Genomic DNA, 222856 nt, shown 5'->3' with positions numbered 1-222856 from the left:
CGGCGGTGGCCATGCGTCACTCCCTGTTGGCGTCTCTTTGCGGACATTCAGGGAGATCGATCGCCTCCCCACCGATTTGTGGAAGGCTAACACGCAAGGATGCATTGCGCCATGCTGAAAAATGCATGGCTGGCATGCATCTAAGCGATTAGAATCATTGCAAATAAAGACGATTAACCGAATTTCGGTTATTTCGCCGGTGAGGGCAACATGATGGTGATTTCGTCGGGCTGCGATAGATTGAGCGCCTTTCGGGCCTGCTCGTCAAGCATATCCTTCTCCAGCGTGCCTTCATGCATCAGCTGGACACGGCGCTCGAAGTCGATCCGGCGCGCCTTCACGGCATCGAGCTCGGCCTGCAGTTCGACCGCCCGGGCCTCGAGCCGGTATTTGGAATAGATGCCGAATTCGCCGTGATAGGCATGGAAGCCGAAATAGGCCAGGAAGAGCACGCAGAGCGAGGGAATGATCAGCCTGCCGGTGTTTCTCTGCTTGTGCTGACGTGTCCACATAACCCGAACCCTCGCGGCCGCGAACGCAAGCGGCCATGAGTCGTATTTCGCCTGATTGTGCTTAATGGACGGTTACGGGCGACGTGTGGCGGGGTTGCCGGAAACGAAAAAGGGCGGGAACGGCCCGCCCTTTGAGAATCGTCAGAATAGGCTGGATCAGCCCTTGATCACCAACTTGCCGGCGTAACGCGCCTGCTTGCCGAGCTCTTCCTCGATGCGGATAAGCTGGTTGTACTTGGCCATGCGGTCGGAGCGCGACAAGGAACCGGTCTTGATCTGTCCGCAATTGGTGGCGACGGCGAGGTCGGCGATGGTCGAATCCTCGGTCTCGCCCGAGCGGTGCGACATGACGGCGGTGTAGCCGGCCTTGTGCGCGGTCTCGACCGCGTCGAGCGTCTCGGTCAGCGAGCCGATCTGGTTGACCTTGACCAGGATCGAATTGGCGACGCCCATGCGGATGCCGTCGCGCAGCCGAGCCGTGTTGGTGACGAAGAGGTCGTCGCCGACGAGCTGGATCTTCTTGCCGATCAGGTCGGTCAGGATCTTCCAGCCCTCCCAATCGTCCTCGGCAAGGCCGTCCTCGATGGTGACGATCGGATAGTCGGCAGCCAGCTTGGCGAGGTATTTGGCCTGCGCCTTGGGGTCACGGGTCTTCTTCTCGCCCTCATAGACATAGTTGCCGTCCTTGAAGAACTCGGTCGCCGCGCAGTCGAGGCCGAGCGCGACATCCTCGCCCGGCTTGAAGCCGGCCTTCTCGATCGATTCCATGATGAAATCGAGCGCCGCCGGCGCGCTCTTCAGGTTGGGAGCAAAACCGCCCTCGTCGCCGACATTGGTGTTGTGGCCGGCGTCCTTGAGTTTCTTGCGAAGCGTGTGGAATATCTCCGAACCCCAGCGCACGCCATCGCGCAGCGTCGGCGCACCGACGGGCAGGATCATGAATTCCTGGAAATCGATCGGATTGTCGGCATGGGCACCGCCATTGATGATGTTCATCATCGGCACCGGCAGGATGTGCGCCTTGGTGCCGCCGACATAGCGGTAGAGCGGCAGGCCGGCGGCTTCGGCCGCGGCCTTGGCGACCGCCAGCGATACGCCGAGGATCGCGTTGGCGCCGAGGCGGCTCTTGTTGGGCGTGCCGTCGAGCTCGATCATCGTCTGGTCGATATGGATCTGGTTCTCGGCCTCCATGCCGCCGATCGCCTCGAACAGCTCGCCGTTCACGGCCTCGACCGCGCGCTGGACGCCCTTGCCGAGATACCGCGGCCCGCCGTCGCGCAATTCGACCGCCTCATGCGCGCCGGTCGATGCGCCGGACGGCACGGCGGCGCGGCCCATCGAGCCGTCCTCCAGCACCACGTCGACCTCGACGGTCGGATTGCCACGGCTGTCCAGGATTTCACGCCCGACAATGTCGATGATGGCGGTCATTTGCGATGTCCCCGATTGATCGATTGAAGCGTCGCGCCCCTCTTAGCCAAAGCGGCGCAAAAGGCAATCAGCGGCGCCGCAATTATTGCCGCGGGCCGGATTCACGAAGCGCAAATTTCCGTCATCATAAGTCATGCGCGCCACGTGGCCTTCTCGTCTATGGTCGCGTTCGCGCGGGGCGAAACAGGAGGAGTTTCGCCATGTCCCAGTTGAGCGGTATCGTGAGTTTGTTCTTGATCGCGGCGGCGTTCCTGACGTCATGCGACGATCAGAAGCCCCAGCAGAGTTCGATAGAGCTATCGACTCTCGACGCGGCGGAATAGTTTGGACGTCAAAGGCCCCCGGCTTTATGGTCGGGGGCCTGTCGCTTCCAGCACGCCGATCGAGCGATCAATGCCAATAGGGCTTCACATGATAGTACTCGAATGAGGCATCGCGCGCGGCTTCGCCGTCGGCGCCGGTCAGCTCCTTGATCGAATATGCCGGCGCGGCTTGGAGCTGCTCCTTGGTGAATGGCACGACATAGCCGCCTTTGTCCTCGTCATAGTCGAGTGTCGCCCAGGGAACGGCGTGATACTTCTCGCCCATGCCAAGGAAGCCGCCGAAACCGATCACGGCGAACATGATGCCGTTCGACATCTTGTCGAGCATCACGTCTTCAATGGTGCCGATGCTTTCGCCCGCGGTGTTGTAGACAGACGTGCCGATAACGCGTGATGCCGCTATGGCTTCGGTATGCCCGGAAGGGGTGGTCATGGTGGTGCTCCTCTCGATGAATGTCTGCACTGACAATGAGAGGGGCGCGCTAAGGTTCCCGACGACTTTGGCTCAGCTGTCGGTAAGGATGAAGGTGACTTTCATGTTGACCCGGTAGGCAGCGATCTTGCCGTCCTCGACGACGATCTTCTGGTCCTGGATCCAAGCGCCCTCGACGTTCTTCAGGGTCTTCGCGGCGCGCGCGATGCCCTTCTCGATGGCATCCTGAAAGCTCTTCTTGGACGACGACGTGATTTCGGTAACACGGGCAACGGACATGGCTTCCTCCTGCCAAGACGCTCAGTTACGAAAACGAGCGTAGCGCCGGCTCAATGCAACCACAAGCAGCCGCAGGATTGGCACGGATCAGTGTCCCTTGGCGATGCGGTCGAAGGCCATGAGCTTTTCCAGCAGCGCCGGCATGTCCTTCAACGGGACCATGTTGGGGCCATCCGACGACGTCGAGTTGTCGGGGTCCTGATGGGTTTCGATGAAGACACCGGCGACGCCGACGGCAACGGCCGCGCGCGCGAGCGTTGCGACGAAGCGCCGTTCGCCGCCGGAGGAACCGCCCTGCCCGCCCGGCTGCTGGACGGAATGGGTCGCGTCGAAAATCACCGGGGCGCCGATCTCGGCCATGATCGGCAGCGCGCGCATGTCCGAGACCAGCGTGTTATAGCCGAACGAGACGCCGCGCTCGGTGGCAAGCACGTTCGGATTGCCGGAGCCGGTGATCTTGGCGACGACGTTCTTCATGTCCCAGGGCGCGAGGAACTGGCCCTTCTTCACATTGATGACCTTGCCGGTCCTTGCCGCGGCGACCAGCATGTCGGTCTGGCGCGACAGGAAAGCCGGGATCTGCAAGACATCGACATGCGGCGCTACGATCGCGCATTGTTCCTCGGTGTGGACGTCGGTCAGCACCGGAATTCCAAATTCCTTGCGCAGATCGTCGAAGATCGGCATCGCCGCATCGAGCCCGGCGCCGCGCGTCGCCGACAGCGAGGTGCGGTTGGCCTTGTCGTAGCTGGTCTTGTAGACGAGCCCGATGCCGAGCCGCGCGGTCAGTTCCTTCAGCGCGCCGGCCATGTCGAAAGCGTGCTGACGCGATTCAAGCTGGCACGGACCGGCTATCAGCGACAGCGGCGCATCGTTGGCAAAGACCACCTTGCCGACGGTTACCGACGAATTGGGCGCCAAGGGCTTGCTCATGGGATCTCCCGGAAGATGAAGGCGGCGCCCTGACCGGGCGCCGGCGGCACGACGATATCGTTGCCGCTCATGTTGTGTCGGACTGCGTTGTCCGCAAGCAAGCGCCTGACGGCGGCCTTGTCGCGGATCGCGAAGGCGATGGCGGTGAAGCGCAGATCCGGTGACGGCGCGACCGTCAGACCGAAGCGCGAGGCATAGTCTTCCGACGACAGAATGCTGAGGACTGCATTCGGCAGCCGCACCGCGTCGCCGGCGCTCGCATCGGCTTCGGCAGCGGTCGCGATCAATCCGATCTGGGCGGCAGGCCTGTCGCTGACGGCGATGATTTCGAGAATGCCCGTCACGCCATTGGCGTGCGCCTGCAGGGCAGTGCGATCAATTTTCGGCGCGCTGACGCGCTGGCAGGCAAAAAGGAACGCCCCGTCGGCCTCCTTGTCGGAAATGAATGCCAGCTTGAAGGAAGCGGTATCGCTTTTGCCGTTTGCGTCGGTAAAGGCGCGGGAGAAGCCCAGCATCTCGCCGGCGGAAAGGCCGGCTTCGACATAGCGCGCATGATCGGCATCGGCATTGGCGGTTGCGAACACGACAGCGGAAAAGCCTTCATCGCCGAGGGTCTGACGGTAAAGGCGGTCGCGCGCAACGAAGACATTGCCCTCGCCTATGGCGCGGTCCGCCATCTGTTCGTTACCGACGGCAAGCGGCTCCAGATAAGTGCCGTCGGCGAAAAAGACGCAGGCATTCTCCGTGCCGAAAGGGTGGATGCCCGTGGGCGCGACGATAAAGCCGAGCGAGGCCAGACGCGACCGGACGGCATCAAGGCTCCCTGTCGGCAGCACGAGATGGTCGAGCGGATGGGCGGAGCTTTCGATCATGTTGGCGCGGTGTGCCCCATTCCTGCCCGCGGTTCAAGAGCCGCGGGCAGACGAAGCGCGCTGCCGGTTCAGGCCGCGGCCACGACATCGGCCGAATAGCGCAACTCGCGCAGCGGCTTCACCTTGCTGGTCGTGTCGGCATAAATCGGGTGCGCCTTGTAGGCGGCAAGAGCGGCCTCGTCCTCGAACTCGGCATAAACGACCACGTCGATCGCGTTGGAGAACAGATCGACCTTGGTGTTGAGCGTCACCTCGAAATGCCTGGAATGCGGAATCTTGCCGAGCGCCAGCAGCCCAGAGCGCACAGCCTCGACATCTTCCTTGCGCCGCACGCTGAAGAAAACGATGTGCCGGATCAAGCCAGCCTCCCTGGTCTTCGATTCAGCGGTGTTTCTGTGGGAGCAACGCCTGGGCGTCAACCGGAAACGATGTCGCGCCCGCGATGCGAAGCCGGCGAGACCTTAACCCGTGACGTAGCGCACGATGCGCGACATCTCCCGCACGGTCACATCGAGATAGTGGCCGTGATTGTACAGGCCATCCCAGAACAGGAAGAAGGTGATGGCGGCGATGACGATCACATAACGCATGGCTGAAACTATCGCATGTGAATGGCCGGAACCAGAGCGGCCGCGGCCGCGATTTGGTCAGTTCACTGCTTTTTGCCGGGCCGCTTCGCCTTTGTAATCAGCTCTTGTCGTCGTCGCCCTGCGTGATCAGGCGGGCGCTGCGCTGACCTGTGAGATATATCCATAGCCAGCTAAGCGAGACCGCAAGGCGGTTGCGGAAATCGATCAAGAAATAGATGTGCGCTATGCCCCAGAGCCACCAGGCGATCCAGCCGGTGAGCTTGATCCAGCCGAAATCGATTGCCGCAGCGCGCCTGCCGATCGTCGCCAAGTCGCCGGCATGCCGGTACTGGAAGGGACGCGCCGCGGTGTCGCCGGCAAGTCGCGCCTTGATCGTCGCGGCGACATGCTTGCCCTCCTGCTTGGCCGAGGGCGCCACGCCCGGCACCGGCTTTCCATCCTGCCGCAGCACATGCGCGGTGTCGCCGATAACGAAAATGTCTGGACTGCCGGGCACGGTCAGATCGGGTTCGACGATTACCCTGCCTGCCCGGTCGGCCGCCGTCCCAAGCCATTCGGCCGCCGGCGAAGCGGCAACGCCGGCCGCCCAGATGATCGTCCTTGCCTGCAGGCGCTTGTCGCCGAAGACGACGCATTCGGCATCGAGTTGCGTCACCGGGCGGCCAAGCTCGACGGTGACGCCCAGCCGTTCCAGCGCCTTGCGGGCATAGTCGGAAAGCTGCGGCGCGAAATTGGCCAGGATGCGGTCGCCGGCCTCAATCAGCACGACACGCGCCTGTCGTGTGTCGATGTTGCGGAATTCGCCGCGCAACGTGTCATGCGCGAGCTCGACAATGGTGCCGGCGAGCTCGACACCGGTCGGCCCGCCGCCCACGATGACCAGCGTCAGCAGCGCTTGGCGCTTCGTCGGATCGGTCTCGCGTTCCGCCTGCTCGAAGGCGAGCAGGATGCGGCGCCGGATCGCTGTGGCGTCCTCGAGCGTCTTCAGCCCCGGCGCGAACGGTTCCCATTCGTCATGGCCGAAATAGGCGTGGCGCGCGCCGGTGGCGAGCACGAGCGTGTCGTAGGAGATCGAACCGCCGTCATCGAGCAATACGCGCTTGCCGGCGCGGTCGACGCCGGTGACATTGCCGAGAAGCGTCGTCACGTCCTTGCGCCTGCGTAAGAGATGACGGATCGGCCAGGCGACCTCGGAGGTTGCCAGTGACGTCGTCGCCACCTGGTAAAGCAGCGGCTGGAACAGGTGGTGATTGCGCTTGTCGATCATGGTGATGCGCACGGCTGCGCCAGACAATGCGCGGGTGAGTTCGAGCCCGCCGAACCCGGCGCCAACGACCACGACATGATGCCTGGCTTCGCTCATTTCATCCACCTCGCGGCGCAAACCACCACAGGGATGTAAGTATTTTTGTGCGCTGCAACAACATCTTGCCAGTCGGGAAAGATGCCCCAGAGTCGTCGCGCGGCGTCGTGAATGCACATGTAGCACATGCTGCTACAGGTATAGCGTTGGACCGCACGACAGGAACTATCATGGCTGATAATCGCGACGACGACGGGCCGGCCCAATACGCATCACCCCCATGCTTCATGCATGAACTCGACCCGGAATACCGGGAGCCGCTGTCCGACTGGACGGATGTCAGGCGATGGCGCAAGGCCGAGCGCGAGCGGCTCATCAACGCCAGGCTTGCCGTCTCAGCCGATGCGCGCGCCGCCATGTCGGCGCGCATCGCGGACGGCATCGACGCGCTCATCGGCGACATAGACGGCCGGATGGTCAGCCTCTATTGGCCGTTTCGCGGCGAGCCGGACCTGCGCGGCTGGATGGCCTCGATCAACGAGCGCGGCGGCCGCACCGCGCTGCCTGTCGTCATCGAGAAGGGTCAGCCGCTGGTGTTTCGCGCCTACAGACCGGGCGACCGGTTGGAAAAAGGCGTCTGGAACATTCCGATCCCGGCAGAAGGCGATCCGGTGCTGCCCGACATCGTGATTTCGCCGATCGTCGGCATCGATTCCAGCAAATATCGGCTGGGCTACGGCGGCGGCTTTTATGACCGCACGCTGGCCGCGATGCCGTTCAGGCCACTGGTCATCGGCGTCGGCTATGAATTGCAGCGCATCCCGACCATCTATCCGCAGCCGCACGATATTCCGATGACCACTGTGGTGACAGAGGCCAACGCCTAGGCCATCTCGGGCCGCAGCCCGACTGCCGTGCGGTCGACGATTTCGCGCAATGCGAAGGACGAGTTGATCTTGGTCACGTGCGGCATCGCCGACAGCCATTCCTTGTGGATGCGCTCATAGTCGACGAGGTCCTTCGCCGCGATGCGCAGGATGTAGTCGTATTCGCCCGACATCAGATGGCATGAGAGTACGTTCGGGCAGCGTTTGATCGCCGCTTCGAAATCCGACAGCGTCTTTTCGAATTGCCCTGACAGCGATATGTGCACGATCGCCGTCATCTGGTGGCCGAGCGCGCTGTTGGAAAGCCGCGCGTGATAGCCGCGGATGGTTCCGGATTTCTCAAGATTGTCGAGCCGGCGCGAACAGGCCGATTGTGAGAGACCGACCTTCTCGGCAAGCGCCGCATTGGGGATCCGGCCATCCTTCTGCAAAGTCTCCAGAATAGCGATATCAATCCTGTCGAGCGGCATTTTTTCGTGGTTCCTGCGAAACTCCGGCTGTTTTGCGCAACGATTATCGAAGAGCGGTCCCTGCCGCAAGTGCATTCGCAAACACATACGGAACGATTCGTGGTTGACTGCGATTATTGCGCGTCCGCCTCCGCGTTCGGAGCCGATGGCATGCGCGAGTGACAGGGAGAGCGCCTCATTGAAGGGGCGCGGACAGGAGAAGAAAGATGCGTGTCGGCTGCCCCAAGGAAATCAAGAACCATGAATATCGCGTCGGCATGACGCCCGGCTCGGTCCGCGAATATGTCGCTCATGGCCACGAAGTGCTGGTCGAGACGGGTGCCGGCGCCGGCATCGGCGCCGACGACAACGCCTATCGCGCGGCCGGCGCCACCATCGCCAAGACGGCCGCCGACGTGTTCGCCAAGTCGGACATGATCGTCAAGGTCAAGGAGCCGCAGCCCAACGAATGGGTCCAGCTGCGCGACGGCCAGATCCTCTACACCTATCTGCATCTCGCTCCCGATCCGGAGCAGACCAAGGGGCTTCTCGCTTCGGGCGTCACCGCGATTGCGTATGAGACCGTGACCGACGACCGCGGTGGCCTGCCGCTGCTCGCGCCGATGTCGGAAGTCGCCGGCCGCCTGTCGATCCAGGCCGGCGCCACCGCGCTGCAGAAGGCCAATGGCGGCCGTGGCGTGCTGCTCGGCGGCGTGCCTGGCGTGCTGCCCGGCAAGGTCACCGTGCTCGGCGGCGGCGTCGTCGGCCTGCATGCGGCCAAGATGGCGGCCGGCCTCGGCGCCGATGTTACCATCATCGACCGCTCGATCCCGCGTCTTCGCCAGCTCGACGACATCTTCGGCGGCCGCGTGCATACGCGCTACTCGACCGTCGAGGCGCTGGAAGAGGAATGCTTCTCGGCCGATGTCGTCATCGGCGCCGTGCTGATCCCGGGTGCTGCGGCGCCCAAGCTCGTCACCCGCGAAATGCTTTCCGGCATGAAGAAAGGCTCGGTGCTGGTCGACGTCGCGATCGACCAAGGCGGCTGCTTCGAGACCTCGCATGCCACGACCCACGCCGATCCGACCTACGAGGTCGATGGGGTCATCCACTATTGCGTCGCCAACATGCCCGGCGCCGTGCCGGTCACTTCGGCGCACGCGCTCAACAACGCCACGCTGCATTACGGCCTGCAGCTCGCCGACAAGGGCCTCAAGGCGCTGGTCGACGACCATCACCTGCGCAACGGCCTCAATGTCCATAAGGGCAAAATCACCAACCGCGCCGTCGCTGAGGCGCTCGGCTACGAAATGGTCGAGCCGAAGGCGGTGCTTGCCGCCTGATAGCCGGCCGGAACTTCCTCCTGTCGCGCCCGCCGGGTCATTCCGGCGGGCTTTTTCATGCGCTCAAACTTAATCCGTGCCGAATCCGGGGAACAAAAAAGCGGAGCAAAAGCCCCGCTTCCTCGAAGTTGCGATCCGCCGCCGGTCCATCCGCGGTCGACCGATCGTCAACCATTACTTTCTAGCGCAGGAGTACGACGGGAATACGACAGTGCTGGAAGGCCGGTTCGCATCTTCCCGGCCATCATGCGCCTGTGTGAAATGCTTCACATTCGCCCGTCGGGAAAGACGCCTAGACACGCGCGGTTACTGGCGGCCTGAGCTGCTTTCCGGGTCGGGCGAGTCCGGCCCGGACAGCACCTGCCGACAGCTTCTGTCAGACCCTCCAACGGCCCGCCTGACCATCGGCGGGCTTCTTTTTGGGGGCATGCCGGTTTGGGATTGGGCCGGTTTGGCATTGGGCCGGTTTTGGATCAGGCCCGCTCGATCCGGCATTGGTAGCAATTGTTCTGCGCCGAGCGGACATGGATGTAGGCGATGTCGTCGCGCTCAAGCAGTGTCGCCGCGCGTGCGGCGATGTCGCCGGTCGGCGTGACCGCGCCGCTGCCATAGACGATGCGATCGTCCTTGCCATAGCCCCTGACGATATAGTCGCTGCTTTCGAGCATCTCCGGCAGCGTGTCCCCTTCCGCGGCGCGCTCGCATTCCTCGGCATGAAGGAAGATCGGGCCGGTTTCGGCATAGGGCTGCAGTTCCGGGAAAGGCCGGTAGGCAACGATCAGGTAGCCGTCGCCTTCGGCGACGTTCTTCAGGCAGTGCCTGCAGGGCACGCCGTCGCCATCGGAAATCCTGTGCTCGGGGATGCGGCCATAGGCATCGGGCCCTCCCCGCTGCAAGGCGCGCACGGCTTCGGTCGGCAAGGCTTTGAACTGGATGCTCATGGGCGAAATCTCCGGTGTCGATGTCCGGAAATTTATGCCTTGGCGATTGCGTCTCCCACCCGATTCCTGACAGGTGGGCGAGCATATGAAAGAGCCCGGCCGCCTTGCGCAGCCGGGCTTCCGACTATCGGCAGGTCGGCCTGAGCGTTACCTTACGAAATCGTCGAAGCGGCGCAGCGTCACGCGACGGTTGCGCCAGTTCTCCTGCTGGGTCTGCACGAGCAGGAACTCCTCGCCATAGCCGACGGTCTCCAGCGCGAACGAAGGCACGCCGAATTCGCTTACCAGCGTCCGCTTCAGCGAGGCGGCGCGACGTTCGGACAGGATCTGGTTCGATTCGAAGGAGCCCACGGCGTCGGTATGACCCTCGATCAGGATGCGGGCGCCGCGGTCGCGGCGCAGGATGCGGTGGAGCGCGTCGGCGATGATTTCGACCTTGCCGTATTGCGAGGGGGCAATGGCGGCCGAGCCGAACTCGAAGTTGATCGACTGGATATCGATCGAGCGCGCCATGCGCCGCAGGTCCGGCCGGCGCTTGAACTCGCGAATGGTGACGCGCTCATTGGGGCGAAGCTTCTTGCTTGGGGCGGCGTCGAGCTGGCGCTCGATCGTAGCGGCCGAAGGCGTGGTCGCCTGCGCGGATGCCAGGCTCGGCATGGCAATTGCCGCAATCATGGCCACGGCAAATGTACGTCGGGTCAACATGTCTTTCTCCTATAGGCTCGGCCTTGTAATGCGGCCGGACAATGGCAAAGACAGTCTGAAGCGGCGATGAACGGGATGTTCAGGCGCAAGGCAATTCCAGGGAACGGCTTAGAGCAATTCCAGGAAAAAAAGTGTGAGCGGTTTTCCGTCCGGAATTGCGTAAAAACAAAGAGATAAAGCATTTCACCGTTTCCGTGAAACGGTGAAATGCTTTAGCCTCGCATGACGCTGGCCGAGCGCTCGGCGAAGGTCAGCGGTCGCACGACCTCCCGCTTCTGCGCCACCGGCGTGAAGCCGAGTTTCTGATAAAGCGGCAGAGCCGCCGGATGATCGAGCGTGCAGGTCTGCACGGTGACGCGCCTTGGCCCATGCGCCCAAGCCGCCGAGATCGCGGCGCCAAGGAACCAGCGGCCGATGCCCTGGCCGTGCGCATGCTCCATCATGCCGAAATAAGCGAGCTCCACCTCGTCCGGAAGATGCGGCTTGAGGTCAAAGAAGCCGGCGGGGGCGCCGTCGAGATATAGCACGCGGATGTCGCGGTCCTCGCGGTGCAGGCCGGCGGCAAGCTCCTCGTCGCTCAGCCTCAGCACATTGACCCAGTGCCATTTGCGCCCGACGCGATCGATCAGATAGCGGTAGAAGTGGAGCGGGATATCTTTCGTCTTCAGCAGCGCGATCTGGCGGTTGTAGGGGATCGGCGGCGACACCGCGGGCGCGGCATGCATCTCCAGGAAGGTGACCGTGACATCGATATCTTGCGGCGCGCCGTTTTCCATCATTCTTTCCCTGTCACTACCGGCGTGTCGCCGAGACCGCCCCATTCAGTCCACGACCCGTCGTACAGCCGGTTGTCGCTATGGCCGAGCGTCTCCAGCGCCAATGTGACCGCAGCAGCCGTGATACCGGAGCCGCAAGACGTGACAACAGGCTTCGAGAGGTCGATGCCGGCATCCTCGATCACCTTGCGCAAGCGGTCCTTGGGCAGCAACTCGCCATTCTCGGCAAGTGCCGTGATCGGGACATTGCGCGCGCCCGGCATGTGGCCTGAACGCACGCCCTGGCGCGGTTCGGGATCGGTTCCGGCGAAACGGCCGGCCGAGCGCGCGTCAGCGATCTGGCTCTCTCGGCTGCCGACGATCCTGCGCATCTCGTCGAGGCTAACGACCCTGCTCTTGTCGAAATCGGCGTGGAAGACGCTCGGCGCGATCTTGGTCGGCTCGGACGTCACCGGCCGGCCCTCGGCCTTCCAGCGGTCGAGTCCGCCATTCAGGATGTAGACCTGGAAGACGCCCATGACGCGGAACATCCACCAGGCGCGCGGCGCCGAGAACAGGCCCGGCCCATCATAGACGACGATGGTGTCGTCGGCCGAGACGCCCATCGCGCCGACATATTGGGCGAAGTGCTGCGGCGAGGCCAGTGTGTGCGGCAGTTTCGAATCCGGATCGGAGACCGCGTCCTGATCGAGGAAGCGCGCTCCGGGAATGTGGGCGGCGTCATATTCGGCCCGGGCGTCGCGGTTCTGCGCCGGCAGATACCAGGAGGCGTCGATGATGGTGAGGCCGGGCTCGCCAAGCCGCTTCTCCAGCCAATCGGCGTCGACGATGAAAGGACTGTCCTGCGCCATTTTTGTTCTCCCTGCCCCGCCTCGCTTTAGAGCATGATGCCGAAAAGTGGGAAGCGTTTTTCGGGCGACATCATGCTCCATCTCTTAGAGCGTCAGCTCGCCGGCATCGGTCCGAAGCGGATGCGGAAGCGCCGGTTCTCGCGGCCTTTCTTTTCGATCTTGCCGATATGTATGTCGCCGACTTCGCCGGTCGACCTCACATGCGTCCCGCCGCAGGGCTGGCTGTCGATCGAACCGTTGTCGCCTATGCACACCAGGCGAATCTTGCCGGTCCCGACCGGCGGACGGACGTTCTTCGATTTGACCAGGCCGGGATTGGCCGCAAGCTCGTCGTCCGTGATCAGCCGGGTGAAGATCGGATGGTCGGCGCGCACCAGCTCCATCAGGCGAGCCGTCACATCTTCCTTGGTGAAGCCGGCATCGGGAATGTCGAAATCGACGCGGCTGTCGTCCTCGGCCACCGCCGCTCCGGTGATCGGAAACGGACAGATGACGGTCAGCAGGTGGCAGGCCGAATGCATGCGCATCAGGAGGTGCCGCCGCTCCCAGTCGATCAGAAGCTTCAGCCTTTCGCCGACTGCGGGAAGCGCCTGTTCCGGCGCCGGCACATGGATGATCTCGTCCTTTGTCTCGCCGGTGATGGTGGCGGCGATGGCGATGCGGCCACCGTCGACACGTTCGAGCATGCCGGTGTCGCCCGGCTGTCCGCCCGACGTGGCGTAGAAGATCGTGCGGTCGAGAAGGATGCCGCCGCGATCGTTGATGGCGACGACCTCGGCTTCGGCCGTCTTCTGATAGGCGTCGTCGCGAAACAGCGCCTCGGTCTTGTGCGCCATCATGCCACCTTTTCGAACGGCACCGAGATATCGGCTTTCTCTTCCATCCAGCCCGGCACGGGAAGATTCTTGCCGCGCAGGAACTCCGGATTGAAGAGCTTCGACTGATAGCGCGTGCCGTAGTCGGCAAGGATCGTGACGATGGTGTGGCCGGGACCGAGCTCGCGCGCCAGCCGGATGGCGCCGGCGATGTTGATACCGGTCGAGCCGCCGACGCAGAGACCCTCCTCCTGGATCAGGTCGAAGATGATAGGCAAGGCTTCCTCGTCCGGGACCTGATAAGAGAAGTCCGGCGTGAAGCCTTCGAGATTGGCGGTGATGCGGCCTTGCCCGATGCCCTCGGTTATCGAGTTGCCGTCGGATTTCAACTCGCCGCTGGTATAGAAACTGTAGAGCGCTGCGCCCAGCGGATCGGCGAGCGCGATCTTGATGTCCTTGCTTTTGCCCTTGAGCCCGAGCGCGACACCGGCAAGCGTGCCGCCGGAACCGACCGCCGAGACAAAGCCATCGATCTTGCCGCCGGTTTGGTCCCAGATTTCCTGCGCGGTCGTGCGGACGTGGCCATCGCGGTTGGCGACATTGTCGAACTGGTTGGCCCAGATCGCGCCGTTGGGCTCGGAGCGCGCCAGTTGCTCGGCAAGGCGGCCGGACAGTTTTATGTAATTGTTGGCGTTCTTGTAGGGCACGGCCGGCACTTCGATGAGCTCCGCGCCCAGGATCTTGATCACATCCTTCTTTTCCTGGCTCTGCGTGTCGGGAATGACGATCACGGTGCGGTAGCCGAGCGCCTTGGCGACCAGTGTCAAACCGATGCCGGTGTTGCCGGCAGTGCCTTCGACGATGACCCCGCCGGGCTTGAGCAAGCCGCGCTGCTCGGCATCGCGGATGATGAACAGGCCGGCTCGATCTTTCACCGATTGCCCCGGATTCATGAATTCGGCCTTGCCGAGGATCTCACAGCCGGTCGCTTCCGAAGCCTTGTTGAGCCGGATCAAGGGCGTGTTGCCGATCGCTTCGATCACAGAACGGGGCATGTGGGATTCCTTCATGTGTGCGGCGAGACCCTAAAAACCGGACGCCGTGGTTTCAAGGCAAGATTTTGCCTGGTCCAGTCGCATTCCGGATGGTGCATTGCTCGCGATCATTTCAACGCCAGGTGCAAAACCGCTCTTTTCAACCGATTTCTCCGCCGCTAGAGCAAATCGCAACATCCGCAGGACACCCCATGGCACTCTACCGGGCCAATCCGAAAGACGGTGTCGCCTGGATCACGGGCGGCAGCAGCGGGCTTGGCCGGGCGTTGGCCAAGGATCTCGCCAATCAAGGCTACGCCGTGGCGGTGACGTCGCTGCCGCAAGATCCGGCCGACACGCTGATCGTGGAAACGGCGCAGATGCCCGGACATGTGAGGTCCTTTCCCTGCGACGTGACCGACGAGCACGGCATGGCGCGCACGGCCGCCGCGATCGAAGAACAGATGGGGCCGATCGTGCTTGCCGTCTTCAACGCCGGCAACTACATCGCCACCCCCGGCGAGAACCTGGTGGTGCGCGATTTCCATCGCTCCTTCGCGGTGAACTATTTCGGCATCGTCAACGGCGTGGTGCCTGTCGTCGAGCATATGCGCGTGCGCGGACGCGGCCATATCGTTCTGGTCGGGTCGGTCACCGCCTATTCCGGCTGGCCGACGACGGCTGCCTATGGCGGCACCAAGGCCGCGATCAACATCCTGGCGGAGTCGCTGAAATACGACTTCGACAAGATGAACATCCGCATCCAGGTCATCAATCCGGGATTCGTCGACACGCCTTTGACCGAAAAGAACAAGCTGCCGATGCCGGGCCTCATGCCTGTGCACCGCGCGTCGCGCCGCATGGCGCGGGGGATCCGGAAGGGGGGCTTCGAAGTCACCTTCCCGTATCACATAAGCTGGCCGCTGAAGCTGCTCGGCCTGCTGCCGCGGCCGATCGGCCGCTTCGTCATCGGCCTCACCACCCACTGGTGGGGGCGGCCGTTGCATTTCGATCGCAGGCCGGCGGGCGAAAAAGACCCATCCCGCGACAGCGCACCATAAGCCGGCGAAACGGCGATTGCCTGCCGGCGGGGACGGCCATAGGTTGAGAATCATTGCTTGGAGACTGGAATGGGGCGGCGGATCGTGCTGGCGGTGCTTGGCCTTGCAGTCATCCTGGTCGCCGGCTTCTTCCTTGGCCCGCGCGTGCCGGTCGATACCACAATCCGCTTTAATCCATCCGTGATCGGGGATGATCCGCAGGCCTATCTGGCGCGTGAAGAGGCTGCCGTGCCCAACATCCGCGACGGGCTCGACAAGGAGATCATCTGGGCGAATCCGCTGGTCCACGCCAAGACGCCTCTGGCCATCGTCTACATCCATGGCTTTTCCGCCTCGAAGGGCGAGGTTCGCCCGCTGCCGGACGACGTCGCGGACGAATTGGACGCCAATCTTTTCTACACGCGCCTGACCGGCCACGGCCAGGACGGCGCGGCGATGGCGCAAGGCAGCGTCAACGCCTGGATCAACGACTATGAGGAGGCCTTGGCCATAGGCCGCGCCATCGGCGACAAGGTGATCGTCATCGCAACCTCGACCGGTGGCTCGCTGGCGGCTTGGGCCGCAACGCAGCCGGGCGCATCCGACGCTGTCGCGGCCATCGCGTTCATTTCGCCGAATTTCGGCGTCAAGGCCTCCGGCGCCGAGTTGCTGACCATGCCCTGGGGCGGGCAGATCGCCGAGCTCGTCGGCGGCAGGGAGCGCAGCTTTCCCGCGCGCAATGCGCTGCACGAGAAATTCTGGACCACCAAATACCCGATGAAAGCGGTGCTGCCGATGGCGGCGCTGACCAATCTTGCCTATGCCGCGCCGGTCGAGCAGGCGAAGATCCCTGCCCTGTTCATCTTCTCGGATTCCGACAAGGTGGTACGGGCGGACCGTACGCGCGAGATCGCCGGGCGTTGGGGCGGCCCGCACGAACTGGTGCCGGTCGACGACACCGGCGATCCGGACCATCATGTCATCGCCGGCGATGTGCTGTCGCCGCAGACCACGGGTTTTCTAACCCAGCGTATCGTGGTGTGGGTGAAGGCGCTGATGCAGCAGCAGGCACGCCAGTGAAACGAAAACGGCCGGAGCATCGCTCCGGCCGTTCCTCGGTCGGATTTGATAGGCTCAAGCAGCCCGGTTCGCCGGACGCTTGCCGCCGAAGCGGCGCTTGTTGTTGCCCTTGAAGCGCTTGAAGCCGTCAGGCTTGCGCTGGCCATTCGGCTGGGCGGCCGCCGGGCGTTCGCCTTGCGGTTTCGGTCCGCGCTCGCCACTGGGCTTGCCGGCAAAGTGCTTCTTGCCACCGCCATTGCCGGGGCGGCGGCCATCACGACGGCCGCCATGATGCTCGCGGTCATTGGCCGGCTCGAAATGGCGCTCGGCCTTTTCCTTGGGGTCGCGCTGCGGATCCGGGCTGCCGAGATGGTCGGCAACGACCGGCAGCTTCATGCGGATGATGCGCTCGACCTGCCGCAGCTTGGCATTCTCCGAAGGATCGCACAGCGTTATCGCGATGCCGTCCCTGCCGTTGCGACCCGTGCGGCCGATACGGTGGACATAGCTTTCCGCTTCGTCCGGCAGATCGAAATTCACGACATGGCTGATGCCAGGCACGTCGATGCCGCGCGCCGCGATATCGGTGGCGACCAGGATGCGGACCGCGCCCTCGCGGAAATCGTTGAGCGCCTTCTGGCGGGCGTTCTGCGACTTGTTGCCGTGGATGACGGCGGCTTCGAAACCGTCGCGCACAAGGTCCTTGGTGACGCGGTCGGCGCCGTGCTTGGTGCGTGAGAACACGATCACCGTGCGCATCGCCTCGTCGGCCAGCATCTTGGACAGTACCTGGCGCTTCTGCTTGGTGCGGGCAAGCACCACGCTCTGCACGATCTCGGCCGCCGTCGTGCTCTGAGGCGAGACCTCGATGCGGACCGGATCCTTCAACAGGCCCTTGGCGAGCTCGGCGATCTCGTTCGGCATGGTGGCCGAGAACAGCGCCGTCTGGCGATCCGACGCGGTCGCCTTGGCGATGCGCTTGACGTCGTTGATGAAGCCCATGTCGAGCATGCGGTCGCCCTCGTCGAGGACGAGCCATTTGGTGTCGGCAAGGATGAGGTCGCCTTCACGCACAAGGTCGGTCAGCCGTCCGGGCGTGGCGATCAGGATGTCGACGCCAGGCGCGATCTTCTTAACCTGGCTGAAGCGCGAGACGCCGCCGAGCACCAGCGCGGTCGAGATATGCGCGCCCTTGGCAAGCAGCTTGATGGTGTCCTCGATCTGTACGGCAAGCTCGCGCGTCGGCGCCAGGATCAGCGCGCGCGCCGTCTTCGGCCGGCGCTTGGTGCCGAGGCCGATGATCTTCGACAGGATCGGCAGCGCGAAGGCCGCCGTCTTGCCGGAGCCGGTCTGGGCGATGCCGAAGATGTCGCGGCCTTCGAGCTGCGGCGGGATCGCCTGCACCTGGATGGGCTTCGGTTCGGTGAAGCCCGCGGCAAGCGTGGCCTTCAGCAGCGCGCCGCCGATGCCAAGGGCTGCGAAACCGGAGAGTTCCCCAGCGTCGTTGCTGGGGAGAGTGTTTTCGTTGGTCAAATCTATCTTCTTTCAAGCGGCGCAATCGCCGCAAACGTCAAATGGCGGCAGGGCGCAACCTGCCGTCGAAACATTCATCAGGAAACGACAAGGCGGCGGACGGGAAACGTCCGCGCGGCTGCGCTGTCGTGCCCGCGGACTTCATGCCCCGGGGCTTTTTCGCCGTCTTGCCGATCGACCGAGGCCGATTTGAAAGAGGGAAAACAGACGCAACCAGTCTCATTCGTGGAGAAAGCCGGACATACCGGCCCAAGCGCCTATACCGCCGCATATGGCCGAGTCCGGCGTGAAATGCAAGGGGCATGTTGCAACGCAGCAAAACAAGGGCGCTTGCGCTGCCCGGCGCTCGCCATTACCACAAATCACTTATCCTTTTTTGGGGACCGAGCGATGAAGGACGTGCTGAAGGAACTCGAGCGTCGCCGCGAGATAGCCCGCTTGGGCGGCGGCAAGGACCGCATCGAGGCGCAGCACAGGAAGGGCAAGCTCACCGCCCGCGAGCGTATCGAAGTGTTCCTCGACGAGGGCTCGTTCGAGGAGTTCGACATGTATGTCGAGCACCGCTCGACCGATTTCGGCATGGAGAAGACCAAGATCGCCGGCGACGGCGTCGTCACCGGCTGGGGGACCGTCAACGGACGCCCGGTCTACATCTTCGCCAAGGATTTCACCGTGTTCGGCGGCTCGTTGTCGGAGGCGCATGCCGAAAAGGTCATCAAGGTCCAGGAGATGGCGCTGCGCAACCGCGCGCCGATCATCGGCCTCTACGACGCCGGCGGCGCGCGCATCCAGGAAGGCGTGGCGGCGCTCGGCGGTTATGCCGAGATCTTCCAGCGCAATGTGCTGGCCTCCGGCGTCATCCCGCAGATTTCGTTGATCATGGGTCCCTGCGCTGGCGGCGACGTCTATTCGCCCGCCATGACCGATTTCATCTTCATGGTGCGCGACACCTCCTACATGTTCGTCACCGGACCGGACGTGGTGAAGACGGTGACCAACGAGACGGTGACGGCCGAAAGCCTCGGCGGCGCGTCCGTCCACACCACCAAATCCTCCATCGCCGACGGCGCCTATGACAACGATGTCGAGGCCCTCTTGCAGATGCGTCGGCTGGTCGACCTTTTGCCGGCGTCGAACACGGCCGAAATCCCGGAGATCGAATGCTATCAGTCGGTGACGGACCACGACCTGTCGCTCGACAGGCTGATCCCCGACAACGCCAACAAGCCCTACGACATCAAGGAACTGATCCTGAAGGTCGCCGACGAAGGCGATTTCTTCGAGATCCAGCAGAGCTTTGCCAAGAACATCGTCACCGGTTTCGGCCGGGTCGAGGGCCGCACGGTGGGCTTTGTCGCCAACCAGCCGATGGTGCTGGCCGGCGTGCTCGATTCCGATGCAAGCCGCAAGGCGGCGCGCTTCGTGCGCTTCTGTGACTGTTTTTCCATTCCGATCGTCACCTTCGTCGACGTGCCGGGCTTCCTGCCGGGCACCGCGCAGGAATATGGCGGGCTGATCAAGCATGGCGCCAAGCTGCTCTTCGCCTATGCCGAGGCAACCGTGCCGAAGATCACCGTCATCACCCGCAAGGCCTATGGCGGCGCTTATGACGTGATGGCGTCGAAGCATCTGCGCGGCGACATGAACTATGCCTGGCCGACGGCGCAGATCGCCGTGATGGGCGCCAGAGGCGCGGTCGAGATCATCTACCGCAAGGACATTGGCGATCCGGAGAAAATCGCTGCTCATACAAAGACTTACGAGGATCGCTTCCTGTCGCCCTTCGTCGCCGCCGAACGCGGTTATGTCGACGAGGTGATCATGCCGCATTCAACCCGGCGCCGCGTCGCCCGGGCGCTGCGCATGCTGCGCAACAAGGACATGCAGAACCCCTGGAAGAAGCACGACAACATTCCGTTGTGAGCAAAGCTCCGTCAGCCGAAAGGACCAGCACCGCTAACATGAGCGCGGAGACGACATGCGTATAACACTTGCGGCCCAGGGCCTTATTCCGTGCAAGGGCTATGGTGGCATCCAGCGGCAGGTCGAATGGCTGACGACGGAAATGGTCAAGATGGGGCATCAGGTGACGTTGATCGCCGGCCCGGGGTCGTCGCATCCGATGTGCGAGGTCCGCCACGCGGTGACCAATGATGAGTGCCGCGCGGCCGTGCCCAAGGACACCGACATCGTCCATCTCCATGCCTGGAAGGTCGAGGTCCCTTTTCCGACGCTCAACACCGAGCGCGGCCACTTGCCGGACTATCCGAGGCCGCAGCCGAACTGGAGCTTCATCAGCGCCCGCCATGCCGAGCTGCATGGCCGCAAGACCTTCGTCTACAACGGCTTTCCGGTGGATGCCTATCGCCTCGCTGCGACGAAGAACGATCATCTGTTCTTCATGGCGGCCATCGCGCGGGCCGGAAAGGGCCTCAACCGGGCGGTGGACCTGGCGAAAAAGTATGATTTCAAGCTCGACATCGCCGGCGGCTCGCGCTGGAAGCTGCTCGGCCGCAGCAAGACGCGCCGCGAGGGCGTGTTCTTCAAGAGCCTGTCGTCGCGCTTCCGCTACCACGGCATGGTCGACGGCGAGCCGAAGGTGCGCCTGCTGGGCGAGACCAAAGCCTTTCTGAACCCGATTTCCTGGGAAGAGCCTTTCGGCAATGCACCGGTCGAATCCATGCTGTGCGGAACGCCGGTCCTGACCACGGCACGCGGCGCTCTGCCCGAAACGGTCGACGCCGATACCGGCCGCTTCTTCGACACGGATGAGGAGTTCGCGCGCGGTTTCGGTGAAATCGACGGTTTGTCGGCGCAAAGATGCCGCGAATCCGCGGCAGACCGGTTTCCGATCCAGAAGGCCGCCAAAGCCTATCTGGAGCTTTACCGCCGCATTCTTGATGGCGAAGCGCTTCCGTGAGACATCACGCAGGCGTGTCCCGTCAGCGGTGGCCATTCCGGATCGAAAAGGTTTCGCGCATTGCGCCCCATCCTGGTTTTCTGCCTGCCGGCGATCGGTGATTTCATCCGCTGCCACTCGGCCATCCGGATAATCGCCGAGAGATTCCCGGGCCAGCCGGTCGACATCGTTACATCGAGGATCGCCGCGCCGCTGGCGCGGCTGATGCCGCATGTCCGCAAGGTCTGGATAGCGGAGAAGCACTGGAAGCCCGGGCTGAAAGAGCGGGCTGGCCTGGCGCGCGAAATCCGCAAGGAGAACTACCAGGCGGCCTATATGCTCACCAGCAGCACCAAGGCTTGCCTTGTGCCATGGCTGGCTGGAATACCGGAGCGCATCGGCTATCCGCGCGAGTTCCAGTTCGGCATCGTCAACCGACTGCCCGCCGGTTGGCTGAAATCGATGGTGGCCTTCGGCCCGCGCAAGACGCGGCTGGCGGAACAGGTCTGCGCAATCGCTCGTCTGGGCAAAAGGCCGGCAGAGGACGGACCGTTGCCCGCTCCGCAACTCGTTGTTTCTCCTGAACAGCTTGCGGGTTGGCGTCGGCGCAACGGGATCGACCCGGCAAGACCGGCGATCGCGCTTTACACGTCCGACTTCGCCAACAAGCGTTCATGGCCGATGGAGCGCTTCGTCTCGATCGCGCGCGACTATGTTGCCCGAGGCTGGTCGGTTTGGCTGATCGGCGGACCGCGGGAGCGGCAAGCCGCGGCCGAAATCAAGGCGCAATTGCCCGAGGCCGTCGACTTCACCGCAACGCCCGATATTGCGGAGGCCATGTGCCAGATCGCGGCCTCGACCGTCTTTCTCGGCGTCGATGGCGGCATCTCCCATGCCGCCGGCGCGTTGGGCGGTCCGTGTGTGCTCATCTACGGCTCGAACCGGGCCTATGTGCACGGCCCGGTGAACGAACAGGTGATCTTTCTCGAACCGCCGATTTCGACGCCGGGTTGGGTGGAGAACACGCGCGCCGTCAGCGAGGACAGGGTTCGCGAGGCGCTGGCGGCAGCGGTCCGAAAACAGGCGCCGCAATTCGCCTGACCTATTGCTCGGCTTCGGGCAAAGCGTTTCATCGGACGGTGCTCTGCGTCAGCTCGCGGAGAACCGGCACGACCGCCAGAGGCAGGTCTTCCGCAATCAAACCCGGCCCGAAACGGCTGCCGGCCTCGGCATGGATCCAGACCCCGGCGCAAGCCGCTTCGAAGGCCTGCATGCCCTGCGCGAGAAGCCCGGCGATGAGGCCCGCCAACACGTCGCCTGAACCGGCGGTGGCAAGCCAGGGCGCGCCGTTGCTGTTGATCGCGGCGCGGCCGTCCGGCGCGGCGATCACGCTGTCGGCGCCCTTGTAGACGATCACGGCGTTGGCGCGTTGCGCGGCTTCGCGCGCCTTGGCCAGCTTCGACAACGCCTTGTCGGCGGCAATGTCCGCAAACAACCTGCCGAACTCGCCCTCATGCGGGGTCATGATCAACGCCGGCGCACCCGGCCTGCCCGCCGCCTCGAACAGTGTCGAGGCCGTATCGCGGAAAGACGTGATGCCGTCGGCGTCGAGCACGAGGCCTTCGACGCCGTCCTGGCGGTTTTTGGCGAGCACGGCGAGCGTGAAATCGCGCGCCTTGTCGCCGATGCCGAAGCCGGGGCCGAGGACGAAGGCGGACGGCCGGCGATCGCTGACAAGATCATGCACGTCCTCGACCGCGTCGACCTTGCGCAGCATGATCGAGGTCAGATGTGCCGCATTGACCTGCATTGCGTTCGCGGGCGAGAGCACAGTGACGGCCCCTGCCCCGCTTCTTGCGGCCGCAAGCGCTGAAAGGCGCGCCGCGCCGGTCGCCGACGGTCCGCCCGAAAAGACGCTCGTATGGCCACGCTTGTATTTGTGCGTGTCGACGGCCGGCGTGGGATAGCTCGCGATCCAGAGCCCAGGCAGGTTCTCGAAGGCCCTTGGCGCGACCTTGTCGATGATCTCGTCGCGAATGCCGATGTCGGCCAACACGACCTCCCCGCATCGCTCGCGGCCAGGCAGCAGCAGGTGCCCAGGTTTCTTGCGCGCGAAAGTCACCGTCAGGGCCGCGCGAAATGCGCAGCCCAGGACTCCGCCGCTTTCGCCGGAAACGCCGGAAGGCAGGTCGATGGCGACGACCGGCAGGTTCATCTCCGTCGCGATGCCGACCGCGCCCTCGGCCTCGCCGGTGAGAGGCTTCGACAGGCCCGCGCCATAGATCGCGTCGACGACCAGCGAGCCGGCTTGCGCGGTGAAGGCCGAAAGCGGGCGCCGCTCCAGCATGCAGTCAGCGGCCGCGAGCGCGGCGTCGCTGCCTGCCCGCGGTTTGCCCGACGCCCACAGGGCCACGTCGAGGCCGGCCTCGGCCAGCAGGCGCGCCACGACGTAGCCGTCGCCGCCATTGTTGCCGGGGCCGCACAGCACGTGCACCCTCTTCGCGTCGGGATAGCGCGCCAGCACGACGGCAGCGACCGCCTCGCCGGCGCGCTGCATCAAGCGATCGCCGTCGAGCGGCCCGGCCGCGATTGCCAGTCTGTCGGCCTCGGCCATTTCGGCCGGCGATAGAAGTTCATTGCGCATGGGATTGCCGATCTCCATGCGATCAAGCATTGTCCAGTTTTCGGTTCGAAGCAAACCAATGCGATCGCGGCATTACTTTTGCCCTGCGATCGCATCCGGGAGGGGTTTTGCCTGAAAATTGCGCTGTCTGCCCATTTTTTGCGCAGACCTGAGGAGGGGCGATGTATAGGGTTTGGGCGTCCATGACGCATCCGATGCAGCGGATGACGCGAATTTGCATCCGGACGCGGCATGGGTTCGAAAACGCCCCTCGCCGCCTGCACTCCTTACGATTGGCACGGTTCGTGCTTGATGGAGGCGCAAGCGGGGCACACAACCCGTCTTCTTGGCAGTGGAGGCCACTTTTCACATGAAAAAGATCGAAGCGATCATCAAGCCATTCAAGCTGGACGAAGTGAAGGAAGCGCTTCAGGAGGCCGGACTGCAAGGCATCACCGTCACCGAAGCCAAGGGCTTCGGCCGCCAGAAGGGGCATACCGAGCTTTATCGGGGCGCCGAATATGTCGTCGATTTCCTGCCTAAGGTGAAGATCGAGGTGGTGCTCGGCGACGAGGCCGTCGAAGGCGCCATCGAGGCTATCCGCAAGGCGGCTCAGACCGGCCGCATCGGCGATGGAAAAATCTTCGTCTCCAACATAGAGGAAGTCGTGCGCATCCGCACCGGCGAGACCGGCATCGACGCCATCTGACCTTCAATCCATACCGTACGTCATCACACAGGGAAGAAATGACATGACGACAGCCAAAGACATCATGAAGCAGATCAAGGACAACGACGTGAAGTTCGTCGACCTGCGCTTCACCGATCCGCGGGGCAAGCTGCAGCATGTGACGATGGATGTCGTCGAGGTTGAGGAAGACATGTTCGCCGACGGCGTCATGTTCGACGGCTCCTCGATCGCCGGCTGGAAGGCGATCAACGAGTCCGACATGGTGCTGATGCCCGACACCGATACTGTCCACATGGATCCGTTCTTCGCCCAGTCGACCATGGTCATCCTGTGCGACATCCTCGACCCGATCTCGGGCGAGGCCTATAACCGCGATCCGCGCGGCACCGCCAAGAAGGCCGAAGCCTACATGAAGTCCGAAGGCATCGGCGACACCGTCTATGTCGGCCCGGAGGCCGAGTTCTTCGTGTTCGACGACGTGAAGTACAAGGCCGATCCTTACAACACCGGTTTCCGTCTCGACTCGACCGAGCTGCCGTCCAATGACGACACCGACTACGAGACAGGCAATCTCGGCCACCGTCCGCGCATCAAGGGCGGCTATTTCCCCGTGCCGCCGATCGATTCCTGCCAGGACATGCGCTCGGAAATGCTGACCGTGCTCGCCGAGATGGGCGTGCGGGTCGAGAAGCATCACCATGAGGTCGCCGCCGCCCAGCACGAGCTCGGCATCAAGTTCGACACGCTGGTGCGCAACGCCGACAAGATGCTGATCTACAAGTATGTCGTGCATCAGGTCGCCAACGCCTACGGCAAGACGGCCACCTTCATGCCGAAGCCGGTTTTCGGCGACAACGGCTCGGGCATGCATGTGCACCAGTCGATCTGGAAGAACGGCAAGCCGACCTTCGCCGGCAACGAATATGCCGGCCTGTCGGAAACCTGCCTCTACTATATCGGCGGCATCATCAAGCATGCCAAAGCGATCAACGCCTTCACCAACCCGCTGACCAACTCCTACAAGCGCCTGGTCCCGGGCTATGAGGCGCCGGTGCTGCTCGCCTATTCGGCGCGCAACCGCTCGGCTTCCTGCCGCATTCCGTTCGGCTCGTCGCCGAAGTCGAAGCGCGTCGAGGTCCGCTTCCCCGATCCGGGCGCGAACCCCTATCTCGGCTTCGCCGCCATGCTGATGGCCGGCCTCGACGGCATCAAGAACAAGATCCATCCCGGACAGCCGATGGACAAGGATCTCTACGATCTGCCGCCGAAGGAGTTGAAGAAGATCCCGACCGTCTGCGGCTCGCTGCGCGAAGCGCTGCAGAACCTCGACAAGGACCGCGGCTTCCTGAAGGCCGGCGGCGTCTTCGACGACGACCAGATCGACTCCTATATCGAGCTCAAGATGGCCGAGGTCATGCGCTTCGAAATGACCCCGCATCCGGTCGAGTACGACATGTATTATTCGGTCTAAGCTTCTGACCTAATACCGAAATCAAGCCCTTGGAGGCCACCGCTTCCAGGGGCTTTTTTCATCGAACTATCTGCTGCCCGCAAGGAGCGCCCCGACGTTTTGTCGGCGAGATTTGGAGCCGACTTTAGCGAGCGATGCGTACGCGTGCCGTCAAGAGACGATGACCCGCCCGGCCTTTCGTCGCGCATGGTCCGCGCCGACAAGGTCACGGCGGTTCCTTGCGATGATGTCCTCGGCAATTGGGACAGGTTCGAGACCGGCAAGCTTTCGGTAGATGACCGCGCCCACAAGCGTTGGCAGCGTGGCGAGGATTACCAGCGGTCCAGCGGCGCCAAATGTCACAAGAGTCATCAATGGTGCAGCCGCCAGTCCCCCGAGGCCATAGGCTAGATAGCCAGTCTTGCCGATCGACCGCAGCCCAAAATGCGCGATGGCGATGAGGATAAGGACCGGCATTCCGGTGAAGAGCGCCACGGCCCCCTTTATCACCAAGTCGCTCACCAATACGTCAATCAGATTTTGCGGGCGTATTGATTTACCGATGCCTTGTAGACCACGCATGTAGGCAGTGAGGTCCAGTATCCCCTGAATTAAAGTGCCCAGCAGACCGCCCAGCAAGGTTGCGCCGAGCAGCGAAACCAGCGAGGTGCGCACGCGCAACGGGCCGGCGAAGTACTCCGTTCCCTCGTGAATGAAAGCGCCGACCGTGCCGGCGCCAGCCGATGCCCTACTGAACATGGCGTGACCGGGGCCAGGCCGACCATGGGACCCGCTCCCTGTTTCGCCGCTGGCAGCGGAGGCGATGCGTCTGTAGGCTGCATTCATGCCGTCGAGGTCTTCGGTCGGCCCGTCGATCCCAGCAGACTTGCGGTATGCGAGACCGATAGCCACGCCGATGCATGCGGGCACGAACAAGCCCGTCGACAGGTTTCCCGTCGCCGCCAGTTCGCTAAACGTGCCGGAAGCGAGATGCAATATGAACAACGGTAGCGCGCAGACCATTCCGAGCGCGGCGTAGGCCCAGGCCTTGATGATGCCCAACTGGCGCAAAGCCCAGTGACCAACAGTGAACATAACCGCAAATACGATGCCGCCCTTCAGTATCGTCAAAATAACGGCATCATTGGTGAAGTCGCTAAGCGGCTCCGTGCCCCAGCCGCGTATGCTTGCCACAACCAGGTAGAATCCGAAGCCTAGCCCCGCCATAAGTAATTGCAGGTAGTTCGTGCCAATTCGGTTCATGCGCCGTCTCCCATAGTGCGAGCCTACAGGATGCACCTTAAGATTGCACAAAGTGTCTAAGTAAAATGCCGCGTGTTGCATCGCCCTGGCCGCTAACCGGGATCGACAACGGGCGGATGCTGCCATGATTTCATTTTTCAGTAAAAGAACCCCGGCGTCTCGCCGGGGTTCTCGCACGGACAGGTGTCGGAGGGCTGACGCTTATCCGGCAAGCTCGTCGGGTCCGTGCAGCGTCCAGTCGGCGCGGCGCGACAGAAACAGCAGGAAATAGATCGCGGCGACGGCCATGATCGCCAGCGTCGCGATCAGGCTCGGGCGTCCGAAGGCGGCGTCGAGCCAGTTCTGATAGGCGACATAGATCAGCGCCACGAAGGCGAGGATCGCAGGCACCGGGAACAGCGGCATGCGATAGTGGCCGCCCGAGGTGGTGCCGTTGCGGCGGCCGGCGAAGACGGCGATGCAAAGCAGCGCATAGATCACGACCAGCGAGGTGCCGCTGACCACCAGCAAAAGGTTGAGATCGATGAAGCAGGCAAGTGCGGCCAGCACCACCACGACGATGGTTGCGATCCATGGTGAGGCGTAAGTGCCGTGGACGGACGCCACCGCATTGTTGATCGGGCCGAACCAGGTCTTATCCCGACCGGAGCTGAAGAGCAGCCGCGCCGCCTGCAGGATGATGGCGATGACGGCATTGAAGATGGCGACCGCAATCGCCAGGCTGATCGCCACCGTCAGCCAATGGCCGCCACGCGCCTCGAGGAAATATTCGATCTTCTGCGGCGCCGCGAGCAGGCCGACCAGATCCGGCGCGCCGAGTAGCACCGCGGTCAGCGGGATGAGCTCGGCGGCGACGGTGATCACCAGCGCCCAGAGCACCACCTTGCCGATGTTGCGCTTGGCGTCATGCGTCTCCTCGCCGAAATAGGCGGCCGCGCCATAGCCGTTATAAGCAAAGAGCGACACGGCGGTGGACGCCAGAATGATGGCGGCCGAGGCCGGAACCAGCGTGTTGGTCGTGGCGTCAAGCAGTTGCGGCGCGGTGAACAAGCTGGAAAGCGGCCGCTCGACATGCGCGAAGCCGAGCCCGGTCAGGATCAGCAGCGCCAGCATTTCGATGCAAAGGAAGATACCGGTGACGAAGGCGTTGAGTTTTATGCGCATGGCGGCGACTGCGCCGGCCAGGACGATCGTCACCACGCCGACCCATTGCGGGCTGAGATTGGGAATGATGACGCCGAGATAGGTGCCGACGCCAAGCGCGATGACGGCGACGATCGACGATCGACACAAACACCAGCACCAGGGTGACGAAGCCCCAGAAGCGGCCGAGCGTGCGGCCGATCATGGTGTATTCGCCGCCGGCCATCGGATAGGCCGAGGAAAGCTCGGCATAGACGAAGGCCATGAACAGGCCGATGACGGCCGCGATCACGAAGCTCAGGAATGAGCCGGTGCCGGCCAGCGCGATGACGCCCGGCGCGATGATGAAGACGGACGATGCGGGCGTTACCGCCGAGAGCACGATCATCAGCGTGCCCAGCGCGTTCAGCGCCCGGTCGAGGCCCTTGGCACCGGGTGCAGCCTTGTCGGCGGCCGCCGTGGTGGCTTCATTTGTAGACATTGTCCTCCCCTTTTTTTAATTGGATAAAAATTAGTATCCGCATGGAAGCTATCCGTGTCGTCATATAGCGTCAACAAATTTGCGATGTGCCGGCTTGCAAAAGTTCATTGACCAGTTTTTATTGAATCAAATTCAGGAAATGAAATGGGCAGACCCAAGACACAGACCGATCGCCGCCTTACCCTGGTCGCAGCGGCGGAATCGATGATCGCCAAACGCGGCCTCGCGGGTGTCACCTTGCGCGACGTGGCCAACGAGGCCGGCATGAGTTCGAGCGCCCTGCTCTATTACTATCCCGGCCTTAAGGAGCTTCTGGACGACGTACAAAAGAAGGCGGTGGAACGCTTCTGCACCCAGCGCGCGTCAGCGGTCGCCTCGATCGCCGATCCACGGGTGCGGCTGAGGACGATGCTGGAAAGCGGCCTACCAACCGATCCGGACGACCAGCTCTGCCGGCTTCTGCTGGAACTCGGCGCCTATTCGCGCTCGGACGCCAGCTATGCCGCCCGGCATATCACACTCTTCGAGCGCCAGGTGGCGATCTATGTCGGGATCCTCGAAGCGGGCGCAGCCACCGGCGTCTTCAAGCTGAGCGCTGCCAGCGAGGTCATCGCCCGCAGCCTCGTCGTCCTCGAGGACGGCCTTGGCCTGCACCTCGTCAACGTCGTGCCGGCCATCGACCATGCCTCGGCGATGGCGATCCTCACCAGCTATGCAGAACTTGCGACCGGCTGCAGCCTTGGCTGAGCCGGGTCTCATCAACGGAGCATCCCTCAGCATGGACCAACGACTAGGCTCAATCACCACGCCGGCCGGCAAGACGCGCGCCCGCGGCCTCGGCATCCCCCTGCCCGGCACGCCAGGCCCGGCAAATGCCATCACCGATGTCAAAGGCGTGCTCGTCGGCTATTCGACGCTCATCAAAGGCGACGGCAAGCTCACCATGGGCCATGGGCCGGTGCGCACGGGCGTCACCGCGGTACTGCCGCTCGGCCGGGGCGGCGTCGGATTGGCATTGGCTGCCGGCTACCATTCCTTCAACGGCAATGGCGAGATGACCGGCGCCTCATGGCTGGAGGAGGCCGGCAGCCTCTCGATGCCGATCCTGATCACCAACACGCACGCGGTCGGCCCCTGCCATCGCGGCGTCATCGATTGGGTGGCGCGCGACAAGCCGCAGTTGGCGAGCCAATGGCTGCTGCCGGTGGTGGCCGAAACCTGGGACGGTTATCTGAACGACATCAACGGCTCGCACGTCACTGTCGACCACGCGATCGAGGCGATCGAGAACGCGGCCGGCGGCGGCATCGAGGAAGGATCGGTCGGCGGCGGCACCGGCATGAACTGCTACGCCTTCAAGGGCGGCTCCGGTAGTGCTTCGCGAATCGTCGACTACGGCCACCGCGCCTACACGGTCGGCGTCTTCCTGCAGGCCAATTTCGGCTCGCGCCAGGAGATCAGCATCGCCGGCGTGCCGCTCGGGCAGGAGCTTGCCGCCGACAATCCGATGGAGGCGTATTTCAGCGGCGGGCCGACCGGCGCCGGCTCCTGCATAGGCATCGTCGCCACCGACGCGCCGCTGCTTCCTGGACAGTGCAAGGCGCTGGCCCGTCGCGTGCCGCTCGGGCTGGCGCGCACCGGCACCGCCGGCTCGCATTTCTCCGGCGATATTTTTCTCGCCTTTTCGACAGCCAACCCCGATGCCCTCAACGGTCGCTTCCCCAAGGGCGCTCCGACAGAGAAGAGCTACAGCCATATGGATTTCGTTCCATGGGGCCGCATGGACGATTTCTACACCGCCGTGGTGCAGGCGACTGAGGAGGCCGTGCTCAACGCGCTGGTCGCCAATGAGGATATGGTCGGCCGCGACGGCAATCGTACCCCTGCCCTGCCGCGAGACAAAGTGGTGGCGGCGCTGAAATCGCGTGGCGTCATCGCCGACTGACTGCGGCGGGCAGAGATCCCTCGCTGGCAATAGCCATGCAAAAAACCCCGGCGTTGACCTGCCGGGGCTTTTAATCGTTCTCGTCGTGCCACTGGCCCGCAAGCCTGTGGCTCCGAACAAAATCAAGCAGCAGCCGAAACCTTCGCGTCGGTCGGAACCTGCGAGATCGTCTTCAGGACCTGCGAGGCGATCTGGTAGGGGTCGCCCTGCGAGTTCGGGCGACGGTCTTCCAGGTAGCCCTTGTAGTCGTTCTTGACGAAGGAATGCGGCACGCGGATCGAGGCGCCGCGATCGGCGACGCCGTAGGAGAACTTGTTCCACGGCGCGGTCTCATGCTTGCCGGTCAGGCGCTTGTCGTTGTCCGGACCGTAGACGGCGATATGATCCATCAGGTTCTTCTCGAACTGCGCCATCAGCGCCTCGAAATAGGCCTTGCCGCCGACTTCACGCATATATTTGGTCGAGAAGTTGCAGTGCATGCCTGAACCGTTCCAGTCGGTGTCGCCGAGTGGCTTGCAGTGGAACTCGATGTCGATGCCGTATTTCTCGGTCAGGCGGAGCAGCAGGTAGCGAGCCATCCACATCTGGTCGGCGGCCTTCCTGGAGCCCTTGCCGAAGATCTGGAATTCCCACTGGCCCTTCGCCACTTCGGCGTTGATGCCTTCATGGTTGATGCCGGCGGCTAGGCAGAGATCGAGATGCTCCTCGACGAGCTGGCGCGCGATATCGCCGACATTCTTGAAGCCGACGCCGGTGTAATATGGACCCTGCGGTGCGGGATAACCGCTCTCGGGGAAGCCGAGGGGGCGGCCGTCCTTGTAGAAGAAGTATTCCTGCTCGAAGCCGAACCAGGCATCCTCATCGTCGAGAATGGTCGCGCGGCTGTTCGATACATGCGGGGTGACGCCATCGGGCATCATGACTTCGCACATCACGAGAACACCGTTGGTGCGGGCCGGATCCGGGTAAACCGCCACCGGCTTCAGCACGCAGTCCGAGCTGCGGCCCTCGGCCTGGTTCGTCGAGGAACCGTCGAAGCCCCACAGCGGCAGCTGCTCGAGCGTCGGGAACTCGGCAAACTCCTTGATCTGGGTCTTGCCGCGCAGATTGGGGGTCGGGGTGTAGCCGTCGAGCCAGATATACTCGAGCTTGTATTTGGTCATTCCAGTGCCTCTCGTTGCTTGGACGCCGCCATGGCGGCGTCGATGCATGGCCGATCGGGGCGGCCTGCCGATGGTTAAAATGCAAGTCGTATGCCACTCCGGTCTTGCGGGCTGCGGCAAAATGGCCAGATCAACGCTTTGATTTTGCTGAGCCGCCTCAGCAATGCGTTCCGATCGTTCAGCAAATGGTGTTGCTCAAATAATGTGCATAAAATGATCTTTTGATAGGCATATTGCCTAAATGAATCGCAGAACCTATTTTGAGGGAAAGCTGAATCGACACGCTCCTGGAAAGACAAGGAGACCGACAATGCAAGTTACGCCTTCACGACCGTCGGCAAAAATTCTGATGTTCCCGCTTGCAGCGCGTAAGTCTGCCTCAAATTTAGGCGCCAAGGCCAAATTCGCGGCAGAGCTTGCAACGCTTCGCGGGGAGTTGGCCGACTTCGACGGCTGGTATCACGAAGCGGCGATCGAGGAAGAGAACGAGCAGCGCAAGGGCTGATCGCTCCTCTGAGTTCTGGAACGGAAAGCCCGGCGCGATCGCTCGCGCCGGGCTTTCTGTTGAGCCAACGTCAGTCCTTGGCGTGCAGATCGGTGCCGAGCGTATCCCTGACGAAGATCATGCCGATGATGAGCGACATCGCCGCGATGATCACCGGGTACCAGAGACCGTAGTAGATATCGCCCTTGTAGGCGCTGAGCGCGAACACCGTTGCCGGCAGCAGGCCGCCGAACCAGCCATTGCCGATATGGTAAGGCAGCGACATGCCGGTGTAGCGGATGCGGGTCGGGAACATTTCGACCAGGATGGCGGCGATCGGCCCATAGACCATGGTGACGAACAGCACCAGGATGAACAGGATGCCGATCGTGAGCGGCCAGTTGATGGCCGCCGGATCGGCAGTCATGGCGAAAGCGCCGCCGCCTGGGATGGTGTAGACGGTGACTTCCGGCGCGCCGGCTGCCTCGTCCTTGGTCAGGATCTTGTCGGCGATCGCCTGATCGGTCTTCACCGTCGCCTTCTCGCCGCCGCGAATGGCCGTGGCGTCGAGCTTCAGTTCCGGATTGGCCGCGATGAAGGCGTCGAGCTTCTGGTCCGCCACCTTGGCCGCGGCGCGCTTCAGCGGGTAGCCGCCGTCCTGCAGCGACATGTTCACCGCCTTCTGGAAGGCCGCCTCCTTGGCCTTGGCCTGATCCCCGGCGGCAACGGCGTCATAGGATTCCACCGTCTCGTTGCCGATCTTGACCGTGGCAGCCGTGCCGGGGGCCGCGGTGGTCACCACGTCATAGGGCACCGAGTTCTTCGTGAGGAACGACGTCGCGATATCGCAGGAGGTCGTGAACTTCGCCGTGCCGACCGGGTTGAACTGGAATTTGCAGTCGCCGGGAGCCGCCGTCACTGTCGCGCGGGTGTTCTGCTGCGCGGTGGCCAGGGCCGGATTGGCGGCCCAGGTGAGCGCCTTGAACAGCGGGAACGTGCACACGATACCCAAAGCAAGGCCGGCCATGATGATCGGCTTGCGGCCGATCTTGTCCGACAGCCAGCCGAACACGACGAAGAAGATTGAGCCGATGGCAAGTGCGACAGCGATCATGACGTTGACCGACCATGCGTCGACCTTCAGCACGTTCTGCAGGAAGAACAGGGCGTAGAACTGTCCATTGTACCAGATCACGGCCTGGCCGGCTGTGAGGCCGAGCAGCGCCAGCAACGCGATCTTGGCGTTCTTCCACTGGCCGAAGGCTTCCGAGAGCGGCGCTTTGGAGCCCTTGCCTTCGTCCTTCATGCGCTGGAAGGTCGGAGATTCAGACAGCGACAACCGAATCCAGACCGAAACGGCGAGCAGCAGGAAGGAAACGATGAAGGGAATGCGCCAGCCCCAGCTTGCATAGGTTTCCTTGCTGAGCGAGGCCTGCACGATCAGGATGACAACGAGCGACAGGAACAGGCCGAGCGTCGCCGTGGTCTGGATCCACGACGTGTAGTAACCACGGCGATCGTCGGGCGCATGCTCGGCGACATAGGTCGCCGCGCCGCCATATTCGCCGCCGAGCGCCAGCCCCTGCAGCATGCGCAGCCCGATCAGGATCACCGGCGCCGCAATGCCCCAACTGGCATAGCCGGGCAGCAAGCCGACCAGGAAGGTCGACAGACCCATGATCGTCATGGTGACGAGGAAGGTGTATTTGCGGCCGACGAGATCGCCGACGCGGCCGAACACGAGCGCGCCGAACGGACGCACGAGGAAACCAGCGGCAAAGGCCAGCAACGCGAAGATGTTGCGCGTCGCTTCCGGGATCGCCGGACTGAAGAAGGTCGAGCCGATGAAGGCTGCCAGCGAGCCGTAAAGGTAGAAATCGTACCATTCGAAAACGGTGCCGAGCGACGAGGCGAAGATGACCTTCTTCTCCTCTCGCGTCATGCCGCGGCTGGTCCCGCCGGCGGTCGATGCCATTGCCATTTATATATCCTCCCGTCAGATCCCATCTGTCCTCGGCAGCTGCGCGCCACCGTCCGTACTCCTCCGAACGCGGACTCAAAACGCAGCCAACGAAGCAAAAAAATGACAGAAAGGGCGGGCGAAAGGCACCGCGACGATGGGATTATGACTTTGGTATTAGGTGCACTGCGAAAGCGGCGCATGGAGTGGCATGGGTCCGGAGATTGCCGATCCACTCCAGGCTTTGTCTACGCAATTCCGGACGGAAAACCGCTACGCAGTTTTCCTGGAATTGCCTTAGCCTTGCAGCGCCTCGAGCAGGCTGACCGCCGCCATCATGTCGCGCTTGCGGGCCGAGCGACGCGCCACCGCTTCGGCATCCTGGCCCCAATGCTCGATCTGCCAGTCCTCGTCGACATGGGCCGCCGCCCAGGCTTCCTCGGCGTCGAGCTCGCCGAAATCGACGGCTAAAGCCAACAGCGCCGAGCCGGTCAGGGCCGTCATGACATGGATGGCGGCCAGCCGCATCGGCTCGGAGCGCTGGCCAAGATGCGCTCCGAGGATGGCGATCGCTTCGCGCGGCTGGTCGACATGGATGACACCTTCGGCGAGGTTGAAGCGCGCGCCGAGGCTGCTGCGCGCCCAGTCCAGCACCGGATCCCAGAGATTGTTCTGGCGATCGACCAGTCCCTGCGGGCCATCGGCGCGGTAACACAAGAGATCGGACGAGGCGAAGCGCAGCACATCCTCCAGCACCGCCTGCGGGTCGGAGGCGACGCCGTCGATGGCGGTGTTGACGAGGCGCATGACGGGCATCGTCACCGGATCGATGACCTCGGTCTGCGCGCTGAACTCGTCGGCCACAAGCGCTGCGGCCTTTTCGGTCGGCAGCACCATCACGGCCTTGCCTGGCGTGCGCACCGGCCGGCCGTCGAGATGAACGGCGAAACCGTTCTCGACGGGCGCCACCGAGACAGCCTTGTAGAAACGCTTCGGCAGCGGCGTCTTCATTTGGATCTGGGCGCGCCGCACCGGATCGGGATCGGAGAGCAGCTTTCCGGCTTCGAGGTCTTCGAGGATGTCGCGCATGACGAACTCCTTAAAGCAATTCCAGGAAAAGTGTGTAGCGGTTTTCCGTTCGGAATTGCGGCTATGGTGCTGGCTGCCTGCGCGCCGGCCGGTTGACGATGATCAGCCCGGCCGCGATGAGGCCGAGCGCCAGGATTATCCTGACCGTCGGCGGCTCGCCCAGCAGCACCGCGCCGCATAGGACGCCGAACACCGGCGACAGGAAGGCGAAGCTCGACAGGCTTGCCGCCGGATAGCGCGTGAGCAGCCAGAACCACAACACATAGGTGAAGGCGACGATATAGAAAGACTGGAACAGCAGCGCCAGCGTCGGCAAGGCGGCCACCGCGCGGATGGGCGGGCCGGCGAAAGGCATCACCAGGGCGCCCACAAATGCGGCGCCGGCCAGTTGATAGAGCAGCAGCTTCTCCGCGCTCGTCTCGACCAGCTTCGATCGCTTGATGACGATGCTGGTCGCCGCCCAGAGAATGCCCGAGCCGAGGCTGAGCAGATCGCCGGTCAGCGTTGCATCACCGCCGGCAACGATGCCGTCGGAGAAGACCGCCGCAAGGCCGCAGAAGGCCAGAACCAGCCCACCGAGCTTGCGCGCGTTGATGCGCTCGCCAAGCAGGAAATGGCCGCCGATCAGCACCCAGAAGGGCATGGTGTTGACCAGGAGCGTGTTGCGGGCAACGGTGGTGTATTCGAGCCCGATGTAGAGGCACAGGAACTCGACGCCGAAGAGCACGCCGACGACGATGCCGGCGACCAGCGTTCCATCCGCTTCGAACAGCTTGATGCCGCGCAGCCGGCACCAGGCGAGCACGCAGGCTCCGCCGATGAGCGAACGGGCGATTGAAACGAAGACGGGGTCGTAGCCCGCATAGGAAACCTTGGCGGCGACGTAGTTCAGCCCCCAGGAGAAGGTCAGCCCGACCATGATGGCCGCCGCCGCCATGTCGACCGCATCGCGGCGATCCAATACGGGCGCAGCAGTCAAATCTCAGTCCTCCGCGCTCTGCTCGTCGAAACCGAGCAGGTTCCAGCTCTGGCGCATATGCGGCGGCATCGGCGCCGTCACGTCGATCACTCCCTGGTCCGGATGCGGGATGACGATACGGCGGGCATGGAGATGCAGACGGTTCTGGATGCCGCCCGGGAATTCCCAGTTGGTGTCGGCCTCGAAATATTTGGGATCGCCGATGATCGGGCAGCCGATATGGGCGGCGTGGACGCGAAGCTGGTGGGTGCGGCCGGTGTAAGGCTCCATCTCTAGCCATGACAGCGACTGCGCCGCCTGCTCGACCACGCGGTAATAGGAGACGGCGTGATCGGCGCCCTTCTCGCCATGCTTGGCGATGCGCACGCGGTCGCCATCCGGCGTCGCCTCCTTGACCAGCCAGGTCGAGATCTTGTCCTCGCGCTTCGCAGGCACGCCCTTGACCAGCGCCCAGTAGGTCTTCTTGGTCTCTCGCGCGCGGAACGCTTCCGAAAGCTTCATCGCGGCAAGGCGGGTGCGGGCCACCACCAGCACGCCGGAGGTGTCGCGGTCGAGCCGGTGGACGAGGCGCGGCTTCTCGCCCTTCTGGTTGCGCCAGGCCTCCAGCATGTCGTCGACGTTGCGGGTGACGCCGGAGCCGCCCTGCACGGCAAGGCCGGCGGGCTTGTTGAAGACGAAGACTTTCGGGTCCTCGTGCAGGAGCATCTTGGCGAGCACGTCGGCATCGCCCTGGTTGCGGATCGAGTGGCCGGTGAGCGGCGCATCACCCTTCTTGTCGACGTCGAGCGGCGGGACACGGACGGACTGGCCTGGCTCGACGCGCGTGTCGGCCTTCACCCGGCCGCCGTCGACGCGAATCTGGCCCGAGCGCAACAGCTTCTGCAGGTGGCCGAAGCCCAGGCCCGGATAATGGACCTTGAACCAGCGGTCGAGCCGCATGCCCGCCTCTCCGGCCTCCACCGTGATCTGTTCAACACCTGCCATTGATACGCTTTTCCGTTTGAAAGCGGCGCCATAGCACTAAGGCGAGGATGTTGCGAGCCACAGACCCAACAAAGCGCGACGATTGCCCCAATCGCACCCATACGAGGTCCGACCGCATGCTGGCCGACCCCTGGATTGAAGCAGGGCCGTAGTCAGTTAGCGGCGGCTTTCGGCTTGGACGAGCCGATCATCTTCCAGTTCTTGTAGAAGACGGAATTGATGCGCTCCACGCTGACCGAAACGATGGAGAGAAGGCCCGCGATCAGTTTTGGGAACGGAGACGGGCGGATGATGTCGACGAAGACGCAGTAGCGGCGGCCGTCATATTCGTTGACCGAGCGGTGGAACAGCGTGTCATCGAAGATGAACAAGGGATTATCGTACCAATAGTTCTTCTTGCTGCCGCATTGGACGAAGATCTCCGCCTGCACCGGAACGAGATTGTAGAGGATGCGCAGGCTGAGCCGCAGCGGACCGAAATGCCAGGACGTGGATTCACGCTTGCTGAAAACGGATACCGCGATCGTCTTGATGTATTTGTAATCCTTGTTGAATTCGGGGACGTTGTCGATCTTGTGCTTGCCGTACCACTGGTAGACATACATGCCGCGCCGGCCGGCACCGAAATTGGCGTCGATGTCGGCGATGATCTCGTCCTTGCGGGCCTTGAAGACGCCCAGGACCTCGTTGATCTCGCGCTGATAGTCCTCGGGGAACTGCTCGGGCTTCCAGACGCCGGGGTTGCGGTAGCAGAGAAGGTCGACGATCAGGTTGAACGGCGACAGCAGCCAGGTGAACAGGCCGTTGCCGAGGAAGTAGCGATCGAAAAGCTTCCAGTTCTTCTGGTCGTTGCGCATGACGTCAATCAGGCCGCAGACGACCCAGATCGCGGTCACGATCGGGATGAAGTAGAAGGCGAGCGCGAGAATCACGACCGCGATGGCGGCCTTGCGGAGCGACTTGACGGTTTGCTTTTTCATTGTCATTCGCGCGGGAGCGCGATCCTGTTCCATGGGACAAAATCACGGCGACCCCCGCCAGCCGTGCGTCTTGATAGGATTTTTTGTTTCCCGGCACAATGCCGACGCACGGATCCGCGCGGTCTGTCGGCGCAATTATTTGGAGCGGGCCACTCCACTTCAGCGCCATGTCCCGACCGACCGCGCAATTCAGCTGTTCCGTTCGCTGCGCAGTTTCGCCCAGTACTCCAGCCGCTTGCGGATATCGCGCTCGAACCCGCGTTCGGGGGGATCGTAGAAGGTGTGCCGACCCATCTTTTCCGGAAAATAATCCTGGCCGGAAAACGCATCCGGCTCGTCATGGTCATAGCGATAGCCGGCGCCGTAATCCTCCTGCTTCATCAGCTTGGTCGGCGCGTTGAGGATGTGCTTGGGCGGCAGCAGCGAGCCGAACTCCTTGGCCGCCGCGGTCGCGGCCTTGAAGGCTGTGTAGACGGCGTTCGATTTCGGCGCGGTGGCGAGGTAGACGGCGGCTTGAGCGAAGGCGAGCTCGCCCTCGGGCGAACCCAGATAGTCATAGGCGTCCTTGGCCGCATTGGCGACGACGAGCGCCTGCGGATCGGCGAGCCCGATATCCTCCACCGCCATGCGCACCAGCCGGCGGCCCAGATAGAGCGGATCCTCGCCGGCATCGAACATGCGGGCAAGATAATAGAGCGCCGCGTCCGGATCGGAGCCGCGCACCGATTTGTGCAGCGCCGAGATCAGATTGTAGTGGCCGTCCTGGCCCTTGTCATAGATCGGCGCGCGGCGCTGGATGACACGCTGCAGGCCCTCCGGACCGAACACCTCGCCTTTCTTGGCGGCGCGCCAGACTTCCTCGGCCAGCGTCAGCGAGGCGCGGCCGTCGCCGTCGGCCATGCGGATCAGCATAGCGCGCGCCTCATCGTCGAGCGGCAGCGCCCTGCCCTCGGTTTCTTCCGCCCGCGTCAAAAGCTTTCCGATGCTTTCCTCGCCCAGCGAACGGAACACCAGCACGCGCGCGCGCGACAGAAGCGCCGCATTCAGCTCGAAGGACGGGTTCTCCGTGGTGGCGCCGACCAGCACAACGGTGCCGTCTTCCATCACCGGCAAAAAACCGTCCTGCTGGGCACGGTTGAAGCGATGGATTTCGTCGACGAAAAGCAGCGTCTGGCGGCCGTTGGCGCGCCTGAGCTTTGCCGCTTCGAACACTTTCTTGAGGTCCGCTACGCCCGAAAACACGGCGGAGATCTGCTCGAAGGCAAGGTTGGTCTCGCCGGCGAGCAGCCGCGCCACGGTCGTCTTGCCGGTGCCGGGCGGACCCCAGAAGATCATCGAGCCGAGCGAACCGGAATCGATCAGCCTGGTCAGCGCGCCGTCGGGGCCGGTCAGATGCTCCTGGCCGACGACCTCACCGAGGTTTTTGGGGCGCAGCCGATCGGCCAGCGGCCGCCCGGGCGGCGCCTTTTCCGGCTCATCGGAATTGAACAGATCGGCCATGCAAGTCTTTTGGTTGAAATGCGAGCACGCTCTTTTAAGAGCATGATCTTGTCCGAACGCCGGTTCCCGCTTTTTGCTGTGTGGACCCTTCGGTTCGGGATCATGCTCTAAATGGGCAGACCGCCTCAATAACGCAACACCTGTCGCAATATCTGCCCGCCGCGCTCGACGGTAAAGCGCCACCAGCGCGTGTCCTGCTGGGCAACCTGTGCCAGCGTTGCAGCGGTGTCGATGGTGGTGCCGTTCACCTCGCGCACGATATCGCCGGGCTGGAAGCCGAAATCGGCGGCCGGCGAATCGCGGCTGATATCGATGACCGTGACGCCCTTGAGATCAGTGCGCAGGCCAAGCCGCTGAGCAAGCCTGGGCGAAAGCTCCGCAACCTTGGCGCCGGAAAAGGGACTGCGGCCGCGCAGAGTGACTTCGCTGGCCTTGGCGCCTTCCGGCGCGCGCTCCAGGGGAATTTCCAGCGTCGCCTGCTGCCCCTTGCTCAGCACGGCGAAGGTTGCCTTGGTGCCGATCGACAGCGTCGCCATGCGGTAGTCGAGCGCCTCGATGCTTTCGACCGGCGTGTTGTTGAGCGACAGAATGACGTCGCCAGGCTTCAAGCCGGCCTTGCCGGCAGGTCCGGCCGGGTCAACGGACGACACCAGGGCGCCGGTTGGCTTCTCCATGCCGAGCGATTCGGCGATCTGCGGCGTGACCATCTCAAATTCCGCGCCGACATAGGGCCGCTCGAAGAAGTCGAGGCCGGCCTTGGCGGCGTCGGCGAAGGCGCGCACCATGTTCGAGGGAATGGCGAAGCCGATGCCGATCGAGCCGCCGCTGCGGCTGTAGATCGCCGTGTTGATGCCGACCAATTGGCCGCCCATGTTGATCAGCGCGCCGCCCGAATTGCCGGGATTGATGGCCGCATCGGTCTGGATGAAATAGCCCGAGTCCGAGACGCCGATATGGCTGCGGGCGAGCGCCGAGACGATGCCGCTGGTGGTGGTCTGGCCGACGCCGAAGGGGTTGCCGATGGCAAGCACCAGGTCGCCGACCTCGAGCGCGTCGGAATCGCCGATCGCGATCACCGGGAACGGCTTGTCGGCCGAGATCTTGAGCACGGCGAGATCGAGCGTCTCGTCCTTGAGCATGACCTTCGAGGTGAACTCGCGCCCGTCCGCGGTCGCGACCTTCACCTCGTCGGCGTCCTTGATGACGTGGAAATTGGTGACGATGACGCCGCTCGGATCGACCAGCACGCCGGAGCCCAGTGAGGACTGCGCGCGCGGCTGGGCACGGCCGAAGAACTCCTCGAAGAAGGGATCGCCCTCGAAAGGCGACGTCACCTTGGCGGTCTGCGAGGCATAGACATTGACGACGGCAGGGGCCGTCTGCTTGACCAGCGGCGCGAAGGAGAGATGCACCTCCTCGCGGCCGAAGGGCACGCGCTTGTCGGGCCCGGAGGTGCCGTTCTCGCCCTCGACACCATGCAACAGGTCGGTCAGCACATCGGAGAGCCCGGGATCGGCCGGCTTGGCGGCGTTCTCGGCAAAAGCCTGTCTTGCGGCCGGTGCCGCGGCGAAGACAGCCAGCGCGGCAACAAGAAACAGTCGTTTGAGGCGCATTTCGAATCCCTCCAGATCGGGCGCCATTGTCCCGACGATTGTGCAGAATGAAAGGCTAATGCACATAATTGCGACACTTGTCGCGCAAAAGCGTGAAGCCGGAAGTGAAATTCCTTCAGCCCGGCCCAAACCACTCCAAATGCAAAAAGGGGCCCGAAGGCCCCTTGAAGTCATTGATGAAAACGCGCGCCTCAGGCGGCCGCGGCTTCCTCATTGGCGCCTTCAGCCTCGAGGCGGGCACGGTCGGCGGCGCCCTTGGCCGAGGTGTCGCGGTCGACGAATTCAATGACCGCCATCGCGGCGTTGTCGCCCTTGCGGAAGCCCGCCTTCATGATGCGCAGATAGCCGCCGTTGCGCTGCGCATAACGCGGCGCAATCGTGTCGAACAGGCGCTTCACGACCGGCTCGTTGCCGATCTGGGCGATGACCTGACGACGGGCGTGCAGGTCGCCGCGCTTGCCGAGCGTGACGAGCTTCTCGACGATCGGACGCAGGTCCTTCGCCTTCGGCAGTGTGGTGACGATCTGCTCGTGCTCGATCAGAGACACGGCGAGGTTGGCGAACATCGACTTGCGGTGGCTTACGCTGCGGGCGAAGCGACGGCCTTTGAAACCGTGGCGCATGGCTCTTTTCCTTCTTCAGTTGTTCAAGAGGCCACGGCCTCTGATGGTTTTCCGCATGACCGTCGGATCGAGCGGCTCGCGCCGCCGATCCTTGGAATTCATGCTCAATATTGGTCTTCGTAACGCTTGGCGAGGTCTTCGATGTTTTCCGGCGGCCAGTCCGGCACTTCCATGCCGAGATGGAGGCCCATGGCCGCCAGCACTTCCTTGATCTCGTTCAGCGACTTGCGGCCGAAGTTCGGGGTGCGCAGCATCTCGGCTTCGGTCTTCTGGATCAGGTCGCCGATATAGACGATGTTGTCGTTCTTCAGGCAGTTGGCCGAACGCACCGACAGCTCGAGCTCGTCGACCTTCTTGAGCAGCGCCGGGTTGAAGGCGAGCTCGGTGACGGCTTCGGTGGCGACTTCCTTCTGCGGCTCGTCGAAGTTGACGAACAGCGCCAGTTGGTCCTGCAGGATGCGGGCGGCGAAAGCCACCGCGTCCTCGCCCGAGATCGAGCCGTTGGTCTCGATGGTCATGGTCAGCTTGTCATAGTCGAGCACCTGGCCTTCGCGGGTGTTCTCGACCTTGTAGGAGACCTTTTTCACCGGCGAGTAGAGCGAGTCGACCGGGATCAGGCCGATCGGCGCATCCTCGGCGCGGTTGCGCTCGGCCGGCACATAACCCTTGCCGGTGTCGACGGTGAACTCCATGCGGATCTCGGCGCCCTCGTCCAGCGTGCAGATGACGTGGTCGGGGTTGAGGATCTCGACGTCACCCACGGTCTGGATGTCGCCGGCAAGCACGGCGCCCGGGCCCTGCTTGCGCACGACCATGCGCTTGGGGCCATCGCCTTCCATGCGGATGGCGATTTCCTTGATGTTGAGCACGATGTCGGTCACGTCCTCGCGCACGCCGGCGATGGACGAGAATTCATGCAGCACGCCGTCGATCTGCACGGCGGTGACGGCCGCGCCGCGCAGGGAAGACAGAAGCACGCGCCGCAGCGCGTTGCCCAGCGTCAGACCAAAGCCGCGTTCGAGCGGCTCGGCCACCAGCGTGGTTAGCGTCTTCTTCTTCGACGAGAACTCGATCTTGTTCGGCTTGATCAGTTCCTGCCAGTTTTTCTGGATCATAAATGTCTTCCTTCCTTTGCCCCGCCACCATCCAATCGTGGCGGGCGACACGGAAAACCGCGGAGGAACGCCGTGGCGTTCGCGCGGCGCTTAAAAAATCAGACGCGGCGCTTCTTGCGCGGACGGCAGCCATTGTGCGGAATCGGCGTTACGTCGCGGATCGAGGTGATGGTGAAACCCGCCGCCTGAAGCGCGCGAAGGGCCGATTCACGGCCGGAGCCGGGTCCGCAGACCTCGACCTCGAGCATGCGCATGCCGTGTTCCTGCGCCTTCTTGGCGACGTCCTCGGCAGCCATCTGGGCGGCGAACGGAGTCGACTTGCGCGAACCCTTGAAGCCCTGGGCACCGGCCGACGACCAGGCAATCGAATTGCCCTGCGCGTCGGTGATGGTGATCATAGTGTTGTTGAAGGTCGAATTGACGTGGGCAACGCCCGACGAGATGTTCTTGCGTTCGCGACGGCGAACACGAGCGGCTTCCTTGGCCATGGTAGTCCTTTCAGTTGATCTCTACACCGCCGTAATGCCAGCGGCTCCACCTTGGGAAGGCAGTAGGGGAATAGGGCGGTAAGGGAGTGGGGAAACGCGATCTCCCTATTGCCTTACTGCCCTACTCCCTTACTCCCCTAATTACTTCTTCTTGCCGGCGATCGCCTTGGCCGGCCCCTTGCGGGTGCGCGCATTGGTGTGCGTGCGCTGGCCGCGGACGGGCAGCGAGCGGCGGTGACGCAGGCCGCGATAGCAGCCGAGGTCCATGAGCCGCTTGATGTTCATCGAGACTTCGCGGCGCAGGTCGCCTTCGACCTGGTAGTCGCGGTCGATCGTCTCGCGGATCTGCAGCACTTCCGCGTCGGTCAGCTGGTTGACGCGGCGATCCGCCGGGATGCCGACCTTGTCGACGATCTCCTGGGCAAACTTCTTGCCGATTCCGTGAATGTACTGAAGCGCAATGACGACGCGCTTGTTGGTCGGAATGTTGACGCCGGCTATACGAGCCATGTTCTTCTCTCTCTCCATGTAGGCCGGTCGAGCCGGCGTTCAAGTTACCCGCGTCCGGTGGAGGCCGGCCCTTGCGGGAGTTTCCTGGTTCAAAGCGGATGCCTTGCCCGCAAGGGCAAGCAAAGTCCATGCCTGATAGGAAGACGGGCCGCCATACCCCAACGGCCCGTTCCCGTCAAGCGCAATCTTCAATTGTCGGCGCGAGCTACTTCGCCGCGGCCGCGAGCACCTTGCTGATCTCGTCGGTCACGGCATCGATACTGGCCATGCCGTCGACGGTCTTGAGCTTGCCTTTGGCGTAGTAGTAGCCGGTCAGCGGGGCCGTCTTCTTGTAATATTCGCGCAGGCGTTCCTCGAACACCGCCGGGTTGTCGTCCTTGCGCACCGGCTGGCCGGCGGCCTTGGCATCCTCGGCGCGTTTGATGATTCGGCCAACGAGCGCCTTGTCGTCGACGACCAGCTCGATGACGGTGTCGAGCGCGATGCCGCGCTCGGCAAGCATGGCCTCGACCGCGTCGGCCTGGACCAGCGTGCGCGGATAACCGTCGAGGATGAAGCCCTTGGCGCAATCCGGCTGGTCGATGCGTTCCGCGACGATGGCATTGACGATCGCGTCCGAGACCAACTCGCCGGCATCCATCACTGCCTTGGCCCGCTTGCCGACCTCCGTTCCGGCCTGGACGGCGGCACGCAGCATGTCACCCGTCGAGAGCTGGGGTATGCCGTGTTTTTCTACCAGTCTTTGTGCTTGCGTCCCCTTGCCCGCTCCTGGCGGCCCAAGCAATATCAGCCTCATCTGCTCCTCTTACCCCCGCGCAACTTCGACTTCTTGATCAGGCCCTCATACTGGTGCGCGATCAGGTGGCCCTGAATCTGCGCCACCGTATCGAGCGTGACACTGACCACGATCAGAAGCGATGTGCCACCGAGATAGAAAGGTACGCCAGTCGCCGAAATCAGGAACTCCGGCAGCAGACAGACCAGCACCAGGTAGATGGCGCCGACCACGGTGATACGCGTCAGAACATAGTCGATATATTCAGCCGTGCGCTCGCCCGGACGATAGCCCGGGATGAAGCCGGAATGCTTCTTGAGCTGGTCGGCCGTGTCCTTCGGGTTGAAGACGATCGCCGTGTAGAAGAAGGCGAAGAAGACGATCATGCCCGCATAGAAGATCATGTAGAGCGGCTGCCCGTGACCGAGCGAGGCCAGGATCGTGCTTGCCCAGGCCGGCAGGTTGGTCGCCTGCGAGAAGCCCGCGACCGTCGCCGGCAGAAGAAGCAGCGAGGACGCGAAGATCGGTGGGATGACGCCCGAGGTGTTGAGCTTCAGCGGCAAATGCGAGGTATCGCCCTGGAACATGCGGTTGCCGACCTGGCGCTTCGGGTACTGGATCAACAGGCGGCGCTGCGCGCGCTCGAAGAAGACGATCAGCGCGATGACGACGATGGCCAGAACGATGATCGCGAGGATGAGACCCGTCGACAGCGCGCCGGTGCGGCCGAGCTCCAGCGTGCCGGAGATCGCACGCGGCAGGCCGGCGACGATGCCGGAGAAGATGATCAGCGAAATGCCGTTGCCGATGCCGCGCGCCGTGATCTGCTCGCCGAGCCACATCAGGAACATGGTGCCGCCGACCAACGTGACGACGGTGGAGATGCGGAAGAACATGCCGGGATCGTTGACGATGCCGTTGCCGCCTTCGAGGCCGATCGAAATGCCGTAGGCCTGGATCAGCGCCAGAAGCACGGTGCCGTAGCGCGTGTACTGGTTGATGATCTTGCGGCCCTGTTCGCCTTCCTTCTTCAGCGATTCCAGCGACGGGATGACCGAGGTCATCAGCTGCATGATGATGGAGGCGGAGATGTAAGGCATGATGCCCAGCGCGAAGATCGCCATGCGCTGCACGGCGCCGCCGGCAAACATGTTGAACATGCCGAGCACGCCCTTGCTCTGCGAGGAGAAGGCCTGGGCGAAGGCGTCGGGGTTGATGCCGGGAAGCGGGATGTAGGTGCCGAGGCGGTAGACGAGCAGCGCGCCGATGGTGAACCAGATGCGCTTCTTGAGATCCTCGGCCTTGGCGAAGGCCGCGAAATTCAGATTGGAGGCTAGTTGTTCAGCAGCCGAAGCCATGCCTGATTCTCCGCTAGAGCATGAGGCCGAAAAGTGAGGAGCGGTTTCCGGACGACATCTGCTCTACTTCATTGATTTCCGTGTCACGCTCGATGCCCGCAGCTCAGGCGGCGCGTGTCACCGAAGCTCACGAGATAAGCTCCGGACCGTAAACATGCAAGCGGCCGCGTTGACGCGGCCGCCCAATTCATCTGGTCAAAGCGCGGTTCGACGGAAAATGCGAAGTCATCCCGGTCGGCCGCGCTTCAAATCGCCGTTACTCGGCGGCGGCCGCTTCCGGCAGCTTCACCGAACCGCCGGCCTTCTCGATCTTCTCGATCGCCGCCTTGGAGGCGCCGGCGACGTCGAAGGAGAGCTTGGCCTTGAGCTCGCCGTCGGACAGCACGCGCACGCCGTCCTTGGCGCGACGGATGACGCCGGCGGCAACCAGGGCCTCAGCCGTCACAGCCGCCTTGGCGTCGAGCTTCTTGGCGTCGATCGCCGCCTGGATCTTGGCCAGCGACACAATCGCGAAGCTCTTGCCGAACAGGTTGTTGAAGCCGCGCTTCGGCAGGCGACGATAGAGCGGCATCTGGCCGCCCTCGAAGCCGTTGATGGCAACGCCCGAACGGGCCTTCTGACCCTTGACGCCGCGACCGGCGGTCTTGCCCGAGCCGGAGCCGATGCCGCGACCGAGGCGCTTCCTGGAATGCGTGGCGCCGTCCTTGTCACGCAGATCGTTGAGTTTCATCATTCTTCTCCTGCGCTTCCGTTCACGCCTCGTCCACGACGCGGACGAGGTGCTGGACGGCGGCGATCATGCCGCGCACGGAAGGGGTGTCTTCCAGCGTGCGCCGCTTGTGCATCTTGTTCAAGCCGAGGCCGACCAGCGTCGCACGCTGCTCCTTCGGCCGGCGGATCGGGGAGCCGATCTGCTCGACGGTGATGGTCTTGGTAGCTTTCTTGGCCATGGTCGAAATCCCTGGTCAGCGTCGACTATTCTTCAGCCGCGACGGCGGTGCCGCGGCGGGCCTGAAGGGTCGAGTACTTGATGCCGCGCGCGGCAGCCACATCCTTCGGATGCATCTGGCTCTTCAGCGCGTCGAAGGTGGCGCGAACCATGTTGTAGGGGTTCGACGAGCCCATCGACTTGGCGACCACGTCATGCATGCCGAGCGTCTCGAAGACGGCGCGCATCGGGCCGCCGGCGATGATGCCGGTACCCTGCTTGGCGGAGCGCAGCAGAACGCGTCCGGCTCCCCAACGGCCCTCGACGTCGTGATGCAGCGTGCGGCCTGAGCGCAGCGGCACGAAGATCATGTCGCGCTTGGCCGATTCGGTCGCCTTGCGGATGGCTTCCGGCACTTCGCGCGCCTTGCCGTGGCCGAAGCCGACGCGGCCCTTCTGGTCGCCGACGACGACGAGAGCGGCAAAGCCGAAACGACGGCCGCCCTTCACCACCTTGGCGACGCGATTGATGTGGACGAGCTTGTCCACCATGCCGTCGTCACGCTCTTCGCGTTCACGCTCGCGGCCGCGGCCGCCTTCTCTACGTTCCTGTGCCATATCCTAGTCCTTGTTCTTTTCCGGAAGCACGGGGTTGCTGTTTGCCGACGCCGCCTTGGGTCATCGGCGGCGAAATTAGAAGCTCAGGCCGCCTTCGCGGGCAGCTTCGGCCAGCGCCTTGACGCGGCCATGATAGATGTAGGGGCCGCGGTCGAAGACGACTTCCTTGACGCCGGCCTTCGCTGCGCGCTCGGCGATCAGCTTGCCAACGGCGGCGGCGGCAGCGGTGTCGGCGCCGGTCTTGAGCGAACCCTTGAGGTCCTTCTCGAGCGTCGAGGCGGCGGCCAGGGTATGGCCCTTGGCGTCATCGATCACCTGGACGTAGATGTTCTTCGAGGTGCGGTGCACCGACAGACGCGGGCGCGCGCCGGCGACCTTCTTGATCTGGCGGCGGATGCGCTGCGCGCGGCGCTGGGTGGCTTCTTTCGTGCTCATACTGTCAGTTCCCTGCCTTCAGAAAACGGGGGCAACCCTATGCGGTAGGCCAAGCTTCCCGCGGCCGCTCCCCGCGGCGTTACACGTCTGTGGCTTGGCCCGCAACTCTGCGGGCCAGCCTATTACTTCTTCTTGCCTTCCTTGCGCACGATGCGCTCGTCGGCATAGCGCACGCCCTTGCCCTTGTACGGCTCCGGACCGCGATATTCGCGGATCTCGGCGGCGACCTGGCCGACCTGCTGCTTGTCAATGCCCGAGACCGTAATTTCGGTCGGCTTCGGCACCGAGATGGTGATGCCCTGCGGCGTCTCATAGACCACGTCGTGGCTGAAGCCCAGCGCGAGCTGCAGGTTCTTGCCCTGCATGGCGGCGCGATAGCCGACGCCGGTGATCTCGAGCTTCTTCTCGAAGCCGTCCTTCACACCCTGCAGGATGTTGACGATCTGCGTGCGCGACATGCCCCACTTGGAGCGGGCGGTCTTGGTCTGGTCGCGCGGCTGGACGGAGATCTCGTTGTTCTCCATCTTCACCAGCACCTCGTCGTTCACCACGAACTTCAGCTCGCCCTTCGGGCCCTTCGCCGTCACGGTCTGGCCGTTGACGGTCGCGGTCACGCCCTGCGGCAGCGAAACGGGTTTCTTTCCGATACGAGACATTTTGTTGTCCTCGTCACTTCTTTCGTTTCAGGTTCCAGTTCCCGGGCGCGATCCCGAGAACCGAAGCCCATTCATCAATCTCTTGGCCGATCAGAAGATCTGGCAGAGGATTTCGCCGCCGACATTCTGCTCGCGCGCTTCATGGTCGGCCATGACGCCCTTCGGCGTCGAAAGGATGGCGATGCCGAGGCCGTTGGCGACCTGCGGGATCGACTTGGCCGAGACATAGACGCGGCGGCCGGGCTTCGAGACGCGCTCGATTTCGCGCACGACCGGAGCACCGTCGAAATACTTCAGCTCGATCTCGATTTCCGACTTGCCGTTTTCGAAGTCGGTCTGGCTGTAGTCGCGGATATAGCCTTCCGACTTCAGCACGTCGAGGACGCGGGTGCGCAGACGCGAGGCCGGGGTCGAAACGCTCGACTTCTTGCGGCCATAGGCGTTGCGGATGCGGGTCAGCATATCGCCGAGAGGATCGCTCAATGACATCTCAGTGTCTCCTTACCAGCTCGACTTGACCAGGCCCGGGATCTGGCCGGTGTTACCCAGATCGCGAAGCGCGATACGCGAAAGCTTGAGCTTGCGATAAAAGGCGCGCGGACGGCCCGTGACTTCGCAGCGGTTGCGGATGCGGATCTTGGCCGAGTTGCGCGGCAGCGCCGAAAGCTTCAACTGGGCGCGGAAACGCTCTTCCATCGGCTTGGACTGATCCATGATGATGGCCTTGAGCGCCGCGCGCTTGGCGGCGTACTGACCGGCAAGCTTGCGGCGCCGGTTGTTCTTCTCGACTGAGCTGGTCTTTGCCATTTCAGATTTTTCCTTTTTCGCTGCCGTTACTGGCGGAAGGGGAAGTTGAAGGCCTTGAGCAGTGCTCTCGCCTCGTCATCCGTCTTCGCCGTCGTACAAACGATGACGTCCATGCCCCAGACCTGATCGACCTTGTCGTAGTTGATCTCCGGGAACACGATGTGCTCCTTGATGCCCATGGCGTAGTTGCCACGGCCGTCAAAGCTCTTCGGATTCAGTCCGCGGAAGTCGCGAACGCGCGGCAGCGCGATGTTCACGAGGCGGTCGAGGAACTCGTACATGCGTTCCTTGCGCAACGTGACCTTGGCGCCGATCGGCATGTTCTCGCGCACCTTGAAGCCCGCGATCGACTTGCGCGAGCGGGTGACGACGGCCTTCTGGCCGGCGATCAGCGCGAGATCCTCGGCCGCGACCGAGGGCTTCTTGGAATCGGCGGTTGCTTCGCCGACACCCATGTTCAGCACGATCTTGTCGATGCGCGGAACCTGCATGTCGTTCTCGTAGCCGAACTGCTCCTGCAGCGCCTTGCGGATGGTCTCCTGATAGACCTTCTTGAGGCGCGGCTCGTTCTTGGCAGCCGCCTGCTTGGTTTCAGCCTTAGCCATTGATGACTTCTCCCGAACGCTTGGCGACGCGCACCTTCTTGCCGTCCTTCTGGATGGTGAAGCCGACGCGGGTCGGCTTGCCGTCCTTGGGGTCGGCCAGCGCGATGTTCGACAGGTGGATCGGCGCTTCCTTGGTGATGATCCCGCCCTCTTGGGACTGGGTCTGCTTCTGGTGACGGCGAATGAGGTTCACGCCGCGGACGACCGCGGTGTCTTCCTTCGGCTGCACCGACAGGACTTCGCCCGAACGGCCCTTGTCCTTGCCGGCAAGCACGACGACCTTGTCGCCTTTTCTGATCTTTTGCATTGGTCCGGCTCCTTACAGCACTTCAGGCGCGAGCGAGATGATCTTCATGTGGTTCTTGGCGCGCAGCTCGCGCGGAACCGGTCCGAAGATACGGGTGCCGATCGGCTCTTTCTTATTGTCGACGAGAACGGCCGCGTTCTTGTCGAAACGGATCACGCTGCCGTCCGGACGGCGGATGTCCTTGGCCGTGCGAACCACGACCGCCTTCATCACATCGCCCTTCTTAACGCGGCCGCGCGGAATGGCTTCCTTGATCGACACCACGATGATGTCGCCGACGGAGGCGTACTTCCGCTTCGAGCCGCCCAGCACCTTGATGCACATGACACGACGGGCGCCGGAATTGTCCGCGACGTCGAGGTTTGTTTGCATCTGAATCATGACTGGCCGCCTTCTTCTTTTCTAACGGGACAGGCGCGCGACGCCCCTCCCCGGTCTGTCCAAAATTCGTTTGTTTACGCCTGGTCCGAGGTAACCACGACCCAGCGCTTGTCCTTCGAAATCGGCTTCGATTCCTGGATGAACACCTGGTCGCCGACCTTGTGGGCGTTGTTCTCGTCGTGCGCCTTGTACTTCTTGGTCATGCGCACGGTCTTCTTCATCACCGGATGCGTGAAGCGACGCTCGACCTTGACGACAACCGTCTTCTCGTTCTTGTCGCTGACGACGGTGCCCTGCAGGATACGCTTCGGCATGGTCTTAACCCTTCTTGGCCGCGGCTTTTTCCGCGGCGATGGTCTTGATGCGCGCGATGTCCTTGCGAACCTGCTTCACGCGCGCGGTCTTCTCGAGCTGGCCGGTGGCCTTCTGGAAGCGCAGGTTGAACTGCTCCTTCTTGAGGGCTGCCAGGTCGTCGGCCAGCTGATCCTGGGTCTTGGTCCGGATGTCTTCGGCTTTCATGATCGCCTGTCCTTATTCTGCGATGCGCTGCACGAAGCGCGTCTTGACCGAGAGCTTGGCGGCGCCGAGACGCAGCGCCTCACGCGCGGTCTCCTCGCTGACGCCGTCGATCTCGAACATGATGCGGCCAGGCTTCACGCGCGCCGCCCAATAGTCGACGCCGCCCTTGCCCTTACCCATGCGAACTTCGGTCGGCTTCGAGGTGACCGGCAGGTCCGGAAACACCCGGATCCAGACGCGGCCGGCGCGCTTCATCTCGCGGGTGATCGCGCGGCGGGCCGCCTCGATCTCGCGCGCAGTGACGCGGTTCGGCTCAAGCGCCTTCAGCCCGAAACCGCCGAAATCCAGGTTGGTGCCGCCCTTGGCGGTACCGTGGATACGGCCCTTGAACTGCTTGCGGAACTTTGTGCGCTTTGGCTGCAGCATCGTTCTAACTCCAAATTCTCAAATGTCTCAGGCGTTCTCGCGGCGACGGCCACGTTCGCGCTCGCCACCAGCACCGCCGCCGCCATGCGCGGCATCGCCTTCGGTTGCGCGGCGCTCGGAAGCCATCGGGTCGTGCTCGAGGATCTCGCCCTTGAACACCCACACCTTGACGCCGCAGATGCCGTAAGCCGTGTTGGCCTCGGCCGTGCCGTAGTCGACATCGGCGCGCAGGGTGTGCAGCGGCACGCGGCCTTCGCGGTACCACTCCATGCGCGCGATTTCGGCGCCGCCAAGACGGCCGGAGCAGTTGATGCGGATGCCTTCGGCGCCGAGACGCATGGCCGACTGAACGGCGCGCTTCATGGCGCGGCGGAACGCGATACGGCGCTCGAGCTGCTGGGCGATCGACTGGGCGATCAGCGTGGCGTCGATCTCGGGCTTGCGCACTTCAACGATGTTGAGGTGCGTTTCGGACTTCGTCATCTCGGTCAGCTTCTTGCGAAGCTTCTCGATGTCGGCGCCCTTCTTGCCGATGATGAGACCCGGACGCGCCGCGTGGATGGTGACGCGGCACTTCTTGTGCGGACGCTCGATCACGACCTTGGAAATCGCAGCCTGCTTGAGCTCCTTCTCGAGATACTTGCGGATCTTGAGGTCCTCATGCAGCAGCTGGCCGTACTCGCCGGTGTTCGCGAACCAGCGCGAATCCCAGGTGCGGTTGATGCCGAGACGCAGCCCGATCGGATTGACTTTCTGGCCCATTATGCGGCCTCCCCTTTTTCCTCGACTTCACGAACGACGATCGTGAGGTGCGAGAACGGCTTCTCGATACGGCTGGCGCGACCGCGGCCACGAGCGTGGAAACGCTTCATGACGATCGACTTGCCGACATAGGCTTCCGCCACCACCAGCGCATCGACATCGAGGTCGTGATTGTTTTCCGCGTTGGCGATCGCCGACTCCAGCGTCTTCTTGACCGTGCCGGAAATCCGCTTGGCCGAGAATTCGAGGTCGGAAAGCGCGGTCGCGACCTTCTTGCCGCGGATCAGCGCGGCAACCAGGTTGAGCTTCTGCGGGCTGATACGGATCGTGCGCAGAACGGCACGCGCCTCGTTGTCAGCAAGCCTGCGCGGAGCTTTGGCCTTGCCCATGATTATTTCCTCTTCGCCTTCTTATCCGCGCCGTGACCGTAATAGGTCCGGGTCGGAGCGAATTCACCGAACTTGTGGCCGACCATGTCCTCGTTCACCGAGACCGGGACGTGCTTCTGGCCGTTGTAGACACCGAAGGTGAAGCCGACGAACTGCGGCAGGATGGTGGAGCGACGGCTCCACATCTTGATCACCTCATTGCGACCACCCTCGCGAACCTTGTCCACCTTCTTGAGAAGGTAGCCGTCGACGAAGGGGCCTTTCCAAATCGAACGAGTCACTTGGCGTTACCTCTTCTTAGCTCTTGCGCTGATGGCGCGAGCGCACGATGAACTTGTCGGTCGCCTTGTTGGACCGCGTCTTCTTGCCCTTGGTCGGCTTGCCCCAGGGCGAAACCGGATGACGGCCACCCGAGGTGCGGCCTTCGCCGCCGCCATGCGGATGGTCGACCGGGTTCATGGCCACGCCGCGATTGTGCGGGCGCTTGCCGCGCCACACGGTGCGGCCGGCCTTGCCGTCATTGATGTTGCCGTGGTCGGGGTTCGACACCGCGCCGACGGTGGCCATGCAGGAGCCGTGCACGACGCGCTGCTCGCCCGAGTTGAGGCGCAGGATCGCCATGCCCTGGTCGCGGCCGACGAGCTGAGCGTAACCGCCGGCCGAACGGGCGACCTGGCCGCCCTTGCCCGGCTTCAGCTCGATGTTGTGGACGATCGTGCCGACCGGCATCGAGGCCAGCGGCATCGCATTGCCCGGCTTCACGTCGACCGCTTCGCCGGCCACGATCTTGTCGCCGGCAGCCAGGCGCTGCGGGGCCAGGATGTAGGACAGCTCGCCGTCGTCATACTTGATCAGCGCGATGAAGGCGGTGCGGTTCGGATCGTATTCGATACGCTCGACCGTGCCGACGACGCCGTACTTCTTACGCTTGAAGTCGATGATGCGGTACGAACGCTTGTGACCGCCGCCGATGAAGCGGGCCGTGATGCGGCCGTAATTGTTGCGGCCGCCCGACTTGGTCAGGCCCTCGGTCAGGCCCTTGACGGGCTTGCCCTTGTAGAGGCCCGAGCGGTCGACGATGACCAGCTGGCGGGTGCTCGGCGTTACCGGGTTGAATTTCTTAAGTGCCATTGTCCTGTCCTCGCGGCCTTGCTCAGAGACCCGTCGCGACGTCGATCGACTGGCCGTCGGCCAGCGTCACTACCGCCTTCTTGACGTCGCCCTGGCGGCCAACCGTGCCGCGGAAGCGCTTGATCTTGCCCTTGCGGACGAGTGTGTTCACAGCCGTCACCTTGACGCCGAAGAGAGCTTCCACGGCAGCCTTGATTTCCGGCTTCGACGCCTTCTTGGCGACGTTGAAGACGACCTGGTTCTGCTCGGAAGCCATGGTCGACTTTTCGGTGATCGCCGGCGAGACGATCACGTCGTAGTGACGGAGGTCGGTCATTTAAAGCGCTCCTCGAGAGCCTCGACGGCGGCCTTCGAAAGGACCAGCGTGCCGCGGCGCAGAATGTCGTAGACGTTGATGCCCTGGATGGGCAGCACGTCGATGTTCGGAATGTTGGTCGCGGCCAGCTTGAAATTCTGGTCGAGCTCGGCGCCGCCGATCACCAGGGCGTTGGTCAGCCCCAGCGTCTCGAGGTTCGCCGCCAGCGCCTTGGTCTTGGCCTCGGCCAGCTTCAGCTCGTCGACGATGATGAGCGAAGCGCTCTTGGCCTTAGCCGAAAGAGCATGCTTCAGGCCCAGCGCGCGCACCTTCTTCGGCAGCTCGTGCTCGTGGCTGCGCACGACCGGGCCATGCGCCTTGCCGCCGCCGCGGAACTGCGGAGCGCGAGCCGAGTGGTGACGGGCGCGGCCCGTACCCTTCTGCTTGTACATCTTGGCGCCGGTGCGCGCGATCTCGGCGCGGCCCTTGGACTTGTGCGTGCCCTGCTGCTTCTTGGCGAGCTGCCAGCGCACGACGCGCTGCAGGATGTCCTCGCGCGGGTCAAGGCCGAAAATCTCCTCGGAGAGTTTCACCTTGCCGGCGTCCTTGCCGCCGAGCGTTGTGATCTTGAGGTCCATTATTCCGCTCCCTCAGTGGCCGGGGCTTCGTTCTTGGCGGCAGCGGCACGGATCGCGGCGGGCTTCGGCGCGTTGGCCGGCAGCGCCGCCTTGGCAGCATCGCGAACCAGGATCCAGGCGCCCTTGACGCCGGGAACCGCGCCGCGGATCAGGATCAGGCCGCGGTCGGCGTCGGTCGAGACGACCTCGACATTCTGCGTGGTGACGCGGGTGTCGCCCATGTGGCCGGCCATCTTCTTGCCCTTGAACACCTTGCCGGGGTCCTGGCGCTGACCGGTCGAACCGTGCGTGCGGTGCGAGACCGAGTTACCGTGCGTGGCGCGGCCACCACCCATGTTGTGCCGCTTGATCACGCCCTGGAAACCCTTGCCGGTCGAGGTGCCGGTGACGTCCACCTTCTGGCCGGCGACGAAATGCTCGACCGTCAGCTCGGCGCCGACGTCGATCATGTTGTCGGCGGAGACGCGGAACTCGGCGAGCTTCGCCTTCGGCTCGACGGAGGCGGCGGCGAAATGGCCGCGCATCGCCTTCGACGTGTTCTTCACCTTGGCAAGGCCAACGCCGAGCTGGACGGCGGTGTAGCCGTTCTTCTCCTGCGTGCGCTGAGCCACGACCTGGCAGTTCTCCATCTGGAGAACGGTGACGGGAACGTGTTCCCCGGCATCGTTATAGATGCGGGTCATTCCCACCTTCTTTGCAATCACACCTGAACGCATCGGTTCAATTCCTTTAGAGTTCCGGGCCAGGGGCACGCCCCTTACCGCGCTCTCAATCCCTTAGAGCTTGATCTCGACGTCGACACCGGCGGCCAGATCGAGCTTCATCAAAGCATCGACCGTCTGCGGGGTCGGATCGACAATGTCGAGCAGCCGCTTGTGCGTGCGCATTTCGAACTGCTCACGGCTCTTCTTGTCGACGTGGGGCGACCGGTTGACCGTGAATTTTTCGATCCGCGTCGGCAGCGGAATGGGGCCGCGGACGTTGGCGCCGGTGCGCTTGGCGGTCGACACGATTTCGCGCGTCGAGGCGTCGAGCACCCGGTGGTCAAACGCTTTAAGGCGGATGCGGATATTCTGTCCGTTCATGCGTCAATTCCTTGTTCTGGCGCGGCGCGGGCAGCTCCCGCGCCCGCGACAGATCCGTTTCAGTCCAATTATTCCTTGATGGTGACGACGATGCCGGCACCGACGGTGCGGCCGCCTTCACGGATGGCGAAGCGCAGCTTCTCTTCCATCGCGATCGGCACGATCAGCTCGACGTCGACGGTGATGTTGTCGCCGGGCATCACCATCTCGGTGCCGGCCGGCAGCGTCACGATGCCCGTCACGTCCGTCGTGCGGAAGTAGAACTGCGGACGGTAGTTGGTGAAGAACGGCGTGTGACGGCCGCCCTCGTCCTTGGTCAGGATGTAGGCTTCGGCAACGAACTTCTTGTGCGGCTTCACCGAGCCGGGCTTGGCCAGAACCTGGCCGCGCTCCACGCCCTCGCGGTCGATGCCGCGCAACAGCGCGCCGATGTTGTCGCCCGCCTGGCCCTGGTCGAGCAGCTTGCGGAACATCTCAACGCCCGTGCAGGTCGTCTTGGCGGTCGGACGGATGCCGACGATCTCCAGTTCCTCGCCGACCTTGACCACGCCGCGCTCGACCCGGCCCGTCACCACCGTGCCGCGGCCCGAGATCGAGAACACGTCCTCGATCGGCATCAGGAACGGCTTGTCCAGCGGACGAACCGGCGTCGGGATATAGGCGTCGACCTGAGCCATCAGCTCGCGGATGGCGTCCTCGCCGATGGTCTTGTTGGAATCTTCCAACGCAGCCAGCGCCGAGCCCTTGACGATCGGAATGTCGTCGCCGGGGAACTCGTTCTTCGACAGAAGCTCGCGAACCTCGAGCTCCACCAGCTCGAGCAGCTCGGCGTCGTCGACCTGATCGACCTTGTTCAGGAACACAACGATCGAGGGCACGCCGACCTGACGGGCAAGCAGGATGTGCTCGCGGGTCTGCGGCATCGGGCCGTCGGCCGCCGAAACGACCAGGATCGCGCCGTCCATCTGCGCCGCACCCGTGATCATGTTCTTCACATAGTCGGCGTGGCCGGGGCAGTCGACATGGGCATAGTGACGGTTGGCCGTCTCATACTCGACATGCGCCGTCGAAATCGTGATGCCGCGCGCCTTCTCTTCCGGCGCCGCGTCGATCTGGTCATAGCGCTTGTATTCGCCAAAATACTTCGTGATCGCCGCCGTCAGCGACGTCTTGCCATGATCGACGTGGCCGATCGTGCCAATGTTCACATGCGGCTTGGTGCGCTCGAATTTACCTTTTGCCATGTGATCTCTCCATTCCTGCCTGCCCGTGCGGGCCTTGAATTAAGGTCTCGTGCAACCCGCTCGAGTTACGCGTATTTCTTCTGAACTTCCTGGGCGACCGCGGTCGGAACCGGCTCGTAGTGGTCGAACTGCATCGTGTACTGGGCGCGGCCCTGCGACATCGAACGCAGATTGTCGACGTACTTGAACATGTTCGCCAGCGGCACCATCGCGTTGATGACGACGGCGACGCCGCGCGCTTCCTGGCCCTGGATCTGGCCACGACGGCCGTTGAGGTCGCCGATGACGCCGCCGACATAATCTTCCGGCGTCACGACCTCGACCTTCATGATCGGCTCCAGTAGCTGCACGCCGAGGCGCGGAGCGGCTTCCTTGAAGCAGGCGCGGGAGGCGATTTCGAACGCCAGCACCGAGGAGTCGACGTCGTGGAAGGCGCCGTCGATCAGGGTCGCCTTGACGCCGATCATCGGGAAGCCGGCGAACGGGCCGGAACCCATGACGCTCTGGATGCCCTTCTCGACGCCCGGGATGTATTCCTTCGGAACCGCACCGCCGACGATCTTGGACTCGAACACGAACTCTTCGCTCTCGGTGTTCGGCTCGAACAGAATCTTGACGCGCGCGAACTGGCCGGTACCGCCGGTCTGCTTCTTGTGCGTGTAGTCCTGCTCGTGCGTGCGGGTGATCGTCTCGCGATAAGCCACCTGCGGCGCACCGACATTGGCTTCCACCTTGAACTCGCGGCGCATGCGGTCGACGATGATGTCGAGATGCAGCTCGCCCATACCGGCGATGATGGTCTGACCCGATTCCTCGTCGGTCTTGACGCGGAAGGACGGATCCTCGGCCGCCAGGCGATGCAGCGCGAGGCCCATCTTTTCCTGGTCGTTCTTGGTCTTAGGCTCGATGGCGATCTGGATGACCGGATCGGGGAACTCCATGCGCTCAAGGATGACCGGGTGCAGCGGATCGCAGAGCGTGTCGCCGGTGGTCGTGTCCTTGAGGCCGGCCAGCGCAACGATGTCGCCGGCATAGGCTTCCTCGATGTCGGCGCGCGAGTTCGCATGCATCTGCAGCATGCGGCCGATGCGCTCCTTCTTGCCCTTCACCGTGTTGTCGAGCGAGGTGCCCTTGGTGAGCTTGCCCGAATAGATACGGGCAAAGGTCAGCGAACCGACGAAGGGGTCGTTCATGATCTTGAACGCCAGCATCGACAGCGGCTCGTTGTCGTCGGCATGACGCTCGATCTCGGCGTCGGTCTTGGCGTCGACGCCCTTGATGGCCGGCACGTCGATCGGCGACGGCAGGTACTCGACGACGGCGTCGAGCAGCGGCTGCACGCCCTTGTTCTTGAAGGCCGAGCCGCAGAACATCGGGAAGAACTTGACCGCGATGGTTCCCTTACGGATCAGCGCGCGGATCTCGTCGTTCGACGGCATGTTGCCTTCGAGGTAGTTCTCGAGCGCGGTCTCGTCCATCTCGACCGCGGCTTCGATCATCTTCTCGCGGTACTGAGCGGCCTTTTCCTTGAGATCGGCCGGGATCTCGACGACGTCCCAGGCGGCGCCCAAGGTCTCGTCGCGCCAGACCAGCGCGTTCATCTCGACGAGGTCGACGACGCCCTTGAACTCGGTCTCGGCGCCGATCGGCAGCTGCATGACGACGGCCTGAGCGCCGAGGCGCGAGCCGATCATTTCCACCGAGCGGTAGAAGTCAGCGCCGATCTTGTCCATCTTGTTGCAGAAGATCATGCGCGGCACGTGGTACTTGTCGGCCTGGCGCCACACGGTCTCGGTCTGCGGCTCAACACCGGCGTTGGCGTCGAGCAGCGCGATGGCGCCGTCGAGCACGCGCAGCGAACGCTCGACCTCGATTGTGAAGTCGACGTGTCCGGGGGTGTCGATGATGTTGAAGCGGCGCATCTTGCCGTCACGACCCTTCCAGAAGGTCGTGGTCGCGGCCGAGGTAATGGTGATGCCGCGTTCCTGCTCCTGCTCCATCCAGTCCATGGTGGCAGCGCCGTCATGGACTTCGCCGATCTTGTGCGACTTGCCCGTGTAGTACAGGACGCGCTCGGTCGTCGTCGTCTTGCCGGCGTCGATGTGCGCCATGATACCGAAATTGCGGTAGTCTTCGATTTTGTATTCGCGGGCCATGGGAGGTGCCTCTCAGTCTCTTTCGCGTTACCAGCGGTAATGCGCGAAGGCGCGGTTGGCTTCCGCCATCTTGTGGGTGTCTTCACGCTTCTTGACGGCGGTGCCGCGGTTGTTGGCCGCGTCCATCAGCTCGCCCGAGAGGCGGTCGACCATGGTGGTCTCGTTGCGGTTGCGGGCCGCGGCGATCAGCCAGCGGATCGCCAGCGCTTGACGGCGCTCGGGGCGCACGTCGACCGGAACCTGGTAGGTGGCGCCGCCGACGCGACGCGAGCGCACTTCCACATGCGGCGCGACATTGTCGAGCGCCTGATGGAACACGGCGACCGGCTCCTGCTTGGTCTTGGCCTGGACCTGGTCCAGCGCGCCGTAGACGATGGTCTCGGCAACCGACTTCTTGCCGTCATACATGACGGCGTTCATGAACTTGGTGACGACCAGATCGCCGAACTTGGGGTCCGGATTGATCTCACGCTTTTCTGCACTGTGACGACGGGACATGGGAAACCCTTACTTCGGACGCTTGGCGCCGTATTTCGAACGACGCTGCTTGCGGTTCTTCACACCCTGCGTGTCAAGCACGCCGCGGATGATGTGGTAGCGGACACCCGGCAGATCCTTGACGCGGCCGCCGCGGATCATGACCACCGAGTGCTCCTGAAGGTTGTGACCTTCGCCCGGGATATAGCCGATCACCTCAAAGCCGTTGGTCAGGCGAATCTTGGCCACCTTGCGCAGCGCCGAGTTCGGCTTCTTCGGCGTCGTGGTGTAGACGCGCGTGCAGACGCCCCGCTTCTGCGGGTTCTGCTGCATGGCCGGGACCTTGTTGCGCTTCACCGGCGCCAGGCGCGGCTTGCGGATCAGCTGGTTGACGGTAGGCATTAAACCCTCTTGTCTCTCAATTCCGTGTCTGCCCTGTCAGGGCCGCTCAAAGCGTCATTTCCATACGCAAATTCGGGCAACACACCGCGTCTCGCGGTCCTGCCCAAACAAATTGCAGAGGAAGCGGAAGCCGCTTCATGCGCGCCGGAAATGTCTTTTCGCTCGTAAAACGAACCCTGTTTGAGACAAACTCCAAAGCGCGTCGCCTCGGAAAGGCAAGTCTCACATCGGTTCTGACGTGGCGGCTTCTACTCGTAAGGCCATTGCCCGTCAACCCCGCAACGGCAAATATTGCGGTCAATTCGGAGCTTGGCAGCCATGCGCGAAACGCATGTAATTTTATTGCGCCTTTTTTCAAGCGCGAGGAAGAAAGTGACCGGCTTGCGGCTGTCTTCCCGGCCTGCTTCGTGCCAAAAGGCGGCTTGAACCGGACTATCGCCCGCCAAATGAGGAATCAACCCGTGAACGACAATGAAGAACGGCCGGTCACCATCATCACCGGACGGGTCTGGCGCAAGAAAGGCGGCAAGCCGGAAGGCGTGCATGTGATGCTGGTGGCGCCCGACGATGATTCCGCCGTGCGCCGCGCGCTCGAATCGCTCGCCGCGAAGGGATTCGCGGAGGCCGAGCTCGACCAGATCGGCGATATGGAAGGCGAGCCCGACGAGGAACCGCATCTGTCGGCCTATCAGGGCGCGCTCGAAGGCGAGGTCTCGATCGTCACCTTCGACGAGCCGTCCTGATACAGCCGGCCGCGCTGCGTCCTTTCCCCAACACCCTAAAGTCAGCCACTCTTCCCTTTCGGAGCTTCCATGACCAGCACCCCCATCAAGCTCGGCATTGTCGGCGTGGGCAAGATCGTGCGTGACCAGCATCTGCCGGCGGTTGCAAAGGACGACGATTATCGGCTCGTCGCCGCGGCGAGCCGCCACGGCAAAGTCGATGGTATCGCGAACTACCCGACGATCGAAGCGATGCTTTCGGCCGAACCCGCGCTCGACGCGGTCTCGCTCTGCATGCCGCCGCAGTTCCGCTATGACGCGGCGCGCGTCGCGCTGGAAGCCAAGAAGCATGTGTTCCTCGAAAAGCCACCGGGCGCCACGGTCAGCGAGGTCGAGCATCTCAAAGTGCTGGCCGAAAGGAACGGCGTGTCGCTCTTCGCCAGCTGGCACTCTCGTTATGCGCCGGCGGTCGAAGCCGCCCGCGCCTTCCTCGCCTCCGCCAAGCTGACGTCGGCCGCCATCAACTGGAAGGAAGACGTGCGCCGTTGGCACCCGAACCAAGAATGGATCTGGGAACCTGGCGGCTTCGGCGTGTTCGATCCCGGCATCAACGCGCTGTCGATCGCCACGCATATCCTGCCGCCGATGTTCATCACCTCGGCCGTGCTCGATTTTCCGGAAAACCGCGCGGCGCCGGTCGCGGCGCATGTCGCCTTCCGCACGTCCAACGGCCTGCCGGTGACGATGGAGCTCGACTGGCTGCAGACCGGCCCGCAGAGCTGGGATATCCTGGCCGAGACCGACAAGGGCAGTGTGGTGCTGTCCGGCGGGGGCGCGAAGCTCGCGGTCGACGGCAAGATCATCCATGACGAGCCGGAAGCCGAATATCCGATGCTTTACAAGCGCTTCGCCGAGATCGTCCGCGCTGGCACTTCCGATGTCGATCTCGCGCCGCTGCAGCACGTCGCCGACGCTTTCATGCTCGGCAAGCGCAACGTGGTCGAAGCGTTCTTCGACTGAGGCATGATCCTCACTCAACGACCGCGATGGTGAAGCCGTCATAGCCCTTGGCGCCAACGGTCTGGATGGCCGTACCGTCCAGTCGTTCCTCGCGGCCGATGAACGAAAACGCCGCGCGGGCGCCCTCGACATTGGCATCGCCGCTGTTCTTTTTCACCACCGCGCCGTCGCGGATGACGTTGTCGCAGACGATGACGGTGCCCGGGCGCGCCAGCTTCATCGCCCAGGCCAGGTAGTTCGGGTTGTTCGGCTTATCGGCGTCAATGAAGATGAGGTCGAACGGACCGGCGCTTTCGTCCGCCAATGCGGCGAGCGACTGAAGCGCGGGGCCGACCCGCAGGTCGACCTTGTCGGAAATCCCTGCCCGCTCGAAATTCGAGCGCGCGACCCTGGCATGGTGCGGCTCGAGTTCCAGCGTCACGACCTTGCCGTCCGCCGGCAATCCCCTCGCCATCCAGATGGTCGAGTAGCCGCCGAGCGTGCCGACCTCCAGCACCTTTTTCGCGCCGCGAATGCGCACCAGCAGCGACAGCAATTTGCCCTGCGCGGGCGACACGTCGATTGCCGGCAGGCCCTGGTCGCGGTTGGCCGCGAGCACGGCGTCCAGCACGGGATCCGTTTCGAAAAGCGAGGAAACGATGTAGTCGTCGACAGCCGTCCAGGTCTTGCTGCTCATAGCTCTTCCTCTTTCGTGAAGTTAGCTCGGGATGACGGCTCGTAGACCCATCATCCCGATCTGGTTCCTTGTTGGGAGCATGATCTTCCCCGAAAACCGGTACCCACTTTTCGGGATCATGCCCTGAATGCAAAAAGGGGCCCACGCGGGCCCCTTCTGTCTAGTTTCTCATATCACGGCGCTCACTGCGCGGCATTGACCATGTCGGTCAGCATCGGGTCGGCGACCTCGACACCGGAGGCCCTGCGGCGCTCATCGATGATGAGCTCGTCGCGCGAGGTGGCGATGCGCCTTATCTGGCTCATCGTGCCGCCGGTGCCGGCCGGGATCAGGCGGCCGACGATGACGTTTTCCTTCAGGCCCTGCAGCATGTCGGTCTTGCCGGCAACCGCAGCCTCGGTGAGCACCCTGGTCGTCTCCTGGAAGGAGGCGGCAGAGATGAAGGACGGCGTCTGCAGCGAGGCCTTGGTAATGCCGAGCAGCACCGGCTGACCTTCGGCCGGCTTCTTGCCGTCCTCGATCAGTCGCTCGTTGACCTCTTCCAACTCGATCACGTCGACGTGGTCGCCCGGGATGTAGGTCGAGTCGCCCTGCGCGGTGATCTCGACCTTCTGCAGCATCTGGCGAACGATCACCTCGATGTGCTTGTCATTGATCGACACGCCCTGCAGTCGGTAGACCTCCTGGATCTCGTTGACGAGGTAAGAGGCAAGCGCCTCCACGCCCTTGATCGCCAGGATGTCGTGCGGCGCCGGATTGCCATCGAGGATGTAGTCGCCCTTCTCGATGACGTCGCCGTCCTGGAGATGGAACGGCTTGCCCTTCGGGATCAGGTACTCCACCGGCTCAAGCGTCGAGTCATGCGGCTCGATGATGATGCGGCGCTTGTTCTTGTAGTCGCGGCCGAAGCGGATCGTGCCATCGATCTCGGCGATGATGGCGTGATCCTTCGGACGGCGAGCCTCGAACAGTTCGGCCACGCGTGGCAGACCACCGGTGATGTCCTTGGTCTTGGCGCTTTCCATCGGGATACGCGCCAGCACGTCGCCGGGCTTCACATGCGCGCCCGGCTCGACCGAGAGGATGGCCTCGACCGAGAGCAGGAAGCGCGCATCGCCGCCCTTCGACAGCTTGCCGACCTTGCCCTTGGCGTCCTGGACGACGATCGCGGGCTTCAGGTCGCTGCCGCGCGGCGTCGAACGCCAATCGATGACCTCACGCTTGGTGATGCCGGTCGATTCATCGGCCGTTTCCTGGACGGAGATACCGTCGACCAGATCCTCGAACGCCACGCGACCCTCGATTTCGGTGAGGATCGGGCGGGTATAGGGATCCCACTCGGCGATACGCTGGCCGCGCTTCACCTTGTCGCCATCGTCCACGAAGATGCGCGAACCATAGGCGACGCGGTGCGTGGCGCGCTCCTTGCCGGTCTCATCGAGGATGAGCACCGCCATGTTGCGGCCCATGACCATCTGCTGGCCTTCCGAGTTGCGCACCACGTTGCGGTTGCGGATCTGCACCTTGCCCTCATAGGAGGCTTCAAGGAACGAAGAGTCCACCACCTGCGCGGTGCCGCCCATGTGGAAGGTACGCATGGTGAGCTGGGTGCCCGGCTCGCCGATCGACTGCGCCGCAATGACGCCGACGGCCTCGCCCTGGTTGACGGGGGTGCCGCGGGCCAGGTCGCGTCCGTAGCAGACGGCGCACACGCCGGTCCTGACCTCGCAGGTCAGCGCCGAGCGGATGCGGACCGACTGCACGCCGGCCTTCTCGATCTGCTCCACGTCGCGCTCATCCATCAGCTTGCCGGCCTTGACCAGCAATTCGCCGGAGACCGGATGGTTGATGTCGTCGAGCGCGGTGCGGCCCAGCACGCGCTGGCCGACCGAGGCGACAATCTGGCCGGCATCGACGATCGGCTGCATGGTGAGGCCCTTGTCGGTGCCGCAATCCAGCGAATTGACGATGCAATCCTGCGCCACGTCGACGAGACGGCGGGTCAGGTAACCCGAGTTCGCCGTCTTCAAGGCGGTGTCGGCCAGACCCTTGCGGGCGCCGTGGGTCGAGTTGAAGTACTCGAGCACGGTGAGGCCTTCCTTGAAGTTCGAGATGATCGGCGTCTCGATGATTTCACCCGACGGCTTCGCCATCAGGCCGCGCATGCCGGCGAGCTGACGCATCTGGGTGGGCGAACCGCGCGCACCCGAATGCGACATCATGTAGATCGAGTTCATCGGCTTCTGACGGCCGTTTTCCTCGAACTCCACCGCTTTGATGCGCGCCATCATCTCGTCGGCGACCTTTTCCGAGCACTTGGCCCAGGCGTCGACGACCTTGTTGTACTTTTCGCCCTGCGTGATCAGGCCGTCATTGTACTGCTGCTCGTATTCCTTGGCCAAAGCCTCGGTGTCGGAAACAAGCTTCAGCTTGGTGTCCGGAATGACCATGTCGTCCTTGCCGAACGAAATGCCGGCACGGCAGGCGTGCGCAAAGCCGAGCGCCATGATGCGGTCGCAGAAAATGACCGTCTCCTTCTGACCGCAGTGGCGGTAGACGGTATCGATCATCTTGGAGATGTTCTTCTTGGTCATCTCCTGGTTGGCGATGTCGTAAGGCACGTTGACGTTCTTCGGCAGAAGCTCGCCGATGATCATGCGGCCAGGCGTGGTGTCATAGATCTTCGACACGACGTTGCCTTCGGCGTCGACCGAGCGGAAGCGACCCTTGATCTTGGCGTGCAGCGTCACGGCCTTGGTCTCCAGCGCATGCTGGAGCTCGCCCATATCGGCAAAGATCATGCCTTCGCCCGGCTCGTTCTGGTTGACGATCGACAGATAGTAGAGACCGAGAACCATGTCCTGCGACGGCACGATGATCGGCGCGCCTGAGGCCGGGTGCAGGATGTTGTTGGTCGACATCATCAGCACGCGGGCTTCGAGCTGCGCTTCCAGCGACAGCGGCACGTGGACGGCCATCTGGTCGCCGTCGAAGTCGGCGTTGAAGGCAGTGCAGACCAGCGGATGCAGCTGGATCGCCTTGCCTTCGATCAGGGTCGGCTCGAACGCCTGGATGCCCAGGCGGTGCAGCGTCGGCGCGCGGTTCAGCAGCACCGGATGCTCGCGGATCACCTCGTCGAGGATATCCCAAACCTCCGGACGCTCCTTCTCGACCAGCTTCTTCGCCTGCTTGACCGTCGAGGAGAAACCCTTGGCGTCGAGGCGGGCGTAGATGAAGGGCTTGAAGAGCTCGAGCGCCATCTTCTTCGGCAGGCCGCACTGATGCAGCTTGAGCTCCGGACCGGTCACGATGACCGAGCGGCCGGAATAGTCGACGCGCTTGCCGAGCAGGTTCTGGCGGAACCGGCCCTGCTTGCCCTTGAGCATGTCGGACAGCGACTTCAGCGGACGCTTGTTGGCGCCGGTGATGACGCGGCCGCGACGGCCGTTGTCGAACAGCGCATCGACGGCTTCCTGCAGCATGCGCTTTTCATTGCGCACGATGATGCCGGGCGCGCGCAGCTCGATCAGCCGCTTCAGGCGGTTGTTGCGGTTGATGACGCGGCGATAGAGGTCGTTGAGGTCGGACGTCGCGAAACGACCGCCGTCAAGGGGAACCAGCGGACGCAGGTCCGGCGGGATCACCGGAACCACCTTCATGATCATCCATTCCGGACGGTTGCCGGATTCCATGAAGTTCTCCACGACCTTGAGCCGCTTCAGGAACTTCTTCTGCTTGAGCTCGGACGTGGTCGAAGCCAGCTCCGAGCGCAGGTCGCCGGCGATCTTCTCCAGGTCCATGCCGGCAAGCAGGTCATGGATGGCCTCGGCGCCGATCATGGCTGTGAAGGAATCCTCGCCATACTCGTCGACGGCAAGCATGTACTCTTCCTCGCTGAGGAGCTGGTTCTCCTTCAGCGCGGTCAGGCCCGGCTCGGTGACGATGTAGTTCTCGAAGTAGAGCACACGCTCGATATCCTTGAGCGTCATGTCGAGCAGCGTGCCGATGCGCGAGGGCAGCGACTTCAGGAACCAGATATGGGCGACGGGCGCGGCGAGCTCGATGTGGCCCATGCGCTCGCGGCGAACGCGCGACAGCGTGACTTCGACGCCGCACTTTTCGCAGATGACGCCCTTGTACTTCATGCGCTTGTACTTGCCGCACAGGCACTCATAGTCCTTGATCGGGCCAAAAATGCGCGCGCAGAACAGGCCGTCACGCTCCGGCTTGAAGGTGCGGTAGTTGATGGTCTCCGGCTTCTTGATCTCGCCGAACGACCAGGACAGAATCTTCTCTGGGCTGGCAAGCGAGATCCGGATGGAATCGAACACCTGCGCAGGCGCCTGCGGGTTGAAGAGATTCATGACCTCTTGGTTCATGCCGTTCTCCTTTTCGGGGTCCTCGATAACCCCTTCAATCGATCGCGGACGAAATGTCCGCAGATTGGCCGGTCAAACCGGCCGAAGATTTGTTGGTTGAGCATGACCTTGTCCGAAAACCGGTAGCCACTTTTCGGGGTCATGCTCGGGGCGCGCCGCTTCCCGGAGCGGCGCGCCGTAGCCTTACTCGGCAGCGTCGGGCAGACGCGTCGGGGTCTCTTCGAGCTGGGTGTTCTCCAGCTCGACGTTGAGACCGAGCGAGCGCATTTCCTTGACGAGAACGTTGAAGCTCTCCGGAATGCCCGCTTCGAACGTGTCGTCGCCGCGCACGATCGCTTCGTAGACCTTGGTGCGGCCGGCGACGTCGTCCGACTTCACCGTCAGCATCTCCTGCAGCGTGTAGGCGGCGCCGTAGGCTTCGAGCGCCCAGACCTCCATTTCGCCGAAGCGCTGGCCGCCGAACTGCGCCTTGCCGCCCAGCGGCTGCTGGGTGACGAGCGAGTACGGACCGATCGAACGCGCGTGGATCTTGTCGTCCACCAGGTGATGCAGCTTGAGCATATAGATATAGCCCATCGTCACCTTGCGATCGAACGGCTCGCCGGTGCGGCCGTCATAGAGCTGCGACTGACCGCTGGTGTGCAGGCCGGCCTGCTCCAGCATGGTGTTGATGTCGGCCTCATGCGCGCCGTCGAACACCGGGGTCGCGATGGAGACGCCGCGGCGCATCTGCTCGCTCAGGCGAATGATGCTCTCGTCGTCATATTCGCGGATCGGCTCGTTGCGGTCGTTGGCCGGCATGAAGCTTTCCAGCGTCTTGCGCAGCGGCTTGATGTCGCCGCCCGCCTTGTACGCGTCGATCAGCTCGCCGATCTTCCTGCCCATGCCCGCGCAAGCCCAGCCCAGATGCGTTTCCAGGATCTGGCCGACATTCATGCGGCTCGGCACACCCAGCGGGTTGAGCACGATGTCGGCATGCGTGCCGTCCTCGAGGAAAGGCATATCCTCGACTGGAACGATCCGCGACACGACACCCTTGTTGCCGTGACGGCCGGCCATCTTGTCGCCCGGCTGCATCTTGCGCTTAACCGCCACAAAGACCTTGACCATCTTCATGACGCCCGGAGGCATTTCGTCGCCGCGCTGCACCTTCTCGACCTTGTCCATGAAGCGCTGCTCGAGCGCCTTCTTGGACTCGTCATACTGGCCGCGCAGAGCTTCGAGCTCGCCCTGGAGCTTCTCGTTCTCGACGGCGAACTGCCACCACTGGGAACGCGGATACTCGTCGAGCATGTCCTTCGACAGCTTCGAGCCCTTCTTGAAGCCCTTCGGTCCGGCGATCGCTTCCTTGCCGACCAGCACGTCGGAAAGACGCGCATAAACGTTGCGGTCCAGGATCGCCTGCTCGTCGTCGCGGTCCTTGGCAAGGCGCTCGATCTCCTCGCGCTCGATCGCCATCGCGCGCTCGTCCTTCTCCACGCCGTGGCGGTTGAAGACACGCACTTCGACGACCGTGCCGAAAGTCCCCGGAGGCATGCGCATGGAGGTGTCGCGGACGTCCGAGGCCTTTTCGCCGAAGATGGCGCGCAGAAGCTTCTCTTCCGGCGTCATCGGGCTTTCGCCCTTCGGCGTGATCTTGCCGACCAGGATGTCGCCCGGCTGCACCTCGGCACCGATATAGACGATGCCGGCCTCGTCGAGGTTCTTCAACGCCTCTTCCGAGACGTTCGGAATGTCGCGCGTGATTTCCTCCGGCCCGAGCTTGGTGTCGCGCGCCATGACCTCGAACTCCTCGATGTGGATCGAGGTGAAGACGTCGTCGGCCACGATGCGCTCGGAGAGCAGGATCGAGTCCTCGTAGTTGTAGCCGTTCCACGGCATGAACGCGACCAGCACGTTACGGCCGAGCGCCAGATCGCCGAGCTCGGTCGAGGGACCGTCGGCAATGATGTCGCCCTTGTTGACGCGGTCGCCCATGCGCACCAGCGGACGCTGGTTGATGCAGGTGTTCTGGTTCGAACGCTGGAACTTCATCAGCCGGTAGATGTCGACGCCCGACTTGCCGGGATCGAGATCTTCCGTGGCGCGGATGACGATACGGGTGGCGTCCACCTGGTCGACCACGCCGCCGCGGCGGGCGCCAATGGCGGCGCCCGAGTCACGGGCGACGATCGGCTCCATTCCGGTGCCGACGAACGGCGCCTCGGCGCGCACCAGCGGCACCGCCTGACGCTGCATGTTCGAGCCCATCAGCGCGCGGTTGGCGTCGTCGTTCTCGAGGAACGGGATGAGCGCGGCCGCGACCGACACCATCTGCTTCGGCGAGACGTCCATCAGGTCGACGTTCTCGCGCGGCGCCATCATCACTTCGCCGGCGTTACGGCAAATGACGAACTCGTCGACGAAGCTGCCGTTCTTGTCGAGCTCGGCGTTGGCCTGCGCGACATAGTGCTTGGCCTCTTCCATCGCCGACAGATAGACGACCTCGTTGGTCAGCTTGCCGTTCACGATCTTGCGGTACGGGCTTTCGATGAAGCCGTACTTGTTGACGCGGGCGAAGGTGGCCAGCGAGTTGATCAGACCGATATTCGGGCCTTCCGGCGTCTCGATCGGGCAGATGCGGCCGTAATGCGTCGGGTGCACGTCGCGCACCTCGAAGCCGGCGCGCTCACGGGTCAGGCCGCCCGGTCCAAGCGCCGAGAGGCGACGCTTGTGGGTGATCTCCGACAGCGGGTTGGTCTGGTCCATGAACTGCGACAGCTGCGAGGAACCGAAGAACTCGCGCACGGCGGCGGCCGCCGGCTTGGCGTTGATCAGGTCCTGCGGCATGACCGTGTCGATCTCGATCGAGGACATGCGCTCCTTGATCGCGCGCTCCATGCGCAGCAGGCCGACGCGGTACTGGTTCTCCATGAGCTCGCCGACCGAACGCACGCGGCGGTTGCCGAGATTGTCGATGTCGTCGATCTCGCCCTTGCCGTCGCGCAGCTCGACCAGCGTCTTGACCACGGCCAGGATGTCTTCCTTGCGCAGCACGCGCACGGTGTCCTCGGCCTTGAGCTCAAGGCGCATGTTCATCTTGACGCGGCCGACGGCCGACAGGTCATAACGCTCGCTGTCGAAGAACAGCGAGTTGAACATGGCTTCGGCGGTCTCGAGCGTCGGCGGCTCGCCCGGGCGCATGACGCGGTAGATGTCGAACAGCGCGTCCTGGCGGCTCTCGTTCTTGTCGACTGCGAGCGTATTGCGGATGTAGGCGCCGACATTGACGTGGTCGATGTCCAGGATCTGGATCTCTTCCTCGCCGGTGCCGAGCAGCACCTTCAGCGTCTTGTCGTCGATCTCGTCGCCGGCCTCGAGGAAGATCTCGCCGGTGGCGTAGTTGACGATGTCCTCGGCGAGATAATTGCCGAGCAGATCCTCGTCGGTCGCCTTGATGGCCTTGAGACCCTTCTCGCCGAGCTGGCGGGCCTGGCGGGCGGTGATCTTCTTGCCGGCCTCGACAACGACCTCGCCCGTATCGGCGTCGACCAGGTCGCCGACGGCCTTGAGGCCGCGGAACCGCTCGACGTTGAAGGGGATGCGCCAGTGGTCGCCCGAGCGCTTGTAGGTGATCTTGTTGTAGAAGGTCGACAGGATCTCCTCGCCGTCCATGCCGAGCGCCATCAGAAGCGACGTCACCGGAATCTTGCGGCGACGGTCGATGCGGGCATGCACGACGTCCTTGCTATCGAACTCGATGTCCAGCCACGAACCGCGATAGGGAATGACGCGCGCGGCAAACAGAAGCTTGCCCGACGAGTGCGACTTGCCCTTGTCGTGGTCGAAGAAGACGCCCGGCGAGCGGTGCATCTGCGAGACGATGACGCGCTCGGTGCCGTTGACGATGAAGGTGCCGTTCGACGTCATGAGCGGCATGTCGCCCATATAGACGTCCTGCTCCTTGATGTCCTTGATCGACTTCGCGCCGGTATCCTCGTCGATATCGAACACGATCAGGCGCAGCGTCACCTTCAGGGGCGCGGCATAGGTCAGGTCGCGCTGACGGCACTCGTCAACGTCGAATTTCGGTGCCTCGAACTCATACTTCACGAACTCCAGCATGGAGGAGCCGGAAAAGTCGGAGATCGGGAAGACCGACTTGAAAACGGCCTGCAGTCCCTCGTCCGGACGGCCGCCCTTGGGCTCGTCCACCATCAGGAACTGGTCATAGGATGCCTTCTGAACCTCGATGAGGTTCGGCATCTCCGCAACTTCCGGGATCTTTCCGAAGAACTTGCGTACGCGTCTGCGGCCATTGAAAGTCTGGGTCTGGGCCATCGTCGCTCCTTAGCTCTAAACTCGGGACGAACCTCGCCGCGGCTCGCCTTGCACCAACGGGCGGCCTCGGCGGCTGCCCCTATCTGTTTTTTCCGGCCGCCTTTTCCAATCGCTTGGCGGCTACCGGCTAAAACGGGAGAAAACCCGTTTCCGGAAGACCGCTTTTCGGCCCTCAGGAAAGAGGTTTTCAAACGCCTCGCGCAACCAAGCCTCCCTCACAGCCCAAGGGAGGGGGCGGACGGCGCGAGACCGTCCGCCCTCGCCTGACAGGCTTACTTCAGCTCGACCTTGGCGCCAGCTGCTTCCAGCTGAGCCTTGAACTTGTCGGCGTCGGCCTTGGAAACGCCTTCCTTGACCGGCTTCGGAGCCGCTTCGACCAGGTCCTTGGCTTCCTTGAGGCCAAGGCCGGTGATGGCGCGGACTTCCTTGATGACGTTGATCTTCTGGGCACCGGCGTCGGCGAGAACGACGTCGAATTCCGTCTTCTCTTCAGCCGGAGCAGCGGCAGCGGCAGCACCACCGGCAGCGGCGGCAACAGCCACCGGAGCGGCGGCCGAAACGCCCCACTTCTCTTCCAGGAGCTTCGACAGCTCAGCCGCCTCGAGGACGGTCAGCTTCGAAAGGTCGTCTACGATCTTCGCGAGATCAGCCATTTTGATATTCCTTTAGTTGGTTCGAACGTGTGTTGTTGACAGCGAGGAACGGCCTCATGCCGCCTCGTCCTTCCGGGCGTAAGCGCCGATGACGCGCGCGACCGAGGCCGCAGGCGCATTGACGATCTGGGCGATCCGGGTTGCCGGCGTGGCGATCATGCCAACCAGCTTGGCGCGCAGCTCGTCGAGCGACGGCATCGTGGCGAGTGCCTTGACACCATCGGCGTTGAGCGAGGTCGAGCCCATCGCGCCGCCGAGAATGATCAGCTTGTCATTCCCCTTGGCGAAATCGGACGTGACCTTCGGCGCCGCAACCGGATCCTCCGAATAAGCGACCAGCGTCTGTCCCTTGAACAGATCGACGATCGATGCGGAGTCCGTGCCCTGAAGAGCGATCTTGGCGAGACGGTTCTTCGCGACTTTGACGGTGCCGCCGGCGGCGCGCATCTTCGACCGGAGGTCGTTCATTTGCGCCACGGTGATACCGGCGTAGTGGGCCACGACGACTGAACCCGCGTTCGAGAACGCTTCGTTCAGGCCCGTGACGAGTTCGCGCTTTTCCGCTCTGTCCACTGCCTATCTCCAGTTGACCCCTGCCTCAACAATGGGAGCATTCCCATTTCGAGGTCAGAAGTCGGGTTGCCTTTTGCCGGCCGGGCCATCCAAATCCTGGATCTCCCGAACGGCGCTCGAGGATCCTGCCCCCTTTTCGCCCACCGACGGCAAGCCGGCGATGTGCTGACAAAAGGCAAACACGGTTCGAACCTTTCATTGGAGCTTTCGCTCCTTTGTCGGGTCTTCACCCGTCTCATGCAGGCCCAATCGAATTAAGGCTTTTGGGCCGCCTGCAATCTCGGACAGGATATCCGGAAACCTTGCGGCTTCCGGGGGTACCGGGCCGCCGACGGATCGGCGGTCCGGAATTCTTCTTCTTACGATCGGCTCGAGGCCGATCGCACGACATTTACGACGCGGCGAGCGTCGCGATGTCGAGCTTGAGGCCAGGGCCCATCGTCGAGGTGACCGACACCTTCTTGACGTAGTTGCCCTTGGCGCCCGCGGGCTTGGCCTTGTTCACCGCATCGGCGAAGGCGCGGACATTCTCTTCCAGCGCCTTGACGTCGAACGAGACCTTGCCGACGCCGGCCTGGACGATGCCGGCCTTCTCGACGCGGAACTCGACCGCACCGCCCTTCGAAGCCTTGACGGCCGCGGCGACATCGGTGGTCACGGTGCCGACCTTCGGGTTCGGCATCATGCCGCGCGGGCCGAGCACCTTACCGAGGCGACCGACCAGCGGCATCATGTCCGGCGTGGCGATGCAGCGATCGAAATCGATCGTGCCCTTCTGGACGATGTCGACCAGGTCTTCGGCGCCAACCACATCGGCGCCGGCGGCCTTGGCTTCTTCGGCCTTGTCGCCACGGGCGAACACGGCGACGCGCACCGAGCGGCCCGTGCCGTTCGGCAGGTTGACGACGCCGCGGACCATCTGGTCGGCATGGCGCGGATCGACGCCGAGATTCATCGAGACCTCGACGGTCTCGTCGAACTTCACCTTGGACCGGTCCTTGAGCAACTGCAGCGCCTCGGAGAGCGCATAAGCCTTGTTCGGGTCGATGCCTTCGCGGCTCTTGGCAACACGCTTTGCAATCTTTGCCATGATCTTAGCCCACCACTTCCAGGCCCATCGAGCGGGCGGAGCCCTCGACCATGCGCATGGCCGCCTCGACGTCGTTTGCGTTCAGGTCCTTCATCTTCTGCTCGGCGATCGCGCGCACCTTGTCGCGGCTGATCGTGCCGACCTTGGTCTTGCCCGGTTCCTTGGAGCCCGACTTCAGGTTGGCGGCCTTCTTCAGGAAGTAGCTCACCGGCGGCGTCTTCATGACGAAGGTGAACGACTTGTCCTGGTAGTAGGTGATGACGACCGGGATCGGCGACCCCTTCTCCATCTCCTGGGTCTGCGCGTTGAACGCCTTGCAGAACTCCATGATGTTGATGCCGCGCTGACCAAGCGCCGGGCCGATCGGGGGCGACGGCGTGGCCGAGCCCGCGGCAACCTGGAGCTTGAGCTGGCCTGCAACTTTCTTAGCCATCTCTATTCCTGCCTTTTCTCATGCCGGCCCATTAGCGGGACACCGGCGGTTGCAGTCTGGTGGTGCGGTTCCGACGGCCGGCTATGCCGCCTTCGCCTCCCACCCGTTCACGCGGCGCTTTTTGCACCGCCCCGACGCCCTGCGGGCGCGGGTTTGCCGACGCCTTGCGGCGCAGCTTTACGGATCAGCCCTTTTCGACCTGTCCGAATTCCAGATCGACGGGCACGGCGCGCCCGAAGATCGAAACTTCCACCTTGAGGCGGGCCCGCTCCTCGTCCACTTCCTGGACGACGCCGTTGAACGACGCGAACGGACCATCCGAGACGCGGATCGCCTCGCCGATCTCGAAAGTCACCGAGGGCTTCGGCCGCTCGACGCCTTCCTGGACCTGGTTCAGGATGCGCTGCGCCTCGGTCTCGGTGATCGGCACGGGCTTGGAGTCGCCCAGGAAGCCGGTGACCTTCGGCGTGTTCTTGACCAGCGAGAACACGGCGTCCGTCAGGTTGGCCTTCAGCAGGACATAGCCCGGGAAGAACTTGCGTTCGGCATCGACCTTTCGGCCGCGGCGGATCTCGACGACCTTCTCGGTCGGCACCACGATCTGTTCGATCTCGCCGGACAGGCCCTTCTGCTTGGCCTTGTTCTCGATATCCTCGGCGACCTTCTTCTCGAAGTTCGAATAGGCGTGGACGATATACCACCGCGCAGTCATTTCACGACCTCTCCGTAAACCGCCGAATTAATGCCCGAGACCCAGGATCCACTCGATCGCATAGCCCATCAGAATGTCGGCAGCGAAGAAGAAGAGCATCGCGATCACCGCGAACACCAGGACCATCACGGTCGAGATCATGGTTTCGCGCCGCGAAGGCCATGTCACCTTGGCCGTCTCCGCGCGAACCTGCTGGAGAAAGGTGAAGGGATTAGTGGTTTTCGAAGCCATGTGCCGCCTGTGTTCAAGACCCGTTGGCCGGGCCTCCTGGATGATCCCGCTGGCCGGGACGTGCCGCTTGGGCTTCATGCGGCGCGAATCAGCACCGCTATTTCACCCACGCAAATCAGACGCGTAAAGCCGGCTTCCCAGCTCCACGCGTCGCGTGTCTGTCTTGTCTACATAAAACCGATTCTTAATCCACGCAAGTGGCAAGGTCCGCTTTATGTCCTAGCGCCGCCTCGGAACCATCCAGTCGTCCCGTCCCGGCTATGCGGGGCTTATGCCCCAATTTCCGCCATATGGCAAGCCACCCGCCGATTTTCAACCGTCGGCAACCGCGATCCTCGATTTTCCCGCCTGTGCCGACCGCAACTTCCGCCTCGGCGGCACGAAAAATCTGACGCAGTTCCCATCCGGAATCTTCACGAAAACGGGGCAGTCTTCATCATGGGAAAGGTGGCACGGGCAGCAGGGCTCGAACCTACGACCTGCGGTTTTGGAGACCGCCGCTCTACCAACTGAGCTATGCCCGTGCATGCGCTTGTTCGGCGCAGGCGCTTCCTAAAAGCTTCCGGGCGTTCTGTAAAGAGCACTCCGATACCGTTTTGAGGCCCTCGTCAGAAATCTGAATTGGCGAGCCGCCGGCACTCGATCACGGGGCGCAGGCGCTTACGGCTTTCCGGCGGGCGGCTTGTAGGGGCCGCCCGGCACGCCCCAGCCCCAGGCCGGCATCGGCTCGGTCTCGGGATCGCAGGTCTCGCCCAGATTCGAGTTCATCTTCGCCAGCCGCGATCCCCACTCGACATAGCCCATGAAGGCGGAGCGGAACTCGGGGTCGTCCGGCAGGGCGACCTCATCCGCGGCATCGGCGAGAAGGTTGATCCAGCGCCGGCGCTGCTCTTCTGTCAGGTGCTTGCCGAGATGGTGCATCACCATCTCGCGATGCCCGCCATGCTTCTCGCTGTAGGTTTTCGGTCCGCCGAAGACCTCGGCAATGAAGGCCGCGACATGCGCCGGGTGGTCTGGCGACATATGCATGAATACCTGCCCGACGACCGGATCCGCCGCCACCTTGTCGTAAAATGTCCGTGTCAGCCGGTTCAGCGCCTCGGTGCCGCCGGCCCAATCGTACAAAGTCGGGATGTCCTCGCTCATCGCCGCTCCTCCATTGTGCATGCAGCACGGCGAAGATAGCGGCAGCGCCCTGCCCCGCTCAACCTGCCTCGATGGCCAGTGCGCGGGTTCTCCTTGCCTACGCAATTGCGGAGGGAAAGCCGCAAATACTTTTCCTGGAATGCCTTACAGCTTCGCCGGCGCCTTCGCCTCGGCATCGGCGGCTGGAAGAACCCGGCAATTGTCCGGCCTGGAAGCGGAACTGCAAATCGTGGCGCCGGTCAGCGCGTCCACCGATTGCGGCCCGGTCGTCAGCCCGAATGTCTTCAGCTCATCCCGGCTGAGTTCCCTGTGCTTCGCATATTCGGCCAACTGCATGGCGACGAAAAAGCCTGAGCCGATCCCCATCTCGTCAAGATACACCCTGACTTTGTCTGCCATGCCCATGGAATGCACCAGGAAATGCGCATCGCCGCCGACCAGGCGCCGGACGCCGCCGGCGACCATCACCGCGCAGGCAGCGTCGCACTCCGCGCCTGTATCGACGGTGAGGCCGGTATGGAGACCGTCGGGCGAGACGCAGCCCGCCGCGCCCGGATCGCAATCGAGAAAATCCGTCCGCGCGATCGCGACATCCAACCCGCGCTCGCGGATAAGCCGGCCCGCGGCAAGCGCGGCCTGCACATCGCCGCCGGGCGAGTTCACAATGATGGGCAACCGGCGCTCCCGGATCGTATCGAGCAGTTGGCGCAGCTTGTCGGCGGTGCCTGCGGCGATCGTGCCTTCCGCCGAAATCCATTCCGGGCAATCGGGATTGCAAAGCGGATTGCTGCCGCGAACAAGAACGAAGCGCATCTCCCGTTCCTGAGCCTGCGGTGCTGGAGTCGGGGCAATGGGAGACGGCCCAGCTTCGACTGCCGCAACTTCGGCCGGCTTGCCATTCGCCGGTATCTCGCGGCAATTCGGCGGCGCCGGCTGACGCCGGCAGATGGTGCCCTCGGTCAGAAGATCGAGCGAATCGAGACTGGTGACGAGCTTCATCTCGAGCATGTCGTCGGGCTCGATCTGCCTGATGTCGCTGGCAGGCGTCGCCTTCATCACGCTGAGCACGCCCTGTTCGACGCCCATCTCCTTCAGATAGGCCGATAGCCGCTTCTCGACCGCCTTGCTCATCTCATAGGTCTTATAGCTGCCGGCATTCTTGCGGCTGACGACCCTGGTGCTGATGATCTTCTTCTTGCCGTTCACGATCCGATAGGTCGTGCGGTAGAGCAGCTTCTCGCGCTGGTAGGTGGTGGTGATCTGATGGACACCGAGATAGGCCCATTCGCCGACCACACGGCGGGTACCGCCGGCAAACATCAGCGGGCACGCCGAGTTGCACATCGCCCCGCTGTCATAGGCGATGCCGGAGTAGGGCCGATCCTTGCCGTCATCGTCCCGGCAGTTCTTCATTCCCGGCGAGCAACCGGAAAACTCCGTGATGCCGACCGCGATATCGAGCTTGTTCTTGCGGACCATGCGGCCAAGCTGCAGCGCGGCATCGACATTGCCGCCGGGAGAATTGACGACGATCGGCAATTGCCGCCCGCCGAGCGTCTTCAGCAGGCGTCTCAGCAGCGCCGGCGTGCCGGCTTCGATCGTGCCTTCGGCGGAAATCCATTCCGGGCAGTTCGGCTCGCAGCCCGGCGCGCTGCTGCGCACGACGACGAAGCGCATCGCCGGGCCGTAGTCCGGCGGCGTTTCCTTCGCGGCGGCGCTGAGGGCGGCCAGCCCCGCGGCAGCGGCCAATCCCAGCCGAAGCAGGCCGCGCCAGCGCCGTATGGTCTTTGAACAGAATGTGGAAACCACGTCCGGCAGCCCCAAGGATACTACCCATACTAGTTGGGGCGACGGTGCTTGCAACAGAATTGAAAAGGGCCAGCAATGCCGCCGCAGCCTCGACCTTCGTCGCGACAACACTAAAATTTTGGCGGCGTCTTTGCCTGGGCGCTGGCGGAGGGTGGGAGCCGACAATTGTCCGGCTTTGGCGAGGATCTGCAAATGGAGGGGCCTGTCAGCGTGCCCGACGTGTCTGGTCCGGTCGTCAGCCCGACCTTGAGCATCGTATCGGATTCAAGCTGGCGCTCGACCGAACTCAGCTCTATCGCGGCGAATAGGGCTGGGTTGATTGCCATCTCTTCAAGATAGGCTTTGACGATCTGCTTCTGTCCCATCGAGGACACGCTGAGCCGCGCCTTGGGGTCGACCAGCCGCCTGGAGCCGCCGGCAAGCACGAGCGCGCAGGCTGAATCGCACTCCACGCCGAATTGGCTGATCAGCCCGACATAGGCGCCGTTGTCGTCCAGACAGCCTGCCCCGGGCGGATTGCAACCCAGGATATTGGTGCGGGCGACAACGACGTCGAGCTCGCGTTCGTGGACAAGCCGCCCTGCGGCCAAGGCGCTGAACAAGTCTCCGCCTCGTGAGCTGATCACAATGGGGAGCCGAGGGTTGTCGAGCGCGGCAAGCAACTGGCGAAGTTTTTGCGGGGTTCGAGGGGTAATCGCGCCTTCCGCCGATATCCATTCCGGGCAGTCGGGATCGCAAAGCGGATCGCTGCCGCGAACGACCACGAAGCGCATCACCGGCGCAGCATTTCCTGCTGCTCCCTGGAATGGTTCGACGGGGGTAGCCTTAACGGGCTGGGAAGATGGAACTTCCGCTTGTTGGGCAGGCGCCGGCTTTGTCGTTACAGCAGCCGGCCGGGTATCCTCCGATATTTCTCGGCAATTCTGAGCCGGTTTGTCACCCATGCAAAGGATCACTCCGGTGAACAGCTCCACGGTGTCCGTGCTGGTGGCCAGTTTCATCGTCAGCATGTCGTGGAGACTGATCCGCTGAATATCGCTCGCCGGCGTTGCTTTCATTTTGTCGAGAACGCCCTGCCCCACGCCCATCTCTGTCAGATAGGCCGAGATTTTCCGAGCGAACCTCTTGCCCATCTTATAGGTCTTGTAACTTTGGCCATCGGTGATGGTCTCTGTTGTGACCTTATATCTTTTGCCCCGAATGGTTTTATAGGTGGTTCGAAAATGCCTTGTGTAAGGGAACCAAGTGGTGGTGATCTGATGGACACCCAGGTAAGCCCAGCCACCGGCTACACGGCGAAGGCCGCCCGCAAACATCAGCGGACATGCGGAGTTGCACATCGCGCCGCCATCAGACGCCACGCCGAAATAGGCAACGCCCTTGCCGAAGCTGACTCCGCAACCCTTCGTTCCTGGCCAACAATCGGAAAACTCGGTCTTGCCGATCGCGATGTCGAGCCCATTCTTCCGTATGATGCGACCGAGTTGAAGTGCGGCATCGACATCGCCACCAGGGGAGTTGACGATGATCGGCAGTTTGCGGGTGCCGAGCTTTTTCAACACCCGCTTGAGTAGAGCAGGCGTGCCGGCAGTTATAGCCCCTTCCGCTGAAATCCATTCCGGACAATTGGTCTTGCAGCCGACCGCGCTGCTGCGGGCAAAGATGAACCGCATGTCCGAAAAGCCGTCGGAAGACGGATCGTTCAAAATAAACGTGTCGGGCCACGTCTGTATGAGGACGTCATCGGCCTTTGCAGCGAAGGCCATCATCACGATAGCAAGCACCGGCGCCAGGCGAACCAGCACGCGAAACCAACGTGGTATGCAGTTTAAATGATGCCCCGAAATCATGCTGGCGAAGCCCCCCTGCCGCAATCGATAATAGTTGCGGCAGTGGTGCATGCAATAGCTTCGAAGCAACCGCGCTGCATTTGTGCCGCACAGTGCAAGTAAACGAAAAAGGGCGGCCCGAAGACCGCCCTTTTCCTTGTAGAACCGGCAGAAGCCGGATCAATTATTCCTTGATGGTGACGACGATGCCGGCACCGACGGTGCGGCCGCCTTCGCGGATGGCGAAGCGCAGCTTCTCTTCCATCGCGATCGGCACGATCAGTTCGACGTCGACGGTGATGTTGTCGCCGGGCATCACCATCTCGGTGCCGGCCGGCAGCGTCACGATGCCCGTCACGTCCGTCGTGCGGAAGTAGAACTGCGGACGGTAGTTGGTGAAGAACGGCGTGTGGCGGCCGCCCTCGTCCTTGGTCAGGATGTAGGCTTCGGCCACGAACTTCTTGTGCGGCTTCACCGAGCCGGGCTTGGCCAGAACCTGGCCGCGCTCCACGCCCTCGCGGTCGATGCCGCGCAACAGCGCGCCGATGTTGTCGCCCGCCTGGCCCTGGTCGAGCAGCTTGCGGAACATCTCAACGCCCGTGCAGGTCGTCTTGGCGGTCGGACGGATGCCGACGATCTCAAGTTCCTCGCCGACCTTGACCACGCCGCGCTCGACGCGGCCCGTCACCACCGTGCCGCGGCCCGAGATCGAGAACACGTCCTCGATCGGCATCAGGAACGGCTTGTCCAGCGGACGAACCGGCGTCGGGATGTAGGCGTCGACCTGAGCCATCAGCTCGCGGATGGCGTCCTCGCCGATGGTCTTGTTGGAATCTTCCAACGCAGCCAGCGCCGAGCCCTTGACGATCGGAATGTCGTCGCCGGGGAACTCGTTCTTCGACAGAAGCTCGCGAACCTCGAGCTCGACCAGCTCGAGCAGCTCGGCGTCGTCGACCTGGTCGACCTTGTTCAGGAACACAACGATCGAGGGCACGCCGACCTGACGGGCAAGCAGGATGTGCTCGCGGGTCTGCGGCATCGGGCCGTCGGCCGCCGAAACGACCAGGATCGCGCCGTCCATCTGCGCCGCACCCGTGATCATGTTCTTCACATAGTCGGCGTGGCCGGGGCAGTCGACATGGGCATAGTGACGGTTGGCCGTCTCATACTCGACATGCGCCGTCGAAATCGTGATGCCGCGCGCCTTCTCTTCCGGCGCCGCGTCGATCTGGTCATAGCGCTTGTATTCGCCAAAATACTTCGTGATCGCCGCCGTCAGCGACGTCTTGCCATGATCGACGTGGCCGATCGTGCCAATGTTCACATGCGGCTTGGTGCGCTCGAATTTACCTTTTGCCATAGTTTCTTTCCTTGGACGGCCTTGACCTTCAGTGCAGTCGAATGCGGGGCGATTAGCGACAACGGCCGAAAAACACAAGTGCCTTGTGGCTGAGCGGATTCCCGCTCGACCCGAACCAGCGGTCGATTTCAGTGGGATGTGGAGCGGATATAGGGGGTTGCCGCGGGTAAAATCAAAGGCGCCGGGCTGGCCTATTGCCGCCCCGACGCCGCTCTGATCTTGTCGGCCCCATGCAGTTCATTCCATCCAATATCCGCGGTCCGCTGTTCATGGTCGTCTCGACGGGGTCCTACCTTGTCAATGACACGATGATGAAGCTCGCGACCGCCGGGCTGCCGCCCTATGAGGTGCTCCTGCTGCGGGGCGCCGCCGCGACTCTGTGGGGCGTGCCGCTGCTTCTGATGCTTGGCTATGCCAGGCAGATTCCGCTGCTCTTCGAGCGCAAGGTGCTGCGCCGCAACCTGTTCGAGCTCCTGGCGATCCTCTGCTACGTCGTCGCCCTGGCGAACATGCAGATCGCGGATTCCACCGCGCTCGGGCAGATCACGCCCCTCATCGTGCTGGTCGGCTCCTCGATGCTGTTCGGCGAAAAGATCGGCGCCACGCGCATGGCGCTGATCGGCCTTGGTTTTGTCGGGGCGCTCATGGTGGCGCAGCCGACCATGCAGGGCATTTCGGTCTATGCGCTGCTGGCGCTCGGCAACGCCGCCTTCGCGGCGGTGCGCGATATAGCCGGCCGCAAGGTGGGCGCCGAGGTGCCGGGCATGATCGTCGCCATCTCCGCGGTCCTGGTGGTGCTGGCCGGCTCCGGCGCGGCGCATCTCGTCTCCGAGCAATGGGTGATGCCCGAAGGACACCACCTGCTGCTGATCGCCGGAGCGGGCCTGTTCCTGATCTTCGGCCATTTCTTCATCTTCATGGCCTACCGGATCGGACCGACAAGCGCGGTCGCGCCCTTCTATTACTGCTTCACCGTCTGGGCGGTCATTTCGGGCTTGCTGGTGTTCGGACAGTTTCCCAACGCGCTCGCCATCTGCGGCATCCTGTTGGTGATGGCCAGCGGCCTGGTGATCGTCTCGCTCGACGAAAGAAGGCGCCGGCTCGCCATGGTCGCCTGACGACACAAGCGCAGAGCAGGCCGACCCGGACGGGGTCGACCTCCCGCGGCCAACCGGCTGCGGCTGGCTCAGCCTTACAGCGACCGGCTACCCGTGATCTGGTGATAGGCCCACAGCACGACGATCGAGCCGATCACGGCCACGATCAGGCTCCAGATGTTGAGGCCGGTAACGCCCGCCGAGCCGAAGGCGCTGAAGATCACGCCGCCGACGATGGCGCCGACGACGCCGAGCACGATGTCCATGATCATGCCCTGGCCGGTCTTGTTGACGATCTTGCTGCCGATAAAGCCGGCGACAAGGCCCAGAATGATCCAGCTGATAATGCCCATAATTCCCTCCAAATTTCCCCGCCGGCCCATCATGTTCATATGATTGTCAAAAGCTCAAGACAGCTTGAAATTCCGCTCGTTTGCGCCATTGTGGGGCCGGGCGGACTTGGCTGGATAAGGAGATCCGTTATGGGCCTTTTTGACAACGCCGTTCCGGGCGGCAACATCACCAAACCCCTGATGATCGCGCTCGGCGCGCTTTTGGTCGGCAAGATGCTGAGCGGCAGAAGCGAGGAAGCGGCCACGCCGCAAGCGCCGGCGCCGACGCCCGCAGGAACCGACGCGTCGGCCGATGGCGGCCTCCTCGGCGGCCTCGGTGGCCTGCTCGACAAGCTGAAGGATGCCGGCCACGGCAGCGTCGCCGATTCCTGGGTCGGCACCGGCCAGAACCAGCCGATCAACCCGGGCGACCTCGGCTCGGCGCTCGGGCCGGCGGTAATCCGCGAGATCGCGCAGCGCACCGGCATGAACGAGCAGGAACTGCTGCAGCAACTCTCCACGGCGCTGCCCGGCATCGTCGACAAGCTGACGCCGAACGGCCAGATCCCGCAGAACCATCAGGTCGCTTCGGCTTTCAACAGCTAGGCGCGGCATTCTGCGATGGAGTGCTGCGCCTTAGCCGCGTAGCACTCCACTACCCAAGGAATACCAATTTTTATCAGAGGATAGTGAGTATTTCATCGGGAAGCGGTGATGGTCGTTGAACTTCGATCTCCTTGATCGCCTTCGCTAGCCCTTCCACTATTGCTGTAAAAGAACGCGACAACCGACTTAGGTAGTCTACAGTCACACCACCCAAGATGTTGCCATCAACGTCGCGGCCATTACGGTGTACGCAATAATGGCGATTTTGGACGGACTGTAGGACCAAGTCACGTTCGGCTTTATCGCTTGGCAAGAGGTGGTGGCCGATGGCCACGCGCAGCATGCTGTTCAGAAACTCGAACCGATGAAATTGAGTCTTCTTACGAAGCTGATCGACGACCGTGTCACGTACCAAATTCGGCTGTGATGCCACCTTGGGTAGCGACACTCGCTCACCTTTTAGGTCGGGATGCCACGTAACAATAGCCTTTGCGACGGCGGGGTTTTCGAATGCAAGCTTAATTACCGCATCAGACAAATAAGCTTCGACGATCGAGAATAATTGAACAAGCAGCATTCTGTTGATGCCCGATACGCCTGACCGCTTGTCACCGATCGTGTGCAGCAGGCTTGTCCACTCACCAATCGCTTGAGTGAATATAGCGCGAGGATGCGGCTCAGGCTGTAGCTCTTCGAGCCAGTCATCGTAGGAAGAATAGTCGAGGCGTTCGATTTCAACCTTCGCATCGGGGTCTTCCGTGAGGTGTGCTTGCCATCCCGCCAAATCAGCGGTGATAGTCACCGGGATTTCATTTCCACAGGTCTCGCACTCTATCTCGATCTCCCCAGTTGCAGCAGCGTCGGCTGCGGAGTCAGACGTGAGATCGGCAGTGGGAACTTCGTCAAGCCACGCTTCAGCAAGTGACCCGCAACTTGGGCATCGTATTAAGACGTGGAATTCACCTTCAGCCATCACCTTACCCGTGTAGGATGCGCGAAGATAACCCGCTGCTTCCCGGTCTTTCCAATCTAACATCTTGCTGAACGGCAAATGCCCTTCAGGAGACAGTAGTAATCAACGTTAAGTAGAGCGGAGCAGTCAAGCGCGTTACAACCTGACCAGGCTGGCTGCTCGGGAGAGCTGTCAAAACGGGACTGGGGATTTCTCGCACTTTCCCTGAAGATTCATACCGACCAGAACCACCAGCCAGATTGAACCGACGTATCGCCAGAGAACGTGATTCCGTTCCGTCGCTGGCAATTGGTTGGAGCGGGTAGCGGGAATCGAACCCGCATATTCAGCTTGGAAGGCTGCTGCTCTACCACTGAGCTATACCCGCGCCTTGCACTGAGGTACCGGATTCACCCGAAAAGCGCCATGCACTTTTTCGGTCCGAGACTTGTTCGTTCAGGGCTTCCGGGCCGGCAGTGGTGGAGAGGGTTGGATTCGAACCAACGTAGGCTAAGCCAACGGATTTACAGTCCGTCCCCTTTAACCACTCGGGCACCTCTCCAGTCTGCCGCCGGAGCCATGCAACGAGGCATTTTCGCCGATCCGGAGCCCGAGTTGGATTTTCTCCGAAATCAGCGATGCGCCTTATGGCGGCAAGGCCGGTGGGTGTCAACCGGCGCGGCGTGGGTTTTTCGAGGATGTTTCGCATCAATTGTCGCGACCCATATCCTTAGCCGGACGGGGCAGCTATAGAAGCCGGCATGAGCGACGACAAAAGCAACAAGACCGGTACACGCAAGGACACCCACTACGCCAAGCTGCGGCGCGCGCATCGCGACCAGAAGGCGGGCGGCGCGCCGGCATTCCGGCCGCGCCAGCCTGTGCCGCCCGGCGAAGGGCCCGGCGACGGGCTGGTGCGGCTTTACGGCCTGCACACGGTGCGGGCCGCGCTCGACAATCCGCGCCGCAAGATCAAAAAGATGCTGGTGACCCGCAACGCCGCCGAGCGTCTGTCGATCGGCGATCTCGCCGCCCTGCCCTTCAAGGCCGAGCTGGTCGAGCCGAAGGATATCGACAGGATCACCGGGTCGGACGCGGTGCATCAGGGCGTGCTGATCGAGGCAGAGCCGCTCAAGCCCAAGCGCCTCGACGCGCTCGGCGACACCAGGCTGGTGCTGGTGCTCGACCAGGTGACGGACCCGCACAATGTCGGCGCGATCCTACGTTCCGCGGTTGCCTTCGGCGCCGGCGCGCTGATCACCACGGCGCGCCACAGCCCGCAAGAATCGGGCGTGCTGGCCAAATCCGCCTCCGGCGCGCTGGAGCATATCGACCAGATCGAGGTGAAGAACCTCGCCGATGCGTTGGGGCAACTGCACGAGGCCGGCTTTCAGACGATCGGGCTCGATTCGGAAGGACCGGCGGAGCTTGAGAAGACCTTCGACGGCGGGAAAATCGCGCTAGTGCTGGGTGCTGAAGGCAAGGGCCTGCGGCAGAAGACGCGCGAGACGGTAGCCGCGCTCGCCCGCCTCGATATGCCGGGCGCCATCCACTCGCTCAACGTGTCGAACGCGGCGGCGGTCAGCCTCTATGCGGCGAACGCATTCCTGAAGCGCGGCTGAGCTCGGATCGACTTCAGCCGAGAAGCGAAAACGGGTCCCCGCGGCGAAACGCAGGAACCCGTTCTCTGAGAGGAAAAGAGCAGGCGGCGTGGGAACGTTGAGCCGCCGTCCCTTGACCTTGAGTGTTTGACGCAACTCCGGACGGAAAACCGTTTCACACTTTTCCTGGAGTTGCTCTAAGCCGCCTTGCCTTTGGCTTGCGCCGCCTCCCCGCCGACCTCATGCGCGGCCATCCGCTCGAGCGCTCTCACCAGCGCCGAGTGATCCTCCTTGGCGCCGCCATTGGCCGCACAGGAATTGAACAATTGCTGCGTCGTCGAGGTGTTGGGCAGCGAGACGCCGAGCGCCTTGGCGCCTTCCAGCGCCAGATTGAGGTCCTTTTGGTGCAACTCGATGCGGAAGCCGGGCGCGAAGGTGCGCTTGATCATGCGCTCGCCATGCACTTCGAGGATGCGCGACGCGGCGAGCCCGCCCATCAGCGCCTGCCTGACCTTGGCCGGATCGGCGCCGGCCTTCGAGGCGAAGACCAGAGCTTCGCCGACCGCTTCGATGGTGAGCGCCACGACGATCTGGTTCGCGACCTTGGTGGTCTGGCCGACGCCGTTGGGGCCGACCAGCGTGACGTTCTTGCCCATCTTCTCGAACACCGGCTTGGCGCGTTCGAACGCCTTTTCCTCGCCGCCGACCATGATGGTGAGCGACGCTGCCTTGGCGCCGACCTCGCCGCCCGAGACCGGGGCGTCGAGATAATCGCAGCCGAGATCGTTGATCTTGTTGGCAAACTCCTTGGTGGCGAGCGGCGAGATCGAGCTCATGTCGATGACCAGTTTGCCCTTCGACAGACCTGAAGCGACGCTGTTCTCGCCGAAGAGAACGTCGGCGACCTGGGGCGTGTCGGGCACCATGGTGATGATGATATCGGCGGCCTTGGCCACCGCATTGTGGCCGGTGACGGTCTTCAACCCCTTGGCGACGAGGTCAGCCGGGGGCTTGGAGCGATGGTCGCTGGCGACGACCTTGTAGCCGGCATCGAGCAGATGCTCCGCCATCGGCGCGCCCATGATGCCGAGGCCGATGAAACCGATGGTTTCCATTGGTCTTCTCCGTCGTAATTATCGAGGTCGCGTTCCTTCGCACCCCACTCTTGCCTGCCGGCCACCTCCCCACAGGTGGGGAGATTGGCAGCTTCGCCGCCGCAGCTTCGCCGCCGCTCTTAAGCCGCCGCGGCGAATTGCCGGAACCAGCCGAGCCCAGCTTCAGTGCCGGCCTTCGGCTTATATTCGGCGCCAATCCAGCCGGAATAGCCCTGCCGGTCGATGTGGTCGTAGAGGAAGGGATAGTTGATCTCGCCCGTCCCCGGCTCGTGACGGCCGGGATTGTCCGCAAGCTGGATATGCGCGATGCGGGGAAGGTTCGCCTCGATGGTGCGGGCGAGATCCCCCTCCATGATCTGCATGTGATAGATGTCGTATTGCAGGAACAGGTTCTTCGAGCCGATGCGGTCGATCAGCGCCAGCGCCTGGTCAGAATAGTTCAGGAAAAAGCCCGGGATGTCGCGGGTGTTGATCGGCTCGATCAGCAGCCTGATGCCGGCCTGCTCCAGCTTCTCGGCCGCGAAGGCGAGGTTTTCGGCAAAGACATTCTCCAGCACCGCGCGGTCGGCGCCCTGCGGCGCGATGCCGGCCAGGCAGTTGATCTGCTCGCAGCCCAGCGCATGGGCATAGGTGATCGCCTTGGCGACGCCCTGGCGGAATTCCGGCACGCGGTCGGGCAGCGCGGCAATGCCGCGCTCGCCCTTCGCCCAGTCGCCGGCCGGCAGGTTGAAGAGGACCTGTGTCAGACCGTTCTTCTTCAATCGCGCGGCGACGACGTCAGGCGCGTAATCATAGGGGCCGATATATTCGACACCCTTGAAGCCTGCGCGGGCCGCGGCGTCGAAGCGGTCGAGGAAATCATGCTCGCCGAAGAGCATCGACAGATTGGCTGAAAAACGCGGCATTCTTTTCTCCTTCTCTCCGCCAAGCCTCAATCGAGCATCATGATGGCCGTCGGCGCATCCTCGTTGCGTTCGGCAAGTTCCTCGAACTCGGTGATCTTGTCGATTTCCGTGCCCATGGAAATGTTGGTGACGCGCTCGAGGATGAATTCCAGCACAACCGGAACCTGGTGTTCCTTCATCAGCCGCCGCGCCTCCTTGAAGGCGCCGGCGAATTCCTCGGGCTTTTTCACGCGGACCGCCTTGCAGCCCATCGCCTCGGCAACCGTGACATGGTCGACGCCGTAGCCCGCCTCCGGATCGCCTTTCCGGTTGACGTTCTCGAAGGCGAGGCTCACCTCGTAGTCCATCGAAAAACCGCGCTGCGCCTGACGGATCAGGCCGAGATAGGCGTTGTTCACGACGACGTGGATATAGGGCAGCTTGTGCTGCGCACCGACCGCCAGTTCCTCGATCATGAACTGGAAATCATAGTCGCCGGAGAGTGCCACGATATCCCGGTCCGGATCCGCGGCGCGCACGCCGAGTGCGGCCGGCAGCGTCCAGCCGAGCGGGCCTGCCTGGCCGCAATTGATCCAGTTGCGCGGCTTGTAGACATGCAGGAACTGCGCGCCGGCGATCTGCGACAGGCCGATCGTGGTGACATAGGTGGTGTCGCGGCCAAACGCCTTGTTCATCTCCTCATAGACGCGCTGCGGCTTGAGCGGCACCTGCTCGAAATGCGTCTTGCGCTTCATCGTCTTCTTGCGCTGCTGGCATTCCTTGGCCCAGCCGGACCAGTCACGCAGCTTGCCGGCAGTGCGCCATTCGGTGGCGACGTCGAGCAGGATCTTCAGCGCCGCGCCCGCATCCGAGACGAGGCCGAGATCCGGCGCGAAGACGCGGCCGATTTGGGTGGGCTCGATGTCGACATGGATGAATTTCTTTCCCTTCGTGTACACATCGATCGAGCCGGTGTGGCGGTTGGCCCAGCGGTTGCCGATGCCGAAGACGAAGTCGGCGGCAAGCATCGTCTCATTGCCGTAGCGATGCGAGGTCTGCAGGCCGCACATGCCGGCCATCAGCCTGTGGTCGTCGGGGATCGCACCCCAGCCCATCAGCGTCGGGATGACCGGCACGCCGGTGACTTCGGCGAATTCGATCAGCAAATCTGAAGCGTCCGCATTGATGATGCCGCCGCCGGCGACGATCAGCGGCTTTTCCGCCTCGTTGAGCATCGAAAGCGCCTTCTCGGCCTGGGCGCGCGTCATCGCCGGCTTGAAGGGGGCAAGCGACTCATAGGCATCGATGTCGAACTCGATCTCGGCGAGCTGCACGTCGAGCGGCAGGTCGACCAGCACCGGACCTGGGCGCGAGGAGCGCATCAGGTGAAACGCCTTCTGCAGCGCCATCGGCACCAGGTACGGCTCCATCACGGTGACCGCCCATTTGGCGACGGGCGAAGCGATCGACGCGATGTCGACGGCCTGGAAGTCCTCCTTGTTCAGCCGGGCGCGCGGCGCCTGGCCGGTGATGCAGAGGATCGGGATGGAGTCCGCCGAGGCCGAATAGAGGCCGGTGATCATGTCGGTGCCGGCGGGGCCGGAGGTGCCGATGCAGAGCCCGATATTGCCGGCCTTGGCCCGCGTATAGCCTTCGGCCATGTGCGAGGCGCCCTCGACATGTCGTGCCAGCACGTGGCGGATCGTGCCGCGCGCCTTCAGCGCCGAATAGAGCGGATTGATCGCCGCGCCCGGCACGCCGAAGGCATTGGTGATGCCTTCCTTTTCGAGAACGAGAACCGCCGCGTCGACCGCGCGCATCCTGGCCATGACAAGCCTCCATTTCGTTGGTTGGCTTGATAGTGACAGCGCGCTTTCGATTTTTCAATTTTTTCAGAATATTTTTTCATTTCTTGCAGACGGCGGTTATTATCTGATTTCACTGCCCTTTTTGTTTTCCAGAAAATCGACCGTGACAGTGACTGAAAAACTTTTTCATTGCATCCAGCATCATATCGGCGACAATAGTGGTCATGGAAACGACGGAAAAACGCCAGCGCGGCCGGCCGCGCGCCTTCAACGGCCCTTCCGAAGCGGCGTCGGTGCAGTCGCTCGACCGGGCGCTGCGGATCCTGGCGATCGTCGCCGAGGCGAGCGGCCTGTCGCTCAGCGAGATCGCCGCCCAAAGCGGCATCGCCGCCTCCACCGCCTATCGCATGCTGACAACGCTGGAAAACCACGGCATGGTCGAGTTCGACACGACCGATCAGCTCTGGTCGGTCGGGGTCGAGACCTACCGCATGGGCGCCGCATTCTTGCGCCGGCGCAAGCTGGTCGACCGCGCCCGCATCGTCATGCAGGAATTGATGGAGAAGACCGGCGAAACGGCCAATCTCGGCGTCGCCGAGGACGACTGCGTCGTCTTCGTAAGCCAGGTCGAGACGCATCAGGCGATCCGCGCCTTCTTCCGGCCGGGCACGCGCAGCCCCTTCCATGCTTCCGGCATCGGCAAGGCGGTGCTCGCGCATCTCGAGCCGGAGCGGGTCGCCGCGATCCTGCGCAAGGCAGGCCTGCAGCGCTACACAGACAAGACGCTTTCCGACATTTCCGCCCTTGCCCACGACCTGGCGACGATAAAACATCGCGGCTGGTCGGTGGACGATGAGGAACGCCATCCCGGCATGCGCTGCGTGGCCGCCGCCATCTTCAACGAATATGGCGAGCCGATCGGCGGCGTTTCGGTGTCCGGCCCGACGGTGCGGGTCACGCCCGAGCGGCTGGCCGAGATCGGTCCGCTGGTGCGCGACGCCGCGGTCGAGGTGACGAAGATGATCGGCGGCGTGAAAGCCTACTGACTAAGACGCGCCAGGCAAGGCGCTCTTTGCCGATATGTCGAAGAAATCGAGCAGGATCGCCAGCCCGACGCCACAGGCCGCCAAGATAAGGCCGGCGATGAATATCCGGCTGGCGCGGTCATGAATGCTTCGCTGCAGGGATTTGATGTCGAGCAGAATGGCGAGCGCCCGGATCTGCAGTGCAATACCGACCAGGATCGGCAGGACGGCAATCAGATGGTAGGTCTGCCACGGGATCGGGTTGGCCGCCCAATGCGTGATGAAACCCAGCGAAAACGCAAGCAGGATGCCGACGATGGTGATGGTGCCATTGCGGAAAACCGGTTCTATCCGTTCTTCCCTGGGATGCTGCTCGTCCATGCCACCCTCCCCTCGTTTGGCGCCGAAGCCAGACTAGACGGTTGCAAAATCGCTGTACATCGCTGGTTGCCCGGCAAGGCGCAGGCCGGCCAGTGCCCGGCCGGGTGCTGGACTTGACCATCTTGCCGGGGTGCCGGGACGCATGCGAAAGGGCAAGGATGCGGAAAGCAATTTACCTCCTGTCCGCCGTTTCCCTTTGCGGATGCGTGGCAGCGGCGCCGGCGCCGGTCGAGCCCGTCGCTGGTCCCAGCGGCAACCCGATCGTCGATCCCGTTCCGATCTCGCTGGCCATGGAAGAGATCATCACCGCCGGTGTGCGCCAGCATTTGAAGAATCCCATCGCCGCCAAGTTCGGCACGATGCTTGCCGGCGAGCGCAGTTTGAACGGCCGCAACGAGGTCGTGGTGTGCGGCTCTGTCGACGACAAGGGCTCTCCCGGCGGCAACGAGCCTTTCATCGGCAAAATCTATCCCGATGCCGGCAACAGCTTCGAGCTCGTCGCGATAAACGACGTTTCGGTCAGCGGCGCCTGCAAGGCGGCGGGATTGGCGTTGCCGGAGTTGAAGCGCAATTCCTGAGCTGGCGCGGGCAGGCACCTTGACCGCTTGAAATCAAACCGATCAGGCGGATGCGTAGTTATTCAAACGCAAGGAAAGGGGCTGTGGCAGCCCCTCTTTCCTGTCGTATATTCAGCTCGCTCCTAGAGCCTGCAATAGCGCGGGCCGTCATAGCTCATATAGGTGTCGGTGCGCTCGTCGTAGCTGGCGTAGCGGGCATAGCAGCGGCGGACGTGGATCGAGTCGTAGCCGTCGTCCTCGACATAGACGGTGCGGGGCTGCTGGGCGAGCAGGCTGCCGAGCACGAAGCCGCCGACGCCGGCGGCGATGCCGATGCCGAGCTCGCGGCGGTGATGATGGTCGTGGGCGGCCGAAGGCTGGACGGTGCCGACGAGCGAGCCGGCGGCGACGGTGGTGGCGATGAGGCCGGAAACGATGGTGCGCTTGAACATGACGATCTCATGGGTTTCGTTGGAGAGGCGAACCATCCGCCTCTTGATCATGGGTCGTCGCGGGCCGGGAAAAGGTTCGAAGATTTCTTGAGATTTTTTCACCGACGATTTTTCCCGGCCTTTCTCCCGCTTCCGGCTACCAGTCGCCCGGAACGCAAAAGGGCGGCCCGAGGGCCGCCCTTGGAAGACAAATGGTCTTCTCGTCAGAGGAAGATGATCACCTTGCCGTGGTGGTGATGCTTGTGATGATGATTGTGGTGCCACCACCACCAGGGCTTGCCGTGATGATTGTGGTGGTTGTGATGGTGATGATGGTGGTTGCCGTGAGCCGAGGACGTCTCGACCGTGGCGGCGAGCGCGCCGGTGGCTAGGAAGACGGCGACGAGGCTTGAGGTGAGGGTACGCTTCAACATGATGATCTCCTGGATCCTTGATCGAGGCGACCATTCGCCTCTCGGGAGATCAGTCGTGGCGAAGCGGCAAAAGGTTCGAGCTTTTTAGTGAGTAGGGATTAGTGACTCAGTAGTGATTGTAGTCAGCTCAGCCCGGCCACGCTGCCCTACTCACTACTCACTCTTTTTCATCCCATTCCCGTGACATGCCTCAGCCAGAAGGCTAGCACGATGAAGCCGACGAAGGTGGCGACGCCGGTCCAGTCGATATTGGCCTTCTTCAGGTCGCTAATGACCTTCACCAGCAGAAGCCAGGTCACGACGATGAGCGGCAGGATGATGACGAATCTGATCATGCGGCACCCCGTTCGATGCAATTGCACCCGATAGGGATGTAGGAAGCGGCGCGCTGCTTTTCAGCATGCTTGCCAAATCACGACGCCCATTAGCAATTCAAAACGGAGTTTTGTCTTTACTGGCGCACGAAATGTGCTACCGGAGCGCCGTGCCCTTGTAGCTCAGCTGGTAGAGCAGCGGTTTTGTAAACCGAAGGTCGCGGGTTCGATCCCTGCCGGGGGCACCATCCTTCGCTCCTCGAGCTTCGGGCGGCGGACCACCCGAAGATCGTTAGACAAGGTGCCCCCGAAGCCCTGTCGAAGGAGACCGCCGGCACCCATGGGACGAGCCGAGCTCCTCACTGAAAGGCAGTCGCAATCTCCGCAGTTGCCGCGGCCTTGTCGAACGTGTTTCTCACCCGGATAGATCTGTAGACATAGGCTACCCAAATGCCGGTTAGTGCGAAGGATACGATGACCGTGATCAGCGCATCTGCCGCAAGGATCTCGCCGATTGGAATGCCCAGGACCGTCGAAGTCCAGATGGCGTCGAGGATGAACACGGCGGGGATCGCAATCCACTGATAAAGGAACAGCCGCTTGAAACGCGGGCTGCGCCGCAGCATCGCGAAAAGAACGACCACCTGAAGCGCCGCAAAAACCGGCAACAGCACAATCTCGCCACAGACGGCCAACGGCCCGTTGGGCAGCGGCATCAGTTGCTTGTAACCCTCGCTCGACGAGAACAGCTCAGCCAGCGTGCGAAAAGGCGACAAAGCCTGCCCGATTGCCAGGAGCATCAGCCACCCCCCGAACCCAACCAACTCGCTCGGATTTTGCGACGGCTTGCTCGCCGAGCGAACGGCAAAAAAGACAGGCACGCCGATCAGCAGCAGCACGATCGCCCAGTGCCAGATAGAAAACGACCCCATTTGTCCCCACCTCTCTGATGCGCCTAAAAGTTGTATCAGATTTCAATCGCAACTCAAGAGGCAGGAAGCAGGCGACCGTCTTGCTGATCCTTCAGGCGATTGCTCCTCTTGTCTTCCGCTGACATCCTCACACCCCAATCGCCACCACCAGCACCCTGTTCTGCCGTCGTATCGCTGCCCTTAGCTCCGGTATCTTCGCCTCGTCGCGCTTCACGAACTCGATGAACATCATGTTCATGTTGTTGAAGATCAGCTCGCCGACCGCCGGCCCGTCTATGTCCGGGCGCACCAGGCCGAGTTCCTGCAAGCGGACGATCAGCGCGCTGATCTGCTTGGTCAGTTCCCGGTCGAGCGCGGTGTAGGCCTGGCCGAAGGGGCTGTCGGGCAGTTGCGTCGAGATCGCCATCGCCTGGCGCCACATTTCCTTGCTCAGATAATTCAGCGAGTGCTCGATATAGATGCCGATCAGCGTGTCCAGCGCGTCGCCGACATTAGCAGGCGGGCTGGCGACGACCCCTCGCCCGGCATTCAGCACCTCGTTGACTTCCATCGACACGATGGCGCCAAGGATGTCGCCCTTGTTCTGGTAGTAATTGTAGATGGTGCCGATCGACACCTCGGCCTGCGCCGCGATCGCCTCGATCTTGGCGCCTTCATAGCCGGCCTCGCGAAACAGCGCGGTGGCCGCATCGATGATGCGGCGGTGCCGGTCCGCCTTCTGCCGTTCGCGCAATCCGCTCATATCGGCCTTTCTGCCATCAAATCATAATTGACTCAATTTTAGAATTGGTTCAACTTTTCTTCCAACAAGCCAGCAAGGCAGGGAGAACACTCGATGACCGCCAATGCCCGGACTCCGCTTTTCACTCTGAAGTCTCATCTCGTGGCCGCTTGTGCGACAGCCGCGCTGCTTATCGCAGCCGGGGGCGCTGAGGCCGCCGATCTCAACGCGCTGATCTGGTGCGATCATTCCGATCCGGCGCTGCTCGAGCCTTTCGAGAAAGCCAACAACGTCAAGGTCAACGTCAAGGAATTCGAAGGCACCGGCGCAGGTCTCGCCATTGTCGAGCAATCGCAGCCCGGCGACTGGGACGTGATGGTGATCGACAGCATCGACGTGCCGCGTGGCGTCGAGAAAGGCCTGTTCGAGCCGCTGCCCGAGGACAAATTGCCCTTCGCCGACCTTTTCCCCGAGGTGAAGATGGACAAGTCGACCATCGTCGACGGCAAGCGCTACGGCATCACCGAAAAGTTCGGCTACAACACGATCGGCTTCAACAAGACAAAGGTCGACCCGGCCGACATGCAGTCGCTGGCTTCACTCACCAGCGACAAATACAAGGGCAAGGTCGCGATCTACGACTATTATCTGCCGGTGATCGGCATGGCGGCTTTGGCCATCGGCAAGAAGACCGCCGACCTCACCGAGGCTGACCTGCCGGCGCTGAAGGCCGAGCTCCTCAAGATGAAGGCCAACGCCAAGCTGGTCGGCGAAGTCACGGCCAGCCAGACGGCGCTCGCCACCGGCGAGGTGGATATCCTTGTCGGCGGCGGCGAATGGGTGACGGCTGGCCTTGCCAAGGAAAACCCGGCGCTCGACTTCTCCATCCCCAAAGAGGGCGCGGTGCTGTGGTCGCAGTCGCTCGCCATGTTCAAGGATTCCAAGAACAAGGACATGGCGCTGAAATTCATTCAATACATCCTGAGCCCGGAAGGCCAAGCGCGGCTTGCGACCTCCTCCTGCTACTGGGGCATGCCGTCCAACACCAAGGCGGCGCTGACCGACGAGCAGAAGAAGATCCTGCGCTTCGACGAGCAGCCCGGCTTCCTTGCCCGCGCCCAGGCCTATCCGGCGCCGAACGCCGACCTCGACAAGAAGATGCAGGACATGTGGACCGAGATGCTGCAGGCGCAGTAAATCGGCCGATGGCATCAGCGGGAAACAATCCGCGTGCCCTGCCCTGGGCGCTGGTCACGCCGGCGCTGGCATGGACATGTGCTTTCTTCGTGCTGCCCTTCATCGCCATGGGGCTTTCCAGCCTCACGGCGCATGAAGGCGGCGGCTTCACTTTAGCCAATTACAGCCAGTTCTTCACCGATCCGTCCTACTGGCGTGCGATGGTGAACTCGGTGGAAGTCACAGCGATCGTCACCGTGATCTCGATCCTGCTCGCCTATCCGTTCGCCTGGATTCTCGCCGAAATGGTGCCGGAACGCTGGCAGCGGCTGGCGCTGATGCTGGCCGTGCTGCCGTTCTGGACGTCCTATGTCGTGCGCTCCTATTCCTGGCTGCTGGTGCTGGCGCAGAACGGCGTCATCAACCGGGCGCTGACCGGCATCGGCCTGATCGGCGAACCGCTGCAGCTCGCCAACACTCGGCTAGCCACCGTCACCGGCTTCGTGCATTTCTTCGTCATGCTTTTGACGCTGACGATCTTCGCCAATCTGAAGCAGCTCAGCCCGAGCTACCGCAAGGCCGCCGCCGATCTCGGCGCCGGGCCGGTGCGCACCTTCCTGCATGTCGTGCTGCCGCTGACCTTGCCCGGCATCATGGTCGGCGCCTTCCTCACTTTCGTGCTCTGCATCGGCGACTACATCACGCCGCAGATCCTCGGCGGCAACAACGAGCTGGTCATGCCTCAGCTCGTCATGATGCAGATCGGCCGCCGCGGCGATTTTCCGCTGGCCTCGGCGCTGTCGATCATCCTGATGGCCGTCGTCACCATCGCTTATCTCGCCTGTGCCCGCTGGCTGAAGATCGAGCGGGCATGACCATGCGCGCCGCCGTCCGCCTCGCCGCCTGGGTCTACGCCGTCGCCATCTACGGCTTCATCTTCCTGCCCGTCGTCGTGCTGGTGCTGTTTTCGTTGCAGGCGACCTCCTTCCCGATTCCGCCCTTCACCGGCCCGTCGCTGCGCTGGTACCAGGCGGTGCTATCGGATGCACGGCTCACCTCGGCGCTGGTCAATTCGCTGCTGGTGGCGGTGGCCTCCTCGCTCGCTTCGGTCACGCTGGGTTTCCTGTCCGCCTGGGGGTTCGCGCGCTTCGTGCTGCCGGGTTCCGCCTTGCTGCGTGGACTGATCACGCTGCCGCTCACCGTCAGTTACCTCATCATCGGCATGGGATTGCTGGTGCTGTTCAACTGGGCCGGCGTGCCGAAATCGCTTCTGGCCGCCGGCATCGGCCACGTCGTGATCAACCTGCCGCTCTGCTTTGCGATCATCTACAGCCAGATGGGCGATCACCAGATCAACATCGAGCGCGCCGCGCGCGACCTCGGCGCCGCCGAATGGAAGGTGCTCTTGATGATCACCGTGCCGGTGATGGCGCCGGCGATCTTTGCCGGCTTCTTCCTATCGATGACGTTCTCATGGGACGAGTTCGTAATCTCCTTCCTGCTCACCCGCTTCGAGACGACGCTGCCCGTGGAGATCTGGAACCTCTTGCGCTCGGGTCTCAACCCCAAGACCAATGCCGTCGGCTCGCTGGTCTTTGCCGTCTCCATCGTCCTGGTGGTGTTTTTCGAATTGACGCTGTTGCGGAGAAAGCCGGCATGAGCGCGCCCCTCGTCGACATTCGCAACGTCTCGCATCGCTTCGGCCAGCTTGCGGTGCTGAAAGATGTCTCGCTCACGATCGAGCCCGGCAGCTACACGATCCTGCTCGGGCCTTCGGGCTCCGGCAAGACGACACTGCTTTCGATCCTTGGGGGCTTCGTCACGCCCAGCGAAGGCAAGGTCTTCATCCGCGGCCAGGATTGCACCGCCGTGCCGCCGGCCAAGCGCCCGACGACCACAGTGTTCCAGGACTATGCGCTGTTTCCGCATATGAGCGTCGGCGGCAATGTCGGCTTCGGGCTGCGCATGCAAGGCGTCGACGGCACCACACGAGCCGCCAAGGCGCGCGATGCGCTGGCTCTCGTAGGGCTGGCGGCCGCCTTCGACAAGAAGCCGCATCAGCTCTCCGGCGGCCAGCGCCAGCGTGTGGCGCTGGCCCGCGCTCTGGTCATCGAGCCGGCGGTGCTGTTGCTCGACGAGCCGCTCGGCGCGCTCGATCTCAAGTTGCGCCGGCAGATGCAGGATGAACTGAAGGCGATCCAGAAGCGCGTCGGCACCGCCTTCATCCATGTCACGCACGACCAGGAAGAAGCGATGGCCCTGGCCGACCATTGCGTGGTGATGAATGATGGCCGCATCGAGGACGAAGGCCCGCCCGAGCGCGTCTATGCGCGGCCGGCGACGCGCTTTTCCGCGACCTTCATGGGCGAAAGCACGATCCTTGCCGGCACCGTGACCGAGACGAAGAACGGGATCGTCACGGCCTCCACTCCGGTTGGGTCGATTTCACTGCCTGGCGCGTCGCCCGCGGGCGCCACGCTCGCGCTCGCGATCCGACCCGAGCACCTGGTCCTCGGCGAGGCCAAAGGCGACGTCGCGCTGGGCATGGCCGAGGTCGGCGATGTCGTCTTCCAGGGCAGTTTCAAGCGCGTGCTGGCGACTTCAATTGTCGATTCCGCGCTGCAATTCATCGCCAAGGCTCCGGCTTCCGCCACCGTTCAGGCAGGCGACACGATCCCGGTTTCATGCAACGCTCGAGACATTATCCTGCTGGCGGACTGATCCATGGGCCTGCTTCCGGTCATCGAGGCTCCGGACTGGTACGAAACCATCCGCATGGGCGACGACATCACGCTCATCCACGAGCCGTGGATAAAGCCGTTCTTCCGCTGCAACATCTGGCATGTGCGCGGACGCGACCGCGACCTTCTGTTCGACACCGGCCTCGGCCATTTTAGCCTGAAGCGGCACGTGCCGCTGGTGAGCGAGCGCAAGCTGACCTGCGTTGCCAGCCATACGCATTTCGACCATATCGGCTGCCACCACGAATTCCCCGACCGCTGCGTGCACTCCGCCGAAGCGGCAATTCTGGCCGATCCGCGCAACGAATGGACGGTCGCGGACCGTTACGCCAATGAGGAGATGTTCGACGGCGCGCCCAATGGCTGGGATGCGGCCAGCTACCGCATCCTGCCCGCGCCGGCCGGCCGGCTGCTCGATCATGGCGATGTGATCGATCTCGGCGACCGCGCCTTCGAGGTCGTCCACACGCCCGGTCACTCGCCGGGCGGCATCGCGCTTTACGAGAAGAAGACCGGCATCCTGCTGTCGGGCGACATCGTCTATGACGGGCCGCTGATCGACGACGTCTACCACTCAAATATCGAGGATTATGTCGGGACGCTGCTTGCCATGCGTAAATTCGACGTCTCGGTCGTGCATGGCGGTCATTTTCCGAGTTTCGGCAAGGTGCGCTACCGGCAACTCATCGACGAATATGTCGCGGGCAAACGCCGGGCCGGCTGTCACCTGCAAGGTGCCTGAGCCTAAAGCGCCCTTTGCGGACAGGGCGTTCCCGTGGCGTCGCCACAGCGGGAAGCCGTCGGCTGCGGCCGCTGGCTCATCTCTTCCGAATGACGCACGAGTTCGGCGAACATCAGCGCGAAACTTCCCATCATCAGGAAGACTATGATCAGACGCGTTACCGGCAATAGACAGGTCTCTCGACTGGCCAGCCCCCGCTAACCCATCCACTGTCGGCTAACATGATCGATCCGGCTTTACGAGTGTTTAAGCCTCCTCTTAACCATTGCGGCCATCACATTCATGTCGCGCCTGTCACGAAGCGCGATTGCCCGTGACCCGCCGGTCGGCGCTGCGCGCCCTTCACAGATATGGGCGACGCATGCTACGCCGTCGCCGGCGCGGCCCCGCAGACGGTCGCCCTCCGGGAGCCATGAGCAAAGCCGCCAGCCGTTTCGCCTTCGTCTCGTCCGACACCGACGACGCCCGCGCGGCGCGGGAAAGCCTGTCGGCGCGCTATGGGCAGGTGCCTGTCGCGGAGGCCGAGATCATCATCGCGCTCGGCGGCGACGGTTTTCTTCTGCAGACGCTGCGCGAGACGATGAGCACGGGCAAGAAGGTCTACGGCATGAACCGTGGCACCATCGGCTTCCTGATGAACGAATATCGCGCCGGCGGGCTAGAGGAGCGCATCGCCAACGCGGTCTCCGAGACGATCAGGCCACTGGAAATGGTCGCCGTAACGCATGACGGCGAATCCGTTTCGGCGCCGGCCATCAACGAAGTGGCGCTGTGGCGCCAGTCCTACCAGACCGCGAAGATCCGCATCACCGTCGACGGTCAGGTGCGGCTGGAGGAGCTGAACTGCGACGGCGTGATGATCGCGACGCCCGCCGGCTCCACCGCCTACAACCTGTCGGCGCATGGGCCGATCCTGCCGCTCGACGCACCGCTGCTGGCGCTGACTCCGGTTAGCCCGTTCCGGCCGCGCCGGTGGCGCGGCGCGCTGCTCTCCAACAAGGCGACGGTGCGCTTCGACATCCTGGAAGCCGAAAAGCGCCCGGTGAATGCCGCCGCCGATCATACCGAGGTCAAGGCGGTGGCCTCCGTCACCGTGCGGGAATCGCCGACCGCGACGGCTACTTTGCTGTTCGACCCGAACCATTCCTGGAACGAACGTATCCTTGCCGAGCAGTTCCGCTACTGAGCCGGCGCAACGAGATTGTTTCGATTAAGCATCGCGATTAAGGTTACGTCTTCACAATCACCGGGATTTCCGGCTGTTTCTGTTGACAAATCGCGGACTTGCGCCTAACTGCAAACGCGATCTTGCAGGCGCGCGGCGCCTGCCGCAACTCGTGTTGCGATTTTTCCCGAACCAGCCAAAGACAGCCACCTCTTGTCCTCAGACACCCAGACCGCTCAAGAAGCGTTGACATTCTCAGACCTTGGCCTCTCGCCGAAGGTCCTCTCCGCAGTCTCAGATGCCGGCTATGCCAAGCCGACTCCGATCCAGGCCGGCGCCATCCCGCATGCGCTGCTCGGCAAGGACGTGCTGGGCATCGCCCAGACCGGCACCGGCAAGACCGCCTCCTTTGTGCTGCCGATGCTGACGCGGCTGGAAAAGGGCCGGGCGCGAGCCCGCATGCCGCGCACGCTTATCCTCGAGCCGACGCGCGAGCTTGCCGCGCAGGTCGAGGAAAACTTCATCAAATACGGCAAGAACCACAAGCTCAACATCGCGCTTCTGATCGGCGGCGTCTCCTTCGACGAACAGGACAAGAAGCTCGAGCGCGGCGCCGACGTGCTGATCGCGACGCCCGGCCGCCTGCTCGATCACCGCGAGCGCGGCAAGCTCCTGCTCAACGGCGTCGAGATCCTCGTCATCGACGAGGCCGACCGCATGCTCGACATGGGCTTCATCCCCGACATCGAGCGCATCTGCGAGATGATCCCGTTCACGCGCCAGACGCTGTTCTTCTCGGCGACGATGCCACCGGAGATCACCAAGCTCACCGAGAAATTCCTGCACGCGCCGGTGCGCGTCGAAGTCTCGAAGGCTGCGTCCACCGCGACCAGCATCACGCAGCGCCTGGTGAAATCCGGCACGAAGCCGTGGGAGAAGCGCGAGACGCTGCGCAATCTGATCAAGGCCGAAGACGCCGACCTGAAGAACGCCATCATCTTCTGCAACCGCAAGGTCGAAGTGTCGGAGCTGTTCCGCTCGCTGCTCAAGCATGATTTCGATGCCGGCGCACTGCATGGCGACATGGACCAGCGCGCGCGCATGCAGATGCTGAACAATTTCCGCGACGGCAAATTGCGCTACCTCGTCGCCTCGGACGTCGCGGCGCGCGGCCTCGACATTCCCGATGTCAGCCACGTCTTCAACTACGACGTGCCGATCCACGCCGAGGATTATGTCCACCGCATCGGCCGCACCGGCCGCGCCGGACGCGCCGGCAAGTCCTTCACCATCGCCACGCGCGCCGACAGCAAATATGTCGACGCCATCGAGAGGCTGATCGGCACCAGGATCGAATGGCATGACGGCGACCTCTCGACCGTGACCGAGAGCGAGGGCGAGGATGCGCCGCGCCGTGGCCGCGGCGCGCCGCGCCGGGCCGGCCGCAAGGACGAGGATCGCAAGGACGATCGCAAGGAACGCGGCGAGCGCAAGAAGGACCGTCACGCCAAGCGCGACGAGGCGCCCGAAGCCGCGCGCGACGAGCAGCCTGTCGCCGAAGTGGCCGACATCGCCGAACGCCGCGCCCGCAAGGATGCGATCCGTTCCGAGAACGAACGTAAGGGGTCGGGCAACCGTAACGACCAGCGCGGCGATGCCCGCCCGCAGCGCGACCGCCCCGGTCGCCATCGCGAGGAAGACGACGCGACCGTCGGCTTCGGCGACGACGTGCCGGCCTTCATGCGGATCGTCGCGAAAGTCTGAGTTCCAGACCGGCAGAAGCAGACACGGAAAACGGCCCCGCTCGGGGCCGTTTTGTTTTTGCATTGCCTGGTGCGCCCTGCCCTACATCGGCCCAGGCACCATCTTGGTCGGCTTCTCCAGCATCGGGAAATCGGCCTTGTTGCACGTCACCTTCGGGTTGGTCGGGCTGAACATGCCGTTCGGATTGTCCCTGAACAGCCAGGCATGCAGGTCGTAGTGGACGAATTCCCTCGGAATGAGCGGATAGTGCCCTTCCATCGGCCCCATGAATTTCTGACCGAACAGCGTCGGCACCTCCTTGGTGTCGGGCGTCAGCGGCACCAGCCATTCCACGCCGACCAGTTTCAGGCCTTTCTTGGTTGGCTCGTAGATCAGGACATTGGGCTTCATCGGGTCGAGCGGCTTGCCGACGCTCGGCACATTGACGAAATGGATGCCCATGGCGCCCTTCGGATAGTACATCGCGCCGGCTATCTTCTCGCCAGCGTAGTGGACGCAGCCGACGGTCGACAAATAGAGATCGCGGACCGCAGCGGTGTAGTCTTCATATTTGGTCAGGGATTTCTTCAGGGCTTCGATATCGGCCTTGTTGGCGTCCTCTGCCCGAGCCGTGGCGGCTCCGAGCCATGCGCCCAAAAGGCCAGTCAAAACGAGGACGCCGCAGCGCCCGAGGCGAGCTGTTCTTGTCATGCATTCCTCCCAGATTCCCTTGATCTGGCCGTGCAAGACCGGGGCGGCAGATGCTTATTGCGCGGCCGTTGACCACCCCATCCCCTCTGGAACAGCAGGATGGTAGTCCTTTCCCCGGATTTGAAAAGTATCAATTTAGAACGAGCTAATGTCCTAAGACCTTCGATCCATCCTTGGATCGAGCCAACAAAAAACGGCCCCGAGGGGCCGTTTTGGTTTGGTGGCGCTTCGCTGCTTGCGCGGTGTGGCTCAGGTGAGCGGCGACAGCTGGATCTCGACGCGCCGGTTCTGCTCGCGGCCCTGGGCCGTGGCGTTGGATGCGATCGGGCGCGTCTTGCCGAAGCCGGTGACGGCGAAGCGGCGTTGATCGACGCCCTGGCCCGCAAGATAGTTGGCGACCGCAAGCGCGCGCCGCTGCGACAGATCGAAATTGTGCTGGTCGCTGCCGGTCGAATCGGTGTGACCGAACACGTCCACCGTGGTCTGGCGGAACTTCTTCAGCACCAGCGCCACCGAATTCAGCACCGGATAGAAGCCCGGCTTCACCGCGTCCTGGTCGACATTGAAAGTGATGTCGGACGGCATGTTGAGGATGATCTGGTCGCCGCTGCGGGTGACGCTGACGCCGGTGCCCTGCAGCTGGCGGCGAAGCTCGGCTTCGTTCTGGTCCATGGTCGCGCCGATCGCGCCGCCGGCGAGCGCGCCGATGCCGGCGCCGATCAGGGCGTTGCGGCGGTCATTGCCGCCGGCGAGCAGACCAAGGCTGGCGCCCGCCAGAGCGCCAAGGCCGGCACCGGCCGCCGTGTTGGAAATCTTCTGGTCGCCGGTATACGGATCGGTGGTGGTGCAGGCGCTCACCAGCACAGCCGTCGCCACGACGACGAGCACGGTCTTCTTCATAAGATTGGTCCCTCTCCAATTCGCGGCCCTTGCGGCCACGCCAAATCAGCCCTTCCGCAGCCTTGTAGCATGAAATGCGGCGAAAAACGGAACGGGAATGCGGCCGCAAAGCCCGGCGGCCGTTCCCGCTTCGCCTCTACCACAAATTCTTGCCGTCGATGACCACAACCTCGACCTTGTCCAGGTCGAAATCATCGAACAGGCGGGAATTGACGCTGATCTTCGGATTGTCGAAATCCGGCTTCCCGGTGGACCAGTCAGGCGTTTCGGTGAAGGTGCCGCAACCGCAAATGGCGCAGAAACCATGCTTCACCGTCTTCGAGCCCCAGCGATAGAAGGAGACGTTCTCCGGCGGGCTCGTGAGCTTGAATTGCGACGGCACATAATAGGCCCACAGCGACCCGCGCTTCGAGCAGAATGAGCATGTGCATTGCGTCACCGTTTGCGGTGCCTCGGCAACCTCGAAGGTTGTCGCCTTGCAGTGGCAGCTGCCTTTGATGGTCATGAACCCACCTCTCCGTTGTCCGCCTCGCCCATATCGCACGCAATTCCGAACGGAAAACCGCTTCGCATTTTTCCTGGAACTGCTTCATGGCAAGGCAACATAAAGAGGCCCTGCTGACAACTGTCTGTCAGCAGGGGTAGGCAACGTTTCTCCTGCCATGGACCAGGCCTGCGCCTGGCGCTGGCCTTCCTCGGCAGTTCACAGCCCTAGTAGGAAGGCGGCGGCACGAACAGGCAGATGGTCTTGCCGGCGTCGAGCCCGGCCTGATGCGCGCACCAGTGGTATTCGCCGTCGGGCGAATTCTTGATCCGCTTGTCGCTATAGGCCACCACCTCGCCCGTGCCCTTTATGACATAGCCTTCGGGCCGCTCGCTGATGGACGACTGCGGCACCTCCTTGCAGTCGAAGTTGGCGCAGCAGGCGAAGGGATATTTCCAGCCTTGCGGCATTGCCGCCGTGGGCTGGGCGTCGTGCGCGATGGCCGGCGGCGCCAGCGCCGCGATGGCTCCGACAGCGAAGAGGGTGAACAAAAGTCGGCCAGCCGGTCGAACGGCTTGGGCCGATCTTGATATGGCAGCAGACATCGAAACGTTCCTTTCGAGCATCAAGCGTTTTCGCTTGCCCGTTCCCAGAACGTGTCTTCCCAGTGGCCGGATCGTCAGTCGCAGTTTATGCCGCGTCCGGCCATAAATGCTTCTATCCCACAGCTCGGATGCTGAGCTGATTCCATAGCCAGCGCAACAAGTGGGCGCGTCCTCGCGGCGCGCCGGCTGCAGGCTTCGGCGACGGAAAAGATGCGCAGACCTGGCCTGGCAAGAACCAGACGACGGCCTGCGCCCAGGGTGCCTAAGAACGAAGTTCCGCTAATGGAGGTTCCAGCGTTCAGCCGGCGGCATGTTCACGATATTGCGGCAGATCGTCTGTAATCGTGAACCACGGCGCCTTCGAACCGACGAAGATATGTGCGCTCGGGCGAATGCCAGGATCGTCCATCAGTGTCCCCATGGCGACATGGACATAGGCGCCATCGCGGACCAACGAATAGAGGAGCGAGCCGCACCGGCCGCAATGCGCGTCATGGCCGCTCTCGTCGCCGAAGATCAGCAGCCTGTCGTCGCCGGCGGTGAGACGGAACTTGCCGCGCTCGATGCCGGCGAAGGGCTTGAACGCAGACCCCGTCGTACGCCGGCAGTTCGAGCAATGGCAGTTGGCGGCGTAGACGAATTCGTCCGCCACCTCATAGTGGACGGCGCCGCAGAAGCATTTTCCGGTAAGTTTGCGTGTCACCGGTTCCTCTATGCGGCGCCTGGTCTCCTAATCCAGGTCCGCCACCGCTTCGCCCGCGCCACCCTCGATGCGATGCGAGAGCGAGGCTTCCATGAACTCGTCGAGGTCGCCATCGAGCACGCTCGACGGCGAGGTGCTTTCGACGCCCGTGCGCAGGTCCTTCACGAGCTGATACGGCTGCAGCACGTAGGAGCGGATCTGGTGGCCCCAGCCGATGTCGCTCTTCGATGCCTCCGTGGCATTGGCGACCGCCTCTCGCTTCTTCAGCTCTTCCTCGTAGAGCCGCGAGCGCAACATTTCCCAGGCCTTGGCGCGGTTCTTGTGCTGCGAGCGCTCGGCCTGGCAGGCGACCGCGATGCCGGTCGCCAAATGGGTGATGCGCACGGCGGAGTCGGTCGTGTTGACGTGCTGTCCGCCCGAACCCGAGGAACGATATGTGTCGATGCGCACGTCGGATTCGGAAACGTTGATCTCGATCGAGTCGTCGATGACCGGATAGACCCATACGCTGGCAAACGAGGTGTGGCGCCGGGCGTTGCTGTCGTAGGGCGATATGCGCACCAGGCGGTGGACGCCTGATTCCGTCTTCAGCCAGCCATAGGCGTTGTGGCCCTTGATCAGCACGGTTGCGGACTTGATGCCCGCTTCTTCGCCGTCATGGACCTCCAGCACCTCGACCTTGAAACGGCGGCGCTCGGCCCAGCGCGTATACATGCGCAGCAGCATCGAGGCCCAGTCCTGGCTTTCGGTGCCGCCGGCGCCGGCATGGATTTCGAGATAGGTGTCGTTGGCGTCGGCTTCGCCGGATAGCAGCGTCTCGACCTGGCGTGCCTTGGCCTCGCCCTGCATCGAGCGCAGCGCTGCCTCGGCCTCCGCGATGATGCCGTCGTCGCCCTCTTCCTCGCCGAGCTCGATCAGGCCGATATTGTCTTCCAGCGCCTGGGTCAGCCCCTTGACGGCGGCGATCCCGTCCTCGAGCTCCTGGCGCTCGCGCATCAGCTTCTGCGCTTCGATCGGGTCATTCCAGAGGCTGGAATCCTCGGCACGCGAATTCAGGTATTCAAGCCGCTTTACAGCCTGATCCCAGTCAAAGATGCCTCCTCAGCAGGGTTATCGCCTGCCTGATCTCGTCGACGATGTTCTGCGTTTCCGCGCGCATGGTTTTTCGTTCGGTCCTGTTCTTTTCGGTCTTTTCGGAATAGGCGCGATACATAGGCACGGCATCGCCGCCTGTAAAGCGAAATGGGCCGGCTCAACCGTTACCCTAAAAGTGGAATCCGGTTTTCGGAAAAGGTCACGGTCCGGAATAAGACGCCGGCCCACTCTGGAATTCAGGAGGTCAGTAGAGACCGCCGCCGCCGTCCTGGATGGCCTGGTTGGCCTGCGGCGACAATCCCGCGCCGGAACCGTTGGAGCCGTCGGCGCCCATGCCGATCACCCAGTAGCTGTCGGCCGGGCCGGTGCCGGGCTTGAATGCCTCGACGATGGTGTTGGGATCGCCTTCGGCAGCGCGCATGCCGGTCTTTCGGTTGATGGCGATCAGCTTCATGCCGTCCGGAACCTGGAAGTCGGTATTCGGCTTGCCGTCGAGCGCCACGCGCATGAAATCCTTGAAGATCGGCGCCGCCAAGCCGCCGCCGGTCGCGCCCTTGCCGAGGCCTTTCGGCGTGTCGAAGCCCATATAAAGGCCGACGACGAGGTTGGGCGTGTAGCCGATGAACCAGGCATCCTTCTCGTCATTGGTCGTGCCGGTCTTGCCGGCGATGTGGCGGCCAAGCTCGCCGATGGTGGCGCCGGTGCCGCGTTGCACCACGCCTTCCATCATCGAGGTGATCTGGTACGCGGTCATCGGGTCGAGCACCTGCTCGGAATTGTCGACCAGCTCCGGCTCCGGCTGGTTCTTCCATTCGGTGGCGTTGCAGCCTTCGCAGCCGCGCTCGTCCTGCTTGAACACCGTCTTGCCGTAGCGGTCCTGGATGCGATCGATGAGCGATGGTTTGATCGATTTGCCGCCATTGGCCATGATCGAATAGGCCGACACCATGCGCATGACGGTCGTCTCGCCGGAACCCAGCGCCATCGGCAGATACGGCGCCAGATGGTCGTAGACGCCGAAGCGCTCGGCATATTCCACGACCAGCTTCATGCCCATGTCGTTGGCGAGCCGCACGGTCATCAGGTTGCGCGACTTCTCGATGCCGGAGCGCAGGGTGGCCGGGCCGGCGACCGTGCCGTCATAGTTCTTCGGCGTCCAGGTGGTGTTGCCGCTCTGGATGGTGATCGGACCGTCCATGATGACGGAGGCCGGGGTGTAGCCATTGTCGAGCGCCGCCGAATAGACGATCGGCTTGAACGAGGAGCCGGGCTGGCGCATCGCCTGCGTGGCGCGGTTGAACTCGGACTGCGCGTAGGAGAAGCCGCCGACCATGGCCAGCACGCGGCCCGTATGCGGATCCATGGCGACGAGGCCGCCCTCCACCTCCGGCACCTGACGCAGCATGTAGCTGTTGTCGGAGCCTTCGTTCTTCTGCACGAAGATCACGTCGCCGGGCTCCAGCACCTCCGCCGGTGACTTCGCCCTGACGGACTTGCCGTTGACGAAGTGACGCATGGCGAAGCCCATGTCTTCCTTGCTGACGGTGCCCTGGACGCGCTCCTTGACCAGATCGCCGGAAACCTGCCGCGCCGGCTGGATGCCGATGGTGAGGCCGGTCGCCGAGCTGTCGAGAACGACGGCGAGCGTCCACTCCGGCACGTCCTCGAGGCCCTTGACGTTGCCGAGCGGCACGCCCCAGTCGCCCGACACATCGATATGGGTCACCGGACCGCGATAGCCGCGCAGCATGTCGTATTTGAGCAGGCCGTTCTGCATCGCCTTGCGCGCGATGAGCTGAATCTTCGGGTCGAGCGTGGTGCGCACCGACAGGCCGCCCTCGTATAGCGCGTTCTCGCCGTAGCGGGAGATGATCTGGCGGCGGACCTCCTCGGTGAAGTACTCGCCGGCAAAGAGATAGGAGCCGTTGCGGCGCGGCGTCACGCCGAGCGGTTCGGCCTTGGCCTTGTTGCCCTCCTCGCGGGTGACGTAGCCGTTCTCGACCATCTGGTCGATGACCCAGTTGCGGCGCTCGAGCGCGCGGTCGGCGTGCTTGAAGGGGTGATAGTTGTTCGGGCCTTTCGGCAGCGAGGCGAGATAGGCTGCTTCCGCGACAGTCAGTTCGTTGACCGACTTGTCGAAATAGGTGAGCGCCGCGCCCGCGACGCCGTAGGCGCCGAAGCCGAAGAAGATTTCGTTGAGATATAGCTCGAGGATGCGGTCCTTCGAATAGGCCTGCTCGATGCGGAAGGCCAGGATCATCTCCTTGATCTTGCGCTCATAGGTCTGGTCGGAGGTGAGCAGGAAGTTCTTCGCCACCTGCTGGGTGATCGTCGAGGCGCCGACCTGCCGCCTGCCGGATCCGAAATTCTGCAAGTTGACGATGATGGCGCGGCCGAGGCCGGTGATGTCGATGCCGGGATGGTTGTAGAAATTCTTGTCCTCGGCCGACATGAAGGCGGCCTTGACGCGGTCCGGAATGGCCTGGATCGGCAGATAGAGGCGCCGTTCGCGCGCATATTCGGCCATCAGCGAACCGTCGGAGGCGTGAATTCGCGTCGTCACCGGCGGTTCGTATTTTGCCAGAACCTCGTAGTCGGGCAGGTCCTTCGTCAGATGGCTGATATAGATGGCAAGGCCGGCCGCCACCAGCAGCGCCAGCGTCGTGCCGATGCCGAAGAAATAGCCGATGAGACGAATCATGCCCGCTCCAGTCCGAGATTCGGGAATTTCCTAAACGAAGCCGACAGTCGCGCAAGCTTCCCGGGGCGGTCCCAATCCGCAATCAAAAAACCCATGTCGCGACCATGTGGACAAAATACGGCAGCGCGACATTTGAGGACTCGGTTGCCGAATAATAACGCCGGGTGTTGTCCTCATGCAACGCTGCTTGTGGTTGCATGCGTCCGGCGGTTGCGAGTTGGTGCGGCGGGGTCAGCCGCCCGTGGCTGTTCCGGCCTTGGCCGCGGCAAACAGGGCGACCGCGTTGGTTATGCTCTGCGCCGCCTTGCCGCGCCAGTCGGCGTTGAGCAGTTGCGCCTCGTCCTTGACGTTGGAAAGATAGCCGAGTTCGACCAGCACAGATGGGACATCAGGAGCCTTGAGCACCCTGAAGCCGGCCGAACGCTGCGGATTGTTGATGAGGCCGACGCTGGTCGACAATTGACCGACGAGCGTATGGGCGAAGCTCATCGAGAAACTGTGGGTTTCGCGGCGGATCAGGTCGATCAGGATGTCGGTGACTTCCTTGTTGTCGTCCTCGATCTTCATCCCGGCGAACTGGTCGGAGAGGTTCTCGCGATCGGCGAGCGCCTGGGCCTCTGGGTCAGACGCCTTGTCCGAGAGCGTGTAGACCGTGGCGCCGCGCAGACCTTTGACGGCGATCGTATCGGCATGGATGGAGATCAGGAGATCGGCCTCATGCTGGCGCGCGATGCGCACGCGCTCGTCCAGCGCCAGATAGACATCGTTGTCGCGCGTCATATAGACATCGTATTTGCCGACCGCGGCCAGCCTGTCGCGCAGTTCCTTGGCAAAGGCGAGCGTGACGTCCTTTTCGACCGTGCCGGCGGAACTTTCTGCTCCGCCATCGACGCCGCCATGGCCCGGGTCGATCACCACCGTGAAGCGATGGCCGGGCGCCGAGATCGGTCCGGTGCCGACCCGCTCGCCCTTTTCGGTCGAAACGGTCGAACCCGTCGTCAGCGACTGGTTGGCGAGGGCCTCGTCGAATTCCCGCTCGGAAGCCGCCGACATGTCAATGGCGACGCGGTAGCCGCCATCATCATTTTTGAGCACGTCGAGCTTGTCGACGGCGAAAGGTCCCTTGCCGGTGAGGATCAGGCGCGAGCCGTGCCCCTGATCGCCATAGCGGACAGCCCGCACGAGGCCGCGCGGCTTCACATCCTTGGCGTCAAAGGCGAATCGTGTGCGCGGCAGATCGATGACCAGGCGGTTGGGGCCGCGCAGCAGGAACCATTTGACGTCCGGCTCGCGGTCGAAATTCACCACGATGCGCATCTTGGTGGCGTCGCCGGCCATCTTGTAGCCGGTCGCGCCAAGCAAAGTATCGGCGTGCGCGGCGGCGAAACAGGACAGAAAGGTCAGCAGCAAGGCGGCCCAGGCCAGGCGCGGGAAATGCCCGGCGGCCCTACCCTTCTTGTCTGCGGCACCCGCCGATCCCATCTCTTACCCGTCGCTCCCGGTTTGGCGCATTGCGCCCGGCCTTTCTGCAGAGTGCCTGTCAGGCCAGCAATTCGATTAACGATTGGTATTCAGAGAAGGTTAACCAAGCCTTTCATGAGGCGCAACGAAAGGCATCTTCCCTTGCGGAAGCGCTTTTTGCCGGCATCCGAAATCGGGGTTGCCTTCCATCCCGCCAAATCATAAAAGCGACGTTGGATCACTGCAATCCTGGAACCGCTCGCCTCAGCAGTTTCCTGCCAAAGGTCGGATGCAAAGGCGGCTCCGCTACCCTTCCAGGCTCAGGTGGTCGCGACGATTTTCGCAGGCGTGCTCCCGTGGCGGGGGAATCGCTTGCGTGAGGAAAACGGCCGGGTTGCCCCGCGCCGGCTCTTCGTGAGCAAACAAGCTGGTCCGGCTCAGCCCGGGCTTTGGTTCAAAAAGGTTCTGCTGGGTGCCGATGGCTTCAAGCGCAATCATGGAAAGGTCCGCATCGAACCGCGCCATAGTGGCTGCGGGCGGCACCGCCATCGCGCTGAAGCGGCGGCTAGCGGACATTCAATTATCCGGCATGCACACAGATACAGGCGCACAGCGGCGGGCATTGCCACGCCAGCTGCGGCCGTCGGCTGCCGGCAGGAAACAAAATAATGCCCAACAAGATGCTGATAGACGCCTCCCACCCGGAGGAAACACGCGTTGTCGTCGTTCGCGGTAACCGCATCGAAGAATTCGACTTTGAATCCCAGGACAAGAAGCAGCTCAAAGGAAACATCTACCTCGCCCGCGTAACCCGCGTCGAACCTTCCCTCCAGGCAGCCTTTGTCGAGTATGGCGGCAACCGTCACGGTTTCCTCGCCTTCAGTGAAATCCATCCCGATTACTACCAGATCCCGGTCGCCGACCGTCAGGCTCTCCTGCGCGCCGAAGCGCAGGAGGCCGAGGACGAAGACGACGAGGAAGCCGAGAACGGCGAAGAGCAGCAGGCGCGCGATCGCGGTGGCCGGCGGAACCGGCGTCGCGGCGGCAAGAACCGCGACCGCGGCGAGCACAAGCACGAGGCCGAGGTCGCTGCCTCCCCGGAAAGCGGGGAAAGCCCTGCTGAGGCCGTAGCAGCCGAGGAAACCGCTGCCGAGGATGCCGGCGTCGAGACCGCAGAGGCTGAAAAGGCCGAAACGGTCTCCGAGGCCGTCGAGGCCGCGTCGGAAACGGCTGAAGAGCCTGCCGCCGAGACTGGCGGCGACACCGTAGCAGCCGACGATGCCGTGGGCGACGAAGACGGCAAGCCGTCCGAAGGCGGCCCCACATCGATGGCAGCGAGCGTCGACGCGGACGTGATTTCCGAAGCCGTCCCGCAAGCCGACCAGCCCGAACAGAGCGGCGAAGCCGCCGCGAGCGACAATGATCGCGGCATGCTGGAGGATGTCTCGTCCTCGCATTCGGACGAGCACGAGGTCGAATCGGTCGGCGCCGAAGACGCGCTCGAGGAGATCCGCAACCGCCGCAAGCCGGTGCGTCGCCAGTACAAGATCCAGGAAGTCATCAAGCGCCGCCAGATCCTTTTGGTGCAGGTTGTCAAGGAAGAGCGCGGCAACAAGGGCGCGGCGCTGACCACCTACCTTTCGCTTGCCGGCCGCTATTCGGTGCTGATGCCCAACACGGCGCGCGGCGGCGGCATCTCGCGCAAGATCACCAACGCGCAGGACCGCAAGCGCCTCAAGGAGGTCGTCGCCGACCTCGAAGTGCCGCAAGGCATGGGCGTGATCCTGCGCACTGCCGGCGAAAGCCGCACCAAGGCCGAGATCAAGCGCGACTACGAATATCTGATGCGGCTGTGGGAGAACGTCCGCAACCTTACGCTGCAGTCCACGGCCCCTGCCCTGGTCTATGAGGAAGGCAGCCTGATCAAGCGCTCGGTGCGCGACCTCTACAACAAGGATATCGACGAGATCCTGGTCTCCGGCGAGGACGGCTACCGCGAGGCCAAGGATTTCATGCGCATGCTGATGCCGAGCCACGCCAAGGTGGTTCAGCCTTACCGTGACACCACGCCGATCTTCGTGCGCAACGGCATCGAGGCGCAGCTCGACCGCATGCTGCAGCCGCAGGTGACGCTGAAGAGCGGCGGCTACATCATCATCAACCAGACCGAAGCGCTGGTTTCGATCGACGTCAACTCCGGCCGCTCCACAAAGGAGCATTCGATCGAGGAGACCGCGCTCCACACCAATCTGGAAGCGGCCGAGGAAGTCGCCCGCCAGCTCAGGCTGCGCGACCTTGCCGGCCTCATCGTCATCGACTTCATCGACATGGAGGAGAACCGCAACAACCGCGCGGTCGAGAAGCGGCTGAAGGATCACCTCAAGAACGACCGCGCGCGTATCCAGGTCGGGCGCATCTCGCATTTCGGCCTGATGGAGATGTCGCGCCAGCGCATCCGCGCCAGCGTGCTGGAATCGACCATGAAGCCCTGCCCGCATTGCGGCGGCACCGGCCATGTGCGCTCCGATTCCTCCGTGGCGCTGATGGTGGTGCGGGCGATCGAGGAATTCCTGCTCAAGGATTCTCGCAGCCACATCATCGTGCGCACGCCGGCCGCGACCGCGCTCTATGTGCTCAACCACAAGCGCGCCAATCTGGTGGATCTCGAAGCGCGTTTCGGCCTCACCATCACGATCGAGGCCGACGAGACGCTCGGCACCCAGCATTACGCGATCTTCCGCGGCGCCATTGCCGAGAAGCCGGAGGGCTTTGTCGAGGTGCGCAGCCTGCCGGCCTATACTGAGCCGGAGGAGCCCGAGGACGAGATCGTCGTCGAGGAAGAGGAAGAAGAGGTTTCGGTACAGGCCGAACAGCCGCGCCACCCTCAGCAGCAGGGCCAGCACCAGCAGCGCTCCGAAGAAGGCGAAGGCCGCAGGCGCCGCAAGCGCCGCCGGCGGCGCGGTGGCCGGGATCGCGACCGCGAGCACACTGGTGAAGTCGTTGCTGCTCCGGCGCCGGAGGAAGCCGGCGAAGCCGGTGACGAGGCAACGGAAGAGGCAGCCCAGGAGGTCACCGCCGGCGGCGAGGCCGTGGCGGCGACAACCGAGGAAGGCTTGGCCAAGAAGCGTCGGCGCGGCAAGCGCGGCGGCAAGCGCAATCGCCGCGAGGACGAAGCTTCGGAGGCCGCTGCCGGCGAGACTGTCGGCGACACTGAAGACGAAGCGGCGGAAGGTGAGGAAACTGCCGGCGAGCCGGTGGTGGCGGCCGCGCCCGAGCAGCCTGCCGCTCCCGCCGCCGCCAATGACGATGCCGAGACGGCAGAAAAGCCGAAGAAGCCGCGCCGCTCCAGAGCCAAAAAGGCCACCGAGGAAACCGTGGCCGAGACGGTGTCGGAGCCTATGGCGGAAGCCCAGGTCGTGCCCGTGGCTGTCGAGCCCGAGCCGGAGCCGGCGGCTGCCGCTCCCGCGACGGCCGAGGCGGAGCCTGCCGCCAACGCGCATCCGACGCGGCGCAAGCCGCAGTCGATCGACGCGCCGGTCGTTCCTGTCGTGTCCTCGAACGTGTCCGACGAGGCCAAGGCCGAGGACAAGCCGAAGCGCGCCGGCTGGTGGCAGCGCAAGGGTTTCTTCTAACTTTTTCAGGTCGTTAGACTGAATTTCTCCAGATCCCGCGCCGCGTCCGGCGCGGGATTTTTCGTTTCAGGCCAATGGTCCTAGTTCTCCGGCACAGGGATTTGACCGGCCGCTATGTTTGCGTTGGCAGGTGGCGCCCTGGCGATTGGCCGAAACGCCTATCGGTCGTCATCCACGGGCGAAGCGATGAGCGATGCGACGCGCGCAGACTCGAGGATCCATTCCCTATCACATGAGCGCTGCTGCAGTGCTGGAGCGGCAGACGCCTACGGCGAAGCCGCCGAGCCCAACCGCTGCGCACTTTTCCTGCAATTGCTTCTAGGGCGCGAAGATCGACCAATTCATCAGCCGGGCGAGCTTCTCCAAGGCGATGGAGCCAAGCTTGGAGTTGCCGTTCTCGTTGAGGCCGGGCGACCACACCGCCAGCGAAGCAACCCCCGGCACGATGCCGAGGATGCCGCCGCCGACACCGCTCTTGCCGGGAATGCCGACGCGGAAGGCGAAATCGCCGGAGCCGTCATAGTGGCCGCAGGTCAGCATCAGCGCGCCGATGCGGCGCGCCCGCTCGCCCGAGACGACGGAATGACCCGTCGCCGGGTTCCTGCCGCCATTGGCCAGGAACCGGCCGGCCATGGCAAGCTGGCGGCAGCTCATGGCGATCGCGCAATGGTGGAAATAGACACCCAGCGCGAGTTCCGGCTCGTGATGGAGATTGCCAAAGGATTTCATGTAGTTGGCTAAAGCGAAGTTGCGATAGCCGGTAGCCCGTTCGGATGCCGCGACTTCGCGGTCGATGATGATCGTCTCGTCGTCGGCGAGGAACTGGATGAAGCGCAGGATCTCGCCGATCGCCTCGCGCGGTTGATGGCCGGCGAGCAGGACGTCGGAGACGACGATGGCCCCGGCATTGATGAACGGATTGCGCGGGATGCCTTTCTCGTGCTCGAGCTGGACGATCGAATTGAACGGATTGCCGGACGGCTCGCGGCCGACGCGATGCCAGAGCGCATCGCCCACCTTGCCAAGCGCCAGCGTAAGCGTGAAGACTTTCGAGACGCTCTGGATCGAAAAGGGCTGATCGGCATCGCCGGCAAGAAGGACCCGCCCGTCATTGGTCACCGCGGCGATGCCGAATTTCTTCGGATCGACCTTGCCGAGCTGCGGGATGTAGGTCGCCACCTCGCCGCGATCGCTGCGCTCCGCCATTTCGGCGGCTACTTCCGCAAGTGCCTGGTCGAGTTCCGGCATGGCTTCTATTTCAGCCAGCGTTCGATGCGCGCCAGCGCCTCGACCATGTCGTCATGGCTGCCGGCATAGGAAAAGCGCATGGTGCGGTGGCCCTGCAGCGGGTCGAAATCGCGGCCGGGCGTCGCAGCGACATGCGCCTCGGCCAGCATCTTTCGGGCAAAGGCCATGCTGTCATTGGTGTGGCGGGTTACATCGCAGAAGGCGTAGAAAGCGCCGTCCATGGGTGCTGCCAGCGCGAAGCCGAGCTCCGGCAGTCGCTTCATCAGAAGGTCGCGGTTCCAGGCATAGCGCGCCTTCACCTTTTCGAGCTCCTCCGTCGCCTTGAAGGCCTCGATCGCTGCGATCTGCGACAGTTCCGGCGGCGAGATGTAGAGGCTCTGCGCGACGCGCTCGACTGGCCGCACCAGTTCTTCCGGCAACACCATCCAGCCGATGCGCCAGCCGGTCATGCAATAGTATTTAGAGAAGGAGTTGATCACGGTCACGCCGGCGCCATGCGCCAGCGCGGTGACGTCCGGCGCCGCGTAGGCCAGCCGGTGATAGATCTCGTCCGAGATCACGGCGATGCCGAGCTCCTCAGCCGTCTTCACCAGTGCGGCAAGTTCCTGCGCGGGAATCACCGCGCCGGTCGGATTGGCGGGACTGGCGAACAGCACGCCCTTGAGCGGCTTCTCGCGATGCGCGGCCTTCAGATGCTCGGCGTGCAGATACGCGTCCGTGCCGAGCTCGATCTCGACGATCTCGATGCCGAGCGCGGCCATGATGTTGCGGTAGGCCGGATAGCCGGGCGCGGCGATGGCGACGCGGTCGCCCGGATCGAACATGGCCAGGAAAGCGAGGTTGAAGGCGGCCGACGAACCGGTCGTGACGGCTATGCGCGATGGCGCGATGTCGATCCCGTAGTGCTCGCCATAATGCGCGGCGATCGCCTTGCGCAAGTCGGCCAGGCCCAATGCGTCGGTGTAGCCGATGCGGCCGTGGCTGAGCGCCGCGGCCGCCGCGTCGCGGACGCCCAGCGGCGCGGGGTCCGACGGCTGGCCGACGGCCATCGACACCACGGGCACTCCGGTGGCCTTCAGCCGGTTGGCTTCGGCCAGGATGTCCATCGCGTGGAATGGCTCGACTTCTCCGCGACGCGAATGCGAAACGACCATTTGACCTCTTCCAACTGCTCTATTTCGGTGAATTCCGTGCGCCAGCAGCGCAGACTTGCCCTTGAACTGCCCTAGTTAAAGAGACAGCGCCGCACAAATGCCCGATTGATGTGGGGATCACAAGCGCGCAGGAAGTTGCCGGCGCCGACTTTTCATCCTTCGCCCGCTCGTCTACCAGTGGACCTATGTTGAGCCGACCCCGACCATCGATTGGCAAATCGACCTCTCTCAGCCGCACCGCGCGCGGTTTCGCGACACTGATGCTTGCCGCCGCCGTTGCCGTGTCGAGCTCGGTCAGCGCCTTCGCGCAAGGCGTGCCGGTGGTGCGCGACGCAGAGATCGAGGCGCTGGTGCGCGACTATGCCCGGCCGATCTTCAAGGCGGCGGGGCTCGCCAATGACGGCATCGACATCGTGCTCGTCAACGACCAGAGCTTCAACGCCTTCGTCACCGGGCGGCGGCTGTTCATCAACACCGGCGCGCTGGTGACCGCCGAGACGCCGAACGAGATCATCGGCGTCATCGCGCACGAGGCCGGCCATATCGCCGGCGGCCACCAGCAGAAATTGCGCGACCAGCTCGACCGCGCCAAGACCATGGCCATCATCGCCACGCTCCTCGGCGCCGGCGCCATGGTTGCCGGCGCCACCACCAACAGCCGCGGCCTTGCAGGCGCCGGCATGGGCGTCGCCGCCGGCGGCGGCGAGGTGGCGCAGCGCTCGATTCTTGCCTATCAGCGCACCGAAGAAATCACCGCTGACCGTTCGGCGATCACCTATCTCAACGCTACCGGCCAATCCGGCATGGGCATGCTGAAGACCTTCGGCCGCTTCCAGAGCGCGCTGTCGCTGTCCGGCACCCAGGTCGACCCCTACCGGATCAGCCACCCGATGCCGCAGGAGCGCATTGCCAACCTCGAAGTGCTCGTCAAGCAGAGCCCCTTTGTCAATGTTGCCGACCCGCCGGCCCTGCAGCAGCGGCACGATATGATGCGCATCAAGATCGCCGCTTACATGCAGGGCCAGGCAGCCGTCGCTCGGCTGATGCGCAAGAACCCGGCCAGCCTCGCCTCGCGCTACGGCGACGCGCAGCAGACCTATCTCTACGGCAATCCGGGCGCGGCTCTGACCAAGACGGCGGCACTGATCAAGGAACAGCCGAAGAACCCGTATTTCCAGGAGTTGCGCGGCGACATCCTGATGAAGATCAACAAGCCGAAGGATGCGGCGGACGCCTATGCCAAGGCGGTGAGCCTCGATCCGGCGCACTCCGGCCTGCTGTTGGGGTCGCTCGGTCAGGCGCTGATGGCGGTGGGAACGCCTGATTCGATCCAGAAGGCGGTGACCCAGCTCAACAATGGGATCGCACGGGACAAGGAAAATGCCGACGCCTATCGCTTTCTGGCGCAGGCCTATGGCGAACTCGGCGACGTTCCGGCCGCGGATCTCGCCACCGCCGAGGGCCATTACTATTCGGGCGACTACAAGAACGCGAAGATCTTCGCCATGCGCGCTCAACAGAAATTGAAGCGCGGCGAACCCCGGTGGGTCCGCGCTCAGGATATTATAAACTACACGCCATCGAACAAACTCAAATGAACCTCCCGGGCGTTGGCCGCGACCAAAGGCGCACCAGGATAGGCAAGAAGGATCGACAATCATGAACAAGGCAATCCTGCTTGGCAGTGCTGGCGGTCTGGCGATAGCGCTCGGCATGCTGGCCTTCGGCTTCGTCGCGGGCAATCCCCAGACCGCGAAGGCCGACACCGCGCAAATGGCGCAGGTCACGTCCTCCATCGATACAAAGGCCTCCGCCGATACCAAGATCGATCGCAAGGAGGTCGAGGGCATCATTCGCGACTATCTCTTGAAGAACCCGGAGGTCCTGCTCGAGGTGCAGGACGCGCTCGAGGCCAAGCAGAAAGAGGAGCAGCGACTTGCAGCGCTCGGCGTCATCAAGAATTCCAAGGATGAAATCTTCAACTCCACCTTCGACGGCGTCGTCGGCAACCCGAAGGGCAAGGTCACGATCGTCGAGTTCTACGATTACAATTGCGGCTTCTGCAAACGCGCCATCGAGGACATGCAGGCGCTGACCAAGTCCGACCCGGACCTGCGTTTCGTGCTCAAGGAATTCCCGATCCTCAGCCCGGATTCGCAGAAGGCCAGCGTCGTCTCCATGGCGTTCCACCTGATGCATCCGGAGAAGTACGGCGAATTCCACACCGCGCTGCTCGGCGGCCAGGGCCGCGCCACCGAAGCGACAGCCATCAAGGTGGCGCTGTCCCTTGGCGCAGACGAGGCGGCGCTGCGCGAGAAGATGAAGGACCCGCGCATCACCGAAACGCTTTCGCGCACCTATGACCTCGCGACGAAATTGTCGATCACCGGCACGCCGTCCTACGTGGTCGGCAACGAGGTGATCTTCGGAGCGCTCGGCCAGCAGGTTCTGGCGGAAAAGATCGAACAGGCCAAGAGCGCGCTGTAAGCGCTTGCGGATGCAGAAGCCGGCCGCTGTGGACAGCGCAAGAACGCACTTGCGCTCTTTTCGCGGGCGGCTATGCCCATTATAGAGGCCAGTGCGCCGGCTCGGGGCCGGCGTGGAACAAGGTCGCCATATTGAAAACGATTTTCGTCCTCAACGGTCCCAATCTCAATGCGCTCGGCAAACGCGAGCCGGGAATTTATGGCGGCAAGACGCTTGCAGCCATCGAGGAGGACTGCAAGACGGCAGCCGCCGCGCTCGGACTCGAGATCGATTTTCGCCAGTCCAACCATGAGGGCGATCTGGTCGACTGGATCCAGGAAGCCGGCGACAAGGCTTCCGGAATCGTCATCAATCCCGGCGCCTACAGCCACACCTCGATTGCCATCCACGACGCCATCCGCTCTGTTGCGCCGCTGCCCGTCGCGGAAGTCCATCTTTCCAACATCCACGCGCGGGAGCCCTTCCGCCACGTCTCCATGGTCGCGCCGGTCGCTGTCGGCATGATCTGCGGGTTCGGGCCGCTCGGCTACACGCTCGCGCTGCAGGCACTGGCGGCACGCCTGTGACCGGCCCCCAAACAGAAGGCTCGAAAATGTCGATAAAAAAGACCGGTGTTGACCAGCAACTGATCCGCGACCTGGCGGGCATTCTGAACGACACCAATCTGACCGAGATCGAGGTGGAGCTCGGCGACCTCAAGGTGCGCGTATCGCGCCAGTCGCAGGCCGTCCACGCGGTAGCGGCGCCGATGCCGGCGATCACCGCGGCTCCGGCTCCAGCGGCTCAGCCCGCCGTGGCCGCCCCTGCGGCCCCTGCCGATCCGTCGAAGAACGCCGTGCCCTCGCCGATGGTTGGCACTGCCTATCTGGCCCCCTCGCCCGACGCCAAGCCATTCGTCGAGATCGGCCAGAAGGTAAAGGAAGGCCAGACCCTGCTCATCATCGAAGCGATGAAGACGATGAACCAGATCCCCTCGCCGCGCGCCGGCACGGTGACGGCGATCCTCATCGAGGACGCCCAGCCGGTCGAGTACGGGATGCCTCTGGTGGTCCTCGAGTAGGAACAGCCAAGAGATGTTCCAAAAGATCCTCATCGCCAATCGCGGCGAAATCGCGCTCCGGGTGCTGCGCGCCTGCAAGGAGCTCGGTATTCAGACGGTGGTGGTCCATTCGACCGCGGATTCCGACGCCATGCATGTGCGGCTTGCCGACGAGAGCGTCTGCATCGGCCCGCCGCCCTCGCGCGAAAGCTATCTCAATATCCACCAGATCGTCGCCGCCTGCGAGATCACCGGCGCCGACGCCGTGCATCCGGGCTATGGCTTCCTTTCGGAGAACGCCAAGTTCGCCGATATCCTGGCGGCCCACAACATCACCTTCATCGGCCCGTCGGGCGACCATATCCGCATCATGGGCGACAAGATCGAGGCCAAGCGCACGGCAAAGCGTCTCGGCATCCCCGTCGTGCCCGGATCCGACGGGGCGATCAGCGACGACAAGGAAGCCAAGCGCGTCGCCGCCGAGATCGGCTACCCGGTGATCATCAAGGCCTCCGCCGGCGGCGGCGGCCGTGGCATGAAGGTGGCGCATACCGAAGCGGACCTCGAAGTCGCGCTGCAGACAGCCAAGTCGGAAGCCGGAGCGGCCTTCGGCGACGATGCCGTGTACATCGAGAAATATCTGGAGAAGCCGCGCCATATCGAGGTGCAGGTGTTTGGCGACGGCGCCGGCCGCGGCGTGCATTTCGGCGAGCGCGACTGCTCGCTGCAGCGGCGCCACCAGAAGGTCTGGGAGGAAGCCAATTCGCCGGCGCTCAATGCCGAGGAACGTTCGCGCATCGGCGACATATGCGCCAAGGCGATCGCCGATCTCGGCTATTCCGGCGCCGGCACGATCGAATTCCTCTATGAGAATGGCGAGTTCTATTTCATCGAGATGAACACGCGCCTGCAGGTCGAGCACCCGGTGACCGAGGCGATCACCGGCATCGACCTCGTGCACGAGCAGATCCGCGTCGCTTCCGGGGGCGGGCTTTCGGTCAGGCAGGAAGACATCAAGTTCACCGGCCACGCCATCGAGTGCCGCATCAATGCCGAGGACCCGCGAACCTTCACGCCCTCGCCCGGCACGATCACGCATTTCCATACGCCGGGCGGCCTCGGCATCCGCGTCGATTCCGGCGTCTATTCCGGCTACAAAATCCCGCCCTACTATGACAGCCTGATCGGCAAGCTGATCGTGCATGGCCGCAATCGCGTCGAATGCATGATGCGGCTGCGCCGCGCGCTCGACGAGTTCGTCGTCGACGGCATCAAAACGACGCTGCCGTTGTTCCGCGACCTTGTCGGCAACCCCGACATCGCCAATGGCGATTACGACATCCACTGGCTGGAAAAATACCTGGCCAAAGGTGAATAACACGGGGATGCGATGACCCGCCCCTACGCGCCAGGCTATCGCATTCCGACCGACCTGCTGCTTCGGGCTTATGCCTCCGGCGTCTTTCCGATGGCCGAAAGCGCCAACGACCCGGAAGTGTTCTGGGTGCGGCCGGAAACGCGCGGCATCATTCCGCTGGATGGGTTCCATACGCCGCGCAGCCTCAAGAAGACGATCCGCAAGCATCCGTTCGAGATCCGCTACGATTTCGATTTCGAGGCGACGATCGACGGCTGCGCCGAAAAGCGCGAGGAGCGCCGCTCGACCTGGATCAACGCGCCGATCCGTGAAGCCTATGTCGAGCTCTTTCGGCTAGGGCATTGCCATTCGGTCGAGGCGTGGCGCGCGGACCGGCTGGTCGGCGGCCTCTACGGTGTCTCGCTCGGACGCGTGTTCTTCGGCGAAAGCATGTTCGCCAGGGAAACCGACGCCTCGAAAACCTGCCTTTACTATCTCGTCGAACGGCTGAAGGCGCGCGGCTTCGCGTTGCTCGACACGCAGTTCACGACCGAGCACCTCAAGCGCTTCGGCGCTGTCGACGTGCCGCGCGGCCAGTACGAGAAAATGCTCGCCGAGGCGCTGAAGGGCGATGCTGTCTTTTATCCTTGAGGAGAGGATCAGTCCTGTGCTGCCTCGATCGGCGTCTGCGCATGGAACATCATCTTCCAACCGTCGGCGCGATGGACATAGCCGGTGCTGACGAGCGCCGCATAGGGCTCGCCATTTTCTCGCGTGGCCCGGGCCTCGTAAGTGAGCATGACGATATCGCTGCCGGGCTCGACCATGCCTTTCAACTTGATTTCGAGGTTGCGCCATCTGTTAGGCTTGGTGACGGTTTTGGCGAGATCGGCGTTGGTCATCGCCTGTGCCATCTGGGGGAACGCCACCAGGCACTCCACGTCGGCATTGGCTTCATAGTAGGCGGAATCGCCCGACCAGAAGCCCTTCTCTATATCGAGAAGCTCCTGCTTGTTGGCGGTGATCGGCTTCTTGGTGGTCATCGCGGAATTCTCCTCGCCTGTCGCCGATTTGGAACGGCTCAAGGACGGGCAGGTTCCGAGATCAGTTGGTGCTGGTGGTGTCGTCCGGCTCCGGCGCCGCGTCAGCGGGCTCAGACGCGGCGTTGGCCGGCTGCGCCGAAGCCTTGGGCTTGGCGGCCTGGGCCTTCGGCTTGGCCGTGTCGGCCTTGGCCGCGGTCGGCGGAGGCACGTCCGACTTCTGCTTGCAACCCTTGAGCCAGACGTCATAGACGGCGTGCTCGACGGCGTTGAGGCCGGGGCTTTCGGCAAACATCCAGCCGGTGAAGATGCGACGGATCTTGCGGTCGAGCGTGATCTCGTCGACCTCGACGAAGGAATCGGTCTTCGGCTGCTCCGTATCCGGCCGCGAGTAGCAGACGCGAGGCGTCACCTGCAAAGCGCCGAACTGCACGGTCTCGTCGATATAGACGTCGAACGTGATGATGCGGCCGGTGATCTTGTCGATGCCGGCGAACTCGGCCACCGCATTGGTGATGCGATCGGCGGCCGCGGGCGCAGCGGCCGGCGCCTGCGCGGCGGCGAAGGCTGCCGTGAAGGCAGCCAGAAGAGACGCTGCCGCGATCAGCGCCTTTGAAGTTTGGCCTGAAATCCAAGAGCGCAATTCCGGACGGAAAACCGCTGCGCACCTTTCCTGGAATTGCTTAGAAGAGCTCATGCAAAATACCGGTGGTTGCGCCCGGGTGATTCTCTCAACGCCCAAGGCTAGTCATGGCTGCGCGGTCAGCAAGCAGCTAAATGCCAATTGTGGCGATAAAGGACCGAAGCGGCGTCTTCGACGCGGATTATGATCCGGGCGTCCAGGCGTCGTAGTCGCCGGTCACCTGCGGACGATGCTGGTTGGTCAGAATCGAACCCTTCGGCCGGTAGGCAGACGGCGTTCCGGTCGGATTCGCCTGATGCGGCTTCTGCCATTCGCGCGGCTTGTAGCTTTCGCTGACCGGAGCGGTGTCGACGCGGTGGTGGATCCAGCCATGCCAGCCGGGCGGGATCTTCGAGGCTTCCGAATAGTCGCGATAGATCACCCAACGGCGGGTGCGGCCTTCCGAATCGACCCCGCCCTCGTAATAGACGTTGCCCGCTTCGTCCTCGCCGACCTTCTTGCCGAAGCGCCAAGTGTGGAAGCGGGTGCCGAGTGTCTGGCTGTTCCACCAGGTGAAAAACTGCAGCAGGAAAGTTTTCATCCAGATCCTCGCGGCGGCAGCGGCTCCTGCCTTTCCCCTGCTTATGGCGTCACGCCACCGCGAAGGCAAGGGTTTTGCCGCGCCCGGAACATAATGCTTCGTGCGTTAAATCGATGCAGCCGCTCCGCTCGCGGCAGCGCGGCTTGCCAAGCCTTGCCTGTCTTTCTAAAGCTCGACCCGCCCCGTTTCGGTGGCGCCCAGAGCCGCATGATTTCAGGTCGAATCGACCCGAAATCATCCGGCTCTAAATCAAAGAGATGGAGCATGATGTCGTCCGAAAACCGATACACACTTTTTCGGCATCATGCTCCAGGGAGGTGACGATTGACCCGGGATCCGACCGACAGCCGGATCAGCGCCGAAGACATTCGCCGCCGCAAGGGCGATGTGCCGATCGTCTGCCTCACCGCCTATACCTATCCCATCGCCCGCCTGCTCGATCCACATGTCGACCTGCTGCTGGTCGGCGACAGTGTCGCCATGGTCCTGCATGGCCACGCTACCACGCTCGGCGCCTCGCTGGAGATGATGATCGCGCACGGCCAGGCCGTCATGCGCGGCTCGGCCAAGGCCTGCGTGGTGGTCGACATGCCGGCGGGCAGCTATGAGGCCTCGCCAGCGCGGGCCGTGGCGGCGGCGAAGCGCATCGTCGAGGAAACGGGCTGCCAGGCCGTGAAGCTCGAAGGCGGCGTCGACATGGCCTCCCGGATCGCGGCGATCGTCGCCGAAGGAATACCGGTCATGGGCCATATCGGCCTGCAGCCGCAATCGGTGGAGAAGGACGGCGGCTATAAGATCAAGGGCCGAACGCAGGACAACATCGCTGCCCTGCTCAGCGATGCCGAAGCGGTGGAGAGAGCCGGCGCCTTCTCGGTCGTCATCGAAGGCACAGTGGAGGCGGTGGCGGCCAAACTTACTCGCCACGTTTCCATACCGACCATCGGTATCGGCGCGAGCGGCGACTGCGATGGCCAGATTCTGGTGGTCGACGACATGGTCGGAATGACAGTCGACCGGGTGCCGAAATTCATCAAGGAATACGCGGACTTGCGCGGTGTGATAGCGGATGCGGCGGCGCGCTACGCCGCCGAGGTGCGCAGCCGCACCTTCCCCGGCCCCGACCACGTCTTCACGACGGCCTCCGCCAAGGACAACACATGAACGCGCCAATCGTTGTCGACAGCGTTACAGCCCTTCGGGCGCAGGTCCGGGACTGGCGGCAAGCCGGCCTGAAGGTCGCCATGGTGCCGACGATGGGCGCGCTGCATGACGGGCACATCTCATTGGTCAGGATCGCGCTAGAACGGGCCGAGCGCTGCGTCGTCTCGATCTTCGTCAATCCGACGCAATTCGCGCCGACCGAGGATCTCGACAAATACCCGCGCCAGCTGGCGCGCGACCTCGACCGGTTGCGGGAAGCAGGCGCGCATCTCGCCTTCACGCCAGGCCTGGGCGAAATGTATCCCGCCGGCTTCGCCACCAAGATCTCGGTCGGCGGCCCCTCCCGTGGTCTCGAAACGGACTTCAGGCCGAGTTTCTTCGACGGCGTCGCGACCGTGGTGGCCAAGCTGTTCCTGCAGGCAGCGCCCGATTGCGCCGTGTTCGGCGAGAAGGACTACCAGCAGCTTTGCGTCGTCAGGCAGCTCTGCCGTGATCTCGACCTGCCGGTCGAGATCATCGGCGCGCCGACGGTGCGCGACGCCTATGGCCTCGCCATGTCGTCGCGCAATGCCTATCTCGGCGAGGCCGAGCTCCAGATCGCGCGCAAGCTCAACATGGTCCTGCGCCGTACGGCGGCGGCGCTCGCAGCCGGAGCGGATGAGGCCGGCGCCACCGAAGAGGCCGCAAAGGCGCTTGTCTCAGCCGGCTTCCAAAAGGTCGACTACGTCGCCGCCGGCGCGAGCGTCACGCTCGGCCCCTGGCAGCGGGGTCATGACGGCCGCCTGCTCGCAGCGGCCTGGCTCGGCACTACCCGGCTTATCGACAATGTGGCGATTCCGTCCGCCTGAGCGTCCGCGGTCAGAGCGGCTGATCGCGAGCTGCCGCCGCAGCGCTTGGATCGTGATGGCGTTTCATTGAATCGCGCTCACAATCCAACTCTTTGTTGGAGCATGATCTTTCTCCGAAAACCGGTTCCCACTTTCGGGAGACATGCTCTAGTGACGCTACTCTTCCGACGGCATATGCAGGTACATCGACTGGATGCCGACGCGGCCGGGACCGGTGAAGCGGTTGAGGACGAAGTTCATTGCGGCGCCGAAGAAGCCGCTGGAAAGCTTGTCGATCCTCGTGTCCATCCTCACCGAGGCGTCCTTGAACAGCCAGCCGCCCGGTTCGACATCGATGGTCTCGCCGGGCGCCAGCACTTTCTCGAAGACGTTGCCGTAGCCATGCAGCCAGACGATGCCGTCGCCGGTCTCGCCGCGGAAACGGTCGATGAAGAAGCCGCTCTGGCCGAACAGCATCGTTCCCAGGCCGCGCACCCGCTCGAAAGAGTAGTCGACGCTGGCGGTGGCGGCGAGGAACTGATGCTCGCGCACCTGGATCTCCTCGCCGCGCCGAAGATGTATCGGCACGATATGGCCGGGTCCGTCGCGGCTGAAGGCGATGACCCCCGGCCCTGATGCCTCGGTGACGAAGATCTGCATGCCGGCGATCATGCGCTTCAGCGCGCCCTTCAGAGACTTCAAGCCGATGGTGATGCTGGTGTTCTTCCAGAGCAGGATGTGGTGCTCGAAATAGACTGGCATGTTGGTCACGTCGACCGACAGCACCGGCACCAGTTCGCCGGCGATGTGATAGGTCACGCCGCCAAACGTCTCGTCCGACACTTCGGTCGGCATAAGTTCAGGCAGGCTCGGCATGGCAATCCCCAGTCGCCGGCGACGCTCCTACCCGGTGGAGGGCGTGAACCGGCGAAGAGCAGCCTTGATCGCGCGGATCGGCGCGATCAAATCAAAACCGCGCGATGAATGAGGCTCGCCGGTCTAGCCGAGCCGCTTCTCCATGATGAGTGCCGGCAATCCCGAATTGCCGCCGCAATCGGCGGTCCTGCCGGCCGGGCGAAACCCGTTCGCCTCGTAGAAGGCGATCGCCGCGGCATTTGCTTCCTCGACTTCGAGGCGCAGTATGTCCATCTCCGGAAAACTGGCTTCCACTTCATCGAGCAGCGACTGGCCGATGCCCTGCCGCTGGCAGGCCGGATGCACATAGAGCTGGTTCAACAGAACGATCTTCGGGTCGGTGGTGGCGGCGGCGAACGCCATGCCGCCGAGCCGCTTGCCATCATCCGCGACCAGGAACTCGGAATTCGGGCGCGTGAGCCGCGCCTTGAGCGAGGCGATCGAATGCCAATCGTCCGTGATTTCCGTTACCCGCCTGGCGCCATAGATGGCGTCATAAGTCGCGTGCCACGTCTCGACCAGCAACGCACGGACAGCTGCGAGATCACGTTCGCTCGCCGTCCGCACGAACATCCCTAGGCCTCGATGCCGAGCTTGGCCTTGACAAGGTCGTTGACCGCCTGCGGGTTGGCCTTGCCGCCGGTCGCCTTCATCACCTGGCCGACGAACCAGCCGGCCATGGTTGGCTTGGCGCGCGCCTGCTCGGCCTTGTCCGGGTTGGCTGCGATGACCTCGTCGACCGCCTTTTCGATGGCGCCGGTGTCGGTGACCTGCTTCATGCCACGGCTCTCGACGAGCTGGCGCGGGTCGCCGCCCTCGTTCCAGACGATCTCGAACAAATCCTTGGCGATCTTGCCGGAGATGGTGCCTTCCTTGATCAGGTCGATCACGGCGCCGAGCTGCTCAGGCGAAACCGGAGCGTTTTCAATATCCTTGCCGGCCTTGTTGAGAGCGCCTAACAGGTCGTTGATGACCCAGTTGGCGGCTAGCTTGCCGTCGCGCCCGGCCGCCACCTTCTCGAAATAGTCGGCGATCGGCTTTTCCGAGACCAGCACCGAGGCGTCGTAGGCCGAGAGGCCCAGCGACGAGATCAGGCGCGCCTTCTTGTCATCGGGCAGCTCCGGCAGATCCTTGGCGAGCGCATCGACATAGGCCTGATCGAACTCCAGCGGCAGAAGGTCCGGATCGGGGAAATAGCGGTAGTCATGTGCCTCTTCCTTGGAGCGCAAGGAACGCGTCTCGCCCTTCACCGGGTCGAATAGCCGTGTCTCCTGATCGATCTTGCCGCCATCCTCGAGGATGGCAATCTGCCGGCGCGCTTCGGATTCGATCGCCTGGCCGATGAAGCGGATCGAGTTGACGTTCTTGATCTCGCAGCGCGTGCCGAAGGCGCCGCCGGGACGACGCACCGAGACGTTGACGTCGGCGCGCAGCGAGCCTTCGTCCATGTTGCCGTCGCACGTGCCGAGATAGCGCATGATGGTGCGCAGCTTGGTGACATAGGCCTTGGCTTCGTCGGCCGAACGGATATCGGGCTTGGAGACGATCTCCATCAGCGCCACGCCGGAGCGGTTGAGGTCGACATAGGACATGGTCGGGTGCTGGTCGTGCATCGACTTGCCGGCATCCTGCTCCAGGTGCAGGCGCTCGATGCCAACCTCGATATCCTCGAACTCGCCCTGGCGGTCGGGCCCGACGGAGACGATGACCTTGCCCTCGCCGACGATCGGCTGCTTGAACTGCGATATCTGGTAGCCCTGCGGCAGGTCCGGATAGAAATAGTTCTTCCGGTCGAAAACCGACTTGTGGTTGATCGCGGCCTTGAGGCCAAGCCCGGTGCGGATCGCCTGCTTGACGCATTCCTCGTTGATGACCGGCAGCATGCCCGGCATCGCGGCGTCGACCAGGCTGACATTGGCGTTGGGCGCTGCGCCGAACGAGGTTGAGGCGCCGGAGAACAGCTTCGCTTCGGAGATCACTTGCGCATGCACCTCGAGCCCGATGATGATCTCCCAGTCGCCGGTGGCGCCGGGGATAAGACGTTTTGCGTCGGGGGTGCGGGTGTCGATGATGCTCATGGGGGCCTGCGTATCTAGAATTCGCAAATATGCGCAAACGCATATCTCGGTTTGCAACTTCGCTAGTGCAAACGGCCCTGCGAGACAAGCGCAAAGCCGTCCGCTGGCCTTTTCCTGCGCTTTCGCCTAAGAAGACACCCATTCCAATGGAGAGTGGATGTCCACTTACGCTCAGTCCCGGTGAAGCCCTGACCTCGTAGCCGAGGCAGGGCAGAAAAACGTGAAAACCCCGTGCCGCGATGTCTCGCGGCGGCGGCTTTTGTTGTTTTTCCCGGGAACTCTCCAATGGACATTTCGCGCAACGAACAGCGCATCCTGCACCTGCTCGCGCAGGGCGGGCGTATCGAAATCGAAAAGAACGAGAGCAGAAAGATCGCCTCGGTCCAGTGCCTGACCCGCGACGGCTGGCGCTATCCGGGTTTCGACCTGGAACTCTTTCGGAAGCTGAGGCGCAAGAAGGCGGTTTCCTCGACGGATGGCGGCCCTTACCGCATCACCCGGCGCGGGCTCCAGCTCGTCCGCGCCGAACTCGACAATCGGTAGGACGCGTCACAAACCGCCGGCTGGAAACAGTCGGCGGTTTCCTCGCCCCGCCGTTAAAAGCGCATCGCACTGAACCGGATTCAGGCGACGCGCTTTACGTCTTTGTTTTGATGCATGTCGTTGTCCAAGAACCGCGTACACTTCTGGGCGACATGCATTAAGCGGTGGCGATGTAGGCCCTGATCTCCTCGGCCTCGCGCTCGACATCCTCGATGCGGCGCTTGACCACGTCGCCGATGGAGACGATGCCGTCGAGCAGGCCATTTTTCTCCACCGGCAGATGGCGGAAGCGGCCTCTCGTCATGATCTCCATGACCTCGTTGACGGTGTGGTTTTCGTTGCAGATCTTGACCTTCGGAGTCATTGCCGAGCGCACGGCGATGTCGAGCGCGGCGGCGCCCTCCTTGGCCAAGACCCTGACGATATCGCGCTCCGAGAGGATGCCGACGATCTTTCGGTCGCCATTGGTGATGACGAGCGCGCCGATCCTGTGCTCGGCCAGCATGCGGATGGCCTCGCTGAGTTTCTCATTGGGCCCGAGCGTGAACACGTCATGGCCCTTGCTTTCAAGAATTGCCTTAACCGTCATGGCGTCCTCCACTGCCTTTGACGCCGGCTCCCGCCCCGACCGGCTCTTCAGCCCCGGCGCCCTCTGGAAGACACTGGGTGCTTACAGTCTTGATGCATGTCGTTTTCCCAAAACCGCTACGCACTTTTGGGCGACATGCATGGCAACATCGTGCGCCGTGATCGGTTGCATTTCAAGTGCGCCTAAGGACTAGATCAGGATGGCGTCTCGTTGAATCGCCATCCTGATCTATCCCCTTATTGGAGCATGATCTTCTCCGAAAGCCGGCTCCCACTGTTCGGGATCATGCCCTAGGCGGCAGCCTGCGGGCGGTCGAAGAAGCGCAATCCGAAAAAGCCGGCGACGAAGCCGCCGATATGCGCTTCCCAGGCGATCTGGCCTTCTATTCCCGGCGCGAAGCCGAGCAGGCCCGTGGCAAGATTTATGACCATCCAGACGCCCAGAAAGGTCATGACGCCGCGCGAGCGCAACACCGCCATGATCGACAGGGGCTCGCCGGCGAAGGCCGCCCTGCCGGACGAACGGTCGACGCGGAAGCCATAGCGCGCCGCCGCGCCCATCATGCCGGAGATCGCGCCCGACGCACCGACCAGCGGCACCTCGCCAAGCGGATGCAGCGCCCAGAAGAACGCCACCGAAGCGAGGCTCGTTACTGCGAAGAACACGGCGAAGCGCAGCGTGCCAAATCGATTGGCCAAAGGCGAACCAAAGGCGGCAAGCCAGATCATGTTGATCAACAGGTGCGCCACGCCGCCATGCAGGAAAGCATAGGTGAAGGGGCTCGAAAAAGCATAGAAATCAAGATCGTAGCGCCCGGAGTAGCGAATCGGGACGAAGGCTGCTCGAACGAGCAGGGCAAAATCCTGGTCGTCGGTCAGCAGATAGACGCGCACCAGATGGACAGCCACACAGATGCCGATCACCGCCAGCACGGCAGGCGGCAGGTTGAACACGGGTTCGCGGCGCGGCGGCTCGGATGCCTCGTCCGGCAAAGGTTCGTTTTCAGTAGGGCTTACGGGCTCGCTCATGCACCCTTGCAGGTCCGGGACTCGGGGTTTCGACGAGCATGTAGATCACGCCCTTTCGAATCACAAACGGCTATTCGCCACAGCGAAAGCGCAGCAAAAGAGCGAATCGGAACAGGCACGAATCAAAAAGAAGGCCGTCCAGGAGTTCCCTGAACGGCCGGTCGAGTCCCCTGCTCCCCATAAACTCGTGACTGAAGTGCTGCCGATCGCTGCGAGAACGACCGTTTTTGGAGTGGTTTCGGTGTGCCACAGGCGTCAGCGGCCCGCAATGTAAACCATTTGTTAACCTTAACGACCCCGAGGCGTGAACAAACGTTAACGATACTGGCACGCATCCTGCTCCGCACCGCATGAAGGTCATCGGAGGGCGCCCTGTCTGTTCGCCGATGGGACATCAAAAGACAGGTTGTGCGGAGCGGAATGGACATGAAAGAAAAAGGATCGATCGCGCTGTTCCAATATTGGAACCAGCTGCGTGACGGCCGCCTCGCCCCGAAGCGATCGGAGGTAGAGCCGGCCGACATCAAGTCGCTTCTGGCCGATACCTTCATCCTCGAGCGCGACACGCGCGGCGAAGCGGTGTTCCGGCTCGCGGGCACAAGGCTCTGCGCCTATTACGGCCGGGAGCTCAAAGGCTTCTCCTTTCCGTCGCTCTGGCGCGAGAAGGACCAGCGGTTGATGTCGCGGCTGATGCAAGGCGTTTTCGATCAGAAGTCGGTCCTGCTGACGACCTATGAGGGGTTCAGCCGCAACGGCCGCTCCAACAAGTTCGAGCTCCTGTCGCTGCCGCTGGACGGCGGTGCGGAGAACCAGCGCTGCCTCGGCATCATCAGCACCGCCGATAAGCCCTTCTGGCTTGGCGCCGATCCGATCGCCGACGCGCTCATCGATACCATCCGGGTGATAGACCCCGACAAGGAGCCGATGTTCCTGAAGAACCGTCCGGCGATCGACGTCCCCTCGCTCGTTCCGACCGAATTCGATACGCCGGAGACCATTTCCGCGCTCGGTCGCGTGCGCCGCATCCGCCATCTCGTCGTCCTTGACGGCGGGCGTCACGAGTGAGCCCGGCCGTGCGGGATTTGTCCTTCCCTCACGGTTAATTTTTCCGCGTCGTGCGGACCTCCAGGCCCAGGCTTTTGCGGCCGATTTTTCCCGTTTGTTAACCTGCTTTGCTGTAGTTTTTTTGAGCGAAATTCCTCGCATCGTCGCGCGGAATGCCAACGGGGTGTAGGCAGTCATGAGGTCAGCGGCGGTAGAATATGCGCCGTCACGAGCTGAGCGGCGCAATTTCCAGCGCGTCCGCGTCAAGATCTACGGACGTTTCATGCTGGAAGACCGCACCGAACATCCGTGCCAGGTGATCGATATGTCGCCGGGCAACGTAGCGTTGCGCACCGACCGCATCGGCAAGCCGGGCGAGAAGGTCATCGCCTATATCGACCATATCGGCCGTGTCGAAGGGATCGTGACGCGCACGTCGCAGGATGGTTTCGCCATGACCGTCATCGCCTCCGACCGCAAGAAGGACAAGCTTGCCGCGCAGCTCACCTGGCTTGCCAACAAGCATGAGCTCGACCTCCCCGAGGACCGCCGCCACGAGCGCGTGGCGCCGCGCAATCCGATGAGCGTCCTGCAGCTCACCGACGGGCGCCAGTACCAGTGCCGCATCATCGACCTGTCGCTCTCGGGCGCGGCGATCGAGATCGACGTCAAGCCGGCCATCGGCGTCCAAGTCATGCTGGGCACGATGCGCGGCCAGGTGGTGCGCCATTTCGAGGACGGCGTCGCCATAGAGTTCGCGGTCATCCAGCGGCCGGAAACGCTCGACCAGGAATTCAACGCGCCGCGTTCCTGACATAAGCTCGCCGTAAGCGAACCGGCCCTTTGCGGCCGGTTTTTTGTTGCCTGGTTTTGCCCCGGAAGCAGGCCACCCGCGGGCGTCGGAGCCTTGAAAATCTGAATAGCTTACGAGCGCGATAGTTCAAATTTTATGTTTATTCTACTGGCGTTTTACTCAATATCTACTTCGGGTTTTTGCGTCAAATAAATCCCAACGTGGCACAGTCTCCTCAAACGGGGAGACTACAAGAATGAAAATGACGAGGGGCAAGCTGTTGCTCTTGGCAATGGCGATGCAGCTTTCCGCGTGGGGCACGGCAAGCGCGGGACCGGCTTTCATGCATACGGGTGGCCGCACCACCCAGCCAGTCGGCCACTATGATTTCTGCCAGCGCATTCCGGTCGAATGCAACCAGCGGACGCCGAAAGGTCCGCCGGTCGAGCTGACGCGCAAGCTGTGGGCGACGATCGTCAACATCAACAATTCGGTCAACATCCGCGTCAAGCCGCGCACCGATATGGAAATCTACGGCGTCGAGGAATACTGGGCCTATCCCGACAACGGCTATGGCGACTGCGAGGACTACGCACTGGAGAAGCGCCGCGAGCTGATGGCCGTCGGCGTGCCGGCCGGCGATCTGTTGATGACGGTGGTGCGCCAGCCGAATGGCGACGGTCATGCCGTGCTGACGGTGCGCACCAGCCTCGGCGAATTCATCCTCGACAATCTCGAACCGAAAGTGCTCGCCTGGAACGACACGGTCTATACCTATCTCAAGCGTCAATCGACGGAGAACTCGGGCGTTTGGGTGACGATCAACGACGGCCGCGAGGACGCGGTCGCCAGCGTCCGCTAAGGCGCCAAAGCGATCGGGTACGGCGCGGTTACGCGCAGCGGCGTGCCCAGGAAGAAAGCCCGGTCGAGTCCCCACCCTCCCCGTCCCCAACGACCGGGTTTTAGGAGCCGGCCCCTGTCCCCGGGGCCGGCTCCACCATTTCCGGCTGCGCGTCGAGGTAGACCATTGGGGGCTGGGACTGCCCTTTCCGAGCGAGCCGGAAGGGGGCAATATAGGCTGTCCATTGCGGATGAAGGCGATGCTGGAAGTCCCTGAGGATCGCGGCGCCAGACACCGGCTGTTCATGGCTATAGACGGCGCCTTCAAGGCGGGTGACTTCGAGGGGCTCGGCAAGGCGCTGGGCGGCTCGACGCGCTGGTTCGATGAGCGGATGCCGTTCGAGCTCGGCCTTGGTCATCCGCTCGAATATGCGATCTATTGGAGCCCAGCCGCGCTGATCGCCGCGCTTCTCGATGCCGGCTCCAATCCGAACTATGAAGATCTGGCCGGCTTTCCTTCGCTCATTGCCGCGTTGTCCACGGAACGGCCGGACCGGCTGGATGTCCTCCATATCCTGCTCGAGCACGGCGCCGATCCGGATATGCGCGGCGTGAACGACTGGACGCCGCTGCACTATGCGGTGTCCCGGCGCGACGCCGAGGCGATCCGTCTCCTGCTGCTGGCGGGCGCGGACCCGTCACTGAGAACCCGCATCGACGACTATGAGACGGCACTGGAAGGCGCCGAGCAGGCCGGCTTCGAAGCCGGCGTCCTTCTGTTGCGTGAAGCGCTGAACAACCGACGCCTATGACGGAGGGCGAAACGGGCCGCCGCCGTCACACGGCCTTCAGCTTGGCCTTGAAGCGTTTGGCATTGGCCACATAGTGGGCGGCCGAGACACGCAGCCGCTCGATCGCCGCTTCGTCCAGCGTCCTTATCACCTTGGCGGGCGAGCCGACGATCAGCGAATTGTCCGGAAAAACCTTGTTTTCCGTGACCAGCGCTCCGGCACCGACCAGCGAATTGTTGCCGATCCTGGCGCCGTTCAGCACGATGGCGCCCATGCCGATCAGGCTGTTGTCGCCGATCGTGCAGCCATGCAGCAGCGCCCTGTGGCCGATCGTGCAGCCTTCGCCGATGGTCAGCGGAAAGCCCGGATCGGTGTGCATGATCGTATGTTCCTGCACATTGGTGTCGGCGCCGATCGTGATGGGTTCGCCATCGCCGCGGATGGCAACGCCGAACCAGAAGCCGACATTGCGGCCTATCCGGATATTGCCGATCAGCGTGGCGTCCGGCGCAATCCAGTTCGTATCGGCGTCCTCGAATTCAGGCGCTTTCCCATCGATCGCATAGACCGGCATTGTTCGTCTCCGAATCGTCTCAACCAGCGAATTCGAAGGACCCTAAGTTCTCGGTTGCCCAGGATGCAATGGCGATGAGCACGATGCCGAGCGCCAGTGCCCAGACGATGGCCGTGCAGCCGCAGGACAACAGCGCCATCGTGCCGATGCGGCCTTCGCGGCGGGCGGCCAAGGCCTCGTTGGTGAGCATGAACGGGCCGGCGCAGGCCGTTGCCGCGAGCGAGCGCAGGATATGGACCGGCGAAACATAGGGCTCGGCAAAGGCCAGGCGCCGGCCGGACGACAGTTCCATGGCCGAGCCGGCCAGTCCGCAGGCCGTGACACCAACCGCAAACGCGTAAAGAACGAGCACAACAGGATCCATGTTTACCAACCGTTTACCATGAAAACGCACAGTCGTGCCAACGCGCTGCAAGAGCCATGCCGCGCCGGCTGTGCCGCCGAAGGACAGGCGGGCGGATCGAGGAAGAGCGAATGAGAGACGCAACGGCTGCCGAGAGCGCGGACTTCGAGGTCGTCGATTCGACCCTGATGAAGCGGGTCTTCTACATTTTTGCGGCGCTGGCGCTGCTTTCGGTCGCGATCAGCGTCGGCGGCAAATGGTTTGGACGGTCGATCGCCATGGCCGGCTATACGGACGACACGACGGTGCGCCAGATCGTCATGGGCAACAACCTCATCAGCGTTCCGGCAAATTTCATCCGCTTCGACCAGGCCAGGCGCGACGGCATCGCCTCGCGGCTCGATCTTTATCTTCGCTATCCCGAGATGGACGGCTACAGCACGGCCGCGCGCGACGATTTCAACCACACGACGACCAGGAAGATCATCTTCCTGTCGTTCGAGCCACGCATGATGTCGCGCGACATGAGCGGCCGTTTCGCGCCGATCTACAGCGCCCTGATCGAAAGGCCGGGCACGCCCGGCCCGGGCGGCACGACGGTTTACGCCTTCACGGAAAAATCAGGCTATCTCAACGAGGTGCTGGCCGTCGCCGAACGTCCCGGCAAGGATCCGTTCGTCGCCCGCTGCCTCAGCGGTCCGAGCGCGGAGGAATCGCTGGCGCCCTGCGAGCGCGACATCCAGGTCGGCGACGATCTCAGCCTCACCTACCGCTTCCCTCGCGAGTTACTTGCGAACTGGCCGGCACTCGACGCGGCGATCGCGGATAAGGTGGCGAGCATCCTCAAGACGGGTCACTAACGCTCGCGGCTAGCCGGCTACCCAACTGGATCATTTCGACGTGCAGCCGGCGTTTCAAACTGGCAATCTGGCTCAACGCTTTCGGCTGCACGGGCGCCAAGATATGGTCTGGCATCAGGCTGATAAGGCGCGCTAAATGGTCAGGCATGACCGATTTGATGCCTGCCTATCTCGCTTTCGACCTTGCCAGCCGCCGCCTGCGTCTCGACCCGCACGAGCCAGCCTTCGTGCAGAACCCCTACGAGGCCTACGCCTTCCTGCATGGCGCTGCCAATGCTTTCTTCTGGGAAGACTATGGTGTCTGGTGCTTTGGCGGCTTCGACGACGTCAACCGCCTGCTGCGCGACCGCCGTTTCGGCAGGCAGAACCCGGCCGGGATTCCAGACAGCCGGGGCGTCGGCGACGACCGCTCGCATCTCGCAGCCTTCGACGCGATCGAGGCCAATTCGATGCTGGAGCTCGAGCCGCCGGTGCATACGCGGCTCAGGACGCTGGTCAACCGCGCCTTCGTTTCACGCCAGGTCGAGCGGCTCAGGCCGCGCATCGAGGCTTTGGCCAACGAACTCATCGACCGCTTCGAGCCATGTGGCGTCGACCTTCTGCCCGCCTACGCCTCGCCCCTGCCGATCACAATCATCGCCGAAATGCTCGGCGTGCCAGTCGAGATGGGGCCGCAACTACTCGACTGGTCGCATCAAATGGTTGCCATGTACATGCATGGCCGCACGCGCGAAACGGAGGATACGGCGAACCGCGCGGCGCGCGATTTCGCGACCTTCCTGCGCGGTTACGTGGCGGAGCGGCGCAAGAAGCCGGGCGACGACCTGCTGTCGCTCTTGATCGAAGCTCAGGACAACGGCCAGAAGCTCTCGGAAGATGAGCTGGTGTCCTCGGCCATCCTGCTTCTCAATGCCGGCCATGAGGCGACTGTGCATCAGACCGGCAATGCGGTGCGCTCGATCCTCGCGCAAGGCGGCGATCCGCGCCGGTTCTTCGCGACACCCGAGGCGAATGTCGCGACCGTCGAGGAATGTCTGCGCTTCGACGCGCCGCTGCATATGTTCCTGCGCTACGCCTATGAGGAGATCGAGGTTTCGCCGGGCATTTTGGTCAAACCCGGAGAGATGGTGGCGCTGCTGCTCGGCATGGCCAATCACGACCCCCTGGGTTTTTCCGGACCCGATACCTTCAATCCGACCCGCACGGACCAGAAGAATGTCTCCTTCGGCGCCGGCATCCATTTCTGCATCGGCGCGCCGTTGGCCAGACTTGAGTTGCAGGTCTCGCTGAAGACGCTGTTCGACCGGCTGCCGGATCTGCGCCTGACGGAGACGCCGCGCTTCCGCGACAGCTACCATTTCCATGGGCTGGAGAGGCTGATGGTCGCTCTTCGGGACAACCGCAAATGAAATTCGCATTCCTGCAGGAACCTCCCTTCTGCTTCACCGATGCTTCCGGCGGGGTCGATGGCTGCGATACAAAGCTCGCCTCAAAAATTTGCCAGATGCTCGACCTGGGGGATTTCTCGCCGATCGAAGCGGAGTTCGCCGAACTGCTGCCCGGGGTAGCCGATGGCCGGTGGGACATGACGACCGGCTTGTTCGTCTCGGACGAACGCAAAAGGCTCGTGGATTTTACACGGCCGATCTGGTCGTTGCCTGACGGACTGATGGTCGCCAAGGACAATCCTCTAGGGCTGAAGGGCTACCGCTCCCTCGCCCAGAACCCTTCAGTGATACTTGCCGTGATATCGGGTCAGATCCAGCATCAAACCGCGTTGCAAAACGGTGTTGCGCCCGATCGGGTCAGGATATTCGCCACGCAGGCGCAGGCGGCAGAGGCAGTGGTGAATGGTGCGGTGCAGGCTTATGCCAGCGTCGCCATGGCACACCGAGGGTACATTGCCCAGCGACCCGCTGTGCGGCCGGACGTCGTCGACATCCCCGCATCCGAGAAGCAGCCCGCAGCGGGCGCATTCGCGTTGGCCAGAAGCAGCAGCGCGCTGCGCCAGCGGATCGATCGATGCCTGGGCGATCTGATCGGTAGTCCCTGGCACCGGAAGATGATGAGCGAATATGGCTTTTCCGACGACGATATCGACCGGCTGCTCTGAGCGCGGCTGCGAAGCACTAAAGCTTGATGACATACTCCTTGCGCGTCGTCTCGAGCACTTCCCACGTGCCCTTGAATCCGGGCCTCAGCACGAAGCTGTCGCCGGCCCGCACGGTGCGCGCCTCGCCGCCATCCTCGGCGATCACCGAGACGCCGGACAGGATGTGGCAGAACTCCCATTCGTCGTAGACGATGCGCCATTTGCCGGGCGTCGCTTCCCAGACGCCGGCATAGAGGCCGCCGTCGCGCTCCTCGACATTCCAGGTGCGGAATTTCGGATCGCCCGACAACAAGCGATCCGGGGCCGGCGCGCCGGCCTCCGGTTCCACGGTATCGGTGTCGACGGCAAGAAAGGCCGACATATCAGACCTTGCTCAGCGCCTGCTCGAGATCGGCGACGATGTCGTTGACGTCCTCGATGCCGATCGACAGCCGCACCGTGTCCGGCCCGGCGCCGGCCTTGACCTTCTGCTCGTCGGACAGCTGGCGGTGCGTGGTCGAGGCCGGATGGATAACCAGCGACTTGGTGTCGCCGACATTGGCGAGATGCGAGAACAGCTCCAGCGCCTCGACGAATTTGACACCGGCCTCGTAGCCGCCCTTGAGGCCGAAGGTGAAGACGGCGCCCGCACCCTGCGGCGAGTATTTCTTCTGCAACGCATTGTTCTTGTCGCCGGGAAGGCCGGGATAATTCACCCAGGCAACCTTGGGATGGTTGGAGAGCCAGCCTGCGACGCTCGCCGCATTGTCGCAATGACGCTGCATGCGCAGCGGCAAGGTCTCCAGGCCGGTCAGGATCAGGAACGCGTTGAAAGGCGAGATCGCCGGGCCAAGGTCACGCAGGCCGAGCACGCGCGCGGCGATGGCGAAGGCAAAATTGCCGAAGGTCTCGTGTAGGACGAGGCCGCCATATTCGGGCCGCGGCTCCGACAGCATCGGATATTTGCCTGACTTCGACCAGTCGAACGTGCCGCCGTCAACAATGACGCCGCCGATCGAATTGCCATGGCCGCCGATGAACTTGGTCAGCGAATGCACGACGATGTCGGCGCCATGCTCGATCGGCCGCACCAGATAGGGCGAGGCCAGCGTGTTGTCGACGATCATCGGCAGGCCGTGCCTGCGGGCGATGTCACCGATCTTCTCGATGTCGACGAAAACGCCGCCCGGATTGGCGAGGCTCTCGATGAAGATCGCCTTGGTCCTGTCGTCGATCTGGCTCTCGAAGGTCGAGAGGTCATTGACGTCGGCCCAGCGCACTTCCCAGCCGTAATTCTTGAAGGCGTGCCCGAACTGGTTGATCGAACCGCCATAGAGCTTGTTGGCGGCGATGAAATTGTCGCCCGGCTGCATCAGATTGTGGAAGACGATCACCTGCGCGGCATGGCCGGAAGCGACCGTAAGCGCGGCGGTGCCGCCTTCCAAAGCGGCGACGCGTTCCTCCAGCACCGCCTGCGTCGGGTTCATGATGCGGGTGTAGATGTTGCCGAAGGCCTTCAGCCCGAACAGCGAGGCGGCATGGTCGGCGTCGTCGAACACATAGGACGTAGTCTGGTAGATCGGCGTGGCGCGGGCGCCGGTTGCCGGATCCGGCTTTGCGCCGGCGTGAACGGCTAAAGTGTTGAAACCGGGCGTACGGGTCATCGAAACCTTCCCTCTCCTAACCTTGAAAATTGCTGGGCATTCTTGGCGAAGCCCGAGTTGGAATGCAAAGAAGAAAATACCTTTCGGTGAGCGATCTGCGACGAACGCCCGGAAAAATGCATTTCTTCCCGGAATAATTTTGCGCGAACCGCGACGCGCCTACTTCTGCCGAACGCCGAAGCTCTGGAACCCCTGGCGCATCAAGGGTTTCTTCGACGACAGAACGCCGGAGTTCACGCCGGTCCAACCGATCTCGCCGGACAGCTTGCCGTATTCGATCTTCGGGCAGCGGTTCATCACCACCTTGATGCCGGCCGCCTCGGCGCGGGCTGCCGCCTCGTCGTGGCGGACCCCAAGCTGCATCCAGACGACCTTGGGCAGCGGATCGAGCTTCAGCATCTGGTCGATGATGCCGGGCACCGCCGCGGATCCGCGAAAAACGTCGACCATATCGACTGGATGCGGCAGATCGGCGAGGCTCCCATAGACCGTCTGTCCGAGGATCTGCTTGCCGGCATGACCGGGATTGATCGGCAACACCGAAAAGCCTTTGGCCAAAAGGTATTTCAGCACGAAATAGCTCGGCCGCACGTCATTGGGCGAAGCGCCGATCATGGCGATCGTCTTCACCGAATTGAGAATGCCGGCGATGTAGGCGTTGTCGTAGCTATCGTGATTCATGCTGCGGTGGTCTTCCTGCGGTAATGGTAGCGATAGAGCTCGCGGTTGAAGCCGAGGGAGGCGTAGAGCGCGCGTGCGGGCGTGTTGTCGGCGACCACCTGCAGGCAACCGGCTTGAGCGCCCGCCCGCCTGGCCCAGCCGATCAGCCCACCGACCGTCCTGCGGCCGAGCCCCTGCTGCCGGAATCCGGCGTCGGTTTCAACCGCCTCGATGACGAGCAGGCCGTTGCGGATGACGCCAAAGGCAAAGGCTGCGATTTGGCCATCACGCTCGCACGACACGAATGCCCTGTCGCCCACGATCAAACCCGTCATCTCACGAAAGACGCGACGTTCCGCGCCGTCATAACCACCCGTGCGAAAGCGCGCCTCGAACCAGCGCTCGCTTGGCGCCTGGGAAACCGTGACGTCGTCGAATTGGCCTCCCGCAAGCGCGTCGATGTCGGCGTGGAGATGGATCGTGCCGCCCTCCCAGCCGTAGCCGCGACGGTCAAGCTCAGGCTCCAGTTCGGCGGCGATCTCGGGGACCCGAAACAGCGGGGCCTGGCCATGGCCGCCGTAGAACGCCTCGGCGGCGTCGACCACTCCCTCAGGCGCGCCGCGCTGGCCACGCAAGGGGTTGGCGGAGTTCGGCCGTCTTATCCGTCCGCCCGAGCGGCGAAACATCCATCCGAGAGCCACGGTCTCAAGCGCGGCAGGCCACGCCTCGCGACAGGCTTCTTCCACTTCCCAATTGAGATCTTCCCGGCTCACGCGCCCACCGCTACTCATCGACGTTCCGCAACGCCTCCTCCATAAACGTCTGAGGGTCGCTGCAGAAGTCGCGCATCATGCGAAAATGATCGGTGTCCTGGAAATCGATCGGGTCGAGGCCGAAGCGGCTGATGCGGAAGAGCCGCGCATTCGGACAAGCCATCAGCAGCGGCGAGTGCGTCGCCATGATAACCTGCGCGGTGCCGGATTGCGCCATGCGTTGAAGCAATTTGAGCAGCTCGATCTGGCGGGTCGGCGACAGCGCGCTTTCAGGCTCGTCGAGAATGTAGATGCCCTGCCGCCGGCAGCGCTCCTCGAAGAAGCGGATGAAGCCTTCGCCATGCGACCAGGAGAGGAAATCGGGCGGCGGAGGTTTGAACGGATCTTCGAGCGCAACCTTATCGAGATAGCGCGCTACCGAGTAGAAGGATTCAGCGCGGAAGAACCAGCCTGCGGTGACTTTCGGCAACCAATGGCCGCGCAGCGTGTCTGCTAGCGCCGCTCCGCTTTTGTCGATGGCGATGGAATGATCTACCGGACGGTAACCCTTGCCGCCGCCCGCCTCGTCATAGCCTGCCAATGCTCCGATCGCTTCCAGCAGCGTCGATTTGCCGGTGCCGTTCTCGCCGACGATAATGGTGATGGCCGAAGTGAATTCGAACTCGAATTCGCGGTCGCGGAAGATCGGCAGGCTCCAGGGATATTGCTCCCAGTCGGCAACGCGCGACGGCTCAAGCAGGATACGCTTGAGGTAAGGCGCTTTGAGCCGTGTCAATTGCTTGCGGGCAGCCACGTCGAACCTTCAGCGATAGAACCGCGCGGCTCCATTCAAGTCGGCTACTCGTCGGTCCATTCCGGCTTGCGCTTGCCGATGAAGGCGCCGATGCCTTCCTCGGCATCGCGGGCCAGCATGTTTTCCACCATCACGCGGCCAGTATAGGCATAGGCATCGGCCAGCCCCATTTCGGCCTGAGCGTAGAACGCCTCTTTGCCGGTCTTGACTACCAAAGACGATTTTGAGGCAACGGTTTGCGCGTATTTGTTGACGACCTGATTGAGATATTCGCGCGGTACGATGCGGTTGATCAGGCCGAAATCCTTGGCGGTCGCGGCGTCGATCGTCTCGCCGGTGAGCAGCATTTCCATCGCCTGCTTGCGCGAGACGTTGCGCGACAGCGCCACCATCGGCGTCGAGCAGAACAGGCCAATGTTCACGCCAGGGGTGCAGAAGGTCGCTTCGTGCGAGGCAATGGCAAGGTCGCAACTCGCGACCAGCTGCAGGCCGGCGGCGGTCGCAAGACCGTCGACCTCGGCGATCACGGGCTTCGGATGTCGCACGATGGTCTGCATCAGCGTCGCGCAGGCCGCGAAGGTCTTTTCGAAGAAGGCCTTGCCGCGATCCGGCTCGGCGCGATGTGCCGTCATCTCCTTGAGGTCGTGACCGGCGCAGAACACTTTGCCCGACGCCGCCAGGATAATGACGCGCACAGATTTATCGGACTTCACGCGATCGAACTCGGCCTGCAGCGCCGCCATCGTCGCCAGCGACAGCGCATTGGCCGGCGGGCTGGCGAGCGTGAGGCGCAGGATACCCTTGTCCTGGCTGACAAGAACGGGGCCGTCGGCGACGGCGGGCTTGATGGCAACGACTTCAGCCATGTCAAATCTCTCTTGGTCAGCACTCGCGGCGCATGGAGCAACAGAACTAGCACGGTGCCGGTTGAAGAACAGCCGCGAGACGTGTTTTCTCCGTCACACCGTTTGGTCCAGGCACATCGCCCGGAACTTGCCACCTCATATAGGACGTTTGCCCATGCCTGCCCAAAGCGATCTGAAGCCAATGCTCAATGCGGTGGAAGTCAACGCGCTGATGGCAAGCGTCTATCCGCAACTCAACGACAATTTCATCGCCTATGAGGCGATCGACGTGTTTCCCGGCGGCTGCACGGTGCGCCTCAACGCTGATGAGAGGCATCTGCGCCCTGGCGGCACGGTATCCGGTCCGTCGCTGTTCACGCTGGCCGACATCGGCGGCTATGTCTGCGTGCTCAGCCACGCCGGACCGGACGCGCTCTCGGTGACGGTCAACCTCGACATCAACTTCATGCGCAAGGCCGAGGCGGGTCCGATCGACGGCCATTGCCGGATCCTGAAGCTCGGCAAGAGCCTGATGGTGTTCGATATCGACATCGTGGCGGGCCCGGACGGGCACACTGTGGCGCATGCCACGGGAACCTATTCCATCCCTCGTAAGTCCTCTCAAACTTGATACCGAAGATAGATGTGTATATATATGCGCATAGGTAGCATTTGATCGAGCGCGACAGCCGCCGCATCATAAAGCGGTTGAGGGAGGACGGCTTCGAATTGGTTTCAGTTCGGGGTTCGCATCACAAATTCCGAAAAGGGGCCGTCGTGCTTGTTGTTCCGCACCCGGAAAAAGACCTGCCAGTCGGCACCGCTCGCGCGATTGCCAAGCAAGCAGGCTGGATCCGCTAGACCTGAATTCGCGTGCAATCGGGAGACTGCAATGAAGAACTACTTCGCGCTGGTTGAGAAGGATGCCGACAGCGCGTTTGGTATTCGGTTCCCCGACATTCCGGGCTGCTTTTCGGCTGCCGACGTACCCGAGGATATCGTGCCGAATGCAGTCGAGGCCCTCCAACTTTGGGCCGAGGATATCTCCGTGCCTGAGCCATCCAGCCACGAGGCGATTGTATCGCTTCCCGATGTCCGTGCCGCACTGTCGGAAGGAGCATATTTAGTTTCCGTGCCGCTGATCGACAATGACAGCGCTGTGGTCAGGGCTAACGTGACGTTCGAACGCGGTGTCCTACGTGCGATCGATGCCGCCGCGCGCGAGCGCGGCATTACCAGGTCCGCATTTCTCTCAAGCGCCGCCCGCAGGGAAATCGAAGCCAAGCACTAGCCCCGAAGCGGATGAGCTCTGGTCGGCTTGCGGTAAAATAATACCACCAATGCAAGCTATTGTTTTTTATGCATTTATTCACCTAGACTCTTTTTCCATTGCCTTGACGCCCAAAGCGCCCTCGCCTATAAGCCCTCCCGAAGCAGCGGCCCGCAACGGCCGCCGTTTTGTTATTGGCGGTTGGCTCCGGCTCTCCCGCCAATCCAAGCAACAAGAAACGCCTTTCTGTCCTTCGGGTCTGGAAGGTCCAACCTGAGAGAAAACCATGGCTACCTTTTCGCAGAAGCCTGCGGATGTGGTGAAGAAGTGGGTGCTGATCGACGCCGAAGGTCTCGTCGTCGGTCGTCTGGCCACCGTCATCGCCAATCATCTGCGCGGCAAGCACAAGCCCACCTTCACCCCGCATGTCGATGATGGCGACAACGTCATCGTCATCAACGCAGACAAGGTAGTGTTCACCGGCAAGAAGTACACCGACAAGGTCTATTACTGGCACACCGGCCACCCCGGCGGCATCAAGGAGCGCACCGCGCGCCAACTACTCGAGGGCCGCTTCCCCGAGCGCGTCGTCGAGAAGGCCGTCGAGCGCATGATCCCGCGCGGCCCGCTTGGCCGTCGCCAGATGAAGAATCTCCGCGTCTATGCCGGCGCCGAGCATCCGCACACCGCCCAGCAGCCCGTCACGCTCGACGTGGCCAAGCTGAACTCCAAGAACAAGAGGGCCTCGTAATGGCTGAGCTTTCCTCGCTCGCAGAACTCGGCACCGTCGCCGCGCAGCCGGCCGCGCCCGTGCATGTCCAGAAGCTCGACAAGTCGGGCCGCGCCTATGCCACCGGCAAGCGCAAGAACGCCATCGCGCGCGTCTGGGTGAAGCCGGGCTCCGGCAAGATCACGGTCAACGACAAGGAATTCGCGACCTATTTCGCGCGTCCGGTGCTGCAGATGATCCTCAACCAGCCGATCGTCGCGGCCAACCGCGCCGGCCAGTACGACATCGTCGCCACCGTCATCGGCGGCGGCCTCTCCGGCCAGGCCGGTGCGGTGCGTCACGGCATCTCCAAGGCGCTGACCTACTACGAGCCGGGCCTGCGCTCGGTGCTCAAGAAGGGCGGCTTCCTGACCCGCGACAGCCGCGTGGTCGAGCGCAAAAAGTACGGCAAGGCCAAGGCCCGCCGCAGCTTCCAGTTCTCGAAGCGCTAAGCGATACGATATCCAAGCTTACGAAGGCCGCCTCCGGGCGGCCTTTTTGTTTCCTCACCAGTGCCCGGCCGGCGTCCTGATGTAGTCGATGAAGGCGCGCAGTGGCGCCGGCACCAAGCGGCGCCCTGGATAGTAGAGAAACGGCCCGGAGAATTCCTGCCACCACGGTTCCAAGACAGGTTCCAGCGCGCCGCTGTCGAAATGCGGGCGCACCCAGTCCTCGAAGAGCCAGAGAATGCCGACGCCGGCGATCGCCGCATCGATAGCGAGATCGACGCCTCCACCGATGCTGACGAGCAATGGTCCCGTGGGATCGACCCGCACCACTTCACCATCCCGTTCGAACTCCCAGGGCGTGATGACCCCGCTCGGGAAGCGGCCGCGCACGCAAGCATGGCCAAGCAGGTCACGCGGATGCTGTGGCCGACCGTGCCGTTCAAGGTAGGCCGGCGCCGCGGAGGTCGTGAAGCGCTGCTTGCGCGGTCCGATCGGCACGGCGATCATGTCCTGCTCCAGCCGCTCGTCATAGCGGATGCCGGCATCGCAGCCGGCGACCAGCAGATCGATAAAGTTTTCCTCGGCGATCACCTCCAGGCGAATGGCCGGATAGGCCGCAAGGAATCCCGGAACGATTCTTGGCAGGACCAGCCGGGAGGCGCTGATCGGCACGTTGAGCCGCAGGGTTCCGGCGGGCCGGTCGCGAAAGCCGTTCACCACATCGAGCGCGGCTTCCACCTCGCCCAAAGCGGGACCGAGCCGCGCCAGCAGGCCGGCTCCAGCCTCGGTCAGAGCGACGCTGCGCGTGGTGCGGTTGAAGAGCCTGACACCGAGCTGGGTTTCCAGACGGCGGATGGCTTCGCTGAGCGCGGAGGCGCTGCCTGCCGTGGCGCGGGCGCCTTCGCGAAAACCGCCGGCGCGCGCCACGGCCATGAACGCCTGAAGATCGTTGAGATCGGTCGCCATTGTTCTCAATTCCGCACAAGCCGTACCGATTATACGCGATTATCAGGACAGCGGCCATGCCCTATCTCCGTCGCCGACAGCGAAGGAGAACCACGATGTCCAGCGTAAACCAATCCGGCACCTACAAACTCGGCGACCGCTCCGTCCGCCGCCTCGGCTACGGCGCCATGCAGCTCGCGGGCAAAGGCGTGTTTGGCCCGCCGAAAGACCATGACGCGGCGATTGCCGTGCTGCGCGAAGCGGTGGCGCAAGGCGTGAACCATATCGATACCAGCGACTATTACGGGCCTTACGTCACCAACAAGCTGATCCGTGAGGCGTTGGCGCCCTACCCCGACGACCTCACCATCGTCACCAAGATCGGCGCCCGTCGCGGCGAGGACGCTTCCTGGCTGCCCGCCTTCACAGCCGATGAGCTCGAACGGGCGGTGCACGACAACCTTCGCAATCTCGGCCTCGAGGTGATGGACGTCGTCAATCTGCGCATCATGTTCGGGGTGCATGGCCCGGCGGAGGGCTCCATCGAGGCGCAGGTCACCAAGCTTGCCGAACTTCAGCGCAAGGGCCTGGTGCGCCATATCGGCTTGAGCAACGTCACGCGCGCGCAGATCGCGGAAGGCCGCAAGATCTGCGACATTGTCTGCGTGCAGAACCAGTACAATCTCGCGCACCGGGACGACGATGCGCTGATCGACGAGCTGGCACGCGACGGCATCGCCTATGTGCCGTTCTTCCCGCTCGGCGGCTTCAGCCCGTTGCAGTCGTCAACGCTGTCCAGCGTGGCGAAGCGGCTTGACGCTACGCCGATGCAGGTTGCGCTGGCGTGGCTGCTGCAGCGCTCGCCCAACATCCTCTTGATCCCCGGCACGTCGTCGGTCGAGCATCTGCAGGAGAATCTGGCGGCGGCGGAGCTGGAGCTGTCGGCGGATGCGCTGCGGGAGTTGGATGGCGTGGCGAGAGCGGCGTGATCAGCTAATCTCCCCCCTTGTGGGGGAGATGGCCGGCAGGCCAGAGGGGGGCGCGAAGGAGCGCCAGCCTCCGTTACCTGCGAAGGGCCACAAACTGACGAAAAGCGTATTGCAATAAACTGAGATGCTGGCGGGACAGCGCGCCCCTCTGCCCTGCCGGGCATCTCCCCCACAAGGGGGGAGATGGCAGCTTCCGCGCCGGCTCTAATTAATGCTCGCCGTATGCGCGGGTTCTGTAGTGTACGGCACGCGATACCCGTTCGCCGTCAGCCATTCGATCGCCGCTTTGGGCTCGTCGGTCTGGATGATCGTCGCACCGCGGTCCACCCAGAACCCCCAGGCTTCGCGCGGCAGGCCGGCGGCGACGGCGAGTTCGTCGCCACGGCCGCCGGCGAGGAACCCGCCCGGTTTGTGGACGATAGCGTAGGTGTCGGCCCAGAGATGCCAGTCGCCGCGCACGGCTTCCGCGCGCATGTGATTGCTGAACAGCGGCCCGCCGGTCGATGTCAGCGTCTCGGCGCCGTTGCGCCAGTTGATCAGCTCGACGGCGCGCGGCGCGAAGGCCTTGTCGACCTCGGCGGCAAAGGCGGCATCATGCACGGCGTCGTCGGCGAGGATCGGCATGAATTGGAAGCCGCCGCCGGCTTCAGCAAGCGCCGCGCCCGCGGCATCGATGCGTTGCCGGTTCCAGAGGTTCTCCTTGACGATCACCTGATCGGCCATACCGAGATCGCGCGCCTCGGCGATCATGCCGGGCAGGTCGGTCACCTCCAGCTTGTTGTCGAGGTTGATCAGGATCCTGTCCTTGGTCGTCAGCAGCATCTCGCGCAGCGTCGACACGGTCTCGTTGGTGACGGCACCAGTGCCCTCGATGACCAACCGGCATTTCCTCAGCTCGGCCAGCGTGTAGTTCACGACCTCGCCCTTGCAGGTGGTCGTGCGGTCGAGCCAGCTGTCATGCATGATGACGAACGCGCCGTCCTTCGCACGCCGGACGTCGACCTCGACAATCTCGGCGCCGATTGCGATCGAACCTTCGACGGCGGCCAGCGAATTCTCGGCGTAAAGCGTTTTGCCCGCCTGCATGCTGCCGGCGCGATGCGCGGCGATCATCACATGGTCGCGCCACTGATTGGCATGTTCGAAGCGGTCGAGGATTTGGGCGGCGCGTGTCTCGCCGGCTAAACTCTGGCCGGAGATAGCGCCAAGCGCAGCGGACAGAAGAAGGCTCAGCCAGAGTGTTCGCATCGGGGAATCGCTCCGTTCCGGATCGGGACCCGGTTAGGCGATGCCCATGACAGGGCGGTGAACGAAGCCGGCTAGCTGTTTCGTATCGAAGGTCGTCAAATCCGCTTGGCAAGGCGCCGGAACCAGGCCAGCGCGGGCATCTCGACGAAGCGCCAGGTGAACCAGGACGCGACGATGATGGCGATCAACATCACGATCAAAGCCGCGAAGCCGATCCAGGGCGAGCCTGCGCCGAAGCCGGTCGCATGGTCGCCGCGCAGCATCAGGTCGCCGACGATGCCAAGCCCGAGCTTTCGCTCGACCAGGCCGCCGACATTGATCATGCGCGCCTGGACGAAGATGTGGACCATGTAGATCGAATAGGAAAGCGAGCCGAGCAGCAGCATCGGCCGGCTGCGCAAAACCGCGCTGACCCATCCGCCTTCATGCGCAAACAGATAAAGCGCCAAGGCGAAGACGACCGGCGCGGCAATGCCGATGTCGTTGGTGCCGGCAACGGAGACAAACAGCGCGATCCCCCCGATCATCGCCAGCTCGGCCGCCGTCCAGGCGAGGCGCCCCGCCCCGCCGTTCAACGCTTGTCGCGCCTCTGCAATGGAATCGTGCTGAAACCAGGCAAGCAGCGCGCCGAGCGAGAAGCCGTAAAGGCAGCGGATGAAGCCGAAATCGAAGGACACGTCCATATGACGGGTAGAGACCGCAAGCAGGAAAAGCGGCGCCGTCACGGCGGCGGCGACGAACCATATCCAGGCGCGCTGGCCCGCAGCGAAGACGACGGCGGCAAAGAGCAGATAGGTGAAGAACTCGGCCGAAATGCTCCAGCTCGGCGCGTTCCAGCTCAGATGGTCCTCGACGCCCATGCCCTGCAGGAGGAAGAGGTTGACGAGAAGGCTTTTGAGATCGAAGCCGCCCGTGAAGGGTGCCGGGCCGGTTCCGTGCAGCGCCGGCAGGACGAGACGCAGCGCCTCGAAGCCGGCGAAAGCGGCAAGCATCAGGATATGCAGCGGGTAGATGCGGCCGAAGCGCACCAGCGCGAAGCGGGCAAGGTCGTCCTGCTCGTTCAGGCGGCCGCCATAGGCGCTGGCGATGACGAAGCCGGAGAGCACGAAGAAGAAATCGACGAAAAGATAGGAGCCGCCGACAAAGGCGCTTTGCGAAATCATCGAGGTGGTCGGGAAGTGGAACAGCGCCACCAGCAGCGCGCAGATGCCACGCCAGGAATCCAGCACCAGGAAGCGCTCGCCGGCCATCGTGCCGACACGGGTCGCCGCGGGTGCGGGCGCAAGGTTGAGCAGAGCCGTCTCGGCCATAATGATACAGATCCTGTGTTGCCGTGGCACTCGCCGAGCGCCGCTTCCTATCCGCAAGCTGTGACTGGCATGTTGCGTGCCGGTTCTGTAGTTGTGGCTGCCCGATGAATACCGAGGATCCGTAATGGCGAATAAAGAAATCGACCACGCCTTCACTGCCCGCTCCAAGACGGGCGCGTCGCTTGAGCCGACCTATGCCGGGGCGCTGTCGTTCATGCGGCGCAAATACACGAAGGACGTGAAGGGCGCGGACGCCGTCGTGTGGGGCATTCCCTTCGACGCCGCCGTCACCAACCGGCCGGGCGCCCGCTTCGGGCCGCAGGCGATCCGCCGCGCCTCGGCGATCCTCGACAACGATCCGCAATATCCATTCTCGCGCGATCTGTTCGAACACCTCTCGGTGGTCGACTACGGCGATTGCCTGCTCGACAGCGGCAATCACCAGAAGACGCCGGGCACGATCGAGCGCGAGGCGGCCAAGATCCTGAAATCAGGCGCGTTCCTCCTGACGCTCGGCGGCGACCATTTCGTCACCTGGCCGCTGCTCAAGGCGCATGCCGCGATGCATGGGCCGCTGGCGCTCGTGCAGTTCGACGCGCATCAGGACACCTGGCCGGACGACGGCAAGCGCATCGATCACGGCTCCTTCGTCGCCCGCGCTGTCAATGAAGGCATTATCGACCCCGATCGCTCGATCCAGATCGGCATCCGCACCCACGCGCCGGATACGTTCGGCATCAAGATACTCTACGGCCACGAAGTCGAGGAGATGCGCGCCTCCGACATCGCCTATGCGATCGTCGAGCGCACCGGCGGCAAGAAGACCTATCTCACCTTCGACATCGACTGCCTCGACCCGGCCTTCGCGCCCGGCACCGGAACGCCGGTCGCGGGCGGCCCCTCCTCGGCAAAGATGCTGTCGACGCTGCGCCAGCTCGGCCAGATCGACATCGTCGGCGCCGATATCGTCGAGGTTGCGCCGGCCTATGATCATGCCGATATAACGGCGATCGCCGGATCGATCATCGCCATGCATTATCTAGGCCTGTTGGCGGAACGAAAGGCACGGGCGGAAGAGTTGAACAACGGCAATCATGCCGCGATAAGTCATGCTCACGGCATATGACATTGGAATTGCAGGGAATTTGGTAAGCGATGAAACCGAAAATCTTCATTGACGGCGAACACGGCACGACAGGCCTGCAGATCAGGGCGCTGCTGGCCGACCGCGGCGACCTGGAGATCATCTCCATCCCGACCGAGCGCCGCAAGGAGACCGCCGCCCGCGCCGAATTCCTCAACGCGGCCGACGTCGCGATCCTTTGCCTGCCGGATGCGGCGGCCAAGGAAAGCGTGTCGCTGATCACCAACGACACGACCAAGGTGATCGACGCCTCGACGGCGCATCGCGTCGCTGAGGGCTGGGAATATGGCTTCGCCGAAATGGACAAGGACCAGGCGAAGAAGATTGCCAGCGCGAAGCGCATCGCCAATCCGGGCTGCTGGCCGCAAGGGCCGATCGCGACGCTGCGGCCGCTGGTCACCGCCGGCCTGTTGCCGGCCGACTTCCCGGTCACCGTCAACGGCATCTCCGGCTATTCCGGCGGCGGCCGGCCGATGATCGAGGACTATGTCGGCAAGGGCGAGGACGCACCCGAATTCCTGCCCTACGGGCTGACGCTGCAGCACAAGCACGTGCCGGAGCTCCGCACCTATGCGAAGCTGTCGCACGACCCGATCATGCAGCCGGCGGTGGGCAATTTCGCGCAGGGCATGATCACCGTGGTGCCGCTGCAGCTCGGCGGTCTCGATCGCGTGCCGACCGGCGCCGAGCTTCACGCGGCGATCGCCGACCATTACGCCTCGATCGACGGCGGCGTGGTCGAGGTCGCGCCCTACACCCATATGGAGCGAATCCCGGAGATCGATCCGGAAATCTACAACGGCACCAACCGGATGAAGGTCTATGTGTTCGCCAATGACGAGCGGGCGCAGGCGCTGCTGATGGCCGTCTACGACAATCTCGGCAAGGGCGCGTCCGGCGCCGCGGTGCAGAATCTCGACCTGATGCTCGGCATCAAGCACTGAGCGGTCATGCAGGCGTTCCCTGAGCGCTGGAAGGTCAGCGCTCCCGAACTCATTGCGGAGACCTTTTCCAGCCGGATGTGGAAGGTACTGCGCGAGGATGGTTCGCCGGCGATCGTCAAGGATCTGAAGCCCTTCGACGATGTCGCGGACGAGCTGCGCGGCTGGCATTATCTCGCCTGGCGGCGCGGAGAAGGCGCCGTGCGGCTGCTTGACCGCGACGGCAATCGCATGCTCCTCGAATATGCCGGCGACAGGCTCCTTTCCGAACATCTTGCGGAGCGCGGCGACGATGCCGCGACCGCGATCGCAGCCGACGTGATGGCGAAGTTGCTGTCGCCGTCCGAGCACGCGCCTCCACCCAACCTGCAACCGCTGCGGGAACGCTATATGAGCCTGTTTCGGGCGGCCAAGACCGACCGGGATGCGGGGCGAACCAGCCTCTATGTCCACGCCGCGGATATCGCCGAGCGGCTGCTCGCGGATCAGCACGAGATCAGGCCGCTGCATGGCGACCTGCACCATGACAACATCCTCCTCGGCCCGCGCGGTTGGCTGGCGATCGATCCGAAGGGGGTGCTCGGCGATCCCGGCTTCGATGCGGCCAACATGTTCTACAATCCGCTCGACCGCGACGATCTCTGCCTCGATCCGCGCCGGATCGCGCATATGGCCGACATATTCGGAAAGACGCTCGATCAGTCGCCGCGCGCCATTCTCGACCACACGATCTCCTATGGCTGCCTGTCGGCCGCGTGGCATCGCGAGGACAAGAACGCGGTCGACGAGAAGCGGGAGTTGGGCGTCGCCGAGGCCGTTCGAAAGGTTCGCTCGCGATACTGATCGCTAGCCGTCAGCTTCCGACTTTTATCTCGGTCGGCAGCGGATAAGCGCCCTTGGTGCCGCGCCAATGCGCGGCGGCGAAGCCAAGCAACACAAGCGCGATCGCCTGATGCGTCAACGCCATGTGCAGCGGCACCTGCATCAACAGCGTGCCGATGCCGATCGACGCCTGGACGACCACCAGCGCGAACAGAAGCGTGGCCCGGCGGGCATGGGTGGTGCCGGGCTGACGCCGCCAGGTGGCGATCATGTGCCAGAGCGCCACGACAAAGACCGTATAGGCGCCCAGCCGGTGGACGAACTGCACCGTCTTCGGATTTTCAAAGAAGTTCAGCCAGGCGGGCTTCAGAAGAAGCAGATCGGACGGGATCACGCTTCCATCCATCAGCGGCCATGTGTTGTAGGAAAGGCCGGCGTGAAGGCCGGCGACCAATCCGCCGAGATAGATCTGGATCAGCGTCAGCAGCACGATGAAGCCGGCGAGCCGCTGCGTCGAGCGGTCGGCGGCGGGCTCGGAGTGCGGCGCGAGACCTCGCGCGACCACCATGGTGGCGGTGAAGATCAGCGCGGCAAGCGTCAGATGCGTCGCCAGCCGGTATTGGCTGACCGAGACGCGCTCGACCAAGCCGGAGGCCACCATCCACCAACCGATGGCACCTTGCAGTCCGCCGAGCGCCAATATGCCGAGGAGCTTAAGCCCGAGGCCGCGTTCGATGCGGCGCGTCGCCCAGAAGAACAGCAGTGGCAAGGCAAACACCACGCCGACGCTGCGCGCCAGGATGCGGTGCGCCCACTCCCACCAGAAGATGGACTTGAAGTCCTCGACGCTCATGCCCTTGTTGATCTCGGTATATTGCGGGATCTGCTGGTAGCGCTGGAACTCCTCCTGCCATTCGGCGTCATTGAGCGGCGGGATGACGCCGTGAATCGGCTGCCACTCCGTGATCGACAGCCCCGAGCCGGTGAGACGCGTGGAGCCGCCGACCAGCACCAGCGCGACCAGCACCAGCAGCACGACGTAGAGCCAGCCGCGCACCAAAGCGCGGTTGTGGAGGTCGCGGTCGCGTGCGGCATAGGAGGCTGTGGCGGTGATGGCAGCCATTTCGGTCTTCCGGCGGTTGAAACGCGCGATTGGTGGACCAAGGCCGCTCAACTGGCAAGACTGGACAGCGCGGCACGCCGTCGCGCCGGACCGCGACGGTTGCGCGCGCCTGTCATTCGGCCTAAGCGGAACCATCAACGAGATCGCGACATGCCCATTCGCCTGAAAAAGCTGATCGGAACCATATTGCTGGTGGCGCTGGTCGTCATCTACGCGCTGATCGCCTCGGCCGTCGCGATCACCAGGCTCGCCGAATACGGGCCTACGGCGCATCTCCTGTTCTTCCTGCTCAGCGGCTTTCTCTGGGTTCTGCCGGCCATGGCCATCATCAAATGGCTGATCATCGAGCCTCGGCCAAAGGGCTAGCGCAGCCTCGCCCCTCCTCAAGTCAAGGCGAGTTCAAACGCCAACGTGATTTATAAGTGATCGCGCATTGGCCTAGCTTGCCTGGCTTCATCGCTCGGCAGGGAGGGCTCGGCATGCTGAAGGCGCTGTTCACCGGAACAACCCTATTTGCCGCATCGCTTACCGCTTCGACTGCTGTCGCTGAAACGATCAATGTATCGGACGCTCACGGCGGCAGCGTCGCCGCATACAGCCAGCGCTGGAAGGGGCTTGCGGCGCGTGGCGTCAATGTGCGCATCGTCGGCAAATGCCAGTCCGCCTGCACCGTGCTGCTCGGCTATATTCCGCGCAGCCGCATCTGCGTGACGCCGGCAGCGAGCTTCGGCTTCCATCTGGCGCACCGCACCGACATGACCGCCGTTCTGTGGAATGCCTACGCATCCGACATCCGAGGCTGGATCAAGGCGCGTGGCGGGCTCGAGACCGAGCTCAAATGGATGAGCGCGCCGGACACCTACCGTTATTTCCATAAGTGCTGATTGCGCACCGGCTAGATGGTCACCACCATCTTGCCGGCATTGGCGAGCGGCGTGGTGATGCCGGACAGCATCGTGCGGATATGCGCCACGCTCTGGTAGCGGCCGTTGACGGAGATGCGCGGCAGCGCGTGCAGGAAGCCGGCATGCTCGGCGCGCAGCACACCGTGCCGCGTGGTCACCGCCGAGGCATAGCCCGCATCGCGGGCGAAACCCACCTCGCGGCAGCCGACCGCGCTGGCATAGCCATAGGGGTAAGCCAGATGACGCGGCTCCTCGCCGAGCTTTTCCTCAAGGATACGGCGGACGTCGCCGATCTCATGGCGCGCATCGGCTTCGGACAGCCGCTTCAAGTTGCGATGGTTGACGGTGTGCGCGCCGATGGTCACCAGCGGGTGGGCGGCCATGGCGCGGAGCTCGTCCCAGTTCATCAAGGTGCACGGGCGGCCTGCGCCGAATTCATAGCCGTTCGACCGGGCAAGCTCGCGCAATGCCGCTCCCTGCTCGTCCTCGGGCACTTCCACGGTCAGCCACGCGTTCAGCCGCGCGACGGCCTGAATCTTCCTGCCTGGTGTCGAGCAATCGATCACCGTCGGCTTGCCCGCCATCGTCAGCGTCAGACGCGAACTGGTGTCGACGATGTCCTCGATCACGTCCCACCAGAGTTCGACAGCGCCGTCGATCAGGCCGGGCGCGACATAGATGGTGATCGGTGCGTCGTGCTGTTCCAGGATCGGGAGCGCCTCGGTCATGTTGTCGCGATAGGCGTCGTCGGCCGTGATCGTCGCGAACTGGCCGCCCTTGCCGCCCGTCTTAATGCGCTCGATCGCTTCATCAAGGGAAACAAAGGCATAGCCTCGCCCCTTCATGTCCGTGATCAGCCTGTCGAGGAAGGCGGGAGCGATGTTGAGATGCCGGTTGACGCTGCTCGGCTTCTCCGGTGTCGCGGTGACGCGGTGCAGCATCAGGATAGCGCCGATGCCGCCGACAAACGGCCGCGCCAAGGGCGCCAGACCGGAGTAGCGGGCAAGGTTCAACGCCAGTTTCCGGATTGCCTCGCCCCCGTCGATCATTCCTTCACCTTTTGCGCCTAGGCTCAACCAAGCATGACATTCGCCTATGCGAACCCCCAAGTCGGAACCAATACGTCTTAAGGATTGAGGGATGGTTGACGCCGCCGCGTCATTTGACGGGAACCGGGTCGCGGCCAATGAGATCTCCGCGCGCTCCATGCGAGCCGATCAGGGTCGGTGGACTGCGGCAGCAAGCGATCGCACCGGCCTTGTTGATTACGCTCAATTCTGCGCCTCGGCGCTGTTCGCGCCGGCGCAGAGCGCATCCTGGGTGAGAAACTGGGCGACCGCGACCGGCGCCGACATGGTTGTCGCGACGCTGGCCCGCGATACTCGCCCCGCGCTGTCGCTGGCACTGGAAGTCGTGCGCCGCGGCCCTTTCAAGGTTGCCCGTTTCGCCGGCGGTCGGCATGCCAACGGCAATTTCGCCGCCGCTGACCCGCGGCTCCTGCCCGCCATCGACGGCATGGCGATCCGCGCCATGTTCAAGGCAATCACCAAAGCACGGCCCGACATCGACCTGGTCTCACTGGAAAGGCTGCTGCCTGACCTCGATGGCGTCGTGAACCCGCTGGCCATGCTGCCCGGCTTCCCAAGTCCAAACCTCGCTCTCGCCGTCGATCTCGACGGCGGGTTCGACGCGCTGCTGTCGCGCGCGAGCGGCAAGCGCAAGCGCAAGAAGCACCGCTCGCAGACGCGCAAGTTCGAGGCTGTGGGCACCTTCCGTCGCGTCGAGGCTCGCACCCGCGAGGAGGTCGACAGGCTGCTCGACGCCTTCCTTGAGATGAAGGAAGTGCGTTTCGCGAAGATGGGCATCGCCAATGTCTTCGGCGACAAGCAGGTACGCGACTTCTTCCGGGCGCTGTTTACCGATGCGCTGGCCGAGGAAAAGCCCCCCTTCCTGCTGCATGGCCTGGATGTGGCGGGCAAGCTGCGCGCGGTGACCGGCTCCAGCCGGTCCGGCAAGCGACTGATCTGCGAGTTCGGCGCCATCGCCGAGGATGATCTCGCCTTCACCAGCCCCGGCGATTTCCTGTTCTTCGACAATATCCAGGAAGCCTGCGAGCTCGGCTTCGACGTCTACGACTTCTCGGTCGGCGACGAGCCTTACAAGCGGCTCTGGTGCGATATCGAGGTCCAGCATTTCGAGGTGCTTGCGCCGCTGACGCTAAAGGGCGGGATGCTGGCGACAGGGCTGCGGCAAGGCGCGCGGGCGAAGGCTTTCATCAAGAACAATCCGACCGTCTGGAAGCTGACCAAGATGCTGCGTCGCAAGGCTGCCGGACAGGCAGCGCCAGTCACCGCCGAGGATGATAACTGATCATCAACGACGCGGCTCAACGCTATCGCGCTTTCGCCCTACGCTCAGGCGGCCGATCGCTTGCCCGGCACCGGCGTTCCGGGCGGTTCATGGCCGACCGGTGTGACCAGCGTGACGTCCGGATAGCCGTTCTCGATCAGCTTCACCGCGGCCTGCGTCACCTGATCGTCGGCCTCCAGCATCGACAGCAAGACTTCCGTGCCGTCGCCGACCAGGCGGCTGATGCCCTGCGCATCGGCCGGGCCGCATTCGACAACGACGAGGTCGTAGGCCGTGGTCAGCGACTGCATGATGATCGGCAGCCGGTCGGCGGCGCGCATGGCGCGGACCGGATCGGCGGTGCCGACGGGAATGACATGCGCATCCGAATAAAGATCGGGATGGATGACGTCGCTGAACTGCGCCTCGGATGCAAGCAGATTGGTGATGCCCGGGAACAGGCTAGAGTCCAGCATCGGCCGCGACGCCGCACCCGATGCAGTGAGATCGAGCAGCAGCACGCGCAGGCCGGCGTCGGACACTTCGCGCGCCACGAGCACGGCGGACGCGGCAGCCTCGTCGCCTTCCGGCGACACGAAGATCGCCCGCGCGGCGCCTGAGGCGATCAGCTTCTCCGCAGCCTTCTCGACATCGATCTCGCCGAGCCTGGATTGTCTTGGTTCAGGCATCGACTCGCTCGGCTCGGAAGCCTCCATTTCGTTTGCACGATCCTCGGCCGGCTCGCTCTCGGCCGGTCTCGGGAGTTCCGCTTCGGCGATCGAATGTCCTGCAGCGGCTTCCTCGTAGGGCGCAAATGCCCGATCCTCGTCACGAGCCCCGGCGACGATGGGTTCCACCGCGGCCGCAGGCATCGCCACCTGCTCGATATCGGTGAAGCGGGCGCCGGCAGCCGGACGCATGGCGCGGCCGGAGAACAGCTCCGCCAGCAGCGTACCGATCGCCATCAGCAGCAGCGAAGCGGCTGCGGCGGCGCCGGTGATCGGCCCGATTTTCGGGAAGTAGGGCTGAGATGGGACCTGGGCGCTTGCAATCAGGCTCGCCGCGACCGGCGAGTATTTGCGGTCCTTGCGCGAGGCGACTGCATTGTAACTTGCCATATAGGATTCAAGCTGTTGGCGTTGAACGTTCGCGTCACGCTGCAAGGCGTCCAACTGCACCTGCTGCTCGCCGGCGCGCGCCGAAGCGGCTTTCAGCGTGTTGACATCCGCGACCAGCTGATCCTCGCGGGCCTTGGCCGTCTGAGCCTGGGCCGACAGGCCCCGGATGATCTTTTGCGCCTCATTGCGAATCTGGCCGTCGAGGTCGGCAAGCTGCGACTTCAGGGCGCGAATGCGCGGATGGTTGTCCAGCAGCGTCGTGGAAAGGTCGGCAATATTGGCCCGGAGCTCCACCTGGCGTTCACGCAGGCGCTGGATCAGCTCGGAGGACAGGACTTCCGGGACGCTGTCCAGCGAACCACCATTCTGCAGCGCCCGGCGCACGCTCTCCGCACTCGCCTCGGCGGCGGCGCGGCTGGCGCGCACGCGCGACAACTCGCTCGACAGCTCCGCGAGCTGCTGAGTCGGCAGCACCGCATTGTTGCCGCCCATCAGAAGGTCGGACTGGGCACGGAAGGCCGCGACCTTGGCCTCGGCGTCCTTCACGCGATTCTGCAGGTCGGCGATTTCCGGCGCCAGGAAGTCGGTGGCGGCGGCATTCGATTCGAGCTTGGCGTCGCCCCTTGAGGCGATATAGGCGTTGGCGATGCCGTTCGCGATGTCAGCGGCAAGCTTGGGATCCTTCGAGGCGAACTCGATCGCGATCGCACGGGTCTTTTCAACGGCGTAGACGTTGAGCTTGTCGTGCATGGCATTCAGCACGCGCTCTTCCGGCGGAATATCGAAGGGATCGCTTTTCAAGCCGACAAGAACGAGCATGCGTCCGAGCGCCGACATCTTCAGCGTTTCGTCGAACTCCGGCAGCTTGTCCAGGTTGAGCTTGGTCGCCACCTGCTTGAGGATGTCGGGCGAGGAAATGATCTGGACCTGCGTGGCCACGCCCTGTTCGTCGAGTATCGGCTTCTCGTCGTCGTTGGTGCCCGGCGGCCGGGTATATTCCGATTCCCGCGAGCCGATCTCCAGCTTGGCCGTCGCCTTATAGTAGGGCGTCGCGAGCCAGGCCAAAGCGAAGGCGAGGCCGGTGACCGCAAGGGTCACGAGAACAATGCGCAGCCAGTTTCGCGCCAGGCTGGCGAAAAGCTGTCTCAGGTCGACATCGACATCAGCGGCCGCGGACTGAACGGACATGCATCCTGCTCCGAACTTTGAGTCGAGGATGGACCGTAAACAACTATGGTAACTCACCCGTTAAGATCCGAGCGCGCGCTTATTAGAGGGCACTCAAAGAAGATTGCTCGAAAGCAATAGAACAATTGGGCTTTTTGCCGATCTCCCCCTTCCCGGATCGCGCTCCTTTACCGCCCATTAACCCTAACAGGATGATAACGGTCGCACTTTCCTGGGGTTGTGCCGCGGCTTGCGGCAAGAGCGATGAAGGTTCCTGGCCGGTCATGAAAAGCACTGCTTCCCTCTTTCGCGCTTTGCTTGCCCTGTCGCTGCTTACCGGTTGCTCAAGCTACCGCCCGACGCCCGCCGCCTTTCACGAGGTGCTCGACCAGCCATACCGGCTCGGCGCCGGCGACCGCGTCCGTGTCACGGTGTTCGAGCAGGACGGATTGACCAACACCTACAGCGTCGACCAGTCCGGCTATCTGTCCTTCCCGCTGGTCGGCGCGGTGCCGGCGCGCGGCCACACAGCGCAGCAGCTGGAAAAGGAGATCGCCGACAAGCTGCGCCAGGGCTATCTGCGCGATCCCGACGTTTCGGTCGAAATCGACCGCTACCGGCCGATCTTCGTCATGGGCGAAGTGGGCGCTGCCGGCCAGTATTCCTATGTGCCGGGACTTACGGTGCAAAAGGCTGTCGCCATTGCCGGCGGCTTCACGCCGCGCGCCAATCAGGAGAGCGTCGACATCACCCGCGACATCAACGGCAAGGTGATGACCGGACGAGTGCTGACGTCCGACCCGCTCCTGCCCGGCGACACCGTCTACGTCCGCGAACGCCTGTTTTGAAAATCCGGCGTGACGGTGAACCTCAGGATCGTCCACTGCTTCCGCTCACCTGTCGGAGGAATCTTCCGGCATGTGCGCGACCTGACCGAGGCGCAGGTCGCCGCCGGCCATGCGGTGGGCATCGTCTGCGACTCGACAACCGGCGGCGACTACGAGGAGCGGCTCTTCGAGGCGATGAAGGACAGCCTCGCGCTCGGCATCCATCGCACTCCGATGCAGCGTCATGTCGGGCCCGGCGACCTCGCCTCGGCCTGGCGCACCTATCGAATCATCAAGGAATTGCGGCCGGACGTGCTGCATGGGCATGGCGCCAAGGGTGGCGCCTATGCCCGTCTGTTCGGCTCACTGTTGCGGGTTTCAAGGTCTCGCGTGGCCCGCCTTTATTCGCCGCATGGCGGCTCCCTCCACTATGACGAAACGACGGCGACGGGAAAGCTGTTCTTCGGCCTGGAGCGCTTCATGGCGCGCTTCACCGACTGCCTGCTGTTCGTTTCCGACTATGAGCGCAACACCTATCGCCGCAAGGTCGGCGAGCCGCCCATACCCAACACGCTCGTCTATAACGGCCTGCGCGCCGCCGAATTCGAACCGGTGATGACGGCGGCGAATGCCGCCGACTTTCTATACATCGGCATGATGCGCGACCTGAAAGGCCCGGACATCTTCATCGATGCCCTGGCCCTGGCCGGCAGCGCGTTGGGCCGTCCATTGAGCGCCGTGATGGTCGGCGACGGCGACGACCTGCCGCGCTACCACGCGCAGGTGGAGCGACTCGGCCTGAAGAGCCATGTCCGTTTCCTGCCGCCCATGCCGGCAAGAGATGCTTTCGCGCTGGCCGGGCTGATCGTGGTGCCGTCCCGGGCGGAAGCGATGCCCTATATCGTGCTCGAGGCATTGGCCGCCGGCATGCCGATGATCGCGACCGCCGTCGGCGGCATCCCCGAAATTTTCGGCGATGGCTCCCCTGCCCTGATCCGGCCGGATCCCGCGCAGCTCGCGGGCAAAATGGAAACAGTGTTCGGCGATCGCAACACGTACCGGAAGGCGATGCCTCAGACAGACGAGCTCAAGGCCCGGTTCGGAGCCGATGTGATGGCCGCCGAGATCGAGAAAGCCTATTTCGCCGCGCTGAACAAATAGCTGCGGCCGGCCCGACAGCTTCAAAACCACCGGTTGTTTCAAGCCTTTCTTAGCTCTCTTTTGCTATGCAGTTTCGCGAAGCTCGCGGACAGTTCCCATGAATGAGATCGACCCCGCGCACCGCTTTTCCATGGATGCGGTGCGCAACTACGAGGCTCCCGCCGATGGCGGACAGCCCGGCGGCATCAACGATGTGGCGCGCCAGGTCGCCTCGCAATACCGGCGCGATACGATGTCGCCGATCATGGTCAGCGGCGTGTTGCGCATGGTCGAGTTCGCGGTGCTGTTCCTCTCCGGGCTCGGCGTCTATTTCTACTATGTCGGCTTCTTCAGCTATCTGGCCTGGCAATATCCGCTGGCGATCGCGGCGACGTCGTTCCTGGCCGTGGTGCTGCTCGACGTGACCGACTGCTACCAGATCGCGGCGCTGATGCGCCCGCTTGCCAATTTCGGCCGCGTGCTGCTTGTCTGGGCCGGCAGCTTCGCGCTGATGGCGCTCACCGCCTTCGCCATCAAAGCCTCGGAAGACTATTCGCGCCTGCTGTTCGGCACCTGGTTCGTGGTTGGCTTCGTGTTGGTCTTCGGCCTGAGGCTGGTGATGTCGAGGCTGATCCGCCGCTGGGCGCGCGACGGCCGCATGGAGCGCCGCGCCCTCATCGTCGGCGGCGGCAAGGCGGCGGAACAACTGATCCGCTCGGTTGAGAAGCAGCCTTACAACGACATCCGCATCTGCGGCATCTTCGACGACCGCAACGACAAGCGCTCGCCGCCGATCGTCGCCGGCTATCCGAAGCTCGGCACGATCTCGGAACTCATCGAATTCGCCCGCATCGCGCGCATCGACATGCTGATCGTGTCGCTGCCGCTGACCGCCGAATCGCGCGTCCTGCAGTTGCTCAAGAAGCTCTGGGTGCTGCCGGTCGACATCCGGCTCTCGGCGCATTCGAACGCGCTGCAGTTCCGGCCGCGCGCCTACTCCTATATCGGCTCGGTGCCGATGCTCGACATCTTCGACAAGCCGATCAACGACTGGGATTCGGTCGCCAAGCGCGCCTTCGACATCGTCTTCTCGCTGGTCGGCATCATTCTGTTCTCGCCGGTGATGCTCGCCACCGCGATCGCCATCAAGCTCGACAGCAAAGGTCCGGTGCTGTTCAAGCAGAAGCGGCACGGCTTCAACAACGAGATCATCGAGGTCTACAAATTCCGCTCGATGTATGCCGACCGGTCGGACCCGACCGCCAAGCAGACGGTGACCAAGAACGACCCGCGGGTCACCCGCGTCGGGCGCTTCATCCGCAAGACCTCGATCGACGAGCTGCCGCAATTCTTCAATTCGCTCCTCGGCTCGCTGTCGCTGGTCGGGCCGCGACCGCATGCGATCGCCGCGCAGTCGCACAATCTGCTCTACAACGAGGTGGTCGACGGCTATTTCGCACGCCACAAGGTCAAGCCCGGCGTTACCGGCTGGGCGCAGATCAATGGCTGGCGCGGCGAGATGGACACCAATGAAAAGATCCGCATGCGCACCGAATACGACCTCTACTACATCGAGAACTGGTCGATGCTGTTCGACCTGCGCATCCTGTTCCTGACGCCGATCCGCCTGCTCAACACGGAAAACGCCTATTGAGCGCCGTCGCCCATGAGTTGCAGCCACGGGCTGTCAACCAGCTACCGGCTTCGGCGATCAACAAGTTGCCGCCGCAGGCGGTCAACGCCAAGCTGATTTCGCTTATCGCCTCGGCGGCGATCGGCATCGGCATCCTGCTTTCCGGCTTCGTCATCAGCGAGCCCGCGCCTTACGAAATCTACATGGCCGGGCTGATCGCGGTCTGGGGGCTGTTCGGCCTTCGGATCTCGCGCGCGATCGTGCCATTGCTGGTGCTTCTGGTGGCGATGAACATCGGCGGCATGATCGCCATGACGCAGATGGCGGATCTCGCCAACACGCCGCTCTATCTCGCCGTCTCGCTGTTTCTCGCCTTGAGCGCGGTGTTCTTCGCCTCGGTGACCTCGGTCCAACCCAGCCTCTACCGGCTGATCTTCATCGCCTATGTCGTCTCAGCGGTGGCGACGTCGCTGCTCGGCATCGCCGGCTATTTCCATGCCTTTCCCGGCGCGGAAATGTTCACCAAATACGACCGTGCGGCCGGCGCCTTCCAGGATCCGAACGTGTTCGGCCCGTTCCTGGTGCTGCCCGGAACCTATCTGCTCTATCTGCTGCTCACCGGCCCGGTGTCGCGCATGCCGCTTCTGGCGGCGCCGCTGCTCATCATCACCGCCGGCATCTTCTTCTCCTTCTCGCGCGGCGCCTGGGGCATGTTCGCGGTGTCGGCGGTGCTGCTCACCGCATGCCTTTTTCTGCAGAGCGCCAGCGGCAAGTTCCGGCTGCGGGTGGTGGTGATGACGATCGCGGCCGTGGCCCTGCTGGTCATCGCCTTCCTGATCATCCTGCAACTGCCCGGCGTATCGGACATGTTCACCCAGCGCGCGCAGCTCGAGCAGAGCTACGATTCGGCGCGGCTCGGCCGATTCGCCCGCTACACGATCGGCTTCCAGCTGGCGATGGAGCATCCGTTCGGCATCGGCCCGCTGGTGTTCGGCACGATCTATGGCGAGGACACGCACGACATCTGGCTGAAGGCGCTGATGGATTACGGCTGGCTGGGCTTCGTCTCGTTCCTGACGCTGACCTTATGGACGATCGGGGCCGGCTTCCGCATCCTGTTGCGCGACCGCCCATGGCAGCCTTACCTGCTCTGCGCCTATGTCGCCTATCTCGGCAATATCGGGCTCGGCACCTTCATCGACATCGACCACTGGCGCCATCTCTACCTGCTGATGGGATTGGTCTGGGGCGCGATCGCGCTGGAGTACCGGCACCAACGGGAATTGCGGCTGGCGAGGCCGGCATCCGCCCTTGCGATTTCACCTGCGCGATAGACACCGAATTCGGTTGACCCGCATGGGGTTATCACGATACATCGCCACCCGGTCCGGAGTGTAGCGCAGCCCGGTAGCGCACTTGACTGGGGGTCAAGGGGTCGTCGGTTCGAATCCGGCCACTCCGACCATTTAAATCCTTGATATCCCCATGAACGTCTCCCGAGCGTATCCGACGGTGTTATATCGCCGCCGGTCCCGTCAGTAGGGCGCGATGACGCCGTTACGCACAAGAATGTTCCGGACCTGGTGATCCTGGGATTCATTTGTTGTGCCTGACATGATCCTTGCGATGGCATCCGCCTCACGGTTCAGTTGCCACGCGAATTCAGCGCGAAAATTGCCGTTGAGAGTCGCTGTCGCAATACTTCCCTCGACAATCTCCCACCAAACCCGATCCGGAATTCGGTTCGGGTCGACGCCCCGCTTCTTCACTGCCTTCTTCAGGAAACGTCGACCGGACGGGCCGTTCAAGGGGATGCTGATCGAATTGACGAAGACGCCAAGGTAGCTCACCGCTATCAGCACCAGTCCGCAGCAGCAGATCCAGATCACGGTGGTCACTGCTTTGGCCTCCGCCCTCAGGCGATCATCAAACCCGGGCCCCATGCGCCGCCAGCATCCGCCGTGCGCTTTCTTCATCGGTGATCAGAATGGTCGGCGCGATCAGGTTCATGGCGCCGAGCAGCGCATCGGTCTTCTCCTCGCCGCCGGAGGTGAGGATGCGGATCGGCGCCTTCCGCAGGCGGTCGACATCCACCGACATCACGTGGCTGTTGACGGGATGGTCGACCAGGTCGCCGTTGCGGTCGTAGAAATGGAACAGAAGGTCGCCGACCGCGCCGCGCGCCAGCAGGGCCTCGCGGTCGGCCTCCTTGAGGAAGCCGCCGCGCGAGAAGGTGGTGGCCGACGCGATGCCACCGACGCTGAGCAGAACGGCATCGAGCGCGTCGGCCATCTCGAAGATTTCCTGCAGGCCGCAGCGCTCGACCAGCGCGATCTTGGTCTCGACGCTGTCGACGACGGCCGGCGTCGGCATCAGATAACCGTCGCCCTGGAAGATCTGGGCAAAGCGCCAGGCAAATTCCGCCGGGTTGACCCGCCGCGCGACGCCGACACCGCCAAGCAATGAAATCACGCTGAAATCGGTCAGCGATTTGGCGCTGATGAAGGGCAATGTGTTGAACAACGTCACGCCCCAGCCGACGCCAACCCGCATGCCGGATTTCATCGCATCGGACAGGAACATGCCGGTCTTGGCGGCGATCGCCGGGATCGGATCGGCCTTGGGGTCAGTGAGCGGCGCGACCAGCGCCTGCTGCAGGCCAAAGGTCCGCTCCAGCGCGCGCTCCAGCCGCACGATCTCCAGGAGCTCGCTCTCGATGGTGATCTTCACCTCGTTGCGCGCCCTCGCCTCCGCCAGCATGCGCACGATGGTAACGCGGCCGACGCCCAGCACGTCGGCGATCTCGTTTTGCGTCATCTGTTCGACGAAATACATCCAGGCGGCGCGGATCCTGAGGCGGTCGGTCCGGCTTTCGCTGACGACCTGCTCGGATGCCTCGGCCGCCCTGCCGTTTTCTGGTTCGCCCTGCCGTCGCCTGCCCAAGTTCCCCTCCAACTGCGGCGATGACACCGCCTCGCCGATTCTGCATGCTGGTTAAATATCGTCTATTGATCTACCAAGCGAGACGAACAATCTAGAGAGGGCGACTGGCGCCCCAAGCCGTGAGCGGCTTCAGCATTTCGAGGCGATTGGCGATGCTGCGACAAATCTCCGAGGATGTCCGCGCCAACCTGAAGGACCGGCTTCGGGAACTGCGCGACGCGATCCGACAAAGCCGCCACGACAGCGCCGGCGAAAGCCCGCACGACATCACGAGCAACCTGCCGCCCTTTCCAGGCCGCAGCCTGCTCGGTCATGCCGCGAGCGCCGTGGATGAGGCGCTGACGATCGCCGAATCCTTCGTTCCGCATTTCCGGCCGCTCAAGGTCGACGGCACGACCGTGAAAAGCCTGCGGGTCTATTTCCCGCAAGGCGATGAAGACCGGCAGATCGGCGGCGAACGTCAGTTCAGGCGTGACATGTATTATCTGACCCGCGCGGTTCTCGCCGGCTACGGCATCGACAATCCCCGCGTACACGAGGCGAGCTTTTCCGCCGTGCATGTCGCGATGCGCAAGCGCCACGCGGATCTCCTGGCCGGCGCGACGGCGGGAACGGCCTCCACGGACCAGGTCGCGGCGGCCTGCGCGGCTCTCCTTGTCGAATGCCTCAACCACCGTCCGGTCCAGCCCGGCGACATCGGCACAGGCCCGGCGATCGCCGGCGACCGGTCTCTCGACATCAGATGCCTTGCGCCCGCGGTGCTTGCCTGCGGACTGGCGACCAAAGCGGACGGCGGCACGCCCGAGCCCGATATTCTCGAGATGGCGGTGCTGGCGACCGAAGTGCGGGAGGATCGGATCCGGCAGGCCTGCGCCCAGGCCGATGCCGTCCAGGAACTGACACCGGTTCTCGCCACCCTGCTCGCGCATCTGACGTAACCGCGAATTATCCGCTATCGCTCGGCCACCATGGCCGCGATCGTCTTCTTGGCGCGCTGGATCGAGGCCGGACTCATGCTGAGCTCGGTCAAGCCCATCCCGACGAAGGTCGGGATCAGGTCCGGGCGGCCGGCGGCCTCGCCGCACATGCCCACCATGATGCCGGCGGCGACACCCGCCTTTGCCGTCAGCTCGATCGCCGACATCACCGCCGGATTGGTGACGTCATTGAGCTTGGCGACCGTCGGGTTGAGGCGGTCTGCGGCCATGATGTACTGGGTGAGGTCGTTGGTGCCGATCGAGAAGAACGCCACTTCCTTGGCCAGCGCGGGCGCGATCAGCACGGCGGCCGGCGTCTCGATCATCACGCCGAGATCGAAGCTTGCATGCGGCACGCCTTCGGCCTTGAGTTCAGCCGCGCATTCGGCGACCAGCGCGCGGGTGCGCGTGACCTCCGCGATCTCCGAAACCATCGGCAGCATCACCTTGATGTTGCCATGGACGGCTGCCCGGAGCAGCGCGCGCAACTGGCGCTTGAAGATGTCGGGCCGGTCCAGGCACATGCGGATGCCGCGCCAACCGAGGAAGGGATTTTCCTCGTCGGGAAATTCGATGCCCGCGATCGGCTTGTCGCCGCCGATATCGAGCGTGCGCACGATGACCGGATGCGGAGCGAACGCCTTGGCCAGCGCGCTGTAGGTCTCGGCCTGCATGTCTTCCGACGGCAGATGCATATGGCGCATGAAAAGCAGCTCGGTACGGAAAAGGCCGACGCCCATCGCGCCGGCCTCCTGTGCCGCCTCGATCTCTTCCAGCGAGCCGATATTGGCCGCGACCTCGATCACCGTGCCGTCCGCGCGAGTAGGCGTCACGCCCTTGAACACTTTCAGCCCGGCGCGCTCCTGCGCCGCGGCTTCGACACGCCGGGTGAAATCGGCGCGCACCGTCTCGTCCGGATCGACGATCACATGCCCGGCATTGCCGTCGATCGCCACCTCCCTGGCAGCGCGCAGCTCGTTGACCTTGTCGCCCAGACCCAGCACGGCCGGGATGCCGTGCGAACGGGCGATGATGGCGATATGCGAGGTGGCACCGCCATGGCCGCAGACCACGCCGCCGATGCGCTTCAGCGGCGCGCGCGCCAGGTCCCAGGCGCCGATGTCGTCGGCGATCAGGATCGCGCCCTGCGGAATCGTCTCCAGGCTGACCTCGTCCTGGCCGAGCAGCACCAGGCAGATCTGCCGGCCGACGGCCTGGACGTCGTCGGCCCGGGCGTTGAGATAATGATCGTCGACGGCGCTGAAATCGGCGGCGATGGTGGCCGCCGCCGCGATGACCGCCGAAACCGCGTCGTCGCCGCCTTTGATCAGCCTTTCGACCTCGCCGGTCAGGCTGTCGTCGGCGGCGATGTCGCGCAGCGCCGCGACGATGCCGCGATCGCCGGCGGAGAGATTGTTCTCGGCAAGCGTGCGATCCATGCGCGCCTGGACGCTGGCGACGGCGCCGCGGAAGCGCTCGAGCTCGCCGTCGATTTCATCGGCCTGCAGGCGCCTGCCCGGTCCCTCGATCTCCGGCGGAAAATGCGCGAAGGCCGGCCCGATCGCCACGCCCTCGCTGGCGGCGACGCCTTGAAGTTTCGGGGTTCCATCCGCAGCGGCGGCGGCAGGCGGCTGGACCTCGAGAGCGGGCGGCGCGGCCGCGGTTTCCGAGCCAGCTTCACCGGCCTCGCCCTCGTCGTCGAGGCCGGCGCGCGGGTTCTCCAGATAGCCGATCAGCGCCTCGATCGCCTCGATCGCGTCGGCGCCGTTGGCGCGCACGGTGACTTCCTGGTTTTCCTTGACGGCCAGGAGCATCAGCTTGACCGAGCTCTTGGCGCTGACCGCCTTGCCGTCCTTGATCAGCTCGACGTCGGACTCGAAACCCTTGGCGAGTTTCACGAACCGTGTGGCGGGACGGGCGTGCAAACCTTCGTGCACTCTGACGATGGTCGAGCGTTCCATGGCAATACTCTAGGTTTGGGCGCCGTCGACAGACAGCGCGGATATTATCAGGCGGCGATGGTGATGACAGCGCCTGGTGTCAGGGCTGTCACGAGCGCTCCGGTATCGACCTCGGATGCGCAAACCTCGCCCGGCCTTTCGGCCTCGGACGCTCCATTGAAGGAGATCACGACATGGCCCATTTCACGGACCTTGCTCCACGCCGTGTCGCCGACAGCCGTTATAACAGCCGAAACCGGCCCGACCGTGATCGACGCGCCTTTCGCTGGCCCGTTATCGCTCGGACCCTCTTCCGTCTTGTGCAGCACGGAGACCTCGGCCAGTTCGGGAGGCGAGCCATCCGCGAACAGGATGACCACGCCGCCCTCGGCGAGGTCCGCCACTTCGGGTCCTATTGCCGTGACCCGTGTCTTGAGAAGAACCGACATATGGCGAACCTCGTCTTACTGATGTTTTAGAACACGATCAGGGACACGATCCATGCGATCAGCACGGAGACCGGGCCCATGATCTGGCGGCTGATGAGCACCGCCGGCACACCGATTTCGATCGTCTTCGGCTTGGCCTCACCGAGCGCCAGACCGACGGGAACGAAATCGCAACCCACCTGGGTGTTGTAGGCAAACAGCGCCGGCAGGGCCATTGCGGGCGAGATGGTGCCGTTGGCGATCTGCGGGCCGATGATGGCGACGCCGATGACCTGGGCGATGACCGCGCCTGGCCCCAGGATGGGCGACAGGAACGGCAGGCCGCAGATTGCCGAGATGACCAACAGGCCGACGATGTTGTTGGCGAGCGGACCCATCGGCTGCGCCAGCACGTCGCCGATGCCGGTATAGAGAATGAGGCCGATCAGCATGGTCACGAAAGCCATGAAGGGCAGCACGTTGCGGACCACCTGGTCGATGGTGCGGCGGCCGGAGTTGAAGAAGATGCCGACGACGCGCCCCATGACGCGGCCGATCGAGCTGATCAGGCCGATAAGCCCGCCTTCGCTCGGCAGCGGCTCGGCCGCCCTGGCAGTGGTGTCGTTGCTTGAACTCATCGTTGCTGCTCCCCCCGCAGTGGTGACCACTTCGGATCCGTCCGCCATTGTGACGTTGGCCGGCTTCACGCCCGAAACGTAGATGTCTTCCGTTATGAACTGGGCGAGCGGACCCGCCTGGCCGACCGGCGTCAGGTTGACGGTCGGGATACGCTTGCGCGGATAGACGCCGCAGCGCGCGGTGCCGCCGCAGTCGACGACGACCACCGCCATCTCGCTTTCGATCGGCGGCGACTTGAAACCGTCGACGGCCTGGGCCCCGGTCATGTCGGCGATGAGCTGCGCCACCGGATGAATGCCGCCGCCGGTCACCGACACGACCTTGTTGCGCTGGTCTGTCGGCTCGATGACCAGGGGGCCGCCCCAACCGGTGGAGCCCTTCGAAATCTTTACTGCCTTGTATGTCTTGGCCATGGTGTCCTCCCGCCCTTAGAGCTCGACGCCCTGGCGGCGTGCCATGATGGCCGTGATGCGCTCGGTCAAGATGCCCTTCAGCAGGATGACGACGAGGCCGACGATGGCATACCAGATGGCCACCTTGACGTGATAGCCGTTGGCGATGACGCCCCGCTTCTCGAGGTCGAGCAACGCGACCAGCATGCCGCCCCAGACGAAATATTCGCCGGGATTGATGTGCGGGAAGAGGCCGAGCGGCGGATGCACGTAAGAAACCGCCGCGTCATAGAAGGCAGGCTTGTGCTTTTCTTCGAGGAAGGACCCGAAGGTGTAGGCCATCGGGTTGGTGAGGAAGAACACCGACAGCACCGGCAGCACGGTATAGCGGGTCAGCGCGATGCGGCCCGCGCCGCGCGCCAGGCCGTGGACGCGCTCCTCGCCGACCAGCTCGGTGACGGCGTAGAAGGCGGTCATCAGCACCACCAGCGTCGGAATAATGCCGGTGACGAAGCCGGCGAACACTTCGCCGCCTTTCTGGAAGATGCCGATGAAGTATTTGCCGATGGCGGTCAGCCAGCCGAGCTGCTCTTCCTGCTGCACGTTCTTCAGCTGTTCCTTCAGCTGGTCGGCGGTGACCGGCGCGTTGTCGGTCGTCGCCTGCGCCAGGACCACGAGATGATCGGTGGCATGCTCGACGCCGAGCTTGCCGTGCCAGGCAGCATCCGAGACCATGGTGCCTGCGACATGCAGGTTATGCACCGCGAGGTCCGCATGCTGCGCCAATAATGTAATTACAGACATTTCTCCTCCTTATGACCCCTGCCGGTCATTCCCAGCCGGCTGCCGGCGTCCGTTTATGCCCTTGCTACGTTCAAGCCGGACAGGCCCGGCTTCTTCCCAGGCTCCGACCGCGCGCGGTCGATCTGCTCGATCGCCCGTTTCACGGCCTCGGCCACACCGGGTTCCCCCTCCCCCATGATCGCAGGGTTGGACCGGAGTCGATCGAGGGGGATGCCCTCGAATTCTTCATGCCGCTTGAACTTGGTCAGCACCGAACGGCCGCTCATGACCATCATGCGCCGCACGATGAGATCCGGGGTCACGACGATCAGCGCAATCGTGCCCTTGGCCAGCCGCCCGCGGAAATTGCCCGCGCCGACGAAGCCGTCCTTGTACTGGGCCGTGACACCTTTGAAGACGTCCGAATAATGCCGCATCTGCAGCCAGACACCGAGCGATTGCAGCGCCCAGACAACAAACAGCAGAAGCAGCGCCCACTGCCAGATGGCCATTTCGGTTTCCTCCCGAGTCGCTTTCCCCGGCACATATTGAACGGAGCCGAGACGACCCGAAAGTGAGAACATTTGTTTCCTCGAATGTCAACATGTATTATATTAGCCGCCATAGCGCTCCACAGCCGGCTGGCCGATTTCGGCATCGGCGGCGCCTGTGCTAGCCTGTCGTCAAACGGGATATGAGACATGGATCTGCCTTTCAGGCACGAACTCGCGCTTATGCCGGACCTTCGCCACCGGTTGCGGCAGCTGCGCTGGTTTCGCGCCACGTTTCGCAGCAGCGCGAAGGTGGTGTCGGAAACCTTCGGCGTTCGTTTCGAGATCGATGAGGCCAAGCTGACGCGCGCCTTCCTCGACTGGATCGATGTCATGGAAGCGCAGAAACGATTCGCCGCGGTCGACCGCGCGGACTTCATCGTCTTTGCCGCCGGGCTGGTGCTGCGTGAGCTGATCCGCCAGTCGCCGGCGCGGGAGGTCTCAGGTCTCACCGAGATGACCGAGACGGAGGCCAATGCCGGAACGGCGGAAATCGTGCGCTTCTGGCCAGAGGGATTCCTCTATACCAATTACTGCGTGTCGGCGATCCTAGCCGTGCACGAGCAGGAGTTCGGTACGGCGCCCAGCATCGACAAATGCGCAGACGACCTGCGCACATGGTGGTCCTATCGCGAGAACGCGACGGAAATGCCCGCCTATGCCGTGGCCTTCCTCGACCGCTTCCTCGGCGCCGAGCCCAACTGGATCACGCCGGACCGGGCCCAGTCGCGCCAGGCCATGCAGCGCGCGCTCGGATCCTCGCCGGTCAGCGAGGCGCTGCGCCAGCTTTGAAGCGTTGGAGTCGCAGCCGCCTTACTATTGAACATCTGACTTTTTATCGATAGCGATGTGCGGGTTCGAACCGAGGCCGGGAGTGGCGCGTGGCGCAAGCTAGACTGATTATTTTCGATTGCGATGGCGTTCTCGTCGACAGCGAACCGCTGGCCGCCAAGGCCTATGAGCGCGTTTACGAGAAACACGGCATGCCCGGCGTCCATGGCGGCATCATCGCGCAATGCATCGGCTTGAAACAGGCGGACATCATCGTAAAGATCAAGGAACTGACCGGTCACCAATTCCCCCCGGCGGCCGACGGCGACATCTGGGCCGAGACCAAGCTGTTGTTTTCTGAAGAGCTGAAGCCAACGCCGGGAATCGTGCCCTTTATCAGCAGCCTCGCCGGCGATCGCTGCGTCGCCTCGGGCTCGTCAGTCGAACGTATCAACCACAGCCTGTCCGTAACCGGGCTTTCACGCTTCTTCGGCGAGGCGATCTTCTCTTCCTATATGGTGAAGAACGGCAAGCCGGCGCCCGACATCTTCCTCTACGCCGCCGAGAAGATGGGCGCGAAGCCGGCCGACTGCGTCGTGATCGAGGATTCGCCATTTGGCGTCCAGGGCGCAGTTGCGGCCGGCATGATCGCGATCGGCTATACGGGCGGCGGCCACACCTATCCCGAGCACGGCGCGCGGCTGAGAGCCGCCGGCGCAGACCTTGTTTGCGCCGACTGGCACGACGTCAGCCGGAAGTTGGCCAAGCTGGGCGTGCCGGCCTAAGCTAAGTCTTTGTCGGACACGATCTTCTCCGAAAACCGGTTCCGCTTTTTGCTGACTTTCGGTTCGGGGTCCAGCACTAGCGAAGACTTGGGAAGCGACGCCGGGTCCACTCAGCGGGCGGGACCAATCCCCCCACACGGAAGTTGAAGGACAGGACCCTCGTCGCATCGGCGTCGACCTCGCAGCGGAAGCTCAGATCGTACCATTGGGTTGTGGTGCTGAAGGCCGTCTGCGTTGGATTGAGAACATTGCCCTGCTTCAGCGGGATGGTCGGCAGCCATTTCGGCGCGTAGTCGGCGCTCTGCAATTCCTGGTTCAGGACGTTGGCGCAAAGATTGGCGACGCGCTGATCGCGCGGCACGTTTTCCATCGAGCTTGTGGCCAGCGCGTTGCCGGTCGCACCCGGCGAGTAAAGCTTTCTGACGCCCGGCAGGCCGGAATAGATCGGCGATCCCGCGACCTCTCTGTCGGCGGGGCTTGACCTTCTCGAGTTCGCGCTTGGCGCTCTCAAAGCTCTTGCGGATTTAAACTTCGTCGCCCTGGAAGGCTTAGGCCTGGCCTTTTCGGCCGGCGCAGGCTTGTCGCCGGCTTGGGCCGCCAACGGCTTTGGCGCTTCGGCAGCTTCCTTTTCTGCGTTTTGCGGAGCTGCCTCCTGCTTTTCCGGTTGCGGTTTATCGGTGCCCTCGTCCGCCTGCTTCTCCTCGCTTTGCGCGGGTTTTTCGTCCGGTGCGGCCGTTACCGGCTTCTCTTGAGCCTTGTTGGTGTCCGCCTGCTGTTCGGGTGCCGCAGGCGGAGTGGGCTGGCTTGGCGCGGGCTGCGATGCGACAGGGGGCTTGGCGGGTTCATCCTTGGCCGGCGACGGCGCGTTGGCTGGCGCGCTGCCGCCGTCGGGAGATTTCTGCGGGCCGGTATCCTTCTCGCCATATTGGAAAACGCGCTTGAGAACCGGGATGTCCCGCGGTTTCGGCGGCTCTGGAGGCGGCGGCTTTTGCACAGCCTGCTCAGGTGGCTTCTCGGCCTTCTTTTCAGGTGTCGGCTCCGGCGGCTTTGGAGCAGGCTTCGGCTTTGGCTGATCGGGCGGCGGCACGATCGCGACATTGACCGGCTGTTCCTGCTGATCCGGCAACTGGTCGGGTCTCGGAAAACCCAGGAACAAGAACGCTGCGATCAGGGCATGCAGAAACAGCGATGCGGCCAGGGCCCATCGCCAATTCCGAAACCATTCCCGCATCTTGCCGTTCATTGCGCCCGATGTGGAACGAAATGACGGCAGCTTCAAGCACCGGGCCGGGATTTGCGCGAGCTGCCGGCCTGACAAGTCGGTGATCGCAGGCCACGCGGCGTAAGAGCAGGCCGGGTCAAGGCCCTGCGGGGATTGGCTTACACCAGCATGCCCATCGGGTTTTCGATCATGCGCTTGAAGGCGCCGAGCAGTTCCGCGCCGAGCGCGCCGTCGACGGCACGATGGTCGGTCGACAGCGTCACCGACATCATGGTCGCTATTCTGATCTCGCCCTTCTTCACCACAGCGCGCTCCTCGCCCGCGCCGACCGCAAGGATCGTCGCATGCGGCGGGTTGATGACGGCGGCAAAGTCCTTGATGCCGAACATGCCGAGATTCGACACCGCCGTCGTGCCGCCCTGATATTCTTCCGGCTTCAGCTTGCGGCTCCTGGCGCGGCTGGCAAGGTCCTTCATCTCGTTGGAGATCACCGACAGCGTCTTTTCATCCGCATGCCGGATGATGGGCGTGATCAGGCCGCCGGGGATCGACACGGCAACGCCGACATCGGCATGCTTGTGCTTGACCATGGCGTTCTCGGTCCAGGACGCATTGGCATCCGGCACCGCCATCAGCGCCATGGCCATCGCCTTGATGACCATGTCGTTGACAGAGAGCTTGTAGGCCGGAACCTCGCCCTTGTCGGTCTTGCGCATCGGGGCCGCGGCATTGAGCTGCGTGCGCAGCGCAAGCAGCGCATCGAGCTCGCAGTCCAGCGTCAGATAGAAATGCGGGATCGTGCTCTTCGCCTCGACCAGCCGGCGCGCGATGGTCTTGCGCATGTTGTCGTGCGGCACAAGCTCGTAGGAGCCTTCGGTAAACAGCTTCAGCACCTGATCGTCCGACATCGGCTTCGGCGCGGGCGCCGGAGCCGATGGGACTTCTACCGGAATCCCGGCGGGCGGCTGGACAGGGGTGGCCGCGCCTTTCGCGGCGACTGCGGCTTCAACGTCGGCGCGCACGACGCGGCCGCGCGGACCGCTGCCTTGTATTTCGGCTATCGTAAGACCGGCTTCACGAGCCAAGCGGCGTGCCAGCGGCGTCGCGCGCTCGCCCTGCGATTCGTTGATCTCCCCCCTCGTGGGGGAGATGGCCGGCAGGCCAGAGGGGGACGCGACGGAATGAGAGACTGGCGAGACAGCGCCCCCCTCCGTCGGCTGCGCCGACATTCCCCCCTGCTTGGCCTCATAAAGCTCGTCGTCGGCATAAATCCAGGCGACGGGCTCGCCGACCGGAATGTCGACGCGCTCCTTGCCGGTGATGTTGCGCAGCGTGCCGCTGGCCGGCGCGTCGATCTCCATCGCCGCCTTGTCGGTCTCGATCTCGAAGAGCACGTCCCCCTTCTTGACGCGAGCGCCCTCCTCGGCGAACCAGCGCGAGATCTGTCCGGTCGCCATGTCCATGTCGACCTTGGGAAGAATGACTTCGGTCGGCATCGCTCAGCGAACCCCTTTCACCAGGTCGCGCGCGGCGGCGATGATGTCGGGAACCTGCGGCACCGTCGCCTTTTCCAGGTCCGGATTATAGGGGATGGGCGTTTCGGCGCCGCCGAGGCGCACGATCGGCGCATCGAGGTAGTCGAAGGCCTCGCTTTCGGCGACCAGCGCGCTCACTTCCGCGCCGATCCCGAGCGTCTTCACCGCCTCGTAGACGCAGAGCAGGCGCGAGGTTTTCTTCACGCTGTCGATCACGGTCTGCCTGTCGATCGGACGGATCGTGCGCAGATCGACCACTTCGATCTCGATACCTTCGCCTTCGAGCGCGGCCGCGGCGTCGAGCGCCTTCTGCACCATGATCGATGTCGCGACGATGGTGAGGTCGCGGCCCTCGCGGCGGATCTCGGCCTTGCCGATCGGAACGGTGTAGTGGCCTTCCGGCACATGCCCCTTCATCTTGTAGAGCAGCTTGTGCTCGAAGATCATGACCGGGTCCGGATCGGCGATTGCCGCCAACAGCATGCCCTTGGCATCGTGCGGCGTCGCCGGCTGGATGACCTTGAGGCCGGGCACATGGCCGAGCCAGGCCTCCAAGCTTTGGCTGTGCTGCGCGGCGGCACCCGTGCCGGAGCCAGCCGGGAAACGCATCACCACCGGCACCGAGACCTCGCCGCCGAGCATGAAGCGCATCTTGGCCGCCTGGTTGACGATCTGCTCCATGCCGAGCGTGGCGAAATCCGAGAACTGGAATTCGAAGATCGGCCGCATGCCGGTTACGGCCGCGCCCACCGCGACGCCGGCCCCGCCCAGTTCGGAAATCGGCGTGTCGATCACCCGGTCGGTGCCGTAGCGCTCGACCAGATCGCCCGTCACCTGGAACGCGCCGCCATAGACGCCGATATCCTCGCCCATCAGGAAGACGCGCTCGTCCATGTCCATGGCGATCGCCATGGCTTCCTGGATCGCCTGGGCGTAGCTCAGTTCACGCACCGCGGCGTCCATCAGGCTTGCTCCGTGTAAACATAGTTCTGAAGGGTGGCGATCTCCGGCGCCGGGCTCGCCTTGGCGAACTCGATGCCGTCGGCGATCTCCTTGGCGACCGCGTCGCGGATCGCCTGGATGCCCTGGTCGTCGATGAAGCCGAAATCGCGCAGCTCCGTCTCGAAGAGCGTGATCGGATCGCGGTTCGCCATCCAATCCTCGATCTCTTCCTTGGTGCGGTAGCGGTTGCGGTCGCTCTTGGAATGGCCGCGGTGGCGGTAGGTCTTGGATTCGATCAGCGTCGGCCCCTCGCCCGCACGCGCCCGCTCGACCGCCTTGAAGGACGCCTCGGCGACCTCGGAGAAGATGTTGCCGTTGACGATGACGCCCGGCATCGAATAGGCGGCCGCCCGCTCGGCGATGTTCTTCACCGCGGTCGAGCGCGCCGTCGAGGTCGACATGCCGTAGCCGTTGTTCTCGCACACGAAGATCACCGGCAGCTTCCAGATCGCCGCCATGTTCAGCGCCTCGTGGAAGGCGCCCTCGTTGTTGGCGCCGTCGCCGAAGAAGGAGACCACGACCTTGCCGGTCTTCATCATCTTGGACGAAAGCGCGGCGCCCACCGCGATCGGAATGCCGCCGGCAACGATGCCGTTGGCGCCGAGATTGCCCTTGGCGACATCGGCGATGTGCATGGAGCCGCCCCTGCCCTTGCAGTAGCCGGTGGTCTTGCCGAAGAACTCGGCGAACATGCGGCTGACCTCCGCGCCCTTGGCGATGCAATGGCCATGGCCGCGATGCGTCGAGGTGATCTGGTCATCCTCGGCGAGCGGCATGCAGATGCCCATGGCGCTGGCCTCCTGGCCGATCGACAGGTGCATGGTGCCGTGGATGAGGCCGCGCATGTAGCACTCTTCCGCCCCCTCTTCGAAGCGGCGGATGAGGTACATCTTGTGAAGAACCTGTCTCAGTTGCTCTGGACTGTACTGGCGATAGACGAAAGGCAGGTTGGCCCGGCTATCCGCGACGGCTTTGCTGGCTCCAGCCATGATCACGCCTCCACAGCGCCGTAGACGAGCTTGTCCTGGCGGGCGCGCAGCTCGGCGATCTTCGAACCCGGCGCGGGCGCCGCGTTGGCGTAGGTGATGAGCTCGCCTTTCTTGATGGGCGCCGTGACGGAGCCGCCCTGCAGCAGGCCGCAAGGGATCGCGCGTGCCGCATGGGCTTCCGGCGCCGTCATGATCCAGGCGCGGTAGCAATATTCGCCGATGGCATCGAGCTTGTCGCCCGGCTTCAAATCCTTCTTGGCGACCGCGCAGACCTCGGCCACGGGCTTGGCCAGCGGCACCATGTCGGCCTTGCCGTAAAGCACGACGCGGGCGCAGGTCAGCGGCACTTCCAGGGAGGTCAGGTGATAGGGGCGATGGAAGGTGAAATACGGACCCTTGCCCATCTTCAGGTCTTCCATGCGCTCCGAAATGCGCGGATGCGACATGTCAGCCACGACGAAGACGCCGGGCGCCACGCCCTTGCCGATCGAGTAGTCGACGACGCCGACTTTCGACAGCACGCCGCCGTCCTTCTCGGGCACCAGCACCTTCGACAATTCGCCGAGCGTGGCCGCGGGGCCATGCATGCCGGGCTTGTCGGGAACCAGCCCGGTCGCGTTGGCGATCGCCGCCATCTCGACCATGGTCTTCGAACCGTCGACAAATTCGACCAGCATGCGCACATTCATATGCCGGCGCTTTGCCTCCTCCTCATAGTCGGGAGGCGTGGCGTCGATGTTGAGTGGGTTGTTCTTCCCCTTGCCGGCGGCGACGATCGGGTGACCCATGGCAGAGACGAACTCGATCAGTTCCATGCAGGAAGACGGCTCGTCGCCGGCGCCCAGCGAATAGGTCACACCGAGGCGGTCGGCTTCGCTCTTCAAATAGGCGCCGATGGTGACGTCCGCCTCGACATTCATCATCACCAGATGCTTGCCGTGCTCCATGGCGCGCAGGCCGATCTCTGCGCCGACGGCCGGAACGCCGGTTGCGTCGATGACCACGTCGATGAGGTCATTGCCGATGATCAGGCTGGAATCGTTGGTGACGGCGATCTTGCCGGCCTCCATGGCAGCGGTCATGGCCGACGCGTTCGACGCTTCCCGCGCGTGTCCGGTTTCCTGGAAAGCGATATCGACGGCCTTGCTGGCTGCGGGGAGATTCAATTCTGAGATGGCACCGATCTCGATGCCGGACATATGGGCGACGCGGGTAACGATGTCGGTGCCCATTTCGCCGGAGCCGATCAGGCCGATGCGGATAGGCTTGCCGGACTTGGCTCGCTCCTCAAGATCGCGGGCAAGGCCCGTCAACGAAATATTGGACGCCATACCGTGTATTCCTCCCATATCGCATGCTGTTCGGTTGCTTGACCGGTATTGAACATATGTATTTCTGTCAAGACTAATGTCCAGAATTTGCCCGCTCGTCGACGCTTTTCGGGTTGGTCGGGGCGCAATGGCGAAACGCTCGGAGCGCGAGCGCCTCGTGCCAAGCCAAATGGAAGCGAGCGCTGGCCGCCGGCTCCGGTCAAAGCAGCGCGGCAGCCCTTTGCGGGCCGCGAAAAGATATCTAGGCGGGAATTGTTACTGGCAAACGTCGACCCACACGGCGCCGACCAGGTCGGCCATGCGCTGCGGCGCGATGCGCACCGCGGCATTGGTGGCGCCGGCAGCGGGAACGACTTCGTCGAAAGGCCTGAGCGACAAGTCGCAATAGATCGGCAGCGGCGCCGGCAGGCCGAACGGGCAGACGCCGCCCGGCGGATGGCTGGTGACGGCCAGCACCTCCTCCGCGCCGAGCATGCGCGGCTTGCCGCCTATCCTGTCCTTGAATTTGCGATTGTCGAGCCGGGCGACGCCGCTGGTCACGACCAGCATGGTCTCGTCTCCGACGCGCAGGCAGATGGTCTTGGCGATCTGCGCCGGCGTCACGCCATGCGCCTCCGCCGCCAGCGCGACAGTGGCCGAGCTTGCCTCAGTGACGATGACCTCCACGTCCGGCGCGTGCTCGGCAAAGAAGGCGCGAACCGATTCCAAGCTCATGTGAATTCCTCGTCAGGATATCTTTGTCTTTACGCAACTCCGGATGGAAAACCCGCTCACACTTTTCCCGGAATTGCTCGAACAGCAGCGGCGAATCGCATGACGCGGCCGATTTTGGCAAGAGCCAGCGCCTGCGCCTTGCAGGCGCTAAAAAGCCCACCGGGCGAAATCCCGGTGGGCTCTTCGATGGACGCTTTTCGCGCCTCTATTGCTGGGTAGGCCGATTCTCTTCGGCCGGCATTTTGATCAATTCCTCTTCCGGCATCTGCAGCGCCGAAGCGATGCGCCGGAGCTTGGCGGGGTCGGCGTCCTTGCCGTCCTCGATGTCGACGATCTCGCCCACGGCCAGGCCGCAGGTCAAAGAGAGTTCCTCGATCGTATATCCCCTCGTTTCGCGAGCGGCTTTCAACGGGTTGAGGCCGGACGCGGCAATGATGTTGTTGGAAACAGCGTTTCGTGCGGTGTTGGGCATGGCAACTCCTTGGGATGAAACAGGGTCGGATGAAATGGTGTTGCCTGAGACGGGCGGGAGCATGCTCGTTAACACAGGATTTGCCAAGAGCACCGGTGCGGCGTCACGCCATCGTGAAGCGGCGTTTTTGGCCGTGCCTCAGACACCAGCAATGTAAGGTCGCGCGGCGCTCAATCAAGTTCTTTTGAAGGCTCGATACCAGATTTTCGACGTCCCGATCATTAGCTTGCCCTCACCGGCGGCCGACAGACGGCGCCGGAAGTTTGCCGGAAGGATCAGACGCCATGAATTTGAAATCGTTCGCAATTGTGCTCGGCACAATCTCAAGCGTCATCGGCGCAACGCAAGCTTGGGCGGCGGATGCCGTACGTGTTCGAGGCACTGTCGTCAGCATTGCCGGATCGGCGCTGGCGGTAAAGGACCGCGACGGCAAGACCGATGCGATCACGCTTGCCGACGGCTGGAAGATTTCGGGTGTCGCCAAAGCATCGGCAGCCGACATCAAGCAGGGTGATTTTCTCGGCATCGCCTCGGTATCCAAAGGCGATGGCGGCAGCGGCGCGCTGGAGGTCGTGATCTTTCCGGCCGCCCTGAAGGGCACCGGAGAAGGCGACCGCGACTGGGATTTGCAACCCAACAGCCGCATGACCAACGGCACCGTTGCCGACGTCACCGAGATCGAAGGCCGCACGGTGACGCTCACCTATGACAACGGCCAGAAGAAACGGATCGCGATCCCGCAGACCACACCGATCGTGACATTCGCCACCGCCACTCCGGCGGATCTCAAGCCTGGCGTCGCGGTGTTCGTCAATGCCGAGCGCGGCGGCGACGGCAAACTCATCGCCAACCGCGTCGTGGTCGGGAATCACGGCGTCGCGCCGCCTATGTGAGGCCAAGCGTCCACGCCCTCGGATTTCCAGAAATCGCGAGGTCTTCGCACCTCAGGGCGCGCGGCTAGTACGCTTCACCGTTCGTGGAAACGGCGAAACGCGCTATCTCTTTGTTTTTACGCAATTCCGGACGGAAAACCGCTCACACTTTCCTTGAATTGCTCCGGAGGACTTCTCAGAAACAATCCAGAAACAAAAATCTACATTTGGGAAAAATTGTCGAAAAAAACCAGGAGGATAGTTCCTTTCGCGAGGCTTGGGTCACGGATTTGATCCCGAACGCCCGCTTAACAAGGAAACGAGTCATGAAGAAGTCCCTTCTCTCAGCGCTCGGGCTGGCTCTGGCCCTGGCGTTCACCATGCCGATCCTGGGCGCGACAAGCGCTGATGCGGCTCCCATGAAGAAGCATCACCATCATCGTCATCACCGCAGACATCACCACCGTCATCATCACCATCATCACCACCACCATCATCATCACCACAAGAAGATGGCTCCGAAGAAGGCCTGACCTTCCCTTCCGCCGATGGGAAGGCAGGCCTTCGCCGCTGGAGCGTACCGGCCTTCCCATCGGATTTTCCGCTTAAACATCCGGTGATGTCGAACCGCACGCCGGAACTTAGGCAATGGCCTGCGCTGATCTGCGGCCAGATGCCGCCTGATGCTGGCGGTCGCCCGTCTCGTCCTGAAGCTTCGCCATCCGCCTTTCGTTGCCGGCTTCGCCCTGAAGCGCGGCTCTGCCAAACCCACCACCCCGCTATCGTCGACCGCAATCCGCGGCTCGTGATGCCGACCGACAAGTTGGCGAAGCCGCTTCCATGCCGAGGCGCCGCGCCGGATGCGTGCCGCGTTTCGCCAACGAAGGTCGCACCCAGACCGTCCAGTCCACTGAAATCGCCGGCCAAACGAAAAAAATCGCACAGCATATGAACCTTTCCGTTGGAGGCAGCACTAAGCGGTCATGGGCGCCGCTAAAGGCGCTCCTCAACCCAGCGGGGCGCCAGGACGGCGATCCCGACAACCAATGGAAGGAAATGCTCAAATGACCAACCTCAAGCGTATCACCCTCGCCGCCGCTCTCGTCGTGTCGGCTTTCGGCTCGGTCTCGGCTCCGGCTTTCGCGGGCACGCATCCGACCGGCGACGGCGGCGCGGTCTGTAAGGGCCACGGCTCTTGCGTGGTGCTGCAGCTCGATTGCAAGGGTACCTATACCGACGCCACCGACAAGAACGGCACCGTCTACGGCAAGTGCAGCCAGGTCATGAAGGTCGACCCGAAGACCCGGCTCAAGCTGGCGAACTGATCGTCTGCAGGCAAGTGGCATGGAAATGGCGGCCGTCGAGGACGGCCGCCATTTCTGTTCAGATATCGTCGATTGATCAGCGCCGGCTGATGAGAAGGCCGGCAAGCAGTCCAACCACGACCAGGCCGACGGCGGCGGCCGTCGCCGGATGATCGCGCGCCGTACGCTCGATGGCCCTGCCCCTGCGCCTTATTGCGGGCAGCGCCTCGTGGAGGCGGTCGGCAAGTTGCGAATAGTAGTCGGACGCCGCCTCGCGACCATCCTCGTAATAGGCGTCACCGCGCCTGGCCAAAACTCTCTTGAGATCGTGCAACTGCCGCGAAAGCGCCGCGACCTGCTTGTCGATATCAATGTCGGAGAGGGTCGAAAACGATGCCATGCTTGTTGTCCTTCTCTTCGAGAAGGCCTAACGCGCGGACGCCGAGCCAGTTCCGGCGGGCTGACCGCGCGGCATCAAGCGGCTTGACGACCGTTTCAACGGACCTGGTCGAGCAAGCGCTTGCATTCCAGCAAGTCGAACAGGGCCTCCTGCAGCAAGGCGCGATTGTCACGCGACAATTTCGAAGAGTCGGGTTGAACCGGACCTTCGTCGTCGCTCTTGCCGAGACCGAAGAAACGGCGGCTGGGCTTGACCTTCGGCTGGCCGACCAGCGCGTCCTCGTCGCCGCGCGGCTGGGCGGCTGCTGTCAGCGGCACCTGCTCGGCCTGCCGGCGCTGGGCGATCGCCTCGACGGCGGCCATGTCGCCATTGCCGATAGCGACCAGAAAATGGTTGCCGTTCTCGCGCAACAGCTTCTGCACGCCTTTGATCGTATAGCCCTGATCGTAGAGCATATGCCTGATGCCCTTGATGAGCTCTACGTCCTGCGGCCGGTAATAGCGCCGGCCGCCGCCACGCTTCATCGGCTTGATCTGGGTGAAGCGCGTCTCCCAGAAACGCAGCACGTGCTGCGGCAGATCGAGGTCTTCCGCCACTTCGCTGATGGTGCGGAAAGCATCGGGACTCTTGTCCATGGGCCAATCCTCCACACTGGACCACAATCCGGCGCATGATGCCGAATCGCGCCTTATTTCAGCGATTTATGAAACGATATTCAAGCCCAGCGTCAAAACGGCCGGGGGTTTTCAACCGCATTCGCCAGCGAATTACTTGCCGCCCTTGCCCTTGCTGTTCTGGTGCGAACGCAGGATCCGGTTCTTGAGCACGTTCGAGGATTTGAACGTCATCACCCGGCGCGGCAGGATCGGCACTTCCTCGCCCGTTTTGGGGTTGCGACCGATGCGCTCGTTCTTGGAGCGGACGTGGAAGGTGGCGAAGGAAGACAGCTTCACCGTCTCGCCGCGAACGATGGCCTCGCAGATCTCGTCCAGGACGGCCTCGACGAGTTCCGCCGATTCAGTTCGCGACAAGCCGACCTTCCGATAAACGGCTTCAGCTAGGTCGGCACGCGTAAGTGTCTTTCCCCCCATGCGACCGTCCCATCTGCTCGCAAACACGTAAATCGATACAGGTAAAGGCAGAGCCTAAGTAATTGATCCGGCAAGGTCAAGAACCGAACCAGCGAGTTCGGCACTTACCAGCGGAGCAATACCGCGCCCCAGGTGAAACCTCCACCCATCGCCTCGAGAAGCACAAGGTCGCCCTTCTTGATGCGGCCGTCGGCGACGGCCACCGAAAGAGCGAGCGGCACCGAGGCGGCCGAGGTATTACCGTGTAGATCGACGGTGACCACCACTTTCTCTTCGGCAATCCCGAGCTTCTTGGCGGAAGCGTCAATGATCCGTTTATTGGCCTGATGCGGCACGAACCAGTCGAGATCCTGCGCCGTTATGCCGGCCTGGCCGAAGGTCGCCTCGATGACGTCGGTGATCATGCCGACGGCATGCTTGAAAACCTCGCGGCCCTCCATCCTCAGATGTCCGACGGTTCCCGTGGTCGAGGGGCCGCCGTCGACGAAGAGCTTGTCCTTGTGCACGCCGTCCGAGCGCAGGCTCGCCGCCAAAACGCCGCGATCGGTGATCGCGCCGGCGCCCTCTTCCGCTTCGAGAACCAGCGCGCCGGCGCCGTCGCCGAACAAAACGCAGGTCGAACGATCGCTCCAGTCGAGGATGCGCGAGAATGTTTCCGAACCGACCACCAGCACGCGTTTGGCGAGGCCGCCGCGGATGTAGAGGTCAGCAGTCGCAACCGCATAGACGAAGCCCGAGCAGACGGCCTGCATGTCGAAGGCGAAGCCGTGATGCATGCCGAGACGGTTCTGGATTTCGACAGCCGTCGCCGGAAACGTGTTGTTGGGCGTCGAGGTCGCCAGGATGATGAGGTCGATATCGGCGGGCGTCATGCCGGCGCTGTCGAGCGCGGCGCGCGCCGCCGCCTCTCCGAGCGAGGCCGTCGTCTCGTCGTCGGCCGCGACGTGGCGCTGGCGAATGCCGGTGCGCTGGACGATCCATTCGTCGGATGTCTCGACCATGCCTTCGAAGTCGGCATTCTTCATGATGCGGCGGGGCAGCGCGGCACCGTTGCCGCGCACGACTGATCTGATCAAGGTTCGTTCCTATTCCTCGGCGTCGGCGGCGACACCGGATTTCCTGTTTGCCTGCGCGGTCGGGTTGCGCGCATGGAACAGATCGAGGTCGGCCTCGATCCGGTCAAGCAGATTGTTGCGCACCATGTCGTAGCCGAGCTCGATGGCCGCCGCGAAGCCATCCGAATCGGCGCCGCCATGGCTCTTCACCACGATACCGTTCAACCCCAGGAAGACGCCGCCATTGGAGCGACCGACGTCCATCTTCTCGCGCAGCCTGTCGAAGGCACCCTTGGCGAAGACATAGCCGATCTTGGCCATGAGCGTGCGGCTCATGGCGGCGCGCAGATAGCCGGCGATCTGCCTTGCCGTGCCTTCTGCCGTCTTGAGCGCGATGTTGCCGGCAAAGCCCTCGGTGACCACCACGTCGACCGTGCCCTTGCCGATATCGTCGCCCTCGACGAAGCCGCGATAATTCATGGAGGCCATGTTGGCCTCGCGCAGCATGCGGCCGGCTTCCTTGACCTCTTCCTGGCCTTTGATCTCCTCGACACCGACATTGAGCAGGCCGACGCTAGGGCGCTCGATGCCGAACACCGAGCGCGCCATGCCGGTGCCCAGAATGGCGAAATCGATAAGCTGATGCGCATCGGCGCCGATGGTGGCGCCGACGTCAAGCACCACACTTTCGCCGCGCGTCGTGGGCCAAAGCGCCGCGATCGCCGGGCGGTCGATGGTGGCCATGGTGCGGAGGCAGAATTTCGACATCGCCATCAGCGCGCCCGTGTTGCCGGCCGAGATACAGGCCTGCGCGCTGCCGTTCTTGACCGCCTCGACGGCTTTCCACATCGACGACTTCCAGCGGCCGTGGCGCAGGGCCTGGCTCGGCTTGTCGTCCATGCGCACGGCGACCTCGCAATGGACAAACTCGCTCACCTCGCCGAGTTTCGGGAACTTGGCGAGTTCGGGACGCACCACGTCCTCGCGGCCGTAGATGACGAAGCGGATGTCAGGGCGGCGGATGGCGACGGTCATCAGCGCCGGGATGACCACGCTCGGTCCGTGATCGCCGCCCATGGCATCGATGGAAATCCTAATCACGTGATGTTTTTCTCACGGTTTGCCTGGCTTGCGGCGGACGCCTGCCGAGGTAAGGGGGCTCGCGAAGGTCCGGCGAAAATAGCGGTTTTGCGCCTGCGCACAACCAACTTTTCCAAAATCCGGACCACTCTCAGGATTTTCCAAGCAGCGAACGCAGCTTTTTCTGGAATTCGCTTTCTTCCGGCTGATCGTCGCCGGCGACGGCGAGCGAGGCCCCCGGCTTGCGCGGATAAGGGTCGATCGCCAAGCCGAAAAACTGTTCGGCCAGCGCGCCGACATCGATCGTGTCGCCGGAAAATGTCTCCGGACTGTCCGGTCCGTCGGCGTCGAGGATGATCTCGCCGCCGCCCTCAAACCCCTCCCGCCCAAGTTTCGACTGCTCGGGCAGAAACAGCGCCTCGACCGGCTCGTCGATATGCGCGGCGACCCGATCCAGGGTAACGATGCACGCTTGCGTGATATCGGCCTCCACGCGACCCGTGACCTTGACGCCGTTGCGCTTCCAGGAGGCCACAAGCAGCTCGGCGCGATAGTGTTCGACCGAAAGCAGGTCATATTCGGCGGCAAGGGCGGCGCGCTGACGCTCATCGGCCTCGACCAGGACAGGCAGGCCCTTTTGCGGCAGCCGCGCGACATTGGCGACAAAGGATACGGGGCTGCGCAATTCGACGTCTTTCATCACCACCTCCTTCACGCGGCCCCGGCGACCGGGAACGCGGCTGCGCCGGCGACGATCGATTCGGTCGGCTGCGCGGCAAGCGTCCGCGAGGCCCCGCGGACATAGTCCGCCAGCAGCGGCGCCTGCGGCCAGGAACCGGCGTCCGGCCTGACGTTGCGGGCGAGTGCGGCCGCAAGCGCTACCCGATCATCCGCTTTGAGCGCGTCGTCATAAGCGGCGGTGCGGCCGTAAAACATCTTTGCCAGCTTCTTCATGCGCTTGGGCACGCCGACATCACTGATCCCGAGCTCGCGCAGCGAATGCTCGACATCGAGGAAGAACTCGTCGATCAGCACTTGCGCGACCTCGGCGGCCACGCCCTGCTCGCCACGCAGCCGGTGCTGGACGAGGTACATGTGCAGCGACAGCATCTCGAAGCGGCCGAGCGGCGTATCCGGCACATTCCAGTCCGAATAAAACACCGTTTGCCGCGCCGCCGCCACGATTTGTGCGTAGAGCGCGTCGGTGATAGCGCGGTTGGCGTTGCGTTCGCGGCCAAAAAGGCGCTGGAACATTGAGGGCGGTCTCCCGGGGACCTTTTGTTTGATTTGGCCTTGTTGCATCGGCATCGAAGCTGGTTTACCGGTTTTGCGGCCCAGCGCAAGTTGCGGGGATGTTATGGAGAATTGTTGTTGGGTGCGCTGAAATTCAAGTCGTTCTTTGCGCCCGCCCCGGTGGGCGTGGCTTCGCTGCTGGTCGTGGTATCAGCGCTTTCCGCCTGCAATTCGTCCAAGATGTTCGGCGATCTCCATCCAAGCGAGACGCTGACGAAGGGCTACGTCATCGATCAGCAGGCGATCGATTCGGTGCCGGTCGGGTCGAGCCGGGAACAGGTGCTTCTGGCGCTGGGAACGCCGTCGACGACGGCGACCTTCGACAACGAGGCCTTCTACTACATCTCGCAAACGCGCAAGCGCTACGTCGCCTTCGACAATCCCCGCATCATCGACCAGCATGTGCTGGCGGTCTATTTCGGCGCTGACGGCCGCGTCACCCAGATCGCGAATTACGGCCTCAAGGACGGCAAGATTTTCGACTTCATCTCGAGGACGACGCCGACCGGCGGCAAGGACCAGAACTTCCTCAGCCAGATCATCAGCGGCGCGAGCAAGCTGGCGCCCGGTATCCCCGGCGGCGGCAGCGGCGGTACGCCTTAAGTTTATCGACGGCCCGCAGAACAACCAAAACCCGCCGCGTAGCCGGCGGGTTTTGTTCAGGCAGGGCCGAGACGCATACTTGCTTATATTCCGGCGTCCCCCTATCAATTCGCTGGGGATTGGGGACTGGTGATGAGCAACAGCGATCGTACTGTGCCGCAAGGTTGGATGGCGACAGGCACGCCTGACCGGCAGACCGTGACACCTGACTGGCTTGTCGTCGATGCGCCGACAATCGACGGCGTCGCGCTCAAGGAAATCCGACCGGTCGCGACTTCGACCGGCTACCTCACCGAGGTCTTTCGCGAGGAATGGGATCTCGACGGACTCGCCGTCGGACAGGTGTTTCAGCGCACGCTTTATCCTGGCGCGGTGACGGGATGGCATGCCCATGGCGTCACAACCGACCGGCTTTTTTGCTCGGTGGGCAGCGTTCGAATCTCGCTGTTCGACGGTCGCAAGGCCTCGCCGACATTCGGCACGGTTTGGCACAAGATTGTCGGAGCGGTCAGGCCTGCCATCGTCGTCATTCCGCCCGGCGTCTGGCACGGTGTCGTCTCGCTCGGACCGGAGACTGCTTTGGTGCTGAACCTCGTCGACAAAGCCTACGCCTATGATGCGCCCGATCACTGGCGCCTGCCGCCGGACACGGAACAGATACCCTACAAGCTGGTGTAGCGTGGAACAGGCCGGTCAAGGCGCGGCAGTCGGACCGATCGAACCGCTGGTCTCGGTCGTGATAGCGACGCACAATCGTCCGGCGGTGCTGCATCAGACCCTTAAGAGCCTCGTTGGCCAGACCCTGCGGGACTGGGAAGCCATGGTCATTGGTGACGCGTGCCGGCCGGACACCGCGACAACGGTCGCCGCTTTCGGCGATGCCCGCATCTCCTATATCGATCTTCCCGTGAACTTCGGCGAACAGTCGGGGCCTAACAATATCGGCTTTGCCAGAGCACGCGGCCGTTTCGTTGCTATCTTGAACCATGACGACCTATGGTTTCCCGATCATCTGGCGTCCATGACCGGCTGGATCGACGCCACCGGCGCCGATGTGGTGATCGCCCGGGGTGCGGTCATCGAGTCGGCCGCGAGCAACGGTTCCAGGCATATGATCCTCGGGACGGGGCGGCACGGCTTCTATGACCCGGTCACCACCGTCGGCTTCGGCTCCGCGCAAATGGTCCGGCGAACGTCGCTGTCAAGGCTTGGGCCATGGCGCCCGGCCAGCCAGTGCGTCTGCGAGAGTTCTCAGGACTGGCTGTTCCGTGCATGGCGCAAGGGTGCGGTGATTGCGACAATGCCGCATCTGACCGTGCTCATGCTGCATTCGGGCAAACGCCAAGGCAGCTATGCGCGTGATACGGCGCAGGAGCAGGAAGAACTGATGGATGCGATGAGTTCGCCAGACGTGTTGCGCGTCAGGATTCTTGGCGATGCCGAGGAACCGGCTCCCCTCAGGCGCTTCCGCTACCTCAAACGCAGGCTGCTGGCTGCCCTCGGCATACATCCGCGAGCGCGTTCCTTCCGCCGCCAATTTCGCCACGGCGCGTTCATTGCCATGCTGCGCCAGACTCGCGGCTTGCCGCCAATGCCCGAACGGGAACCAGGCCTGGATGAGCTACTGGCTCGTTATCGCTGCGGCGACGAAAGGCCGAAAGGCGACTGAACCGCCAAGAGCAAGCACACCTCAGTCGCTCTCAAGAGCGGTCCAGCACCTTGCGGACTTTGTCGGCGAGTTCGTCAATCGTGTAGGGTTTGCTGAGCAGCTCCGTCCCAAAGTCCAACGTTCCATTGTGGACAATTGCGTTGCGGGTATAGCCCGTCGTGTAGAGTACTTTGAGAGTTGGCTGAATGAGCTTCACCCTATCGACCAGTTCGCGGCCGGACATCTCCGGCATCACCACATCGGTGAAGAGCAGCGATGGAACTTTGCCGGCGTTGATGGCGTCCAATGCTTCACGAGGTCCACGCATTTCCAGCACTGAATAGCCGAGTTCCCGAAGTGCCTCGGCCGCCATAGACCGCACACGATCCTCATCTTCGACCACCATGACAACCTCCGTAGCATCGCCTTGAGCCGCATCATCGGTTGCAATCGGGTCATCCTTGGCTTCACCGCCTTCGGAGCGGGGCAAGTAGATTTTCAGCGTCGTGCCAATGCCTGGTTCAGAGTAGATTTTGACGGCGCCGCCCGACTGCCGGACGAAACCATAGACTTGACTCAAGCCTAGACCGGTTCCCTTACCCACCGGCTTGGTGGTGAAGAACGGATCGAATGCCCTGCTCATCACATCGGGTGTCATGCCGAGCCCAGTGTCAGTGACCGCCAGGAGCACGTACTGCCCAGCTGCGATGCCGTTTGCGCTGGCATACCTGTCATCGACGTGGGCGTTGGACGTCTCGATGGTCAGCTTGCCACCGCCGGGCATAGCGTCACGCGCGTTCACGCATAGGTTCAGCAATGTGCTTTCAAGCTGACTGGCATCCGCCTCTATCTGCCAAAGGCCTGCGGCAAGAACCGTTTCGATCTGGATTGTTTCGCCGAGAGTTCGTCGCAACAACTCTCCCATCCCCGCAACCAGGCGGTTCGGGTTCATGCGCTTCGGCGCCAAGGGCTGCTGACGTGAAAAGGCCAACAGGCGCTTGGTCAATTCTGCGGCCCGTTGCGCGCCATCAATAGCTCCTTCGACGAAGCTGTTAACGTTCGTGTCGCCATTCCTAAGCTTGCGCTGCACGAGATTCAGGCCGCCAATGATGACGGCAAGCATGTTGTTGAAGTCGTGCGCTATTCCACCGGTGAGCTGTCCCACAGCCTCCATCTTCTGTGCTTGTCGCAGATGTTCCTCCGCTTTGCTGCGCTCGGCGACCGCTTCGACCACACGCTGCTCAAGGGTTGCGTTCAGGGACTGTAACGCCCCAAACAACCGCGAATTGTCGATTGCAGTGGCAGCATGTCCGGCGAGACCCAGCAGTGCGGCTTCATGTTCGGCGCCGAAGGCGCCGGTCTCGGAATGGCCGAAGAACAACCCTCCCAAAACCTCGCCCGATCGCGAGACAACGGGGACCGCCAAGTAAGACCTTACGGGTAGATGGCCTTCCGGCATTCCCTTGCGGGGCGCATTCTTGCCGTAGCGTGGGTCCTGCAGAATATCGTCCGAGCGCACCACACCGGTGCCGCGGAACGTCGGTTCGAAGACCGCGGTGTTGCGGGGCATCGGGAAATTCTCAAACGCAGATCGCGGTGCCCCAGAAAGGGTGTACAGCATATAGCTGTCGCCCTTCTCGTCCACGACGTTATAAAGAACGCGCCGAATTGGGCTCCGGTGAGTTCTACGCCGGTGTCGGTCACCGTCTGAACGATGCGGCCGACGTCGAGTTCTGCAGCCACGGCAGCAGCGGTCGCATTTATAATTTGGAGATGGCGTTCGACGCGCTTGCGGGCAGTGATGTCGACGACAATCCCTATGAAGCGAACGGCGCGTCCTTCCTCGAAGATGGCATCGCCTGTAGCGGCAATCCATCGTTCCTTCCCGTCTAGCAACCCAATCGTGCGGTATTCAATCTCGTAGCGAGATGATCCTCCTGGTTCGATTGCCTGGCGCACAGCTTCATCCGCGCGACGGCGATCCTCGGGGTGCAGACCTGCAAGGAATGCTCCTTCATACGTAACCTCAGCTTCCGGCGGCAGTCCGAAGAGCGCCTTGCATTTGTCGTCCCACCGAAGCACGCCGGTGACAGGATCATAATCCCAGGTGCCGATAGCGGCTGCGTCGGTCGCCAGACGCAGTCGTTCTTCGCTGGCTCTGGCTGCTTCTTCTGAGCGCACACGCTCCACATGTGCCCAGGAACGCTCAGTGACCTCCGCGAGCAGGGCCAGTTCGCGCTGAGACCAAATGCGAGGCTGCCTATCGTGAATGGCCATTAAGGCAGTCAGTCGGCCTTGCTTGACGAGGGGCATGCATATCGTCGCTGTTATCCCAATATCCTGGAAGGTCTTCGCTGCCTCAGGCTCTATCTCGATAAGGTTGTTGTTGATGATGAGCGGCCGGTTGCTCCTCAGATTGTCGACTGCCTGCCGCCCGAAGTCCGCGAGGCTGTAATAGCCGACGATACTGGGCGAACCCGGCGCGCTCCAATCGCCGCGGATGGTGAAGTGATCCTCATCGGATTCCATATCTGCGTAGGCACAAATCGAAACCCTGAGATGTTCACCGAGCAGCTGGGTGGTAATTGCCATCACGGCGTCAGCGTCCCTTGCGACGGCGCTTTCCCGACTAAGTCTATCCAGAAACCCCAGCCGTTCAGCGCTTTCGCGCAGAGATCTTTCGGCCCTAAGGCGCTCAATCGCGGTGCGTGTGCGGTCCGCGACATCGGAGACGAGGGCGACGTCTTCAGTGCTCCATCGTCTCGGAGTTGCGTTGTTCAGATAAAACAACGCAACCACGGCTCCGTGTTCGGTGACAGGCAAATTGATTATCGATATTGCGCTGATGGCTTTGAGAGCCTCCGCCCTGTCTCGGGTCCGAGGATCAGTTTCAGCATCTTCGAAGATGACCGTTTCGCCGCGCTTGAGATCCTCGATATAGCTCCCGTAGTCTCGGAAGCGGAGCGTACCCGCAAGACTCTTGACTCCCGGCGCGTTCCAGTCGCGCTCGATCGAAATTGTCTCGCGCTGGATATCGATTGTCCCGTAGCCGGCCCGGCTAACGTTGAAGTATCGCCCTAACAGCTCAGCCGCAGCATAGGCGAGCTCGCTGGGATCGTTGACCTCGCGAATCCTGTCGCCGAGTGCGGCGAGCAATTCGAAACGCTGGACTGCTGGTCCATTAGCGCTGGCGTCGGTTTCCCGCAATTGTCCCCCCCCGCGTCGTGCTGCGCACCAATGCGCTGACGAATGAATGGTTCCACGGGCGGGGAAGACGTATGGAGGAGTATGAGAGGAGTTAGCCAATCGAGACTTGGGCACGACGGAAGACGCTTTTGAGCAATACGGCCCAGGGCGAGGATACTTCACAAACAAAAACCCGCGGGATCGCTCCCGCGGGCTTTGTCATGGAATAGCCGCCGCGATCAGCCGTGCGCGAGCACGGCGAGCAGGAGCAGCGCGACGATGTTGGTGATCTTGATCGCCGGGTTGACGGCCGGGCCGGCGGTATCCTTGTAGGGATCGCCGACGGTGTCGCCAGTGACCGAGGCCTTGTGCGCGTCGGAGCCCTTCAGGTGCTTGACGCCGTCCTTGTCGGTGAAGCCATCCTCGAACGACTTCTTGGCGTTGTCCCAGGCACCGCCGCCGGAGGTCATCGAGATGGCGACGAAGAGGCCGTTGACGATGACGCCGAGCAGCGAGGCGCCGAGCGCCGCGAAGGCCGAGGCCTTGGAGCCGGAGATCAGCAGCACGCCGAAATAGACGACGAGCGGCGCAAGCACCGGCAGCAGCGATGGAACGATCATTTCCCGGATCGCCGCCCTGGTCAGGATGTCGACGGCGCGTGCGTAGTTCGGCTTGGACGTGCCGGCCATGATGCCCTTGTCCTCGCGGAACTGCTTGCGCACTTCCTCGACGATGGAGCCCGCAGCGCGGCCGACGGCGGTCATCGCGATGCCGCCGAACAGATAGGGGATCAGGCCGCCGAAAATCAGGCCGGCGACGACGTAAGGGTTGGAGAGGTCGAAGGAGATCTCGCCCATGCCCTGGAAGTACGGGTACTTGTCGCCATTGGCGGCAAAGAACCGGAGATCGTTCGAGTAGGCCGCGAACAGCACCAGCGCGCCAAGGCCGGCGGAGCCGATGGCATAGCCCTTGGTGACCGCCTTGGTGGTGTTGCCGACCGCATCGAGCGCGTCGGTCGAGTGGCGCACCTCCTTTGGCAGGCCGGACATCTCGGCAATGCCGCCGGCATTGTCGGTGACCGGGCCGAAGGCGTCGAGCGCCACGATCATGCCGGCGAGACCAAGCATGGTGGTGACGGCGATCGCCGTGCCGAACAGGCCGCCGAGCTGGTAGGTGGCGATGATGCCGCCGACGATGACGATGGCTGGCAGCGCCGTCGATTCCAGCGAGACGGCGAGGCCCTGGATGACGTTGGTGCCATGACCGGTCACCGACGCCTGGGCGATGGAGTTCACCGGGCGCTTGTTGGTGCCGGTGTAGTACTCGGTGATCACCACGATAAGACCGGTCACCAAGAGGCCGATCAGGCCGCAGATGAACAGGTTCTTGCCGGTTATGGCGATGCCGGCGACGTTGCCGACCTCGCCCCAGCCGACCGTCCCTGACGTGGCGACGGCAAGACCGATGATCGACAGCAGGCCGGTGACGATCAGGCCCTTATAGAGCGCGCCCATGATCGAGCCGTTGGAGCCAAGCTTGACGAAGAAGGTGCCGACGATCGACGTCAGGATGCAGGCGCCGCAGATGGCGAGCGGATAGAGCATGGCCGCGCCCAGCGCGGCCGTGCCGCCGAAGAAGATGGCGCCGAGCACCATGGTGGCGACGACCGTCACCGCATAGGTCTCGAACAGGTCGGCGGCCATGCCGGCGCAGTCGCCGACATTATCGCCGACATTGTCGGCAATGGTGGCCGGGTTGCGTGGATCGTCTTCGGGAATGCCGGCCTCGACCTTGCCGACGAGGTCGCCGCCGACATCCGCGCCCTTGGTGAAGATGCCGCCGCCGAGACGGGCGAAAATCGAGATCAGCGAAGCGCCGAAGCCGAGCGAAACCAGCGAGTCGATGACGACGCGGTCGTTCGGCTGCAGGCCCATCGGGCCGGTCAGGACGGCGTAGTAGATCGACACGCCGAGCAGCGCCAGGCCCGCGACCAAAAGGCCGGTGATGGCGCCGGACTTGAAGGCGATGTCGAGGCCGGCTGCAAGGCTATTGGACGCGGCCTGCGCAGTGCGCACGTTGGCACGAACCGAGACATGCATGCCGATGAAGCCCGCGGCGCCCGAAAGCACGGCGCCGATCAGGAAGCCGATCGCGGAGGTGACGGAGAGCAGCCACCAGGCAAGCAGGAGCACGACGATGCCGACGACGGCGATGGTGGTGTACTGACGCGCCAGATAGGCCTGGGCGCCTTCGCGAATGGCTGCGGAGATTTCCTGCATGCGCTGGTTGCCCTGATCGGACGCAAGGACCGACCGTGTCGCCCAGATGGCGTAAAGGACTGAAAGCAAGCCGCAGGCGATGACGGCGGTAATGATGGTCATTGCCGGATTTTCCTCGATTGTTGGCCCAAAAGAACCCCTCCCTGGGCCGTTGGAACGAAATGGATGCCGCGCGCGGATTCCACCCCTTGGTTGGGGTGTATGCGAAACAGGGCTTGGAACGTCAAGATATTGTTCGGTTTTTGCCCGGCTTTCGCCCAAAAGAAGGGGGCAGGAATTATTGTGCCAGCGCGGGTCCGGAATTGGATCGATTGAAATGACGCTGGGGACCTGCGTCAATCCGCTGGGCGTCATTCCACCCCCTGCCCCATGCGGCGCGCGGCGTAGCGCTCGATTGCCGACAGGCCGTCATAGATCAGCACAGCAAGCGCGGCGACGATCAGGCCGCCCTGCAGCACGAAGGCAAGGTTGTTCGAGATCAGGCCGGCGATGATGACCTCGCCCAGCGTCTTGGCGGCAACCGTCGAGCCGATGGTCGCGGTGGCGAGGCTGATGACCACCGAGAGCCGGATGCCGCCGAGGATCACCGGGGCGCTCAGCGGCAGCTCGACCTTCATCAGCCTTTGCCAGCCGGTCATGCCGGCGCCGCGCGCCGCTTCCATCACATTGCCGGGCAGCGTGGTGAGCGCCGTCAGCGCGTTTTCGAAGATCGGCAGCAGACCGTAGAGGAAGAGCGCAATCAGCGTCGGCTTTTCGCCGAAGCCCACGGCCGGCACGGCAAGCGCCAGCACGGCAACCGGCGGGAAGGTCTGGCCGATATTGACCAGGCTGCGTGATAAGGGCAGGAACTCGGCGCCCGCCGGCCGGGTGACCAGGATGGCCAGCCCCACCGCGGCGATCGTCGCAGCCACTGTCGCGATCAGAACGGTGCGCAGATGCTGCAGGGTCAGCGTCAGCAGGCTGCCCTGATTGTAGATCGCCGGCGCGCCGTTTTCCGTCAGCGGTTTCAGCAGCGGCTCGAACCAGTTGGGGCTGGTGATGAAGACCACCAGCAGCACCAGAACGGCCAGCCTCAGCAGCGCGGGCAGCCAGGCCTTCATGCCGGCCTCGCCCGCTTCACCAGCCCTTCAACCGTGACGCGTCCGATAAGCTTGCCGTTGCCGTCCTTGACCGGCAGCGCCGGACGACCCGTCCACAGAAGCTCGGCCAATGCGTCGCGCTGGCTGGCATCGCCGGGGATCGCCTCGCCCTCTGCGCTGCCAGGCTCCATGGCGTCGCGCGCGCGGCCGAGCGAGAGCAACCGGAACGGCCGCTCACTGGAGCCGACGAGGGTCTCGACAAAGCCATTTGCCGGCCTCGCCAGGATCTCCGCCGGCTTGGCGTATTGCAGCACCTTGCCGGCGTCCATCACGGCGATCTTGTCGCCCAGATGGACCGCCTCCTCCATGTCGTGCGTGACCAGGATGATGGTGGTGCCGAAGCGCTTCTGGATCGCCAGCAGATCCTCCTGCGCCTTGGTGCGTATGATCGGGTCGAGCGCGCCGAAAGGTTCGTCCATCAAAAGCACGTTGGGCTCCGCGGCGAGCGCGCGGGCAACGCCGACGCGTTGCTGCTGGCCGCCGGAGAGCTCATGCGGGTAGCGCGGACCATAGGCCTGCGGGTCGAGCTGGTAGAGGGTCATCAACTCATCGACGCGAGCCTTGATACGGTCCTTGTCCCAGCCGAGCAGCACCGGCACCGTGGCGATGTTCTGCGCCACCGTGCGGTGCGGGAACAAGCCATGACCCTGGATGGCATAGCCGATGCTGCGGCGCAGCTCGTATCCAGGCAGGGAGCGATTGTCGGCGCCGTCGATCTTGATGACGCCCGACGTCGGCTCGACCAGCCGGTTGATCATCCTGAGCAGCGTCGTCTTGCCGGAGCCGGAGGTGCCGACGATGACGGCAATGGTGCGCGGCTCGATGACCATCGAGACATCGTCGACGACGGCCGCTCCGTTGTATCGCTTGCTGATACCTTCGATCTCGATCATGCGGAGTCCGTCCTGCGCCTGGTGGAGGTCATTTCGATAATCGCGTCGAGGATGATGGCCGCGGCGAAAGCCAGCGCCACGGTCGGCACGGCGCCGAGCAGCACCAAGTCCATCGCCGTCTGGCCGATGCCCTGGAAGACGAACACGCCGAACCCGCCGCCGCCGATCAGCGCTGCGATCGTGGCGAGGCCGATGTTCTGCACCAGAACGATGCGGATGCCGGTCAGGATCACCGGAAAGGCAAGCGGGAACTCGACATCGAGCAGACGCTGTCGGTCTGTCATACCCATGCCGCGCGCCGCATCGTTGGCGGCGCGCGGCACGCCGGCAAGCCCGACGACGGTGTTCGCCACCACCGGCAGCAGCGAATAGAGGAAGAGCGCAACAAAGGCGGGCGCGGTGCCGATGCCCCTGATGCCGATCGCGGCGGCACCCGGCACATGCAAGGCGACCCAGCCGAGCGGCGCGATCAGCAGGCCGAAGAGCGCGATGGAGGGAATGGTCTGGATAATGTTGAGCACATTGAGGACGCCATCACGCAACCGCTCGACGCGGTGGCACAGAATGCCGAGCGGTATGCCGACGATGACGGCCCCGGCCAGCGAGCCGAGCGCCAGCGTGACGTGCTTGGAAGCTTCGGCCCAGAAGCTGTCGGCGCGGTTGGCATATTCCCTGAGGATGGAAAGGCTTTCCCAAAGCCCCGACACAAGCAGCGCGCCGATGGCGAGCGCGGCGACCGCAAGAACGCCGATGCGCGCCAAGGGCGACAGGTTCAGCCTGGTCAGCACATCGGCCAGGAGCAGGATAAACGCGAAGGCGAGCAGCCAGAAACCGGAGGCCGGCGCGACACGCGCGAAAGTGTTGCCGTCGGGCGTCAGAAAACCCCCGGCGACACCGATCAGGATGACGAGGGCGACAAGCGCAACCAGGCTGGCGACCATCCTCAGGATGAGCGGCGTCCTCACCAGCGCGACGATGCCGCCGGCGATCACTATCGCCAGCAACAGGATCCCAAGCACCGACGGCAAGGCCTCGAGGATCGAGCGCGCCTGTCCGGGCACGATACGGTTGGCGCGGAACGTAGCAAAGGGCGCGGCCAAGGCAGCGTAGACGATGATCGCGGCGATCACGACGCCGAGCTTGTCGAAGCGGATGGTCACGATCGTCCCCAATCCAGCCGGCGCGCCGCGAACATGGCGCGCCGGGATCACCTTACTTCAAGAAGCCGTTCTTCTTGAGGAAATCCTCCGCCACCCCCTTGGCAGGTTCGCCACCCAGTTGCACACGGCCGTTGAGCTGCTGCAGCGTGGTAAGGTCGAGCTCGGCGAAGACCGGCTTCAGCAGCGCCTCGATCTCGGGATGTTCCTTCAGCACCTTCTCGCGGATGATCGGCGCCGGCTGGTAGACCGGCTGCACGTTCTTGTCGTCCTGGAGAACGACAAGGCCGGAGGGCTGGATGCCGCCATCGGTGCCGTAAACCATGGCGGCGTTGGCGCCGTTGGTCTGGTTGGCCGCGGCCGCGATGGTCGCCGCGGTGTCGCCGCCGGAGAGCGTGATCAACTGGTCGGGCTTCAGCGTGAAACCGTATGTCGTCTGGAAGGCCGGGAGCGCCGCCGCCGAATTGACGAACTCGGCGGAGGCCGCCAGCACAACCTTGCCGCCGCCCGAGACGTATTTGCCGAAGTCCGAAAGCGTGACGAGCTTGTTCTCGTCGGCCACTTCCTTACGCAGCGCGATCGCCCAGGTGTTGTTGGCCGGCGACGGCGACAGCCAGACGATCTTGTTGGCGTCATAGTCGAGCTTCTTGGCGGTTTCATAGGCCTTGGCGGCATCTTTCCAGACCGGATCGTCGGCCTTCTGGAAGAAGAAGGCGGCGTTGCCCGTGTATTCGGGATAGATGTCGATCTCGCCGGCGGTGATCGCCTTGCGCACCACGGGCGTCGCACCAAGCTGGATGCGGTCGGTGGTCTTGATGTTGTTGGCGTTGAGCACGAGCTGGATGATGTTGCCCAGCACGCCGCCTTCGGTATCGATCTTTGAGGAGACGACCACCTGGGCGCTGGCCGAGGCAGTGGCAAGGCCGAGCGCAATGGCTGCTACGGCGAGCTTTCCGATTGAAAACATTGTGGAATCCCTTGCTGTGAACCGATTGATCGGTGGCTGCATATGAGCACGGCTATAACGGGCAGTCGGGGTACACGGTTTCATAACTTGGGGGACAGGCGCAATAATTTTGTTCGATCCCACAAAAGCGCGGTTCCACCCGACATAGCGCGATGCCGACCTAAGGCCGGCTGGCGGCTTACCCCATTTTGCGAAATATTGGGAAAGGCGGGTCGGCGGCCAAAAAAGGAGTGTGTTATGGCCAAGCACAAAGTCGGCTACCTCATCGGCAGCCTCGCCAAGGGCTCCATCAACCGCAAGCTTGCGAAGGCTCTCGTCAAACTGGCGCCGCCGGAACTTGAGATGACGGAAATCCCCTTCAAGGACCTGCCGCTCTACAGCTACGACTATGACGCCGCCTTCCCGCCTGTCGCCCTGGAGTTCAAGAAAGCCATCGCATCCGTCCAGGCGGTGCTTTTCGTCACGCCGGAGTACAACCGATCGATCCCCGGCGGTCTGAAGAATGCAATCGACTGGGCCAGCCGGCCCTACGGCAAGAACTCTTTTGCCCGCAAACCGACTGCCGTCATCGGAACATCGCCGGGCGCGATCGCAACCGCGGTCGCCCAACAGAGCCTGCGCAGCGTGCTCAGCTTCTGCAACGCGCCCCAGATGAACTCGCCCGAAGCCTACATTCAATTCACTCCGGGATTGATCACCGACGATGGCGAGGTGACTGTGGAGTCGACCGAGACATTCCTGCGCAACTATATGCAGGAGTTTCACATGTTCATCGCGCGGGTCCTGCAGGTACTCCCACCGGACGCCTGACGCCGGTCGCTCAGGCAGGTTGTCCAAGAAGCCGGAAGAGCTGGTCGGGCGCGTTCTTCAAGATCTGGGAGCGCCCACAAACTTCAACGTGCCGAGCGCGGCAAAGCAGAGCAGGACGACCGGGAACACGATCCAGTTCAGCATGGTCCAGCCCCAGGCATTGTAGATCGCGCCTGACATCAGCGAGGAGAATGCGACGGAGCCGAACAGGACGAAGTCGTGGAAACCTTGGACCTTGCTCTTCTCGGAGGGCCGGTAGCTGGCGGCGACCATCGCCGTGGCGCCGATGAAGCCGAAATTCCAGCCGAGGCCGAGCAGGATCAGCGCGGTCCAGAACTGCCACAGCGCCAATCCGGAAAGCGCCACGGCGCCGCAGCCGATCAACAGGATGAGACCGGTGGCAACGATGCGCTCGGCGCCGAAGCGATGGATCAGCGCCCCGGTGAAGAAGCTCGGTCCGAACATGGCCATGACATGCCAGGAAATGCCAAGCGTGGCATTGTCCTCCGACAGGCCGCAGCCGACCATCGCGAGCGGCGCGCCGGTCATGACGAAGCTCATCAGCGCGTAGCTGCCGACGGTGCAGAAAAGTGCTGCGACGAAGCGCGGCTGGGTGACGATTTCGATCAGCGGCCGGGCATCGCTTCCAGCGGTTTCAGTAACGGTGCTTGCCCTTGACGACACACGCAAGAAGGACAGGATGAGCGCGCCAGCCGCGGCCAGGGGCAGGATCGAGGCGAAGGACCCGGCAAACATCACCGGGGCCAGCAATTCGCGGGTGTAGATGACGATCTGCGGCCCCAGGACGGCCGTGATGATGCCGCCCGCCAGCACGAAGGAGATGGCGCGTGCCTTGAATTCGGGCGGCGCGTTGTCAGCGGCGGCGAAGCGAAATTGCTGGACGAAGGCGCCGCCGACGCCGATGACGCAGAGGCCGAAGGCGAACAGCCAAAAGCTCGACTGGAATAGCGCCAGGGTCGCGATCAGGCCGCCGAATGCGGTGACCACGGTGCCGGTCATGAAGCCGCCGCGATGACCGAGGCTGCGGATAATGGCCGCGGCCGGCAAAGCGCCGAGCGCCACGCCGAGATTGAATCCGGTGATCGGCGCCGTCGCCAGCGACTTGTCGGGACCAAGCAGGTATTGCCCCGCCAGCGCGCCCAGCGAAATGGCGATCGGCGCGGCCGAGCCGACGATCGCCTGCGCGGCGGCAAGCAGGACGGCGGTGCGGCGCCCTTCCCTGCCGGCCTCGGCGATCACCGCCGTTGCGGTCGTCACGAAGCGTCCTTGCCACGTCCCTCGCCGCGCACCCGGCGCGAGACGCGATCAAGGACAGCGTTGACTAGCTTCGGCTCGTCTTCCTCGTAGAAAGCCTTGGCGATATCGACATATTCGGAGACGATGACGGCCACCGGCACGTCCTCGCGCTTCATCAGCTCATAGACGCCGGCGCGCAGGATGGCGCGCAGCGTCGAATCCAGTCGCGACAACGGCCAGTCCTCGGTCAGCGCCTGGCGGATGACGGGGTCGATGGTCTTCTGGTTCTCGACGACGCCGGTCAGGATGGCGCGGAACCATTGCGCGTCGGCTTCGCGATAGAGCGCGCCATCGACTTCCTTGCCGAGGCGGAAGGTCTCGTATTCGGCCGTGATCTCGAAGACGCCGCTGCCGGCCACATCCATCTGATAGAGCGCCTGGACGGCGGCAAGACGGGCGGCCCCACGTTTGTTGGCGTGGCGTACCGCTCCGGTCGAGGCGGGCTCGGTCACGATTGGGCTCCGAATTTCTCTTTGAGCGCGATCATGGTCAGCGCCGCGCGCGCGGCGAAGCCGCCCTTGTCGCCTTCCGTCCTTCGCGCACGCGTCCATGCCTGCGCATCGTTCTCCGTGGTAAGGATGCCGTTGCCGATCGCGATCGCCTCCTGCACCGAAAGGTCCATCAGAGCGCGGCTCGATTCATTGGCGACGATGTCGAAATGATAGGTATCGCCGCGAATGATGGTGCCGAGCGCGACGAAGCCGTCATAGTGCGTGCCGCCTTCGGCGGCGCCATCGACCGCGAAGGTGATCACGGCCGGTATTTCCAGCGAACCGGGAACGGTCACCACGTCATAGGTGGCGCCGGCCTCATCGAGCGCGCCGGTCGCGCCTTCGAGCAGAGCGTCGGCGAGATCGTCGTGAAAACGCGCTTCGACAATGAGCAGATGCGCTTTCGTCTTCGGGCGAATAAACGCTTTGCCGTGTTGGAATGTTCCAGCCATAAAAGTCTCCGGGGGGTTGCCGGTGACTTAGGCCGAAGCGGGGTTGATCGCAAGCACAAGATTGCCCAACCGACGCGGACGCGGCGCCTCTCGACGGATTCGGGTCCCGCCCGGCAATCTCTCTCAAGCACGTTCTTGGCTAGGCAGGGGCGGCCTCGATGATCGAGATCGCTGCCCGGGTGCCGATAACCCGCTCGAGCTTCAGTCCCGCGCCCTCGAACAGCCTGGCGTATTGGGCCTCGGTCCGCTCAAGGCCGCCGGTGACCGCGAGCATGACCACATCGATGGCCTTGATCTGATCCGGCTCATCGCCCGGAGGGACGAGTGTTTCGGCCACGAGCACCCTGCCATCCGCTGGCATGGCCTCGCGGCAACGTCGCAGGATCAGCCCGGCATGTTCATCGTTCCAGTCGTGGATGACCTTCTTGATCACATAGACATCGCCAACCGGAACACTCTCGAAGAAGTTGCCGGCGACGAAGTCGGTGCGCGGCAGATCGCCGCCAGCGCCCCGGCGCGCCGCCGCCACCCCGGACGGCAGATCGAGCAGAACGCCGCTCAAATGGGGATTGCGGGCGAGGATGGCCGAAAGGAGCTGTCCATGCCCACCGCCGACATCGACGACCCGTGTGTATCGGCTGAAATCATAGGCGTCGGCGACCGCCTCGTTGGTGCCTTGGCTCAAGGCGACCATGGCGCGCTGAAACAGGGCAGCCTGTTCCGGGTGGGCCGAAAGCCAATCGAATCTCGAGCTTCCGAATACCTTGTCGAACGCCGGCTTTCCCGTGCGGACGGAATGCAGAAGCTGCTCGAAGGCGAGGTAGGCCTCGCTGTTGATCATCCGGATGAAGTCGCGCGGTCCGGGCCGATCGGAACGAAGCGCCGCGCCGACCTCGGTCAAGGCAAAATGACGAGGACGATTTTCGGTGAAGACGCCCTCCGGCGCCAAAAGCCGCATCACGCGATAGAGCGGCTCCGCATCCGCCTTCGAGGCGGCCGCCAAGTCTTCAACCGACTGCTCGCCGGAAGCCAGAAGATCGGGAATACCGAGTTCGATAACGACGCGCAGAGCCTGTGACACCGCAAATCCGAAGCCAAGCTTCGCCGCTTGTTGCGATGGGCTGCTCATGGCTTTCCCCTCCACCGGGAGAAAGTTTACGTGGGGTCTGGGCGGAAGTGAAGCGGGAAGCCGTGCTGAAGCTGCCTTAGGACCTGTTTGTGTGGTTGCGTCCCTGTAACCGCCTGACCGAGTTCAAAGTCCCTCTTTCGCCGCATCCGCCAGGCGCGCGGCGTAGCGGGCCATCGTGTCGATCTCGATGTTGACACGGTCGCCGGCCTGACGCTCGCCCCAGGTGGTGACGCTCAGCGAGTGATGGATAAGAAGCACGTCGAAGCGGGTGCCTTCGACCTTGTTGACGGTGAGCGATGTGCCGTCGAGCGCAACCGAGCCCTTGGGCGCGATGAACTTCGCCAAATGACGCGGTGCCTCCAGGGTGAAGCGCACTGCATCGCCCTCCTCCTTGCGCTCGATGATCTCGGCGGTGCCGTCGACATGGCCGGAGACGATGTGGCCGCCGAGTTCGTCACCGATCTTCAGCGCCCGTTCGAGGTTGATCCGGGTGCCGGATTTCCAGCTCGAGGCGGTGGTCAGCCTCAGCGCCTCCTCCCAGGCCTCGACCTCGAACCAGCGCGCGTTCGAGCCCTGCTCGGGAAGCGCGGTGACCGTCAGGCAGACGCCGCCGCAGGAAATCGAAGCGCCGATAGCGATGGTTTCAGGATCATAGGCCGTGTCGATGCGCAGGCCGACGCCTTCAGCGAGCGGCTTCACAGCGGCTACCGTGCCAATGTCGGTAACGATGCCAGTAAACATCAAAGGGTGTCTCTCGTTTTGACCATGATCTGATCCAAAAACCGGTTCCCACTTTTTGGGATCATGATCTTATCCACTCGGCGTAGCTGTCCTCGCCGAAGCGCATGTCACGCAGTTTACGAAATCCCGCCGGGATACGGTCGGCGTCGATCGGCGACGCAATGCCATCCTCGCCGATCGCCTCAGGCCCCTGGAAGAGCACGATGCGGTCGACAAGACCTTCATCGAGGAAGGCCTTGGCCACCTTGGCGCCGCCTTCGACCAAAACGCTTGCCATGCCGAGCGCGGCAAGATCTTCCAGCAATTCCGGCAAGGCGACGACGCCGTCATGAGTTTCGGTGCCGATGAAGCGCACGCCGGCGCGTTCGAGCGCGGCCCGCCGATGCGGGTCGGCTTCCAGACACGCGGCAACATAGAGCGGCACGCGGTCGACGCCGGACACCAGCTTGGATGTCTCGGGCAACCGGATCTGCCGATCGAGGACGATGCGCGCCGGCGAGCGGTTCTCCAGTCCCGGCAGGCGCACGGTCAGCGCCGGATCATCCTCGAGGGCGGTGCCGATCCCGATCAGGATGGCGTCGGACTCGGCGCGCATCAGATAGACGTCGCGCCGCGCGATCTCGCCGGTGATGGCAACCTGACCGGCGCCCTTGCGACCGATCTTGCCGTCACTCGAAAGCGCAAGCTTCAGAGTTACTTCCGGGCGCTTCTTCAGAGAACGAGTGAGATAGCCCGCCATCTGCTCTGCTGCTTCGGCTGCCAAGACCTTCTCCACCACCTCGACCCCGGCAGCGCGCAGGATGGCGTAGCCCTGGCCGGAGACGCGCGGATCAGGATCGCTGGCAGCGCCGACGACGCGTGCAATACCGGCATTGACCAGCGCGTTGGCGCAGGGCGGCGTGCGGCCGTGATGGGCGCAGGGCTCCAATGTCACATAGGCGGTGGCGCCTCGGGCCAGTTCACCAGCCTCGGCCAGCGCCTCTGTCTCGGCATGCGGACGGCCGCCGATGGCGGTCACGCCGGTGCCGACGATCATTGGGCCGGCGCCGTCGTCGCGCACGATGATGGTGCCGACGGAAGGGTTGGTGGAGGTGCGGCCGGCATTGCGGCGCGACAGCCTGATGGCCGCGGCCATGAAACGGCGATCAAGGGCCGCCTGCGCGGCCTCGTCCAGTCGCGGTCGCGCCATGATCAGCCGGCGTCCTCTTCGGTCTTTTCCTCGTCGCCCTTCAATTCGCCCAGCAGCTCGTGAAAATCCCTGGCCTCACGGAAATTGCGATAGACAGAGGCGAAGCGGACATAGGCGACGTCATCCAACGACTTCAGCGCCTCCATCACCAGCCGGCCGACCTCGCCCGACGCAATCTCGGTTTCGCCGGAGCTTTCGAGCTGGCGCACAATGCCGGTGACGGCGCGGTCGATGCGCTCGGGGTCGACATTGCGCTTGCGCACGGCGATCTCGACAGAGCGCAGCAGCTTGTCGCGGTCGAATGGCACCTTGCGGCCGGACTTCTTGATGACGACGAGGTCGCGCAGCTGGACCCGCTCGAAGGTGGTGAAGCGGCCGCCGCAATCGGGACACACCCGCCGCCTGCGGATCGCCGCGCCGTCTTCTGCGGGACGCGAATCCTTCACCTGCGTATCTTCGGACTGGCAATAGGGGCAGCGCATGGAGAGCCTTGAGTTCGCGATTCTGGCATGATCCCGAAAAGTTGCAGACTTTTCGGAGAAGAACATGCTTCAAAAACAAAATCTTAGAGTGAGAGGGCGCTTCAAGGAAGCGTCATCTCACTCTGGTGGGCGAAGGCTTAGAGCCTTTTATGCCTCAGAGATAGCGAGGCGCGAGCAAGATTGCCAGCGCCCCAGCCCTGCCGGCCGGCAAGCGTCAGGGCGCGACGTCCTTGGTCGAAAACCCACAGGACGTGCCGAGGTTGCGATAGGCCTTGGTGAAGCCGTCCATCGGGATGCTGGTGACCTTCTGTTTGCCGAAGGTCACATCGAGCGAGGTAACCTTACGCATGGCGCGCAGCAGAGCGAGGCTGGTCTTGGCCTCACTATCGACCATCCAGCTGGGACGACCGCCGGCGGCGGCGTTGGAACTTACCGTCACGGCAACCTTCACGCCCGGATCACCGAAGGTCGCGGGGATCTTGTCGCCCGTCGGCAGCGTCTTGTTGTCGATGATGAACATGATGGCCGGATACGCGTCCGGCGGCAGCGCGTCGCCGGTCGAGATCGAGAGCGTCAGGGAGCCAGCGTTACCTTCGCCATCGACGAAAGCCGTCGAGGCGGCGCAGGTCTTGCGCGCGTCCTGGCCAGTGTCAAGGGTGTCGATGATGGTGGTCCAGCGCCCAAATGTGTTGGTGGCTGGCATGCCCGCGCTGGGCTTGGTTTCGTCCTGGGCGACCGTGCCGGAAGCGGAGAAAACGATCAGCGAGGCGGACAACGCCAGGGCGGCAAGACGGAACGTATGCATCATCAAGTCTCCAACAAGCCGCGCCGCCCTGATCAGGGGGCGGCGCGAAGCAGGGATAAAAGATGACGCGGAACGTGCGGTCAACCGAAAGAGGATCAGCCGAGATAGGGGTAGAGCGGGAAACGATCGGTCAGCGCCGTGACCTTGGCCTTCACCGCGGCCTCGACCGCCGCATTGCCCTCGTCGGAATTCGCCACCTTCAGACCATCCAGCACCTCGGCGATCAGCTTGCCGATCTCGCGGAACTCGGCCTGGCCGAAGCCGCGCGTGGTGCCCGCCGGCGTCCCGAGGCGCACGCCCGAGGTCACGAACGGCTTTTCCGGATCGAACGGGATGCCGTTCTTGTTGCAGGTGATGTTGGCGCGGCCGAGCGCCGCCTCAGCGCGCTTGCCGGTGGCGTTCTTCGGACGCAGGTCGACCAGCATCAGATGGTTGTCGGTACCGCCCGAGACGATGTCGAGGCCGGTCTCCTGCAAGCTGGACGCCAGCGCCTTGGCGTTGGCGACAATGCTTTCGGCGTAGGTCTTGAAACTCGGCTTCAGCGCCTCACCGAGCGCCACCGCCTTGGCGGCGATCACATGCATCAGCGGACCGCCCTGCAACCCCGGGAACACCGCCGAATTCATCTTCTTGGCGATCTCCTCGTCGTTGCACAGGATCATGCCGCCACGCGGGCCGCGCAGCGACTTGTGCGTCGTCGTGGTCACGACATGGGCATGAGGCAGCGGCGACGGGTGCATGCCGCCGGCGACCAGACCGGCGATATGCGCCATGTCAACCATGAGATAGGCGCCGATCGAATCGGCGATCTCGCGGAACCTCTTCCAGTCCCAGATTCGCGAATAGGCGGTGCCGCCAGCCAGGATCAGCTTCGGCTTGGTCTCATGCGCGGTCTTCTCGATGGCATCCATGTCGAGCAGGTGATCGTCCTTGCGCACGCCGTAGGAGACGACCTTGAACCACTTGCCGCTCATGTTGACCGGCGAGCCGTGGGTGAGATGGCCGCCGGAATTCAGGTCGAGGCCCATGAAGGTGTCGCCGGGCTGAAGCAGCGCCAGGAACACCGCCTGGTTCATCTGGCTGCCCGAGTTCGGCTGGACATTGGCGAAGTTACAGCCGAACAGCTTTTTCGCGCGCTCGATGGCCAGTTCCTCGGCCACGTCGACGAACTGGCAGCCGCCATAGTAGCGCTTGCCCGGATAGCCCTCGGCATATTTGTTGGTCATGATCGAGCCCTGCGCTTCGAGCACGGCGCGCGACACGATGTTTTCGGACGCGATCAGTTCGATCTCATGACGCTGGCGACCGAGCTCGTTGCGGATGGCGCCGAAGATTTCCGGATCGGCGTCGGCAAGCGTGGTCTCGAAGAAGGATTCGAACGTGCTGGAGGCTGCCGCTGCATTTGACATGGCTTGCTTTCCCTTGGGGCCGGAGGTCTGCGAGGTCGCCGCGCATTAACACAGTTGTTTTCGGGCCGCCACGTTTGCGGCGCGAAATTTGCTGGCCGGTTTGCGCCAAGACGAGCCGACCGGGCTCCTATTCCCGCGGTTCGCGGCCTTTGAGGATCGCTTCCGAGAAGGTGATTTCGGTGAACAGCTTACGCGCGGTATGGTCGTTGATGTCGCCCCGGCGCAGCATGGCCTGCAACTCGGCGCGCTCGGCCTCGATGCCGGCAAGCCTGAGCTCCATCTCGATCCGCCCTCGATCGCGGGCCTCGGCGCGTGCTTCGTCGGCGCCGTCGGAGAGCGAGATGCGACGCCGGTAGATGGAGGCGACGCTCTCGGCGACGGCGAGCTTCATCTCAGCCGCCTCCCCTTCATTGCCGTCGCTGGCGAGACTTTCGATCCTGGCGATGGCCGCATTGGCGGCACCGACCCTCGCCCTGCGTTCTTCGGCGGCGCCCGGATGCTCGCCGGGCTCGACGAGACCGCGCGCGACCGCGGGCAAAGCGAGGCTGGCAATCGCCAGCGAGCAGATGATGACGCCGGCGGCGAGGAAGATCACGAGATCGCGGGCCGGGAACGGCGAGCCGTCCTGCAAGGTGAGCGGCAGGGACAGGATGCCGGCCAGAGTCACGGCACCGCGCACGCCGGCGATCGAGCCAGCGAGCCTGACGCGAAAGCCAAAGGGCTCCGCCTTGCGCTTGCCGAGCCGCGCGGCGAGCACGGCGCCGATATCGCCGATCCAGATCCAGACGAAGCGCAACCCGATCAGGCAGAGCGTGAGCAACAGCACGGTCAATGCCGGCTCGAATAGCCAATGCCGGGTGGTCAGTTCCGGCGGCACCTTGCGGATGATGTCGGGCAGTTGCAGGCCAAGCAGGATGAAGAGCGAGCCGTTGAACATGAAGATCAGCATCGACCAGAGCGAGATCGTCTGGATGCGCGCCGAGACCGCCATGTGACGGACGATGCCGGAGTAGCCGGTCAGAAGGCCGGCTGTGACCGCCGCCAAAACGCCAGAAGCGCCCAGATGCTCGGCGACCAGATAGGCGACGAAGGGCAGCAGCACCATGACCAGCACCTGCGCTTCGGCCGGCGTGCTGGTGATGCGGCTGAGGATCTGCAACGACTTCGCGGCAATGAACAGTGCCGCGATGCCCACGAGAATGCCGATCGCCACAGCCAGGAGAAAACTCAGCGATGCCGCGGCGAACGAAAAGCTGCCGGTCAACACCGCGGCGACGGTGAAGCGGAACATCACCAGGCCGGAGGCGTCATTGAGCAGCGACTCGCCTTCCAATATGTGCATCAGCCGCGCCGGGACGAGATTGCGATCGACGATCGAGGACACGGCGACCGCGTCGGTCGGCGACAGCACTGCGGCCAGGGCGAAGGCGACAACCAGCGGGATGCTCGGCACCAGCCAGTGCAAGGCGTAGCCGAAACCGACGATGGTGAAGAAGACGAGCCCGATCGCAAGGTCGAGGATCGGGCCGCGCAGCGCCATCAGCTCACGCTTCGGCGCCGAAAAGGCGTCGCCGAACAAAAGCGGCGGGATGAACACCAACAGAAACAGCTCCGGATCCACTTCGATGTGAACGCCTCGCGCAGGCCACGCGAGCGCGACACCGATGGCGATCTGCAGCACCGGCAGCGGCACCCGCACCAGCCGCACCAACGCGCCCGAAACGGTCACGAAGGCGAGCACGACAAGGATGAAGACGGCGACGTCCATGGCGCGATTCCAGCTGTTCGACCAACCATGGGCAATTGCCGACGTCGCGTCCAGCCGGCCGGGCAGCACGCGGGCGTACCAATCGTGGACGCGTCGCCATTCCGCTATTGCGGCAGAGCCACCTTGGGCACGGAACAAAGCACCGTGAAAGCAGGATTCACGACATTGCCGATGCGCAAGCTGCAGGTCTGGCTGACCAGTTGATGCGCATCCATGATGCCTAGGCCTGTCCGGTGCGCCACCCAGCGCACCAGTCCGGCAGCCGCGATGCGGGCTGCATCGTCCAACGGCCGCGCGCAGCCGATGACGCCGATGCGGCCTTCGGTCTCCAGGCGCGGCCAGTCGAAGCTCTCGTCCGGCGCTGCCTTCTCGGCGGACAGCGTGGTGAAGAAGGCGCCTTCGACCGCGGTGCCGGCGATCTCGCCATCGCCCTGCGCGTAGTGGCCGTCACCGACATAGATGTGCCCGCCATCGACGTTGGCCCGCAGGTAAAGCGTCGCGCCTTCGGTCAGGTCCGGGATGTCGAAATTGCCACCGAAGTCGCCAGGGACAACGCCGAGGCGAACCTCACCATGCGCGGGCGCGACGCCCAACGTGCCGTGAAACGGCCGATAGCTTGCGGAAAGTGCGCCGCCGGAGGAGGTCTGCGTGGTCAGTCGCGTTCGATCCGGCGACAGGCGCCATATCCAGACCCGCTCTTCTTGCTCCGCCTGCAAGTTGGGCGAGGCTCGGGTTCCCGACAGAAAGCCGAAATTCGGCGATATCGTCGCCACGCCCCAGTCGCGGGCAGGCTCCAAGCGATGCAGGTGGATCGCCATGATATCGCCGGGCTTGATGCCTTCGACGGCGATCGGGCCGACCAGCGGGTTGACTTTCGGATAAGGCGCGACCTCGCGCGGCTTGCCGTCGACGCTCGTCAGCCTGCCGGAAAAGCAATCCTCGGTGAACAGCGTGAATTGCTCGCCAGGTCTGACCGAGAGCCGCGGCACGTGCCCTCCAAGTTGAAAGACGAAATCGTGCCCGTCGTTCAGCGGTCGAACCAAGTGCCGGCTCCCAGTTTCTCGACAATATCGACAAACACCTGCGTGGCGTCGCGGTGGATGCTATGGCCGACATTGGGCATCACGACGACCGACCGCTCACCGACCTCCGCGCGCAGCCGCGCCGTGTCGTCGGGCGGGACGAACCGGCTCACTTCCGGCAGGACCCAGACCGTCGGCAGCATCTTGGCCAAGCGCGCCGCCTCGTCACGCAGGTCCCAAGGCGCATTGCCGGCGAAGGCCGAACGTGCGTCGTCGAACGATATCTGCTCGAGCGACACGACTTTCCAGGCAGCGTCCCGCCGCGACCAGCCGGGATTGAGTTTCAGCAGTCCCTCGATGTCGTGGGGCAGATTTGCCTCGTCCCAGTCCAGCATACCCTTCGGCGTGGCCTTGTCGGCGAAATGCGAGACCGGATCTTCCAGAAGCATCGACTTCGGCCGGAACAGGCCGCGCAACACGCCAAGCTGAGCCAGCGTCCCGCCGAAGGAGTGGCCGAGCAGCACATCCGGCGCGGCGGGCAAGTTCTCGGCGAAATCAGAAAGCAGGCTGTCGAAGGAGAAATCGCCGTTGCCGCGCGCGCTTTCGCCATGGCCGCGCATATCGGGAGCAATCACCTGCCAGCCGCGCGTGGCAAGCAGCCTGGCCGGCTCGGTCATGGCGCCCGCATTGGCGGTGATGCCGTGCAGCGCCACCATAGTCTTCGGAGCGCTGCGGTCGCCCCAGCGCATGATGTTGAGCGCCACCATGTCAGGCTCCCGCCGCCCAGCCGACGATCTGCCGCCAGAGCGTCGTGTAGCCCGGCCAGTCGACAAAGGCCGGTGGCGCCCAATGCGGCCCGCAATCGGACGCGAAAGCGACCGACCGTCCCTTGCCGAATTCGGCCGCGACGATCAGGGGATCGTTGCCGATGGTCGCGACCACCGTCGCCTTTTGCCTGGCGGCAAAGCGATTGTAGCCGAGCAGCGCCGGCCATTCCGCCTCCAACCCGGCGACGATCGGGTGTTTTGCCGCGGCGATACGTGGTGTCACGCCTTGCGGCCGCTCGGCGCGGTCATCGCCCGCTTCCATCTCCACGCCCAGCACTTCGGCGACCTCGGTGTCGCGATAGCGCGCCTTGGCATCGATGCCCTGGAAGGTCATGTAGCCGCCGACCATCACCAGTCCGCCTCCGCCGAGGACATAGTCGCGTATCGCTTCGAGGCGATTGGGGAGCGTTTTCGAGCGCACGAACGTGTCGGGGTGGAGCAACAAGGTGTTGGCGCCGATGTCGCTCAGCATGACGCAATCGAATTTTGCCAGCTCGTCCGCGCTGAAGGGGAAGGCGCGCGCGGCGACGTGGGCAGGTTGGTAGACAACGTCCCAGCCGCCTCCTTCGAGCGCGTCGCGCAGCCAGCGCACGCCTTCAGCGTATTCCGTTGTGGTGAAGGAATCGAACCCCTTCTGGTGAATCGAATGAACGGTCCAGGATTCGCCCGCGATCAGGACGCGATGGCTCCTTGTCATACTTCCTCTCCTGTTCTGTCAGATCGGCTGGCCAGCCGCTTCAGCGCGGCGATGAAGGCGGCGTGGATGCCCTCCCCGTCAAGCTCGACGGCGATTTCGGCGTTCGGCGGCCCGGAGCGGCCGGCAAAATCGATAACCGTCCGGCCATAGGTGAACTTGCCGGCGAGCTCGACCTCGATGCGTGCCGGAACCGTCCTGGCCAGGAAAGGCTCGGCCGCGACAAGCGATGCCACGGGATCGTTGAGCGGCATGGCGGCGGGCCCGAACACGCCCGGGCGAAATGTTTTGTTCAGCGAGCGCAGGAGCTCGGCGGCGAAGAGCCCGACCCTGCCGCCGACCGTCTCGACGTCGGCGATCAATCGATCGGTGATGACCGCATGTGGACCCACGTCGATCGGGACAAGCGTCAAGGGAATGCCGGCTCCGAACACGATGGCTGCCGCCTCCGGATCGCACAGGACGTTCCACTCCGCCGCAGCGGTCTTGTTGCCCAGCCCCCAGGCCCCGCCGAGCGAGACGATACGTTCGATCCTCTCCGCCAGGCCGGGGTTGCGCCGCAACGCGAGCGCCAGATTGGTCAGCGGACCAGTGGCGACGACAGTGCTGGCGGCGCCCGAAAAGACGAGCTCGGCGATGAGGTCGCTGGAGTGACGCGGATCGAGCGGGACGGCGTCGAGATCCGGCCGCTCCGGATCGAGCGCGCTCGTCTGGTCGAGAATGCCGGCGATCAGCCTTTCCCGCACTACTGGCCCCATCGCGCCGGCCGAGACCGGAACATCCTTGCGTTCGGTAACGGCAACGGCGATCGCGCCGTTCTGCGCCGTGCGGTCGCCGGCGAGATGACCGGCACCCGTCGTCACCGCCTTGAGGTCGAGCGCCTCGTGGCCCGCGGCGACCAGGATGCCAAGAGCATCGTCATTGCCCGGATCGCAGTCGAGGATGATCGGCTTCCTCATTGGGGATTATCCTGAATTCTGGCCGGCCGGTTGCGCACCAGGATGCGCCAGCGGGCGAAGGTCAGGCCGATGATGGCGGCAAGATAGGGCAGCATCAGCACGAACTGCGAGGGGATGGCGAATACCTGCAGCCGGTCGCCGAGCGCGCCGAAGAAGCCGAACAGGAAGGATGCCGCCGCCGTCATCCAGGGCTGGCCGCCGCCGAACAGCGTCGCGGCAAGCCCGATGAAGCCGCGGCCGCTGGTCATGTCCGGCAGGAAGAAATGCAGCTTGTCCATGGCGAGTTGCGCGCCGGCAAGCCCGGCCAGCAGGCCGCTGATCGCCAATGACAGAGCCTTCATCGCGGCGATGCGGATGCCGGCGGAGCGCGCGGCGTGCTCATCCTCTCCCGCTGCCCGCAGGCTTGAGCCGAGCGGGGTCTTGTAGAGGAAGACATAGGTGAGCGGCACGGCGACAAGCGCGATCAGCACGATGATGCTTTGGCCTTCGAAGGCCGGGCCGAGCACCGGCAACCAGGACAGCGATCCGGCAGGAACGTGCCAGATGTCGGGAAAAGCAATCGGCCTCAGGCCGCCAGGGCTGTTGTAGTAGCGCTCGAGGATGAAGAGCGTGCCGCCGGCGGCGAGCAGATTGATGCCGAGGCCCGCCACGATGAAGTCGGCGAAGAAGCGCAAGGTCAGCAGCGCAAGAAGTTGCGAAAGCACCACCGCGACCACCAGCGCCGACAGGAAGGCCGGCAAGGCGCTGCCGCTCCAATCGCCGACGGCGACGGCTGCAAAGGCGGCGGCCAGCATCATGCCCTCGACCGCGACATTGAGGATGTTGGCCCGCAACGTGATCATCGCCGCCAGCGCGGCGAGAAGGATCGGGGTTGACTGTTCAAGGACCGCGGCGAGCAGCGACGTGAGGTTCATGCGCGTCTCCTCACGCTGCCTGGACGGCGCGATGAAGCCGCGCCGTCATCAGCAGCACGAGCAGGCCGGTCAAAAGGTTGACCAGCGAGCGCGGCACATCGGTGGAAATCTGCATGTAGGCGGCGCCGTTCAGCATCGCGGCATAGAAGAGCGCGGTCGCCAGCGAGCCGATCGGGTGGACGCGGGCAAGCAAGGCACAGGTCAGGCCGACCAGCCCGTAGCTCGGCGAGAAATTCTGTTCGAAGCGGTGTCCGACGCCGAGCACGTAAAGCGCTCCGGCCAGCCCGGCCAATCCGCCGGCAATGACCATCGCCGAGATGACCCGCCGTGCCGCCGGCACGCCCGTGGCCTCGGCAAAGCGCAGATTGGTGCCGGCCGCGCGAACCTCGGCGCCCCATTGGGTGCGGAACAGAACGATCCAGGAGACGACGGCAAGCACAGCCGCAACGAGGAAGCCGCTGGTGGCGCGCGGAACGAAGGGCAAGGGCGGCAGCCAGATCGAGCTCGGCACCATCCAGCTCACCGCGCCATAGGCCGTGGTGTCGCGGATCACCTGGTTGGCGAGCCATGAGGTGATCAGGAGAATGATGATGTTGAGCATCAATGTCGTCACCACCTCGTCGACGGCGAGACGCACTTTGAGCACGCCGGGGATCCAGCCGACCGCAGCGCCCGCGAGCACGCCGGCCATGATGGAGATTGGCATCAGCACAACGGCCGGCAGCGAGACGCCGGCGATGGCGACGACCGTGGTGGTGACCGCGCCTGCGTAGAGCTGGCCCTCGCCGCCGACATTGAAGATGCCAGCGCGAAACGAAAAGACGACGCCCAGCGCGATCAGGGTCAGCGGCGTGGCGCGGTTGAGGAACAGGGCGAAGTTGCCGAGCGAATCGAAATTGGCGAGCAAGAGGTCGCGATAGGCGCGGACCGGCTCATCCGTGATCGACGCGACCAGCAGGAAGCCGAGCGCCAGCGTGAGCAGGATCGCGGCGAGCGGCGCGCGAATGACGCGCAGGAAATCGGACAGCGCCGGAGCCATCACGCTGCCTCCCTCGATCCGCCGTTCATCAGGTATCCGACGGTCTCCTCGTCAGCCTCGGCCCGGTCGAGGACCCGCATCATGCGGCCCGAATACATGACGCCGATCCTGTCGGAGAGCGCGAAGATCTCCGACAGCTCGGACGAGATCAAAAGCACGGCGCGGCCCCGGTCGGCGGCCTGCAGGATGCGCGCGTGGACGAATTCGGACGCGCCGATGTCCAGTCCGCGCGTCGGTTGGCAGATCAGGAGCAGCGACGGATCGCGCTCCAATTCGCGGGCGATCACCAGCTTCTGCATGTTGCCGCCGGAGAGCCAGCCGGCCTGCGTCGACGGCTGCGCGCCGCGCACGTCGAACTCCTTGATCTTCTCGCTGGCGAAGCTGTCGAGCTTGTGTCGGTCGATCAGGCCGCCGGACAGCAATCCGGCGCGTTTGTAATTGGTGGCGGCGACATTCTCGGCAACGCTCATCGTGACGCTGAGGCCGCGGTCGAGGCGATCCTCCGGCACAAAGCCAAGACCGGCCTGCTGACGTTCGCGCAGGTCGGCGTCGGTCAGATCCCGGTCGCCAAAAACGATCTTGCCCGCCTGCACCGCCATCAGCCCCGCGATCGCCTCGGCGAGCTCCGTCTGGCCGTTGCCGTCGACGCCGGCGATACCCAGCACCTCGCCGGCGCGCACATCGAGAGATATCCGATCGAGCAGACGCCGGCCCGAATGATTGGTCATGCTGACATCGTCCAGCGTCAGAACGGGGGCGCCGAAGCCGCGCCGGGCACCGCCCTTGCGACCGACAAGGAACACCTCGCGGCCGACCATGTCGCGGGCGATGTCGGCCTCGGTGACATCGGCGGTGTTGTGCGTCGAGATGCTGTGGCCGCGGCGAATGACGGTCACGCGGTCGGAAACCGCTTTCACTTCGCGCAGCTTGTGGGTGATGAAAAGGATGGTGCGGCCCCTGGCGCGCAGCCCGTCGACCACGCCGATCAGTTCGTCGACTTCGGGCGGCGTCAGCACGGCGGTCGGTTCGTCGAGGATCAGGAGATCGGCGTCGAATGCCAGCGCCTTCAGGATCTCGACGCGCTGGCGCTGACCAACCGAAAGCGTGCGCACCGGCGCTTCCGGATCGAGATGGAAGTTGTAACGCGCGATCAGTTCGCGGGCGCGATCTGCCATCTGGCGGCGGTCGGAGAAGATGCCCAGACGGCGTGGCTGGCGGCCGAGAAACAGGTTTTCAGCCACGGTCATGGATGGCACGAGCGTGAAGTGCTGGTGCACCATGCCGATGCCGAGGCGGCTCGCGGCGATCGGGTCGGCGATCGTGACGGTCTTGCCGTTCAGCACGATGGAGCCGGCGTTCGGCTGGTGAATGCCGGCAAGGATGTTCATCAGCGTCGATTTGCCGGCGCCGTTCTCGCCGCAGATGACATGCACCTCGCCGCGCCGGACATCGAGGTCGACATGGCTGAGCGCGGCCTTGTCGCCAAACGACTTGGCGATGCCTGCAAGGCTCAAAATGATATCTGGGTCGCTCATGGGTTAGACTTCCGGGGCAGGCTTCGTGGTCGGCACACGGGACGCCGCCTGCGCAGCGCCCCGTTTCAAGGTCCTGGGAGGCTTACTTGAAAGCAGTGTCGACCTTGATCTCGCCGCTGACCACCTTGGCCTTGGCGGCGTCAACCTTGGCCTTGATCTCGGCGGGCACCAGCTTGTCGTTGTAGACGAGGCCGACACCCTCATTGGCGAGGCCGTAGACCTTGAGCTTGCCGAACTCGGCCTTGCCGTCCCGGATCTGCTTGATCGAGTCGTAGATCGAGTTGCCGATCTGCTTGATCATCGAGGCGATCACATTGTCCGGGTGCAGACCGCTCTGGTCGGAATCGACGCCGATGGCGTATTTCTTGGAGTCCGCCGCGCCCTTGAGGATGCCGAGGCCGGCGGGGCCGGCGACGTTGAAGACGACGTTGGCGCCATTTTGGATGGCGGTCTTGGTGAGATCATAGGCCTTCTGCGCGTCGTTGAAGTTGCCGATGAAGATCACCTGCACATCAATATCCGCCACGACGGTCTTGGCGCCCTGCTTGAAGCCGAGGATGAAGTCCTGGATGACCGGCAGGTCCATGCCGGCGACGACCGCGATCTTCGGATCGCCGGAGGTGAGCGGGAAATCCTTCTTGTCGGTCGCCGCGATCGCGGCCAGCGCGCCGGCAAGGTAGGAGCCCTCGTTCTGCGCGTATTTCACCGAAAGAACGTTGGGCTGCTTCAACTCGTCGTCGAAGAAGACGTATTTCTGGTCGGGATGCTGCGGCGCGACGTCAGCCAGGTTGTCATGCATGTTCGGCCCGGTGAAGACGACGCTCCATTCGCCCGAATTCGATACCGCCTCGAGGTTTTGGCGCCAGAGCTGCGGGTCGGTCGGCGAGGCCTGCAGCAGGCGCGTCTTGACGCCTTCCTTCTCGGCGCGGGCGAAGCCGGTGGCGGCGTTGTCGTTGAAGCCCATGTCGCCGAGATTGTCCGACATCACATAGACGGCACTGAAGTCGGCGGTGAATGCCGGGCCGGTCATCAGGCCAAGCCCGAGAGCCGCGGCGTATGCCATTGATTTCACGATCGATCTTGTCATTTGTTTCATTCCCCTTTCTTGGTTGAGAACTGTCCTTCTCAGGAGCGTGGCGGCGCCACCGAGTTGCGCTTGACCAGCGCGACCGGGAGCCGGGTGAGTTCAGGCGGCGAGGCCTTGTCGATCAGCGCCTTGAGCGTGCCGAACCCGATGCGGCCCAGTTCAGCGGTAGGCTGGCGGACGGTGGTGAGGCCCGGAGCGAGCAGGTCGGCGAACGGCATGTCGTCGAAGCCGACCAGCGAAATGTCCTGCGGCACGCCGAGGCCTTTGGAGCGCACCGCCTCCATGATGCCGATGGCAATGAAATCGCTGCCGGCGAACACGGCCGTCGGCGGCCTGTCGCCAGCCAGAATGTCCAGCATGGCGGCGCGGCCGAAGTCGCGCGAATATTCGCCCTGGCGGATATCGCCGTCGCCGACGTCTATCCTCGCCTCGGCCATGGCGTCGCGGTAGCCTGCCAGTCGCTCGATGGCGCTGAACAGCTTCGCCGGGCCGCCGATATGGGCGATGCGCCGGTGCCCGGCTTCAATGAGGTGGCGCGTCGCGGCACGGGCGCCTTCGCGGTTCTCCACGAAGATCTTGGGGACGTTGACGCCTGGAATATCCTCGTCGATCAGGACGATATGGCCGTAATGATGAAGGGTCGCGGCCAAAGAGCCGTCGTCCGGCCGATTGGTCATCATGATCAGCCCGTCGACGTGACCGTCCTTCAGCCGCCTGAGACTCGCGAGCTCGCGCTCGCGGTTGCCGCCGGTGCTGCTCATCAGCACGGAATAGCCGTGCTTCTCGGCCTCGTCCTCGACGGCGGCGGCCAGTTCGGCAAAGAACGGGTTGGCGATCTCAGGCGTCATCATGCCAATCGCCTCGGAGCGGCCAAGGCTCAGGCGCTTGGCGAGAATGTTCGGGCGATAGTCGAGCGCCGCGATGGCCGCGTCGATGCGGGCCGCCGTCTCCGCCGGAAGCTCGATGCGATTGTTGAGGTAGCGCGACACGGTGGTGGTCGAGACCCTCGCCATTATCGCCACGTCATTGATGGTGCTCATGTCCGTCCCAGTCAGCAACGGACCAAACGCTAGCCTATAACATTTGGCCAGTAAAGCGGTTGCGTAAAGTGGTTTACTAACTTCTTTGAGATAATCGCGGCGGGCTTACGGTTCTTATCGGATCTGAAAGATCGCGACGCTCTTCAAGGCTGTCCCGCAGAAACAAAAAAGGCCGCTCCGAGAGCGGCCTTTTTGGTTTAAGATCAGACGATTATAGCGCGGAGCTGATCTGCAGCTCGCTGGCGCCGTCGAGGCCGTAGATGTCGTCGCGGAACTGCACGACGCCCGGGGCGGTCGACCAGGCCGAGAGATAGAGGAAGTGGACCGGCACCGGGTTGACGACCTGGATCGGCGTGTTCTCGCCGGTCTTGATCGCCGCTTCGAAATGCTGGCGGTCCCAGCCGGGCGTGTCGCGCAGGATCCAGGTGACCAGGTCGCGCACGTTCTGGACGCGCACGCAGCCGGAGGAATCGAAGCGCATCAGCTTGCCGAACAGGCTCTGCTGCGGCGTGTCGTGCATGTAGACGCCGTCCGGGCTCGGGAAGTTGATCTTGACCGAGGCCATCGCGTTGTTGCTGCCCGGATCCTGGCGGAAACGGTATTTGGCGGCATCGTCCGTCGACCAGTCGATGGTCATCGGATCGACCTCGCTGCCGTCCGGCGCGAACAGGCGGATGTGGCTGTCCTTGAGATAGTTCGGATCCTTCCGCATTAGCGGAATGATGTCCTTGCGCACGATCGAGACCGGCGCGTTCCAGTACGGATTGACGATGATCTCGTTGATCTTCGAGTTCACGATCGGCGTCTGGCGGTCGATCTTGCCGACGATCGCGGTGTGGCGCAGCACGACGCGGTCGTTCTCGACCGCTTCGACCTGGGCGCCCGGAATGTCGACCAGAACGTAGCGGTTGCCGAGCGTGCCGGCCTTTTCCTTCAGGCGCTGCAGGTTGGTCTGCAACTGGCCGAGCCGGACCTGCGCCGACACGTTCATCGCGGCATAGGTGTACTTGCCCATGGCGCCATCGGCCGGCAGGCCGTGGCGAAGCTGGAAGCGCTTGACCGCCGCGTCGACATAGGAATCGAAGGCCGTGGAGATGCCGGCGCTCTGCGGCAGGTCGCCCGAAACCATCAGACGCTTGCGCAGCGGCACGACATCCGGATCGTTATCTCCAAGCTGCAGTTTCTTGGTCGCCGGAACCTGTTCCCAGCCGCCTTGGGCAACGATGTTCTGGTACTGCGCAACGGCCTGCTCGGTGAAGGCCACCGTCTGCTGGCTGAAGATCGGCAGCGTCGAGGCGACCTTGTTGGTGTCGTTGCCGCGGGCGTCGAACTGGTCGTCCCAATTGCCGCGCGTCGAGGATTTCAGGATATCCCCGATCACGTCCTGGGCGCTCGCATGGCCGGCGACCATGGCTGCAGCGAGAGCGGAGGCTCCGGTAAGGAAAAAACGGCGGCTGGTTCTCATGGCAGACATTCTTTGTTTGATCGCTCTCGCTCAATCGCTTGCTGGGCGGCTTGTCCGCACTCTAGGGGCGGCAAACTTAACAATTCGCCAACCATCGCCCGCATCACCGGCCGCCAGAAACGCGGCGCCGCCACGCAGGTTCCAAGGAGCGCAGGGCATAGGCCCGCAGCATCACCTACATTTCGCATTGCCCGCGATTATGGCGGCAACGTGACCTTGGCCCGCGATTTGCATGCGGCGGGAACGTGAAAGAAATGGGGGCGATGCTTTTTTGCATCGGCGGATGCCGGCGTGGCCATGCGAAGTCTAGCCCTTCCCGTCGGGCTCCTACGCGCCCGAAGCGACGGTCAAACTCCCGCAGGTGCCGCCTTCGCGAAAAAGATAAGGACCGGCGCTTCCGCGCCAGTCCTTACTCTTTCCCAGTCGCCGCGCTCTTCGGCGCGGCTTTTCCGTCCCAATTCGTAGATCTTACATCCGATACGCGATCGTGTCGTTCCAGAAGCGGTCGAGGCGCTGCAGCGCGCGGTTCATCTGCTTGAACTCGTCGGTGTTGATGCCGCCGACCGCCTCGATCGAGCCGACATGGCGCTCGTAAAGACCGGCGACCACCTCGGCCACCTCGTTGCCCTTCGGCGTCAGCGAGACGCGGACCGAGCGGCGGTCGATGCGCGAACGCTGGTGGTTGATGAAGCCGAGGTCGACCAGCTTCTTCAAATTGTAGGAGACATTCGAGCCGAGATAGTAGCCGCGCGACCGCAGTTCGCCGGCGGTCAGCTCCGAGTTGCCGATGTTGAAGAGCAGCAGCGCCTGAATGGCGTTGATGTCGGAGCGGCCGTTGCGGTCGAACTCGTCCTTGATCACGTCAAGCAGACGGCGGTGCAGACGCTCCACCAGCTGCAGCGATTCCATGTACAGCGAACGGATAGCCTCGCGGCGATCGTCGGATACGTTTGCGGTCTTCGCCGCCGGACGCGAATTGATCATTGTCTTTGCCTCTCGTTTGTCGCCTTGGTGATTTTTTGTTTTTCACCTTGATCGCGACACTATCGAATACTCATAAAATTCGACTTAAACGCCAGGGCTAACAAGAGCTTACCGGTAAGAGGTTTCGGAAGACGCTTAACGATCGGTCACCCGAGCAAGAACAATTAACCTAAAGATTTAGCCAACGGTTCTGGGGCAATCGCCAATCCCGATTCTAGGCCCCTCGAGCCGCCCGGCAATCTAAAGTTCGTCGCGCTGAAGCGGATCCAGGCGACGCGCTTTAGGCTTTGTTTTTGATGCATGTCGTTCTCCCGAAACCGCTGCTCACTTTCGGGCGACATGCATTACTGCCGGAGCTGGCGCTTCTGCAGCCAGATGACCACGCGGAAGACGATATAGAGCAGCGCCACGCAGGCGTGCGAGACTACGATCAGCAGGCGGTGGCCGAAGAGATCCGGGAAGCCGGCATACATCACCGTCTCGGTCATCGCGCAGATGAACCAGATCACCGGCCCCCAGGACGCCAGCATCCAGAGGCCCGCCGCGGCGAAGGGGAAGAAGACGGCAAGCGTCGCCGCCGCCACCTGCCAGTGCACCGGCATCAGATCGAAGCGCCATAGCGCACCAGGATAGATGCCGATCAGGCGGATCCAGTAGAGGATGCCGAACAGAAGGCAGTAGCCGGCGATGACGCGCTGGAACCAGGCGAAGATGACCTCGGTGGTCGAGGGCTGCAGCACCACGCGCCTGGAGGTGACCTCGCTCACAGGGCGAGCTCCTTATCCCCGAGCGGCGCGAAATAGGCATCGACGTCGGCCGCGCCGACGTCATCGAGGCCCGCCGGCCGCCACTGAGGCCG

General features: G+C 63.4%; 235 protein-coding genes, 5 tRNA genes and 2 pseudogenes (2 of these 242 running past the window's edge). 72 read left to right on the top strand and 170 right to left on the bottom strand.

What is annotated here, in order from left to right; translation table 11 throughout:
• The 10 genes from pdhA to MJ8_RS16725 form a co-directional block, all read right to left on the bottom strand.
• Positions 1 to 13 carry the start of a pyruvate dehydrogenase (acetyl-transferring) E1 component subunit alpha gene (pdhA, locus tag MJ8_RS16765; RefSeq protein ID WP_201409960.1) on the bottom strand. It extends 1025 nt beyond the left edge of the window, so 13 of the gene's 1038 nt are visible here — the first part of the coding sequence; its start codon is at positions 11 to 13; its stop codon lies off the left edge, out of view.
• A gap of 175 nt (positions 14 to 188) precedes the next feature.
• Positions 189 to 512 (bottom strand): FtsB family cell division protein, encoded by a 324-nt coding sequence (locus MJ8_RS16760; RefSeq protein ID WP_201409959.1) that lies wholly within the window; start codon positions 510 to 512, stop codon positions 189 to 191.
• Between the two features lie 156 nt (positions 513 to 668).
• Positions 669 to 1943 carry a phosphopyruvate hydratase gene (eno, locus tag MJ8_RS16755; RefSeq protein ID WP_201409958.1) on the bottom strand — a complete coding sequence of 425 codons (1275 nt, stop codon included), beginning with the start codon at positions 1941 to 1943 and terminating at the stop codon, positions 669 to 671.
• Positions 1944 to 2333: 390 nt separating this feature from the next.
• Positions 2334 to 2699, bottom strand: a complete 366-nt coding sequence (locus MJ8_RS16750; protein WP_201409957.1) for a PRC-barrel domain-containing protein — start codon at positions 2697 to 2699, stop codon at positions 2334 to 2336.
• 72 nt (positions 2700 to 2771) lie between these two features.
• On the bottom strand, positions 2772 to 2978 hold the full coding sequence (locus MJ8_RS16745; RefSeq protein WP_073986887.1) for a dodecin family protein: 207 nt from the start codon (positions 2976 to 2978) through the stop codon (positions 2772 to 2774).
• An 87-nt stretch (positions 2979 to 3065) separates the two neighbouring features.
• Entirely contained in the window at positions 3066 to 3911 is an 846-nt protein-coding gene (gene kdsA, locus MJ8_RS16740; protein ID WP_201409956.1) for a 3-deoxy-8-phosphooctulonate synthase, read from the bottom strand.
• Positions 3908 to 4783, bottom strand: a complete 876-nt coding sequence (locus tag MJ8_RS16735; RefSeq protein ID WP_201409955.1) for a VOC family protein — start codon at positions 4781 to 4783, stop codon at positions 3908 to 3910. The genes kdsA and MJ8_RS16735 overlap by 4 nt, the downstream gene beginning before the upstream one ends.
• 68 nt (positions 4784 to 4851) lie before the next feature.
• Positions 4852 to 5142, bottom strand: a complete 291-nt coding sequence (locus tag MJ8_RS16730) for a Dabb family protein (protein ID WP_140757012.1) — start codon at positions 5140 to 5142, stop codon at positions 4852 to 4854.
• A gap of 102 nt (positions 5143 to 5244) precedes the next feature.
• Positions 5245 to 5373 carry a hypothetical protein gene (locus MJ8_RS32560; RefSeq protein WP_263649028.1) on the bottom strand — a complete coding sequence of 43 codons (129 nt, stop codon included), beginning with the start codon at positions 5371 to 5373 and terminating at the stop codon, positions 5245 to 5247.
• Positions 5374 to 5470: 97 nt separating this feature from the next.
• On the bottom strand, positions 5471 to 6736 hold the full coding sequence (locus tag MJ8_RS16725; RefSeq protein ID WP_201409954.1) for an NAD(P)/FAD-dependent oxidoreductase: 1266 nt from the start codon (positions 6734 to 6736) through the stop codon (positions 5471 to 5473).
• 170 nt (positions 6737 to 6906) lie between these two features.
• Here MJ8_RS16725 and MJ8_RS16720 point away from each other — a divergent pair, with 170 nt between their 5' ends.
• Positions 6907 to 7563, top strand: coding sequence for a 5-formyltetrahydrofolate cyclo-ligase (locus tag MJ8_RS16720; RefSeq protein WP_201409953.1), 657 nt, complete (start codon positions 6907 to 6909; stop codon positions 7561 to 7563).
• On the opposite strand, the gene MJ8_RS16715 is transcribed toward MJ8_RS16720, so the two are convergent.
• On the bottom strand, positions 7560 to 8033 hold the full coding sequence (locus MJ8_RS16715; protein WP_040994689.1) for an Lrp/AsnC family transcriptional regulator: 474 nt from the start codon (positions 8031 to 8033) through the stop codon (positions 7560 to 7562). The genes MJ8_RS16720 and MJ8_RS16715 overlap by 4 nt on opposite strands.
• Before the next feature lie 206 nt (positions 8034 to 8239).
• Between MJ8_RS16715 and ald the strand changes: the two genes are divergently transcribed.
• Entirely contained in the window at positions 8240 to 9355 is a 1116-nt protein-coding gene (gene ald / locus MJ8_RS16710; RefSeq protein ID WP_201409952.1) for an alanine dehydrogenase, read from the top strand.
• 473 nt (positions 9356 to 9828) lie between these two features.
• Here ald and MJ8_RS16705 read toward each other — a convergent pair whose 3' ends face one another.
• From MJ8_RS16705 to MJ8_RS16680, 6 genes are all read right to left on the bottom strand, one after another.
• Entirely contained in the window at positions 9829 to 10296 is a 468-nt protein-coding gene (locus MJ8_RS16705) for a DUF1203 domain-containing protein (RefSeq protein ID WP_201409951.1), read from the bottom strand.
• A gap of 147 nt (positions 10297 to 10443) precedes the next feature.
• Positions 10444 to 11001: an OmpA family protein gene (locus MJ8_RS16700; RefSeq protein WP_201409950.1), complete on the bottom strand. Its 558-nt coding sequence runs from the start codon at positions 10999 to 11001 to the stop codon at positions 10444 to 10446.
• A 212-nt stretch (positions 11002 to 11213) separates the two neighbouring features.
• Positions 11214 to 11777 (bottom strand): GNAT family N-acetyltransferase, encoded by a 564-nt coding sequence (locus MJ8_RS16695; RefSeq protein ID WP_201415464.1) that lies wholly within the window; start codon positions 11775 to 11777, stop codon positions 11214 to 11216.
• Positions 11777 to 12628: a 3-mercaptopyruvate sulfurtransferase gene (sseA, locus tag MJ8_RS16690; protein WP_201409949.1), complete on the bottom strand. Its 852-nt coding sequence runs from the start codon at positions 12626 to 12628 to the stop codon at positions 11777 to 11779. The genes MJ8_RS16695 and sseA overlap by 1 nt, the downstream gene beginning before the upstream one ends.
• A gap of 92 nt (positions 12629 to 12720) precedes the next feature.
• Entirely contained in the window at positions 12721 to 13464 is a 744-nt protein-coding gene (locus MJ8_RS16685; RefSeq protein ID WP_201415463.1) for an alanyl-tRNA editing protein, read from the bottom strand.
• On the bottom strand, positions 13464 to 14498 hold the full coding sequence (locus MJ8_RS16680; protein WP_201409948.1) for a cysteine synthase A: 1035 nt from the start codon (positions 14496 to 14498) through the stop codon (positions 13464 to 13466). The genes MJ8_RS16685 and MJ8_RS16680 overlap by 1 nt, the downstream gene beginning before the upstream one ends.
• 191 nt (positions 14499 to 14689) lie before the next feature.
• Between MJ8_RS16680 and MJ8_RS16675 the strand changes: the two genes are divergently transcribed.
• Positions 14690 to 15538 carry an SDR family oxidoreductase gene (locus MJ8_RS16675; RefSeq protein WP_201409947.1) on the top strand — a complete coding sequence of 283 codons (849 nt, stop codon included), beginning with the start codon at positions 14690 to 14692 and terminating at the stop codon, positions 15536 to 15538.
• Between the two features lie 69 nt (positions 15539 to 15607).
• The gene (locus MJ8_RS16670) at positions 15608 to 16597 is read left to right on the top strand and encodes an alpha/beta hydrolase (protein WP_201409946.1); all 990 of its coding nucleotides are present in this window, start codon (positions 15608 to 15610) and stop codon (positions 16595 to 16597) included.
• 54 nt (positions 16598 to 16651) lie between these two features.
• Here the strand turns inward: MJ8_RS16670 and MJ8_RS32555 are convergent, their stop codons facing one another.
• Positions 16652 to 18109 carry a DEAD/DEAH box helicase gene (locus tag MJ8_RS32555; protein ID WP_201409945.1) on the bottom strand — a complete coding sequence of 486 codons (1458 nt, stop codon included), beginning with the start codon at positions 18107 to 18109 and terminating at the stop codon, positions 16652 to 16654.
• 390 nt (positions 18110 to 18499) lie between these two features.
• Between MJ8_RS32555 and MJ8_RS16660 the strand changes: the two genes are divergently transcribed.
• From MJ8_RS16660 to waaF, 3 genes are read left to right on the top strand one after another with little or no spacing between them, the layout of a single operon-like run.
• A complete protein-coding gene (locus tag MJ8_RS16660; protein WP_201409944.1) occupies positions 18500 to 20032 on the top strand; it encodes an acyl-CoA carboxylase subunit beta in 1533 nt (510 codons plus the stop codon).
• 55 nt (positions 20033 to 20087) lie between these two features.
• Entirely contained in the window at positions 20088 to 21029 is a 942-nt protein-coding gene (locus MJ8_RS16655; protein WP_201409943.1) for a glycosyltransferase, read from the top strand.
• Positions 21030 to 21089: 60 nt separating this feature from the next.
• Entirely contained in the window at positions 21090 to 22109 is a 1020-nt protein-coding gene (gene waaF, locus MJ8_RS16650; protein ID WP_201409942.1) for a lipopolysaccharide heptosyltransferase II, read from the top strand.
• Positions 22110 to 22137: 28 nt separating this feature from the next.
• On the opposite strand, the gene MJ8_RS16645 is transcribed toward waaF, so the two are convergent.
• Complete coding sequence (locus MJ8_RS16645; RefSeq protein ID WP_201415462.1) at positions 22138 to 23652, bottom strand: NAD(P)H-hydrate dehydratase; 1515 nt, start codon at positions 23650 to 23652, stop codon at positions 22138 to 22140.
• Between the two features lie 349 nt (positions 23653 to 24001).
• On the opposite strand from MJ8_RS16645, the gene MJ8_RS16640 reads away from it, so the two are divergent.
• Positions 24002 to 24340 (top strand): P-II family nitrogen regulator, encoded by a 339-nt coding sequence (locus MJ8_RS16640; RefSeq protein WP_018428041.1) that lies wholly within the window; start codon positions 24002 to 24004, stop codon positions 24338 to 24340.
• Positions 24341 to 24383: 43 nt separating this feature from the next.
• Entirely contained in the window at positions 24384 to 25793 is a 1410-nt protein-coding gene (gene glnA / locus MJ8_RS16635; protein WP_201409941.1) for a type I glutamate--ammonia ligase, read from the top strand.
• A gap of 150 nt (positions 25794 to 25943) precedes the next feature.
• On the opposite strand, the gene MJ8_RS16630 is transcribed toward glnA, so the two are convergent.
• Together MJ8_RS16630 and MJ8_RS32330 are read right to left on the bottom strand one after the other, a co-directional pair.
• Complete coding sequence (locus tag MJ8_RS16630; protein ID WP_201409940.1) at positions 25944 to 27035, bottom strand: hypothetical protein; 1092 nt, start codon at positions 27033 to 27035, stop codon at positions 25944 to 25946.
• Between the two features lie 201 nt (positions 27036 to 27236).
• Positions 27237 to 28566, bottom strand: a pseudogene (locus MJ8_RS32330) (APC family permease).
• Positions 28567 to 28803: 237 nt separating this feature from the next.
• On the opposite strand from MJ8_RS32330, the gene MJ8_RS16620 reads away from it, so the two are divergent.
• Positions 28804 to 29406: a TetR/AcrR family transcriptional regulator gene (locus MJ8_RS16620; RefSeq protein WP_201409938.1), complete on the top strand. Its 603-nt coding sequence runs from the start codon at positions 28804 to 28806 to the stop codon at positions 29404 to 29406.
• Between the two features lie 31 nt (positions 29407 to 29437).
• Positions 29438 to 30604: a P1 family peptidase gene (locus MJ8_RS16615; protein WP_201409937.1), complete on the top strand. Its 1167-nt coding sequence runs from the start codon at positions 29438 to 29440 to the stop codon at positions 30602 to 30604.
• 122 nt (positions 30605 to 30726) lie between these two features.
• Here the strand turns inward: MJ8_RS16615 and MJ8_RS16610 are convergent, their stop codons facing one another.
• A complete protein-coding gene (locus MJ8_RS16610) occupies positions 30727 to 31767 on the bottom strand; it encodes a glutamine synthetase beta-grasp domain-containing protein (protein ID WP_201409936.1) in 1041 nt (346 codons plus the stop codon).
• Between the two features lie 310 nt (positions 31768 to 32077).
• On the opposite strand from MJ8_RS16610, the gene MJ8_RS16605 reads away from it, so the two are divergent.
• Positions 32078 to 32272 carry a DUF2735 domain-containing protein gene (locus tag MJ8_RS16605; RefSeq protein ID WP_201409935.1) on the top strand — a complete coding sequence of 65 codons (195 nt, stop codon included), beginning with the start codon at positions 32078 to 32080 and terminating at the stop codon, positions 32270 to 32272.
• A 70-nt stretch (positions 32273 to 32342) separates the two neighbouring features.
• On the opposite strand, the gene MJ8_RS16600 is transcribed toward MJ8_RS16605, so the two are convergent.
• From MJ8_RS16600 to rpsL, 38 genes are all read right to left on the bottom strand, one after another.
• Positions 32343 to 34232: an MFS transporter gene (locus MJ8_RS16600; RefSeq protein WP_201409934.1), complete on the bottom strand. Its 1890-nt coding sequence runs from the start codon at positions 34230 to 34232 to the stop codon at positions 32343 to 32345.
• Positions 34233 to 34508: 276 nt separating this feature from the next.
• Positions 34509 to 35300, bottom strand: coding sequence for an ATP12 family chaperone protein (locus MJ8_RS16595; RefSeq protein WP_201409933.1), 792 nt, complete (start codon positions 35298 to 35300; stop codon positions 34509 to 34511).
• A gap of 61 nt (positions 35301 to 35361) precedes the next feature.
• A complete protein-coding gene (locus MJ8_RS16590; protein WP_201415461.1) occupies positions 35362 to 36237 on the bottom strand; it encodes a DMT family transporter in 876 nt (291 codons plus the stop codon).
• Between the two features lie 45 nt (positions 36238 to 36282).
• Positions 36283 to 37263, bottom strand: coding sequence for an RluA family pseudouridine synthase (locus tag MJ8_RS16585; protein ID WP_201409932.1), 981 nt, complete (start codon positions 37261 to 37263; stop codon positions 36283 to 36285).
• 152 nt (positions 37264 to 37415) lie between these two features.
• Complete coding sequence (locus MJ8_RS16580; protein ID WP_201409931.1) at positions 37416 to 38243, bottom strand: aspartyl/asparaginyl beta-hydroxylase domain-containing protein; 828 nt, start codon at positions 38241 to 38243, stop codon at positions 37416 to 37418.
• Between the two features lie 189 nt (positions 38244 to 38432).
• The gene (locus MJ8_RS16575) at positions 38433 to 39743 is read right to left on the bottom strand and encodes a replication-associated recombination protein A (protein ID WP_201409930.1); all 1311 of its coding nucleotides are present in this window, start codon (positions 39741 to 39743) and stop codon (positions 38433 to 38435) included.
• Between the two features lie 125 nt (positions 39744 to 39868).
• A complete protein-coding gene (locus MJ8_RS16570) occupies positions 39869 to 41356 on the bottom strand; it encodes a DegQ family serine endoprotease (protein WP_201409929.1) in 1488 nt (495 codons plus the stop codon).
• A 191-nt stretch (positions 41357 to 41547) separates the two neighbouring features.
• The gene (gene rplQ, locus MJ8_RS16565) at positions 41548 to 41979 is read right to left on the bottom strand and encodes a 50S ribosomal protein L17 (protein ID WP_201409928.1); all 432 of its coding nucleotides are present in this window, start codon (positions 41977 to 41979) and stop codon (positions 41548 to 41550) included.
• Between the two features lie 104 nt (positions 41980 to 42083).
• Complete coding sequence (locus MJ8_RS16560; RefSeq protein ID WP_040994640.1) at positions 42084 to 43094, bottom strand: DNA-directed RNA polymerase subunit alpha; 1011 nt, start codon at positions 43092 to 43094, stop codon at positions 42084 to 42086.
• A gap of 98 nt (positions 43095 to 43192) precedes the next feature.
• The gene (gene rpsK / locus MJ8_RS16555; RefSeq protein WP_006205444.1) at positions 43193 to 43582 is read right to left on the bottom strand and encodes a 30S ribosomal protein S11; all 390 of its coding nucleotides are present in this window, start codon (positions 43580 to 43582) and stop codon (positions 43193 to 43195) included.
• A gap of 141 nt (positions 43583 to 43723) precedes the next feature.
• A complete protein-coding gene (gene rpsM, locus MJ8_RS16550) occupies positions 43724 to 44092 on the bottom strand; it encodes a 30S ribosomal protein S13 (RefSeq protein ID WP_027170351.1) in 369 nt (122 codons plus the stop codon).
• 205 nt (positions 44093 to 44297) lie between these two features.
• Positions 44298 to 44888, bottom strand: coding sequence for an adenylate kinase (locus MJ8_RS16545; RefSeq protein ID WP_201409927.1), 591 nt, complete (start codon positions 44886 to 44888; stop codon positions 44298 to 44300).
• Complete coding sequence (secY, locus tag MJ8_RS16540; protein ID WP_201409926.1) at positions 44885 to 46225, bottom strand: preprotein translocase subunit SecY; 1341 nt, start codon at positions 46223 to 46225, stop codon at positions 44885 to 44887. Before secY ends, MJ8_RS16545 begins: the two co-directional genes overlap by 4 nt.
• A gap of 256 nt (positions 46226 to 46481) precedes the next feature.
• A complete protein-coding gene (gene rplO, locus MJ8_RS16535) occupies positions 46482 to 46955 on the bottom strand; it encodes a 50S ribosomal protein L15 (RefSeq protein ID WP_040994634.1) in 474 nt (157 codons plus the stop codon).
• Positions 46956 to 46977: 22 nt separating this feature from the next.
• Positions 46978 to 47175: a 50S ribosomal protein L30 gene (gene rpmD, locus MJ8_RS16530; RefSeq protein ID WP_027170355.1), complete on the bottom strand. Its 198-nt coding sequence runs from the start codon at positions 47173 to 47175 to the stop codon at positions 46978 to 46980.
• Between the two features lie 25 nt (positions 47176 to 47200).
• Positions 47201 to 47770 (bottom strand): 30S ribosomal protein S5, encoded by a 570-nt coding sequence (gene rpsE / locus MJ8_RS16525; RefSeq protein ID WP_201409925.1) that lies wholly within the window; start codon positions 47768 to 47770, stop codon positions 47201 to 47203.
• Between the two features lie 75 nt (positions 47771 to 47845).
• Positions 47846 to 48205, bottom strand: a complete 360-nt coding sequence (rplR, locus tag MJ8_RS16520) for a 50S ribosomal protein L18 (RefSeq protein ID WP_040983012.1) — start codon at positions 48203 to 48205, stop codon at positions 47846 to 47848.
• A 122-nt stretch (positions 48206 to 48327) separates the two neighbouring features.
• Positions 48328 to 48861: a 50S ribosomal protein L6 gene (rplF, locus tag MJ8_RS16515; RefSeq protein ID WP_201409924.1), complete on the bottom strand. Its 534-nt coding sequence runs from the start codon at positions 48859 to 48861 to the stop codon at positions 48328 to 48330.
• Positions 48862 to 48951: 90 nt separating this feature from the next.
• Positions 48952 to 49350, bottom strand: coding sequence for a 30S ribosomal protein S8 (gene rpsH, locus MJ8_RS16510; RefSeq protein WP_040983017.1), 399 nt, complete (start codon positions 49348 to 49350; stop codon positions 48952 to 48954).
• Positions 49351 to 49362: 12 nt separating this feature from the next.
• Positions 49363 to 49668 (bottom strand): 30S ribosomal protein S14, encoded by a 306-nt coding sequence (gene rpsN / locus MJ8_RS16505; protein ID WP_040983019.1) that lies wholly within the window; start codon positions 49666 to 49668, stop codon positions 49363 to 49365.
• Between the two features lie 26 nt (positions 49669 to 49694).
• Entirely contained in the window at positions 49695 to 50273 is a 579-nt protein-coding gene (rplE, locus tag MJ8_RS16500) for a 50S ribosomal protein L5 (protein WP_052457750.1), read from the bottom strand.
• The gene (gene rplX / locus MJ8_RS16495) at positions 50266 to 50580 is read right to left on the bottom strand and encodes a 50S ribosomal protein L24 (RefSeq protein ID WP_040983021.1); all 315 of its coding nucleotides are present in this window, start codon (positions 50578 to 50580) and stop codon (positions 50266 to 50268) included. The genes rplE and rplX overlap by 8 nt, the downstream gene beginning before the upstream one ends.
• Before the next feature lie 12 nt (positions 50581 to 50592).
• Positions 50593 to 50961 carry a 50S ribosomal protein L14 gene (rplN, locus tag MJ8_RS16490; RefSeq protein ID WP_006205457.1) on the bottom strand — a complete coding sequence of 123 codons (369 nt, stop codon included), beginning with the start codon at positions 50959 to 50961 and terminating at the stop codon, positions 50593 to 50595.
• A gap of 74 nt (positions 50962 to 51035) precedes the next feature.
• Positions 51036 to 51275 (bottom strand): 30S ribosomal protein S17, encoded by a 240-nt coding sequence (rpsQ, locus tag MJ8_RS16485; protein WP_042642192.1) that lies wholly within the window; start codon positions 51273 to 51275, stop codon positions 51036 to 51038.
• 4 nt (positions 51276 to 51279) lie between these two features.
• Positions 51280 to 51480 carry a 50S ribosomal protein L29 gene (gene rpmC, locus MJ8_RS16480; RefSeq protein ID WP_201409923.1) on the bottom strand — a complete coding sequence of 67 codons (201 nt, stop codon included), beginning with the start codon at positions 51478 to 51480 and terminating at the stop codon, positions 51280 to 51282.
• 12 nt (positions 51481 to 51492) lie between these two features.
• Positions 51493 to 51906, bottom strand: a complete 414-nt coding sequence (rplP, locus tag MJ8_RS16475) for a 50S ribosomal protein L16 (RefSeq protein WP_040970378.1) — start codon at positions 51904 to 51906, stop codon at positions 51493 to 51495.
• A gap of 27 nt (positions 51907 to 51933) precedes the next feature.
• Positions 51934 to 52668 (bottom strand): 30S ribosomal protein S3, encoded by a 735-nt coding sequence (gene rpsC, locus MJ8_RS16470; RefSeq protein ID WP_112129139.1) that lies wholly within the window; start codon positions 52666 to 52668, stop codon positions 51934 to 51936.
• Complete coding sequence (gene rplV / locus MJ8_RS16465; RefSeq protein ID WP_010909277.1) at positions 52668 to 53057, bottom strand: 50S ribosomal protein L22; 390 nt, start codon at positions 53055 to 53057, stop codon at positions 52668 to 52670. The genes rpsC and rplV overlap by 1 nt, the downstream gene beginning before the upstream one ends.
• Before the next feature lie 2 nt (positions 53058 to 53059).
• The gene (gene rpsS, locus MJ8_RS16460; RefSeq protein WP_040994617.1) at positions 53060 to 53338 is read right to left on the bottom strand and encodes a 30S ribosomal protein S19; all 279 of its coding nucleotides are present in this window, start codon (positions 53336 to 53338) and stop codon (positions 53060 to 53062) included.
• A 16-nt stretch (positions 53339 to 53354) separates the two neighbouring features.
• The gene (gene rplB, locus MJ8_RS16455; RefSeq protein ID WP_201409922.1) at positions 53355 to 54188 is read right to left on the bottom strand and encodes a 50S ribosomal protein L2; all 834 of its coding nucleotides are present in this window, start codon (positions 54186 to 54188) and stop codon (positions 53355 to 53357) included.
• Positions 54189 to 54210: 22 nt separating this feature from the next.
• The gene (locus MJ8_RS16450; RefSeq protein ID WP_040983033.1) at positions 54211 to 54504 is read right to left on the bottom strand and encodes a 50S ribosomal protein L23; all 294 of its coding nucleotides are present in this window, start codon (positions 54502 to 54504) and stop codon (positions 54211 to 54213) included.
• Positions 54501 to 55121 (bottom strand): 50S ribosomal protein L4, encoded by a 621-nt coding sequence (gene rplD, locus MJ8_RS16445; protein ID WP_201409921.1) that lies wholly within the window; start codon positions 55119 to 55121, stop codon positions 54501 to 54503. Before rplD ends, MJ8_RS16450 begins: the two co-directional genes overlap by 4 nt.
• Entirely contained in the window at positions 55121 to 55837 is a 717-nt protein-coding gene (gene rplC / locus MJ8_RS16440; RefSeq protein ID WP_040994615.1) for a 50S ribosomal protein L3, read from the bottom strand. The genes rplD and rplC overlap by 1 nt, the downstream gene beginning before the upstream one ends.
• Before the next feature lie 60 nt (positions 55838 to 55897).
• Entirely contained in the window at positions 55898 to 56206 is a 309-nt protein-coding gene (gene rpsJ / locus MJ8_RS16435; RefSeq protein WP_006205468.1) for a 30S ribosomal protein S10, read from the bottom strand.
• Between the two features lie 68 nt (positions 56207 to 56274).
• Complete coding sequence (gene tuf, locus MJ8_RS16430; protein WP_040983039.1) at positions 56275 to 57450, bottom strand: elongation factor Tu; 1176 nt, start codon at positions 57448 to 57450, stop codon at positions 56275 to 56277.
• 65 nt (positions 57451 to 57515) lie between these two features.
• A complete protein-coding gene (gene fusA / locus MJ8_RS16425) occupies positions 57516 to 59606 on the bottom strand; it encodes an elongation factor G (RefSeq protein ID WP_112131444.1) in 2091 nt (696 codons plus the stop codon).
• Positions 59607 to 59633: 27 nt separating this feature from the next.
• On the bottom strand, positions 59634 to 60104 hold the full coding sequence (rpsG, locus tag MJ8_RS16420) for a 30S ribosomal protein S7 (RefSeq protein ID WP_041003106.1): 471 nt from the start codon (positions 60102 to 60104) through the stop codon (positions 59634 to 59636).
• Between the two features lie 9 nt (positions 60105 to 60113).
• Positions 60114 to 60485, bottom strand: coding sequence for a 30S ribosomal protein S12 (gene rpsL, locus MJ8_RS16415; protein ID WP_006202128.1), 372 nt, complete (start codon positions 60483 to 60485; stop codon positions 60114 to 60116).
• Between the two features lie 461 nt (positions 60486 to 60946).
• Here rpsL and MJ8_RS16410 point away from each other — a divergent pair, with 461 nt between their 5' ends.
• Together MJ8_RS16410 and MJ8_RS16405 are read left to right on the top strand one after the other, a co-directional pair.
• Entirely contained in the window at positions 60947 to 61228 is a 282-nt protein-coding gene (locus MJ8_RS16410; RefSeq protein WP_201409920.1) for a transcriptional regulator, read from the top strand.
• Positions 61229 to 61297: 69 nt separating this feature from the next.
• Positions 61298 to 62227 carry a Gfo/Idh/MocA family protein gene (locus MJ8_RS16405; protein ID WP_201409919.1) on the top strand — a complete coding sequence of 310 codons (930 nt, stop codon included), beginning with the start codon at positions 61298 to 61300 and terminating at the stop codon, positions 62225 to 62227.
• 10 nt (positions 62228 to 62237) lie between these two features.
• On the opposite strand, the gene MJ8_RS16400 is transcribed toward MJ8_RS16405, so the two are convergent.
• From MJ8_RS16400 to tuf (MJ8_RS16335), 14 genes are all read right to left on the bottom strand, one after another.
• Positions 62238 to 62903: an O-methyltransferase gene (locus tag MJ8_RS16400; protein WP_201409918.1), complete on the bottom strand. Its 666-nt coding sequence runs from the start codon at positions 62901 to 62903 to the stop codon at positions 62238 to 62240.
• Positions 62904 to 63085: 182 nt separating this feature from the next.
• Positions 63086 to 67282, bottom strand: a complete 4197-nt coding sequence (gene rpoC / locus MJ8_RS16395; RefSeq protein WP_201409917.1) for a DNA-directed RNA polymerase subunit beta' — start codon at positions 67280 to 67282, stop codon at positions 63086 to 63088.
• A 183-nt stretch (positions 67283 to 67465) separates the two neighbouring features.
• Complete coding sequence (gene rpoB / locus MJ8_RS16390) at positions 67466 to 71602, bottom strand: DNA-directed RNA polymerase subunit beta (RefSeq protein WP_201409916.1); 4137 nt, start codon at positions 71600 to 71602, stop codon at positions 67466 to 67468.
• A 272-nt stretch (positions 71603 to 71874) separates the two neighbouring features.
• The gene (gene rplL / locus MJ8_RS16385) at positions 71875 to 72255 is read right to left on the bottom strand and encodes a 50S ribosomal protein L7/L12 (protein WP_040983055.1); all 381 of its coding nucleotides are present in this window, start codon (positions 72253 to 72255) and stop codon (positions 71875 to 71877) included.
• Positions 72256 to 72309: 54 nt separating this feature from the next.
• Positions 72310 to 72828 carry a 50S ribosomal protein L10 gene (gene rplJ / locus MJ8_RS16380; RefSeq protein ID WP_112131438.1) on the bottom strand — a complete coding sequence of 173 codons (519 nt, stop codon included), beginning with the start codon at positions 72826 to 72828 and terminating at the stop codon, positions 72310 to 72312.
• 391 nt (positions 72829 to 73219) lie between these two features.
• Positions 73220 to 73918, bottom strand: a complete 699-nt coding sequence (rplA, locus tag MJ8_RS16375) for a 50S ribosomal protein L1 (RefSeq protein WP_040983059.1) — start codon at positions 73916 to 73918, stop codon at positions 73220 to 73222.
• 4 nt (positions 73919 to 73922) lie between these two features.
• Complete coding sequence (gene rplK / locus MJ8_RS16370) at positions 73923 to 74351, bottom strand: 50S ribosomal protein L11 (protein ID WP_040983061.1); 429 nt, start codon at positions 74349 to 74351, stop codon at positions 73923 to 73925.
• A gap of 184 nt (positions 74352 to 74535) precedes the next feature.
• Positions 74536 to 75063, bottom strand: coding sequence for a transcription termination/antitermination protein NusG (gene nusG, locus MJ8_RS16365; RefSeq protein WP_041003121.1), 528 nt, complete (start codon positions 75061 to 75063; stop codon positions 74536 to 74538).
• Between the two features lie 27 nt (positions 75064 to 75090).
• Complete coding sequence (gene secE / locus MJ8_RS16360) at positions 75091 to 75294, bottom strand: preprotein translocase subunit SecE (protein ID WP_027170383.1); 204 nt, start codon at positions 75292 to 75294, stop codon at positions 75091 to 75093.
• A 448-nt stretch (positions 75295 to 75742) separates the two neighbouring features.
• Positions 75743 to 75818, bottom strand: a tRNA-Trp gene (locus MJ8_RS16355).
• Between the two features lie 136 nt (positions 75819 to 75954).
• On the bottom strand, positions 75955 to 76440 hold the full coding sequence (locus tag MJ8_RS16350) for a group II truncated hemoglobin (RefSeq protein ID WP_201409915.1): 486 nt from the start codon (positions 76438 to 76440) through the stop codon (positions 75955 to 75957).
• A 144-nt stretch (positions 76441 to 76584) separates the two neighbouring features.
• Entirely contained in the window at positions 76585 to 78117 is a 1533-nt protein-coding gene (locus tag MJ8_RS16345; RefSeq protein ID WP_201415460.1) for a hypothetical protein, read from the bottom strand.
• A 242-nt stretch (positions 78118 to 78359) separates the two neighbouring features.
• Positions 78360 to 80150 carry a hypothetical protein gene (locus MJ8_RS16340; RefSeq protein WP_225247949.1) on the bottom strand — a complete coding sequence of 597 codons (1791 nt, stop codon included), beginning with the start codon at positions 80148 to 80150 and terminating at the stop codon, positions 78360 to 78362.
• 112 nt (positions 80151 to 80262) lie between these two features.
• Positions 80263 to 81438: an elongation factor Tu gene (tuf, locus tag MJ8_RS16335; RefSeq protein ID WP_040983039.1), complete on the bottom strand. Its 1176-nt coding sequence runs from the start codon at positions 81436 to 81438 to the stop codon at positions 80263 to 80265.
• Positions 81439 to 81668: 230 nt separating this feature from the next.
• On the opposite strand from tuf (MJ8_RS16335), the gene MJ8_RS16330 reads away from it, so the two are divergent.
• The gene (locus tag MJ8_RS16330; protein WP_201409914.1) at positions 81669 to 82556 is read left to right on the top strand and encodes a DMT family transporter; all 888 of its coding nucleotides are present in this window, start codon (positions 81669 to 81671) and stop codon (positions 82554 to 82556) included.
• A 74-nt stretch (positions 82557 to 82630) separates the two neighbouring features.
• Here MJ8_RS16330 and MJ8_RS16325 read toward each other — a convergent pair whose 3' ends face one another.
• Positions 82631 to 82888, bottom strand: a complete 258-nt coding sequence (locus MJ8_RS16325; protein ID WP_201409913.1) for a GlsB/YeaQ/YmgE family stress response membrane protein — start codon at positions 82886 to 82888, stop codon at positions 82631 to 82633.
• Between the two features lie 129 nt (positions 82889 to 83017).
• On the opposite strand from MJ8_RS16325, the gene MJ8_RS16320 reads away from it, so the two are divergent.
• Positions 83018 to 83473, top strand: a complete 456-nt coding sequence (locus MJ8_RS16320) for a YidB family protein (protein ID WP_201409912.1) — start codon at positions 83018 to 83020, stop codon at positions 83471 to 83473.
• A gap of 73 nt (positions 83474 to 83546) precedes the next feature.
• Here the strand turns inward: MJ8_RS16320 and MJ8_RS16315 are convergent, their stop codons facing one another.
• The 3 genes from MJ8_RS16315 to MJ8_RS16305 form a co-directional block, all read right to left on the bottom strand.
• Positions 83547 to 84446, bottom strand: a complete 900-nt coding sequence (locus tag MJ8_RS16315) for a hypothetical protein (RefSeq protein ID WP_201409911.1) — start codon at positions 84444 to 84446, stop codon at positions 83547 to 83549.
• Positions 84447 to 84739: 293 nt separating this feature from the next.
• Positions 84740 to 84813: transfer RNA gene (locus MJ8_RS16310), tRNA-Gly, on the bottom strand.
• 89 nt (positions 84814 to 84902) lie between these two features.
• Positions 84903 to 84987: transfer RNA gene (locus MJ8_RS16305), tRNA-Tyr, on the bottom strand.
• Positions 84988 to 85186: 199 nt separating this feature from the next.
• Here MJ8_RS16305 and MJ8_RS16300 point away from each other — a divergent pair.
• The gene (locus MJ8_RS16300) at positions 85187 to 86047 is read left to right on the top strand and encodes a TrmH family RNA methyltransferase (protein WP_201409910.1); all 861 of its coding nucleotides are present in this window, start codon (positions 85187 to 85189) and stop codon (positions 86045 to 86047) included.
• Positions 86048 to 86223: 176 nt separating this feature from the next.
• Here the strand turns inward: MJ8_RS16300 and MJ8_RS16295 are convergent, their stop codons facing one another.
• From MJ8_RS16295 to gcl, 3 genes are all read right to left on the bottom strand, one after another.
• Positions 86224 to 87141: a 2-hydroxy-3-oxopropionate reductase gene (locus MJ8_RS16295; protein ID WP_201409909.1), complete on the bottom strand. Its 918-nt coding sequence runs from the start codon at positions 87139 to 87141 to the stop codon at positions 86224 to 86226.
• Positions 87142 to 87260: 119 nt separating this feature from the next.
• Positions 87261 to 88046 (bottom strand): 2-oxo-tetronate isomerase, encoded by a 786-nt coding sequence (gene otnI, locus MJ8_RS16290; protein ID WP_201409908.1) that lies wholly within the window; start codon positions 88044 to 88046, stop codon positions 87261 to 87263.
• 26 nt (positions 88047 to 88072) lie between these two features.
• Positions 88073 to 89854, bottom strand: a complete 1782-nt coding sequence (gene gcl / locus MJ8_RS16285) for a glyoxylate carboligase (RefSeq protein WP_201409907.1) — start codon at positions 89852 to 89854, stop codon at positions 88073 to 88075.
• A 203-nt stretch (positions 89855 to 90057) separates the two neighbouring features.
• On the opposite strand from gcl, the gene bhcR reads away from it, so the two are divergent.
• Positions 90058 to 90879, top strand: coding sequence for an HTH-type transcriptional regulator BhcR (gene bhcR, locus MJ8_RS16280; RefSeq protein ID WP_041006435.1), 822 nt, complete (start codon positions 90058 to 90060; stop codon positions 90877 to 90879).
• Here the strand turns inward: bhcR and MJ8_RS16275 are convergent, their stop codons facing one another.
• Positions 90880 to 91239 carry a hypothetical protein gene (locus MJ8_RS16275; protein WP_201409906.1) on the bottom strand — a complete coding sequence of 120 codons (360 nt, stop codon included), beginning with the start codon at positions 91237 to 91239 and terminating at the stop codon, positions 90880 to 90882.
• A 206-nt stretch (positions 91240 to 91445) separates the two neighbouring features.
• Between MJ8_RS16275 and MJ8_RS16270 the strand changes: the two genes are divergently transcribed.
• On the top strand, positions 91446 to 91817 hold the full coding sequence (locus MJ8_RS16270; RefSeq protein WP_225247948.1) for a hypothetical protein: 372 nt from the start codon (positions 91446 to 91448) through the stop codon (positions 91815 to 91817).
• A 122-nt stretch (positions 91818 to 91939) separates the two neighbouring features.
• Here the strand turns inward: MJ8_RS16270 and MJ8_RS16265 are convergent, their stop codons facing one another.
• The 3 genes from MJ8_RS16265 to MJ8_RS16255 all read right to left on the bottom strand — a co-directional run bounded on the left by MJ8_RS16265 (position 91940) and on the right by MJ8_RS16255 (position 92996).
• Entirely contained in the window at positions 91940 to 92299 is a 360-nt protein-coding gene (locus MJ8_RS16265; RefSeq protein ID WP_225247947.1) for a BA14K family protein, read from the bottom strand.
• Positions 92300 to 92451: 152 nt separating this feature from the next.
• Positions 92452 to 92661: a hypothetical protein gene (locus MJ8_RS16260; RefSeq protein ID WP_201409904.1), complete on the bottom strand. Its 210-nt coding sequence runs from the start codon at positions 92659 to 92661 to the stop codon at positions 92452 to 92454.
• 167 nt (positions 92662 to 92828) lie between these two features.
• Positions 92829 to 92996, bottom strand: a complete 168-nt coding sequence (locus tag MJ8_RS16255; protein ID WP_140698760.1) for a hypothetical protein — start codon at positions 92994 to 92996, stop codon at positions 92829 to 92831.
• Positions 92997 to 93147: 151 nt separating this feature from the next.
• Between MJ8_RS16255 and MJ8_RS16250 the strand changes: the two genes are divergently transcribed.
• A tRNA-Thr gene (locus MJ8_RS16250) sits at positions 93148 to 93223 on the top strand.
• 111 nt (positions 93224 to 93334) lie between these two features.
• On the opposite strand, the gene MJ8_RS16245 is transcribed toward MJ8_RS16250, so the two are convergent.
• Together MJ8_RS16245 and MJ8_RS16240 are read right to left on the bottom strand one after the other, a co-directional pair.
• Positions 93335 to 93907 carry a DUF2569 family protein gene (locus MJ8_RS16245; RefSeq protein ID WP_201409903.1) on the bottom strand — a complete coding sequence of 191 codons (573 nt, stop codon included), beginning with the start codon at positions 93905 to 93907 and terminating at the stop codon, positions 93335 to 93337.
• 127 nt (positions 93908 to 94034) lie between these two features.
• Complete coding sequence (locus tag MJ8_RS16240; RefSeq protein ID WP_201409902.1) at positions 94035 to 94649, bottom strand: TetR/AcrR family transcriptional regulator; 615 nt, start codon at positions 94647 to 94649, stop codon at positions 94035 to 94037.
• A gap of 93 nt (positions 94650 to 94742) precedes the next feature.
• Here MJ8_RS16240 and MJ8_RS16235 point away from each other — a divergent pair, with 93 nt between their 5' ends.
• The 7 genes from MJ8_RS16235 (at position 94743) to MJ8_RS16205 (ending at position 102216) form a co-directional block, all read left to right on the top strand.
• Positions 94743 to 95825 carry a spermidine/putrescine ABC transporter substrate-binding protein gene (locus MJ8_RS16235; RefSeq protein WP_201409901.1) on the top strand — a complete coding sequence of 361 codons (1083 nt, stop codon included), beginning with the start codon at positions 94743 to 94745 and terminating at the stop codon, positions 95823 to 95825.
• An 8-nt stretch (positions 95826 to 95833) separates the two neighbouring features.
• The gene (locus tag MJ8_RS16230; protein WP_201409900.1) at positions 95834 to 96679 is read left to right on the top strand and encodes an ABC transporter permease; all 846 of its coding nucleotides are present in this window, start codon (positions 95834 to 95836) and stop codon (positions 96677 to 96679) included.
• A gap of 2 nt (positions 96680 to 96681) precedes the next feature.
• Positions 96682 to 97464 (top strand): ABC transporter permease, encoded by a 783-nt coding sequence (locus MJ8_RS16225; RefSeq protein WP_201415458.1) that lies wholly within the window; start codon positions 96682 to 96684, stop codon positions 97462 to 97464.
• On the top strand, positions 97461 to 98525 hold the full coding sequence (locus tag MJ8_RS16220; RefSeq protein WP_201409899.1) for an ABC transporter ATP-binding protein: 1065 nt from the start codon (positions 97461 to 97463) through the stop codon (positions 98523 to 98525). Before MJ8_RS16225 ends, MJ8_RS16220 begins: the two co-directional genes overlap by 4 nt.
• A 3-nt stretch (positions 98526 to 98528) precedes the next feature.
• Positions 98529 to 99287 (top strand): MBL fold metallo-hydrolase, encoded by a 759-nt coding sequence (locus MJ8_RS16215; RefSeq protein ID WP_201409898.1) that lies wholly within the window; start codon positions 98529 to 98531, stop codon positions 99285 to 99287.
• Positions 99288 to 99699: 412 nt separating this feature from the next.
• The gene (locus MJ8_RS16210; RefSeq protein WP_040983094.1) at positions 99700 to 100473 is read left to right on the top strand and encodes an NAD kinase; all 774 of its coding nucleotides are present in this window, start codon (positions 99700 to 99702) and stop codon (positions 100471 to 100473) included.
• 192 nt (positions 100474 to 100665) lie between these two features.
• Complete coding sequence (locus MJ8_RS16205; protein WP_201409897.1) at positions 100666 to 102216, top strand: DEAD/DEAH box helicase; 1551 nt, start codon at positions 100666 to 100668, stop codon at positions 102214 to 102216.
• Positions 102217 to 102297: 81 nt separating this feature from the next.
• Here the strand turns inward: MJ8_RS16205 and MJ8_RS16200 are convergent, their stop codons facing one another.
• From MJ8_RS16200 to MJ8_RS16160, 9 genes are all read right to left on the bottom strand, one after another.
• Positions 102298 to 102906 (bottom strand): hypothetical protein, encoded by a 609-nt coding sequence (locus MJ8_RS16200; protein WP_201409896.1) that lies wholly within the window; start codon positions 102904 to 102906, stop codon positions 102298 to 102300.
• Between the two features lie 249 nt (positions 102907 to 103155).
• On the bottom strand, positions 103156 to 103806 hold the full coding sequence (locus MJ8_RS16195) for an OmpA family protein (protein ID WP_112129995.1): 651 nt from the start codon (positions 103804 to 103806) through the stop codon (positions 103156 to 103158).
• Positions 103807 to 103942: 136 nt separating this feature from the next.
• Positions 103943 to 104311, bottom strand: coding sequence for a GFA family protein (locus MJ8_RS16190; RefSeq protein WP_071036034.1), 369 nt, complete (start codon positions 104309 to 104311; stop codon positions 103943 to 103945).
• A 206-nt stretch (positions 104312 to 104517) separates the two neighbouring features.
• A complete protein-coding gene (locus MJ8_RS16185) occupies positions 104518 to 104895 on the bottom strand; it encodes a hypothetical protein (RefSeq protein WP_201409895.1) in 378 nt (125 codons plus the stop codon).
• 298 nt (positions 104896 to 105193) lie between these two features.
• Positions 105194 to 105598: a GFA family protein gene (locus MJ8_RS16180; RefSeq protein WP_201409894.1), complete on the bottom strand. Its 405-nt coding sequence runs from the start codon at positions 105596 to 105598 to the stop codon at positions 105194 to 105196.
• A gap of 27 nt (positions 105599 to 105625) precedes the next feature.
• Positions 105626 to 106757, bottom strand: a protein-coding gene (prfB, locus tag MJ8_RS16175; RefSeq protein ID WP_112130042.1) for a peptide chain release factor 2 whose coding sequence is annotated in 2 segments (ribosomal slippage) — positions 105626 to 106690 and positions 106692 to 106757 — 1131 coding nt in all. Because the reading frame shifts where the segments join, the coding sequence is not laid out codon by codon here.
• A gap of 180 nt (positions 106758 to 106937) precedes the next feature.
• Positions 106938 to 109394 carry a penicillin-binding protein 1A gene (locus MJ8_RS16170; RefSeq protein WP_201409893.1) on the bottom strand — a complete coding sequence of 819 codons (2457 nt, stop codon included), beginning with the start codon at positions 109392 to 109394 and terminating at the stop codon, positions 106938 to 106940.
• Between the two features lie 231 nt (positions 109395 to 109625).
• A complete protein-coding gene (locus MJ8_RS16165; protein WP_201409892.1) occupies positions 109626 to 110876 on the bottom strand; it encodes an N-acetylmuramoyl-L-alanine amidase in 1251 nt (416 codons plus the stop codon).
• A gap of 285 nt (positions 110877 to 111161) precedes the next feature.
• Entirely contained in the window at positions 111162 to 111431 is a 270-nt protein-coding gene (locus MJ8_RS16160) for a hypothetical protein (protein WP_201409891.1), read from the bottom strand.
• A 92-nt stretch (positions 111432 to 111523) separates the two neighbouring features.
• On the opposite strand from MJ8_RS16160, the gene MJ8_RS16155 reads away from it, so the two are divergent.
• Complete coding sequence (locus tag MJ8_RS16155; RefSeq protein ID WP_201409890.1) at positions 111524 to 114487, top strand: Rne/Rng family ribonuclease; 2964 nt, start codon at positions 111524 to 111526, stop codon at positions 114485 to 114487.
• Positions 114488 to 114805: 318 nt separating this feature from the next.
• On the opposite strand, the gene MJ8_RS16150 is transcribed toward MJ8_RS16155, so the two are convergent.
• Complete coding sequence (locus MJ8_RS16150) at positions 114806 to 115735, bottom strand: glutaminase (protein WP_201409889.1); 930 nt, start codon at positions 115733 to 115735, stop codon at positions 114806 to 114808.
• Positions 115736 to 115740: 5 nt separating this feature from the next.
• Complete coding sequence (locus MJ8_RS16145) at positions 115741 to 116889, bottom strand: pyridoxal phosphate-dependent aminotransferase (RefSeq protein WP_201409888.1); 1149 nt, start codon at positions 116887 to 116889, stop codon at positions 115741 to 115743.
• Between the two features lie 185 nt (positions 116890 to 117074).
• Between MJ8_RS16145 and MJ8_RS16140 the strand changes: the two genes are divergently transcribed.
• From MJ8_RS16140 to aat, 6 genes are all read left to right on the top strand, one after another.
• The gene (locus MJ8_RS16140; RefSeq protein ID WP_201409887.1) at positions 117075 to 118487 is read left to right on the top strand and encodes a M48 family metalloprotease; all 1413 of its coding nucleotides are present in this window, start codon (positions 117075 to 117077) and stop codon (positions 118485 to 118487) included.
• Positions 118488 to 118548: 61 nt separating this feature from the next.
• The gene (locus tag MJ8_RS16135) at positions 118549 to 119376 is read left to right on the top strand and encodes a DsbA family protein (RefSeq protein ID WP_201409886.1); all 828 of its coding nucleotides are present in this window, start codon (positions 118549 to 118551) and stop codon (positions 119374 to 119376) included.
• 131 nt (positions 119377 to 119507) lie between these two features.
• Positions 119508 to 119942: a type II 3-dehydroquinate dehydratase gene (gene aroQ, locus MJ8_RS16130; protein WP_201409885.1), complete on the top strand. Its 435-nt coding sequence runs from the start codon at positions 119508 to 119510 to the stop codon at positions 119940 to 119942.
• A gap of 26 nt (positions 119943 to 119968) precedes the next feature.
• Positions 119969 to 120436 (top strand): acetyl-CoA carboxylase biotin carboxyl carrier protein, encoded by a 468-nt coding sequence (gene accB, locus MJ8_RS16125; RefSeq protein WP_201409884.1) that lies wholly within the window; start codon positions 119969 to 119971, stop codon positions 120434 to 120436.
• Positions 120437 to 120449: 13 nt separating this feature from the next.
• On the top strand, positions 120450 to 121793 hold the full coding sequence (gene accC, locus MJ8_RS16120; protein WP_201409883.1) for an acetyl-CoA carboxylase biotin carboxylase subunit: 1344 nt from the start codon (positions 120450 to 120452) through the stop codon (positions 121791 to 121793).
• Positions 121794 to 121805: 12 nt separating this feature from the next.
• Positions 121806 to 122423: a leucyl/phenylalanyl-tRNA--protein transferase gene (aat, locus tag MJ8_RS16115; RefSeq protein WP_201409882.1), complete on the top strand. Its 618-nt coding sequence runs from the start codon at positions 121806 to 121808 to the stop codon at positions 122421 to 122423.
• Positions 122424 to 122431: 8 nt separating this feature from the next.
• Here aat and MJ8_RS16110 read toward each other — a convergent pair whose 3' ends face one another.
• From MJ8_RS16110 to MJ8_RS16100, 3 genes are all read right to left on the bottom strand, one after another.
• Positions 122432 to 122815: a hypothetical protein gene (locus tag MJ8_RS16110; protein WP_201409881.1), complete on the bottom strand. Its 384-nt coding sequence runs from the start codon at positions 122813 to 122815 to the stop codon at positions 122432 to 122434.
• Positions 122816 to 122876: 61 nt separating this feature from the next.
• Entirely contained in the window at positions 122877 to 123509 is a 633-nt protein-coding gene (locus MJ8_RS16105; RefSeq protein ID WP_225247946.1) for a DUF2155 domain-containing protein, read from the bottom strand.
• Positions 123510 to 123636: 127 nt separating this feature from the next.
• Positions 123637 to 124035, bottom strand: coding sequence for an NADH:ubiquinone oxidoreductase subunit NDUFA12 (locus MJ8_RS16100; protein ID WP_201409880.1), 399 nt, complete (start codon positions 124033 to 124035; stop codon positions 123637 to 123639).
• A 324-nt stretch (positions 124036 to 124359) separates the two neighbouring features.
• Between MJ8_RS16100 and panB the strand changes: the two genes are divergently transcribed.
• Together panB and panC are read left to right on the top strand one after the other, a co-directional pair.
• On the top strand, positions 124360 to 125196 hold the full coding sequence (gene panB / locus MJ8_RS16095) for a 3-methyl-2-oxobutanoate hydroxymethyltransferase (protein WP_201409879.1): 837 nt from the start codon (positions 124360 to 124362) through the stop codon (positions 125194 to 125196).
• The gene (gene panC, locus MJ8_RS16090; protein WP_201409878.1) at positions 125193 to 126044 is read left to right on the top strand and encodes a pantoate--beta-alanine ligase; all 852 of its coding nucleotides are present in this window, start codon (positions 125193 to 125195) and stop codon (positions 126042 to 126044) included. The genes panB and panC overlap by 4 nt, the downstream gene beginning before the upstream one ends.
• Positions 126045 to 126200: 156 nt before the next feature.
• Here the strand turns inward: panC and MJ8_RS16085 are convergent, their stop codons facing one another.
• From MJ8_RS16085 to gatB, 3 genes are all read right to left on the bottom strand, one after another.
• Positions 126201 to 126899: an AIM24 family protein gene (locus tag MJ8_RS16085; RefSeq protein ID WP_201409877.1), complete on the bottom strand. Its 699-nt coding sequence runs from the start codon at positions 126897 to 126899 to the stop codon at positions 126201 to 126203.
• A gap of 123 nt (positions 126900 to 127022) precedes the next feature.
• Complete coding sequence (locus MJ8_RS16080) at positions 127023 to 127511, bottom strand: GNAT family N-acetyltransferase (protein WP_201409876.1); 489 nt, start codon at positions 127509 to 127511, stop codon at positions 127023 to 127025.
• Between the two features lie 2 nt (positions 127512 to 127513).
• A complete protein-coding gene (gene gatB, locus MJ8_RS16075; protein WP_201409875.1) occupies positions 127514 to 129016 on the bottom strand; it encodes an Asp-tRNA(Asn)/Glu-tRNA(Gln) amidotransferase subunit GatB in 1503 nt (500 codons plus the stop codon).
• A 285-nt stretch (positions 129017 to 129301) separates the two neighbouring features.
• On the opposite strand from gatB, the gene MJ8_RS16070 reads away from it, so the two are divergent.
• Positions 129302 to 129559: a YjhX family toxin gene (locus tag MJ8_RS16070; protein ID WP_127305754.1), complete on the top strand. Its 258-nt coding sequence runs from the start codon at positions 129302 to 129304 to the stop codon at positions 129557 to 129559.
• A 157-nt stretch (positions 129560 to 129716) separates the two neighbouring features.
• On the opposite strand, the gene MJ8_RS16065 is transcribed toward MJ8_RS16070, so the two are convergent.
• Together MJ8_RS16065 and MJ8_RS16060 are read right to left on the bottom strand one after the other, a co-directional pair.
• Positions 129717 to 130148 (bottom strand): CBS domain-containing protein, encoded by a 432-nt coding sequence (locus MJ8_RS16065; RefSeq protein ID WP_201409874.1) that lies wholly within the window; start codon positions 130146 to 130148, stop codon positions 129717 to 129719.
• A gap of 290 nt (positions 130149 to 130438) precedes the next feature.
• Positions 130439 to 131176 (bottom strand): rhomboid family intramembrane serine protease, encoded by a 738-nt coding sequence (locus tag MJ8_RS16060; RefSeq protein WP_201409873.1) that lies wholly within the window; start codon positions 131174 to 131176, stop codon positions 130439 to 130441.
• A gap of 426 nt (positions 131177 to 131602) precedes the next feature.
• Here MJ8_RS16060 and MJ8_RS16055 point away from each other — a divergent pair, with 426 nt between their 5' ends.
• The 4 genes from MJ8_RS16055 to MJ8_RS16040 all read left to right on the top strand — a co-directional run bounded on the left by MJ8_RS16055 (position 131603) and on the right by MJ8_RS16040 (position 134665).
• Positions 131603 to 132241, top strand: coding sequence for a PAS domain-containing protein (locus MJ8_RS16055; protein WP_201409872.1), 639 nt, complete (start codon positions 131603 to 131605; stop codon positions 132239 to 132241).
• A 175-nt stretch (positions 132242 to 132416) separates the two neighbouring features.
• Positions 132417 to 133034, top strand: coding sequence for a PilZ domain-containing protein (locus MJ8_RS16050; protein ID WP_040999862.1), 618 nt, complete (start codon positions 132417 to 132419; stop codon positions 133032 to 133034).
• A 235-nt stretch (positions 133035 to 133269) separates the two neighbouring features.
• Complete coding sequence (locus MJ8_RS16045) at positions 133270 to 133875, top strand: transglutaminase-like cysteine peptidase (protein ID WP_201409871.1); 606 nt, start codon at positions 133270 to 133272, stop codon at positions 133873 to 133875.
• A 238-nt stretch (positions 133876 to 134113) separates the two neighbouring features.
• The gene (locus MJ8_RS16040) at positions 134114 to 134665 is read left to right on the top strand and encodes an ankyrin repeat domain-containing protein (protein WP_201409870.1); all 552 of its coding nucleotides are present in this window, start codon (positions 134114 to 134116) and stop codon (positions 134663 to 134665) included.
• Positions 134666 to 134690: 25 nt separating this feature from the next.
• Here MJ8_RS16040 and MJ8_RS16035 read toward each other — a convergent pair whose 3' ends face one another.
• Positions 134691 to 135218, bottom strand: coding sequence for a gamma carbonic anhydrase family protein (locus MJ8_RS16035; protein WP_201409869.1), 528 nt, complete (start codon positions 135216 to 135218; stop codon positions 134691 to 134693).
• 19 nt (positions 135219 to 135237) lie between these two features.
• A complete protein-coding gene (locus MJ8_RS16030) occupies positions 135238 to 135570 on the bottom strand; it encodes a DUF6949 family protein (protein WP_412177063.1) in 333 nt (110 codons plus the stop codon).
• Positions 135571 to 135692: 122 nt separating this feature from the next.
• Here MJ8_RS16030 and MJ8_RS16025 point away from each other — a divergent pair, with 122 nt between their 5' ends.
• The 3 genes from MJ8_RS16025 (at position 135693) to MJ8_RS16015 (ending at position 138534) form a co-directional block, all read left to right on the top strand.
• On the top strand, positions 135693 to 136421 hold the full coding sequence (locus tag MJ8_RS16025) for a hypothetical protein (RefSeq protein WP_201409867.1): 729 nt from the start codon (positions 135693 to 135695) through the stop codon (positions 136419 to 136421).
• A 146-nt stretch (positions 136422 to 136567) separates the two neighbouring features.
• Positions 136568 to 137830: a cytochrome P450 gene (locus MJ8_RS16020; protein WP_201409866.1), complete on the top strand. Its 1263-nt coding sequence runs from the start codon at positions 136568 to 136570 to the stop codon at positions 137828 to 137830.
• Positions 137827 to 138534, top strand: coding sequence for a transporter substrate-binding domain-containing protein (locus MJ8_RS16015; protein WP_201409865.1), 708 nt, complete (start codon positions 137827 to 137829; stop codon positions 138532 to 138534). Before MJ8_RS16020 ends, MJ8_RS16015 begins: the two co-directional genes overlap by 4 nt.
• 16 nt (positions 138535 to 138550) lie before the next feature.
• Here the strand turns inward: MJ8_RS16015 and MJ8_RS16010 are convergent, their stop codons facing one another.
• The 6 genes from MJ8_RS16010 to MJ8_RS15985 form a co-directional block, all read right to left on the bottom strand.
• Positions 138551 to 138895, bottom strand: a complete 345-nt coding sequence (locus MJ8_RS16010) for a cupin domain-containing protein (RefSeq protein ID WP_201409864.1) — start codon at positions 138893 to 138895, stop codon at positions 138551 to 138553.
• Between the two features lies 1 nt (position 138896).
• Positions 138897 to 140177, bottom strand: a complete 1281-nt coding sequence (locus MJ8_RS16005; protein ID WP_201409863.1) for an O-acetylhomoserine aminocarboxypropyltransferase — start codon at positions 140175 to 140177, stop codon at positions 138897 to 138899.
• A 159-nt stretch (positions 140178 to 140336) separates the two neighbouring features.
• Positions 140337 to 140858 carry a CoA-binding protein gene (locus tag MJ8_RS16000; RefSeq protein ID WP_201409862.1) on the bottom strand — a complete coding sequence of 174 codons (522 nt, stop codon included), beginning with the start codon at positions 140856 to 140858 and terminating at the stop codon, positions 140337 to 140339.
• Positions 140855 to 141610 carry a GNAT family N-acetyltransferase gene (locus tag MJ8_RS15995; protein WP_225247945.1) on the bottom strand — a complete coding sequence of 252 codons (756 nt, stop codon included), beginning with the start codon at positions 141608 to 141610 and terminating at the stop codon, positions 140855 to 140857. Before MJ8_RS15995 ends, MJ8_RS16000 begins: the two co-directional genes overlap by 4 nt.
• A 10-nt stretch (positions 141611 to 141620) precedes the next feature.
• Positions 141621 to 142403, bottom strand: a complete 783-nt coding sequence (locus MJ8_RS15990; protein ID WP_201409860.1) for an AAA family ATPase — start codon at positions 142401 to 142403, stop codon at positions 141621 to 141623.
• Positions 142404 to 142447: 44 nt separating this feature from the next.
• A complete protein-coding gene (locus MJ8_RS15985) occupies positions 142448 to 143269 on the bottom strand; it encodes an enoyl-CoA hydratase (protein ID WP_201409859.1) in 822 nt (273 codons plus the stop codon).
• 154 nt (positions 143270 to 143423) lie between these two features.
• Here MJ8_RS15985 and MJ8_RS15980 point away from each other — a divergent pair, with 154 nt between their 5' ends.
• The 5 genes from MJ8_RS15980 (at position 143424) to rpsI (ending at position 145739) form a co-directional block, all read left to right on the top strand.
• Positions 143424 to 143879, top strand: coding sequence for a PaaI family thioesterase (locus MJ8_RS15980; RefSeq protein WP_201409858.1), 456 nt, complete (start codon positions 143424 to 143426; stop codon positions 143877 to 143879).
• Between the two features lie 44 nt (positions 143880 to 143923).
• The gene (locus MJ8_RS15975) at positions 143924 to 144109 is read left to right on the top strand and encodes a type II toxin-antitoxin system HicA family toxin (protein ID WP_201415456.1); all 186 of its coding nucleotides are present in this window, start codon (positions 143924 to 143926) and stop codon (positions 144107 to 144109) included.
• A 31-nt stretch (positions 144110 to 144140) separates the two neighbouring features.
• Positions 144141 to 144539: a type II toxin-antitoxin system HicB family antitoxin gene (locus MJ8_RS15970; RefSeq protein ID WP_201409857.1), complete on the top strand. Its 399-nt coding sequence runs from the start codon at positions 144141 to 144143 to the stop codon at positions 144537 to 144539.
• 265 nt (positions 144540 to 144804) lie between these two features.
• Positions 144805 to 145269, top strand: coding sequence for a 50S ribosomal protein L13 (rplM, locus tag MJ8_RS15965; RefSeq protein ID WP_040983169.1), 465 nt, complete (start codon positions 144805 to 144807; stop codon positions 145267 to 145269).
• Positions 145269 to 145739: a 30S ribosomal protein S9 gene (rpsI, locus tag MJ8_RS15960; RefSeq protein ID WP_040999876.1), complete on the top strand. Its 471-nt coding sequence runs from the start codon at positions 145269 to 145271 to the stop codon at positions 145737 to 145739. The genes rplM and rpsI overlap by 1 nt, the downstream gene beginning before the upstream one ends.
• A 54-nt stretch (positions 145740 to 145793) precedes the next feature.
• On the opposite strand, the gene MJ8_RS15955 is transcribed toward rpsI, so the two are convergent.
• Positions 145794 to 146702: a LysR family transcriptional regulator gene (locus MJ8_RS15955; protein WP_201415247.1), complete on the bottom strand. Its 909-nt coding sequence runs from the start codon at positions 146700 to 146702 to the stop codon at positions 145794 to 145796.
• A gap of 95 nt (positions 146703 to 146797) precedes the next feature.
• Between MJ8_RS15955 and MJ8_RS15950 the strand changes: the two genes are divergently transcribed.
• Complete coding sequence (locus MJ8_RS15950; RefSeq protein WP_201415246.1) at positions 146798 to 147670, top strand: aldo/keto reductase family oxidoreductase; 873 nt, start codon at positions 146798 to 146800, stop codon at positions 147668 to 147670.
• Positions 147671 to 147874: 204 nt separating this feature from the next.
• Here MJ8_RS15950 and MJ8_RS15945 read toward each other — a convergent pair whose 3' ends face one another.
• Positions 147875 to 148918, bottom strand: coding sequence for a glycerophosphodiester phosphodiesterase family protein (locus tag MJ8_RS15945; RefSeq protein WP_201415245.1), 1044 nt, complete (start codon positions 148916 to 148918; stop codon positions 147875 to 147877).
• A 95-nt stretch (positions 148919 to 149013) separates the two neighbouring features.
• Positions 149014 to 150228 (bottom strand): acyltransferase family protein, encoded by a 1215-nt coding sequence (locus MJ8_RS15940; RefSeq protein WP_201415244.1) that lies wholly within the window; start codon positions 150226 to 150228, stop codon positions 149014 to 149016.
• A 124-nt stretch (positions 150229 to 150352) separates the two neighbouring features.
• Here MJ8_RS15940 and speB point away from each other — a divergent pair, with 124 nt between their 5' ends.
• From speB to MJ8_RS15925, 3 genes are read left to right on the top strand one after another with little or no spacing between them, the layout of a single operon-like run.
• Positions 150353 to 151354, top strand: coding sequence for an agmatinase (gene speB, locus MJ8_RS15935; RefSeq protein ID WP_201415243.1), 1002 nt, complete (start codon positions 150353 to 150355; stop codon positions 151352 to 151354).
• A gap of 29 nt (positions 151355 to 151383) precedes the next feature.
• Positions 151384 to 152316 (top strand): N-acetyl-gamma-glutamyl-phosphate reductase, encoded by a 933-nt coding sequence (gene argC / locus MJ8_RS15930; protein WP_201415242.1) that lies wholly within the window; start codon positions 151384 to 151386, stop codon positions 152314 to 152316.
• Positions 152317 to 152322: 6 nt separating this feature from the next.
• Entirely contained in the window at positions 152323 to 153156 is an 834-nt protein-coding gene (locus MJ8_RS15925; RefSeq protein WP_201415241.1) for an aminoglycoside phosphotransferase family protein, read from the top strand.
• Positions 153157 to 153166: 10 nt separating this feature from the next.
• Here the strand turns inward: MJ8_RS15925 and MJ8_RS15920 are convergent, their stop codons facing one another.
• Complete coding sequence (locus MJ8_RS15920; protein ID WP_201415240.1) at positions 153167 to 154258, bottom strand: COX15/CtaA family protein; 1092 nt, start codon at positions 154256 to 154258, stop codon at positions 153167 to 153169.
• Positions 154259 to 154408: 150 nt separating this feature from the next.
• On the opposite strand from MJ8_RS15920, the gene MJ8_RS15915 reads away from it, so the two are divergent.
• Entirely contained in the window at positions 154409 to 154624 is a 216-nt protein-coding gene (locus tag MJ8_RS15915; RefSeq protein WP_201415239.1) for a DUF2842 domain-containing protein, read from the top strand.
• 113 nt (positions 154625 to 154737) lie between these two features.
• Positions 154738 to 155142 carry a hypothetical protein gene (locus tag MJ8_RS15910; protein WP_201415238.1) on the top strand — a complete coding sequence of 135 codons (405 nt, stop codon included), beginning with the start codon at positions 154738 to 154740 and terminating at the stop codon, positions 155140 to 155142.
• An 11-nt stretch (positions 155143 to 155153) separates the two neighbouring features.
• Here MJ8_RS15910 and MJ8_RS15905 read toward each other — a convergent pair whose 3' ends face one another.
• Entirely contained in the window at positions 155154 to 156212 is a 1059-nt protein-coding gene (locus tag MJ8_RS15905; RefSeq protein WP_201415237.1) for a polysaccharide deacetylase family protein, read from the bottom strand.
• A gap of 91 nt (positions 156213 to 156303) precedes the next feature.
• Here MJ8_RS15905 and MJ8_RS15900 point away from each other — a divergent pair, with 91 nt between their 5' ends.
• Positions 156304 to 157533: a GNAT family N-acetyltransferase gene (locus MJ8_RS15900; protein WP_201415236.1), complete on the top strand. Its 1230-nt coding sequence runs from the start codon at positions 156304 to 156306 to the stop codon at positions 157531 to 157533.
• 44 nt (positions 157534 to 157577) lie between these two features.
• Here MJ8_RS15900 and MJ8_RS15895 read toward each other — a convergent pair whose 3' ends face one another.
• Complete coding sequence (locus tag MJ8_RS15895; protein ID WP_201415455.1) at positions 157578 to 159818, bottom strand: GumC family protein; 2241 nt, start codon at positions 159816 to 159818, stop codon at positions 157578 to 157580.
• A 263-nt stretch (positions 159819 to 160081) separates the two neighbouring features.
• Between MJ8_RS15895 and MJ8_RS15890 the strand changes: the two genes are divergently transcribed.
• The 5 genes from MJ8_RS15890 to MJ8_RS15870 all read left to right on the top strand — a co-directional run bounded on the left by MJ8_RS15890 (position 160082) and on the right by MJ8_RS15870 (position 164862).
• Entirely contained in the window at positions 160082 to 160645 is a 564-nt protein-coding gene (locus tag MJ8_RS15890; RefSeq protein ID WP_040983193.1) for a polysaccharide biosynthesis/export family protein, read from the top strand.
• 9 nt (positions 160646 to 160654) lie between these two features.
• Positions 160655 to 161785, top strand: coding sequence for a glycosyltransferase (locus MJ8_RS15885; RefSeq protein ID WP_201415235.1), 1131 nt, complete (start codon positions 160655 to 160657; stop codon positions 161783 to 161785).
• 97 nt (positions 161786 to 161882) lie between these two features.
• Complete coding sequence (locus MJ8_RS15880) at positions 161883 to 163418, top strand: undecaprenyl-phosphate glucose phosphotransferase (RefSeq protein ID WP_201415234.1); 1536 nt, start codon at positions 161883 to 161885, stop codon at positions 163416 to 163418.
• 56 nt (positions 163419 to 163474) lie between these two features.
• Positions 163475 to 164731 carry an O-antigen ligase family protein gene (locus MJ8_RS15875; RefSeq protein WP_412177118.1) on the top strand — a complete coding sequence of 419 codons (1257 nt, stop codon included), beginning with the start codon at positions 163475 to 163477 and terminating at the stop codon, positions 164729 to 164731.
• A 54-nt stretch (positions 164732 to 164785) separates the two neighbouring features.
• Positions 164786 to 164862 (top strand) — tRNA-Pro (locus tag MJ8_RS15870).
• 70 nt (positions 164863 to 164932) lie between these two features.
• Here MJ8_RS15870 and MJ8_RS15865 read toward each other — a convergent pair.
• Together MJ8_RS15865 and MJ8_RS15860 are read right to left on the bottom strand one after the other, a co-directional pair.
• On the bottom strand, positions 164933 to 165295 hold the full coding sequence (locus MJ8_RS15865) for a hypothetical protein (RefSeq protein WP_201415233.1): 363 nt from the start codon (positions 165293 to 165295) through the stop codon (positions 164933 to 164935).
• Positions 165296 to 165323: 28 nt separating this feature from the next.
• The gene (locus tag MJ8_RS15860; RefSeq protein WP_201415232.1) at positions 165324 to 166340 is read right to left on the bottom strand and encodes a sugar-binding transcriptional regulator; all 1017 of its coding nucleotides are present in this window, start codon (positions 166338 to 166340) and stop codon (positions 165324 to 165326) included.
• Between the two features lie 152 nt (positions 166341 to 166492).
• Between MJ8_RS15860 and MJ8_RS15855 the strand changes: the two genes are divergently transcribed.
• Positions 166493 to 167278, top strand: coding sequence for a hypothetical protein (locus tag MJ8_RS15855; RefSeq protein ID WP_201415231.1), 786 nt, complete (start codon positions 166493 to 166495; stop codon positions 167276 to 167278).
• Positions 167279 to 167292: 14 nt separating this feature from the next.
• Here MJ8_RS15855 and ptsP read toward each other — a convergent pair whose 3' ends face one another.
• From ptsP to MJ8_RS15830, 5 genes are read right to left on the bottom strand one after another with little or no spacing between them, the layout of a single operon-like run.
• Positions 167293 to 169278 (bottom strand): phosphoenolpyruvate--protein phosphotransferase, encoded by a 1986-nt coding sequence (ptsP, locus tag MJ8_RS15850; protein WP_201415230.1) that lies wholly within the window; start codon positions 169276 to 169278, stop codon positions 167293 to 167295.
• A 47-nt stretch (positions 169279 to 169325) separates the two neighbouring features.
• Complete coding sequence (locus MJ8_RS15845) at positions 169326 to 169706, bottom strand: PTS glucitol/sorbitol transporter subunit IIA (RefSeq protein ID WP_201415229.1); 381 nt, start codon at positions 169704 to 169706, stop codon at positions 169326 to 169328.
• A gap of 26 nt (positions 169707 to 169732) precedes the next feature.
• Positions 169733 to 170737: a PTS glucitol/sorbitol transporter subunit IIB gene (locus MJ8_RS15840; protein ID WP_201415228.1), complete on the bottom strand. Its 1005-nt coding sequence runs from the start codon at positions 170735 to 170737 to the stop codon at positions 169733 to 169735.
• Positions 170738 to 170752: 15 nt separating this feature from the next.
• Complete coding sequence (locus MJ8_RS15835; protein ID WP_041008501.1) at positions 170753 to 171520, bottom strand: PTS glucitol/sorbitol transporter subunit IIC; 768 nt, start codon at positions 171518 to 171520, stop codon at positions 170753 to 170755.
• A 53-nt stretch (positions 171521 to 171573) separates the two neighbouring features.
• A complete protein-coding gene (locus MJ8_RS15830; protein ID WP_201415227.1) occupies positions 171574 to 172011 on the bottom strand; it encodes a transcriptional regulator GutM in 438 nt (145 codons plus the stop codon).
• A gap of 189 nt (positions 172012 to 172200) precedes the next feature.
• On the opposite strand from MJ8_RS15830, the gene MJ8_RS15825 reads away from it, so the two are divergent.
• Together MJ8_RS15825 and MJ8_RS15820 are read left to right on the top strand one after the other, a co-directional pair.
• Entirely contained in the window at positions 172201 to 172842 is a 642-nt protein-coding gene (locus MJ8_RS15825) for a hypothetical protein (RefSeq protein ID WP_201415226.1), read from the top strand.
• Between the two features lie 89 nt (positions 172843 to 172931).
• Positions 172932 to 173606 (top strand): HAD family hydrolase, encoded by a 675-nt coding sequence (locus MJ8_RS15820; RefSeq protein WP_201415225.1) that lies wholly within the window; start codon positions 172932 to 172934, stop codon positions 173604 to 173606.
• A 76-nt stretch (positions 173607 to 173682) separates the two neighbouring features.
• Here MJ8_RS15820 and MJ8_RS15815 read toward each other — a convergent pair whose 3' ends face one another.
• From MJ8_RS15815 to MJ8_RS15785, 7 genes are all read right to left on the bottom strand, one after another.
• Positions 173683 to 174849, bottom strand: a complete 1167-nt coding sequence (locus tag MJ8_RS15815; protein WP_201415224.1) for a DUF930 domain-containing protein — start codon at positions 174847 to 174849, stop codon at positions 173683 to 173685.
• Positions 174850 to 174986: 137 nt separating this feature from the next.
• Positions 174987 to 176324 carry a pyruvate dehydrogenase complex dihydrolipoamide acetyltransferase gene (locus tag MJ8_RS15810; protein WP_201415223.1) on the bottom strand — a complete coding sequence of 446 codons (1338 nt, stop codon included), beginning with the start codon at positions 176322 to 176324 and terminating at the stop codon, positions 174987 to 174989.
• 3 nt (positions 176325 to 176327) lie between these two features.
• Positions 176328 to 177326 carry an alpha-ketoacid dehydrogenase subunit beta gene (locus MJ8_RS15805; protein WP_201415222.1) on the bottom strand — a complete coding sequence of 333 codons (999 nt, stop codon included), beginning with the start codon at positions 177324 to 177326 and terminating at the stop codon, positions 176328 to 176330.
• Complete coding sequence (locus tag MJ8_RS15800; protein ID WP_201415221.1) at positions 177326 to 178354, bottom strand: thiamine pyrophosphate-dependent dehydrogenase E1 component subunit alpha; 1029 nt, start codon at positions 178352 to 178354, stop codon at positions 177326 to 177328. The genes MJ8_RS15805 and MJ8_RS15800 overlap by 1 nt, the downstream gene beginning before the upstream one ends.
• A 2-nt stretch (positions 178355 to 178356) precedes the next feature.
• Positions 178357 to 179685 (bottom strand): NAD(P)H-dependent oxidoreductase, encoded by a 1329-nt coding sequence (locus tag MJ8_RS15795; RefSeq protein WP_201415220.1) that lies wholly within the window; start codon positions 179683 to 179685, stop codon positions 178357 to 178359.
• Positions 179686 to 179940: 255 nt separating this feature from the next.
• The gene (locus MJ8_RS15790) at positions 179941 to 180399 is read right to left on the bottom strand and encodes a YbaK/EbsC family protein (RefSeq protein WP_201415219.1); all 459 of its coding nucleotides are present in this window, start codon (positions 180397 to 180399) and stop codon (positions 179941 to 179943) included.
• Between the two features lie 205 nt (positions 180400 to 180604).
• Positions 180605 to 180871: a helix-turn-helix domain-containing protein gene (locus tag MJ8_RS15785; RefSeq protein ID WP_040983227.1), complete on the bottom strand. Its 267-nt coding sequence runs from the start codon at positions 180869 to 180871 to the stop codon at positions 180605 to 180607.
• Positions 180872 to 181155: 284 nt separating this feature from the next.
• Here MJ8_RS15785 and MJ8_RS15780 point away from each other — a divergent pair, with 284 nt between their 5' ends.
• The 4 genes from MJ8_RS15780 (at position 181156) to MJ8_RS15765 (ending at position 183068) form a co-directional block, all read left to right on the top strand.
• Positions 181156 to 181764: a hypothetical protein gene (locus MJ8_RS15780; protein WP_201415218.1), complete on the top strand. Its 609-nt coding sequence runs from the start codon at positions 181156 to 181158 to the stop codon at positions 181762 to 181764.
• Between the two features lie 305 nt (positions 181765 to 182069).
• Positions 182070 to 182276, top strand: a complete 207-nt coding sequence (locus tag MJ8_RS15775; RefSeq protein ID WP_201415217.1) for a hypothetical protein — start codon at positions 182070 to 182072, stop codon at positions 182274 to 182276.
• 307 nt (positions 182277 to 182583) lie between these two features.
• Complete coding sequence (locus MJ8_RS15770; protein ID WP_201415216.1) at positions 182584 to 182811, top strand: hypothetical protein; 228 nt, start codon at positions 182584 to 182586, stop codon at positions 182809 to 182811.
• On the top strand, positions 182808 to 183068 hold the full coding sequence (locus MJ8_RS15765; RefSeq protein ID WP_201415215.1) for a hypothetical protein: 261 nt from the start codon (positions 182808 to 182810) through the stop codon (positions 183066 to 183068). Before MJ8_RS15770 ends, MJ8_RS15765 begins: the two co-directional genes overlap by 4 nt.
• A gap of 76 nt (positions 183069 to 183144) precedes the next feature.
• Here the strand turns inward: MJ8_RS15765 and MJ8_RS15760 are convergent, their stop codons facing one another.
• The 7 genes from MJ8_RS15760 to MJ8_RS15730 all read right to left on the bottom strand — a co-directional run bounded on the left by MJ8_RS15760 (position 183145) and on the right by MJ8_RS15730 (position 187927).
• A complete protein-coding gene (locus tag MJ8_RS15760; RefSeq protein ID WP_201415214.1) occupies positions 183145 to 183447 on the bottom strand; it encodes a glycine zipper domain-containing protein in 303 nt (100 codons plus the stop codon).
• Positions 183448 to 183542: 95 nt separating this feature from the next.
• On the bottom strand, positions 183543 to 184082 hold the full coding sequence (locus tag MJ8_RS15755) for a MerR family transcriptional regulator (protein WP_040983239.1): 540 nt from the start codon (positions 184080 to 184082) through the stop codon (positions 183543 to 183545).
• Positions 184083 to 184214: 132 nt separating this feature from the next.
• Positions 184215 to 184538 (bottom strand): integration host factor subunit alpha, encoded by a 324-nt coding sequence (locus MJ8_RS15750; RefSeq protein WP_040983242.1) that lies wholly within the window; start codon positions 184536 to 184538, stop codon positions 184215 to 184217.
• Positions 184539 to 184642: 104 nt separating this feature from the next.
• Positions 184643 to 185614, bottom strand: a complete 972-nt coding sequence (locus MJ8_RS15745) for a beta-ketoacyl-ACP synthase III (RefSeq protein WP_201415213.1) — start codon at positions 185612 to 185614, stop codon at positions 184643 to 184645.
• Between the two features lie 9 nt (positions 185615 to 185623).
• Positions 185624 to 186694 (bottom strand): phosphate acyltransferase PlsX, encoded by a 1071-nt coding sequence (gene plsX / locus MJ8_RS15740; RefSeq protein ID WP_201415212.1) that lies wholly within the window; start codon positions 186692 to 186694, stop codon positions 185624 to 185626.
• Between the two features lie 130 nt (positions 186695 to 186824).
• Positions 186825 to 187373 (bottom strand): YceD family protein, encoded by a 549-nt coding sequence (locus tag MJ8_RS15735; protein ID WP_201415211.1) that lies wholly within the window; start codon positions 187371 to 187373, stop codon positions 186825 to 186827.
• An 11-nt stretch (positions 187374 to 187384) separates the two neighbouring features.
• On the bottom strand, positions 187385 to 187927 hold the full coding sequence (locus MJ8_RS15730) for a ubiquinol-cytochrome C chaperone family protein (protein WP_201415210.1): 543 nt from the start codon (positions 187925 to 187927) through the stop codon (positions 187385 to 187387).
• A gap of 117 nt (positions 187928 to 188044) precedes the next feature.
• On the opposite strand from MJ8_RS15730, the gene MJ8_RS15725 reads away from it, so the two are divergent.
• The 3 genes from MJ8_RS15725 to MJ8_RS15715 all read left to right on the top strand — a co-directional run bounded on the left by MJ8_RS15725 (position 188045) and on the right by MJ8_RS15715 (position 190238).
• Positions 188045 to 188569 (top strand): outer membrane protein assembly factor BamE, encoded by a 525-nt coding sequence (locus MJ8_RS15725; protein WP_140809213.1) that lies wholly within the window; start codon positions 188045 to 188047, stop codon positions 188567 to 188569.
• 132 nt (positions 188570 to 188701) lie between these two features.
• Positions 188702 to 189247, top strand: a complete 546-nt coding sequence (locus tag MJ8_RS15720) for a dTDP-4-dehydrorhamnose 3,5-epimerase family protein (protein ID WP_225248280.1) — start codon at positions 188702 to 188704, stop codon at positions 189245 to 189247.
• A gap of 1 nt (position 189248) precedes the next feature.
• The gene (locus MJ8_RS15715) at positions 189249 to 190238 is read left to right on the top strand and encodes a glycosyltransferase family 2 protein (protein ID WP_201415209.1); all 990 of its coding nucleotides are present in this window, start codon (positions 189249 to 189251) and stop codon (positions 190236 to 190238) included.
• A 31-nt stretch (positions 190239 to 190269) separates the two neighbouring features.
• On the opposite strand, the pseudogene MJ8_RS15710 reads toward MJ8_RS15715, so the two are convergent.
• The 6 genes and pseudogenes from MJ8_RS15710 to MJ8_RS15685 form a co-directional block, all read right to left on the bottom strand.
• Positions 190270 to 193424 (bottom strand): annotated as a pseudogene (locus MJ8_RS15710) (GAF domain-containing protein).
• A 218-nt stretch (positions 193425 to 193642) separates the two neighbouring features.
• Positions 193643 to 195784, bottom strand: a complete 2142-nt coding sequence (locus MJ8_RS15705; protein WP_201415208.1) for a sodium-translocating pyrophosphatase — start codon at positions 195782 to 195784, stop codon at positions 193643 to 193645.
• 248 nt (positions 195785 to 196032) lie between these two features.
• On the bottom strand, positions 196033 to 196782 hold the full coding sequence (locus MJ8_RS15700; protein ID WP_201415207.1) for an ABC transporter permease: 750 nt from the start codon (positions 196780 to 196782) through the stop codon (positions 196033 to 196035).
• On the bottom strand, positions 196779 to 197714 hold the full coding sequence (locus tag MJ8_RS15695; RefSeq protein ID WP_201415206.1) for an ABC transporter ATP-binding protein: 936 nt from the start codon (positions 197712 to 197714) through the stop codon (positions 196779 to 196781). Before MJ8_RS15695 ends, MJ8_RS15700 begins: the two co-directional genes overlap by 4 nt.
• Complete coding sequence (locus tag MJ8_RS15690) at positions 197711 to 198874, bottom strand: ABC transporter permease (protein WP_201415205.1); 1164 nt, start codon at positions 198872 to 198874, stop codon at positions 197711 to 197713. The genes MJ8_RS15695 and MJ8_RS15690 overlap by 4 nt, the downstream gene beginning before the upstream one ends.
• A 52-nt stretch (positions 198875 to 198926) precedes the next feature.
• Positions 198927 to 199838: an ABC transporter substrate-binding protein gene (locus MJ8_RS15685; protein ID WP_201415204.1), complete on the bottom strand. Its 912-nt coding sequence runs from the start codon at positions 199836 to 199838 to the stop codon at positions 198927 to 198929.
• A gap of 237 nt (positions 199839 to 200075) precedes the next feature.
• Here MJ8_RS15685 and MJ8_RS15680 point away from each other — a divergent pair, with 237 nt between their 5' ends.
• Positions 200076 to 200648, top strand: a complete 573-nt coding sequence (locus MJ8_RS15680) for an NADPH-dependent FMN reductase (RefSeq protein ID WP_201415203.1) — start codon at positions 200076 to 200078, stop codon at positions 200646 to 200648.
• 57 nt (positions 200649 to 200705) lie between these two features.
• On the opposite strand, the gene MJ8_RS15675 is transcribed toward MJ8_RS15680, so the two are convergent.
• The 23 genes from MJ8_RS15675 to MJ8_RS15565 form a co-directional block, all read right to left on the bottom strand.
• Positions 200706 to 201926: an MFS transporter gene (locus tag MJ8_RS15675; RefSeq protein WP_201415202.1), complete on the bottom strand. Its 1221-nt coding sequence runs from the start codon at positions 201924 to 201926 to the stop codon at positions 200706 to 200708.
• Entirely contained in the window at positions 201923 to 202417 is a 495-nt protein-coding gene (nusB, locus tag MJ8_RS15670) for a transcription antitermination factor NusB (protein ID WP_140785261.1), read from the bottom strand. The genes MJ8_RS15675 and nusB overlap by 4 nt, the downstream gene beginning before the upstream one ends.
• Positions 202414 to 202908, bottom strand: a complete 495-nt coding sequence (gene ribH, locus MJ8_RS15665; protein ID WP_201415201.1) for a 6,7-dimethyl-8-ribityllumazine synthase — start codon at positions 202906 to 202908, stop codon at positions 202414 to 202416. Before ribH ends, nusB begins: the two co-directional genes overlap by 4 nt.
• Before the next feature lie 139 nt (positions 202909 to 203047).
• On the bottom strand, positions 203048 to 204037 hold the full coding sequence (locus MJ8_RS15660) for a methyltransferase (protein WP_201415200.1): 990 nt from the start codon (positions 204035 to 204037) through the stop codon (positions 203048 to 203050).
• A 123-nt stretch (positions 204038 to 204160) separates the two neighbouring features.
• Positions 204161 to 204778: a riboflavin synthase gene (locus MJ8_RS15655; RefSeq protein ID WP_201415199.1), complete on the bottom strand. Its 618-nt coding sequence runs from the start codon at positions 204776 to 204778 to the stop codon at positions 204161 to 204163.
• A gap of 61 nt (positions 204779 to 204839) precedes the next feature.
• Complete coding sequence (ribD, locus tag MJ8_RS15650; RefSeq protein WP_201415198.1) at positions 204840 to 205967, bottom strand: bifunctional diaminohydroxyphosphoribosylaminopyrimidine deaminase/5-amino-6-(5-phosphoribosylamino)uracil reductase RibD; 1128 nt, start codon at positions 205965 to 205967, stop codon at positions 204840 to 204842.
• Between the two features lie 2 nt (positions 205968 to 205969).
• The gene (nrdR, locus tag MJ8_RS15645) at positions 205970 to 206449 is read right to left on the bottom strand and encodes a transcriptional regulator NrdR (protein WP_040983276.1); all 480 of its coding nucleotides are present in this window, start codon (positions 206447 to 206449) and stop codon (positions 205970 to 205972) included.
• Positions 206450 to 206663: 214 nt separating this feature from the next.
• Complete coding sequence (locus MJ8_RS15640) at positions 206664 to 207254, bottom strand: hypothetical protein (protein WP_201415452.1); 591 nt, start codon at positions 207252 to 207254, stop codon at positions 206664 to 206666.
• A 95-nt stretch (positions 207255 to 207349) separates the two neighbouring features.
• Positions 207350 to 208663 carry a serine hydroxymethyltransferase gene (gene glyA / locus MJ8_RS15635; RefSeq protein ID WP_201415197.1) on the bottom strand — a complete coding sequence of 438 codons (1314 nt, stop codon included), beginning with the start codon at positions 208661 to 208663 and terminating at the stop codon, positions 207350 to 207352.
• Between the two features lie 127 nt (positions 208664 to 208790).
• Positions 208791 to 210431 (bottom strand): Na+/H+ antiporter, encoded by a 1641-nt coding sequence (locus tag MJ8_RS15630; RefSeq protein ID WP_201415196.1) that lies wholly within the window; start codon positions 210429 to 210431, stop codon positions 208791 to 208793.
• Between the two features lie 104 nt (positions 210432 to 210535).
• Positions 210536 to 211474, bottom strand: coding sequence for an acetamidase/formamidase family protein (locus tag MJ8_RS15625; RefSeq protein ID WP_201415195.1), 939 nt, complete (start codon positions 211472 to 211474; stop codon positions 210536 to 210538).
• Positions 211459 to 212220 carry an alpha/beta fold hydrolase gene (locus MJ8_RS15620; protein ID WP_201415194.1) on the bottom strand — a complete coding sequence of 254 codons (762 nt, stop codon included), beginning with the start codon at positions 212218 to 212220 and terminating at the stop codon, positions 211459 to 211461. The genes MJ8_RS15625 and MJ8_RS15620 overlap by 16 nt, the downstream gene beginning before the upstream one ends.
• A gap of 1 nt (position 212221) precedes the next feature.
• On the bottom strand, positions 212222 to 212977 hold the full coding sequence (locus MJ8_RS15615; RefSeq protein WP_201415193.1) for a glutamine amidotransferase: 756 nt from the start codon (positions 212975 to 212977) through the stop codon (positions 212222 to 212224).
• Positions 212974 to 213933: a nucleoside hydrolase gene (locus MJ8_RS15610; RefSeq protein ID WP_201415192.1), complete on the bottom strand. Its 960-nt coding sequence runs from the start codon at positions 213931 to 213933 to the stop codon at positions 212974 to 212976. The genes MJ8_RS15615 and MJ8_RS15610 overlap by 4 nt, the downstream gene beginning before the upstream one ends.
• Entirely contained in the window at positions 213930 to 214847 is a 918-nt protein-coding gene (locus tag MJ8_RS15605; RefSeq protein ID WP_201415191.1) for an ABC transporter permease, read from the bottom strand. Before MJ8_RS15605 ends, MJ8_RS15610 begins: the two co-directional genes overlap by 4 nt.
• 10 nt (positions 214848 to 214857) lie before the next feature.
• Positions 214858 to 215886 carry an ABC transporter permease gene (locus MJ8_RS15600; protein ID WP_201415190.1) on the bottom strand — a complete coding sequence of 343 codons (1029 nt, stop codon included), beginning with the start codon at positions 215884 to 215886 and terminating at the stop codon, positions 214858 to 214860.
• Entirely contained in the window at positions 215886 to 217421 is a 1536-nt protein-coding gene (locus MJ8_RS15595) for an ABC transporter ATP-binding protein (RefSeq protein WP_201415189.1), read from the bottom strand. Before MJ8_RS15595 ends, MJ8_RS15600 begins: the two co-directional genes overlap by 1 nt.
• An 82-nt stretch (positions 217422 to 217503) precedes the next feature.
• Positions 217504 to 218508 carry a BMP family ABC transporter substrate-binding protein gene (locus MJ8_RS15590; RefSeq protein WP_201415188.1) on the bottom strand — a complete coding sequence of 335 codons (1005 nt, stop codon included), beginning with the start codon at positions 218506 to 218508 and terminating at the stop codon, positions 217504 to 217506.
• Positions 218509 to 218546: 38 nt separating this feature from the next.
• Positions 218547 to 219548, bottom strand: a complete 1002-nt coding sequence (locus tag MJ8_RS15585) for a LacI family DNA-binding transcriptional regulator (RefSeq protein WP_201415187.1) — start codon at positions 219546 to 219548, stop codon at positions 218547 to 218549.
• Positions 219549 to 219759: 211 nt separating this feature from the next.
• Positions 219760 to 221013: a L,D-transpeptidase family protein gene (locus MJ8_RS15580; RefSeq protein ID WP_201415186.1), complete on the bottom strand. Its 1254-nt coding sequence runs from the start codon at positions 221011 to 221013 to the stop codon at positions 219760 to 219762.
• Positions 221014 to 221481: 468 nt separating this feature from the next.
• On the bottom strand, positions 221482 to 221997 hold the full coding sequence (ldtR, locus tag MJ8_RS15575) for a transcriptional regulator LdtR (protein ID WP_067001002.1): 516 nt from the start codon (positions 221995 to 221997) through the stop codon (positions 221482 to 221484).
• A 344-nt stretch (positions 221998 to 222341) separates the two neighbouring features.
• Positions 222342 to 222764, bottom strand: coding sequence for a DUF6163 family protein (locus MJ8_RS15570; RefSeq protein ID WP_201415185.1), 423 nt, complete (start codon positions 222762 to 222764; stop codon positions 222342 to 222344).
• On the bottom strand, positions 222761 to 222856 hold the 3' portion of the coding sequence (locus MJ8_RS15565; RefSeq protein WP_201415184.1) for an enoyl-CoA hydratase/isomerase family protein. 948 nt of this gene lie beyond the right edge of the window; the window shows 96 of its 1044 coding nt (coding positions 949-1044); its start codon lies off the right edge, out of view — the gene reads right to left on this strand; its stop codon occupies positions 222761 to 222763. Before MJ8_RS15565 ends, MJ8_RS15570 begins: the two co-directional genes overlap by 4 nt.

The organism is Mesorhizobium sp. J8 (genome assembly GCF_016591715.1).
GTDB lineage: Bacteria > Pseudomonadota > Alphaproteobacteria > Rhizobiales > Rhizobiaceae > Mesorhizobium.
This window is presented reverse-complemented; position numbering and strand designations above follow the sequence as displayed.

Bases quoted from the DNA above. Each gene is read 5' to 3' on its own strand.
- MJ8_RS16760 (WP_201409959.1), bottom strand. From the start codon at position 512: ATGTGGACACGTCAGCACAAGCAGAGAAACACCGGCAGGCTGATCATT.
- eno (WP_201409958.1), bottom strand. From the start codon at position 1,943: ATGACCGCCATCATCGACATTGTCGGGCGTGAAATCCTGGACAGCCGT.
- MJ8_RS16750 (WP_201409957.1), bottom strand. From the start codon at position 2,699: ATGACCACCCCTTCCGGGCATACCGAAGCCATAGCGGCATCACGCGTT.
- MJ8_RS16745 (WP_073986887.1), bottom strand. From the start codon at position 2,978: ATGTCCGTTGCCCGTGTTACCGAAATCACGTCGTCGTCCAAGAAGAGC.
- kdsA (WP_201409956.1), bottom strand. From the start codon at position 3,911: ATGAGCAAGCCCTTGGCGCCCAATTCGTCGGTAACCGTCGGCAAGGTG.
- MJ8_RS16735 (WP_201409955.1), bottom strand. From the start codon at position 4,783: ATGATCGAAAGCTCCGCCCATCCGCTCGACCATCTCGTGCTGCCGACA.
- MJ8_RS32560 (WP_263649028.1), bottom strand. From the start codon at position 5,373: ATGCGTTATGTGATCGTCATCGCCGCCATCACCTTCTTCCTGTTCTGG.
- MJ8_RS16725 (WP_201409954.1), bottom strand. From the start codon at position 6,736: ATGAGCGAAGCCAGGCATCATGTCGTGGTCGTTGGCGCCGGGTTCGGC.
- MJ8_RS16720 (WP_201409953.1), top strand. From the start codon at position 6,907: ATGGCTGATAATCGCGACGACGACGGGCCGGCCCAATACGCATCACCC.
- MJ8_RS16715 (WP_040994689.1), bottom strand. From the start codon at position 8,033: ATGCCGCTCGACAGGATTGATATCGCTATTCTGGAGACTTTGCAGAAG.
- ald (WP_201409952.1), top strand. From the start codon at position 8,240: ATGCGTGTCGGCTGCCCCAAGGAAATCAAGAACCATGAATATCGCGTC.
- MJ8_RS16705 (WP_201409951.1), bottom strand. From the start codon at position 10,296: ATGAGCATCCAGTTCAAAGCCTTGCCGACCGAAGCCGTGCGCGCCTTG.
- MJ8_RS16700 (WP_201409950.1), bottom strand. From the start codon at position 11,001: ATGTTGACCCGACGTACATTTGCCGTGGCCATGATTGCGGCAATTGCC.
- MJ8_RS16695 (WP_201415464.1), bottom strand. From the start codon at position 11,777: ATGGAAAACGGCGCGCCGCAAGATATCGATGTCACGGTCACCTTCCTG.
- sseA (WP_201409949.1), bottom strand. From the start codon at position 12,628: ATGGCGCAGGACAGTCCTTTCATCGTCGACGCCGATTGGCTGGAGAAG.
- MJ8_RS16685 (WP_201415463.1), bottom strand. From the start codon at position 13,464: ATGGCGCACAAGACCGAGGCGCTGTTTCGCGACGACGCCTATCAGAAG.
- MJ8_RS16680 (WP_201409948.1), bottom strand. From the start codon at position 14,498: ATGCCCCGTTCTGTGATCGAAGCGATCGGCAACACGCCCTTGATCCGG.
- MJ8_RS16675 (WP_201409947.1), top strand. From the start codon at position 14,690: ATGGCACTCTACCGGGCCAATCCGAAAGACGGTGTCGCCTGGATCACG.
- MJ8_RS16670 (WP_201409946.1), top strand. From the start codon at position 15,608: ATGGGGCGGCGGATCGTGCTGGCGGTGCTTGGCCTTGCAGTCATCCTG.
- MJ8_RS16660 (WP_201409944.1), top strand. From the start codon at position 18,500: ATGAAGGACGTGCTGAAGGAACTCGAGCGTCGCCGCGAGATAGCCCGC.
- MJ8_RS16655 (WP_201409943.1), top strand. From the start codon at position 20,088: ATGCGTATAACACTTGCGGCCCAGGGCCTTATTCCGTGCAAGGGCTAT.
- MJ8_RS16645 (WP_201415462.1), bottom strand. From the start codon at position 23,652: ATGCGCAATGAACTTCTATCGCCGGCCGAAATGGCCGAGGCCGACAGA.
- MJ8_RS16640 (WP_018428041.1), top strand. From the start codon at position 24,002: ATGAAAAAGATCGAAGCGATCATCAAGCCATTCAAGCTGGACGAAGTG.
- glnA (WP_201409941.1), top strand. From the start codon at position 24,384: ATGACGACAGCCAAAGACATCATGAAGCAGATCAAGGACAACGACGTG.
- MJ8_RS16630 (WP_201409940.1), bottom strand. From the start codon at position 27,035: ATGAACCGAATTGGCACGAACTACCTGCAATTACTTATGGCGGGGCTA.
- MJ8_RS16620 (WP_201409938.1), top strand. From the start codon at position 28,804: ATGGGCAGACCCAAGACACAGACCGATCGCCGCCTTACCCTGGTCGCA.
- MJ8_RS16615 (WP_201409937.1), top strand. From the start codon at position 29,438: ATGGACCAACGACTAGGCTCAATCACCACGCCGGCCGGCAAGACGCGC.
- MJ8_RS16610 (WP_201409936.1), bottom strand. From the start codon at position 31,767: ATGACCAAATACAAGCTCGAGTATATCTGGCTCGACGGCTACACCCCG.
- MJ8_RS16605 (WP_201409935.1), top strand. From the start codon at position 32,078: ATGCAAGTTACGCCTTCACGACCGTCGGCAAAAATTCTGATGTTCCCG.
- MJ8_RS16600 (WP_201409934.1), bottom strand. From the start codon at position 34,232: ATGGCAATGGCATCGACCGCCGGCGGGACCAGCCGCGGCATGACGCGA.
- MJ8_RS16595 (WP_201409933.1), bottom strand. From the start codon at position 35,300: ATGCGCGACATCCTCGAAGACCTCGAAGCCGGAAAGCTGCTCTCCGAT.
- MJ8_RS16590 (WP_201415461.1), bottom strand. From the start codon at position 36,237: ATGGCGGCGGCGGCCATCATGGTCGGGCTGACCTTCTCCTGGGGGCTG.
- MJ8_RS16585 (WP_201409932.1), bottom strand. From the start codon at position 37,263: ATGGCAGGTGTTGAACAGATCACGGTGGAGGCCGGAGAGGCGGGCATG.
- MJ8_RS16580 (WP_201409931.1), bottom strand. From the start codon at position 38,243: ATGAAAAAGCAAACCGTCAAGTCGCTCCGCAAGGCCGCCATCGCGGTC.
- MJ8_RS16575 (WP_201409930.1), bottom strand. From the start codon at position 39,743: ATGGCCGATCTGTTCAATTCCGATGAGCCGGAAAAGGCGCCGCCCGGG.
- MJ8_RS16570 (WP_201409929.1), bottom strand. From the start codon at position 41,356: ATGCGCCTCAAACGACTGTTTCTTGTTGCCGCGCTGGCTGTCTTCGCC.
- rplQ (WP_201409928.1), bottom strand. From the start codon at position 41,979: ATGCGCCACGGTTTCAAAGGCCGTCGCTTCGCCCGCAGCGTAAGCCAC.
- MJ8_RS16560 (WP_040994640.1), bottom strand. From the start codon at position 43,094: ATGATCCAGAAAAACTGGCAGGAACTGATCAAGCCGAACAAGATCGAG.
- rpsK (WP_006205444.1), bottom strand. From the start codon at position 43,582: ATGGCCAAGGAAGCCGCTCGTGTTCGCCGTCGCGAACGCAAGAACATC.
- rpsM (WP_027170351.1), bottom strand. From the start codon at position 44,092: ATGGCTCGTATAGCCGGCGTCAACATTCCGACCAACAAGCGCGTCGTC.
- MJ8_RS16545 (WP_201409927.1), bottom strand. From the start codon at position 44,888: ATGAGGCTGATATTGCTTGGGCCGCCAGGAGCGGGCAAGGGGACGCAA.
- secY (WP_201409926.1), bottom strand. From the start codon at position 46,225: ATGGCTTCGGCTGCTGAACAACTAGCCTCCAATCTGAATTTCGCGGCC.
- rplO (WP_040994634.1), bottom strand. From the start codon at position 46,955: ATGAAACTCAACGATCTGCGTGACAAGGACGGCGCCACGCATTCCAGG.
- rpmD (WP_027170355.1), bottom strand. From the start codon at position 47,175: ATGGCCAAGAAAGCTACCAAGACCATCACCGTCGAGCAGATCGGCTCC.
- rpsE (WP_201409925.1), bottom strand. From the start codon at position 47,770: ATGGCACAGGAACGTAGAGAAGGCGGCCGCGGCCGCGAGCGTGAACGC.
- rplR (WP_040983012.1), bottom strand. From the start codon at position 48,205: ATGAGCACGAAAGAAGCCACCCAGCGCCGCGCGCAGCGCATCCGCCGC.
- rplF (WP_201409924.1), bottom strand. From the start codon at position 48,861: ATGTCTCGTATCGGAAAGAAACCCGTTTCGCTGCCGCAGGGCGTGACC.
- rpsH (WP_040983017.1), bottom strand. From the start codon at position 49,350: ATGTCATTGAGCGATCCTCTCGGCGATATGCTGACCCGCATCCGCAAC.
- rpsN (WP_040983019.1), bottom strand. From the start codon at position 49,668: ATGGCAAAGACCAGCTCAGTCGAGAAGAACAACCGGCGCCGCAAGCTT.
- rplE (WP_052457750.1), bottom strand. From the start codon at position 50,273: ATGGCTAAGGCTGAAACCAAGCAGGCGGCTGCCAAGAACGAGCCGCGC.
- rplX (WP_040983021.1), bottom strand. From the start codon at position 50,580: ATGCAAAAGATCAGAAAAGGCGACAAGGTCGTCGTGCTTGCCGGCAAG.
- rplN (WP_006205457.1), bottom strand. From the start codon at position 50,961: ATGATTCAGATGCAAACAAACCTCGACGTCGCGGACAATTCCGGCGCC.
- rpsQ (WP_042642192.1), bottom strand. From the start codon at position 51,275: ATGCCGAAGCGTATCCTGCAGGGCACCGTCGTCAGCGACAAGAACGAG.
- rpmC (WP_201409923.1), bottom strand. From the start codon at position 51,480: ATGAAAGCCGAAGACATCCGGACCAAGACCCAGGATCAGCTGGCCGAC.
- rplP (WP_040970378.1), bottom strand. From the start codon at position 51,906: ATGCTGCAGCCAAAGCGCACAAAGTTCCGCAAGCAGTTCAAGGGCCGT.
- rpsC (WP_112129139.1), bottom strand. From the start codon at position 52,668: ATGGGCCAGAAAGTCAATCCGATCGGGCTGCGTCTCGGCATCAACCGC.
- rplV (WP_010909277.1), bottom strand. From the start codon at position 53,057: ATGGGCAAGGCCAAAGCTCCGCGCAGGCTTGCTGACAACGAGGCGCGT.
- rplB (WP_201409922.1), bottom strand. From the start codon at position 54,188: ATGGCACTTAAGAAATTCAACCCGGTAACGCCGAGCACCCGCCAGCTG.
- MJ8_RS16450 (WP_040983033.1), bottom strand. From the start codon at position 54,504: ATGACCGACCTCCGTCACTACGACGTGATCGTCTCGCCGGCGATCACC.
- rplD (WP_201409921.1), bottom strand. From the start codon at position 55,121: ATGGACCTCAAGATCACAACGCTCGGCGGCAAGGACGCCGGCAAGGTG.
- rplC (WP_040994615.1), bottom strand. From the start codon at position 55,837: ATGCGTTCAGGTGTGATTGCAAAGAAGGTGGGAATGACCCGCATCTAT.
- rpsJ (WP_006205468.1), bottom strand. From the start codon at position 56,206: ATGAACGGACAGAATATCCGCATCCGCCTTAAAGCGTTTGACCACCGG.
- tuf (WP_040983039.1), bottom strand. From the start codon at position 57,450: ATGGCAAAAGGTAAATTCGAGCGCACCAAGCCGCATGTGAACATTGGC.
- fusA (WP_112131444.1), bottom strand. From the start codon at position 59,606: ATGGCCCGCGAATACAAAATCGAAGACTACCGCAATTTCGGTATCATG.
- rpsG (WP_041003106.1), bottom strand. From the start codon at position 60,104: ATGTCCCGTCGTCACAGTGCAGAAAAGCGTGAGATCAATCCGGACCCC.
- rpsL (WP_006202128.1), bottom strand. From the start codon at position 60,485: ATGCCTACCGTCAACCAGCTGATCCGCAAGCCGCGCCTGGCGCCGGTG.
- MJ8_RS16405 (WP_201409919.1), top strand. From the start codon at position 61,298: ATGACCAGCACCCCCATCAAGCTCGGCATTGTCGGCGTGGGCAAGATC.
- MJ8_RS16400 (WP_201409918.1), bottom strand. From the start codon at position 62,903: ATGAGCAGCAAGACCTGGACGGCTGTCGACGACTACATCGTTTCCTCG.
- rpoC (WP_201409917.1), bottom strand. From the start codon at position 67,282: ATGAACCAAGAGGTCATGAATCTCTTCAACCCGCAGGCGCCTGCGCAG.
- rpoB (WP_201409916.1), bottom strand. From the start codon at position 71,602: ATGGCCCAGACCCAGACTTTCAATGGCCGCAGACGCGTACGCAAGTTC.
- rplL (WP_040983055.1), bottom strand. From the start codon at position 72,255: ATGGCTGATCTCGCGAAGATCGTAGACGACCTTTCGAAGCTGACCGTC.
- rplA (WP_040983059.1), bottom strand. From the start codon at position 73,918: ATGGCAAAGATTGCAAAGCGTGTTGCCAAGAGCCGCGAAGGCATCGAC.
- rplK (WP_040983061.1), bottom strand. From the start codon at position 74,351: ATGGCTAAGAAAGTTGCAGGCCAGCTCAAGCTCCAGGTTGCCGCGGGC.
- nusG (WP_041003121.1), bottom strand. From the start codon at position 75,063: ATGACTGCGCGGTGGTATATCGTCCACGCCTATTCGAACTTCGAGAAG.
- secE (WP_027170383.1), bottom strand. From the start codon at position 75,294: ATGGCTTCGAAAACCACTAATCCCTTCACCTTTCTCCAGCAGGTTCGC.
- MJ8_RS16350 (WP_201409915.1), bottom strand. From the start codon at position 76,440: ATGAGCGAGGACATCCCGACTTTGTACGATTGGGCCGGCGGCACCGAG.
- MJ8_RS16345 (WP_201415460.1), bottom strand. From the start codon at position 78,117: ATGCGCTTCGTCGTCGTGCGCAGCAGCGCGCCGGGCTGCGAGCCGAAC.
- MJ8_RS16340 (WP_225247949.1), bottom strand. From the start codon at position 80,150: ATGCACCACTGCCGCAACTATTATCGATTGCGGCAGGGGGGCTTCGCC.
- tuf (WP_040983039.1), bottom strand. From the start codon at position 81,438: ATGGCAAAAGGTAAATTCGAGCGCACCAAGCCGCATGTGAACATTGGC.
- MJ8_RS16330 (WP_201409914.1), top strand. From the start codon at position 81,669: ATGCAGTTCATTCCATCCAATATCCGCGGTCCGCTGTTCATGGTCGTC.
- MJ8_RS16325 (WP_201409913.1), bottom strand. From the start codon at position 82,888: ATGGGCATTATCAGCTGGATCATTCTGGGCCTTGTCGCCGGCTTTATC.
- MJ8_RS16320 (WP_201409912.1), top strand. From the start codon at position 83,018: ATGGGCCTTTTTGACAACGCCGTTCCGGGCGGCAACATCACCAAACCC.
- MJ8_RS16315 (WP_201409911.1), bottom strand. From the start codon at position 84,446: ATGGCTGAAGGTGAATTCCACGTCTTAATACGATGCCCAAGTTGCGGG.
- MJ8_RS16300 (WP_201409910.1), top strand. From the start codon at position 85,187: ATGAGCGACGACAAAAGCAACAAGACCGGTACACGCAAGGACACCCAC.
- MJ8_RS16295 (WP_201409909.1), bottom strand. From the start codon at position 87,141: ATGGAAACCATCGGTTTCATCGGCCTCGGCATCATGGGCGCGCCGATG.
- otnI (WP_201409908.1), bottom strand. From the start codon at position 88,046: ATGCCGCGTTTTTCAGCCAATCTGTCGATGCTCTTCGGCGAGCATGAT.
- gcl (WP_201409907.1), bottom strand. From the start codon at position 89,854: ATGGCCAGGATGCGCGCGGTCGACGCGGCGGTTCTCGTTCTCGAAAAG.
- bhcR (WP_041006435.1), top strand. From the start codon at position 90,058: ATGGAAACGACGGAAAAACGCCAGCGCGGCCGGCCGCGCGCCTTCAAC.
- MJ8_RS16275 (WP_201409906.1), bottom strand. From the start codon at position 91,239: ATGGACGAGCAGCATCCCAGGGAAGAACGGATAGAACCGGTTTTCCGC.
- MJ8_RS16265 (WP_225247947.1), bottom strand. From the start codon at position 92,299: ATGATCAAGAGGCGGATGGTTCGCCTCTCCAACGAAACCCATGAGATC.
- MJ8_RS16260 (WP_201409904.1), bottom strand. From the start codon at position 92,661: ATGTTGAAGCGTACCCTCACCTCAAGCCTCGTCGCCGTCTTCCTAGCC.
- MJ8_RS16255 (WP_140698760.1), bottom strand. From the start codon at position 92,996: ATGATCAGATTCGTCATCATCCTGCCGCTCATCGTCGTGACCTGGCTT.
- MJ8_RS16245 (WP_201409903.1), bottom strand. From the start codon at position 93,907: ATGGGGTCGTTTTCTATCTGGCACTGGGCGATCGTGCTGCTGCTGATC.
- MJ8_RS16240 (WP_201409902.1), bottom strand. From the start codon at position 94,649: ATGAGCGGATTGCGCGAACGGCAGAAGGCGGACCGGCACCGCCGCATC.
- MJ8_RS16235 (WP_201409901.1), top strand. From the start codon at position 94,743: ATGACCGCCAATGCCCGGACTCCGCTTTTCACTCTGAAGTCTCATCTC.
- MJ8_RS16230 (WP_201409900.1), top strand. From the start codon at position 95,834: ATGGCATCAGCGGGAAACAATCCGCGTGCCCTGCCCTGGGCGCTGGTC.
- MJ8_RS16225 (WP_201415458.1), top strand. From the start codon at position 96,682: ATGCGCGCCGCCGTCCGCCTCGCCGCCTGGGTCTACGCCGTCGCCATC.
- MJ8_RS16220 (WP_201409899.1), top strand. From the start codon at position 97,461: ATGAGCGCGCCCCTCGTCGACATTCGCAACGTCTCGCATCGCTTCGGC.
- MJ8_RS16215 (WP_201409898.1), top strand. From the start codon at position 98,529: ATGGGCCTGCTTCCGGTCATCGAGGCTCCGGACTGGTACGAAACCATC.
- MJ8_RS16210 (WP_040983094.1), top strand. From the start codon at position 99,700: ATGAGCAAAGCCGCCAGCCGTTTCGCCTTCGTCTCGTCCGACACCGAC.
- MJ8_RS16200 (WP_201409896.1), bottom strand. From the start codon at position 102,906: ATGACAAGAACAGCTCGCCTCGGGCGCTGCGGCGTCCTCGTTTTGACT.
- MJ8_RS16195 (WP_112129995.1), bottom strand. From the start codon at position 103,806: ATGAAGAAGACCGTGCTCGTCGTCGTGGCGACGGCTGTGCTGGTGAGC.
- MJ8_RS16190 (WP_071036034.1), bottom strand. From the start codon at position 104,311: ATGACCATCAAAGGCAGCTGCCACTGCAAGGCGACAACCTTCGAGGTT.
- MJ8_RS16185 (WP_201409895.1), bottom strand. From the start codon at position 104,895: ATGTCTGCTGCCATATCAAGATCGGCCCAAGCCGTTCGACCGGCTGGC.
- MJ8_RS16170 (WP_201409893.1), bottom strand. From the start codon at position 109,394: ATGATTCGTCTCATCGGCTATTTCTTCGGCATCGGCACGACGCTGGCG.
- MJ8_RS16165 (WP_201409892.1), bottom strand. From the start codon at position 110,876: ATGGGATCGGCGGGTGCCGCAGACAAGAAGGGTAGGGCCGCCGGGCAT.
- MJ8_RS16160 (WP_201409891.1), bottom strand. From the start codon at position 111,431: ATGTCCGCTAGCCGCCGCTTCAGCGCGATGGCGGTGCCGCCCGCAGCC.
- MJ8_RS16155 (WP_201409890.1), top strand. From the start codon at position 111,524: ATGCCCAACAAGATGCTGATAGACGCCTCCCACCCGGAGGAAACACGC.
- MJ8_RS16150 (WP_201409889.1), bottom strand. From the start codon at position 115,735: ATGCCGGAACTCGACCAGGCACTTGCGGAAGTAGCCGCCGAAATGGCG.
- MJ8_RS16145 (WP_201409888.1), bottom strand. From the start codon at position 116,889: ATGGTCGTTTCGCATTCGCGTCGCGGAGAAGTCGAGCCATTCCACGCG.
- MJ8_RS16140 (WP_201409887.1), top strand. From the start codon at position 117,075: ATGTTGAGCCGACCCCGACCATCGATTGGCAAATCGACCTCTCTCAGC.
- MJ8_RS16135 (WP_201409886.1), top strand. From the start codon at position 118,549: ATGAACAAGGCAATCCTGCTTGGCAGTGCTGGCGGTCTGGCGATAGCG.
- accB (WP_201409884.1), top strand. From the start codon at position 119,969: ATGTCGATAAAAAAGACCGGTGTTGACCAGCAACTGATCCGCGACCTG.
- accC (WP_201409883.1), top strand. From the start codon at position 120,450: ATGTTCCAAAAGATCCTCATCGCCAATCGCGGCGAAATCGCGCTCCGG.
- aat (WP_201409882.1), top strand. From the start codon at position 121,806: ATGACCCGCCCCTACGCGCCAGGCTATCGCATTCCGACCGACCTGCTG.
- MJ8_RS16110 (WP_201409881.1), bottom strand. From the start codon at position 122,815: ATGACCACCAAGAAGCCGATCACCGCCAACAAGCAGGAGCTTCTCGAT.
- MJ8_RS16105 (WP_225247946.1), bottom strand. From the start codon at position 123,509: ATGAGCTCTTCTAAGCAATTCCAGGAAAGGTGCGCAGCGGTTTTCCGT.
- MJ8_RS16100 (WP_201409880.1), bottom strand. From the start codon at position 124,035: ATGAAAACTTTCCTGCTGCAGTTTTTCACCTGGTGGAACAGCCAGACA.
- panC (WP_201409878.1), top strand. From the start codon at position 125,193: ATGAACGCGCCAATCGTTGTCGACAGCGTTACAGCCCTTCGGGCGCAG.
- MJ8_RS16085 (WP_201409877.1), bottom strand. From the start codon at position 126,899: ATGCCGAGCCTGCCTGAACTTATGCCGACCGAAGTGTCGGACGAGACG.
- MJ8_RS16080 (WP_201409876.1), bottom strand. From the start codon at position 127,511: ATGTTCGTGCGGACGGCGAGCGAACGTGATCTCGCAGCTGTCCGTGCG.
- gatB (WP_201409875.1), bottom strand. From the start codon at position 129,016: ATGAGCATCATCGACACCCGCACCCCCGACGCAAAACGTCTTATCCCC.
- MJ8_RS16070 (WP_127305754.1), top strand. From the start codon at position 129,302: ATGGACATTTCGCGCAACGAACAGCGCATCCTGCACCTGCTCGCGCAG.
- MJ8_RS16065 (WP_201409874.1), bottom strand. From the start codon at position 130,148: ATGACGGTTAAGGCAATTCTTGAAAGCAAGGGCCATGACGTGTTCACG.
- MJ8_RS16060 (WP_201409873.1), bottom strand. From the start codon at position 131,176: ATGAGCGAGCCCGTAAGCCCTACTGAAAACGAACCTTTGCCGGACGAG.
- MJ8_RS16055 (WP_201409872.1), top strand. From the start codon at position 131,603: ATGAAAGAAAAAGGATCGATCGCGCTGTTCCAATATTGGAACCAGCTG.
- MJ8_RS16050 (WP_040999862.1), top strand. From the start codon at position 132,417: ATGAGGTCAGCGGCGGTAGAATATGCGCCGTCACGAGCTGAGCGGCGC.
- MJ8_RS16045 (WP_201409871.1), top strand. From the start codon at position 133,270: ATGAAAATGACGAGGGGCAAGCTGTTGCTCTTGGCAATGGCGATGCAG.
- MJ8_RS16040 (WP_201409870.1), top strand. From the start codon at position 134,114: ATGCTGGAAGTCCCTGAGGATCGCGGCGCCAGACACCGGCTGTTCATG.
- MJ8_RS16035 (WP_201409869.1), bottom strand. From the start codon at position 135,218: ATGCCGGTCTATGCGATCGATGGGAAAGCGCCTGAATTCGAGGACGCC.
- MJ8_RS16025 (WP_201409867.1), top strand. From the start codon at position 135,693: ATGAGAGACGCAACGGCTGCCGAGAGCGCGGACTTCGAGGTCGTCGAT.
- MJ8_RS16020 (WP_201409866.1), top strand. From the start codon at position 136,568: ATGACCGATTTGATGCCTGCCTATCTCGCTTTCGACCTTGCCAGCCGC.
- MJ8_RS16015 (WP_201409865.1), top strand. From the start codon at position 137,827: ATGAAATTCGCATTCCTGCAGGAACCTCCCTTCTGCTTCACCGATGCT.
- MJ8_RS16010 (WP_201409864.1), bottom strand. From the start codon at position 138,895: ATGTCGGCCTTTCTTGCCGTCGACACCGATACCGTGGAACCGGAGGCC.
- MJ8_RS16005 (WP_201409863.1), bottom strand. From the start codon at position 140,177: ATGACCCGTACGCCCGGTTTCAACACTTTAGCCGTTCACGCCGGCGCA.
- MJ8_RS16000 (WP_201409862.1), bottom strand. From the start codon at position 140,858: ATGAATCACGATAGCTACGACAACGCCTACATCGCCGGCATTCTCAAT.
- MJ8_RS15985 (WP_201409859.1), bottom strand. From the start codon at position 143,269: ATGGCTGAAGTCGTTGCCATCAAGCCCGCCGTCGCCGACGGCCCCGTT.
- MJ8_RS15980 (WP_201409858.1), top strand. From the start codon at position 143,424: ATGCCTGCCCAAAGCGATCTGAAGCCAATGCTCAATGCGGTGGAAGTC.
- MJ8_RS15970 (WP_201409857.1), top strand. From the start codon at position 144,141: ATGAAGAACTACTTCGCGCTGGTTGAGAAGGATGCCGACAGCGCGTTT.
- rplM (WP_040983169.1), top strand. From the start codon at position 144,805: ATGGCTACCTTTTCGCAGAAGCCTGCGGATGTGGTGAAGAAGTGGGTG.
- rpsI (WP_040999876.1), top strand. From the start codon at position 145,269: ATGGCTGAGCTTTCCTCGCTCGCAGAACTCGGCACCGTCGCCGCGCAG.
- MJ8_RS15955 (WP_201415247.1), bottom strand. From the start codon at position 146,702: ATGGCGACCGATCTCAACGATCTTCAGGCGTTCATGGCCGTGGCGCGC.
- MJ8_RS15950 (WP_201415246.1), top strand. From the start codon at position 146,798: ATGTCCAGCGTAAACCAATCCGGCACCTACAAACTCGGCGACCGCTCC.
- MJ8_RS15945 (WP_201415245.1), bottom strand. From the start codon at position 148,918: ATGCGAACACTCTGGCTGAGCCTTCTTCTGTCCGCTGCGCTTGGCGCT.
- MJ8_RS15940 (WP_201415244.1), bottom strand. From the start codon at position 150,228: ATGGCCGAGACGGCTCTGCTCAACCTTGCGCCCGCACCCGCGGCGACC.
- speB (WP_201415243.1), top strand. From the start codon at position 150,353: ATGGCGAATAAAGAAATCGACCACGCCTTCACTGCCCGCTCCAAGACG.
- argC (WP_201415242.1), top strand. From the start codon at position 151,384: ATGAAACCGAAAATCTTCATTGACGGCGAACACGGCACGACAGGCCTG.
- MJ8_RS15925 (WP_201415241.1), top strand. From the start codon at position 152,323: ATGCAGGCGTTCCCTGAGCGCTGGAAGGTCAGCGCTCCCGAACTCATT.
- MJ8_RS15920 (WP_201415240.1), bottom strand. From the start codon at position 154,258: ATGGCTGCCATCACCGCCACAGCCTCCTATGCCGCACGCGACCGCGAC.
- MJ8_RS15915 (WP_201415239.1), top strand. From the start codon at position 154,409: ATGCCCATTCGCCTGAAAAAGCTGATCGGAACCATATTGCTGGTGGCG.
- MJ8_RS15910 (WP_201415238.1), top strand. From the start codon at position 154,738: ATGCTGAAGGCGCTGTTCACCGGAACAACCCTATTTGCCGCATCGCTT.
- MJ8_RS15905 (WP_201415237.1), bottom strand. From the start codon at position 156,212: ATGATCGACGGGGGCGAGGCAATCCGGAAACTGGCGTTGAACCTTGCC.
- MJ8_RS15900 (WP_201415236.1), top strand. From the start codon at position 156,304: ATGGTTGACGCCGCCGCGTCATTTGACGGGAACCGGGTCGCGGCCAAT.
- MJ8_RS15895 (WP_201415455.1), bottom strand. From the start codon at position 159,818: ATGTCCGTTCAGTCCGCGGCCGCTGATGTCGATGTCGACCTGAGACAG.
- MJ8_RS15890 (WP_040983193.1), top strand. From the start codon at position 160,082: ATGAAAAGCACTGCTTCCCTCTTTCGCGCTTTGCTTGCCCTGTCGCTG.
- MJ8_RS15880 (WP_201415234.1), top strand. From the start codon at position 161,883: ATGAATGAGATCGACCCCGCGCACCGCTTTTCCATGGATGCGGTGCGC.
- MJ8_RS15855 (WP_201415231.1), top strand. From the start codon at position 166,493: ATGCTGCGACAAATCTCCGAGGATGTCCGCGCCAACCTGAAGGACCGG.
- ptsP (WP_201415230.1), bottom strand. From the start codon at position 169,278: ATGGAACGCTCGACCATCGTCAGAGTGCACGAAGGTTTGCACGCCCGT.
- MJ8_RS15845 (WP_201415229.1), bottom strand. From the start codon at position 169,706: ATGTCGGTTCTTCTCAAGACACGGGTCACGGCAATAGGACCCGAAGTG.
- MJ8_RS15840 (WP_201415228.1), bottom strand. From the start codon at position 170,737: ATGGCCAAGACATACAAGGCAGTAAAGATTTCGAAGGGCTCCACCGGT.
- MJ8_RS15835 (WP_041008501.1), bottom strand. From the start codon at position 171,520: ATGTCTGTAATTACATTATTGGCGCAGCATGCGGACCTCGCGGTGCAT.
- MJ8_RS15830 (WP_201415227.1), bottom strand. From the start codon at position 172,011: ATGGCCATCTGGCAGTGGGCGCTGCTTCTGCTGTTTGTTGTCTGGGCG.
- MJ8_RS15825 (WP_201415226.1), top strand. From the start codon at position 172,201: ATGGATCTGCCTTTCAGGCACGAACTCGCGCTTATGCCGGACCTTCGC.
- MJ8_RS15815 (WP_201415224.1), bottom strand. From the start codon at position 174,849: ATGAACGGCAAGATGCGGGAATGGTTTCGGAATTGGCGATGGGCCCTG.
- MJ8_RS15810 (WP_201415223.1), bottom strand. From the start codon at position 176,324: ATGCCGACCGAAGTCATTCTTCCCAAGGTCGACATGGACATGGCGACC.
- MJ8_RS15805 (WP_201415222.1), bottom strand. From the start codon at position 177,326: ATGGACGCCGCGGTGCGTGAACTGAGCTACGCCCAGGCGATCCAGGAA.
- MJ8_RS15800 (WP_201415221.1), bottom strand. From the start codon at position 178,354: ATGGCTGGAGCCAGCAAAGCCGTCGCGGATAGCCGGGCCAACCTGCCT.
- MJ8_RS15795 (WP_201415220.1), bottom strand. From the start codon at position 179,685: ATGGCGTCCAATATTTCGTTGACGGGCCTTGCCCGCGATCTTGAGGAG.
- MJ8_RS15790 (WP_201415219.1), bottom strand. From the start codon at position 180,399: ATGAGCTTGGAATCGGTTCGCGCCTTCTTTGCCGAGCACGCGCCGGAC.
- MJ8_RS15785 (WP_040983227.1), bottom strand. From the start codon at position 180,871: ATGCCCAACACCGCACGAAACGCTGTTTCCAACAACATCATTGCCGCG.
- MJ8_RS15780 (WP_201415218.1), top strand. From the start codon at position 181,156: ATGAATTTGAAATCGTTCGCAATTGTGCTCGGCACAATCTCAAGCGTC.
- MJ8_RS15775 (WP_201415217.1), top strand. From the start codon at position 182,070: ATGAAGAAGTCCCTTCTCTCAGCGCTCGGGCTGGCTCTGGCCCTGGCG.
- MJ8_RS15770 (WP_201415216.1), top strand. From the start codon at position 182,584: ATGCCGAGGCGCCGCGCCGGATGCGTGCCGCGTTTCGCCAACGAAGGT.
- MJ8_RS15765 (WP_201415215.1), top strand. From the start codon at position 182,808: ATGACCAACCTCAAGCGTATCACCCTCGCCGCCGCTCTCGTCGTGTCG.
- MJ8_RS15760 (WP_201415214.1), bottom strand. From the start codon at position 183,447: ATGGCATCGTTTTCGACCCTCTCCGACATTGATATCGACAAGCAGGTC.
- MJ8_RS15755 (WP_040983239.1), bottom strand. From the start codon at position 184,082: ATGGACAAGAGTCCCGATGCTTTCCGCACCATCAGCGAAGTGGCGGAA.
- MJ8_RS15750 (WP_040983242.1), bottom strand. From the start codon at position 184,538: ATGGGGGGAAAGACACTTACGCGTGCCGACCTAGCTGAAGCCGTTTAT.
- MJ8_RS15735 (WP_201415211.1), bottom strand. From the start codon at position 187,373: ATGAAAGACGTCGAATTGCGCAGCCCCGTATCCTTTGTCGCCAATGTC.
- MJ8_RS15730 (WP_201415210.1), bottom strand. From the start codon at position 187,927: ATGTTCCAGCGCCTTTTTGGCCGCGAACGCAACGCCAACCGCGCTATC.
- MJ8_RS15720 (WP_225248280.1), top strand. From the start codon at position 188,702: ATGAGCAACAGCGATCGTACTGTGCCGCAAGGTTGGATGGCGACAGGC.
- MJ8_RS15705 (WP_201415208.1), bottom strand. From the start codon at position 195,784: ATGACCATCATTACCGCCGTCATCGCCTGCGGCTTGCTTTCAGTCCTT.
- MJ8_RS15700 (WP_201415207.1), bottom strand. From the start codon at position 196,782: ATGAAGGCCTGGCTGCCCGCGCTGCTGAGGCTGGCCGTTCTGGTGCTG.
- MJ8_RS15695 (WP_201415206.1), bottom strand. From the start codon at position 197,714: ATGATCGAGATCGAAGGTATCAGCAAGCGATACAACGGAGCGGCCGTC.
- MJ8_RS15685 (WP_201415204.1), bottom strand. From the start codon at position 199,838: ATGTTTTCAATCGGAAAGCTCGCCGTAGCAGCCATTGCGCTCGGCCTT.
- MJ8_RS15680 (WP_201415203.1), top strand. From the start codon at position 200,076: ATGGCCAAGCACAAAGTCGGCTACCTCATCGGCAGCCTCGCCAAGGGC.
- ribH (WP_201415201.1), bottom strand. From the start codon at position 202,908: ATGGCTGGAACATTCCAACACGGCAAAGCGTTTATTCGCCCGAAGACG.
- MJ8_RS15660 (WP_201415200.1), bottom strand. From the start codon at position 204,037: ATGAGCAGCCCATCGCAACAAGCGGCGAAGCTTGGCTTCGGATTTGCG.
- MJ8_RS15655 (WP_201415199.1), bottom strand. From the start codon at position 204,778: ATGTTTACTGGCATCGTTACCGACATTGGCACGGTAGCCGCTGTGAAG.
- ribD (WP_201415198.1), bottom strand. From the start codon at position 205,967: ATGGCGCGACCGCGACTGGACGAGGCCGCGCAGGCGGCCCTTGATCGC.
- nrdR (WP_040983276.1), bottom strand. From the start codon at position 206,449: ATGCGCTGCCCCTATTGCCAGTCCGAAGATACGCAGGTGAAGGATTCG.
- MJ8_RS15640 (WP_201415452.1), bottom strand. From the start codon at position 207,254: ATGCATACGTTCCGTCTTGCCGCCCTGGCGTTGTCCGCCTCGCTGATC.
- glyA (WP_201415197.1), bottom strand. From the start codon at position 208,663: ATGTCAAATGCAGCGGCAGCCTCCAGCACGTTCGAATCCTTCTTCGAG.
- MJ8_RS15630 (WP_201415196.1), bottom strand. From the start codon at position 210,431: ATGGACGTCGCCGTCTTCATCCTTGTCGTGCTCGCCTTCGTGACCGTT.
- MJ8_RS15620 (WP_201415194.1), bottom strand. From the start codon at position 212,220: ATGGTGGCGCTCAACATCATGCGCTGGGGCGACCGCAGCGCTCCGAAG.
- MJ8_RS15615 (WP_201415193.1), bottom strand. From the start codon at position 212,977: ATGACAAGGAGCCATCGCGTCCTGATCGCGGGCGAATCCTGGACCGTT.
- MJ8_RS15610 (WP_201415192.1), bottom strand. From the start codon at position 213,933: ATGAGGAAGCCGATCATCCTCGACTGCGATCCGGGCAATGACGATGCT.
- MJ8_RS15605 (WP_201415191.1), bottom strand. From the start codon at position 214,847: ATGAACCTCACGTCGCTGCTCGCCGCGGTCCTTGAACAGTCAACCCCG.
- MJ8_RS15600 (WP_201415190.1), bottom strand. From the start codon at position 215,886: ATGGCTCCGGCGCTGTCCGATTTCCTGCGCGTCATTCGCGCGCCGCTC.
- MJ8_RS15595 (WP_201415189.1), bottom strand. From the start codon at position 217,421: ATGAGCGACCCAGATATCATTTTGAGCCTTGCAGGCATCGCCAAGTCG.
- MJ8_RS15590 (WP_201415188.1), bottom strand. From the start codon at position 218,508: ATGACAAGATCGATCGTGAAATCAATGGCATACGCCGCGGCTCTCGGG.
- MJ8_RS15585 (WP_201415187.1), bottom strand. From the start codon at position 219,548: ATGAGCACCATCAATGACGTGGCGATAATGGCGAGGGTCTCGACCACC.
- MJ8_RS15580 (WP_201415186.1), bottom strand. From the start codon at position 221,013: ATGAGAACCAGCCGCCGTTTTTTCCTTACCGGAGCCTCCGCTCTCGCT.
- ldtR (WP_067001002.1), bottom strand. From the start codon at position 221,997: ATGATCAATTCGCGTCCGGCGGCGAAGACCGCAAACGTATCCGACGAT.